Origin of the sequence: Phyllobacterium sp. SL163 (assembly GCF_049896885.1) — a bacterium.
Classification (GTDB): Bacteria; Pseudomonadota; Alphaproteobacteria; order Rhizobiales; family Rhizobiaceae; genus Phyllobacterium; species Phyllobacterium calauticae.
The window spans coordinates 113,516-304,135 of the sequence record NZ_JAFCVE010000009.1 but is presented as its reverse complement, the minus strand read 5'-3'; the positions used below and the strand labels follow the sequence as shown (position 1 = coordinate 304,135).

Here is a 190,620-nt window from a genome sequence, read left to right as displayed (position 1 = left end):
GACAGCTTCGACGTCAGCGGCCTGCCGGTTGCGCAGGACACCGCACTGGTGGAAGCCGGCCTCGCCTACGATATCGGCAGGGCCACCACGCTCGGCCTCACCTATACCGGCCAGTTCTCTGCCGGCGTCAACGACAATGCCGTCAAAGCCGATCTGACGGTGAGGTTTTGAGGCAGCACAGGAAATAAACCCGCCGGAGGAACCGGCGGGTTTGACCTGGGCCTTGAAGGCCAGTTCTCGCGCAGCCATTGCCGGATCGAAATACGATCTTACTCCTTCCATATCGCTGTCCTATGCCGATACGGTTGACAGGCAGGCTACGCTCAACCTCCAGTGCTCGTTTTTGTCAGCAACTGCGCACACCGCATCGATCGAAGGGCAGGTCGGCCAGTTCATCGAGGCCCATGGCTTGCAGTGCCGGGTGAGAGAGCGGATCACGGCGCCAGTGATCCAATGTATCGTGATCGACAGGGCTGCTCTCCTCGCTGGGCGGAACGAGAGTCTCTGCAAACCATTTTATTAGCCAGAAAATCTTCATCACACAGCTCCCATGAATCGAGGAATATGCTATTTTGATCCCGTTCTCTGCGGTCATCAATCAAGAATGGCGATATCTTGATGTAGAAAAACTGGATGAAGAATTTGCATGATGAAGAATTTGAATAGGGTTCACATCAACGGATTGCGCGCTGTCGAGGCAATCGGGCGGCTGGGATCATTGCCGAAAGCCGCCGCCGAGCTTGGTGTTTCGGTCAGTGCGGTCAGCCAGCAATTGATCCGCACGGAAGCACAGATCGGCCATGCGGTGTTCGACAGGACCCGGGCGGGACTGGTCCCGACCTTCTTCGGCAAGGCCTTCATCGCACGGCTCGAAGAGGGCTTTCAGCATCTGTCGCGCGCCGTGGCGCTGGCGGACGATGTCGAGCAGACCCTGCTTCTCTCCGTCGCTCCGACCTTCGCGTCAAAATGGCTGGTGCCGCGACTGGGACGGCTGCGGGCGGCGCATCCCGAGATGAAGATCCGCATCGATCCTTCGCCTGGGGTGCTCGACCTGAAGAGTTCCGACATCGATCTCGCGATCCGTCTTGGCAGCGGCGAGTGGCGGGATGGCACGCCGGAATGCCTGCTGCCGCAAAGGATGTTCCCGGTCTGCACGCGCGGCTTTGCCGAACGCCTGACCGGACCGGCGGATATTTTCCGCCAACCGATCATCTGTTACGAAAACCCCATGTTCAGCTGGGACGAATGGCAGGCCGCTGCCGGGCTCGATGGCCCGCTCGCCTTTGATGGTCCGACATTCTCCGATCCGTGGCTGGCGGTCGAGGCAACGATCAGCGGGCAAGGCATCATGCTGGCCTGGGAGCTCTTCGTCGAAGACGCGCTGGCAGACGGTCGGCTGGTCGCACCCTTTCCGCTGCGCGTGCCCTCCAATATCGCCTATTGGCTGGTTTCGCCGAAAAACCGCAAGCCGACCCAGCAAATGCAGCATTTCCAGGCGTGGATCCGTTCGGAAATCGCCGAAGACAACCGCGCGCCCACCGCATGATCTGTTGACAAGTTATACTGAAGTTTGAACAGTGCGGCTCACCACCATACGGGTTGCGTTGGGAGGACTTCATGTCTATGCGCGCGGTTATCGGCTTTTCAGTTTTTCTTCTCTCAGCCTTGGTTTCAGGGGCACCTGCCGGTGCCGCCGAAACGAATCGCGACATTGTCACGACCAAGGATGGCGACTATTTCGGTTTTGATCTGCGCACCGAACAGGACGTGACCCTCGACCAGTGCGAGGCGGTCTGTCTGGCCGAGACGAGCTGCAAGGCCTTCACCTACAACCCCAAGGTGAAATGGTGCTTCATGAAGTCCGACTTCAATGAACTGCACAGTTTTCCCGGCGCCATCGCCGGCAAGGTGGTTGAAACGACGAGCGAGCCGGATATCGGCGCCCCGCCAAGACTGGCATTCCTGTCCGACCAGCTTGTGCAGGATGCGCGCCAGGTCAAGGCACGTCTTGCCCTGACGGACGAGCAGAAGGGGCAGGGCGCCGCCAGCCTGAAGGAAACGGCCCGCGCACAGCTTGCCGCCGGCAACATCGAAAATGCGCTGAATGCCTTCAAGGGCGCGCTGGCGGTTTCGCCGGAGGATGCGGATCTGTGGGTGGAGACCGCCCGCGCTGCCAACCGCGCCGACAAGAACACCTATGTCGCCGGCCAGGCGGCGCTGGCCGCCTACAATGGCTATCTCCTGACGCGCACGACCCAGAGCCGGGCCGATGCCCTCGCGGTGCTGGCAACCGCGTTGCAGAATGCCCAGAACTATCGCGCCGCGCTCAACGCCTATAAGGCGAGCCTTGCGCTTGTCGATGCGAAGACCGTCAACGCCGCCTATCTCGATCTGAAGGCCCGCCAGGGATTCCGTATCGTCAATCATACCATCGATGCGGATAGCGCTGCGCCGCGCGCCTGCGTGCAGTTCTCCGAGCCCTTGGTCAAAATGGGTACGGACTATGCGCCGTTCGTGACGCTGGACGGCGTCGCCCCCAAGGCGGTCGAAGCCAAAGGTAGTGAGATTTGCGTGGAAGGCCTGACCCACGGCCAGCGCTACAAGCTGGCGCTACGTGCCGGCCTGCCGTCCTCGGTCGGCGAAGCGCTGGAAGGTCAGGTTGATCTTGATATCTACGTCAAGGACCGCTCGGCCGTCGTGCGCTTTACCGGCGACAGTTTCGTGCTGCCCAGCACCGCGCGCCGTGGCATCCCGATTGTCTCGGTCAATACCACCAGCGCCAACCTGAAGCTGTATCGCATTGGCGACCGCGGCATCGCCTCGCTGCTCACCAGCTCGCAGTTCCTCACCCAGATTGATAGCTACAACGCCCAGAAACTGCAGGATGAGTCCGGCGAACTGGTCTGGCAGGGGGCGATCGATATCCAGTCCGACCTCAACAAGGATGTGGTCACCAGTTTCCCGGTTGACGAGGCTTTGCCGAAACGCAAGCCGGGCGTCTATGTGCTGACCGCCGTTTCCACCGATGCCCACAGCAATGAATGGGATTCGCAGGCGACCCAGTGGTTCGTCGTTTCCGATATCGGGCTCTCCACCTATACCGGTACCGATGGGCTCAATGTCTTTGCCCGGTCGCTCGCAACCGCCCAGCCATTGATCGGCGTGGAACTGCAGCTCCTGGCCAAGAACAATGAAATTCTCGGCACCGCGATCACCGATACGGACGGGCGTGCGACATTTACCGCCGGATTGCTGCGCGGCACGGCCGCCATGACACCGGCTGTGATCACCGCCAAGAACGGCGACGCGGACTATGTCTTTCTTGATATGACGCGGGCCGGTTTTGACCTGTCCGACCGCGGTGTGACCGGCCGCACGGCTCCCGGCGCAATCGATGTGCTCGCCTGGACGGAGCGCGGCATCTACCGTGCCGGTGAAACCGTGCACGCGTCGGCCCTTGCCCGCGATATCGGTGCCAAGGCGATCGAGAATCTGCCGCTGACCTTTGTGTTCCGCCGCCCGGACGGGGTCGAAGACCGCCGCATGGTCAGTGATGGCGCAGCCCTTGGCGGCCACACGCTCGATCTGGCCTTGCAGGCGAATGCCATGCGCGGCACCTGGAACATGCAAATCTATACCGACCCGAAGGGTTCGCCCATCGCCGAAAAGTCCTTCATGGTCGAAGATTTTGTTCCCGACCGGGTCGAGTTCGACCTGACGAGCGAGGCAAAGGCCATCACCGTGGGCACGCCCACGCCGGTCAGTGTCGATGGCCGCTTCCTCTATGGTGCGCCGGCGGCAGGTCTCACGCTGGAGGGCGAGGTCAGCCTCAAACCGACGCACGAGGATGCCAATTTCAAAGGCTATCGCTTTGGTTTGGCCGACGAACAGGGCAACCAGGACACGCGCATTCCGCTCGAAGATTTGCAGGCGCTCGATGAGAACGGCAAGACAACCTTCGATGTGACGCTGAACGAAGTCCCGTCAACAACCCAATTGCTCAACGCCAATATTGTTGTGCGCATGCAGGAGGCGGGTGGCCGGGCCATTGAACGCAATCTGACATTGCCGGTGAAATCACAGGGCGCGAAGATTGGCATCAAGCCCGCGTTCGATGGGGATCTGGCCGAAAATGCCATCGGCAAATTCCATGTGATCGGCGTTGACAACAACGGCCAGAAACAGGCCATGAGCGGCCTGAGCTGGAAACTTGTTGCCGTCGAGCGCAATTACCAGTGGTACCGGGATGGCAGTTCGTGGAAATATGAGCCCATCATTTCAACCAAGCTGGTTGCCAATGGCACGGTCGATGCAACCGCCGATGGTGCGGAGATTTCCGTTCCCGTGACCTGGGGCCGCTTCCGCCTGGAGGTTGAAACGGCTGATGTGGAAGGCCCGACATCCAGTGTCGAATTCGACGCGGGATATTATGTTGCCGCCACCTCGACCGAAACCCCGGACGGGTTGGAGATTGCACTCGACAAGCAGAATTATGCGCCGGGCGATACGGCAAAGCTGAAAGTATCGCCGCGTTTTGCCGGCGAGCTTCTGGTGACGGTCGGTGCCGAGAGCCTCGTAGCGACGAAGCGCCAGAGCATTCCCGCTGAAGGCGGCGAGGTGGAAATTCCGGTCACCGCGGACTGGGGCGCCGGTGCCTATGTCACCGCAACGCTCTACCGTCCCGGCAATGACCGGGACAGTCACATGCCGATGCGCGCCATTGGCGTGAAGTGGTTGGGGGTCAATCCGGGGGACCGTAATCTCGCGGTGAAGCTGGATACGCCCGAGAAAACATTGCCGCGCCAGCCGCTGAGCATTCCGGTTCAGGTGACCGGCGCAGGCGTTGGCGATACAGCCTATGTCACGGTTGCCGCCGTCGATGTCGGTATCCTCAATCTCACCCGTTACGAGGCGCCCAATCCCGACGGCTGGTATTTTGGCCAGCGGCAGCTGGGTCTGGAAATCCGTGATCTCTATGGCCGCCTGATCGATGGCTCGCAGGGTGCTGCCGGCCGTCTGCGCACCGGCGGCGATGGCGCACAGATGCCATTGCAGGGCAGTCCGCCCACGGAAAAGCTCGTTGCCTTCTTCTCCGGTCCGGTCAAGCTTGACGCGGGGGGCAAGGCCAATGTGAGCTTCGACATCCCGCAGTTCAACGGGACGGCGCGGGTCATGGCGGTTGCCTGGTCCAAGGCCGGTGTCGGCCATGCCAGCAAGGATGTCATCATTCGCGATCCCGTCGTGGTAACGGCAAGCCTGCCGAAATTTCTGGCGCCCGGAGACGAGACGGCGCTGCGGCTTGATATCGCCAATACGGATGCCCCGGCAGGCGACTACCAGTTGCAGGTGACGAGCAATCAGGCCGTCGGCGTCGAGCAGCAGGCAGCCGCACAGACCGTCAAGCTGACGGCGGGCGGAAAGTTCAATCTGACACTGCCGCTCAAGGGCCAGCAGACGGGTGACGGCGTTGTCTCAGTCAAATTGTCAAACGCGGCGGGTATTTCGCTGGAGCAATCGCTGAACATTCCGGTCCGCCCGGCGTCGCTGCCGATCACAGTGCGCAATCCCATCAAGATCGCACCGAACAGCACGCTGAAGATCGATCGCGAATTGCTGGCGAGCAGCCTGCTGCAGGGCGCATCGGTCAGCCTCAACGTGTCGCGGTCATCGGCCTTCGATATACCGGCCTTGCTCATGACGCTCGACCGTTATCCCTATGGTTGTGCGGAGCAGACGACAAGCCGCGCCATGCCGCTGCTATATCTCAGCGAGTTGGCCAAGCAATCGGGCCTTGCCGACGATGGCGATGTGCAGAAGCGCGTGCAGGAGGCAATCTTCCGCGTCCTGTCCTATCAGTCCTCTTCCGGCAGTTTCGGCCTGTGGGGTCCGGGTTCGGGTGATCTCTGGCTTGATGCCTATGTCACGGACTTCCTGACCCGCGCACGCGAGCAGAAATATGACGTGCCGGAAAAGGCGCTCGTTCAGGCGTTGGAAAACCTGCAGAATTCGCTGAGCTATGACGTGAATGTCAAGGATCAGGGCAATCAGATCGCCTATGCGCTCTATGTTCTCGCCCGCAACCGCAAGGCTGCCGTCAGCGATCTGCGCTACTACGCCGATACGAAGCTGTCGGAATTCCCGACGCCATTGTCGCGCGCCCATCTGGCGGCGGCCCTGGCGCTTTACGGGGATGCGCAGCGGTCGCAGAGCATCTTTACCAATTCGCTGCAGATGTCGACCAAGGCCACCAATGTCAGCCTTGTGCGCTCGGATTATGGCTCGTCCCTGCGCGACGATGCGGCGGTTCTGGCGCTCGCAGCGGAAAGCCGCCCGGTCCCGGCCATCATTCCGCAGCTGTCGCAGATCGTTGCCAAGGAATGGGAGCGGAAGGTCTATACCAGCACGCAGGAACAGACATGGATGCTGCTGGCTGCCCGCGCCATTCAGGGCGGCGACAACGATCTGAAGCTTGCCATCAATGGCGTGGCGCACACGGGCGGCTATGCCGCGCGGATGACCGGCGACGAGCTGATCGCCCAGCCGGTCAGCATCACCAACGGATCGACCGAGGCCGTTTCGGCTGTCGTGACAACCGTTGCTGCACCGGCCCAGCCTTTGCCCGCTGGCGGCGATGGCTTCAACATCCAGCGGACCTACTACACGCTCGACGGATCGGAAGCCAATGTCAGCGAAGCCAAACAGAATGAGCGCTATGTCGTTGTCCTCAAGGTCACCGAGAACAACAATTGGCCGTCGCGGGTGCTGATCACCGATCTTCTGCCCGCCGGTTTCGAGATCGACAATCCCGGCCTCGTCAACAGTGCACAACTGTCGAATTTCGACTGGATCGGCGAAGTCGAAGCCGCCCATACGGAATTCCGCAGCGACCGTTTCGTTGCCGCCTTCGATCGCAACACCGGCGACAACAGGGAAATCACCCTGGCCTATGTGGTCCGGGCCGTGACGCCGGGTACCTACGATCATCCGGCAGCTAGCGTTGAGGACATGTATCGTCCGCAATTCTCCGCACGCACGGCCACGGGCCGGATGGAGGTCGTGGCGGCACAGTAAACAAACCTTGGTTCAAGACCGGTTGATCCGATGATCACGTGGCGCACATTCTGTATCGGCATCTCCGCCAATCTGGTGGTGGCGACGGCGCTGGCCTTCGGCCTTGATCTTGCCGACAAAAAGTTTCCGCCGCCGCTGGAAAAGGCGGTGGAAGTCTCGCCGGAAGTGGTCGATGCCAATGGCCAGTTGCTGCGTGCCTTCGCCACGTCGGAGGGGCGCTGGCGCCTGCGGACGACGGCCGCCGATGTCGATCCGCAGTTCATTCGCATGCTTGTCGCCTACGAGGATCAGCGCTTCTGGCAGCATCGCGGTGTCGACCCGCGGGCCGTGGCTCGCGCCGCACTGCAACTGGTCCGCAACGGCCGCATCGTTTCCGGCGGTTCGACCCTGTCCATGCAATTGGCGCGACTGATCGAACCGCGGGAAGGGCGCTCGCTCAGCGCGAAATTTGCCCAGCTGGTGCGGGCGCTGCAGATCGAACGGCGTCTGACCAAGGCGCAGATTCTCGATCTCTATCTCACGCACGCACCCTATGGCGGCAATCTCGAAGGTATCCGCGCGGCCAGCCTCGCCTATTTCGGCAAGGAGCCGCGCCGCCTGACCGTATCCGAATCCGCCTTGCTTGTGGCGTTGCCGCAATTGCCGGAAAAGCGCCGTCCCGACCGCAATCTCGCGGCTGCCGAGACAGCGCGCGAGCGGGTTCTGGAGCGCATGGCCGTTGCCAAAGTGGTGGGTGAGGGTGAGGCCGAACGTGCCGGGCTGGTACCCATTCCTGCCCGCCGCCTGCAGCTTCCAGCCTACGCCGCGCATTTGGCGGAAGCCGCCTTGCGCCGGGAGCCGCAGGTCAACCGGCACCAGACCACGCTGCGCCGCCCGATTCAGCAGGGCCTTGAAGCCGTTGCTAAGACTGCAGCGGCCAAGCTTGGCCCCAAAGTATCGATCGCCATGGTGATGGCCGATGCCCGCAGCGGTGAAATCGTCGGCGAAGTGGGCTCTGCCGATTATTTCGATGCCAGCCGCTCCGGCTGGATTGATATGACGCGGGTGATGCGTTCGCCCGGATCAACGCTGAAACCCTTTATCTACGGCCTGGCCTTCGAGGACGGGCTCGTTTCGCAGGAGACGATCATCGAGGACCGTCCAGCGGACTTCTTCGGTTACCGGCCGCGCAATTTCGACATGAGCTATCAGGGCGATGTCAGCATCAGGCAGGCGCTGCAATTGTCGCTGAATGTGCCTGCCGTCCGCCTGCTTGACGCGGTGGGCCCGACGCGGCTGCTGGTCCGCTTCCGCCGGGCGGAGGTGAGACCCGTGCTTCCCGCCAATGAAGCGCCGGGTCTGGCGATCGGTCTCGGCGGTGTCGGTATTACACTGAAAGATCTGGTGCAGCTCTACGCCGCGCTGGCCAATCGCGGCAGACCGGTGCTTCTGGGGGATGGTATCCAGGGCAAACCGCAGCCCATCGAAGCCGAACCGCTGCTGGAGCCGGTGGCCGCATGGCATGTCGCCGATATCCTGTCGGGTGTCATGCCGCCGCTGGGCGCAGCGCAGCGCGGCATCGCCTACAAGACGGGCACGAGCTACGGCTACCGCGATGCGTGGTCGGTCGGTTTCGATGGCAATTACGTGCTTGGCGTCTGGGTCGGCCGTCCGGATAATGGCGCTGTGCCGGGTATCACCGGTTTCGGCACGGCGGCGCCGATCCTGTTCGAGGGGTTTGTCAAATCCGGCGTGCCGGTCACGCCGCTGCCGCGCGCGCCAGGCGGTGCGGTGCGCATCGCGCAGGCGCAACTGCCGATCAGCCAGCGCCGCTTCACCCGGACATCGAACGGTCTGCTCGCTGCAACGACGCGCGAACCGGCGCCGCAGATCGTCTATCCGCCGGAAGGCGCGCGGATCGAGCTTGGAGCGAAGACCGGCGGGACCCTGTCACCCCTCGCGCTGAAACTGCAGGGGGGCCGGGCGCCGTTTCGTTGGCTGGCCAATGGCAAGCCTTTGCCCGATATGTCGCGCCGTCGTGACAATCAGTGGGTGCCCGATGGAGCGGGTTATTCGACCTTGACGGTCATCGATTCTGCCGGCCGTGCCGCCAGTGTCCGCATCTTTGTCGACTAGAAACAAAAAAGCGGCGCCGAAGCGCCGCTCTGGTTTGACCGGGATCGTTACCGGCCCTGGATCATCGATGCGATGATGCCGGATGCAATGCTGACCATGACGTAGTCATTGTTGACGCGCACCCAATGATAACCGCGCGGCGGTGTCTTCAGGTGATAGCGATGATAGTCGCGCACCACGTTGCGGCGGTAGTTGCTGGGCAGCTTGTGCCCGCGCACCCAGCGCGTCTTCTTCACGACGGTGCGTTCGTTGACGACCCGCTTCTTGACCATCCGGTCCTGCTGCTGATGGCCATAGCCTTGCTGCTGCTGCGCAAAGGCTGCAGGTGTTGCAATCAGGGAAATGGCAAGGGCTGCCAGGGCGATCTTTTTCATGTTGGTTCCTCGTTCATTGCAGGGTTTATGATCAAACACCATGCTGTTTTACGAGGGGCGAGATGAACCAAAACTGAACGTCAACCTAAACAATTTGTAATGTTTTAAATGGCTTAGCTGGCGCATGAATGGTGTCGTGGATTGGTTGCCCTCCGCCCGCGGGCAGCATGCGCGGGGCGGAAGGCACCTGCTTCACAAAGCTCAGGCGTAGCGGCCGATGCCGAGTTCCGATGCGTCGACATCCGGCGTTTTGCCGGAAACAATGTCAGCCAGTACCCGGCCGGAACCGCACGACATGGTCCAGCCAAGGGTGCCGTGGCCGGTGTTGAGGTAGAGGTTCTGGTATCTGGTACCGCCACCGATAATAGGCGGGCCGTCCGGAGTCATCGGGCGCAGGCCGGTCCAGAAGGTTGCCTTCGACAGATCGCCGCCGCCGGGGAAGAGATCGCCGACCGAATGCTGCAATGTGGCTTTGCGCGCATCGCGCAAGGTCAGGTCATAACCGGAGATTTCCGCGGTGCCGCCGACGCGGATGCGGTCGCCGAGCCGGGTGATTGCCACCTTGTAGGTCTCGTCCATGACAGTGGATTCCGGCGCGCAGCTGGCATCGGCGATAGGGACGGTGATGGAATAGCCCTTGATGGGGTAGACCGGCACCGGTACGCCGATGCGGCGCAGCAGAAATGGTGAGTAACTGCCGAACGCAACCACATAGGCATCCGCCGTCAGTTCTTCCGTCTCCGTCGACACGCTGGCAATGCGATTGCCGCTGGTGTTGATCGAGGTAACAGTGGTGTTGTAGCGGAAGGTCACACCCTTCTCGGCTGCAAGGGCCGCCAGCTTCTCCGTGAAGATCTTGCAATCGCCGGTTTCGTCGCCGGGAAGACGCAGACCGCCGACGAATTTCTCCCGCACATTGGTAAGGGCCGGCTCGGCGGCGATGCAGCCTGCGGGATCAAGGAGTTCATAGGGCACGCCGAACTGCTTGAGCACTTCGATATCGCCGCCCGTACCGTCATACTGGCTCTGCTTGCGGAAGAGCTGCAGGGTGCCCTGACTGCGCTCGTCATAGGCAATCCCGGTTTCCGCACGCAAATCACGCAGCGAGTCGCGGCTGTATTCGGCGATGGGGACCATGCGGATCTTGTTGCGGGCGTAGCGCGCCGACGTGCAGTTGCGCAGCATCCGCACCAGCCACAGCGCCATATAGGGGTCGAATTTCGGCCGCACGACGAGCGGACCGAAATGCATCAGCATCCATTTGATGGCTTTGAGGGGAACGCCGGGACCCGCCCATGGCGAGGAATAGCCGGGCGAGATTTCACCGGCATTGGCAAAACTCGTCTCCAGAGCCGGACCGGGCTGCCGGTCGACCACCACCACCTCGTGGCCCGCCTGGGCGAGATACCAGGCTGACGTGACGCCGACGACGCCACTTCCAAGGACGAGAACTTTCATAAGCGGAACGCTCCTTCAAACAACGCGAGATATGCCAGCCATTTCCGATGCCGGCGCAAGAGTGACTCGCACTCTGGGATGCCGCGGAAATTCTTTCCAGAGTTTTCTTGGGGAATGCGCTGAAATGTCTTGGTTTTTTGGAGTGCGCGCCTGAATTCTGGGCAAAATAAAAGGCCGGGTAAACCCGACCTTCTCAAATTCATCTCTGCTGTCAGTGCCAGTACATCCGTGGTCAAAGACGCGAAGAGGAATTATTTTTAGCCAGCCTGAAGCTGGTCAGCAGTCATCTTGCCGGACTTGTTGTCACGAACCAGCTCGAAGCTGATCTTCTGACCGTCATTGAGGCTGCGCATACCAGCGCGCTCAACTGCGGAGATGTGAACGAACACGTCTGCCGAACCATCGTCTGGCTGAATGAAGCCGAAGCCTTTTGTGGAATTAAACCACTTTACTGTTCCAGTGCTCATAATGAACCCTTTCAAGGAATATGTTTTGGTCACCTACCATGCGACTGCACGATAGTTTTAGCTCGATTTTTGAAGAAGGATCGTTGAGAGCGCTTTGGCGCAATAAAACTAATAACAAACTACCAAATACCGATGGGTCATACATAGTGACTGTGAGACATTCCGTCAATGCTGCGCCAGAAAAAATAATTTAATTATAAAAACTTAGCGGAATTCGACTAATGATTCTGATGTTTTTATTGAACAATATTTCGCCAATACCAGCGATCATTTAATAAAGCGCAAGCATTTCCCGATGCGGATAAACGGGTTCGCACGCGACCGCAAGGCCTCGTCAAAGTTGGGCATGATAAGTATGGGGCGCTATTTGCCCTTGGTGGCGAGCGTCACCTTCGCCTTGGCCCTTGCCGGCTTCTTGGCTGGCTTCAAGGCGTTCTCAGCTTCTTCTTCCGCTTCCTTGGCCAGTCGCAATGCCTTCAGGCGCGCGGTCTTGCTTTCCCACTTTGCGGTCTCGTCATTGATAATGGCGGATGCAGCTGCGGTTGTGGCCAGGCTTTTCTGTTCCGAAGGACTGAGAACCCGCTTCGGGCGGACACCAACTTCAGGCAATTGTTTTGGACTGTGTTTCATCGTGTCTCGCATTTTTGAGCCACAATCATCGCACGCGGCGGTTCACAAGTCTATCGTGCATTCCGATTCTGTCCCGGCGTCCAGCCCCGCGCAAAGCCATAGGACATGGCCAGGGAGGCATATTCAATCTCCCGCAACAGGAACTCACGCTCGGCCAGAAGCGCCGCTATTGTCGCCCGGACATCACCCTGATGATAAGCCAATGCCTCGTCAATTTCGTCGTCCGGCTGTTTCAATATCGCATTCATTGGATTCTCCTTCGCAATCCAGAATGGCACAATCCGGTCCACGTGAAAAGAAATTTGTTCCTGTTTTGTTCTAATTTTACTCTTGACGCGTGTTTCGGGTTGCATTGCTGGAAGAAGGGGGAGCGACCGTGGGACAGGGGTATCCATGTGTGGTGCGGCGCCATCATCGGGATGGCGCCGCACCTGAACAATCGGGTGTTGGCGTGCCGGGCGCGCCCTTAGCTCTTGGGTTTGCCCTTGCTGGCGACTTCCGTCTGTTTGCCGATCGAACTTGCAAACGGAACAGCGGTCTTTACCTCGACCTTGTCCTTCTTTGGTTTGCGTACTTCGCGGTTGCTGCGTTGTTGACCTTTAGCCATGGTGGTTCTCCTTCAGGTTTCGGGTAGGGATCGGGGCGGGAAGTGATTAGCCGGGCCGGGACTGATCCTCGAGAAGCGCAGCTTCCAGATCGAAATGGTCGATCGGGAAAACCTGCCGGGTGCCAAGCTTCGACGACCGGGCCGGAACATGGATGTAGGTGGCCACGCGGCGATGCGCGGGGCGGGACAACCCGTCAATGAGTTCTTCATCCTGATCCACGTCGTAATCACCGGCGGGCAATGGCTTGTCCACACCCTTCAACACGAATGGTGCGTCGAAGTGGACGATGGAATGTGTTGTGCGCGTGAACATGCCAATCCTCCTTTGGAAGTGGCAAGCAGCGGAAGCTGGCCTGCTGTGTTCTCATCCCGGCGGGTGCCGGAGATCAGTCGTCATGCAACGTTCAAAAAACCGTCGTCATTTTGGAACGAGATTGGCGGGTCGAGAACCTCTGACGCTGCGAAGAGCCAAATCTGAAACGAGGATATCCAAAAGGCGATAGCAAAACAATCGTCATGATTTGCGGTTTATTTGCGGCCCTGTATCTCTGGTGGCGGAACGGTGATAGGGTGCGTCCACTTGCCAAAATGCTGCACATCCAACCGCTGGATCATCGGTCCACAGCGGCCCTATGGCATTTCCGTTGGAGGAAAAATCATGATGTTATTACGAGTGTTGAGCTTTCTGAAAGGCATGAGGATGCCGGTTACCCAAGCACCGGTTGCCAGTGTCAAACCAGCCAAGCCGATCCCGTCGGTCAAGAGCAAGACGCGGCGCGACATCGCAGACAGCGACGGTAAAATACGGCGTCAAAAGCATATGGTTGAATGCAATCGGCTGATCTGAAGCAGGGCGCGGCGCCGCTCCCCGGTGGCGCCGTTCTCAAGAGAGTTCTTTCTATCCCAGAACGCCCGCAAAGCTTTTCGTCAGCTTTCCCTGCCGGAACGCCTCGGCGATAAAATCAACGAATACCCGCGTTTTTGCGGGCAGCAGCCTGCGGCTGGCATAATAGATCGATACGGCCCCGGCGTCGGAATACCAGTCCGGCAAGAGGCGCACGAGCTCGCCATTTTCCAGGTGCGGCAGGGCAACGGGGGCCGAGAGGATGGTCACGCCCAGGCCGAGCAGAGCCCCCTGACGCATGGCGGCGGGGTCGTTGACCACAATCCTGTCCCGGATATGCGCCGGCATTTCCATGCCAGCGCTGTTGCGCATCATGCGCACCGGAATGCGCCCGGTGCGCTGCTGGCGCAGCACAATCCCGTCCATCGTCGCCAGCCCGGCCGGATCCGCTGGAAATGCGCGGCCCCGCATGTAGGCCGGGGACGCCACAGCGATGAGATGAAGGGTTGCAAGCGATCGGGACACGACACCGGGCAGAAGTTCGAAGCCGCCGCCGATGGCCGCATCGAAACCTTCCGCGATCAGGTCGACCTGCCGGTTCTCGAAATGCCATTCCGGCCGGATCAACGGAAAGCGCTCGAGAAAGGCCGGAAGCAGCGGCATGACAAACCCGATGCCGAGCGTCGGGCTCATGCTGACCTTGAGCACACCGGCGGGTTCGTCGCGATGCGCCGCAACATTGGCGATTGCTGCCTGCAGATCCTCGAGATTTGTGCGGACCGCCTGCAGGAAGCGCTCGCCTTCCTCCGTCAGGGCCAGATTTCGCGTGCTGCGATGAAACAGCCGCACGCCAAGATTGCGTTCAAGCATGGCCACATTCCGGCTGACCGCCGCAGGCGTCAGTGACAGGCGCCGCGCCGCTGCCGAGAAACCTCCGGTTTCGGCGCTGCGCACGAACGATTCCAGATTGGCCAGGGTCTCCATATCCATACCTTCAACTGATGATTGAAAATATTTAAAGCCATTACCTGCTTTTCGTCAATGAATGGATGGCCCATTCTCAGGTCACGCAATTTCATGCATTCGCAAAAAAGGAACAAGATCATGAGCGTTGGTATTATCGGAGCCGGGCTGATCGGCACGGCTTTTGCGCGGGTATTGGCCCGGGCCGGTGTCGAAGCAACCATTTCCAACAGCCGCGGACCGGACTCGTTGAAGGAACTGGTTGGTGAACTCGGGCCGTCCATCAAGGCCGGCACCGTGGAGCAGGCGGCAAGCGCGGATATTGTCGTGATTGCCGTCAACTGGTCGAAACTGCCGCAGGCTTTGGCCGGTCTGCCCGCCTGGAACGGCCGCATCGTCATCAACGCCAACAATGCCATCGAAGCCCCGTCCTTCAAGCCCGTTGATCTCAAGGGGCGCCTGCCGAGTGAGGTCGTCGGCGATCTCGTGCCGGGCGCAAAACTGGTGAAGGCGCTCAACCATCTGCCCGCAGCCTTGCTTGCGGGCGACCCCAAGGCCGAAGGCGGCCAGCGCGTGCTGCTCTATTCCGGCGACGATGCGGAGGCCAAGGCGAAGGTCGGCGCTCTGTTTGAAAAGCTTGGCTTTTTCCCGCTCGATCTGGGCAGTCTGGCGACGGGTGAGAAGATGGCGGGGTTCCCCGGCGGCCCGCTTGCCGTCCTTAATCTGGTGAAGTTCGGCTGACGACAAGCGAAGGGCCTGCCCCCCGGGGCAGGCCCTTGCAGAATTATGCGGCCGCAAGGCGGCCTGCAGGCCCGCATCGGGCTGGGGCTCATTGCCGCCGATATCGGGTGCATGGAAATGCCCGGTTCCACCTCTCAACATGCTGTCCTGGCCGCCTAATTTGCCTCAGGCACTTTTATATTCGGCAAATGATGTTACATTGGCTTCAACGTTAATGAACAAGCGCCTTGCCTGCGTCCTCCAGAGGTTCGCGCGGCGCCCGAAGGATAAGATTTTGAAAGACCCCGAATCGGGCGCCCGCAAAGCGTCGAATGAAGGGGCGTCTGGCGGTCATACGGTGTCGAATGGCATCCCAGGTCCCGCCAAGAACGGACCCGGACCACAAGGGGATTCTGCGCGTCAACCGCAGGAGAGCCGGTCCGATTCCCAGGAAGGACGCTTCGAGAAAAACCCCAAGAAACGGGCACGCCGCCGTCGGCGCGGCAAGTCGAAACACGGTGCTGTTTCGGCGCAAAACCCTGTTGCCTCCGCCGCACCTGCGCATCCGGCGGGAGAAGCCGATGCCGCAGCGCCGGTCAAAACCGGCAAAAAGCGCCGCCCCAACCGCCACAGGCGCCGGGGGCGTTCCGGCGCAAAACAGCAGGAAGCCATTGTCGCGGCGACTGTGGAACAGAACAGTCCGGCCAAGCCATCCGAACCTGACAACCCGCGGCGCGAACCCAGATATGCCGGTGCTCCGCTCTATGCAGCGCTGGATCTGGGCACGAACAACTGCCGCCTGCTGGTGGCAACGCCGACGCGGCCGGGCCAGTTCCGTGTGATCGATGCGTTTTCGCGCATTGTCCGTCTGGGCGAGGGGCTCGGTGCAACCGGGCGCCTGAGCCCGAATGCCATGAGCCGAGCCATCGAGGCGCTGAAGATTTGCCGCGACAAGCTGGAAAACCACGATGTGCGGCGCGCCCGCCTCATCGCCACCGAGGCCTGCCGCCAGGCGGAAAACGGTGCGGAATTCCTGCATCAGGTCAAACACGAGACCGGCCTTGATCTGGAGATCATCAACCGCCAGACTGAGGCCCGCCTTGCTGTTTCCGGCTGCGGCACGCTGGTCGAGCGCGAAACGGATGCGGTTGTGCTGTTCGATATTGGCGGCGGCTCCTCCGAGATTGCCCTGATCGACCTGTCGGAGCGCCGTTCGCCGCGCCTGGCCGAACATATCATTGCCTGGACCTCGCTGCCCGTTGGCGTCGTCACGCTGGCGGAGCGTTTTGGCGGCCGCGATGTGACGACCGACAATTTCGCCGTCATGGTCAATCATGTGGCGGAACTCCTCAATGATTTCTCCGAACGGCACAAGCTCGGCGATCTCGTCAACAGCCAGAATTTTCACCTGCTCGGCACATCAGGCACGGTGACGACGCTTGCCGGCATTCATCTTGGTCTCGACCGCTATGACCGGCGCCGCATCGATGGTATCTGGATGCAGAATGATGACGTGACCGAGATGACGAGCAGGCTCCTGTCATGGAGCTTTGATGAACGGGTTGCCAATCCCTGCATCGGTGCCGACCGGGCGGATCTTGTTCTTGCCGGTTGCGCCATTCTGGATGCAATCCGCAATGTCTGGCCCAGCCAGAAGCTGCGCGTGGCTGATCGCGGCCTGCGCGAAGGTATTTTGACTGAACTCATGTCGCGCGATGGCGCGTGGCGCAATCGGTGGTTTCGCGCCAATGTCGCGTAAAAGAGGGGCGTGCATTCCCAATGGCTAAGACAACAACAGGCGGGCGCGGCGGTACGGGTACGCGCGGCCTGCATACCAAGATCAAGAAGAAGGCGGGCACGATCAAGGAATCGTCGCGCCGCTGGCTGGAACGTCATATCAACGATCCCTACGTGCAGCGGTCAAAGGCCGACGGCTATCGGTCGCGCGCCGCTTACAAGCTGATCGAGATCGACGACCGCTACAAGATCCTGAAAAAGGGTCAGCGCATCATCGATCTGGGCGCCGCCCCCGGTGGCTGGAGCCAGATTGCTGCGGGGATTGTCGGCTCTCCCGAGGATGCGCCGACGGTTGTCGGCATCGATTATCTGCACATCGATCCCTTGCCGGGCGTAACGCTGCTCGAGATGGATTTCCTCGACGATGCCGCGCCGGACAAACTGATCGAAGCGCTGGGCGGCCAGCCGGATATCGTGTTGTCGGATATGGCGGCTCCCACCACGGGGCACCGCCGCACCGACCATATCCGCACGACGCATCTGTGCGAAGTGGCGGCGGACTTTGCGGTTTCCGTGCTGCGGCCGGGTGGTCACTTCCTGACCAAGACCTTCCAGGGCGGCACGGAAAACGAAGTGCTGACCCTGCTCAAGCAGCACTTCAAATCCGTGCATCACGTCAAGCCGCCGGCCTCGCGCGCCGAGTCGGTGGAGCTTTACCTGCTCGCCCGTGATTTCAAGGGCCGGTCTTAAACGACGGTCTATTCGGCAGGCGCTGGCTTCGCATCCGGGTAATGCCCGGATACTTCGGCGCCCGCATCCGGCTTCATCGGCATGAACGAGAAGAATGCCAGCGAGGATATGGCGGCCACCAGGAAGAATGCCGTGTGGAAATCCGAGAGCTGCAGCGGTCCGCCATGCAGATTGGTGGACACTTCCAGAATGCCGCCGGCAACCGCAACGCCCAGGGCAATGGATATCTGCTGGGCGACCGATGCGATCGGTGTTGCAAGGCTGGTCTGTTCATTCGGCACTTCCGCATAGGCAAGTGCATTGGCCCCGGTAAAGAACAGTGAACGGAAGAAGCCGCTGACCAGAAGCAGGCCAAGAATGAGCGCAGTCGGTGTTGCCGGCGTGAAGAAACCATTCATGGCAATGAAGCTTGCGGCAATCAGCGATCCATACATCAGCGCATTGCGGAAGCCCGTCTTGCGGAAGAACCATTTGGTCACGAATTTCATGCCGATGGCACCGGCAGCCGATATGAAGGTCATGAGGCCGGACTGGAACGGTGTCATGCCGAAGCCGATCTGGAACATCAGCGGCAGCAGGAACGGTGTCGCACCGACGCCGATGCGGAACAGACTGCCGCCAAAAATCGAGGCACGGAACACCTGGTTCTTGAACAGGTCGAGTGCCAGCAGCGGTTCCGGCGTGCGCTTGGCATGGATGAGGTAGAGCACCGTCGAAACGATGCCGACGCCGAGCGTCGAGAACCCGACCCATGCGGGGAGCGCCGGCAGGCTGACCACGGAGAGCCCGAACACCACACCGGATGCGGCAATGCCGCTGAGGAAGAAACCGGGCACGTCAAGCTTGCGCTGGATCAGCGTTTCCACATCCGGCAGGTAACGTGTTGCGAACCAGATGCCAAGCAGGCCGATCGGCACGTTGATCAGGAAAATCCAGTGCCAGGTGAAATAGGTGGTGAGAAACCCGCCGATGGGCGGCCCGACCAGCGGCCCGACCAATGCGGGCACGGTCAACCAGGCCATGGCGCCGACAAGCTCGCTGCGCGGCGTCGAGCGCACCAGCACAAGGCGGCCGACCGGCGTCATCATGGCACCGCCGACACCCTGAACGAAGCGTGAGACGACGAAGGCCAGCAGCGAGTTGGAGGCTGCGCAGGCGATCGACCCAAGCACGAACACGACGATGGCCGCGCGGAACACATTTTTTGCGCCGAACCGGTCGGCCATCCAGCCGCTGACCGGGATGAACACGGCGAGCGAGACGAGATAGGCGGTCAGCGCGAGTTTCAGCGCGATGGGGCTCGTACCGATGTCGGCGGCAATGGCGGGCAGGGATGTGGATATGACGGTCGAGTCCATCTGTTCCATGAACAGGGCGACAGCGAGCACGAGTGGAACAATGCGATTCACAATGAATTCCAGTTCTCAATAAAGAGCTTCGTCAACAATCGGGGTCCGTCGCGGGACTCACAATGAAAAGCAACCCTTGCTGGCGCTGCGATAGCACCAGTGTGGCGGGTGCTCAAGCACCGATCAATCAGATGTGATCCAGCACAATACGATTTTCCGCTATGCAAAAGGGAACGGCCCGGCAGCCATGACGTTGCCTGTGCACGATCTCAACCGCAGACCCCCAAGACTGCCAGAAGGAAATGAACTCATGACGCCATACGAGATTTCCCGCCGCGACCTGTTTCTTGCGTCGAGCGCCATAGCCGGTGGGCTCGCCATGTCGCAGGTCATGCCGGATCCTGCCGCCGCAGCGGTTCCGCTTTCGCCGGTGAAGTCGCCGGGTTTCAAGCGCTTCAAGCTGGGTGAATTTGAGGTCACCACGCTGCTCGATGGCCTGCGCCTGTCCGATGGCCCGTTTCCCACCTTCGGTGCCGATCAGTCGCAGGAGAAGGTGGCAGAACTGATGCGCGCCAACTTTCTGCCCGAAACGAAGTTCGTCAATGGTTTTGCTCCGGTGCTGATCAATACCGGTGCTGAACTGATCCTGTTCGACACGGGTTTTGGCGCTGCAGGGCGCGACAACGGTTTCGGCCAGCTGGAAGCCAATATGAAAGCGGCGGGTTACACGCCCGATCAGGTGAGCGTTGTCGTCATCACCCATATGCATGGTGACCACATCGGCGGCCTGATGAATGGCGAGACGCCTGCCTTTGCCAATGCGCGCTATATCGCGGGGCAGATCGAATATGATTTCTGGACCGATCCGGCGCGGGCGGGCACGCCGGCGGAAGCGGGTGCCAAGGGTGTCGCGGCCAAGGTGAAACCGCTGGCGGAAAAGACCACCTTCATCAAGGCTGGTGATGCGATTGTGTCAGGGATTACCAGCGAAGCGGCATACGGTCATACGCCCGGCCACATGATTTTCCACGTGGAATCCGCGGGCAAGCGTCTGGTGCTGACCGCCGATACCGCCAATCACTATGTCGCAGCCCTGCAGCATCCGGAATGGGAGGTGGCTTTCGATACGGACCGGGCCAAGGGTATCGAGACGCGCAAGCGGGTGCTCGACATGATCGCCACCGACCGCGTGCCGTTCATCGGTTATCATATGCCGTTCCCGTCGGCTGGTTATCTCGACCGGCAGGGAAGCGGCTACCGTTTCGTGCCGGTGACCTATCAGTTCGACGTCTGATCCTGTGCGGGCGTTGCTGATGCGGCTTCGGCGCGCTTGCGCCGGATCGCATCCGCAATGAACACCCGTGACAAGGCATGGTAGAGCGGTTCGTGCGAGATGATGCGTGCCGTGCCGTAACCGAGCATGGACGTGCACATCAGGGCAATGACGCTGTCATGGCTGCCGGTCATTTCCAGAATGATGACAAAAGCCGTCATCGGTGCCTGCACCACTCCGGCGAAATAGCCGGCCATGCCGAGCACGGCGGCGAGGCCGATATTGCTGCCGGTGAGCAGACCGATTGTACTGCCGAAGCTCGCGCCGACGGACAGCGAGGGCGCAAAAATGCCGCCGGGAATGCCGGAAACCATGGAAAGGAAACTGGCGAGCAGTTTCTCCAGAAAGAAATACCACGGCAGGGCATGGCCTTCCACGGCACTGCGCGCCTGTTCGTAGCCCGTGCCGAAGGTTGTACCGCCTGAAGCAACCCCGATCAGCGCCACGGCGAAACCGCACACAGCGGCGAGCAGCAGGGTACGGCGAAACGGATCGGGTGTCGTCCAGCGCTTGATCCTGCGCAATGCCTTGACGGCACCGGCACTGAAAAAGGCACCGAACGCACCGCCGCCAACACCGCACAGGATCACCAGAAGCCAATCGGAAAAGCTGGTTGCGACGGCAACGGATGCACCGAAATAGGTGTAGTTGCCGACAAGCCCGATGGCCGCGAGGCCGGAGAGGATGACGGCGGTCAGAACAAGGCCGTTGGTGCGCGCCTCATAGGAGCGGCCCATTTCCTCGATGGCAAAGACGATGCCGGCGAGCGGCGTATTGAACGCCGCGGCAATACCGGCGGCGGAACCTGCTAGGATGAGCCCGCGCGCCTGCGCCATGCCGCCCCAGCGCGCCACCTGCAGCATCAGCGACGCGCCGACCTGGACCGTTGGGCCTTCGCGGCCGATGGAGGCACCGGAAAACAGGCCGACAACGGTCAAAAGGATTTTGCCGAAAACCATGCGCAGGGAAAGCAGCCTGACGCGATCCTCGTGATCGTTGAGATGGCGGGCCGCGATGGCCTGCGGAATGCCGCTGCCCTGGGCATTGGGGAAGAAACTGTAGGCCATATAGGCGCAGAAGATGAAGCCGAGCGGCGTGATGATCAAGGGCAGGAATGTCGTCCAGCCGCTGGTTCCGATCACGCCATGAGACGTTTCCTGGGCAAGATCCGCCAGCTTGGCGAAGAGGACACTGATCACACCAATAGCAACCGCCCCCGCCCAGAACACCAGGCGCGGTCGCCAGACCCGCGTGTTGCCCCACATGGCACGGGACCGGCGCAGGAAGGAAACTTTTCGGTAAATCGGGCGCACCACATCTCCTGCGTTCAACCGTCCAAGGGATCGTATGGTCCTAACATGGGGGAAAGCGATGGGCCAGTCTCAACAATTCACCCTTTTGCTGCCAAGATGCACAGGGCATTTTGCCACCAAGGAGGACATCATGAAACGATTCTTTGCCATGCTTTGTGTCTCGCTGTCGCTCGGGGCGGTGTCGTCGGCGGTCGCCGCTTCACCCGAGGAAAGGGTCGATCCGATCGACAAGGCGGCAACGGAATGTCTCAACAGCCCGGCAGGACAGACGACCGCTGGAATGGTCGACTGCTCGCACAAGGCGTTCCTTGCCTATGACAAGCAACTGAATGCTGTCTACAAGAAGGTGCTGGCATCGGTCGATCCGGAATCAGCCAAGCAGATCCGCGACGCGCAGCGCAAATGGGTGGCGTGGCGCGAGGCCCAGATCAAGGCCGATAACGGCCCATGGCGCGCCGACCGGGGTTCCATTGCCAGCATGGATATCGAGGCGCTGAATGTGGACGCCGTGCGGGCGCGCATCAAGGAACTTCAATATTATGCGCAGTAAGGCCGGTTTCCATCCACCCCTAGAGGGGGATCATGTATTGCTGATTGGGGAATAAATACGTTTCCACCTTTCCAAACCGACATATCCATGTTACCAGCCCGTGCCAATTCACCGGAACATTACTGACTCGGCGCACCGCCATCGTGGTGCGCTTGTCGCATTTTAAGGAATTGGTTATGGCAAAAATTGTTGAATCCGCGACGGGCGCGCTGGCACTGACATTTGACGATGTCCTGCTTCAGCCGGGTCATTCCGAAGTCATGCCCGGCCAGACTGACATTCGCACCCGCATTGCTCCCGATATCGAACTGAACCTGCCGCTGCTCTCCGCTGCCATGGACACCGTCACCGAGTCGCGCCTTGCCATTGCCATGGCTCAGGCTGGCGGCATGGGCGTCATCCATCGCAATCTCACACCGGAACTGCAGGCCGAAGAGGTCCGGCAGGTCAAGAAGTTCGAATCCGGCATGGTCGTCAACCCGGTCACCATCGGCCCGGACGCAACGCTTGCCGATGCGCAGGCATTGATGCGCGCCCATGGCATTTCCGGCATTCCGGTGGTCGAGAACGCCGGCGAGGGCAGCCGCAAGCCGGGCCGTCTCGTTGGCATTCTGACCAACCGCGACGTGCGCTTCGCGTCCGATCCCAATCAGAAGATTTACGAGCTGATGACGCGTGAAAACCTCATCACCGTGCGCGAAAACAATGTCCAGCACGAGGAAGCTAAGCGCCTTCTGCACCAGCACCGCATCGAGAAGCTGCTGGTGGTGGACAGCAAGGGACATTGCGTCGGTCTGATCACCGTCAAGGATATGGAAAAGTCGCAGCTGAACCCGAATGCCGCCAAGGACGCACAGGGACGCCTGCGGGTTGCCGCTGCATCCAGCGTCGGCGAAGACGGTTTCGAGCGTGCCGAACGGCTCATTGCCGCCGGTGTCGACGTGCTCGTCATCGATACCGCTCACGGCCATTCGCAGCGTGTCCTGGATGCGGTCACCCGCGCCAAGAAGATGTCGAACGCCGTGCGCATCATTGCCGGTAACGTTGCAACGGCTGCGGGCACGCAGGCGCTGATCGATGCGGGTGCCGATGCGGTCAAGGTCGGTATCGGACCGGGCTCCATCTGCACCACGCGTATCGTTGCCGGTGTCGGCGTGCCGCAGCTTTCCGCCATCATGTCGGCCGTGGAAGCCGCGCACAAGGCCGGTGTTCCGGTCATCGCCGATGGCGGCATCAAATATTCCGGCGATTTCGCCAAGGCGCTTGCGGCCGGTGCCGCTGCTGCCATGGCAGGTTCCGCCCTTGCCGGAACCGAGGAAAGCCCCGGCGAGGTCTATCTCTACCAGGGCCGTTCCTTCAAGGCCTATCGCGGCATGGGTTCGGTCGGCGCCATGGCCCGCGGTTCGGCGGATCGCTACTTCCAGGCGGAAGTCCGCGACGAGCTCAAGCTTGTGCCGGAAGGCATTGAAGGCCAGGTGGCCTACAAGGGGCCGGTGTCGGGCGTACTGCACCAGCTTGCCGGCGGTCTTCGTGCATCGATGGGCTATGTCGGTGCCAAGAACCTGGAAGAGTTCCGCGACAAGGCGACCTTTGTCCGCATCACCAATGCGGGCCTGCGGGAAAGCCACACCCATGACGTGACGATCACGCGCGAAAGCCCGAACTATCCCGGCGGCAACTGATCGGGGCGCGGAGGCCATGTCTGATAACGCCCTCCGCGACCACTTCTCGGCCATGGCGCGCAACAGCGCCTGGTCGAACCATCGGCTGCTCGGGGCCTGTGCCGGGTTGACGGATGCCGAATTTGCGCAGGAGCGGATCAGTTTCTTCCCGTCGCTGCAGATGACGTTGAATCACAATCTCATTGTCGATCACATCTATCTGGCTGACATGACCGGCGTCGGCCGCAAGAACATCAGCCTTGTCGGGGATATTCCCTTTCCCAAACTGGCGGATCTCAGAGCAGCGCAGGAGGCGTACGACGCCGATCTCATCGCCTTTTGCGACAGTCTGACTGCGCCGGATCTTGACCGGATCGTTATGATCGAATGGCATGACGGGCAGGTTTCACAGGAGCCGATCCGGCTTGTTCTGTCTCATCTGTTCGTGCACCAGATTCATCATCGCGGGCAGGCACATGCGATGCTGGCGGGAACAAAAGTGTCCCCGCCGCAACTCGATGAGTTTTTCCTGAACTACGATATTGCGCGCCGCAAGGGCGAACCTTTCGCGACTTGACCTCCCTCAAGGGGGGCAAGTTCACGGAATAATCTTCCGCGCCCGCAGATCCCGGAAGACGTTCAGGAACATTTCTTCCGTATCGATATGGTCGTGGAAGCCGGCGCGCCGCAATTTGCTGCCGTCGGCGAAGAAATCGTAATTCCAGCCGAACACCGCATCGCCAAATCCCCATGACGAGACATCCCTGTAGGGGACTGCCGCAAGACCGTGCTTCCCAACCATTCTATCCCAGAGCGGTTCCTTGTCGGCCATCACCACGTTCAGGGACATGGGCAGGGGCGGGGCAACCTCCAGATCGAAAAACCTGGCAATTTTCGGCCACATCTCGCTCCAGCGGAAGAGATCGCCATTGTTGATGTTGTAGGCCTGATTGCCGCTAGCCGGATTGGTGGCGATGAACACCGTTGCCCGCGCCAGCAGACCGGCATCGGTCATTTCAAGCAGGCTGTCATAGGCTCCGGGCTTTCCGGGAAAGCGCAGGGGAATGCCAAGTTCCTTGGACATCGAGGCATAGACGGCGATTACCGAGGCAAGGTTCATCGGGTTGCCCAGCGCGTATCCGATAACGACGGACGGGCGCAGCGCGGACCATGTCCAGCGTTTTCCCTTTTGTGCGGCTTCGAGAAAATCCTGCTGATCGATGTTGAATTCCGGCGGCATATGATTCGCATCGCTCTCGCGCGCCGGTGTCTTGAACGGGCCGAGATGCGCACCGTAGACCTTGTATCCCTGCATGAGGCTGATGTGCCGGAGGCCGGGTGCGATGGGTTCGATGGCATTGACCACGTTGATCAGCATGGCAAGGTTCGGCGGCACCAGCTCGGCCCAGGTCGGACGGTCCTGATAGGCCGCATAAAAGATATGGGTGACATCGGTGAGGCACGCGAGCTTTGCCTTGGCATCCGCCGCATCAAGCAGATCGACGGCGATGTGGCTGAGCCTGCCATCCGCAATCCCGCCGCGCCGGGACAGGCCGACGATCTCCCAGTCACCCAATTCCTTGAGATATGCAATGAGGTTGCCGCCGATGATGCCATTGGCACCCACAATCACGGCCTTTTTCATGTCCTGCGTCATTTCAACAGCTCCATATGTGTTGGTGCCGTCAGCATCATCCATTTGCATAGGTTTGCGTAGTCTATCAATGGTGATATTATTCATAAGAAAATATTTGAGGTGATGCGTGGATCGCTTTGCGGCAATGAAGACGTTCGTACGCGTGGCGGAGCTTGGCTCGCTGTCGGCGGCGGCGCGGGAACTGGGGCTCACGCAACCGGCCGTCAGCCAGCAGATGGCGGCGCTGGAGCGTCATCTGAACATGCGGCTTCTGCATCGCTCGACACGTCAGCTGGCCCTGACCGACAGCGGCGAGGCCTATTATCAGCGGGCGCGGCATATCCTGCAGAGCGTCGACGAGGCGGAAGAGGCGGTGGCTGGCCTTGCCGCTTCGGTTCAAGGCAATCTTCGCGTGCACGCGCCCGTCGGGTTCGGCCAGATGCACCTGACGCCGATGCTGATCGATTTTCAGCGCCAGCACCCGGATTTGACTGTCGAATTCATTCTCGATGACCGCTTTGCCGATCTGGTGGCCGAGGGTGTGGATGTTGCCATCCGGTTCGGCGCACTGGCCTCCTCGGGGCTGGTGGCACGGAAACTGGCGACGTTCGAGCGCATTCTCGTGGCTTCGCCGGATTATCTCGCGCGCCATGGCAGCCCCCTGCTGCCGGAGGAACTGTCAGAGCATCGGCATGTCAGGTTCATCTGGTCGCCGCAGGGCGAGGCGGTGCCGCTGATCGGGCCGGAGGGGCCGATTGTCGTGCCGGTCAAATCAGGCTTTCTCGCCAACAACGCCTTTGTGCTCAATCAGGCTTTGTGTGCGGGTGTGGGCATTGGCGGGGCGCAGGTGCCGCTGGTCCAGCCGTTTCTCGATGACGGCACGCTGGTTCGCGTGCTGCCCGCTTACCGCTACGCCCCTATGGATATGCACGTGGTCTATGCCTCGGCAAAGTTTCTGCCGCGCAAGGTAAAGGCGTTTGTCGATTATCTCGCGGCTGGCTTGTCCGGAATTCCCGGGTTGAATTAACAGCTTGCGGAAAAAATGAACGTAGACGTAAGATGCGCTAACATTGGAGGACCCCATGTCGCAGACCGCAATTTTCTGGCCGATGATCGCACTGACCGCGTTGATCTATATCGTCTACGGCCTGGTATTCCTTCGCCGGATGGAGGCGGTCAAGAGCGGCCAGGCGTCGACCCGCGATTTCAAGCTGCCGCTGAAGGAGCCGGAGGTCAGCGTCACGGCGATCCGCAACCTGATCAATCTTTACGAGCTGCCCGTCCTGTTCTACGCCGTCTGCATTTCGCTTTATGTGGTCAATGGCTCATCGTTTCTTGCCGTCATTGTCGCCTGGCTGTTTGTGGCAGCACGCGTCGCCCACACCGTCGTGCATGTGACGTCGAACCGTTTGAGGCTGCGCCAGCCGATCTTCACCATCGGCTATCTCTTGAACGGTATTCTCTGGGTCATTCTCGCGCTGCATCTGGCGATACCCGCAACGGCTTAGAAGCGGTGAAGGGATTGCGGGGAACGGTCAGGAACTAAGCCGCCAGATCGTCCAGCTCGTCGGCTGAGATCAGCAATCGCCTGCCGCACTCGACAATCGTAGCGGCAAGGGCCTCGAAATCGTCGCGCCTTTCGCTTTGCCGGCGCCAGATCAGGCCGATCTCCCGCGAGGGTTCGGGATCGGCAAAGGCAAGGATGCGCACATTGTTTCGGCTGGCTTCCGTGCGCACGGCAATTTCCGGGATCAGCGTCAGGCCCATGCCATGGCTGACCATCTGCAGCAGGGTAGTCATGCTGGTGGCGCCATAATTGACCAGCTGCCGCTGCTTGACGCTGGTGCACACCGCCAGGGCCTGATCGCGCAGGCAGTGGCCTTCCTCGAGCAACAGCAGCCGTTCCAGCGCCACGCTCTCCTGGGTCATCGGCGAGGTGAGGATGTCGGTATCATTGCTCGACGTGGCAATCAGAAACCGGTCGCGGAACAGCGGTTTGGCGACAATGCCATCGCTGTCAATCGGCAAGGCGGCGATCAGCGCGTCGAGATCGCCGAGCCGCAGATCCTCGACCAGCTTTGACGTCACCGCCTCGCGCAACTCGATGGTCAGCTCAGGATAGGCTTCGCGCAGTTCCGGAATGAGAATGGGCAGGAGATAGGGCGCTATAGTCGGGATGATCCCCAGCCGCAGGCGGCCCTGCAGAATGCCGCGCCGCTGCGATGCCAGTTCTTCCAGCGATCGGACGCCGTTCAGGATGCCGCGAACCCGCGGCAAAAGCCGCTTGCCCATATCGGTCAGAACCACGGTGCGGCGCGTCCGCTCGAACAGGGGTGTTCCCAGCCGCTGCTCCATCTCCGCGATCTGCGCCGAAAGCGCCGGCTGCGAAATGCGCGCGAGTTCTGCCGCCTTGCGGAAATGCAAAGTGGTGGCGAGGATATCGAAATAGCGCATCTGACGGACGGAAAACATGATAACCAAATCCTATCAATAATAATTCTAAATTCAATTGGAAACTATGATTGGAATAGTTCTATGGTCACCCCTGAGATCGCAGAGAGCCCGCGCGCCGTGCGATTCTGAAATTAGTGTCAAAAACGAAATTCAAGGAGAAGCCAATGGCTGACCGTCCGACGTTGACAACAACTGCCGGTGCACCGGTATCAGACAATCAGAATTCGAGGACTGCAGGCGAACGCGGTCCTGTTCTCCTGGACGACTATCAGCTGCTCGAAAAGCTTGCCCACCAGAACCGTGAACGTATCCCCGAACGTGTTGTTCATGCCAAGGGCTGGGGCGCATTCGGCACGCTGAAGATCACCGGCGATATCTCCCGCTACACCAAGGCCAAGGCCTTGCAGCCGGGCACCGAAACGCCGCTGCTGCTGCGTTTTTCCACGGTTGCCGGTGAACTTGGCGCCGCCGATGCCGAGCGCGACGTGCGCGGTTTCGCCCTCAAATTCTACACGAGCGAAGGCAACTGGGATCTGGTCGGCAACAATACGCCGGTGTTCTTCGTGCGCGATCCGCTGAAGTTCCCTGATTTCATTCACACGCAGAAGCGCCATCCGCGCACCAACATGCGTTCGGCCACAGCCATGTGGGATTTCTGGTCGCTGTCGCCGGAAAGCTTGCACCAGGTCACCATCCTGATGTCGGATCGCGGTCTGCCGGTCGCGCCGATGTATATGAACGGCTACGGCTCGCACACCTATTCCTTCTGGAATGACAATGGCGAGCGCTTCTGGGTAAAATTCCACTTCAAGACCCAGCAGGGCCACAAGCATTACACCAATGCGGAAGCTGAAGCCCTGATCGGCAAGTCACGCGAAACCTACCAGGAAGAGCTGTTTGGCGGTATTGAACGCGGTGAATTCCCGAAATGGACCGTCCAGGTTCAGATCATGAGCGAAAGCGATGCGGAAAAGACTTCCTACAATCCGTTCGATCTGACCAAGGTCTGGCCGCATGCTGAATTCCCGCCGATCGAAATCGGTGTCATGGAACTCAACCGCAATGCCGACAACTATTTCGCCGAGATCGAACAGGCTGCCTTCTCGCCGTCGAACGTCGTTCCCGGCATCGGTCATTCTCCGGACAAGATGCTGCAGGCCCGTGTGTTCTCCTATGCGGATGCGCATCGCTACCGCCTTGGCACGCACTATGAAACACTGCCCGTCAACCAGCCGAAGTGCCCGGTCCATCACTATCACAAGGATGGCCAGATGAACTTCTTTGGCCAGAAGACCGGCAATGTCGATGCCTATTACGAGCCCAACAGTTTCTCGGGCGCCGTCGAGCAGCCGTCGGCAAAAGAGCCGCCGCTGGCTCTTTCCGGCAACGCGGATCGCTACAACCACCGCATCGGCAACGATGACTACGGTCAGGTGACGGCACTGTTCAACCTGTTCGACGCCGGTCAGCGTGCGCGCCTGTTCTCCAACATTGCCGCGGCAATGGGCGGTGTTCCCGGTGCTATCATCGAGCGCCAGCTGGCGCACTTCAAGCGCGTTCATCCCGCGTATGAAGCCGGCGTGCGGGCTGCCCTCAAGGAAGCGCATGGCTATGAAGCCAATGCGATTTCCAACGAAGAAAAGCACGCCGCGGCCGAGTAATCGCTGCCTGCAACAACTTTGTTGTTCAATGTGAAAGCCGGAGCGTGATGCTCCGGCTTTCTTTTATTGGCTTTGCCATGTATGCGAAGCCGGTAGACAACAAGAAGGAATTCCCATGCGACTTGGTGGACGCCTGCAGGCGGCAATCGAAGTACTGGACGATATTGAGACCCGCAAACGCCCGGCTTCCGATGCGCTCAAGGATTGGGGACTGTCGCACCGCTTTGCCGGTGCGGGTGACCGCGCGGTCATCGGCAATATCGTCTATGACGCCTTGCGGCGGAAATTGTCGCTCGGCTGGCGCATGGACAGCAATGCCGCCCGTCATATTGCCTTTGGCGTGCTCTTGTCCGATGCCGAACTGGTTATCGATGAAATCAATGCCGCGCTGGATGGTGACAAGTTTGCGCCCGCACCGCTCGAAGCCGACCGCATGGCCATCTGGCTGGAGCGTGACCTCGCAGCGGCGCCCGATCATGTGCGCGCCGACACGCCAGAATGGTGTGTGCCGCATTTCCAGGCGATTTTCGGCGATGCCTGGGTGGGTGAAGCCGCTGCCCTCAGCGACCGCCCGCCGGTCGATCTGCGCGTCAACACGCTGAAGGCCGATCGCGAAAAGGTACTGAAGGAACTGGTTCGCGCCGGAGCCAGCGCCGCGCCGCTGCTGGAAACCGCCGTCCGGGTGCCGCCGCTGCGCGCCATGGGCCGTCATCCGAACGTGCAGGCGGAACCGGCCTTCCAGCGCGGCCTTTTCGAGGTGCAGGATCTCGGGTCGCAGATCGCTGCCAAACTCAGCGGTGCGAGGCCTGGCGAACAGGTGCTCGACTACTGCGCCGGAGCTGGTGGCAAGACGCTGGCGCTGGCGGCCCAGATGGGCAACAAGGGGCAGATTCACGCCTATGACGCGGAACGTGCCCGGCTTGCCCCCATTTTTGACCGACTCAAACGGGCAGGGGTGCGCAATGCCCAAGCCCACGCCAATTCCAGCGAACTCATCCCGCTTGAAGGCCAGATGGATCTCGTTCTGGTCGATGCGCCTTGCACCGGTTCCGGCACCTGGCGGCGCAGGCCGGACGCGAAGTGGCGCCTCAGCGAGCAGCAGCTGGAACGGCGCGAGGTGGAACAGCGCGAGGTGCTTGACGCGGCCAAGGCCTATGTGAAACCGGGCGGGCGGCTGGTCTACATCACCTGCTCGCTGTTTGCGCCGGAAAACGGCCAGCAGGTCGCTGCGTTCCTGGGGGCAAACCCTGATTATACCCCGGTCGATACCCGCGCGCTCTGGCAGGAGGCGGTGTCGGCGAGCGACGGTCTCGCGCCTTTGTTCAAGGATGGCAACACGATCTTGTCGCCATTGTCGACGTCGACGGACGGCTTCTTCATTTCTGTTCTCAGACGCGAGAAATAACGGTACAACCATCCGCGACATTGTCCGCAGGAAAGGTTCTACCATGTCCCGGTCCGTAGGGTTTCTCTTGTTTCTCGTGTTGACTGTCGGTGGCGGGCTTGCCATCGGCTATATCACGCTGCCGGGCGAATGGTATGCCGGGCTGGTCAAGCCTTCATTCAACCCGCCGAACTGGATTTTTGCGCCGGTGTGGACGATCCTGTATGTCCTGATCGCAGTTGCCGGGTGGCGGGTGTGGGATCTCGATATGACCTCCGCCCAGCAATTCTGGTGGGCGCAGCTCATCCTGAATTTTTTGTGGTCTCCGACCTTTTTCGGCTTCCAGCAGATGGGATTTGCCTTGCTGGTCATCGCGCTTTTGCTGGTCTCGATCATCGCCTTCATCCGGGTGACATGGGAGCCCGATAGACCGTCGGCTGTCATGTTCGTCCCCTATCTCGTCTGGGTGGCGTTTGCCACACTGCTCAACGCATCGCTGTATCTGCTCAATCCGGTGTCCTGACATGAGTTTGCCCTATCAACTGGCCGCTGTTGGCGGCAAACAGGTGTTGTTCGTCATGGCGGTGGATGCGGAGTATGGGGCGCATCTGCAGCGGCTGTTCCGGCCGCTGATGACCGGTGTGGGCCCGGTGGAGGCGGCGGTCAGCCTTGCGGCCAATCTGGCGGCGCTGGAACGGGATGGAATCGTACCGGACCTCGTTGTATCGCTGGGATCAGCCGGGTCGCGGACGCTGGAGCAGACCGAAGTCTATCAGGCGACAAGTGTCTCCTATCGCGACATGGACGCTTCGCCGCTTGGCTTCACCAAGGGGGCAACGCCGTTTCTCGATCTGCCGGTCACCGTGCCTTTGCCGCTGCGCATCCCGGGCGTGAAGGAAGCATCGCTTTCAACCGGCGCGAACATCGTCTCGGGCAGCGCCTATGACCGGATCGATGCGGATATGGTGGAGATGGAGACTTTTGCCATATTGCGCGCCTGCCAGCGTTTTGGCCTGCCGTTGATCGGGTTGCGCGGCATTTCCGATGGCGCTGCGGACCTGCGCCATGTCGGTGACTGGACCGAATATCTGCATGTAATCGACGAAAAACTGGCGCTGGCCGTGGAGGCCATGGGCCACGCGCTGGAGACCGGGGCGATCACGCTATAATTTTTTGACTTTCTTATCGACTATTTTATTGATACTGAAAAGTGATATCATTATATGGATTTCAACCGGAAGCATCGGGCGACGCTTGCCGCCATTTTTGCCGAACCCGTCCGTGCAGGTATTGCTTGGCGGGATATTGAGGCGCTCATCCTCGCTTGTGGAGGCGAGATTACGGAAGGGCAGGGCTCGCGGGTTCGTATCGCCTTGAATGGCATCCGTGCGGTGTTTCATCGACCGCATCCGCAAAAGGAAACGGATAAGGGCGCGGTGAAATCAGTGAGGCGCGTTCTGCTGGAAGCGGAGATAAGACCATGAGTACGATGCATTACAAGGGCTATGAAGCGGTTATCGAATACGATGAAGATGCTTCTCTTTTCCACGGTGAGGTTATCAACCTTCGCGACGTCATTACCTTTCAGGGAACATCTGCGGCAGAGCTGAAGCAAGCGCTTGCCGGCTCCATCGAGGATTATCTGGCCTTTTGCGCCGAGCGTGGCGAGGAGCCGGAGAAGCCATTTTCCGGTCAGTTTGTCGTGCGTGCGGAACCGGTCCTGCACAAGGCCATTTCCAGCGCCGCGCGCCGCGCCGGGGTGAGTCTCAACAAATGGGTTGTCATGACGTTGGAGCGATCGTTGCGCTAGAGGTTCGAATGCGAACAAACACCAAAACACAACGATGATTCCTCTCAAATTGTGAACAAATGCAATTGGCATCCGTGTGTGGTGGAGTGACCCATTGCATCGACTCGGCAATTGCTTTAAAGGCCCGCCATGAACACACCCACTCATCCCGATACAGTCCTCATCGTCGATTTCGGCAGCCAGGTAACGCAGCTGATTGCACGCCGTGTGCGCGAAGCTGGCGCCTATTCCGAGATCGTTCCTTTCCAATCCGCTGACGAAGCATTCCGCCGCATCAAGCCGAAGGCGGTCATTCTGTCCGGCAGTCCGCATTCCACCGTGGATATCGGCAGCCCGCGTGCGCCGCAGGCTGTGTTTGAATCGGGCATCCCGGTTCTCGGCATCTGCTATGGCGAGCAGACCATGTGCGCGCAGCTTGGCGGCAAGGTCGAAAGCGGCCATCACCGCGAATTCGGCCGCGCTTTCCTCGACATTCAGGAAGAATGCGCCCTGTTCGACGGCATCTGGGCCAAGGGGACACGCCATCAGGTCTGGATGAGCCATGGCGACCGCGTCGTTTCCATTCCCGATGGTTTCAAGGTTGTCGGCACATCGACGGGCGCGCCGTTCGCTGCCATCGCCAACGAAGCGAAGAAATTCTATGCCGTGCAGTTCCATCCGGAAGTGGTGCACACGCCCGACGGCGCCAAGCTCCTGCAGAATTTCGTGCATCGCATTGCCGGCATCAAGGGCGACTGGACCATGTCCGCCTATCGCGAACAGGCCGTCACTGCGATCCGCAAGCAGGTTGGCGACAGGAAGGTGATTTGCGCCCTCTCGGGCGGCGTTGATTCCTCCGTTGCCGCCTTGCTGATCCATGAAGCGGTTGGCGAGCAGCTCACCTGCATTCTTGTCGATCACGGTCTGATGCGCAAGAACGAGGCAGCCGATGTGGTTGCCATGTTCCGCGAACATTACAACCTGCCGCTCATTCTTGTGAACGCGCAGGATCGTTTCATCGACGCGCTGGAAGGCGAATCCGATCCGGAGAAGAAGCGCAAGACCATTGGCCGCCTGTTCATCGAAGTGTTCGAGGAAGAAGCCAAGAAACTTGGCGGCGCGGATTTCCTCGCACAGGGAACGCTCTATCCCGACGTGATCGAAAGCGTTTCCTTTACCGGCGGCCCTTCGGTGACGATCAAGTCGCACCACAATGTCGGCGGTCTGCCCGAGCGCATGAACATGCAACTGGTCGAACCGCTGCGTGAGCTGTTCAAGGATGAAGTACGCGTGCTGGGCAAGGAACTCGGACTGCCCGATTCCTTCATCGGCCGCCATCCGTTCCCCGGCCCCGGCCTTGCCATCCGCTGCCCCGGTGGCATCACCCGCGAGAAGCTGGAGATTTTGCGTGAGGCCGATGCGGTCTATCTCGACGAAATCCGCAAGGCGGGCCTTTACGATGTGATCTGGCAGGCATTCGCCGTGCTTCTGCCGGTGCAGACAGTCGGTGTCATGGGCGATGGCCGGACCTACGAATTCGTCTGCGCCCTGCGTGCCGTCACTTCCGTCGACGGCATGACAGCCGACTTCTACCACTACGACATGAGCTTCCTTGGCCAGGCGGCCACGCGGATCATCAACGAAGTCAAGGGCATCAACCGCGTCGTCTATGACGTCACGTCGAAGCCGCCAGGCACGATCGAGTGGGAGTGAGAAAAATTGACGGCCATCGTGTCCCTTTGGCGGGAGCGCGACGAAGCCGTGATTTAATCGTTCGGCGCCACACGAAAGGGCAATCATGAACGACTCCGAGCAGGACAGTGCAAACATAGCCAGGAATTTTGAGGCTATGGGCAATTTCATCGAGCATTTTGGTATCAACCGGGATCGGGGTGAGCGGTGCCGTTTCGACGCCGACGTTATCTTTCAAAGTGCCCGGCTGGCACATGAACACACGCGGGTATATCTCAGCTTTCGCGACGACGATGTTTCGTCCGTGCGGTTTGCCGAGAAGGGCGAGCTCAATCCCGTCTTTGTCCATACGGAGTTCCGGGTCACGTCCTCGCATTTCCAGTTTGAAAACAATGAGCTGCAGATTACCGGTTCCTCGCCCAAAGTAGGCACGTACAAGGTCCGCATCATACCATCATAACTGCTCAGGAAAGGCTCTGCGGCATGTTCCGGTGCACGGCTTTGTCGATAGCGGCCTGAAGAGCGTCGCCATCGACGGGTTTGTTGAGCATTTGCAGGCCGCTTTCGGCTATCTGTTTCAAGACGGACGGGGATGTATCGCCTGTCAGCAGGAACGCCGGAACCGTATAGCTCAGATGGTTGAACAGGTCTGCAATTGCCTCCAATCCGGTTGTTCCGGCCGCCAGTCTGTAATCGGCGATGATCAAATCCACCGGCGTCCGTTCCGGTGCCGAAGCGTGGAGCCGTATCACAGCCGCCGCGGACTTGTCCGCGTAAACCCTATGCCCCAGGACCGTCAGCAGTTGAGTGATGGCGTCGAGAACATCCGGTTCATCGTCGACCACCATGATGCAGAGAGAGCCGGAAAGTGCAGCCTGCCGCGCGGGGAGAGACGCCGGTGGGCGCAACGTCAGCGGAACAAGGATCGAGAACATCGAACCGCGGCCCTCCCGCGACACGAGCCTCAAGGGATGACCGAGCAATTGCGCCGTGCGGCGGACGATTGCCAGACCAAGGCCCAGCCCCTTGTCGCGATCCCGCGCCGGATTGTTCAACTGGTGGAATTCGTCGAACACCGTTTCCTGCTGGTCGGGAGGAATGCCGATACCGGTATCGAGCACCTGTATCTCGACATTTGAACCGCGCTTGCGGCAACCCAGGAGAATTTTCCCGTGGTCGGTGTAGTTGAATGCGTTGGTGAGAAGGTTTGCCAGGATACGCCGCAGCATCATCGGGTCGGTGTAGACCCAGAGATCGCGATCAACCAGACGCCATTCGAGGTTGCGCTCCCGGGCGGTTCCGCTGAATTCGTCATGCAGATCATCGAACAAGCGCGACAGTGAAACGGATTCTTTTGCGCTTGTGACGATGCCGGCGTCCAGGCGCGACATGTCGAGCAATGCATTCAGCAAGCCGCTGAGGTTTCCCGTGATCGATTTTACCCGCTTCGCCAGCGTGCGTGCGTCTGCACCGCGGACGTCGCCCCGTTCGCCCAGCGTGGCCAGCGTCGAATTGAAAAGGCTGAGCGCGTGCAGGGGCTGGCGCAGGTCATGGCTTGCCGCCGCCAGAAAACGCGACTTGGCGCGATCGGCTGCCCGGGCCTTGTCCCGCTCTTCCTTCAATTGGGTAATGAGTGTCACGTTCTCGAAACGCAGCAGAACGGTCTCGACCATCGATTTGTACGACACGCGGCTGTAGTAAAGATTGACACCGGCAAGGCAAACAACAAACACCAGATAAACGTCATTGATTGCTGCTTCCGCCGTCAGCGCGCGGATTGCCATAGGCAACAGCATGGCAACCAGCGAACCCGCATAGGCCGGTGGAAATGCGGACAGTGATGGAATGGCGCCGCATACAAGGCCGGTGAGTACGATGGTGGTGAAAGCCTGCATTTGCGGCTCCGCCGATAAAAAACCGAACCAGCCAAGCAAACCCCACAATGCGCTCGATGCCCACGACAGGATCGTGAAACGCCAGGCCCAGGACGATAAAACCGTGCCGGATTGTTCCGCCTCGGATTTGGGGCGCCCGAAATAGCGTCTTGATGTCAGGACACGGGCGATTGTCAGGCAGTAGATCGCCCCCACCCACGACAAAAGAAGCTCGCTTTGTACAAAATTCCAGAGAACATACAAAACCGGAAGAGGAATAATGAAGTTGGCAAATAATACTGCGTAAGATTGTCGGTATAAAAGATCGATAAGATGAGGCTGTAAATGTTGATCAATTCTCATTGCTGTTTTAACTCTGGCTCGGGAATGCGAGCATGATGCACGCCGTTGGTTTTTTAACAAGAAGGTACGCCTTATGCTCGAGTTTTCGCGTGTCATCCTTGCTGACGATCATGCTCTTGTGCGTGAAGGGCTCAAGCTCCTGCTTTCGACCATCGACGGCGTGACGGTTGCCGGCGAAGCGGCGGATGGCGACACGGTCGACCGCCTGCTCCGGGAAACGGCCGCCGATCTTCTCATTCTTGACCTTGGCATGCCGGGCGTGAACGGATTCCAGTTCATCAGGAACGTGCGTGCGGCCTGGCCCGAGCTGAAGATTCTGATTGTGACGGCAAATCTGGAACCGCGTTCTGTTCGCGCCGCCTTTGATGCCGGCGCGAACGGCTATTTGACGAAAAGCGGCGACGCGACAGAATTTCTGGCCGCCATCGAGGCCATGCGGTGCGGCGAACCCTATGTTGCCGAAGAAGTGCGCTTTGCCGTCGACCAGCACGGCAAGCAAGATGGCTTCCATGAGCCCAAACCTGCTATTGCGTCTCCCGTCGAACTGACGCGGCGCGAGCAGCAAATCCTGACCCTTATTCCTCACGGCATCTCCACACGTGATATTGCCGAGCGTCTGGGGATCAGTCCGCTCACGGCACGCAAACATCGCGAAAACCTCATGCGTAAACTCAATCTGCACAGTGGAGCCGAACTGACGGCCTATGCCATCCGTCTTGGACTGTCCGCCGGCTGAACGCCGGCAAGATCGTGTCCCGTCAGATATTCTTGGTTGCCAATGTGACGCCCAGACCAATCAGAATGGATCCGCAGACCTTTGGAACAATCCATCCTGATCCGGCCTTCGTCATACGGCCAAGCGTGACCGAGGCAATGCCGACAGCCGCAACGTCCGCCGCTGAAAAGGCGAGATTGACGATCATGCCAAGCAGCAGAAACTGCAGCCAGACCGGAGCACTCAGATTGGTGTCGATAAACTGCGGCAGAAATGTCAGGAAGAATAATGCCGTCTTCGGGTTGAGGACCTCAACGACGACACTGTCGCGAAAAACACCGGGACCCGCGGAAACGGTGTCTTTGTGCCCGCCTTTTCCGCCCATGAACATGGTGATGCCCAGCCAGACGAGATAGGCGGCGCCAGCAAACTTGATCACCGTGTAAAGCAGTGGTGCGCTGTGAAGGAGTGCTGCCAAGCCCAGCGCCGTCGCGGCAATGTGCACGTAACAGCCGAGGTGAATACCGCAGGCAGCCTTCAGCCCGGCACTGGTTCCATGGGTCAGCGTCTGGGCGGTCATGTAGAGAATCGCTGGCCCCGGCATGCAGGCAAAGAGCAATGTTGCCAGGACAAACGGCATCAGTTGTTCGAGCGGCAACATCATTATTCCTCCAGCAGATGGGACCGCTCTCATTATCTGGAGCGACTTTGGGCGATTGCGACATGGATCGAACCAAGCAACGACATCATGCGGAGGGACAATTACGCCCGGAAATGCACAGGGAACATACGGCACTCGTCGTACTTCGACAGCACGGGCGCCGGAACAGAACGACAGGGTTAACAGTCTGCAGCAGAAGGCGCGGGAAGCTTCGTCGTCCTCCGTATGGCACGAAATACGGCAAATGCCGTATGGCTGATCGAATCGTTGGACTATATCCCTCCAACAATTAGAAGTTGTGCTGTCGTTCCCAGGGGGGGCACGGTGGGGTTGGGGGAAACGACCATGAAACTTGCCAACAAGTGCCGGCAGCACGTCGCCGTGTTGCTTTTAAGCGTATGCTTTTGCGGGACAGCGTTCGCGCAAACGGCAGGCGACCCCACCGATCCAGAGACGTGGCGGACACCTGAATATAAGACTCAGTTTTGGCTCGATTATATCTACGCGAATTATGCTTATGCCATGGGCGTGGACGGCAGCGGCGTCAAGGTTGGCGTTATCGATTCAGGCTTGGCCAGGGATCACCCCGAATTTGCCGGACGCTATGATGAGGGTATCACCGTCCAGCCCGACAAGCCCTGGTATATCGACTCTAACGCGGTCACGCACGGTTCTGCTGTCGCAGGTGTGATTGCCGCAAACAGGGATGGCAAGGGAATGCATGGTGTTGCCCCGGGGGCCACCATTGTTGCCGTCAATGTCGATGCCGGTGACGATATGGTCAAGGCAGATGCCGCCGTTGCTGGAATTTATGCTTTGGTTTCCCGTAACGTCCATATCATCAACAACAGCTACGGCTCAGAAGTGGCGATCACTGATTATCCGCCGGATGTCATCTCGTCGGCGTACAAAGCCGAAATCGCCGCGTACAGGCACGCCGTAGCCAACGACACCTTGCTTATCTGGGGAACCGGCAACGACAGTCGCAGCCAGCCCTCCATTAACGCTGGGTTGCCCTATCTCATTCCGGAGCTGGAACGTGGTTGGCTGGCGGTGACCGGTTATGATTATGAATATGGCAATCAGTGCGGCGTTGCCAAAAACTGGTGTCTGACAGCGCCCGCTTATTCCGTCATTACCGTGGACGGACGAGGCGGGTATCAGGAGATCAACGGAACCTCCTTTGCGGCGCCGCACGTTGCCGGTGCCGCAGCCCTGGTCAAACAGATGTTCCCCTACATGACGATGGATCAGGTCAGGCAGGTCCTGCTTGGAACCGCCTTCGACATTGGTGCTCCCGGCGTCGATGATGTCTACGGATACGGACTTCTCGATGCCGGTCGTGCCGTGCTCGGGCCGGGGAAATTTGATTGGGGCGATTTCAACGTCAAATTTGACGGTGGTCAGAGCCGATGGTTCAACGACATTACCGGCGCAGGAGGCTTGGTCAAATCAGGCGATGGAACGCTGTTGATGTTTGGCGACAGCACCTATGCCGGAAAAACCCGGATTGATGGCGGTACTCTGGCGCTGGCAGGCAGTATCGCATCCGATACGCTGGTAGGCCGTGGCGGAGCCCTTTCCGGAGACGGCATCATTTACGGGAATGTCGACAATCAGGGCATCGTCTATGGCGGCTGGGGCGGCGCCGGCGGAACGCTGACAATTGATGGCAACTATCACCAATCCGCCGATGCCAGCATGCGGGTCAAGATCGGCGCAGCCGAGGGTACCAGCCGTGTCGACGTGACGGGCACGGCGCAGCTTGACGGTGGCACAGTTGATGCTTTCCTCAATCCGGGCACGTTTCGCGGTGATGCCCGATACACGATCCTTGCTTCGGGCGGGCTCACCGGAACGTTTAGCCGTGTGCAGGCTGACTACGCCTTCCTCGACCTGACACTCGGCTACGATGCCACCAATGTCTACCTGAACGTTTTGCGGAACAAGACGGCTTTTGCCGATATTGGCACGACAAAGAACCAGAGATCGGTGGGTGCCGGTGTGGAAAGTCTCGGCGGGCTGGTGCTGTCCGGCACTGCCGGGACAGGCAATCCCGCCGCATCCATCTACGACCTGATTATCGGGTCGAATGCCCACGATGCGCGGACAATATTCGACTCGCTCTCCGGTGAAATCCATTCGAGCGTCAAATCGGCACTGCTCGACGAAAGCCGGTTTGCCCGGGATGTCATCTCCGCGCGTCTGCGCGCGGCATCGGGGGCTGCTCCGTTTTCGTCGATGCCTCTTCTGGCCTACGGTCCGGGTGGTCAAATTCCCGCCGCACCCGATGCCTCCTCGGCGGTCTGGGGACAGGCCTACGGTTCATGGGGACACCTGTCGGGCAATGCGAATGCTGCGAAGCTCGAGCGCTCCTCGGGTGGATTCTATATGGGGGCTGACGGCGAATTCGGGCAGTCATGGCGTGCAGGCTTTGCCGGAGGATATGGCAGCAGTTCGCTTGACGCTCCGGCACGCGCGTCCTCGGCGTCCGTCGACAGCTATACGATCGCTGCCTATGCCAGTACGCAGATGGATGCGTTGGCCTTGCGTTTTGGCGCTGCCCACACGTGGCACACGGTGGAAACAAGCCGTTCCACGGCATTTGGTGCATCCGCTGCCGATTACGCCGCGAGAACGGTGCAGGTTTTCGGCGAGGCAGGCTATGCCTTCGATTACAATCGTGTGGCATTGGAGCCATTCGCAGGTCTCGCCTATGCAAACCTTCATACCGATGGCATCGGGGAAAGCGGGACTGCAGGGCTCAAATCCCACGGCGACGTTGATGACAACGTCTATGCAACGCTGGGCCTACGCGCCCGGACGGATATTCCCGTCGGTGACACGGCCAAGCTGGCGGCAAGGGGAATGCTCGGGTGGCAGCATGCCTTTGGCGACGTTGCTCCGGATACAACATTCGCCTTGGCCGGAGGGTCGCCGTTCCCAGTCGAAGGTTCGCCGATTGCGCGGGATGCTCTCATTGCTGAAGCCGGATTGGATTACGCGGTGACGAAGACTGTCACGCTGGGTGTTTCCTATACCGGCCAGATGTCGTCGGCGGTGCAGGCGCATGGGGTGCGCGGTGATCTAAGCTGGAGATTCTGAAAGGGCACGCCGCACGAGGGGCGATGCGAGGGGGCTCTCCGATGACAAGGCGGTCCTCCCGCTATGGCCGTATTGGCGCGGCGAACAGCCCATGACCCGCTTGAAGGCCGTGCTGAAGGCGCTTTCCGAGTCGTAACCGAGCGACAGGGCAATGGCGGACACGGGATCGCTTGAATTCTCCAGCCTGTCTCCCGCCACCAGCATCCGCCAGCGCGTCAGATATTCCATGGGGGACTTTCCGACGGTCTGCTTGAATTTGAGTGCAAAGGTTGAGCGCGACATGCCGGCCCGTTCCGCCAGTGTCTGCAACGTCCAGTGGCGCGCCGGATTCTCATGCATGGCGTTGATTGCAGCGCCCATCTGCCTGTCCGCCAGAGCAAACAGCCAGCCGACGCCGCCTTGCAATCCTCCGGCCAGATGCAATCGCAGCGCCTCGATCAGCATCATATGGGCGAGGTGCTGCACCAGGAGAAAGCCGCCGGGCTGCCGCTCGCGCAACTCCCGCATCATCAGTTCCACGGGCCAGCGCAGCACGGACTGATCCGCGTCTTTGCGGATGTGCACGATCGGCGGCAGCATTCCCAACAGCACGTTGGCATGGTTGCCGGTCAGGGCAAAACGGCTGCTGACAACAAAGCAATCGCCGCCGCCTTTATGCACGGCGATGCCGCCATTGCGCGCAGCGGAAAAAACCGTGACAGCCTCGACTGACGACAACGTCAGATCGCTGGCCAAGCGAAACGGCCGGCCGTACGGCAACAGGAAGCAGTCGCCCGTGCCGAGGTGCACGGCATCGGCAACGCCCTCCACGGACAGCCAGCATTGACCGGAAACCACGGCGCCGCATTTGATGCTGTCCCGGCTTTCCGGAAACTGGATCGACCATTCGCCCCCGGCATCGAAGCCGGCGGACATATAATTATGCGGTTTAAGCAGGGACAGGACGTCTGAGAGCGGGTCCATGGTCATTCCGGACGATTGCGAAGATAATGCAGACTTTACAGCATAGATCGTATTTCTCCAACCGCCTATCTTCTCCACAACGGCCGTGATTGCGGTCAATTCATTTTAAAATGGAGAAGTGGAATGCGTGTCTTCGTTACCGGTGCCACAGGCTTTGTCGGCTCTGCCGTCGTGGAGGAACTCGTCAAGGCGGGCCATCAGGTGCTTGGCCTTGTCCGCACGGACGCGGCGGCCAAATCGCTTGCCGCCCTCGGCGCGCAGGCGCATCGCGGCGATCTCGACGATCTGCCAAGCCTGCGCGATGGCGCCGCCGCCGCAGATGGAGTGATCCATACGGCGTTCAATCATGATTTCTCGAAATTCGCGCAGAACTGCGAGATGGACCGCCGCGCCATCGAGACGCTTGGCGCTGTCCTCAAAGGCTCGGATCGCCCCTTGCTTGTCACCACGGGAATGGCGCATTTGGGACGGGATCGCCCGGCGACGGAAGAAGACCTGCCCGACCCGGCTTCCGCGGCTGTGCCCCGCGTTTCGGAAGCAACCGCTGCGGCGCTGGCAGACGATGGCGTGCGCGCGTCAGTGGTCCGTCTTCCTGCGTCCGTTCATGGTGACGGCGACCATGGCTTCGTACCGCACCTCATCAACCTCGCGCGCGAAAAGGGCGTGTCAGCCTATGTCGGCGAAGGACTCAACCGCTGGCCCGCGGTGCACCGGCTGGATGCGGCTTCCGTCTACAGGCTTGCCCTTGAACGGGGGACCGGCGGCGACCGTTATCACGCGGTTGCCGAGGAAGGCGTGCTGTTCAAGGACATCGCCACGCTGATCGGCCGCCGGCTGAACGTGCCTGTGGTGGCCAAGCCCCCCGAGGCGGCGGCCGAACATTTCGGCTGGTTCGCCACCTTTGCCGGTATGAATGCGCATGCCGTGAGCACGCGCACCCGCGAACTGTTGAACTGGCAGCCGAACCAGCCTGGGCTGATGTCCGATCTCGACCGGCTGCGCTATTTCGAAACATGAGGGAGCAGCCCTGTTCGCTCAAACCGTCACGACGATCTTGCCGAACTGCTCGTTCGATTCCAGAAAGCGATGCGCATCGACGATCTGGTCGAACGGGAAGGTTCTGGCGATGACCGGCTGCAGGGCACCGGATGCCAGCCCATCCAGGATGAAAGCCTTGGCCGCTTCCAGCCGTGCTGGGTCACCGATGATCTCGTGCACGAGATAGCCGCGCAGTGTCAGGGACTTGCTCAGGACGGTAAACAGCGGAAAGGGTGTCGGTTCCGGGCTCAAGCCGCCATATTCCACGAGGATGCCGCCCGGTGCCATGGCGGCGGTCAGCGGGCCGAATATCGGACCGCCGATGGGGTCGAGCACCACGCGCACATCGTCGGGCCCGGTGATGTCCTTTAGCCGCGTCTCCAGGTCTTCCTCGGCGGCGGCAATGACATGGGCGGCGCCGAAAGCCAGCAGCTCCTGTTTCTTGCCGGAGGTGCGCGTCACGGCAATGGCCGTCGCGCCAACCCTGTTGGCAATCTGGATCCCCGCAAGTCCCACGCTGCTTGAGGCCGCGGTGATGACGACGAAATCTCCCCGGTGCAGCTTGGCGATGTCGATCAGCGCGCCGTAAGCGGTCAGGTAAGGCATCCACAGCGCCGCCGCCTTTTCCCAGCTGAGCCATTGCGGGTGTTTGACAACCGATCCGGCGGGGAAGGTCACCAGCTCGCCATAGGCGGGCCAGCGCACCATCGATTTGGGCGGTATGACGCTGACCCTATCACCCGGCGCAAAGTTCTCGACGCCTTCGCCAACCGATTCGACGATGCCCGCTGCTTCAAGGCCAAGGCCGGACGGCAAAACCGGTGTCTCGATGTAGGTGCCGGTACGCAGAAGCGCTTCGGCGCGGTTCAGCCCCAGGGCCTTGACGCGGATTTGAACCTCGCCCGGGCCGGGCTGGGGAATCTCGACGTTCTCGATGCGCAATACCTCGGGACCGCCGAATTCATGGAAACGAACAACACGTGCCATAGTCATAACTCCAAACCATTTGAACTGAATAGGCTATGCCAGCAGGAGAAATGCGGATAAATGGCGCATAATGAAGTTCTGTAGAAACCAGGAGTTTCGAATATGGATCGCCTCGCCAGCATGGCCGTGTTTGTCAGGGCCGTTGATCTCGGCTCCTTTGCCGCGGCTGCGGACGCGCTTGGCCTGTCCGGCCCGATGGTCGGCAAACATGTCCGGTTTCTGGAAGAGCGGCTGGGCGTACGCCTGATCAACCGCACGACACGCCGCCAGAACCTGACCGATTTCGGGCGTGCCTATTATGAACGGTGCCGGGTGATACTGGCCGAAGCGGAGGCCGCGGATGCGCTCGCGGATGATCAGCTGTCCGAACCGCGCGGCCGCCTGCGCGTGACGATGCCCGCGCATTTCGGCCGGCACTGCGTCACCCCGGTATTGCTCGGGCTCGCCCGGCAATATCCCATGCTGGAACTTGACCTGTCGCTGAGCGACCGCTTCGTCGATCTCGCCGAGGACGAATATGACCTTGCCATCCGGACCGGCACTCCCGACGACAGGGGCGGCGTGATTGCGCGGCGGATCGCCCGCCAGCATATGGTTATCTGCGCCGCGCCCGCCTATATCGCGAAGCATGGCGAACCACGGGTGGTTGACGACCTTGCCGGGCACCAGGCCATCATGTATCGCCGGTCGGGCCGCATCCGCCCATGGCTGTTCCCGCGCGGCGACCAGCCGCCGGCAGAGGCGATGCCGGTCAATCGCGTGCGGCTGGATGACCTCGACGCCATAGCCGACGCTGCCATGGCTGGCATGGGGCTGGCCTGGCTGCCGTCCTGGCTCATCCGCGACCGGATTGCCGCGGGAACACTTGTGCAATTGCTGCTGGATCAGCCGGATTATCTCTACGACGCCTATGCGTTGTGGCTGCCGGTGCCGCATTTGCCGCTGCGGGTCCGCCTGGCCGTGGACGCACTCGCCGCCGCTTTGCCCCGGCTGATGGGGTGAACGGCGCCCTCAGGCTGCCTGCATCCCGCATTGCAGCGATGCTTCAAACAGCCTGCTGCCGATGGTTCGCGCCCTGTCGAGGTGTATTGCCGGATCCTGCGTTTCCGAATCGAGCAGCAGCTCCGACGTGACGACACAGGCACCGCAATAATCGAAGATGCCGTGATCGATCTGCGTCTTCATGGCATCGAAGTAACCACGCCGGGTATAGGTTCGCGCATCGGCGCCTCCGACGCCGATGAGATGCACTTTGAGGTGGCGGAGCTTCTTTTCCAGGCCGCCGTCCAGGTTGAAGTCGAAAGCCCAGCCATTGGAAAAGACGCGGTCGATCCATCCCTTGAGCAGTCCCGGCATCGACCACCAGTAGACGGGAAAGACCAGCACCACAGCATCGGCACGGTCGATCCGCGCCTGTTCGGCGGCGACATCGGCGGGCGGTGCCGCCCGGGTGCGGTGAACGGCAAGATCGGCGGCGGAGAAGCGCGGATCGAACCCTTCGGCCGCGATGTCGGCGATTTCGTGGGAATTGCCGGAAGCCGACAGGGACAACCCCTCCGCGATCTGTGCGGCAATGCCGTGGGTGAGGGATGCGGGTTCGGGATGTGCGACAACGATGAGGGCGTGCATGACAAAACTCCTGTCAACGGATTGCAGATGGCGGGCTGATGTTATATACTTTTGGTAAGTTATAATCTGCAAGTTACTTTTGGTATATAGCGATGTCAAGCATGCGAACGAAGGATGAAACGGCGGCTGTCCGTCCGCGCCGGCGGCTGACGCGGGAGGACCGCTTCCGCCAGCTCCTGGATGTCGCCTGGCGGATTGTCCGTGAGGAGGGGACAGAAGCCTTGACGCTCGGCTGGCTTGCCGAAAAGGCTGAGGTGACGAAGCCGGTGGTCTATGATCATTTCGGCACGCGCGCCGGTTTGCTGGCAGCGCTTTACCGGGACTTCGATGCCCGCCAGACAATGCTGATGGACGCGGCGCTCGCCGCGAGCAAACCGGCGCTGGCAGAGAGGGCTGCGGTCATCGCCTCGTCCTATGTGGACTGCGTGCTTGTGCAGGGGCGCGAAATTCCCGGTGTGATCGCAGCGCTTGCCGGATCTCCCGAACTGGAGAAGATCAAGCGCGAATATAACGGCGTCTTCATTGAGAAGTGCCGGGTGATGCTCGCACCGTTTGCCGGTGCGGGGACCATTGCTTCGGCGGGCTTGTGGGCGATGCTCGGTGCCGCCGAAGCGTTGTCCTATGCCGCCGCAACGGGCGACATCACCGCTGCGCAGGCGGAGCGCGAACTGTTCGAAACCATCATTGCCATGGTTGCCAGGAACGGGTGACCAGACGAGCATTCGCAAAAATACTTGCGGATTGTTCTCTTTTTGTTCTAGTGTGTCCGATCGGAAATGCGGTTGCATTTCGGGAGGCCGGCCATGCAGGGCGAACTGAATCTGGGCGATAACTGGCAAAACCGGCCGAAACGGCCTGCTTTGCAGGAGCGGCTTTTCTTCGGTATCATGCTCAATGCCGATGTGCAGGAGATTGTCGATGCCTGCAGGACCGGCTTGATCAAAGATCATCGTTTGACGCGAAAGAGCCTGATCGGACTTTGCCGTTTTCATATTTCGCTGTACCATCTGGGGGATTACCCGCGTCTGCCCAGCCCTATCCTTTTCGCGGTCGAGCGGGCTGGAGCTGCCGTATCGATGCCGCCATTTGAAGTAACGCTTCATTCGGCGCGGAGTTTTGAAGGCGGAAAACCGGATCGCAAGCCGCTGGTGCTGATCGGCGAGGGCGAGGGGTTGACCCGGCTGCACACCATTCTCGGCGCCTGCCTCATGCGCAATGGCCTGCCCGGACAACGCGGCGCATTCACCCCGCATTTGACGCTTCTCTACAATTCCAGAACGATCAGCGAACAGCCGATCGAGCCGATCCGCTTTGTCGTCAGGGATTTTGTCTTGATCCACAGCAAGCGGGGGCTCTCCGAATACGAGATACTGCAGCGCTGGACGCTGCATTGACGCGCTCCGTTGCGCTCCGCATTCCTATTTCCTGCTCAGATATTTCATGCCGGTGTCGCACATGACGGTGACGACGGTTGCACCTGGGGCAAGCGTATCGGCCAGCCGCAGCGCCGCAACCACATTGGCTCCGGTGGAGGTTCCGGCAAACAGTCCTTCTTCGCGGGCCAGCCGCTTAGCCATGGCAATGGCTTCCTCCGTCGACACCTGTTCGATCCCGTCGGCTATGTCGTCCTGCCAGAGCGGTACGACATAGCCCGCGCCAATCCCGTCAATTCTGTGCGCGCCGGTCTTGCCGCCGGACAGGACGGGCGATTCCGCCGGCTCCACCGCAACAATGCGGATCTGGTCATTGTACCGGCGCAAGGCCTCGCCGGTCCCTCTGAGGGACGCTGCGGTGCCGACACTTTGCACAAAGCCGTCGATGCGTCGGTTTGTCTGGTCCCAGAGTTCGGCAGCCATGGCGTGATAGGCCGCCAGCTGATCCCGGTTGTTCATCTGGTCGGTCCAGAAACTGCCGGGGGTTTGCTGCGCGATGATACGCGCCGCTTCGATCATGTCGCGTGTCAGCCTTTCCGTCATACGCCCACTGTCGCTTGGCACGATGTGCAGCGTGGCGCCAAGAATTGCCATGTGGTCAAGTTTTTCCCGGGCAAAGGCGTCCGAGGTGACGATTTGCAGGGGATAGCCTTTGACAGCGCAGACGAGCGACAGGGAAACGCCGGTGCTGCCGCCGGTATATTCCACCACGGATCCGCTGGCGGCTAGCCGCCCATCCGCCTCCGCCGCCTCGATCATGGCAAGCGCCATACGGTCCTTCATGCTGCCGGTGGGGTTTTCGCTTTCAAGCTTCACGAGGATGCAGGCGCCGTTGGCGGGACGGATGGTCCGCAGGGCCAGTAGCGATGTGTTGCCGATGGTGTCAAGGATCGTTCGTTGCAAGGCGCGCATGGTCTCGATACTCCGCGTCAAACTGCATTAACCGGTTCGGGGGCGGGGTGGGTACGCAAAAACCGGTTTCCATGTAGATACATATTATGTATATGCATATATCCATGACCTTGGCAAAACAACCGAAAAAAACCTTGCGGACCGACGCCGGCGCGCTGGTTGAGAATTGCGCGGGCTGGAACAGCCGGCTGGCGGCGCGCCGCATCACGGCTTTTCTGGATCGCGAATTGGCGGATCTTGGCCTTAGCGCGGCGCAGCTTGGCCTGATGGCGCAGATTGCTGCCCTGACCGATGATACGCTGGGTGCGCTGGCCCAGCGCAGCGGGCTGGAGCAATCCACCCTGTCGCGCAACTTGCGCACGCTTGAGCGCGAACAGCTGATCGAAATCACCCTGGTGGAAACCGACCTGCGTCGCCGTGCGGTGTGGCTGACGGAAACAGGCGCGCGCCGTCTCGAAGCAGCAATACCCGTGTGGCGGGAAGCGCAGGCCAGGCTCGCGCAAGTCGTGCCGACGGATATGGTTCGCCAGCTGGCGGATCAAAGCGAGGCGCTCTGAGGCGGGAAAAGCCTGCCCGGCGCGCAGTTGCCCGGATGTTGCAGGGCGCAACCTTGGTGCAATGTGAGTGGCCTAATTGTGTTGCGGCGAATGAAGAGTGCGGGCAGGGCACAGCGATTGCGGCGTATGAAATGGGAACGGGCCCCGCCATGGTGGCCCGAACGGTACTATTTTGCCAAAGCAACGGCCGATGTCCAAATTCCTTGTGTCGCCATGTTTTAACCCTGTGCATGACTGGTCCTGAATGGTGCGTATTTTGCTGGTGGAAGACGAGCCTGAAATGGCCGCTGCCCTTGGGGAGGCGCTCAAGAATTACGACATGGTCGTTGATCACGTGGGCTCGCTCGCCCACGCCGAGGAGGCCGTGTCGCTTAACGCCTATGCTGCCATTCTGCTGGACCGGCAGTTGCCGGACGGCGATGGTCTGACCATCGTGCCGCGTCTGCGGGCAAAAGGTGAGGGCGTTCCGGTCATCGTGCTGACGGCGCGCGGTGAATTGGCGGACCGTGTCACCGGTCTCGACAAGGGGGCGGACGATTATCTTGCCAAGCCCTTTGCCGTGGAAGAACTGCTGGCGCGGCTGCGCGCAGTGCTGCGCAGGCCCCTCAACATGCCCTCGGAACCGCTGAATGTCGGCAACCTGTCCTTTGACCTGATCAACCGCGAAGCCAGCATCGGCGCCAACCGGTTCGACCTGCCGCGCCGCGAACTTCTGGTGTTGGAAACGCTGTTGCGGCGCATGGGGCGCACGGTGTTGCGTTCTTCGCTGGAAGAAGCAGTCTACGGCATTGACGATGAAATCCAGTCGAACGCCCTCGACACCCATGTTTCCCGGCTGCGCCGCAAGCTGACGGAATCCGGCGCCGGCGTTGAAATTCACGCCATTCGCGGCGTCGGCTACCTGTTGAAGCGCCTCTCCTGATGGCGCAGGCAAGGCCGCATTCATTGAAATGGCGGCTCGTCAGCCGCCTTGTCGTTCTGCAGGCGGTCATGCTGACGCTGTTTGTGGTGCTGGTGCTCTGTGCGCTCTGGTACACCGGATTTCTCGGGTCGATCGATCCTGAAGATACGACGATCAACGCCGTGCGCGATTCCATCGGGCGCAGTGCCAATGGCGCTCTCGTCCTGCGCGAAACACCCGCACTGGCGCGCGAGCGGGCGACAAGCCCGAGTTTTTGGTTTGTGGCGCGCGATGTGCAGGGACAGACCTTGTCGGAGGGCGAGGTCCCGCCGGAATATGCGCGCATCGGCGATGCCTTGAGCGCCGTGGGACAGGCGCGATTTGGCTGGAATCTCGGTGATCCGCCCCGTTCCAACGCCCGGTTCAAACGCGTGACGACCACCGCCGGCGTGGTCCAGATCCTTGCCGGACCCGGAAGTGCAGTCCCCTTCGGCTTCTATCTCTCGGCGCTCGGTACGGTTCTCGCAACCATCATCGTCCCGCTCATCCTTGTGATGGCGCTGGCGACGCTCGTGGTAACGCCATTTGTCGTGCGCAGGGCCCATAGGGGCCTGGGGCATGTGGCGAACCAGGCTGAAAAGATCAATATTGACGAGCGGGGAACGCGCTTACCGCTGGATGATGTGCCGCAGGAGGTCACGCCGCTGGTGACGGCTGTCAACAGCGCGCTCGGCCGTCTCGACGACGGTTATGAACGGCACAAACGGTTTCTGCTGGATGCAGCCCATGAATTGCGCACACCGATCGCCATTCTGCAGACCCGCCTGGAATCGCTCCCGGCCAGCCCGACCAACGGGCGTCTGCTGGAGGATGTCGCCCGTCTTGGCATTCTCGCCGAACAATTGCTGGATCTGCAACGCCTGAGCCAGAACGGAATGCAATTTGCCGCCGTTGATCTTGTCGCCGTCGGACGGCGGGTGGCAGCCGATCTCGCGCCGCTTGCCATCGCGGCGGGTTATGCCATGTCGTTCGAACCCGAAATCGCGCGTGTTGCCGTGCGGGGCGATCAGGCGGCGCTGGAACGGGCCATGATCAACCTTGTGCAAAATGCCATCCAGCACGGCGGACGCAAGGGCACCATCACCATCCGGGTGAAGCCGGATGCGGCCGTCGTGGTGGAAGACGAGGGGGCGGGCGTGCCGCCCGATCAGCGCAGTGCCATCTTCGAGCCTTTCCGGCGTCTGCACGCGCGGGATCGCGGCGTCGGTCTGGGCCTCAACCTCGTCCAGGAAATCGTGCAATTGCATCGGGGGCAGGTTGTGGTAACAGAGGCATCTGGCGGCGGCGCCTGTTTCACCATGAAGTTTGCTGCCGCATCTATAATATCGTAACATTCAGTCAATAATTCAGTCCTGTTTAAGCCATTTTGCTGTGGGTATCGTTGCCGCAGAAGGTGCACGCAATCTTCCCTCAATATTGGCGCGCCATACAGGTGCTGCCTTAAGAACGTTGGAGCTTGATTTTTATGACGACGGGAAGTGTTTGGACTTTCGTGCGGGCACTGCTGACCGATCCGTTTCGCGTCAGTGCGATTGCCCCTTCGGGAGCGGCCCTTGCAAGATTGATCACCAGCGAAATCACCCCGGCCTCGGGTCCCGTGCTTGAATTGGGACCGGGTACCGGCGTGTTCACCGATGCGCTGCTTGCCCGCGGTGTTCGCCCCAAGGACCTCACCCTGATTGAATACGGTGCCGAATTTGCGCGGCTTTTGCAGGCGCGCTTTCCCGGCATGCGCATCCTGCAGATGGACGCGGCCCAGCTCGACCTGCACGAGTTCTTCGACATTCAGCCTGCCGGTGCCGTTGTCAGCGGCCTGCCGCTTCTCAGCATGACGCAGGAAAAGGTGGCGGCAATTCTCGGCGGCGCATTCAGCAATCTGCGGCCGGAAGGCGCCTATTACCAGTTCACCTACGGCTTCCGCTGCCCGGTGCCAAAACCGGTGCTGGATCAATTGCAGCTGGAGGCCGTCTGCATTGGCCGGGCATTCCGCAATCTGCCGCCTGCGGCGGTCTACAGGATCACCCGCAGGGGCGTCACCACACCTGTCGCCATCTGATCCCCGTCCGGCGCACAGGTGGTGGGTGACCCGAACGATCACCAATCGTCATCGGTCGATCAATTTTATTGTCTTGTCATGCTGCATCGCAGCGATAATGTCCGCGGCATGACCCCACCAGCCTCTTCTCCCGTTCGTTACGCCCTTGGCGGATTTGTCACGATGGCAGTCGCAATGGGTATCGGCCGTTTCATTTTCACGCCGATCCTGCCGGCCATGATGACCGACCTCGGCCTGTCGCCGGGTGATGCCGGAATCATCGCTTCGGCCAATTATGTCGGCTATCTCCTCGGTGCGATCATTGCGGGTTACAGCTGGGCGTCAGGCATAGAGCGCGCCGTGGTTCTGGCCTCCCTTGCCGCCAGTGCGGCACTGTGTCTCGCCATGAGCCTCAGCGACGGCATCATCGTCTTCTCGATCCTGCGGTTCCTGGCCGGCATGGCCAGCGCGTTCATGCTGGTGCTTGCTGCAACCATCGTCTTCAGTCATCTCGCTGCGGCCAACCGGCCGGGTTTGCAGGCACTGCATTTCGGCGGCGTCGGTGCCGGCATTGCACTCTCCTCCGTGCTGGTGGCGGCAAGCGCCGCAAGCGGCTACGGCTGGCGTCAGGATTGGGTCGGTGCGGCTATCCTCTCCATCCTCGGGCTGTTTGCCGTGCTATGGCTGCTGCGCGAAGGGCCGGTTCGTGGCGGAACCCACATCAAGGAACCGCCGGTGCGCTGGACGCCCGCCTTCCTCAAGATCAACATTGCCTATGGCATTTTCGGCTTCGGCTACATCATCACCGCCACATTCATCATTGCCATCGTGCGCACCAGCCATGGCGGCGCGTCCATGGAAGCGCTGGTCTGGTTCGTCACCGGTGTGAGCGCTGCCCTGTCCGTCTGGTTGTGGGGGCCGCTGCTGCGCCAGGTCGGCCCGTTTGCCGTCGTGGCGCTCGGCATGCTGGTGCAGGCCGTGGGTGTGGCCGCCAGTGTGGTCCTGCCGCCTCCCGTGGGGCCACTTCTCGGAGGCGTGCTCTTGGGGCTGACCTTCATCGTGATCACCGCAGCCGGCTTTCAGGCGGGGCGGGCCATTCTGCCGCAGTCGCCGCGCCGGGTCATGGCCGTCATGACGGCGGCCTTCGGCATCGGCCAGATCATCGGGCCGCTCGTCGGCGGCTATCTCGCCAATATCACCGGCAATTTCACCATCGCGACCCTTGCCGCCGCCGCCAGCCTGTTCGTCGGGGCGGCCTTTGCGTTTCTTTCCAGACGGTGAATATTACAGCAATTTAATTGCTGCTGTACGACCTTTGCCCTATTCGTGGTGGTAGGCTCACTTCAAATCAACCCTGATTTGTGTGTTTATGCGAGGGTCCATCTGCCGTGTTTGTCTCATTTTTTCCCAAGCCGAAGTTGTTTTTCATCTCGGCGCTTCTGTGGGCCTTGGCCGCAGTTCTGCTCTGGTATGCCGGAGGTCAACAATTTGGTTCCTACGTGGGATTGGCTCCCGCTGACCCGGCGGTACCTCCCATCGTTGGCATCACGGTCTTTTTCACAAAGCCCTATCTTTGGGTCTATGTTTATTTTGCTGTATTCATTGGTATTTTTTATGCGTTCTGGGCGTGGTATTCGCCTCACCCGTGGCAGAATTGGTCAATTCTGGGGTCTGCTCTTATCCTGTTTTCGTCCTATTTTTCCGTTCAGGTCGATGTTGTCTTGAACAACTGGCGCGGCTCGTTCTTTGACATGGTTCAAAAGGCAATGGGCGGTAAAAATGTTGTTGCTGCCCCGGATCTTTATGCCGGCGTTATCACATTCGCGGTGATCGCCTGCGTGGCAATTGCGGTAGCGGTCGCAACGCTTTTCTTTACAAGCCACTACGTCTTCAGATGGCGAACGGCCATGAACAGCTACTATATGGAACATTGGGAAAGGCTTCGGCATATTGAGGGTGCCGCACAGCGCGTTCAGGAAGACACGATGCGTTTTGCATCGATTGTTGAAGGTCTGGGTATCACCTTCATACAGTCGGCCATGACACTGATAGCGTTCCTGCCCTTGCTCGCACAGCTCTCCAGCCATATCGTCGCCTTGCCAGTTGTCGGTGTCATACCGCATCCGCTGGTTTTCGCGGCCATTGCTTGGGCAATCTTCGGAACCGGCTTGCTCGCAATGGTCGGTGTAAAGCTTCCGGGTTTGCAGTTTCGCAATCAGAGAGTTGAAGCGGCCTACCGAAAGGAACTTGTTTATGGTGAAGATCATGGAGATCGTGCCCAGCCGCTTGCCGTAAAGGAGCTCTTTGCAAACGTCCGGAAGAATTACTTCCGCTTGTATTTCCACTACGTCTACTTCAACGTCTTCCGCTACGTCTATCTGCAGGCCGACAATGTCTTTGGCCTTTTCCTGCTTGTTCCGACATTGGCAGCCGGCACGATTACCCTGGGTATCTTCCAGCAGATCTTGTCAGCCTTCTCGAATGTGACGAACTCTTTCCAATTTCTGGTCAATTCGTGGACGACAGTCATCGAACTGCTTTCGATCCAGAAGCGCTTGAAAGCCTTCGAGGCTACATTGGAGGGCGAGCCTCTGCCATCCATCGATCAGCTTTATCTGGAAACAGGGACTGAACGCTAAGAATGCAGTGACGGGCGGCGGTCAGATGCCGCTGTCCGTTACCTTCCTCCGGTTGATCGCCGGCGCGACGGCGGACGGCGCTTCGGCGCCGGTCTGTTTGAGATAATCGCTATAGGTCGTGCAACGCACGTCAGGCTGCGTGCAGACGTCGGATGTGAAGCGTTCCAGCGCCCGCCAATAGGCGTCGCCGTTCATCAGCGTAAAATGGATGCCGATCTGGAAGGGAATGCGCTCACCCCTATACTGGCGGTCAAAGGCACCCTTGAACGCGTCATAGGCGCGGTTTTCAAATTCGTTGAGGTGATCCGCCCGCTCGAAGCCGCCGGAGTGGCGCACGAACATGTTGTAGTCCATCGCCACCACCGGGCGGTGTTCCGGGCCTTCGCTGATGGTGGGCAGCGCAAACTGATATAGCCCGCCCGCATGGATCGGCAGAGCCGGACCCTTGGAAACGCTGCTGGCGTCAAAGGCGTACCCCATGTCTTTCAATGCCGACAGCAGGGCAGGGCTGGCGGAGAGATATGGAGCCCGGAAGCCGCGCACTTCCGTGTCGACAAAGGTTTTCCAACCCTCCGGCTCGGGATCGCTGCCATATTTTGCCCAGGCCGTGCGCAGCACCTGCTTGTAGGCGGTGAATTCCCTGATCCAGTCCGCCTTCGACCAGGTGCGTCCATCAAAGTGGCCGCAGGCGTGGCTGGCAATCTCATTGCCCTCATTGCGCGCCCGCCAGATATTGTCCAGCCGTTTGGCAATGTCATCCTTCGATGCGGCATAACCGATATTGGAGCGGCCATTGGATTCGCCAGGGGCCTGATAGGATTTGCGGTCAGCGCGGTCGATCAGAAAGACACAGGAGAGAAAGTAGGTGAATTTAGCATTGGAGCGCTCGGCAAGCGCCCGGCTGCGCTCCCACAGGGCATTGCTGCCGGAATTGTCGAAGGAGATCAGCACATATTGCGGCTTGCTGCCAAGGGAACCGCGCAGTTGCGTGCCTTCGCTGGCAAAAGCGGGCATGCATGCCGTGAGGGCAAGGGACGCGGCAAGGGCACAAGAAATCAAACGCATAATGCTGATACGACGCTATCAATGGGAGGAGCGATTCTCGCTACAGGGGAATTGTGGCGATGATCGGACGCGTCGATCCACCGCAAGCACCTGTCTTGGAACTGTTCTGAAGCCGCTGTACTCTCCCCGCAAACGGGGGAACAGGTCATGCTGGTGCTGATTCTGGGTATTGTTGTCTTTTTGGGAATTCACTCGGTCCGCATCGTTGCGCCGCAATGGCGTCTCGACAAGATCGCCGCATGGGGCGAGAACAAGTGGAAGGGTTTCTACTCCGTCATTTCCTTCCTGGGTTTAATACTTATCATCTGGGGATATGTGCTGGCGCGGCCTTATTCGCTGTTCATTTATGAGCCGCCGGTCTGGCTGAAGCACATCACTCTGCTTCTGATGCTGTTTTCGTTCATCTCGCTGATGATTTCGAATTTCAAGCCGGGAAAGCTGAAGCCCATTCTCAAGCATCCCACGCTGATTGCCGTCAAAATCTGGGCGCTGGCGCATCTCATGGCCAATGGCGATCTGGCCTCGCTCGTCCTGTTTCTGTCATTTCTGGCCTGGGCCGTGGTCGACCGCATTTCCATCAAGCGGCAGGAGCGGGCGGGCCTGATGCGCACGGTGATTGTGCCCGGACCGGTTTCCAACGATATCATGGCCATTGTTGCTGGTGTGGTGCTCTATGCCCTGTTTGTCTGGAAACTGCATGCCTGGCTGATTGGGGTATCACCAGTTTAAACCGTCGGCTCAGGGCTATTTTTCACTTGGCCCTTACATCCCGAGGATTTTCCGACTAAAAGCGCTCTAACTGTGTGCGCGGAGTGGCGAGGGCTGCTTCGCGCATCTGCAATTCATTTCATCGCAGGCCCCAAGGGCATCAATGAGGCACTATGACTGACGACGGCTTTTTCCGTGAGGTAAATGAGGAACTCCGCTCCGACAAGATGCGGGCGTTTTGGAAGCGCTTTGGCGGCCTGCTGATTGGCGCTGCCGTGGCCCTTGTCGTCGGCACGGGTGTTTTCGCCTTCTATGAATACTGGACCGAAAAGCAGGCGTCGAAGTCCGGCGACCAGTTTCTGGCTGCGCTCAATCTTGTCCGGGACGGCAAGAATGATGAAGCGTTGAAGACGCTGGGTGAACTGGAAAAGACCGGTTACGGCGCTTATCCCGTGCTGGCACGCATGCGCGCTGCCGGCGTGCAAGCGCAAAAGGGTGACCCGGCGGCCGCAGTGGCTGCGTTTGACGAAGTTGCGGCGGATGCCTCTGTTCCCCAATCCCTCCGGGATCTGGCAAAACTGCGCGCTGCCCTGCTGCTTCTCGACACGGGCTCCTACGACGATGTTGCCAAACGCGTCGAATCTCTTTCGTCCGACGGCAATCCGATGCGCCATTCCGCGCGTGAGGCCCTTGGCCTTGCCGCATGGAAAGCTGGTCGCGGCGGTGATGCGGAAAAGCTGTTCAAGCAGATTTCCGATGATCAGGCCGCTCCCGCCAATATCCGCCAGTTTGCCGACACGATGCTCGACATGCTTCGCAGCACTGGCGCAGCACCCGCTGCTGCTGCCGGTTAACACAGGAATTTGAGTCTTTGAGTTTCACCCTCGCCATTATCGGCCGTCCGAATGTCGGTAAGTCCACCCTCTTCAACCGGCTTGTCGGCCGCAAGATCGCTTTGGTGGATGATCTGCCGGGCGTTACGCGCGACCGCCGTGTCCATGCCGCCAAACTCTACGATCTGAAGTTCGATGTCATCGATACCGCAGGTCTCGAGGAGGTCCCCAGCGATTCGCTGGAAGGCCGCATGCGTGCCCAGACGGAACTGGCCATCGGGGAGGCTGATCTCATCCTGTTCCTTGTCGATGCCAAGGCCGGTATCACGCCCACCGACGTAACCTTCGCCGACCTCGTCCGCCGTTCCGGCAAGCCGGTTATTCTGGTTGCCAACAAGGCCGAGGCGCGCGGTGCCGAATCCGGCATGTACGATTCCTATCAGCTGGGGCTGGGCGAACCTTGCCCTATTTCGGCCGAGCACGGGCAGGGCTTTCCTGATCTGCGCGACGCGATCGTCGAAATACTGGGAGAAGAGCGCGTTTTCCCGGATGAGTATGAGACGAAAGATCCCGAGAGCGACGCGGTTGCCGTCACCATTCCCGCCGTTGCCGGGCCGAAGGACGATCTGATCGGCGACGACATCGACGATCCGGATGCCGAAGACATCCCGGCCTATGATTCCAGCAAGCCGCTCCGCATCGCCATCGTCGGGCGCCCGAATGCCGGTAAATCGACGCTGGTCAACACGATGCTCGGTGAGGATCGGCTGCTGACCGGACCGGAAGCGGGGATCACGCGCGATTCCATTTCCGTCGACTGGGAGTGGAACGGCCGCAAGATCAAGCTGTTCGACACCGCAGGGCTGCGCCGCAAATCCCGTGTTCAGGGTAAGCTCGAAAAATTGTCCGTGGGCGATGCGCTGCGGGCCATTCGGTTTGCCGAGGTCGTCATTATCGTGCTTGATGCGACGATCCCCTTCGAAAAGCAGGATTTGCAGATCGCCGATCTGATCATCCGCGAGGGCCGCGCGCCGATCATCGCCTTCAACAAATGGGATCTGGTCGAAAACCGCCAGATGGTGCTGGCGGACCTGCGTGAGAAAACTGAACGGCTGCTGCCGCAGATTCGCGGTATCCGCGCCGTCCCGATCTCGGGTGAGCGCAACCAGGGCATCGACAAGCTGATGGCCGCCGTTGCCTCGACGGACGAGGTATGGAACCGCCGTATTTCCACCGGTCGCCTGAACCGCTGGATGGAAGGTGTGACGACGCATCACCCGCCGCCCGCCGTCGCCGGCCGCCGCCTCAAAATCAAATACATCACGCAGGTCAAAACCCGCCCGCCGGGCTTTGTCATCTCCTGCTCGCGGCCGGAAGCGTTCCCGACCTCCTATGTGCGCTATCTGACAAACGGACTGCGCGAGACGTTCGATATGCCGGGTGTTCCGCTGCGGCTGGTCCTGCGCACGTCGGACAATCCGTTTGCCGGACGGGCAAAAAAGAAGCGCTAAGACATCGCTCTACTACAAATCCTGCCGCCCTCGTGTTTTTGCACGGGGGCGGTTTGCATTTGCATGGGCCGTGAAACCAACCGGCTACGCTCTTTTGCGAGGGCTGTTAACTCTCCATCAAGGTTAATGCTTCATTTTTGCAACCAGTATTGTTCGGTTGTGAGTGGGGTATCGGCGTGCGTTTCTCTGAGTTTTCTAGGGCATTGAAGCCCCTGCGAAAGAATCGGACAAACAGGAATTTTATCGGTCCGGTGATTATCGGCACGGCCATCTATCTGTTCTCGCCCACGATCGTCGCCTATCAGGATATGGCCAGCATGCTGTCGGGTGCCGAATCCGGCAAGGGCCGCTGGACAGCCTATCTGGAAAAATCACCCGCCGGCTCCATCCAGAAAGCCAACATGTCCCTTGTCGATGACAAGGCCATCACATCGAGTGTTCCCGCCAGCGGCATCGACGTGCCGGGCATCGGTCCGATCGTTGTCAACGGCACCGGGAAATCACCCGGCGCGACACCCGATGAAGATCGCATCAACCGGGCCGAGAAGCAGGGCCGCATCGTTACCATCAGCAAGAAGGCGCCGCCCAAGGCGTTCAGTGCAGGTTCCATCCTCCAGCGATCGAGCATGCTGATCCGCCCGACCCATGGCGTCGAAGTCGAAATGGCTTTTGCCAAGCCGAAGATCGCCGGCAAGGAAATCCAGATCGCCCTGGCATTTCATAATCGCGCACCGGCCAAGGCCGATCCGCAGGTCTCGCCCATGCTGGCCAGCCTGATCACCAACAACACGCCGGATGTCCTGGCATTGGGTTATGCGCCGGCTGAGCCTGATTACGCGAAAACCTCGCCTTTCGACAACATTCTCAATGAGCCGAAACAGCCCGGGCGATTTGTCCCGCAGCTGGGAGCCGGCGATCATGCGTGGCTGGCATCGCCGCTGCCGCCGGTCGTTTTCACCAAGGAAGAACAGAAATGCCTGGCGACGGGCATTTACTTTGAGGCGAGAAGCGAAAGCCTGAAGGGACAGGCCGCCGTTGCGCAGGTCATTCTCAACCGCGTCCGCAACCCTGCCTATCCGAAGACCATTTGCGGGGTCGTCTACCAGAACGACGACTGGATCAACCGCTGTCAGTTCTCGTTCGCCTGTGAAGGACGCAAGCTGGTCGTGACGGAGCCGAAATACTGGAAAATGGCGCAGGAGATCGCGATGGCTGTTACGTCAGGGCGCATCTTCCTGCCGGAGGTCGGCTCGGCCACCCACTATCACGCCGTCTATGTCCGGCCCAACTGGGCGCACACCATGAAACGCGTCGACAAGATCGGCCAGCACGTTTTCTACCGCACCTATGGCGGTGGTTGGATTTGATGGCTCTTGGAAGCTGAGCGAAAACTGCTATATTGTTCTTGGAGTGAGGGACAGGCTTTCGCCCGCCCCTCCTTCCTGATTATGTGAATTGAACCCGGATTGTCAGCGACCAACTGGTCCGGGTTCTTTTCAATATCAGGGTGATGCTAAGTGGCAGTTTCCACACAGATCACCTCCAAGTTTGAGAGCAAGGCCATTGCTGTGGTCGGGAGGCCCATCGTCCCGATACACCGGTTGGCTCGGTGCTTTCTGCTTCACTCTCAAAACGTCACGAGCGTTATTTATTGTTTGGTTCGCTTTGTGCCGCAAGAAACGCTGGGTTGCGCCGGGGGCGGAATCGGCGATTGAAAAGTTGCATTGCCCCAGCCCTCAAGCGCCCTCGAATGGGGGTGTCGTCCACAGGATTCGCGCGCGATTTTTGCCCTCAGAGGTGAGACATAAAGTCATATTTACCTAAGGTATTGAAATTTCCCGCGAAAATTACCCTTGAGACTCCTGCTTCTGCGCCTTGACTAGCGCGGATCGTAACAATATGTTGCGCGCGACTTCGAAGCGGGGGTGAAGCCTCGCATTCAGCGTGTAAAGGACATGCCATTGGCCACGGGAAACAAGCCCGATCAGTCAGGTTCTGTCGGTAATACGCCGGATGCCGGAAAGCCGCTGACTTCGGATGAACTGGAAAGTCGCCGCCGCGATCTGGAAGCAAAACTGGCTTCAAAGGGCGTAGGCGGGAAGACCGGTTCGAAAGACGAGGGGACGGGGACCGCCTCCGGTGTCGCGCAGGCCATGAAACTGTCGAGCGAATTTATCGCTGGCGTTCTGGTTGGTGCGGGGTTGGGCTGGTTAGCTGACCGATTTTTGGGCACTTCACCCTGGGGGCTGATCATTCTGCTCCTTCTGGGTTTTTGTGCCGGAACGCTGAACATCCTGCGCTCCGCGGGACGTGTGGCGGAGAACCGCGGATTTGAGCTCGACAAGAGCGATGACCGTGAGAAACCGGAATAAGCCTGCGGGCATGGAACGATATAGACGAGGTTAGCGTGGCCAACGATCCGATCCATCAATTCCAGATTGCACGATGGATTCCCATTGATGTCGGTGGAATTGACCTGTCCTTCACCAATTCGTCCGCCTTCATGGTGGCGACGGTTGCGGTTGCTTCGGCGTTTCTCTACCTGACTTCTTCCAATCGTGGCCTTATCCCGACCCGTTTGCAGTCGGTTTCCGAGATGGCCTATGAGTTCGTGGCTTCAACGCTGCGTGATTCGGCCGGAACCTCGGGAATGAAATTCTTCCCGTTTGTCTTCTCGCTCTTCATGTTCGTGCTTGTCGCGAATATGCTCGGTATGTTCCCGTATTTCTATACGATTACCAGCCAGATCATCGTGACATTCGCGCTTGCGATCCTCGTGATCGGTACGGTTCTCGTTTATGGTTTCGCCAAGCACGGCTTCAAATTCCTTGGTGTTTTTGTGCCGTCCGGTGTTCCGGCGCCGCTGCTGCTTCTCGTGGTGCCAATTGAAATCATTTCTTTCCTTTCCCGCCCGATCAGCCTTTCAGTTCGTCTTTTCGCCAACATGCTTGCTGGCCACATCACGCTGAAAGTGTTTGCTGGTTTCGTGGTGTCGCTGAGTGCGCTCGGAGCTGCCGGTATTGGCGGCGCGATTCTGCCGCTCGCCATGACGGTCGCTTTGACCGGTCTCGAATTCCTGGTGGCTTTCCTGCAGGCCTACGTCTTCACCGTGCTGACATGCATGTACCTGAATGACGCAGTGCATCCTGGCGGTCACTGAGAACGAACTTCGCCGGCGGGGCTCCGCCAAACGCAATCGATCAATAACTATTCTATCCAAAGGAGTTTAACATGGATCCCGTAGCAGCAAAGTACATCGGTGCAGGTCTCGCCTGCTTTGGTATGGCCGGAACGGCCCTCGGCCTTGGCAACATTTTCGGCAGCTACCTCTCCGGTGCATTGCGCAACCCATCCGCAGCTGATGGCCAGTTCGGCCGTCTGGTATTCGGCTTCGCCGTTACTGAAGCTCTGGGCATCTTCTCGCTGCTCATCGCTCTTCTGCTTCTGTTCGCTGTTTAATCAGCAAGCAATTCATACTGGCTGCGCTCTGCGCGGCCAGTATAATATTTAAAGTCAGCAGATCGGGAAATGCCCGAACCAAGGGGACAACATATGTTTGTGTCTTCGGCTCATGCCGCATCCACAACCGCTCAGACCGAGACACCTGCGCATGCCGACACGGCTGCAACGGGTGGCGCGTCTGATGCCCATGCCACTGCGACCCACTCCGAAACGGGTGTGGCGCATAAAGGTGTTTTCCCGCCTTTCGACTCCAGCCATTTTGCTTCGCAGCTGCTCTGGCTGGCACTGACATTTGCATTTTTCTACCTGTTCCTGTCGCGTGTGGTTCTGCCACGTATCGGCGGCATCATCGAGACCCGCCGCGATCGCATCGCAACCGATCTCGATCAGGCTGCCCGCATGAAGCAGGAATCGGATGAGGCGCTCGCCGCCTATGAGCAGGAACTTGCCGAAGCCAAGAAAAAGGCCGGCAGCATTGCTCAGACCGCCCGTGATGAATCCAAGGCCAAGGCAGACGCTGAAACAGCGGAAATCTCTGCTGCCCTGGAAAAGAAGCTGGCTGAAGCCGAGGCAAGCATTGCGTCTATCAAAGACAAGGCAATGGCTGGCGTCGGTGCCATCGCCGAGGAAACGGCGGCGGAAATCGTCAAGAAGATCATCGGTGGAACTGTCGATACGGCAAGTGTTTCCGCTGCGGTCAAAGCCGTGCGCGGTTAAGGAGAAGCATGATGGACGCAACATTTTGGGCCCTGATTGCGCTGGTTATCTTCCTGGCGCTGATGGTTTACCTCAAGGTTCCGGGCGTTGTCGGCAAGTCGCTTGACGGCCGTGCCGAGCGTATCCGCGACGAGCTGGAAGAAGCCCGCCGCCTGCGTGAGGAAGCGCAGTCGCTGCTGGCCGAGTATCAGCGCAAGCGCAAGGAAGCCGAAAAGGAAGCTGGCGAGATCGTTGCCGCAGCTCAGCGCGAAGCCCATGCGATCATTGAGGAAACCAAGCAGAAGACGGAAGAGTACGTTGCGCGCCGCAACAAGCTTGCCGAGCAGAAGATCGCCCAGGCCGAGACCGAGGCCGTCAACGACGTTCGCGCTTCCGCAGTCGATATCGCTGTTGCCGCTGCTGGCCGTATCCTCAAGGACAAGGTTGACGCCAAGACATCGGCCGACCTGTTCAAATCTTCCTTGAGCGAAGTGAAGACCCGCCTGAACTGATTGAGGGCAAATGGAATTTGAGAAAGCCGCCGCAAGGCGGCTTTTTCTTTTGGGCGCGTGGCCCCGCCCTAAACGTCCCGGTTCTTCAGCGGTGCGAAACTGAAGCGGTGCAGGCCAACCACTGGTCCGTGGGTTAGCATCGCGCTGCGATGAAACGCTGTTCCGTAGCCCGCATGGGTCTCAAGTCCATAGGCCGGGTAGTGGCGGCCGGCCTGCGCCATCATCCGGTCGCGGCTGACCTTGGCGAGAATGGAGGCCGCGGCAATGGAGACCGAACGCTGGTCGCCCTTGATCATCGCCGTACCGGGGCAGGGAAGGCCGCGCGGCACATCCCGCCCGTCGATGAGCGCGTGGCCCGGCAGGATGGAAAGGCCGCAGGTGGCGCGGCGCATGGCCTCCAGCGCGGCTTTCAGAATATCTGTCGCATCGATTGCCGGCGCGGCGACACTGGCAATACCCGACGCCAGCGCTGTCTGCAAAATGATATCGAACAATTCCGCGCGCTTCCTGGCGGTCAGGCGTTTTGAATCGTCAAGACCATCGGGAATCCGCTCGGGATCAAGGATGACCGCCGCAGCGACAACAGGGCCTGCTAGTGGCCCGCGACCGGCTTCGTCGATCCCCACGACAAAAGGCACGCCATCGCGCATGAGCCGGCGCTCCGTCGCAAAATCGGGTTTGCCGGTATCGAGAGGAAGAAGCAGAGAATCAGAACGCAATCGGGCCATGTTGCGGCGAGACTCGCATTCGTTCTGATTCTCTGCAAGGCCCCGATGCGGATGGGGTAGGCATCGGGACTTCCGTCAGCGGGATGGGGGGCGCTCGACGGATTTTCAGAAACAGGTCGGAGACCCGTTTGATTGGTTAAAACAGCGACAACTGTTCGCTGCCTGCGGTTGGCACAAACAGGTCGGTGCGCAGACGGCGCTTGGCGAGATTGATGCCGAGGCGCTTGGCGGCGATTTCGAACCGGCGTCCGATCTGCCAGGCATAGGGACCGTCGCCGCGCATGCGCTTGCCCCATTCCGCATCGTAATCCTTGCCGCCGCGCATGGAGCGCACGAGGGAAAGAACATGGCGATACCGGTCCGGGTAGTTGCGCAGCAGCCATTCCTTGAAGATGGGACTGACCTCGAGCGGCAGGCGCAGGAGCACATAGCCGGCTTCGCGCGCACCCATGGCATACACGCTGTCAAGCACGCGCTCGATCTCGTGATCATTGAGACCCGGAATGATCGGGGCCACCAGGGTTCCCGTCGGAATGCCCGCGTCGGAGAGTGCACGCAGCGCTTGCAGCCGCCGCGTCGGGGTTGAGGCCCTCGGTTCCATCGTCCGGGCGAGCTTGCCGTCCAGCGTCGTGACAGAAAGGCAGACCTTGACAAGACCTTTCTCGGCCATGCGGGCGAGAATATCGATATCACGCATGATCAGCGCCGATTTGGTGACGATGCCGACTGGGTGCTGATGCTCTTCGAGCACCTGCAGAATCTCGCGCATGATGCGCCACTTCTTCTCGATCGGCTGATAGGGATCCGTATTGGTGCCGATAGCGATGGTCTTGGCGGTATAACCCGGTTTGGACAGTTCGCGGTCGAGCATCCTGGCGGCATCGGGCTTGGCAAACAGTTTCGATTCAAAATCGAGACCGGCTGACAGGCCCATATAGCTGTGGGTGGGCCGGGCGAAGCAATAGATGCAGCCATGCTCGCAACCGCGATAGGGATTGATCGAGCGATCGAATCCGACATCCGGCGAGTCATTGCGTGTGATGATGGTGCGCGGCTTCTCGATCTGCACTTCGGTCTTGAAGGCGGGCAAGTCCTCGATTGTCTCCCAGCCATCGTCAAAGACATGGCGCGTTTCCGGCTCGAAACGCCCGGATGGGTTCATGCCTGCGCCGCGTCCACGCCGGCGTCCATGGTCGATCCGCAACCCGGCTTCGTCGACCAGCACATTGGCATGTTCGGCCCGGCCTTGCCCGAAAGCGGCCTTGTCCGCCTGTACCATGATGTTCATTGACATTCTCCTTGAGACCGGAGCGAGACTGAGTCGCTCATACCGTCGCAACATGAATGTATTCCTAGCAAATTATGAGAACAAAGCAAGAACAATCTGCTGAAAAAGGATGATGGAAATTTCAATAATAATACTATAACTGAAATGAATGATTTCCGTCCTGATCGAAACCCGCAATGCCGATGAACCCTTGGCCAGAACGCTCGGCGGACTGGTGGGCGGAGCTGTCGAAGGTGTGTTGAGCGATGTCATCGTCATCGATCACGGCTCGACCGACCAGACCCACCGCGTGGCCGATGCGGCCGGGTGTATTTTCCTGCAGGACCAGACATTGATCGACGGTCTGCGCCGCGCGCGCAGCGACTGGATTTTGTTCATCGAACCCGGTGCGCGATTGATCGACGGCTGGATCGAGGCTGTCTCCCTTCATGTGGAACGCATGCAGGGCCCAGCCTGTTTCACCCGTTCCCACGCGCATCGGAAGCCGTTCTTCGCGCGGGTTTTCGCGCCCGGAAATCCTCTGGCCAATGGGCTGCTGATTTCAAAGCGTCAGGCGATGGCTTTGTCGGCTCCGGGCAAGAGTGCGGCGGACCTGGCGCGTGGTCTCGCCATGAAGCGTCTGCGGGCGGAGATTATTCCCGGCGCGGCGAAGTAACTGTCAGCCCCGTTTGAGATGTTCGTCCAGCCGGGGCATGATCTCGACGAAATTGCAGGGCATGTGGCGGTAGTCGAGCTGGAACTGGAGAATATTATCCCAGGCATCCTTGCAGGCGCCGGGTGAGCCCGGCAGCACGAAAACGAATGTTGCATTGACCACGCCGCCGGTTGCCCTGGACTGGATGGTCGACGTGCCGATCTTGTCGTACGAAATGCGGTGGAACACCTCGGAAAAGCCGTCCATGCGCTTTTCGAAGATCGGCTCCAGCGCTTCAGGCGTCACATCCCGGCCGGTAAAGCCCGTACCGCCTGTGGTGATGACCACGTCCACATCGGGGCTGTTCGACCAGGCAAGCACCTTGTCGCGTATCGCTTCGCGGTCATCGGTCACGATGGCGCGGTCCACCAGGCGGTGTCCTGCTGCCGTGATGCGGTCGGCCAGCGTCGTGCCGGATTTGTCGTCATCGAGCGTGCGCGTATCGGAAACAGTCAGCACGGCAATCCCGACGGGTACAAAGGGGCGTGTCTCGTCAATGCGGGCCAAGATCAGCTCCCTTCCATTGTGCTGCTGGTGGCGACGACAAACCACGCGGGCTGGCTTTGGCGCAACCGCATTGCGGCTGCATCAGCCGCCGCGTCATCGCTGTAGAGTGCAAAGCAGGTGCCGCCCGAGCCGGACATGCGCGCGAGCAACGGGTTGGTGTCCAGCAATGCCTGCATGCTGCCATTGATCGAGGGCGCAAGCTTTTGCGTGGCTGCGAAAAGATGGTTGTCCGTCTGCCGAAGATAGGTGCAAACTTCCGCAAGGCATGTCAGGGGAGGCAGCGCGGGCAAGGGAGGATTGTCGCGGCGGGTCAGCGCGGAAAAGACCTGCGGTGTCGACACCGTCACCCCATTGTTGACGAGGACCATGGGCAGGCGCGGAAAGGTTGCGATGCGCTCGATCTCTTCGCCGATGCCGCGTGCGATCAGCGCCTCGCCGTGCAGGCACATCGGCACGTCGGCACCCAGCGGCAGGCCGAGTGCGGCCAGGTCCGTCAGGCTGGCATCGATAGCCCAGAGGGCTGCCAGAGCGCGCAGGGCAGCAGCAGCATCGCTGGAGCCGCCGCCGATGCCGGAGGCGACAGGGAGATGTTTTTCCAGATGGATGGCGACGGGCGTTGCCTGCCTGCCATACCGCCGGCGCAGGGCGTCCCGCGCCCGCAGCACCAGGTTCGTATCGTCGGCGGGAAGCCCCATGCCGTAGGGACCGGACAGGGTGAAGGAATCCGCCGCCGCTTTCGTCACGCTCAACCGGTCGCCGAAACGGGCAAACACGACGAGACTGTCGAGCAGATGGTAGCCGTCGTCACGTCTGCCGGTTACATGCAACGCGAGATTGATCTTGGCCGGGGCGGTCAGGCTGATTGTATGGTCAGGACTGGCAAGCATGGACGCTCAGTCTTTGCGCAGGCGGTATTCACCGGTTTCGGGATCCTGGACCAGTGTTCCCTGTGCACGATTTTGTGCCTCTTTTTCGGCCTCGCGCACGCGCTGCGAGACGCGCTGTGCTTCCTTCTTGAACGAACGATAGCCGTAATAGGCGGCGGCGCCGACAAGAGCAAAAAAGATCAATTGTGGCATCGTCTGTAACCCTCAACTACCGATATCATTCCTGTCCGCATTCATAGCACGGAGTTCCGGCCTTGCCAAAAAATCCTGCGCCGGTTTACAGGCCGAAACGCGACCAGAGCGCCCGTTCCTCGGCTGCGTCCATCAGCCCATTGGCCAAACCGCTGCCAAGCCCTTCGATCTGCACGCTGGCGGATGGAATTCTGCGCCCGAACAGGCCGCGCGGCTGCGAGATCAGTTTTAGCTTGGTTTTGGGGCCATATTGCGACTGGAGATAGGAGCGCATGTCGCCAAGACCGTCGACCAGACCGAGTTCAACGCCGCGTGTTCCCGTCCAGAACTGGCCGGTGAAGAGATCGGCGCTGTCGCTCAGCTTGTCGCCGCGCCGTTCCTTGACCAGAGCGATGAAGGTGTCATGGATTTCCAGCTGCAACGCCTTCAGATGTTCGATATCAGCCTTGTTTTCCGGCTTGAAGGGGTCGAGCGTCGCCTTGTTCTTTCCTGCCGTATAGACGCGCCGTTCCACGCCGATCTTCTTGATCAGTTCCGTAAAGCCGAAACTTGCCGAGACAACGCCGATCGAGCCGACGATCGATGACGGATCGGCAATGATCTCGTCACCGGCAACGGCGATCATATAGCCGCCGGAGGCCGCGACGTCCTCGACGAAGACATAGACCTTCTTGTTCTTTTCGGCTGCCAGGTCACGGATGCGCCGGTAAATCAGCCGCGACTGTACCGGAGAACCGCCCGGCGAATTGACCGAAATCGCCACCGCTGGCGAATCCTTGTCGTCAAAGGCTTTTTCCAGAACCGATGCGACGGATGCAAGGGAAAGATTTTGCCGGAATTGACCACCGCCAGACATGATGGCGCCGTGCAGGCGAACCACCGGTATCTCCACGAAATCGGGGCGCCAGCGGCGCGGCAGCAATTTTCGGATCAATCGGGCCAATGCTTTCTCCTTTGATGCTTTCAGGTCATGCGCATGTAAGCGGTGCACATCAAATCACAATGGCACCGTGCGGAAAATGCTACAAAAGTGACGTCAGGCCATTGTTTATCGCCGTTGCACGCTCGGTAAAGCCGTTGCCGGTCTCATGATGCATGATCAGGGCAGGAGCAAGCGTAAGGCCGGCACGGCTGCCGCGAATTCCCCGGATGATGATACGGATGGCCGCGTCCTGTGGTCTTGGCTGCACCGGCACGATAATCAACCCGCCGAAGCGGCGCTGCAAGGCGTCGAGCAGTTCGGCTATCGAAGCCGGGCGGGCGATGATGGCCAGCGCGCCGCCGGGTTTGACGATGGCAGCGGCCGTGCGGATCCATTGCTCCATCATGCCGTCGGTCATGACATGGGCTTCCGCCTTCACCGGATCGGGCGTTGCGCGGTCGGTGGGCCGGTTGAAGGGCGGGTTCATGATCACGAAGTCAAAGCTATTGTCGGCAAGCCCTGCCGCAACCCGTGCCTTGCCGGTCAGGGTGACATCCGCCTGCACAAGTTCGGTACGGGCAGCGATGGCGGCATTTTCTGGCAGAGCGAGCGATCTGCGGGCAAAGTCGGCCATGAAATCGGAACGCTCGATCAAGACCGCCTTGGCCTTGCTGCAGCGCGCGAGCACGGCAAGGCCTGCCGCCCCGGCACCGGCGCCAAGGTCGGCGACACGACCGGAAAAATCATCGGGTACGGCGCTGGCAAGCACCATGGCGTCGACCCCCGACCGGTGCCCCTTCAGCGCGGGCTGGAGCAGGTGGAACCGGCCGCGATGGAATGCATCCAGCGTATGGGGCGTATCGGTCGATGGCATGGATCAGCCGCGCAGCTCGCGTTCGAGGCAGGCGTCTTTGAGCAACCGCCGGACTTCGTCCTCCCGGTTGGCATCGACCAGCACCCGGCGTGCGAGAATGCCGACGGAACCTTCAAGGACGCTCATGTTGGAATCGGCGATAAAGTGCCGGATGCCGGCATCCTTGAGCAGTGATTCGACAAAGGAGATGAGAACAGGATCGTTCGTACGCATGATTTCGATCATTGCCATTACCCATATGACTGGCCCGGAAGTGCCGTAAGTCCTGTAGCATATGTGTGGGCTTTATCACGAATTTGTAACCCCTGCCATTTTTGCGCGCCAATTCGCCGCTTGCGGGATATAGCCTGTCAAAATAAGGTGTCGCCGCATTATGCGAGAAGTTTAGGAGTTTCGTTTTGGGCGTTGTTGTCAGTCTGGACGATAAGAAGAGCAGCACGGGATCGGTGCAGCCGCTGATTGATCTTACCAAGGCCGACATGGCCCGTGTCAACGAACTGATCCTGTCGAAAGCAGGTTCGGACGTCGAGATGATTCCCGAAGTGGCGAACCATTTGATCTCGTCCGGCGGCAAACGCCTGCGCCCGATGATCACGCTCGCGGCTGCCCGCATGTTCGGTTACCAGGGTGATGGCCACGTCAAGCTCGCCACCAGCGTCGAGTTCATGCACACGGCAACCCTGCTGCACGACGACGTGGTTGACGAGAGCGACCTGCGCCGGGGCAAGAGCACGGCGCGCATGATCTGGGGCAATCAGGCCAGCGTTCTCGTCGGTGATTTCCTGCTCGGCCAGGCGTTCAAGATGATGGTGGATGTCGGCTCGCTCGAAGCGCTCGATGTGCTGGCAACCTCGGCTTCGGTCATTGCTGAAGGCGAAGTCATGCAGCTTGCGGCGGCAAAAAATCTTGAGACAACCGAAGATGAGTATCTGGCGGTGATCAAGGCCAAGACAGCCGCGCTGTTTTCCGCCGCGGCCGAAGTGGGGCCGATCATTGCATCCTCCTCGCGCACGGATCGCCAGGCACTGCGCTCCTATGGCCTCAATCTCGGTCTCGCATTCCAGCTGGTGGATGATGCGCTGGATTACGGCGGCAATGCCAAGGATCTCGGCAAGAACACCGGCGATGATTTCCGCGAAGGCAAGATTACCCTTCCGGTGGTTCTGATCTATCGTCGCGGCACGGCGGAAGAACGCATGTTCTGGAAGGAAGCGCTGGAGAACGGTGTCAACGATGACAAGGCGCTGGAAAAGGCCAAGGGCTTGATGACACGCTACGGCGCCCTCAGCGATACGATCCAGCGCGCCCGGCATTTTGGCGGCATTGCCCGCGATGCATTGGCCCCGCTCGATCAGTCGCCGCAGAAGGATGCCCTTCTGGAAGTCATCGACTTTTGCATCAGCCGGGTGAACTGATCCGTTGTGGATCGAACGCCTGCCAAGGCCTCTGGCAGGCAATTGCCTTTATACTTTCGATGAAACTTGAGAGTGGACCGTAAAAAGGCCATGCTTTTCCTGAGGATTCGGGCGATCATTTCATGATGACGACAATGAAGAGGGATTTTGTATATGCAGCGCAGTAAATTGCTTGGCTCCGTGATGGGCGCAACACTCGCTGCCTTGACCATCAGTGTCATTTCCGCACCGGCCGCGACCGGCAAAGATCTGGTAACTGCTGCGGGATCATTGTCCGGCGCCTTCCTCTCTGCCCGCACCGCTGAACGCAGCAATGATTTCGACAGCGCCATTTCCTTCTACCGGCAGGCTCTTGCCTATGATCCGAAGAACAAGGAACTGCGCCAGAGCCTCCTGCTGGTTCTCCTGACCGACGGTCAGTTCAAGGAAGCATTGCCGATTGCGCAGGAACTGAAATCGGTTCCGGAGATCGAACGCTTCTCGCGCCTGGCGCTTGGCATCGATGCCCTGAACAAGAAGCAGTACCAGAAGGTCGATACCCTGATGATGCTGTCGCTCCAGTCGGATCTCGACAGAATGATCACCGGTCTGATTTCGGCCTGGGCCAAGGCCGGGGCAGGCAAGCCCAATGAAGCGCTGGCCATGATCAGCAAGCTGAAGGGTCCGGATGGCTTTGCCCTGTTCAAGATCTACAATTCGGCGCTCATCGCCGACATGGCCGGACAGAAAGACAAGGCGGCAGCGTTCTATCAGAGCGCTCTCGAGGACCGCCCGAGCCTGGCTGCGGCGCCCGATACCTATGAGCGGCTGATCGAGGCCTATGCCTCGTTCAAAATGCGCAACGGTGACAAAGCCGGCGCGGAAACGCTGATCAAGGACGCATCGGAAGTGCTGTCCGGCCGCATGGTTCTGGTCGAATTCGGCAAGCAGCTTGCGTCCGGCAAAGCCGTCAAGCCACTCGTGGAGACCCCGCAGCAGGGCGCGGCGGAAGTGCTCTATACCTTGGCAACCGCGATCAATCGCAGTGGAGCGGAAGCTTTTTCCAAACTCTATCTGCAGATGTCGCTGCCGCTGCGCCCCGATCACGATGCAACCCTTTTCCAGATCGGTGACATCAGTGCCAAGCTGGAGCAGCCGGAAAAGGCCGTCGAATACTTCACGCGCATTCCTGCCGATTCCGCCTACAACCGCGATGCGGAAATGCAGATTGCCATCAATCTTGCCATCTTGAAGCGCCACGACGAGGCGATCACGCATTTGAACGGACTTCTGGCGGCCGATCCGAAGGATATCCGCACCTACCTTGCCATCGGCAGCATCTATGCGCAGGACAAGAACTACGCCAAAGCCGCCGAAACCTACGACAAGGCTGTTGCCGCGATCGAAAAGCCAGAACGCAACGACTGGATGATTTTCTACCAGCGCGGCATTGCCTATGAGCGGCTGAAGCAGTGGGACAAGGCAGAGCCGAATTTCACCAAGGCGCTTGAACTCTATCCGGATCAGCCGCAGGTGCAGAATTACCTCGGCTATTCCTGGATCGACATGAATATCAAGCTGGAGCAGGGGCTGGACCTGATCAAGAAGGCTGTCGCCTCCCGTCCGCAGGATGGTTATATCGTCGACTCGCTCGGCTGGGCCTATTACCGGATGGGCAATTATGCCGATGCTGTCATCCAGCTGGAGCAGGCGGTCAAGCTGCGTCCCGAAGACGCAACCATCAACGATCATCTGGGCGATGCCTATTGGCGTGCAGGGCGCAAGCTGGAAGCGACTTTCCAATGGGCCCACGCCCGCGATTCCAAGCCTGAGCCGGAAGATCTGGTCAAGATCGAGGAAAAGCTGAAGAACGGCCTTCCCGATGCAAAGGAACCGGGCGTTGCCAAGAATGGCGGCGATGCCCCGAAAGCACCGGAACCTCCAGCGCCGCAACCGGCTCCTGTCCCGGCTCCGGACAACAAGGGCTGATCATCATAAGAAACAAGGGTGCTGTTCGCGGCACCCTTGCCATGATTTCCGCTGCGGGTGCCTGCGAAAGCCATTGTCATGGCTTCCTTTCTCTTGACCGGCCAGACGGCACGCCTTAGGACGGGCACTCCATTTCCCGTCAAAAAGGCCTGACCGGTGACCGTCCCATTGCCCGATCATATGCATCCGACCCGTTCGTTCCAGGGTCTCATCCTGACGCTTCATAATTACTGGGCCCAGCATGGATGTGTCATCCTGCAGCCCTATGACATGGAAGTCGGCGCGGGTACGTTTCACCCGGCGACAACATTGCGTTCGCTCGGTCCCAAGCCGTGGAAGGCAGCCTATGTCCAGCCATCGCGCCGCCCCAAGGATGGCCGTTACGGCGAGAACCCCAACCGCTTGCAGCATTATTACCAGTATCAGGTGATCATGAAGCCATCGCCTGCCAACCTGCAGGAGCTTTACCTCGGCTCGCTGGCGGCCATCGGCCTTGATCCGCTGCTGCATGATGTGCGTTTCGTCGAGGATGACTGGGAAAGCCCGACGCTCGGCGCTTGGGGTCTGGGCTGGGAATGCTGGTGCGATGGCATGGAAGTGTCGCAGTTCACCTATTTCCAGCAGGTCTGCGGCATTGAATGCGCGCCCGTTTCCGGTGAGCTGACCTATGGTCTGGAGCGGCTTGCCATGTATATCCAGGGCGTCGACAGCATCTACGACCTGAATTTCAATGGCCTCGAGGGCGATGAAAAGGTCACCTATGGTGATGTGTTCCTGCAGGCGGAGCAGGAATATTCGCGTCACAATTTCGAACATGCCAACACATCGGTCCTGCTGCGGCATTTCGAGGATGCGGAAGCCGAATGCGCGGCGCTTCTGCGCGCGGGCGCACCCAAGGACGGCGACAACAGCCCGATGCACCGGATGGTCCTTCCGGCCTACGACCAGTGCATCAAGGCTTCCCATGCGTTCAACCTGCTCGACGCGCGCGGTGTGATCTCGGTGACGGAACGGCAGAGCTATATCCTGCGGGTCCGCAATCTCGCCCGGCAGTGTGGCGAGGCGTTCCTTTTGACCGAAGCCGGCGGCGTCAATTTCAAGAGTGAGTCCGTATAATGCCCGATCTTTTGCTCGAACTTCGCTCGGAAGAAATTCCCGCCCGCATGCAGCGCAAGGCGGCCGGCGATCTGAAAAAGCTCGTCACCGATGGCCTGGTCGAGGCTGGCCTCACCTATGAAGCGGCTGGTGACTACTGGACGCCGCGCCGTCTCACGCTCGATATTCGCGGCCTGACCGCACGGTCGAAAGACGTGCATGAGGATCGCAAGGGACCGAGCGTCAGCGCGCCGGAGGCAGCCATTGCAGGCTTTCTGCGTTCCGCCGGCCTGACGGATATTGCGCAGGCCCACGTGCACACCGATCCAAAAAAGGGTGATTTCTACGTTGCCCATCTGACCAAGCCGGGCCGGGGGGCAGAAGAAATCATCGCGGAACTCCTGCCAAAGATCATTCGCGAATTTCCATGGCCGAAATCCATGCGCTGGGGGGCAGCCTCGGCAAAGGCCGGCAGCCTGCGCTGGGTGCGTCCGCTTCAGTCGATCGTCTGCATGTTCGGCGGTGAGACCGAAGAACCGGTTGTCGTCGATTTCGAGGTGAGCGGCCTGCGTTCCGGCAATATCACCTATGGGCACCGGTTCCTGAGCGATGGCCAGCCGATCACCGTTCGCCGCTTTGACGATTATGTCGCCAAGCTGGAAAAGGCCAAGGTCGTGCTCGACGCCGATCGCCGCAAGGAGATCATTCTGGCGGATGCGCAGAATATCGCCTTTGCGTCGGGCCTTGAACTGGTCGAGGATGAGGGCCTGCTGGAAGAGGTGTCGGGTCTCGTCGAATGGCCCGTCGTGCTGATGGGCGAATTCGAGGGCAATTTCCTCGCCATCCCGCCGGAGGTCATACGTCTCACCATCAAGACGAACCAGAAGTGCTTTGTCACGCGCAAAGCCGGCGAGACGGACAAGCTCTCCAACAAGTTCATCCTGGTTTCCAACATCGTTGCCAGCGATGGCGGCAAGGAGATCGCCTACGGCAATGGCAAGGTCGTCCGCGCCCGTCTTTCCGACGCGCTCTACTTCTGGACGACCGATCAGCACGATCTGCCTGATATGGAAAAGCTCGCGGCTGCCGCCATCCGCTTCGATCTCGATCTGAAGAAGCCGCTCGATCAGCGCATGGCGCGGCTCGATGCCCTGAATGTAACCTTCCACGCCAAGCTCGGCACCCAGGGCGAACGCGTCACGCGGATCAAGGCGCTGGCACGCGATATCGCGCCGCTGGTCGGTGCCGACCCGGTACTGGCCGCCCGTGCGGCCGCACTGGCCAAGGCCGACCTTACGACGGAAATCGTCGGCGAGTTCCCGGAACTGCAGGGTGGCATGGGCCGCAAATATGCGCTGCTGCAGAACGAACATCCATCGGTCGCAGCCGCGATTGAAGAACATTACAAGCCGCAAGGGCCATCCGACTTTGTGCCGAGCGATGCGGTTTCCGTGGCTGTCGCGCTTGCCGACAAGCTCGATACGCTGGTCGGTTTCTGGGCCATCGACGAAAAGCCGACAGGCTCGAAAGACCCCTATGCCCTGCGCCGTGCGGCGCTTGGCGTCATCCGCCTGTTGCTGTCAAGCGACTGGCAGATCGCGCTTCTGCCGCTCTTCCAGGCCGCCTTTGCGCAGTTGCGCGAAGACGCCGTCGAAAAGCATGTCGAGCGCTACGAGGCGCAGCAGGCCGCTCAGAATTCCGGCGATGTCGATGGTGAGGAAGATGTCACCAATGCCATTTCCGGTTTTGAAAAGCGTTTGCGCGGCGAGGTGGCCGAGCATGCGCAGCCGGTTCTGCTGGACCTTCTGGCGTTCTTCCATGATCGCCTGAAAGTGCATCTGCGCGAACTCGGCGCACGGCATGACCTGATCGATGCGGTGCTGACGGACGGCGCCGATAATCTTCTGCTGATCGCTCGCCGCGTTGAAGCGCTGGTGGTCTATCTCAACTCGGAAGAGGGCAAGAACCTTCTGGCCGGTACCAAGCGTGCGGCCAATATTCTGAGCGCTGAGGAGAAGAAGGGTACGCTTGTCGCCGATACGGTTGACCCGGCGCTGCTTGCACTCGATGCGGAAAAGACGCTCTTTGCCGCGGTGAATCAGGCTGAGAAGGACGCGGCGCAAGCCATTCAAAAACAGGATTTTTCCGGCGCCATGATTGCACTGAGTGCTTTGCGTGAACCGGTTGATTCATTTTTTGAAGATGTGCTGGTTAATGACGAGAATCCGGCCGTTCGAGCCAATCGCCTGGCGCTGCTTGCCCGTATCCGCACAGCCACGAACACGGTCGCTGATTTCTCGAAAATTGCTGGATAATCAACGGGCAGGCGCGAAAACCTCGCGCTTGTCCGCTGGCGTTGCGCTGGCTTATTGCATGCTGGCGCGCAGCGGCGTCGCTTCGACTGCAAGCAATCCGCTGGCGGCGGCGGGTGCCGCTGGTGCCGGCGTTGCCGTGGTTTGCGCCGCCGGTGCTGCGTGTGCTGCCGGCAGTGTCGCTGCATTGGCGGTGGCGATAAAGGAGTCCGGTTTGGGGCCGTTGCCCTGAAGGCGGGCCATGTACTGGCGCGAGCGTTCGCGGCGTTCCAGATAGGCCTGAAGCTTGGCGGCTTCCGCCGCGCGCTGCTCGATGCAGGGCGTGCAGACAGGATTGCCATTGGCATCGAAACTGTCATAGCCGACAAAGGTGACCGAGTTTGGCCGTGCCGACGGGCCCTTGAGCTTGATGGATTCTCCGGCATGCGCAATGGCCGGTGCAATCAGGGCAGCAGCTATGATGGCAAGCAGATGGCGGAACATGTGGCTCTATCCTTGTTGACCGCCCATCTCTATCAGCCAAACCTTGCTAATTTTTACCACGGGTGGATTCAATTTTACGCATCACCTCATACGGTGAGTTCATCAGCGCAGGCTTGCGGCGAGCCCTGCCCATCGTGTAGGCAATGCGCACGATCGGAGAAGCGCCCTTGGCCGAGACAATAGCACCAGATGAACAGGCAATTCTGAAGGCGGCCCAGACGCTGGCTGCAGGCCAGCTTGTCGCCATTCCGACCGAGACAGTCTATGGCCTGGCGGCTGACGCCACCAATGGCGATGCCGTTGCCGGTATCTTCGAAGCGAAGGGCAGGCCGCATTTCAATCCGCTGATCTGCCATGTCTCGGATATCGCCATGGCGGAACGCTATGCGGTGATCGATCCATTGTCTCGCAAACTGATGGATGCGTTCTGGCCCGGTCCCCTGACACTGGTCCTGCCGTTGCGGCCCGACACCCATATTCATCCCCTGGTGGCCGCCGGTCTCGATACGGTGGCATTGCGCATGCCGCGCGGTATCGCCGGAAAGATCATCGCAGCGCTCGGTCATCCCCTGGCTGCACCCAGTGCCAACACGTCGGGCAGGATCAGCGGCACCAGTGCCCAGGCAGTCGCCGATGATCTCGGCAGCAAGATTGCCCTGATCCTCGATGCCGGACCGTCAGAGGTCGGATTGGAATCGACCATCGTCAAGGTGGACGGCGATGCGGTACTGCTGCTGCGGCCCGGCGGGCTTGCCGCCGAGGAGATCGAAGCTCTCATTGGTCAATCGCTGCGGCGCATGGACCAGCGTGCCGCGATCGAGGCGCCCGGCATGATGGCCTCGCACTACGCTCCTGCCGCCGGTGTCCGCCTCAATGTGCACGAGGTGCGGGATGGCGAGGCATTGCTGGCCTTCGGTCCGGACCGCGCTGCGGATGCCGATAGGGCGAGCGCGTGTCTCAACCTCAGCGAGACGGGCAATCTGCGTGAGGCCGCCACCAATCTTTTCGATTACATGAAGCGTCTCGACCGTCTCGGCGGTGCCGTCATTGCTGTCGAGCCGATCCCCTTCACCGGACTGGGCGAAGCCATCAATGACCGCCTTGTCCGCGCCGCCGCGCCGCGCGTGCCTCCCATAGAAGAGTTGGAACAGATCAAATGACCCTGACGCCAGACCTCGTTGCCCGTTTTACTGCCATCGTGGGTGAGAAAAACGCCTTGCATGACGCGCAGGACATTGAACCCTACCTGATCGAGCCGCGGGAAAAATTCGGCGGCAAGGCAGGGCTGGTTTTGCGGCCGTCCACCGTCGACGAGGTTTCGGCAATCCTCAAACTGGCGACTGAAACCGGTACGGCGATCGTGCCGCAGGGTGGCAATACCGGCCTTGTCGGCGGCCAGATGCCCGATGGGACAGGCCAGCAGGTCATCCTGTCACTGTCACGCCTGAACAAGATCCGCTCGGTCGAGCCCGCCGGCAATCTCATTATCGTCGAGGCCGGTGTCGTCCTGCAGAAATTGCAGGAAGCGGCAGAACAGGCCGGGCGCCTGTTTCCGCTTTCGCTGGGCTCGGAAGGCTCCTGCCAGATCGGCGGCAATCTCTCCTCCAATGCGGGTGGCACGGCGGTGCTGGCCTACGGCAACACGCGCGAACTCTGCCTTGGCGTCGAGGTGGTGCTGCCGACCGGCGAGATTCTCAACGATCTGCGCTACGTCAAGAAGGACAATACCGGCTACGACCTGAAGGATCTGTTTGTCGGCGCGGAAGGCACGCTTGGCGTCATTACTGCGGCCGTCATGAAGCTCTTCCCGCTGCCCAAGGGCAAGGGTGTTGCCTATGCCGGGCTGAACAGCCCCGAGGACGCCTTGAAACTTCTGGGGCTGGCGCAGAGCCATGCCGGTGCAGCGTTGACCGGCTTCGAATTGATGCCGCGTATCGGCGTCGAGTTTTCGGTGGCGCATACGGAAGGTGTGCGCGATCCGCTGCAGGGCGTGCACAACTGGTATGTGCTGATCGACATTTCCTCGTCGCGCTCCGCTGAAGATGCGCGCGAGACCATTGAGGCCATTCTGACGGAGGCTTTTGAGGCGGGACTGGTGGAAGACGCCACGATTGCCGACAGCACAGCGCAGGAAAAATCCTTCTGGCATATGCGCGAAGCCATGTCGATGGCGCAGAAGCCCGAGGGCGGCTCGATCAAACACGACATTTCCGTGCCCGTGGCCCGCATCCCGGAATTCATTGCCGAAGCCGATGCCGCCGTGCTCGCGATGATACCCGGTGCGCGCATCGTTTCCTTCGGTCATATGGGCGACGGCAATCTGCACTACAACATCACCCAGCCCATCGGTGCCGACAAGGAAGCGTTCCTTGCGCGCTGGGGCGAGGTGAATGCCCGCGTGCACGGGATCGTCCGCGCCTACAAGGGATCGATCTCCGCCGAGCACGGCATCGGCCAATTGAAGCGCAAGGAATTGTCGGAAACCAAGTCGCCGGTGGCACTCGATCTGATGCGCCGGATCAAGGCATCCTTCGATCCGGCCGGCATCATGAATCCCGGCAAGGTGATCTGAGCGCGCTGATTCATGGTTTTATTGATGGCGGGGAAGCGTTTCGATGCAAGTCGAGCTTCCCCGTCAGTCTTTTGTTTATCTCTCTTTTTGAAACCTTACCGATGGTCGAATTTCGATAACCATTCCCCGCGATGAGAAACGGTTAACCGCGTTCGTTAAGCGGAAGCGGGGGGATTGGCGCCTATTGTTTCCCCATACGAGACCAGAAAAAATTGGTCCGCTTCTACAGGGAAATACAAAAGAGAAGACCGGAAAACCGGCTCTCAGGATCGACAGAAGGCGTCACATGAAAAAAGCCGGAGCAAAGCCGGTTTGGGCAGGCCAGGAATTCCGGCTCGACCCATTCCACCTGCCACAGACCGTCACCTACGCCACGCGCGATGACCGGGGCGACATTACCTTCTCGCTGCATGAGCGCGGCGCGGTGGTCAAGCGCGTACTGCCGAACAGCAACCTGCCGGTCTCGCTGGCCCTGCCCGTCTGCGCCTTTCAGGGCGTGACGGCCCGTGCCGCCGAGGACGAGCTTGGCGACATCACCGTGACGCTCGAACTGATGCACAGCGATCCGCATCTTTCGGTGCCGCTGCTGGTCGCCCATGATCTCAATGATATCGCGGCGGACTGGCGGGCCTGGTCCAATCTGTTCAAGCTGCCGATGATGCTGGTCGAGGAAGACGGCGAAGCCCGCCATCTCGAGCAGAGCATCGGACCGGTTGCCGTGGGCGAACCCGTGGAACGCCGCCAGGGCCGCGAACCGCGCCGCCGCCGTCCGCGTTTTCTGGCTCGCCGCAAGATGGGCGATCTCGGACTGCGTCTCGTCGTCGGCGGTGAGGAAATCATCGCCTCCGGCAACCGCTGAACAATCGGCTTCACCGTCCATTCCTTCATGCAGCTGTGACATTGGAGTCCTAATCAGGAACCAGATGGAACACAGCGCGTGAAGGATCGGTCCGATGCCAGGTATAGAACGTCGTCATTTTCTGATGGGCAGCGCGGCAACCGCGCTCGCCGCAACAATCGTCAAGGCATCAGCCATGGAAACAGCGGTGCTTCCTGCCGCCAATGACACGGCTATTGCCACGGACCGTGCCTATTGGGCCGCCGTGAGCGATCTCTACGATGTGGAGCGCTCGATCGCCAATCTTGAGAATGGCTATTGGGGTATCATGGCCCGCCCTGTGCTGCAGGCCTATCTGGAAAACACCCAGCGCGTAAACCGGCAGAATACGGTCTATGCCCGCAATGCCTTTGGCAAGGATGCCGAGGATGTGCGCAACCGGGTTGCCGGGGCGGTTGGTGCAGCGCCGGAGGAGGTCGCCCTGACGCGTGGCGCCACCGAAGCCCTGCAAAAGCTGATCACCGGTTACAACAAGCTGCAGCCGGGCGATGCGGTGATCTATTCCGATCTCGATTATGATTCCATGCAGTATGCCATGAATGCGCTGGCGGGCCGCAGGGGCGTCGAGGTCAAGACCTTCGCCATTCCGGAGCCGGCGACGCGGGAAGCCGTGCTGGATGCCTATCGCACGGTGCTGGAGGCGACCCCCAAGGCAAAGCTGCTGCTTTTGACCCATCTGTCCCATCGCACCGGGCTTGTCATGCCCATTCGCGAGATTGCCGACATGGCCCGTGCCCGCGGCGTGGATGTGGTGGTTGATGCAGCCCACTCCTGGGGGCAGATGGATTTCAAGGTAACTGATCTCGGCGCGGATTTCGTCGGCTTCAACCTGCATAAATGGATCGGCGCACCGGTTGGCATGGGCTTCCTGTACATTCGCAAGGAAAGGCTGGCCGATATCGACCGCGATCTGGCCGATGAAGACTGGCCGAAGGACGATATCCGCTCGCGTGTTCATACCGGTACGACCAACTTCGCCGCGACCTTGAGCGTGCCTGCCGCGCTCGATGTGCACGAGATGATCAGCTCGAAGCGCAAACAGGCACGCCTGACCTATCTTCGCAACTATTGGGTGAAACAGGCGCGGGCGATCGAAACTGTTGAAATCCTCACGCCCGACGATGATACCATGCATGCCGGCATCACGTCGTTCCGCATCAAGGGCAAGATCAGCAAGGACGATAACAACGCCTTGATGACGGCACTGCGCGACAAGCATCGTGTCCTGACCGTCCGGCGCACCGGGGTGGCCAAAGGCCAATGCCTGCGGGTTTCGCCCGCGCTCTACACGAGCGAGGCTGAGCTTGACCGTTTGGTTGAAGGCTTGAGTGCGATCAGTTCAAGCTAAAAGAACGGTTTGACCACCGTCCACAGCGCGCCGAGCACCAGTCCGGCAAAAATCAGCCAGCCGACAACCTTGTTGGAGTGGAAGAGGCGCAGGCATTGTGCGGGATCGTCGATGTCGAGCACCATGATCTGGCGGTACATATGTGCTCCTGCCGCCAGAAGACCGGCAACGGCGGGCATGGGCACTTCCGCCATGGCAAAGGCTCCGAGGAACAGCGCCAACGCGCCGCCATAGAGCACCATCAGCGCTTCGCGGGTGCGGCTGCCGAACAGCCGCGCGGTCGAACCCACGCCGACGAGGGCATCGTCTTCCTTGTCCTGATGGGCGTAGATCGTGTCATAGCCGATCACCCAGAGGATCGAGCCGGCATAAAGTAGCAGCGGCGGGAGAAAGTCTTTCAGCGTCGCTGGTGCCCCGAAATGCGCGGACCAGCCGACAAGGGCACCCCAGGAGAAGGCAAGCCCGAGCACAAGCTGCGGCCAGTTGGTGATGCGCTTCATGAACGGATAGATCGCAACGATCACCAGCGAGGCGATGGAGAGAAGAATGGTGAAGAGGTTGAACTGGATGACGACCAGCAGTCCCACAAGCGCCTGCAGCACTATAAAAATTTTGGCCTGTTTGCGCGTCACCTGGCCCGAAGGCAGCGGACGCGAACGGGTGCGCGCCACCTGGTTGTCGATGTCCTCGTCGGCCAGATCATTATAGGTGCAGCCCGCGCCGCGCATGGCGACCGCACCGATCAGGAACAGGGCGAGGTGCCACGGGGAAGGAATGATCGACCAGACGGAATCGCCGACCTTGGCGCCGGCACTTGCCGCCAGGGCGACGGACCACCAGCAGGGCCAAAGCAGGAGCCACCAGCCGATGGGGCGGTCCCAGCGCGCCAGCTGCGCGTAGGGCCAGAGCCAGGCTGGCAGTGCACGATAAACCCAATGTCCCGACGGCGCGTCGAAAACGCGGCCCCGGCCTTGGCTTGACTGTATGATGTCTTTTTCCGGTGTCATGGCGTGACCTTGCAGCGGGCGCTGCGCCAGTCAAGTAAATTACGCCTGAATTCGGGGCAAATCTGTGATTGCGCGCTTGACCCTTCGCGCCCGACGCCATACCGACACAGCAACCCCTTCATGCACGGAGCAGAAAACGATGAACGTCTTGCTTATTGGTTCCGGTGGCCGCGAACACGCTCTGGCCTGGAAGATCGCGGCGTCTCCTGTGCTGACAAAGCTCTACTGCGCTCCCGGCAATCCCGGCATTGCGCATGAGGCCGAATGCGTGGCGCTCGATCCGGCCGATCACGCCGCCATCGTTGCATTCTGCAAGGAAAAAGCGGTTGATTTCGTGGTTGTCGGCCCGGAAGCACCATTGGTTGCCGGTATCGCCGACGATCTGCGCGCCGCAGGCATTTCCGTATTCGGCCCGTCCAAGGCGGCTGCGCAGCTTGAAGGCTCAAAGGGCTTCACCAAGGATCTCTGCGCCCGCTTCAACATCCCGACCGGTGCCTATGGCCGCTTCAGCGATGCTGCAGCCGCCCGGGCCTATGTGGAAAAGCAGGGTGCGCCCATCGTGGTCAAGGCGGATGGTCTGGCGGCAGGCAAGGGCGTCGTGGTGGCCATGACCGTGCAGGAAGCCCTCGACGCGGTGGATGCCTGCTTTGACGGTGCCTTCGGTGGCGCCGGCGCCGAAGTGGTGGTGGAAGAATATCTCGATGGCGAGGAAGCCAGCTTCTTCTGCCTCTGCGATGGCAAGACAGCCCTTCCTTTCGGCACGGCACAGGATCACAAGCGTGTCGGCGACGGCGATACCGGTGCCAATACCGGCGGCATGGGCGCCTATTCGCCCGCACCTGTGATGACGCAGGCGATCATCGACCGCACCATGCGCGAGCTGATCGAGCCGACTATGCGCGGCATGGCGGAAATTGGTGCGCCGTTCAGCGGCGTGCTGTTTGCCGGCCTGATGATCACCGGGGACGGCCCGAAGCTGATCGAATACAACACCCGCTTCGGTGACCCGGAAACACAGGTGCTGATGCTGCGGCTGAAGGACGATGTGCTTCTCCTGTTGAAGGCAGCCGCCGATGGCGCGCTGGACCAGATGTCGGTGCGCTGGAACGACGATCCGGCGCTGACCGTCGTCATGGCCGCAAAGGGCTATCCAGCATCTCCGCAGAAGGGCAGCGTGATCCGGGGTGCCGATGCGGCGCAATCGGATACGGTAAGAATATTCCATGCGGGCACCGCCGAGAAAGACGGCGCGCTTGTCGCCAATGGCGGGCGTGTGCTTAATGTCACAGCGAGCGGCAAAACGGTGCAGCAGGCGCAGGACGCCGCCTATGCTGCGATTGCCCGGATCGACTGGCCGGAAGGCTTTTACCGGCGTGATATCGGCTGGCGCGCTATCGCCCGCGAGAAGGGTGAGGTATAGTAAAAACGCCGTTCATCCGGTTTTCAACATTGACATCGGCGGTTCGTAGCGCAATGTCTCATGCAAATCGGAACGAACGGTTCGCTGAGCCGAGTCCTCTGTTCAAACTGTCGGAGAAATTCACCGTGTCCATAACAGCCAAGCGAAGCCTCACTGCGATCCTGCTGATGACTTCGGTTCTGACAGCAACGCCTTCCATGGCCGAAACGATTTTCGGCGCGATGTCGAAGGCCTATCAGAACAATTCGACGCTGAATGCGAACCGCGCGGGCGTCCGGGTAACGGACGAGAACGTGGCGATTGCCAAATCCGGTTACCGCCCGAGGGTGACCGGCCAGGTCTCGGTCAATACAGAGCGCAGCAAAATTGATGGCCAAAGGGCAGTAACGAAAAGCTCCTCCACCGAAGGTGTCGAGGTTGACCAGATGCTGTTCGATGGTTTCCAGACCAGGAACAACGTTGCGGCGGCAGAGACCGGTGTGCTTGCGGCCCGCGAAAACTTGCGCGGCAGTGAGCAGAATATTCTGGCGACGACCGTGCAGGCCTATATGGATGTCTACCTCAACCGCCAGATTGTTGCTCTGCGCGAAAAGAACCTGGCATTCCTCAACGAGCAGGTGCGCTCCAACCGTGCACGGTTCGATGTGGGCGAGGGCACCCGCACCGACGTCGCCCAGGCAGAAGCATCGCAGGCGACAGCCGTCAACGACCGCAATACCGCCCGTGCCAATGTGAAGATTGCCGAAGCCACCTACATCCAGACCGTCGGGGCTACTCCAGGGTCTCTGACTGCGGCGGCAACCGCCAAATCCTTGCCGAAATCGCTCAATCAGGCCTATTCCATCGCCGATGCCAATCATCCGCTGATCGGGGCTGCGAAACTCAACACCGATGTTGCCGGGTATCAGGTCAAGGTGAACGAGGGTGTGCTGCTGCCGCAGGCCGGCGCCACGGGAACGCTCAGCCGGACGGATTTTTTCCAGGGCGGATCGGCGACCTCACCCAACAATTCCGCAGCATCGGCCAAACTGAACGTGACGATTCCGATCTATGGGGCCGGTCGAACAGCGGCAACAGTGCGCCAGTCGAAGGAAAATCTCGGCCAGCGGCGCATCGAGGTGGATGTGTCGAAAGACAGCGTCCGTCAGGCCGTTGCGGCCGCCTGGTCAAAACTGGATGCCGCGAGAGCCTCGATTGTGGCGCAGAGGAGCGTTGTGGCCGCAGCCCAGCTTGCGCTCAATGGCGTGATCGAAGAGCGCAAGGTCGGGCAGCGCACCACCCTCGACGTCTTGAATGCTCAGGCCGATGTCATCACAGGCCAGCTCGCGCTGGTGCAGGCGGAGCATGACAGCGTCGTCAGCAGCTATCAGGTTCTTTCCGCCATGGGCCGCCTGACGGCAAAGCAGGTTGGCCTGCAGGTTGCCGAATACAAGCCGGAAGAGCATTTTGACGCCGTGAAGGACAAATGGGGCGGTACAAAAACCCCCGACGGCCGCTGAACAGGCCCTTTGAGTATCCCAGATCCGGAGCGCCTTGGCAGGGGCGTTCCGGATTTTGCTTTACGGGATACGGTTCACACCCAGGATATCAGAACCCGAGGAGACATCCATGCAGGCAACGAGTGTTCCGTTTTCTCTGGTGGGCATCGATCATGTGGTCTTTCTCGTCGATGACATGCCGTCCGCGCTGAAATTCTATTACGAGGTTCTCGGCTGCCGGCCTGGCTATATCTATCCGGCGCTCGGGATGGAGCAGGTCTGGTGCGGGTCGGCGCTGATCGTCCTGTGGGACATGACCCACCCCGGCGCCGCCAGTGCTGTTCCGCCGGTGACGGGCGGGCGCAACGTCGATCATGTCTGCATCGCAACCGGGCCGTTCGATCATGAAGCGCTGCGCGCCCATCTCGATGCCCATGGGGTCGAGATCGAGCGGGAGGCGATGCATGGCGGCGCCCGCGGTATGGGACACTCGTTTTACATCCGCGATCCCTTCGGCAACAAGATCGAGATCAAGGGACCGGCGGTCTATCCGGACGGACGAGGCTAGATCAGCTCTTCTGCAGGGCGAGATGAACGCCGAGCCCCACCAGGATTGTTCCGCCGGCACGCTGCATCAGCCGCTGGGCATGGCTTGAGCGCTTCAGGCGCGTGACCACGGCTCCCGCCAGGATCACGCAGACCAGATCGGCGGAAGAGAACATCAGATTGACCATGGTTCCGAGCAGCACGAACTGCAGCCAGACCGGAAACGCCGCCGAGGTGTCGATGAACTGCGGCAGGAACGCCATGAAGAAAATCGCCGTCTTCGGGTTAAGAACCTCGACGCTGATGCTTTCAAGAAAGGCGCGGCGGGCGGATTTCTGCTCCACGCCCGGCATGGTGACATCGCCATTGACCTTGGCGCGAAACAGCGAAATGCCAAGCCAGACCAGATAGGCCGCGCCGCAGAATTTGACCGCGAGATAAAGCACCGGCACGGCATGGAACAGCACCGACAATCCGGCCGCCGCAGCAAACACATGCACATAGCCGCCGAGATGAATGCCGAATGCCGCCATCAGCCCGGACCAGCGGCCGCGCGCAATGGTTTGTGCCGCCGCGTACAGCATGGCGGGGCCGGGAATATAGGCAAAGATCGCCGTGGTGATGAAAAAAGCGATCAAAAGTTCGGTGGATGGCATGTGCTGCTCCGGACGTGGGTCCCAGGGGAATGGAACTGGAACTATAGACAAAAAGTGTCCGGGCGGAAGCGGCATTCGGTTTTGGCCGGGGTGTCATGTCGCCCATCCGTCTCTCCGATCATTCCGGTTGATTGAAAACGGCCTCGATGCGGTGTCCGTCGGGATCGATGACAAAGGCTGCGTAATAATGCGCGCCGTAATGAGGCCGCAAGCCGGGTTTGCCGTTGTCGCTGCCGCCATGGCTGAGAGCCGCCGCATGAAACCGGTCGACAGCTCGCCGATCCGGTGCGGCAAAGGCAAGGTGAAAGCCGGGCCCGGGCGCGTGTTGGCCCTCCGGGCGATGCTTGATCGCCAGCTTGTCGCCGCCACCCGGCGCGCCATAGCCGACCGCCTGATCCGCTTCACCCGGCCGCAAATCCTCCCAGACCCTGACATATCCAAGCGGAGCAAGCGCCGCGTCGTAAAAAGATGCCGCGCGCTCGATATCGGCAACGCCGAGCGAAATGTGATGAAGCATGTGCATGGCGGGGAACTCCGGCGCAGTTTGATAGGATGTGATGAGATGCTAAGCGCCCATCGATTGGGACACAAGCGGCGCCAACATCCGGAATACCTCCATGAGACGCGGTTGACATATTTCCTATATAGAGATAATTTCTCATATATGGAAAATGTCTCGATTGATACCGCTGCTATGGATCAACGCATCGCCAAGCGCCTCAAAGCATTGCGGGCGGAGCGCGAGTGGTCGCTGGATGAGCTTGCCCGCCGCAGCATGGTGAGCCGTGCGACGCTGTCCCGGCTCGAAAATGCCGAGGTCAGCCCCACCGCCCAGGTGCTCGGCAAGCTGTGCTCCACCTATGGCCTCACGATGTCGCGGTTGATGCATATGGTCGAGGATGAGTTCGCACCGCTGATCCGCCGCGATGCGCAAGCCGTGTGGATTGATCCGAGTGTCGGCTTCAAGCGCCGTTCCGTATCGCCGCCGGCGCAGACCCTGGCGGGAGAGATGCTGGAATGCGAACTCGATCCGGGCGCCAGCATTTCCTATGACAACCCGCCACGGCCGGGTCTCGAACACCATTTGCTGCTGATCGAAGGCCAGCTTGAGGTGACCGTCGATGGCCAGACCCATGCTCTCAATCCCGGCGACTGCCTGCGCTATCAGCTGTTCGGGCCCAGCGCCTTCGCCACATCCGAACATTCCGGTGCACGCTATGTGCTTTTCATGCTGTGAGGCCCCATTGACCAACGATAGTGCTGTTTTTCATGCCGATGACATCGAGGCCCATGCGCAGGCGCTCGGCGCGCTCCTGCATGTCTGTGTGCATGGCGGTGCCAGCATCGGCTTTGTCTTGCCGTTCTCGCAAGCGGACGCGGAGGCGTTCTGGATGATGAGCGTGCTTCCTGCGGTCCGGCAGGGCAAACGATTGTTGCTCGTGGTCCGTAAAGACGGAAGGATCGCGGGAACCGGCCAGCTTGATTACGATACGCCGCCCAATCAGCCGCACCGGGCCGAAATCCGCAAGGTGATGGTGCATCCGGATTTCCGCCGCCAGGGAATCGCCAAGGCGTTGATGGTCGAGCTGGAAAGTGCGGCGCACCGGTTGGGACGGGGGTTGATCACCTTGGACACGCGGACCGGCGACAAGGCGGAACCGCTTTACCTGGGTCTGGGTTATCAGATTGCCGGGATTATTCCGGACTACTGCCGTGATCCGTTCAAGGATCATCTCGACGCCACCACGATCATGTTCAAGGCCATCCCGGCCTAATCCTCTGCCGTCTCGAACACCGGAAGCACGCCGAGAATATTGGCCGAGCGCCGGATGATTTCCGCGGCCATCGGTGCCGCGTTGAGGCCGGCGCCGGCGGCGACCTGCCCGTCGACGGGCTTGGGTTCATCGATGATTGTCAGCACGACATAGCGCGGGTTCTCGATGGGGTAGGCGGCGATGAAGGTGTTGAAGCGCACGTCCTTCGAATAGCGTCCGTTGACGACTTTTTCGGCGGTTCCGGTTTTGCCGCCCACGCGATATCCGGGAACCTGCGTCCGGCTGGCGGAGCCGCCCGTGCCCTTCTGGGCATTCAGCCGGTAGAGATAGCGCAGATCATCGCTGGTCTTCTTGCTGACCACCCGCTTGGCCATGGTCCGCGCTTCTTCAATGCCGCGCGGCAGGAATGTCGGCGCGATCAACATGCCGCCGTTGAGCAGGGCTGCGGCACCGACTGCGGTCTGCAGCGGCGTGGTGGCCATGCCATGGCCGAAGGAAATCGTGATCGAGTGGACCTTCTTCCATACTTTCGGCTCTGTCGGCCGCGCCACCTCGGGCAATTCCGTCTGCATCCGGTCGAGCAGGCCGAGCCGGACCAGGAATTCACGATGCCCTTCGATACCGACCACATCCGCTTCCTTGGCTGAACCGATATTGGAGGAAAACAGGAATACTTCCGGCAAAGTCAGCACGCGGCGTTTGCCGTGGAAATCGTGGATGGTCTGGCGGCCGATGGTGATTGGGCGGGTGGCGTCGAAGGTGCTGTTGAGATCCACCTTGCCGGAATCGAGCGCCATGGCCGTGGTGAAGGTCTTGATGGTCGAGCCCATCTCGTAGACACCGGCCGACATGCGGTTGAGCCGGTCCTTCTCCAGCGCGTTGAACGGATTGTTCGGATCAAAATCCGGCACCGAACCCATCGCCAGGACTTCGCCGGTATCGGCGTCGAGCACCACGGCGCCCGCTGCAATGGCGCGGTAGCGTTCGACCGCATTGACCAGCACGTCGCGCACCACGTGCTGGACTCTGAGGTCAATGGAAAGCTTGACCGGTGCGAGCTTGCGCGCATGGGCAAGGCCGACATCGCGCAGGTCCGACAGACCCTGCGAGTCGATATACTTCTCCATGCCGGCAATGCCCTGATTGTCGACATTGACCAGGCCGAGAATATGCGCCGCCGTCGGGCCGCCGGGATAGAAGCGGGATTTCTCCGTGCGAAAGCCGATCCCGGGTATGCCCAGCGCCATGATCTGGCTCTTGTGCTTCGGTGTCAGGCCGCGCTTCAGCCAGGCAAAGCCGGCCTTGCCCTTCAGGCGGGCGTAGGTCTGCTCGAAATTGAGATCGGGCAGGACAGTGGCAAGCAGCTCGAACGCCTCATCCGGGTCGATGATCTTGCGCGGTTCGGCATAGAGCGAGACGGTGTTGATATCGGTTGCCAGCACCGCACCATTGCGGTCGAGAATGTCCGGACGGGAGGCCAGAATGGAGCCCGTCGGTCCATTGAAATCCACCGGATCGTCCTTCATGCCGTAAAAGACCAGCCGCCCGCTGATAATGCAGAAAATCCCGATGAAACAGGCCATGATGATCAGGATACGGTTTTGGGCGCGGGCGCTGCGTGGGGTCATTATCTCATTGTGAAACTGTGGATTGGGGCTGATCGCGCAAAGGTAGCATCCTTTGATCAGCTGCAATTCTCACGATTTCCGGAATGTCTTGTTAACCTGAACAAATGCTTAATATCGGTTTTTAGCGTGGATAACTCCGGGAAAATGCCGGTCACCTCTGGTCAAAATTCGGATGTGGCCGTTGCGCAAAACGGACCTTGCACACATCTTCCGCGAAGGCGGCAGGAGGTCCGGATGAGAAAAATTCATGCGTGCGTGTCGACCTGAAGGCACTGTAAATTTTACTTATAAATTTGAAATATTTTACAAGTAAAAATAGTATACATATTGTTTTTTGTTTTCATAAAACGACACTTGCTTGTCACATGTCCTTACATATACTCCGCCATCACAGGCTTTTTGGGAGATCATTTCGATGGCGAAAATAGTGGGTGGTGGCACAAGCGATGTTCTGCACGGGACGGACGAGAACGACAATCTCTGGGGTCTTGGCGGCAATGATATTCTCGACGGCGGCGCGGGCAATGACTTTCTCTATGGCGGGGCCGGGAATGACATTCTGACCAGTTCGAGCGGTTTTGACCAGCTTGAAGGCGGTGATGGAGACGACCGGCTGGTGTTCAACGGCGTTGGCGGCGCAGCGCGCGGCGGCGCGGGTATCGACACCCTTGCGGTCGATCTTTCCCACTCTGCCGAACCGGTCACGTTCAACGGTTCCAGCGGCCACCTCTTTTTCGGGGATGCGACGGTTCCGGCCAATCATCTCTATTTCATCGACCTGGAGCGGCTTGAGCTGACGACAGGAGCTGGCAACGACAAGATCATTGCGACGAATTTTTCCCATATCGATGTCAACGCCGGCGCAGGTGACGACCGCGTCGAAGGCGGCGACGGCAATGACCGCATATTTGGCGGCGATGGCAACGACACGCTGTTCGGCGGCGGCGGCAATGATGAGATCCATGGCGATGCCGGCAACGATTACATCGACGGCGGCAATGGCGATGACCGCATCTGGGGCGGTGACGGCAAGGATGTTCTCTTCGGCGGCCGTGGCAATGATTACCTCGATGGCGGTGCTGGCAACGATACGCTCAATGGCGGCGACGGCAATGACACGCTGCTGGGCGGTGCGGGTGACGACATACTCAAGGGCGGCTCGGGCAACGATTTCCTGGATGGCGGTACCGGCACGGACCATCTCTTCGGTGGCGCGGGCGCGGATACATTCATATTCGATGCCAAAACCCTTGGCGGTGTTGACCACATCGCGGATTTCAATGTGGCGGAGGGTGACGTTATCAATCTTCGCGATTTCACCGCGGGCAGCACCGGCATTCACGATTTCGACAGTTTTCTCGCCGCGTCGCACGACACGGCTGACGGCGTCTATGTCAGCTTTGACGGCGATTCCAGCGGCATTCTGATCGAGCATGTGTCTCTTGCCGATCTCTCGCCGGATGACGTTGTTTTTTCTTGAGATTGCGCAAACACGCGGATGAGCTTTGAAGCAGGCGCATGCGCTCACGTGCCTGCTTTTCTCTGAAGGTCAGCGCTGCATGGCATAGGCCGGCAGATGGCTCATGTCCGTGCTGGTTTCATCAAAGCAGAAACCAACCAAGCCGGCGATCAGATGGCTGTCCGGGTGGTCATCGGGTGTTGTCATCGGTGCTCGCAGGCTGTTCCCGATCGTTTCCAGTGTCAGTTTTTCGCTTGGATGTGATTTGGCAATACGCATGACGGACGCCGTCACCATGGTATCGACCGCCTGCGGTGTGTCGCCGAGGCCATCGATAGAGGCTTGCACGGTAGCAGCCAGTCCTTTCGCAGCGGCGATGAGCAGGTCCGGTATCTGCCGCAACCCGCTATAATCGACAAGCGGCGGCTCCATCGACGCCATCAGAATATCGCTGGGCAAAGCAGGCCGCTCGCCGGGTTTCGGCATGTCGTCGGGCAGCACCGCCGGTACGAGCGTGTCGAACGGCCATGCGCGTTTCAGTTCCGCAACGGTCATATCGGCGATGTTCACGTCGATGTCGCGGTTCGTGCCATTGGGCCGGTAGGGGCAGCGCGTTTTGCTGCAATTGTTCTGCGAGGCAAATTGCCAGAGCGCATAGTCCTGCCAGTTGCCTTTCGGAAAATGCGGGGCGATGTCGGTCTCGTACCGCGCATACCAGAGCGGCAGGCGCGACAGGATCGGCAGTGCCAGCCGGTGATCGGCAATATATTTGGCCGTGGTGCCATTGGTGTAAAGCACGGGATAGCGGCCGGTGCGCAGCTTGATCTGGGCGACGAAGATCTCGCCGTCCGCCAGCGACATGAACCGGGCGGGGTCGTTGTCCTCGATATCGATGGCCATCAACTCGTCGCTGGTCGGCTCGGCATAATCGATGAAATGGTTCGCCTGTTCTATCGGGTTGCCGGGACGGGCCAGGTGGTAGGAGCCCCATTTCAGGCCGAGCGCTTTGGCCAGAACGCGCCGTGTCTGGTAGAGCTCGCGCGACACCGCGTAGTTGCGCCAGATGCGGCGGCATATTTCCTGATCCTTCACATCGGCAATGCGTCCGCAATGATAGGCGGCAGGCATGCCATCGGATGCCTTGTGAATGAAGGCGGCAATGCGCGGATCCTTGACGATTTCCGGGAGATTGAATGAATTGTGCTCATAGCCGTCGAGAACGATGGCGCGCTGCTGGTTGGACCAGGGGATCTGGAACTGGGAGTCCGCACGGGAAGGGGCGCTGGACATCAACGCGGTGACAAGGGCAGCAAGGGCGAAAACCTGCGCTCGGATTGTCAAATGCCTGTCCCTTCACACCTCGTGGTCTGCGGCTTCGGATACAAGCGCCCATGATCGCTGGTTCATGGTTAAAATGCCGTAAAGCACAAGGGCTGATCGGCGAGAACGCCTGTCGGAGTCGCGGGATCATGTATCTGCGGTGCCGAACAGACCGCGCCGCTGAAGGGTCAAAGGGCAGATTTTCTTACGTTTACGTAAAAATCCACTTGCCTTGCCAGGCTGAGGGCGGCAATGTCTATCCGCAACGACGCAGCATCACTGGATGAGGAGACTTGTGATCAATGTACCGGGCGCCCGTCGAGGAAATCGCACACACGTTGAAGAAAATTGCAGGTCTGGACGAGGCCATCGCCGCCGGGCGTTTTGCCGACCTTTCCGACGATCTGGTCGATGCCATCCTGGAAGAGGCCGGTAAATTCGCGTCCACGCGCGTTGCGCCGCTCCTGGAGGTTGGTGACAAGCACGGAACACCGCTGAAAGATGCCGAAGTCACCATGCCGCCCGGCTGGAAAGATGTTTACAGCGACTGGATCGGTGCCGGCTGGAACGCCCTGACCGGCAAGGAAGAGTTCGGCGGACAGGGTCTGCCGATGATGCTCGCGGTGGCGGCACTGGAAATGTGGAATTCCGGCTCCATGGCTTTTGGCATCGGGCCGACATTGACGCTTGGCGCCATCGAGGCGCTTGAAGCCCACGCGACGGATGATCTGAAACACACCTATCTGCCAAAGCTCGTCTCCGGCGCGTGGATGGGAACCATGAATCTCACCGAACCGCAGGCCGGTTCCGATGTGGGAGCATTGCGCTCGCGGGCCGAGCGGGCCGATGACGGCACGTACCGCATTTTCGGTCAGAAGATTTTCATCACCTATGGCGAGCATGACCTTACGGACAATATCATCCATCTGGTTCTTGCGCGCCTGCCCGATGCGCCTGCCGGAACCAAGGGGATATCGCTGTTTCTGGTGCCGAAATTCCTGGTGAATGCCGATGGTTCGCTCGGCGCCCGCAATGATGTGTTCTGCAGCGGCGTCGAGCACAAGATGGGCATTCACGGCTCGCCCACCTGCACGATGATCTATGGCGATGGTTTTACCAAGGACGCGAAGCCGGGGGCCATCGGCTGGCTTATCGGCGAAGAAAACCGCGGTCTGGCCTGCATGTTCACCATGATGAACAATGCAAGGCTGGCCGTGGGCATCCAGGGTGTCGCGGTGGCGGAGGCCGCCTATCAGAAATCCCTGTCTTATGCGCAGGAGCGCCGCCAGATGCGCGCGCCAGGCTGGACCGGCGAAGGCATGAGCCCGATCATCGAACACCCCGACGTGCAGCGCAATCTCCTGACCATGAAGGGCCTGACCGGCGCGGCCCGCTCCATCGCCTATGCCTGCGCCCACGCGTTGGATATGGCGCGGACCGGCGCAGATGACGACAAAAGGCACTGGGCGGATCGCGCCAACCTGCTGACGCCGGTCGCCAAGGCGTTTTCCACCGATGTGGGTGTGGACGTTGCCTCGATCGGCATCCAGATTCACGGCGGCATGGGCTTCATCGAAGAAACTGGTGCGGCGCAATTTTTGCGCGATGCCCGCATTGCCCCGATCTATGAGGGAACCAACGGCATTCAGGCCATCGATCTCGTCCAGCGCAAGCTGCCGCTCGATGGCGGCAACCACGTCAAGGCCTATATCGCCGAGCTGCGCACGGTGGCCGAAGCCGTTTCGCTGAGCAACAGCACCGATTTCGGCAACACGGCGGAGCGCCTGCAGGCCGGTCTTGACGATCTGGAGGCAACCACGCTCTGGCTGCAGCAGACCCTTGCCGGTGGTGACATCAGCAATGCGCTTGCCGGAGCGACGCCCTATCTGCGCCTCTTCGGCCTGGCTGCCGGTGCAACCTATCTCGCCAAGGGTGCTCTGGGTGGCGACAATACCGGCTGGACGACTCTTGCGCGATTCTTTGCCGAAAATCTTCTCAACGAAACGTCGGCGCTGAGAGATCGCGTCATCAACGGTGCGCCGAGCCTGCTCGGTGCCCGCGCCGCATTGCAATAGGGAAACGTCATGTCAGATCACATCGTCATCGAGCGCCATGGCGCCGTCCAGACCATTCGGATGAACCGCCCGGACAAGAAGAATGCCCTGACACGGGCCATGTATACGGCCATGACCGAAGCGCTGGTGGAAGGCGATGCGAATCCGGATATCCGCGCCCATGTTTTTCTGGGGGTGCCGGGCGCCTTCTCCTCCGGCAATGATCTGCAGGATTTCATGGCCTTTGCTACGTCGGGTACGATGGGCACCGAGGTCGTTGACTTCCTCATCACATTGACCAACTGCAGCAAGCCGGTTGTGGCGGGTGTGGATGGGCTTGCCATCGGCATCGGCTCGACGCTCAATTTCCATTGCGATCTGACCTTCGCCACGCCGCAATCCCTGTTCAAGACGCCCTTCGTCGATCTGGGTCTTGTACCCGAAGCGGGTTCGAGCCTGCTCGGACCTGCCCTGATGGGCCGTCAGCAGGCCTTCGCCTTCCTGGCGATGGGCGCCGGGCTGAACGCGGCCGAAGCGAAGGACGCCGGTCTTGTCTACCGGATCGTCGAGGCGGACCAGCTGGAAAGCACTGTTCTAGCCGTGGCGACGGAAATTGCCGCCAAGCCGCCGGAAGCCATGCGGATCTCGCGCGATCTCCTGCGCATGCCGCGCGCCGAAACGGTCGAGCGCATCAAACTGGAAGCCGGGCATTTTGCTGAACGGCTCCAGTCGGAAGAAGCACGGGGCGCCCTGATGGCCTTCCTGACGCGCAAGAAGGGCTGAAGAGCCCTATGGGTACAAGCGGGTTTTACCCCAGTCGCCATCCGGCGTCGCGCGGCTGAAAATCACGCGGTCGTGCAGGCGGAAAGGCCGGTCATGCCAGAATTCAATGGATGTCGGGCGAATGCGGAAGCCCGACCAGTGGGCGGGGCGGGGTATCTCGCCGATGGCATAGCGGGCAGTGTATTCCGCAACGGCTTTTTCCAGGGCAAAACGGCTTTCCAACGGCCGCGATTGCTTGGAAGCCCAGGCGCCGATACGGCTGCCGCGCGGGCGGGTGGCGTAGTAGGCATCGGCTTCCGCATCGCTGACAATTTCCACCGGACCGCGCACACGCACTTGACGGCGCAGCGTTTTCCAATGAAAACACATGGCGGCCTTCATTGAGCCCAGTATTTCCTGACCTTTCTGACTTTCAAAATTTGTATAAAAAACAAAGCCTTGCTCGTCAAAACCTTTAAGAAGAACCATGCGGACATCCGGCAGGCCATCACTATCCACCGTTGCCAGAGCAACAGCATTCGGGTCATTCGGCTCGGATTTGGTTGCATCTTTGAGCCATTCGTCGAAGAGCGCGAAGGGTTCGGTTTTTTCTGTGAAGTCACCGGTTGTTAACTTCATTTCACCCATAGTCATAGCTGGTTGACCTTGTTAAAGAGAGATATGCGTTTGGCATTGGCAATACCAGATATCAAGAACCTTGGGGCGAAAATTCCGGTGCGGACTGCGCCGTTTGCCGCTGTTTTTGTGCTCTGTCTTCTCTCCGGCTGTGCCATGAAAAGCTTCAGCGTCGAGAACGCGGTCCCGGACAAGGCGACGGTGACGGGTTCGGTTGCTCCGGCGCCGCAGGTGGATGCCAAGGGTGCCGCCGACCAGTCGACGGTCCGCAATATCGTGTCTGCCCTGAACTTCACCCAATGGGGCAACAAGCCGCTGCCATGGTCCAATCCGGAGACCGGCAGTCAGGGCACGATCACGGCAATCGCCGAGAAGAAGACCGAGACAGGGCTCTGCCGTGAATTCCAGACATCGCGCGAATCTTTTGACGGCGTCATGCTCTACAAGGGTGAGACCTGCATGCAGGACGGCGGACAATGGACGCTGAAATCCTTCGCGCCGATTTGATTCTCTGCAACTGAATGATATTTTCGATGGAACCGGGCAGCGATTGCAGATTTCTTGACAGAAAGTCTGGAATTTCTTCCTATCGATGCGCATATAACGGGCAAATCCCCAACGCACCCCGTTTATGCCAGTGGAACGAATGTGACATTCGCATCCCATTGTACATGACGAGGAATATGCGAATGTCACATTCGTTCCACTAGGAAGGGCACACACATGCGCGATCCTTATACCGTGCTGGGCGTCGCCAAGACGGCGAAGCCTGAAGAAATCAAGTCGGCGTTTCGCAAGCTCGCCAAGAAATATCATCCTGACCAGAACCAGGATGACCCGAAGGCGCAGGCAAATTTCTCCGAGATCAACCAGGCCTATGAGATCATCGGCGACAAGGACCGTCGCGGGCAGTTTGACCGGGGCGAGATCGACGCCGAGGGCAAGCAGCGGGCGCCGCAGGGTTTCGAAGGGTTTTCCGGCGGCGGCGATCCCTTCGCCGGTTTTGGCGGTGCACGGGGTGCGCGGTCCGGCGGATTCGACTACCGCAGCACCGCCGGTTTTGGTGCTGAAGATATTCTGAGCAGCCTCTTCGGCGAGGGCGCCGGCGCTTTCGGCGGCGGACAGCGCCGTGCAGGCCCGCGCAAAGGCACGGACCTCCAGGCCACCATCGACGTGACGCTTGAGCAGGCTGTCGGTGCCGAGAAGGTTGAAGCGGTTTTTCCAAACGGTAAAAGGCTGGCGATCAAGCTGCCCGCGCAGGTTGAAAATGGTCAAACGATTCGCCTGAAGGGGCAGGGCGAGGCCATTCCCGGTGGAACACCCGGCGATGCGCTGGTCACGATACGTTTCAAGCCGCATCCGAAATTCAAGGTGGAAGACCACGACCTGCATCTCGACTTGCCGGTGTCATTGCGCGATGCGGCACTCGGTTCCCGGCAGGAAGTCGAGACCCTGAATGGCCGTGTGGCGGTGAAAATAGCGCCATGGACCAGTTCTGACCGGGTTTTGCGCCTGAAAGGCAAGGGTTTGCCGAAAAAGCCGGATGGTCACGGCGATCTCTTTGTTCATGTTCGCGTCATGTTGCCCGAGCATGGTGATGCGGCATTGGAAGCATTTCTGCGCGATTCGAGTCTCTGAAAATCAACGGTTCCCGAAAATCCTTGACGAAACTGACACGATGCTTGAAGCCCGGCGCGGGCTGTGCGATACCGCAAATCAATCATATGTCTTTCGTGAAGGGTTGGTAAATGACCGCCAAAACTGGTTTGATGCAAGGTAAACGCGGACTTATTATGGGCGTTGCCAATAATCGGTCGATCGCCTGGGGCATTGCCAAGGCGGCCCATGATGCCGGTGCCGAGCTTGCTTTCACCTATCAGGGTGATGCGCTGAAGAAGCGCGTCGAGCCTCTGGCGCAGGAACTCGGGGCTTTTCTCTGCGGCCATTGCGATGTTTCGGATGCCTCGACCATCGATGCGTGCTTTGCCGCTCTGGAAGAGAAGTGGGGCAAGATCGACTTTCTGGTGCATGCCATCGGTTTCTCCGACAAGGACGAACTGACCGGCCGCTATGTCGATACATCAGAAGCGAATTTCACCAAGACCATGCTGATTTCGGTGTTCTCGCTGACGGCCGTTGCCAAGCGCGCGGAAAAGCTGATGACCGATGGCGGCTCGATCCTGACGCTGACCTATTACGGCGCGGAAAAGGTCATGCCGAATTACAACGTCATGGGCGTTGCCAAGGCGGCGCTGGAAGCCAGCGTGAAATATCTGGCAGTGGATCTCGGCCCGGACAATATCCGCGTCAATGCGATCTCCGCTGGTCCGATCAAGACGCTGGCCGCGTCGGGCATCGGTGATTTCCGCTACATCCTCAAATGGAACGAATACAACGCCCCGTTGCGCCGTACCGTTACCATCGAGGAAGTCGGCGATGCCGGCCTGTATTTCCTCTCCGACCTGTCTCGTTCGGTCACGGGCGAAATTCACCATGCCGACAGCGGCTATCATGTCGTTGGCATGAAGGCTGTGGACGCGCCGGATATCTCTGTCGTCAAGGACTAGCTCCAAAGTGCATCTGCCGGACTCGATTGTTTATTTCTCGCGTCACGGCGAGACGGACTGGAACGTGTCCGAGCGAATCCAGGGGCAGGAAGACGTCGATATCAATGCGCGCGGCCAGCAGCAGGCCGCACGCAACGGCGATATGCTCAAATCCCTGATCGGGGAGGGCGCGGGTTTCGACTTTGTCGCCAGCCCTTTGCGCCGCACGCGCGATACGATGGAGCGCATCAGAACCCGCATGGGGATCGATCCCTGGGCCTACCGCACCGATGCCCGCCTCATGGAGGTGAATTTCGGTGCTTGGCAAGGTTACATGCTGGAAGACATCGAAGCCCGTTCTCCCGACCTTGTGGCCGCACGGGCCCGCGACAAATGGAACTTTGTGCCGCCGGGACCTACCGCCGAAAGCTACGCCATTCTGGCAATACGGATAGGGAACTGGCTGTCAGAGGTGCGGGAGCCGACCGTATGCGTCACGCATGGCGGCTGCATGCGCACGATTTTCCAGATGGTGGAGGGCCTTGATGGCCATGATGCGGCGAACCTTGCCATCACTCAGGATAAAATTCTGCGCCTTGAGAAGGGTAGTCTGACCTGGATGTAACCATCCAGGCCTCGGCTTGTGACGAACAGGTGCTTATTGCACCGATTCTTCGATATCGGTGATGAAGCGCTCTTTGTTGACCAGATCGAACATGATCGTGACCTTCATGCCCTTGTCGATGGCGCTGAAGTCGAATTCGCCCGGCAGCTTGTAGACCTTGCCATCGTCGAGCGTAATCGTCGAATTGTCTTCGTCGATTTTGGTGATGGTGCCCTGCGCATCGTCAGCGAGCGCGCCGACCGGAAGCAGGGAAGCGACGAACATGAAGGTCGCGACGATGAAACGCATTTTGATATCCTCTTTAATCAAAATCTGGTGGCCGATTTGTACGTCACCTTAAAGCGCGCATTTGTGGCAAAACAATTGCTTTTTTCGTGGTGGACGAAGGAATTTCAGCGGCGGGTTTGACCACAGGCGTAAACGCTCATAAAACCCCCTGACATAACGCCGGGTAATCTCATGTCGCATAATACTTTCGGTCATCTTTTTCGTGTCACCACCTGGGGTGAAAGCCATGGAATCGCGCTTGGTTGCGTGGTCGATGGCTGTCCGCCCGGTATCAGCTTTACCGAAGCCGAGATTCAGGCCTATCTGGACAAACGCAAGCCCGGCCAATCGAAATACACCACCCAGCGGCGCGAGCCGGATCAGGTGAAAGTCCTGTCCGGCTTCATGCTGCAGGATGACGGCGTCACCATGATCTCCACGGGCACGCCGATTTCGATGATGATCGAGAACACGGACCAGCGCTCCAAGGATTATGGCGATATCGCCCGCCAGTACCGTCCCGGCCACGCCGATTACACCTATGACGTCAAATACGGCATCCGCGACTATCGCGGCGGCGGCCGCTCGTCGGCGCGGGAAACCGCGGCGCGCGTTGCCGCCGGGGCCATTGCCCGCAAGGTCGTCCCCGGCCTGATCGTGCGCGGTGCGCTGGTGGGCATGGGCATTCACACGATCGACCGTGACCGCTGGGACTGGGACGAGGTGGACAACAACCCGTTCTTCACGCCGGACCCCGGCTCCGTCGACCTCTTCGCCGGATATCTCGACGGTATCCGCAAGGCGGGTTCCTCCATCGGCGCCGTCGTTGAAATCGTCGCTGACAATGTACCGGCGGGGCTTGGTGCGCCCGTCTATGGCAAGCTCGATCAGGATATTGCCAGCTATCTCATGTCCATCAATGCGGTGAAGGGCGTGGAAATCGGTGATGGTTTCGCAGCGGCCACACTCAGCGGCGAGGAAAACGCCGACCAGATGCGCATGGACAATCACGGCAAGCCGATTTTCCTGTCCAATCATGCGGGCGGCATTCTCGGCGGCATTTCCAGCGGCGCACCCATCGTCGCGCGCTTTGCCGTCAAGCCCACCTCATCCATCCTCACCCCGCGCCAGAGCATCGATGCCGATGGCAAACAGGTGGATGTGATGACCAAGGGCCGGCACGATCCCTGCGTCGGCATCCGCGCTGTTCCCATCGGCGAAGCGATGGTTGCCTGCGCGATTGCCGATCATTATCTCAGACATCGCGGCCAGACCGGCCGCATCTAAGGCATCTAATCAAGAGGCGCATACATGGCTTACAATCAGAAACGGGTCGTCGATGCGCTGCGCGCGTTCGAACGCGGTGAAATCGTCGTTGTCATGGATGATGACGGGCGCGAGAACGAGGGTGACCTGATCGTCGCGGCGGTGCATTGCACCCCGGAAAAGATGGCGTTCATCGTGCGCCACACCTCCGGCATCGTCTGCACGCCCATGCCGCGCGACCACGCCAAGCGTCTCAATCTGGCGCCGATGGTGGCCGAGAACGACGCGCCGCATTCCACCGCCTTCACGGTGACCGTCGACTACAAGCACGGCACCACCACGGGCATTTCCGCCGATGACCGCACCCTGACCGTGCGCAACCTCGCCAATCCCAATGCCGGCGCTGCCGATTTCGTGCGTCCGGGACATATTTTCCCGCTGATCGCGCGCGAGGGCGGCGTGCTCATGCGCTCCGGCCACACGGAAGCCGCCGTTGACCTGTGCAAGCTCGCCGGCCTGCCGCCGGTCGGCGTCATCTGCGAACTCGTCAACGACGACGGTTCTGTGATGCGCGGCCCGCAGGTGGCAAGCTTTGCCGAGACGCACAAGCTGCACCAGGTGACGGTGGCCGATCTCATCGCCTACCGCCAGCGCAAGGAAACCCTGATCGAGCGCATCGGCGAATATGAGATCGATACCTGCGCCGGACAGGCAAAGGCGATTACCTATGCGCTGCCATGGGAGCCCATGCACCATGCCGCCATCGTTTTCGGCGATATCCGCGACGGCGAGGATGTGCCTGTGCGCCTGCAGCGCGAGGACATTCTCAGCGACGTCTTTGGCGCGCGCAACACGCTCGACAGCATCATGAAGCGCATTGCCGAGGAAAAGCGCGGCGTCATCGTCTACCTGCGCGAGGGCTCCGTCGGCGTTGGCCGCGATGACGACCGCAACCGCGCCACGCTGCAGGACCGCGAGGCGCATGCGGAAGCCAAGGTGCGCGAGGAAGAATGGCGCCAGATCGGCCTTGGCGCGCAGATCCTGAAAGATCTCGGCATCACCTCGATCCGCTTGCTGTCATCCCGTGAGCGGCACTATGTCGGTCTCGAAGGCTTTGGCATCCAGATCACGCGGACGGATATTATCTGACGCGTGGCTTCCTGCCTCTTATGGATATCAAGAAGCGATTTGGTCTGGCTGTGAAGGAAAGACGGGGATCCCTCGGCATCTCGCAGGAAGAATTGGCGATGCGTATTGGCGCAGATCAGGCTTATGTCAGCCGCATGGAAGCGGGCCGGATGAATGTTACGCTGGAAACCGCCGAGCAGGTTGCAACGGCAATACATTGCGACGTTGCAGAGCTGCTTGGCGAAGCCGGATAATGTGTTGATGAGGTTTCCGGGGAAAGACTGATCGGAGCGGTCAGGCTCTTCTTTGAACCTTCTTCTCATCATGCACGAGATGATAGGGCTGTACGAGAAGTTCGGCAGGAATATGCCATTCGCGATTAAGCTTGAACACCATATCCATCGTTAGCGCGCGCTTTCTGGCCATGACTTCAGAGGCTCTTGGCGCAGAGCCAAGAACCTCTGCCAGGGCCCGGCGATTCAGCCCGGCCATTTCCATGTGCGCGGCGATGGTGGAAATTGGGTCCAATGCCGGAATGGGATAATGCTCGTCTTCATAGGCTTCGATCAAAATTGCAAGAACGTCGAACCGGTCACCCTCAGGTGTTCCCGGCTCGGGTTGATTGTCGAAATAGTGCGTGATTTCACCAATCGCCCAGTCATAGTCTTCTTCAGTTTTGATCGGCCGAATGTTTTTCATCACACAGTCTCCGGGTCGATAGCATCGTACTCTTTATGCGTGCCGACAAATTTGATGAGCAACCGTTTGAACGGGTAGGCGACATGCACGATAAGGCGGTACTTGTTGCCGGCAATGTCAAAGATCACCCTGTTGTCGCGGACAAAGTCGACAGAGTTGCCGAATTGCATTTTTACGTCCGCCTGTGTTTTCCATTCAGCCCTGCTCACAGCCACATACCAAGCCGTTAAGGGTACTTCAGCCTGATTGTGCACCAGCCAAAATGCCCGCAGTGCTTTCTTGGCTATGATCTGCATCAGGCATGTATAGCAGCTTCCCATATTGGGAACAAGTAAAAATTCCCATTTTGGGATTGAATGACCTAGACCCGCCGCTCCTTGATCGTGTTCATGACAAAGCTGGTCTCGATGGAAGCGACGCATTTCAGCCGGGCGATCTTCTCCTTGATGAAGCGCTCATATTGTTCCAGCCCGGCGCTCATGACTTTCAGCACATAATCGCGTGAACCGGTGACAAGGTGGCATTCCAGCACCTCATCCCAGCCGCGGATCGCCTCCTCGAACATGACGATCTCATCCTCATGCTGGCGGCTGAGCCGGATCGTGGCGATGGCGGCCATGGTCCACCCCTCGATGACAGGGTCGACGAGGGCGGTGTACCCCCGGATGATGCCAGCTTCCTCCATCCGCCGCAGGCGGCGCAGGCAGGGGGAAGGGGACAGTCCGACCCGCTCGGCCAGATCGTTGTTGGTGATCCGCGCATCCGCCTGCAATTCCCTGAGAATGCGCCGGTCGGTCTCGTCAGCAATTTTCTGCGTCATAATCTCTCATTCATGGCAATTGTTAGCGTCAATCAATGCAATTTGATCGTAAAAAGCAAGGATTGATCCCTGCATTTGATATAATTTGCTTGATAGCACCCCACCCCTCACGCGAGGAGATTCGCATGGCCGCGCCCCATCCGTCCAAAACCCATATCGGCAACCACAAATTGCATCCTGAAACATTGATGCTGAACTATGGCTACGATCCGGAACTGTCGGAAGGCGCGGTCAAGCCGCCGGTGTTCCTGACCTCGACCTTCGTGTTCAAATCCGCCGAGGAAGGCCGCGATTTCTTTGATTTCGTCTCCGGCCGCAAGGAGCCGCCGGCCGGCGTCGGTGCCGGCCTCGTCTATTCGCGTTTCAACCACCCCAACAGCGAAATCGTCGAGGACCGCTTGGCTGTCTATGAGCGCACGGAAAGCTGCGCGCTGTTCTCCTCCGGCATGTCGGCCATTGCGACGACCCTGCTGGCCTTCGTGCGCCCGGGTGATGCGGTGCTGCATTCGCAGCCGCTCTATGGCGGCACGGAAACCCTGCTGGCGAGGACATTCCTCACTATGGGCGTGGCTGCCGTCGGCTTTGCCGATGGCGTCAACGAATCCTCGGTGCAGGCGGCCGCCGATGAGGCGATGAGCAGGGGCCGCGTCTCCATCATCCTCATCGAAACGCCCGCCAACCCGACCAACAGCCTGGTCGATGTGGCGATGATCCGCCGCATTGCCGACGCCATCGGCAAAAAGCAGGGGCACACGCCGGTGATCGCCTGCGACAACACCCTGCTCGGACCGGTTTTCCAGCGCCCGATCGAGCATGGCGCCGATATCTCCCTGTACTCGCTGACAAAATATGTCGGCGGCCATTCCGATCTGATCGCCGGTGCGGCACTCGGCTCGAAGGCCGTGATGAAACAGGTCAAGGCGCTGCGCGGTGCCATCGGCACGCAGCTCGACCCGCATTCCTGCTGGATGCTTGGCCGCTCGCTGGAGACCCTGAGCATCCGCATGGAAAAGGCCGATAACAATGCGCTCGCCGTCGCGGATTTTCTGCGCGATCATCCGAAAGTGGAAAAAATCCACTACCTGCCCTATCACGATGCGAACTCACCGCTCGGCCGCACCTTTGCCGCGCAGTGCACCGGTGCCGGTTCCACCTTCTCGTTCGATATTCGTGGCGGCCAGCCCGCAGCCTTCAAGTTCCTGAATGCGCTGCAAATCCTCAAGCTGGCGGTCAGCCTCGGTGGCACCGAATCCCTTGCCAGTCACCCCGCCACCATGACCCATTCCGGCGTGCCCGTGGATGTGCGCCAGCGGATCGGCGTGCTCGATTCGACCATCCGGCTGTCGATCGGCATCGAACACCCCGACGATCTGATCGCCGACCTTACCCAGGCCCTGGCGGCGGCCTGACCGGCGGAGCCTCGATCAATTCCAGCGGGAAGGGCGTGGGCTCCCAGAATTTCTCCAGTTTGCATTTCTGGACAGCCAGCGCCTCCCACTCGTGCAGAATCCTGGCGATTTCGACACAGTCTCGCGCCAGTAGGGCCGGGCAGAAAGACGGCGCCAATCGCGCGAGATAGTGTTGCATGCCCGGCAATGGTTCGACGATGGATTGAGCAAGGTCCAGATTGCCTGTCGCCGTGGCAATCAGCATCTCAAGGAAGCGATCCCAGTCATAATAGTCACCGGAGGCCTCGTACTGCGCGGCTAATTCTCGATAATGATCAAATGTCGTTGTGGAACGAAGCTGTGGCAGAATCTTTTCTTCGAGCAGATCGAAAAGCCGCTGAACGGAGTCCGGATTCGTAGCGTCCCAATATCCTGTTTTGGGATCAGAAAGGAAATCACCGAACCCCAGCGTGATGACGTCACTTGGCGGAATTAGGAGATCCACTACGGTTATCGGATCAAACATCCAAGGTGTTCGGCAATAATCCAGATAAATTCCACGTCGAAGGTGGTGAATGGGTTTGACGACCATGAAACGCCCGACCATTGCGAGATCATCGTGGCGTTCGAGCAGCGGTTTTTCCATCTTGCGAATTTCAGCGCCTGTTGTCATCAGCCTCCATCCATTTCCAGCGGGAAGGGCGTTGGCTCCCAGAATTTTGTGAACTTGAGATTCTTGATTGTCTTTGCTTCCAGATCATGCAGACATTTGGCCAGTGCCGCCCGGTCTTCGGAAAGCAGGGCCGGACAGAATGCTGGATAATGGACCTCAAAGCTTTGCCTTAGTCCCTCCCTTTTGCCGACGATGTATCTTGCCGTCTCGAAATCGCCGGTGGCTGCGGCCATTAGCAGCCGTGGATAATACATGAATTCAAACGGCGTCAGATTGTTCTCGTAGCGGCGGGCAAACTCCATCATTTGCTCGAACGTGACCATCGCGCGTAACGATTGCAACGCCGCCTCGGTGAACCGCAGCATCAGTTCAATATTCTCGGGATAGCGTATGTCCCAGACGCCGAAGCGCGGGTCGTTTTTCCGTTTATCGACGAGGTCAGGATCGGCGTCCTCAAAGGAACGGTAGGTGAACCGGTCACCCCAGCCGATGCCCTGTTCGGTGTCGCCATCAAATGTAAGACAGACACTCAGCGTCGGCACAAATGCGTGTTGATTGATGCTGCGATCGATGAAGACGCCGCGAACAAAATGCCGCACAGGCGTCAGGATGAGGTATCGCCCCACCAGCGCCAGATCAGAATGGCGAGCGAGCAGAGGCTGGACGGCTTGTTTGGTTTGCGTGATCGTGGTCATTCGAACGGTTTCATCCCCATGACAAAGAATTGTGTGCCTTCGCCAAAATACCTGGCGACTGTTCTGCCGATTTCACCCAACCGCGGAACCGTGATATCTCTTTTCCCGGTTTTTGCGTCATAGACACAGACAAGTTTTTCCGAGGCCCTGTCATAGACATCGACGCGAATTGTCCCCTTGCCCGCATATTTTGCCCACCTGGATGGGTCGTTGTGCGATGGATAAATGCGATCTGCCAGTGATCCGCTGAGCGATTTAAGAGCGGATATTTCAGCGCGCAGGTCGGGACTTCCGATGTTCTCGACTTTCTGCTTGAGCAGGGAATGAATCGCTGTACCCCGAAGCGTCGTCGAGCCAAAATTGGAAACCGGTCCGGCTTCTCTCGCCGCCTCATTCAGCATGGTCTGAACTCTCAGGAAGTTAGGGCAATATTTTGCCGCCTCGTCCCGTGAGAGGGCCGCGACGGCGGCCCAGACTTTCGCGTCGTCTTTGCCCTTGGTATAGGCTTGCGCACGGGACGCGATAATAGGAACGAGACGAGCATCGTCCCCAACTTCTGCGGTCAGTTCGTTATATTCTTCGACTTGACTGCCAATGTCGTCGTTCCACCGTATGCGTGGCACGATTGCTGACAGAGTGGCAATGCCACGAACATTTCCGGATGACAGCTTTGGCGTATTGGCGGGATTACGAAGCGCTGGTATAGCGGGTTGAGAGCCCTGCGCATGGGTACCTGCCGCGGCTGCTCCCAGTACGGCACTTGCGCCCGCCGCATCGGTCCACTGTCCACCCTCCGGTACTCCGGCTGGCTCGCGCGGCTGGTCGGGATCGTATTTCCGCAGAAGATCGATTTCCTCCTGCAGCCTGAGTTCGGCCTCCAGCAAGGCGCGCTGATAGTCGAGCTGGCGGTACTGATCGCTGCGCAGGCTGTTGGGCGGTGCGAGTTTCAGCGCCTTGAGCTGGAGCGCGTTGGCGGAAAGATGCCAGCGGAGCCGGAGGTGTCTGGAAGAATGTTCATTCTGTAAATTCATGAATACTATCCTTTAAAGGGATAATATTCCTACATCGAGCGGGAGGCCGTCAATTAGACATTGGTCGAGGTTTTCGCTGAAATATGCGAAATTTCAGTCTCGATGGCCCTGTTGATCCCGCCCGAAGTTCGGGAAAACCATGCAAGGTCCGCTGCTTTGGCTCTTGTGCGAAGCGCGGTGTCTGTGCACATTCTCCCGGCGCAACCCAAGCCTTGTGCCGATGTCCATTCACAGTTGCAGAAAGCCGATATGGTCACCCGTCTTTATACGCACCCGATCTATCTCGAGCATTTGACGCCCGTCGGCCATCCCGAGCGGCCGGACCGGCTGCGGGCGCTGAACAAGGTGCTGGAGGACAGTGCGTTCGATGCCCTGGACCGGGTGCTGGCGCCGCCGGGTGACGCGGCAACGATCCTCTATGCCCATCCGGATCATTATCTCGAGCGGGTCCGTGCGGCCATTCCGGACGCGGGAATCACCCGGGTCGATGCCGATACCTCCGTCAGCCCGAAGAGCTGGGAGGCGGCGCTTGCTGCCATCGGCGCGGCCAATGCGGCGGTCGATGATGTCTTTAACGGCCAGGCGGACAATGTCTTTGTCGCATCGCGCCCGCCGGGGCACCATGCGGAGCGCAACCGGGCCATGGGCTTTTGCCTGTTCAACAATGCCGCCATTGCCGCCCGCCACGCCCAGAAGGTGCATGGGGCGGAGCGGATCGCCATCGTTGACTGGGATGTGCACCACGGCAATGGCACGCAGGACATTTTCTGGGACGATCCGTCCGTGCTTTACTGCTCGACCCACCAGATGCCGCTCTATCCCGGCACCGGCGCCAGGGATGAAACGGGCGCGGGCAATATCGTCAATGCACCGCTCGCCCCCCAGACCGGGAGTGAGGATTTCCGCGAGGCATTCAAGACGCGTATCCTGCCGTCGCTCGACAGCTTCCAGCCGGATCTGATCATCATTTCGGCCGGTTTCGATGCGCATCATCGCGATCCCCTGGCCGAGATCAATCTGGACGAGGATGATTTCGACTGGGCCACCGGCGTTTTGCTGGAAAGAGCTGGGAAGTATGCGTCGAACCGGCTTGTCAGCCTGCTGGAAGGCGGCTACGACCTCAAGGGCATGTCGCTGTCTGCCGGCGCACATATCAAACGTTTGATGAAAGGTTGAAACCATGGCCGATGTACAACCCAATGCCGATATCGCCGCCATGAGCTTCGAGCAGGCGCTCGATCAACTGGAAAAGATTGTCGATGATCTCGAGCGCGGCGATGTGCCGCTTGAGCAGTCGATCCGCATCTATGAACGCGGCGAAGCCCTGAAAAAACATTGCGATACGCTGTTGCGCGCCGCGGAGGACAAGGTCGAAAAAATCCGGCTAGGCCGCGACGGCCAGCCCGCCGGCACCGAGCCGCTCGACCCGGAATAGACCGCGGCTGTTCAGCCGGGCTGCGAGACGCTATGATGCGGCTCCGATGAGTTGGAGCAGCGTTGATGAGCTTTTTTCCCGGCAATGATCCGCAACCCGGCGACACCACGGCCGTTGATTCGATTGAAACGCTGATCATCCCGCGCACGAGCGATGTCGGCGGCCTGCAGGTTCGCCGCGCACTGCCCACCGCCAAGCGGCGGCTTGTCGGCCCGTTCATTTTCTTTGACCGCATGGGACCGGCCATTTTGCGTCCCACCGATGCGCTTGACGTGCGTCCGCACCCGCATATCGGCCTGTCCACGGTCACCTATCTCTTTGACGGTAATATCCGTCATCGCGACAGTCTCGGCACCGAAATGGTCATCCGGCCGGGTGACGTCAATCTGATGACCGCCGGCCGCGGTATTGTCCATTCCGAACGCTCGCCGGAAGAGCTGCGCACCCAGCCGCTGCCCATATCGGGCCTGCAGACATGGCTGGCGCTGCCCGATCATCTCGAGGAAATCGACCCCACCTTTGCCAATACGGCGGCGGGCGAACTGCCGGTGCTGCGCGAGGCCGGCATGGAAGCACGTGTGGTCATGGGAACATTCCATGGTGCGGGATCGCGGGTAAAGCAGCATGCCGAGACACTCTACATCGATATCCGCCTGCAACCGGGCGGGCATATCCAGATACCGGCGGACGCCGCTGAAGAGCGGGCAATCTATACGTTGGATGGGTCCGTGGAGATTTCCGGGGAGAGTTTTCCTGCCGATCGCCTGCTGGCCTTCCGCGCCGGAGACGAAATTGTCGTATCGGCACCGCAAGGCGCGCATTTCATGCTGTTCGGCGGCGCGATCATGCCATCCAAGCGCTATGTCTGGTGGAATTTCGTCTCTTCATCGAAAGAGCGGATCGAACAGGCGAAAGAGGAATGGCGCTCGGGCCGTTTCGATATTGTGCCGGGCGACGAGGAAGAATTCATCCCTCTGCCTGAAAATTGACATGCGCAGCGGGAAGGCTGGACTGCTTGCTGCTTCGGCGGAATTCATCTAGGAAGCGCCAGCCTTCTGGCAAGAATTGACCTTGGAACTGGAACCTGTGCTTTGGCGAAAAAACTGGAAACACCGCTGCTCGACCGCGTCATAATCCCCGCGGATTTGCGCGCCTTGCCGGAGACCGACCTGCCGCAACTGGCACAGGAGCTGCGGGCGGAGCTGGTGGATGCCGTTTCGACCACCGGCGGTCATCTGGGAGCCGGTCTTGGCGTTGTCGAGCTGACGGTTGCGCTGCATCACGTTTTCGATACGCCGCATGACCGGATCATCTGGGATGTCGGCCATCAGGCCTATCCGCACAAGATACTGACAGGCCGCCGTGACCGTATCCGCACGCTGCGGCAGGAGGGCGGGCTTTCCGGCTTCACCAAGCGCAGCGAAAGCCAATACGACCCTTTTGGCGCCGCTCATTCTTCGACCTCCATTTCCGCCGGTCTCGGCATGGCGGTTGCCAGCGATCTTTCCGGCATCAAGCGCAATGTGATCTCGGTCATCGGCGACGGTGCCATGTCGGCGGGCATGGCCTATGAGGCGATGAACAATGCCGGCGCGCTCGATGCGCGGCTGATCGTGATCCTCAATGACAATGACATGTCGATTGCGCCGCCCACGGGAGCCATGAGCGCCTATCTGGCGCGGCTGGTGTCCGGCCGGACCTACCGCTCCATTCGCGAGACCGCCAAGCAACTGGCGAAGAAACTGCCGAAATTCCTGCAGGAAAAGGCCCGGCTCTCGGAAGAATATGTGCGCGGTTTCTGGACTGGCGGCACGATGTTCGAGGAACTCGGCTTCTACTATGTCGGCCCGATTGACGGGCACAATCTCGATCACCTCCTGCCGGTTCTGAAAAATGTCCGCGATACGATGGATGGCCCCGTGCTGGTTCACGTGGTCACCCAGAAGGGCAAGGGCTATGCCCCCGCGGAAGCCGCCGCCGACAAGTATCATGGCGTCAACAAATTCGACGTCATCACCGGCGCACAGGCCAAACCGCCAGCGAACGCGCCGAGCTATACCAAGATTTTTGCCACGAGCTTGATCGAAGAAGCCCGCCACGACGACAAGATCGTCGCCGTCACCGCCGCCATGCCGGGTGGCACCGGGCTCGATCTCTTCGGCGAAGTCTTTCCGGACCGGGTGTTCGACGTCGGCATTGCCGAGCAGCACGCCGTCACCTTTGCCGCGGGCCTCGCGACGGAAGGTTTCAAGCCGTTCGCCGCGATCTATTCCACCTTCCTGCAGCGCGGCTACGACCAGGTCGTGCATGACGTTTCCCTGCAGAATCTCCCGGTGCGTTTCCCGATTGATCGCGCGGGGCTGGTCGGCGCCGACGGCGCGACCCATGCAGGCTCGTTCGATACGGGCTTTCTCGCCGCATTGCCGGGCTTTGTCGTAATGGCAGCCTCCGATGAGGCCGAACTGCGCCACATGGTGCGTACCGCCGCAGAATATGACGAGGGTCCGATTTCGTTCCGCTATCCGCGCGGCGATGGCATTGGCATCGATCTGCCCGAACGCGGACAGATCCTGCAGATCGGCAGGGGCCGCATCATCCGCGAAGGCAGCAAGGTTGCATTGCTCTCCTTCGGCACGCGCCTGCAGGAATGCCTGGCGGCTGCCGATGAGCTGGATGCCGCAGGGCTTTCCACCACCGTTGCCGATGCCCGCTTCGCCAAGCCGCTGGATGAAGATATGATCCGCCGTCTGGCGCGCGAACATCAGGTGCTTGTAACGGTGGAAGAGGGCGCAATCGGCGGCTTTGCTTCACACGTCTTGCACTTCCTCAGCCGCGATGGCCTGCTCGACCATGGCTTGCGCGTCCGCACTCTGACCTTGCCTGACCTCTATCTCGATCACGCCAAGCCGGAAGCCATGTATGCGCGTTCGGGGCTCGACCGGGCTGGCATCGTCCAGACTGTCTTCGGGGCGTTCGGTCGCGATTATCTGGCAGCGCCAGCCAGGGCATAGGCAGCAATGCGGCTGGATCAACTGCTTGTCGAAAAGGGCCTGTTTGCCAGCCGTTCGCGGGCAAGAGACGCGATTGTGCGCGGCACGGTCACCGTCGACAATTCGGTGGTCACCAAGCCCGGAGCAACGTTTTCCGGCACGGCCGTCATCGGTGTCGACGACCCGGCAAGCGGTTACGTTTCGCGCGCCGCATTGAAACTGATTGCCGGTCTTGACCGGTTTTCCATCGATGCGCATGCCCTCAGTGCGCTGGATATCGGCGCATCCACCGGCGGTTTCACCCAGGTCCTGCTGGAACGCGGCGCAACGCACGTCATTGCCGTCGATGTCGGCCACGACCAGCTGCATGACAGCCTGCGCACCGATCCGCGCGTCACCAATCTCGAAGGCCTGAATGCACGGGTGCTGTCCCGCGATCATCTGGGCGGGCAAAGCATCGGGCTGGTGGTGTCGGATGTCAGCTTCATCTCGCTGAAACTCGCTTTGCCGCCCGCGTTGGAATTGGCCGAACCCGGCAGTCACTGCGTCCTCCTGGTCAAGCCGCAGTTCGAGGCCGGCCGCGAGGCGATCGGCAAGGGTGGCATTTTGCGCGATCCAATGGATGGCGAACGCGTTGCAAATGCTCTAAGGAACTGGCTGGATGGATTGCCGGGCTGGAAAGCCCTGGGGCTGTGCCCTTCGCCCATAGAAGGCGGCGATGGCAATCGCGAATATCTTCTGGCCGGTTTGAAGAGAAAAGATTGAAGAGCTGATGAGCACGCGCGTAACAATTGAGCGGATGGGCGCCGGTGGCGACGGCATTGCCGCAACGACGGCAGGCAGTGTCTATGTGCCGTTCTCGCTGCCCGGCGAGGTCGCCAATGTCGCGCTGGAAAACGGCCGTGCAACGATGATGGCCCTGCTTGAGGCATCGGCAGAGCGGATCGATCCCGCCTGCCGCCATTTTGAGGAGTGCGGCGGTTGCGCGCTCCAGCATTGGCAGGACAGCGCCTATCAGGACTGGAAGCGTTCGCTGGTGCAGGACGCGCTCGGCGGGCGCGGATTGCAGTTCAAGCTTGATCCGCTCGTGCCCTGCGCGCCGCAGACCCGCCGCAGGGCAGTCTTTGCCGTCCGCACCAGCGACCATGGCGCCGTGCTCGGGTTCAACAGACACCAGAGCCACGAACTCATCGACATCACGGAATGTGCTGTCACGGTTCCGGAAATCGTTTCACGGCTGGATGACCTGCGCGAAGTGGTTGCGGTGCTGGGTGGCGGCATGAAGCCTTTCAAGCTGACTGTCACGGCCACTGCCTCCGGGCTCGACATCACCGCATCGGGATGCGGCGCGCCTGATGCTGCCAAGCGGCATGCCCTGACGAACCTTGTTCTGAAAAAGGGTTTTGCCCGGTTGAGCTTCGAGGGTGAAATCATCGTCGAACCGAAAAAGCCGCTGGTGCATTTCGGCAAGGTTCCGGTCTATCTTCCAGCCGGCGGATTCCTGCAGGCAACCATCGAGGCGGAGGAGGTCATGGCTGCGCTGGTGACAGGGCATCTCGCCAAGGCCAAGAAAACCCTCGATCTGTTCTGCGGCTCCGGCACGTTCGCGTTGCGGATGGCGGAAAAGTCTGCCGTTCATGCCGTGGAAAGCGAACAGGTCGCGATTGATGCGCTGGATCGTGGTGCGCGTCATGTTCAGGGCTTGAAGCCGGTCAGCGTCGAGCGCCGTGATCTGTTCCGCCGGCCGTTTCTGGCGCGTGAGCTTGCTCCCTATACCGGGCTGGTCTTCGATCCGCCGCGCGCCGGTGCGGAAGCCCAGGCCATCGAGATTGCAAAATCGAATGTGCCGAAAGTGGCTGCGGTCTCCTGCAATCCGGTGACGCTCGGGCGCGATCTGAGCATCCTCGTCAAGGGTGGCTACAAGATCGACCGCGTTGTGCCGATCGACCAGTTTCTCTGGTCGTCGCATGTGGAAGCGGTGGCGTTGCTCTCGAAGAAATAGGGTTGGGAAGGGCGGTTCAGACCGCCGTTCCACCCACGGTCATCTGGTCCATTCGCAGGTGCGGTTGGCCGACGCCGACCGGCACCCATTGGCCGCCCTTGCCGCAATTGCCCATGCCCGTGTCGAGCTGCAGATCGTTGCCGATCATGGAAATGCGCTGCATGGCATCGGGGCCATTGCCAATCAGCATCGCACCTTTGACCGGCGCGGCAATCCTGCCGTTCTCGATCATGTAGGCCTCGGTGCAGCCGAACACGAACTTGCCTGACGTGATATCCACCTGGCCGCCGCCGAACGAAACCGCATAGATGCCGTTCTTGACCGAGGCGATGATTTCTTCCGGCGTCTTGTCGCCGTCGAGCATATAGGTGTTGGTCATGCGGGGCATCGGCGCGTGCGCATAGGATTCGCGCCGTCCGTTCCCGGTGGGCTGCATGCCCATCAGGCGTGCGTTCTGCCGGTCCTGCATATAGCCGACGAGAATGCCGTCATCGATGAGAACGGTCTTGTTGGTTGGCATGCCTTCGTCGTCGACGGTCAGCGAGCCGCGACGCTCGGAAATCGTCCCGTCATCGACGACGGTAACGCCCTTCGACGCCACTTTCTGACCGAGCAGACCGGCAAAGGCCGATGTCTTCTTGCGGTTGAAATCGCCCTCGAGCCCATGGCCGACCGCTTCGTGCAGCATCACGCCGGGCCAGCCGTTGGACAGGACAATATCGAATGTTCCCGCCGGGGCAGGAATGGCCTCGAGATTGACCAGAGCCTGGCGCAGCGCTTCATCCGCCGCATGCTGCCATTTTTCGGCAGTGATGAACTCGCCAAAACCCTTGCGCCCGCCCGCTCCATAGGAACCGCTTTCCTGGCGGTCGCCATCGCCGACGACAACGGACACGTTGAGCCGGACCATGGGGCGGATGTCGCGGACGAAATGCCCGTCGGCACGCAGGATTTCCACCTGCTGCCACGATCCTGCCAACGATACGCTGACCTGCCGGACCTTCGGGTCCTTGGCGCGCAGATAGGCGTCGATTTCCTGCAGCAGTTTGACTTTCGCTTCGAAACTGGGCGAGCCAATCGGGTTCTCGTCGCCGTAAAGACTGCGGTTGGTTCCAGGAGGGGCAGCGGTGTAGGCGCCGGTGTAGCCGGTGCGCACGGCCGAGGCCGCATCGGCGGCACGCTTGAGCGCGCCCAGCGAAAGCTCGCCCGCATGCGCATAGCCGACGGCCTCACCGGCAACAGCGCGCAGACCAAATCCCTGATCCTGATTGAAGGTACCGTTCTTCAGACGGCCATTGTCGAAGGCAAGACCTTCCGATTCCCGGTATTCGATGAAAAGCTCGCCGTCATCGGCGCCCTCAAGGCTTTGCTTGACGGTTTCGAGGATTTTTTCGCGCGGTGCGTCAAAACTGTCGATGAGGCTTTTCATGATCATTCATCCGTTCAGGTTATTATGAAGCGGATGTAGGGCCTCGCCCGGCCCCGCTACAACAGAAAACTTATGGAGCGATCAGGGGAGGGCGTCGAAGCCTTCGCCAAATCCATTGAGCTCGACGGGAATACCGATGCCTTCTTCCGGCGTCTGGAAGACGATGAAGGTTGCCGCCTTACCGGTCTTGAAAGTCTGGACCAGCTGATCTTCCAGGATGACTTCCGCATAGCAGCCGTCTTCGAAGCAGCGGACGAAATAGGCGCGGCCGATATCCTTGCCATCCACGTTCAGGCCAAGCCCGTTGGGCAGGAGCACGCCGAGCGGTGCAAGCACGCGCAGGATCTTGGCCTTGTTGTCGGCGGTTTTGAGAACCACGACCGAAAGACCCATTTCCGGGCGATCCGCCGCGACGACATTCTGAATCAGGGCGCATTGCTCTGATTTCGCGCCTGCCGGCGTGTCGCACAGGATCGACCATGCGCCGTGAGTGGATTTGACCGTGCCGCTCTGCTGCGCTGCCATGGCACCGCCGGAAAAACCGGCAATGGACAGGGAAAGCAGACCGAGGGCGATGCTACGTAGCGCGAAAGAGGACATGTAGGCTCCAAAACGAATCATCCAGACGTTAAACCGCCACGGCCCGGATGAAAAGAATACCGCTCAAACACTCCCCAGCATACAGCGGCTCTGTCATCTCTGGTGTAATGCAAAAATGGCCGGATTGTGAGCCCTACACGTGTCGCTGGTCAAAATCGTCCGGAAAGTGAAAAAAGATACGTCTTTACAAGATGCTGTCATCCACAGGCGGCGCGCTGCGCGCAAAAATGCCGCACGGCATCACGTTCGCCTTCCTTGCGATGTAGGCTAATGTGTGATTTGAACGCGGCATATCGCCGGGCCACTTTTGAAGCCCGGTCTTAACGTATGGAATTGAAGCTTCATTCGGGAGATTTCTAGGTGAAGAAGAACATTGTCACGCTGATGGGTGTCCTGGGGGGCCTGTTAAGTGCCGGTACTGCATATGCTGCACAGCCTGAGCCTTGGCAGATGACGTTCCAGCCGGCAGGGTCTGCCATTATGGAGCAGATCATCTGGTTCGAGCACTATACATTGTGGTTCATCGTCCCGATTACACTGTTCGTGATGGTCCTTCTGGGCTGGGTCATGATTCGCTACCGCGCCAGTGCCAATCCGGTTCCGTCCAAGACGAGCCACAACACGGCGGTGGAAGTGGTCTGGACCGTTGGTCCGGTTGTTATTCTTCTGTTCCTGGCAATTCCTTCCTTCCAGCTTCTGACCGCGCAGTATTCGCCCGAAGAAGCCAAGATGACGATCAAGGCGACGGGTTACCAGTGGTATTGGGGTTATGAATACCAGGTGGGTGATGCACCGGTCTCCTTCGACTCCGTCATGCTCAAAGATGCCGATCGCGCCGCCGCAGGCAAGGAAGACCGCAAGGCCTATCCCCGTCTGCTTGCCGTGGACAATGAAATGGTTGTTCCCGTGAACACAACCGTTCGTCTTCTGGTGACGGGTGCCGACGTGATCCACTCCTTCTCGATGCCGGCCTTCGGCGTCAAGATGGATGCTGTCACCGGCCGCAGCAATGAAACATGGTTCAAGGCAGACAAGGAAGGCATGTATTATGGTCAGTGCTCGCAGATTTGCGGCAAGGATCATGCGTTCATGCCGATTGCGATCCATGTGGTTTCGCAAAGCCAGTATGATGCGTGGTTTGCTGCTGCCGGGAAGGATCTTCCAGGCGCATACAAGACACTCACCGCTAAAATCGACGCAGACAAGAACATAAACGTAGCCGGCAACTGAGCTGGTTGACGCGAATTATTGAGGAACGGGAGCACTTTGATGGCAGGTTCTGCAGCTCACGAGGACCATGGCGCCCATAAGCCGACAGGCTGGACGCGCTGGGTTTATTCGACCAACCACAAGGATATCGGCACGCTCTATCTGATCTTCGCGATCGTTGCCGGCATCATTGGCGGTTGTCTTTCGATCGCCATGCGTGCCGAGCTTCAGCAGCCCGGCATCCAGATTTTCAGCGGTCTTGCATCGATGGTCTACGGCTTCCAGGGTGACGCCGCCATCGATGGTGGCAAGCAGATGTACAATGTGTTCTCGACGGCACATGGTCTGGTCATGATCTTCTTCATGGTCATGCCTGCGCTGATCGGCGGTTTCGCCAACTGGATGGTTCCGATCATGATCGGTGCGCCTGACATGGCCTTCCCGCGCATGAACAACATCTCGTTCTGGCTGCTTCCGCCCGCACTGCTTCTGCTCCTCCTGTCCATGTTCGTTCCGGGTCCTGCCGGCGGCTACGGCACGGGTGGCGGCTGGACAATCTATCCGCCGTATTCGACAACCGGCCAGCCCGGCCCGGCGATGGATTTTGCCATCCTGTCGCTGCATATTGCCGGTGCATCGTCGATCCTGGGTGCGATCAACTTCATCACCACGATCTTCAACATGCGTGCCCCCGGCATGACGCTGCACAAGATGCCGCTGTTTGCCTGGTCCGTGCTGATCACCGCATTCCTGCTGCTGCTGGCTCTGCCGGTTCTGGCAGGCGGCATCACCATGCTTTTGACCGACCGCAACTTCGGCACGACGTTCTTCTCACCGGAAGGTGGCGGTGATCCGCTGCTGTTCCAGCATCTCTTCTGGTTCTTCGGTCATCCCGAAGTGTACATCATGATCCTGCCGGCCTTCGGCATCATCAGCCACATCGTCTCGACATTCTCGCGCAAGCCGATCTTCGGTTATCTCGGCATGGCCTATGCCATGGTTGCCATCGGCGTGGTCGGCTTCATCGTCTGGGCGCACCATATGTATACGGTTGGCCTTTCGCTCGACACACAGCGTTACTTCGTCTTCGCGACGATGGTCATCGCCGTGCCGACGGGCGTGAAGATCTTCTCGTGGATCGCGACCATGTGGGGCGGTTCCATCGAGTTCAAGCCGCCGATGGTCTGGGCAATCGGCTTCATCTTCCTGTTCACCGTTGGTGGTGTAACGGGCGTGCAGCTGGCCAATGCCGGTCTCGACCGTGCGATGCATGACACCTACTACGTGATCGCGCATTTCCATTACGTGCTGTCGCTGGGTGCTGTATTCGGAATTTTCGCGGGCTGGTACTACTGGTTCCCGAAGATGACCGGCTACATGTACAACCACACCATTGCGCACACGCACTTCTGGGTGATGTTCGTCGGTGTTAACCTGGTGTTCTTCCCGCAGCATTTCCTCGGACTTGCCGGCATGCCGCGCCGCTACATCGACTATCCCGATGCATTCGCCGGCTGGAATGAAGTATCGTCCATCGGTTCCTACATCTCCGGTGTTGCCGTGCTGATCTTCCTCTTCGGTGTCTTCGAGGCTTTTGCCAAGAAGCGTGAAGCCGGCGCCAACCCTTGGGGTCCAGGTGCGACCACACTGGAATGGCAGCTGTCTTCTCCACCCCCGTTCCATCAGTGGGAACAGCTTCCACGCATCAAGTAACAATACAACCGGGCCGCTGAACCCCAGCGGCCCGGGCATCTTCAAGTTGAAACGACTGAAACAACAAGACTGATCGAATGGCCCTGATTGAGAAAAACGCAACCGTAGATACCGCGATTGGCCTGTCTGAAGCCAATGCGTCGGACTATATTGCCTTGCTCAAGCCGCGCGTGATGTCGCTGGTTGTCTTCACCGCCATTGTCGGCATGATGGCCGCGCCCGGTCATATCAATCCCATTCTCGGTGTTATCGCCATTCTCTGCATCGCCGTTGGTGCCGGAGCTTCGGGCGCGCTGAACATGTGGTACGATTCCGATATCGATGCCGTGATGAAGCGCACCGCCAACCGTCCCATTCCGGCCGGCCGGATCACGCGCGAAGAGGTGCTGACCTTCGGTCTGCTGCTGTCCGCGTTCTCGGTGGTCACGCTCGGCCTTTTCGTCAATCTTCTCTCGGCGTTCCTGCTGGCCTTCACCATCTTCTTCTATGCGGTGGTCTATACGATGTGGCTGAAGCGCTCGACGCCGCAGAACATCGTCATCGGCGGAGCTGCGGGTGCATTTCCGCCCATGATCGGCTGGGCTGCCGTGACCAATTCGGTCGGCATCGAAAGCATCGTGCTTTTCCTGATCATCTTCCTGTGGACGCCACCGCATTTCTGGGCGCTGTCGCTGTTCATGTCGGATGATTACGAGAAAGCCAAAATCCCGATGATGCCCAATGTCATGGGCGAAGCGTCGACGAAGTTTCAGATTTTCCTCTATACGCTGCTGGTGGCGCCGGTTGCCGTGCTGCCCTGGGTCATGGGCTTTGCCGGCATTGTCTATGGCGTGTTTTCCATCGGCGCCGGAGCAATGTTCCTTTTCTACGCCTGGACCGTCTGGCGTGCGCCGGTTGGCGCGCCGATGATCAAGCCGGCGAAGAAGATGTTCGCTTTCTCGATCTTCTATCTTTTCAGTCTCTATGCCGTACTTCTCGGCGAAATCCTTGTGCGCAAAGCACTTTTCCTGGCAGGTGCATGACATGAGTGATGATCGCGTTACACTGACACCCAAACAGAAAAGGGCGCAGCGCAGCCGCTCCATCGCGCTTGCCCTGGCCTTGGCCGCGTTTGTGATCCTCGTTTATGTCGGCACATGGGCCAAGCTCGGTGCCAGGATTCTCGAACGGCAGATGTGATGAGCGCTCCTGTGGAAGATAACCAGATACCAGCTGCGGATAGCACGCCTGCGCCAAAGCGCCGGGTCTCCGACCGGACAATCGCGATTTCCTGCCTTGCCTTCTTCTTCGGCATGGTGGGCATGGCTTTTGCGGCCGTGCCGCTCTACGCCATGTTCTGTCAGGTGACCGGTTATGGCGGCACGACCCAGCGGGTCGAGCAGATGTCCGACACGATCCTCGACAAGAAGATCACGGTTCGCTTCGACGCCAATACCTCTGATGGGTTGGCGTGGCAGTTCAAGCCGGTGCAGCGCGAAGTGACGATGAACATTGGCGAGACCAAGCTCATTCACTATGAAGCGATCAACAAGCTGGACAAGCCGTCTGCCGGCCGCGCAGCCTTCAATGTCACGCCGCAGGCCGCCGGTGCCTACTTCAACAAGGTCGAGTGCTTCTGCTTCACCGACACCGTCCTGAAGCCGGGCGAAGACATGCAGATGCCCGTCGTTTTCTTCGTCGATCCGGATATCGTCAATTCGGAAGAACTGAAGGGCGTCAACACGATTACCCTGTCCTACACATTCTTTCCGATCGCGATGCCGGCACCGGTTGCCGCCAGTGCGGACGTGAAGAAAGACAAGCCATCGGGACAGCTTTGAACTTGCGCTGACATTTTGTCAGTGGCTAAACAGATGAATAGAACTTGCGGGGGTTAAAATGGCCGAAGCGCACACAAAGAACCACGACTACCACATTATCGACCCAAGCCCATGGCCGTTCCTAGGCTCTGTCGGTGCTTTTGTCATGGCTATCGGCGGCATCGCTTACATGCGCTACCACAGCGGCGGGGAATTGCCGCTCTTTGGGCATAACCTGGCACAGCCATGGTTGTTCTTCATCGGCCTGGCCATCGTTCTCTACACCATGTTCGGCTGGTGGTCGGATACCATCCGGGAGAGCAAGGAAGGGCACCACACCCGCGTCGTTTCCCTGCACCTGCGCTATGGCATGATCATGTTCATCGCGTCGGAAGTGATGTTCTTCGTTGCCTGGTTCTGGGCCTTCTTCGATGCCAGCCTGTTCCCGGGCGAGGCAGAGCAGGTTGCCCGCGCGGCATTCACCGGCGGTCACTGGCCTCCCAAGGGCATCGAAGTTCTCGATCCGCTGCATCTGCCGCTGTACAACACCATCATTCTGCTGCTGTCCGGTACGACGGTCACCTGGGCGCACCATGCGCTGATCCACAAGGACCGCAAGGGCCTGATCACCGGCCTGACGCTGACTGTCCTGCTCGGCATGCTCTTCTCGTTCGTGCAGGGCTACGAGTACATGCACGCACCGTTCGCGTTCAAGGATTCGATCTACGGCGCGACGTTCTTCATGGCCACTGGTTTCCATGGCTTCCACGTGATCATCGGAACGATCTTCCTGCTGGTCTGCCTGCTGCGCGCCATGCGCGGCGATTTCACCCCGCAGAAGCATTTCGGCTTCGAGGCTGCCGCCTGGTACTGGCACTTCGTTGACGTGGTCTGGCTGTTCCTGTTCTTCTCGATCTACGTCTGGGCCTCATGGGGCGCGACGCTGGCCGTCGAATAAGCAAGCCGCTGCTAACAGAAATAAAGAGGGCGGTCATGGAAACATGGCCGCCCTTGTTGTTTGGGCACAATCTCCATGAGGGGCGGGTGCTTCAACTTATCGACTGGACACAGGGGTGCAATGGCGTCACTAATCGCGCAATGGATGAAATCTGGGCGCTGGTCCAGGATGGAACACCGATCGAGACCAACCCATGAGTGAAGACAGAGCCCTTTATCCGCCAGTTGACCCGTTCACTGCGGGCGTCAAGGCGCGTTGCCCCCGCTGCGGGCAGGGCAAGCTGTTCGATGGTTTTCTGACACCGGCCCGGCAATGCTCCAGCTGCGGGCTCGATTATTCCTTTATCGATTCGGGCGATGGTCCGGCCGTGCTGGTGATGCTGCTGATCGGGTTCATCGTCGTCGGTCTGGCGCTGTGGATGGAAGTCACGCTCGATCCGCCGCTTTGGGTGCATTTCATCCTGTGGATTCCGCTGGCGCTTGTGCTTTGCCTGACCGCTCTGCGCTGGATGAAGGGTGTCCTGATTGCCCTTCAATACAAACACAAGGCTGCGGAAGGGCGTCTTGATATTCCCACGGCCCATGAGTGATATTGCAATGCCAGTAAGGCCCACCCGGTTTCCATGGATCACGCTGAGCCTCAGCGCTATCCTCTTTGTCATTCTGATCGGGCTCGGTACCTGGCAGGTGGAACGCCTGCAATGGAAGGAAGCGCTGCTCGCAACCATCGCCGCACGCACCCATTCCGCACCGCAGCCGCTGGCGGAGATCGAAAAGATCTGGGCGCAGGACCATGATGTCGAATACCGTCCCGTGACAGTCACCGGGCGTCTGCTCAATGACCGCGAGCGGCATTTCTTCGCCACCTATGAGGGCTATTCCGGTTACTTCATCTATACCCCGCTGCAACTCGACGATGGCCGGGCGGTTTTTGTCAACCGCGGCTTCGTGCCCTACGACCAGAAGAACGCGTCGACACGCCAACAGGGCGAAGTGGCGGGACCGGTGACCGTCACCGGGCTTGCGCGCAATCCGTTGGCTGGAAAACCGTCCTCCATTCTTCCCGATAATGATCTCGTCAAGAACATCTATTTCTGGAAAGACCTGCCTGTTATGGCCGCGCAATCCAGCATCAATCCCGAACAGCTGGTACCGTTCTTCATCGATGCCGACAAAACGCCCAATCCCGGCGGCTTTCCCATCGGCGGTGTCACCATCATCGATCTTCCCAACAGCCATCTGCAATATGCGGTCACGTGGTATGGTCTGGCGGCGACGCTGCTCACCATCGTGATCATCTCCATGGTGCGGCGCAGGCAGGGCGACAAAGCAGAAACTCAACCTTCGGACTTGACTTCCCGTTGATTGCCGCCCAATTCCATGGGCACATCCAACGCTTCGACTTCCGCGAGACCTATGACCATGGCTGACAAGAAACCACTGACAATCCGCCTGTGCGGACCGCGCGGATTTTGCGCCGGGGTGGATCGCGCCATCCAGATCGTCGTCCTGGCGCTGAAGAAATACGGTGCGCCGGTTTATGTCCGGCATGAAATCGTGCACAATCGCTATGTGGTGCAGGGTCTGCAGGCGCGCGGTGCCGTTTTCGTCGAAGAACTCGACGAAATCCCGGCAGAACATCGCAGCCAGCCCGTGGTTTTCTCTGCGCACGGCGTGCCGAAGTCGGTGCCGGAAGACGCGGAACACAAGAACCTCTTCTATCTCGATGCCACCTGTCCGCTGGTCTCCAAGGTGCACAAGCAGGCCATGCGCCATCAGCGGCTTGGGCGGCACGTCATTCTGGTCGGCCATTCCGGTCATCCTGAAGTCATCGGAACGATGGGGCAATTGCCGGAGGGTGCGGTAACCTTGATCGAAACCATCGAAGACGCTGAGAACTATCAGCCGGCGGACCCGAAGAACCTCGGTTTCGTCACGCAGACGACGCTGTCGGTCGATGACACCGCCGGGATCATCGCAGCCTTGCAGAGCCGTTTCCCGGATTTGACTGCGCCGGCGGCCGAATCCATCTGCTATGCCACGACAAACCGTCAGGACGCTGTGAAAGCAGCGGCGCCTGGTTGCGATCTGTTCCTCGTCGTCGGTGCGCCGAATTCGTCCAATTCGAAGCGGCTGGTCGAGGTTGCAGAGCGCTCCGGTGCTTCGCAATCGCTGCTGGTGCAGCGGGCCGCGGATATCGACTGGGACCTGATCGGCGATATTGCCACCGTCGGCCTCTCCGCCGGTGCGTCCGCACCTGAAATCATTGTCGATGAAATCATCCAGTCCTTTTCGGAGCGCTATTCCGTGTCGATTGAACTTGCCGAGACGACCATCGAAACCGAGAATTTCCATGTCATGCGCGATCTGCGCGATGTGGAACTGACCAGCGGCGACATGGCATTCGTCAACGGAAGTCACTGATTATGGCTGTCTATACCGATATCAACGAAATCGATCTCGCGCACTTCCTTCGGGATTATGACATCGGCAACCTGCTCTCCTACAAGGGCATCGCCGAAGGCGTCGAGAATTCCAACTATCTGCTGCATACAAGCAAGGGCTCCTACATCCTGACGCTCTATGAAAAGCGGGTAAACAGCAATGATCTGCCGTTCTTTCTGGGGCTGATGCAGCACCTTGCGGGGAAGGGGATCAGCTGTCCCTTGCCCGTCGGGCAGAAGAACGGTTCCAGCATCGGTGAACTTGCGGGCCGCCCGGCCGCCATCGTGACCTTCCTGGAAGGCATGTGGATGCGCAGGCCCACGGTGCAGCACTGCCACGCGCTGGGAGAGGCGCTGGCGCGCATGCACGTGGCGGGAGCAGATTTCCCCATGCGCCGCAAGAACGCGCTCTCCGTCGCCGGCTGGCGGCCATTGTGGAACAATTCAAAGGCCAATGCCGATCGGGTCGAGCCGGGCCTCGCCAGCGAGACCGAAGCCGATCTGGCTTTCTTCGAAGCCCATTGGCCGCAACACCTGCCGGCCGGTGTCATCCATGCCGATCTATTTCCGGACAATGTGTTCTTTCTTGGCGACAAGCTTTCCGGCCTGATCGATTTCTATTTCGCCTGCACGGATCTGCTCGCCTATGATGTTGCGGTCTGCCTGAATGCCTGGTGCTTTGAAAAGGACCATTCCTTCAATCTGACCAAGGGCACGGCACTGCTGCGCGGTTATAATTCCGTTCGCCCCCTGTCGGCGGAGGAGGCGGAGAGCCTGCCCATCCTCGCGCGCGGCTCGGCGCTGCGTTTCATGCTCACCCGGCTCTACGACTGGCTGACCGTTCCCGAGGGCAGTTTCGTCGTCAAGAAGGACCCGATGGAATATGTCCGCCGCATGCGCTTCCATCGCCAGATCAAATCCGCTGAGGAATATGGCCTGTTGCCAGCGGGTGCCGCCTCGTGAAGTCGATACAGGTTTTTACCGATGGCGCCTGCTCGGGCAATCCCGGACCCGGCGGCTGGGGTGCGGTCCTGCGCTGGAACGGCAATGAGAAAGAGCTTTCCGGCGGTGAAGCGGATACCACGAACAACCGTATGGAGCTGATGGCGGCCATTGCCGCGCTCAACGCGCTGAAGGAGCCTTGTTCGGTCGATCTCTATACGGATTCGGTCTATGTCCGTGATGGCATTTCCGGCTGGATCGAGGGCTGGAAGCGCAACGGCTGGAAAACCGCCGCCAAGAAGCCTGTGAAGAATGCCGAGCTTTGGCAGGCGCTGGATGAGGCACGCAAACGCCACAAGGTTGTCTGGCACTGGGTCAAGGGCCATGCGGGACATCCGGAGAATGAGCGTGCCGATGAGCTCGCCCGAACCGGCATGGCGCCGTTCAAAAACAAATCCTGAGCAAACAAAAGGGCCGGTCTGACCGGCCCCTTGCATGAGTTCGCTCTGTCGCTGTTTACAGCTGGCCGAGCAGGGTCGCTGCGCTTGAGGTCACAGCCTGACCGGGCGAGTCCTCGATGTTGAGTTCCTTGACCACGCCATCCTCAACCAGCATGGAATAGCGCTTGGAGCGCACGCCCATCGTGCCGGCAGCAAGGTCGATATCCAGGCCGACAGCCTTGGTGAAGGTCGCATTGCCATCGGACAGGTACTGGATCTTGCCTTCGCCATTGGTGGCCTTGGCCCACGCGCCCATCACATGCGGATCGTTGACGGCGACAACGGCGATGGTGTCGACACCCTTGGCCAGAATGGCATCGCGGTTTTCAAGATAGCCCGGCAGATGGTTCATGCTGCAGGTCGGGGTGAAGGCACCCGGTACAGCGAAAAGCACCACCTTCTTGCCCTTGAACAGGCTGTCTGAGCTGACTTCGCTGACACCGTCATCGGATTTTGTCTTGAACGTGGCGTCCGGCAAACGCTCGCCTACCTTGATTGTCATGAATTGGCTCCATATGAACAAAATTAGCCCTATGCAGATAGGGCGTGCATGATCAAAAGTCGAGGGTAGACTGGTGCTATTCCTGTGCCTCAAGCTTGCCTGAAACCGCCTTCTCGCCCTGGACCAGGGTGTAGTTCAGTGTCACGGCCTTCTTGTCCTTGCCGGTGAGAACCGGCACCGAGAACACGGCGGTTGTCGTCTCGCGGCTTTTCAGTTTCGCCATGCCAAACGTCACGCCGCCTTCGCCGGCAACGAAGAGGTCGGTCTGCGGCTGATCCGTCGGCAGCTGAACGGTAACCTTGACATGATCACCGCGGCGCACCGCACTTTTCACGCCGAACGAAGCCGATGCCTTGTCGGGCAGGGCGGCAAATGCATCGCTGACAAGCGTTTTCGTCAGCGCGTCCGACGGGCTGTTGTCGATGGAAATATCGAATTCGGCGGTGACGGGAATGCAGATCGCCTCGCAGATGCCGAGAAACGCATGGCCCTTGAACTGGGCTGGCTTGGAGGGGTCGGCGAGTGTCAGGATAACCGGCAGTGCCACGGATTTCTTGTATCCCGACCACTTCGAAGTGCCGTCCTCAAACCGGTGTGGCGCAGGGAACCCGAGCGAATAGCTTTTGATGTTGCCCTCCTGGGAGAGCGCGAGTTCCGGCGGCACACCGGCATCGCCGGGTTCACGCCAATAGGTTTTCCAGCCCGGATCGAGATTGATCTGTACCGCGCCGTGTACTTCGCTTACGCCCTTCTGGGGATTGTCGACAATCAGCCGGACGCTGCCGCCGGGTGTCTTTGTCCACTCGGAGGTTCCAGCCTGTGACGGCGAGGCAAAAGCCGCAACAGTCAACGCTGCAGCGAGAAAAATGGGCGTGTTCGTGTTCATGCGCGGACCATTGCAGGCCTTTTCGGCCTTATCAAGGATGTCACGGAATTTGCTCATCATTTCTATGTGAGGCGCGCGTTATATCCTGCGCGAACGCGCCCGGATTGCGGCTCTTTTTACAATTCCTCGTTCAAAACCGTTGTCATTTGCGCAATCCTTGATACCTTTGTTCGATGGATATTTTCAGAACGGCGAACAAAGAGACCGGATTTCTGAATGGTCAATTCCTTCTGGCGATGCCGGGAATGGACGACAGCCGCTTCGCGCGTTCGGTTATCTACGTCTGTGCGCACTCGGAAAAGGGTGCCATGGGGCTGATCATCAATCGCCCCCAGGAGATGGAATTCTCCGACATTCTCGTGCAGCTCGGCGTTCTCGACGAACATCAGGCCATCATGCTGCCTGACTGCACCCGCGATTTCATCGTGCGCAATGGCGGACCGGTGGAGATGCGCCGCGGCTTTGTCCTGCATTCCGACGATTATCTGACGGATTCCACCATGCCGGTTTCGGAAGAGATTTGCCTGACAGGCACGGTGGATATTCTGCGCGCCATATCCGGCGGCCGCGGCCCGCGCTGTGCCCTGATGACCCTGGGTTATTCCGGCTGGGCGGCGGGGCAGCTTGAAAACGAGATCGCCAACAATGGCTGGCTTACCTGCCGCGCGCCGCAGGAACTGCTCTTCGACACCGACCTGGAGAGCAAGTATGACCGTTTGCTGGCGCATATGGGCGTTGACCCGTCACGCCTCGCCACCGTCGCCGGCCACGCCTGATCCTACGATGCCTTTGACTGCTGGAACTGCTCGCGCAGCAGCTTTGTCGCGACATCGAGCGTCAGCGGCGGGCTGAACATGAAGCTCTGGGCATATTCGCAGCCCATCTGGCGCAACTGCAGCGCGTCGCTCTCATTCTCGATGCCTTCCGTCACAACCGACAGTCCGAGGTCATGCGCCATGCTGATCATCGAGCGCAGCAGCGTGACTTTCTGCGGCTGCTCGGCCTTGAGGAATGACCGGTCGATCTTGATCATGTCGAAGGGGAACGAGGTGAGGTAGGAGAGGGACGAATAGCCCGTTCCGAAATCATCCAGCGATACACCGACGCCCATGGCCTTGATGCTGGAGAGAACGTGCGCGGACCGCTCGGGATTCTCCATCATCAGGGATTCCGTCAGTTCCAGTTTCAGGCTGGCCGGATCGATCTGTGTCTGGGTCAGCACCGAGCGCACATCGTCGATGAGATCCTGACGGATCAGCTGGCTGCTCGATATGTTCACCGAGACAAACAGCGGCGTGGCGCCGATGGTGCGCTGCCAATTGACGAGGTCTTCCGCCGCATGCTGCATGACGAACAGGCCAAGCTGCACGATCAGCCCCGAGCTTTCGGCAATCGGGATGAATTCGGATGGCGGTATCGAGCCGCGGCGCGGGTGATCCCAGCGCATCAGGGCTTCAAAACCGGCAATGGTGTTGTCCTCCAACCGCACGATCGGCTGATAGGCAATGTGGATTTCGTGGCGTTCGAGCGCGCGGCGCAGGTCGGATTCGAGCTGCAGCTTGTCGCTGCCCACCGCACGGAACGCCGGACGGAAGGGTTCGATCCGGTCGCCGCCAAAGCGTTTCGCCTGGAACATGGCAAGCTCGGCGTCCTTCACGAGGTCTTCCGGAGAGGCCGTGCTGCCGCTGGTCCAGGTGATCAGGCCAAGTGATGCGGTCAGGACGATTTCGCGCTTGGCGAAGGCAATGGGCGCGCGGATGGCCTGTTTGACGGCTTCGGCAAAGGCGGCGATGCGCGCCGGCTCGACTTCCGATACCAGGATAAGGCCGAACTGATCGGCGGAAAGACGGCTCAATGTGTCCTGCGGCCGCAAAAGGCGGTGCAGGCGCCGCGAGACGGTCAGAAGGAACGTATCGCCTGCCGACATGCCGAGCCCGTCATTGACCTGCTTGAAGCGGTCGATGTCGATGATGAACACGGTCGGGCGGATCTTGCTTTCGGTCTGCGCCATGGTGATGACGGAGCCGAGGCGGTCGAGGAACAGTTCGCGGTTGGGCAGGCCGGTCAGATTATCATGGACCGCGTCGTGCAGCAGGCGCTCTTCGGCCTTTTTCTGCTCTGTGACATCGATGAGGGTGCCGACGCAGCGGACAATCTCACCGTCGGAACCGATCACCGGGCGGGCTTTCAGCGTGTACCAGTAGTAGTGGCCGTCATTGGCGCGCAGGCGGAAGGTCTGTGAGATGCGGCCGCGGCGGTTTTCCAGAATGACGTCGAGCGTGGTGCGGAAACGGTCGCGGTCATCGGCATGCAGCGTTGGCAGCCAGTTGCGCACGGCGCCGTGCAGCGAACTCGCCGAAGCACCGAGGAAATTGGTAAGGTCCGGCGTCGTGACGACGCGGTCGCGCGGCACGTCCCAGTCCCAGACGATGTCGCCGGAACCGATGATGGCCAGCGCCTGCCGTTCCACGTCGGAAAACAGCCCCTGCTGCAGGGCGCCGCCGGAAAAGGCGTGCTGCATCACCGTGAATCCGATGAGGAGGACGATCAGCACCAGCCCGCCGCCGAGCGCCGGCTGGACGATGTCATTGGCAAGAATGCCGGAGACGGTCAGCCAGCTTCCCAGCAGCCAGACAAGCAGGAGCAGCCAGGTCGGTATGAGCATGATTGCCCGGTCGTAACTTCGGAATGAAAAGAAGCCGATGAGGACGATGCCGGCGATCACCGTCAGGGCAAAGGAAAAGCGCGCAATGCCGGACGCGATGGGCGGATCGAAAATGGCCACGCCAGAGAGAATGCCGAGACCCAGAATCCAGGTCAGCGCACCGTAGCTGAAATTGTCATGCCATCGGTTAAGATTGAGGTAGGTGAAGAGAAAGATCACCAGTGTCGCTGCAAGCGCCACTTCGGTGCCCGCCCGCCAGACCTGTTCATTGCCGGGCGTAATCTCGATCAGCTTGTTCCAGAAGCCGAAATCCACGCAGATATAGGCAAGAACCGCCCAGGCCATGGCTGCGGTCGCCGGAAAGAGCGATGTTCCCTTGACGACAAAAAGAATGGTCAGGAACAGCGCGAGAAGACCGGCAATACCGAGCAGGATGCCTCGGTAAAGCGTGTAGGAATTGACCGTGTCCTTGTAGGCATTCGGCTCCCACACATAGACCTGCGGCAGGTTGGGCGAGGCGAGTTCCGCGACGAAGGTGATGACCGAACCCGGATTGAGAGTGACCAGGAAAATGTCGGCGTCTTCGCTGGCCTGCCTGTCGAGGGCAAAGCCCTCACTGGGGGTGATGGAGGTGATGCGCGTCGAGCCGAGATCCGGCCAGATGAAACCCGATCCGACCAGGCGGAAATGCGGCGCGACGATCAGGCGGTCGATCTGTTCATCGGTGGGATTGGCCAGCGAGAAGGCCGCCCAGTCGCCGGTGGAACGGCTGTCATTGGCCTGCACCTCGATGCGGCGGACAATGCCGTCGGTGCCAGGCGCCGTGGAAATTTGGAAGGTCTCGCCCTGGTTCCGGTAAATCTCCACGGCCTTGGACAGATCGAGTGCGGTGCTTTCCTTGGTGATCTTGATGGTTTCAAAGGCGCTGGCAGCCGACAGCATGGACATCATCAAAAAGAGGAGGACAAAAATCCTCGATAGGCCTTTCAGCATGTGTCCGGTCAATGATGCCACGAATTCAACCTTTGTTATTTGGCGCGCACATCGTCTTCTATGAGCGAGAAGAGCAGATGGTCTTGCCACGTACCATTTATTTTCAGGTAGGAGCGTAGCAGTCCTTCCCTCTGAAATCCGGCTTTTTCGAGAAGGCGGATCGATCTTTCATTGCTTGGAATACAGGCGGCTTCCAGCCGGTGCAACCGGACTTTGGTAAAAGCATGGGATATCAGCAGGCGCAGCGCTTCGCTCATATAGCCCTGTCCGGCATAGGGCGCGCCCATCCAGTAACCAATCATGCCGTTTTGGCCGACACCCCGCCGGATATTGCCAAGCGTGATGCCGCCGAGAAGGCGGGAATCTGAATTGTGGAAAAGAAAGAAGGGATGCGCCGTTCCCGCCGCAGCCTCGTCGTCATAGTGCCGAATCCGGTGGCGGAATGCGCTGCGTTCCAGATCGTCATCCGCCCACAGCGGTTCCCACGGCGCAAGGAAATCCCGGCTCGTTGCACGCAAATTTGCCCAGGCCCGATAATCGGAAACCTGTGGAGGGCGCAGATAAAGCCGTTCGCCCTGCAGCAAGGGCGAAGCGCTTTTCAGGAAGGGCAGGGCGATCATGGCGGTGTGCCGTTGACGCTCTAGACCGCTATTTTTCGTGGGCTCGGCGTTGCCGTTGCCAGCCCATGTCGAATATCAGGGAACTTCATCAAGGGGGCGATCGGACCAACGGCAGCCAAAGTCGGCGATGCGTCGATGAACAGCCGCCCGGCAAGATCGGTCAGGCGTTCCGTGGTGATCTTGGACAGACGCTCCACCAGTTCCTCGGTTGAAACCGCATGGCCGTAGAGCAGCATCTGCCGGGCAATCTGTCCGGCCCGGCTTGCCGCGCTCTCATGCGACATCAGCAGGCTGGCGCGGTACTGCGCCCGTGCGCGGTTCAATTCGTCCTGCCCGATATTGCGGGCCGCTTCGTGCAGTTCGTTGATGATGACGGGGACGAGCTTTTTTAGGTGACTGCGTCCGGTCGCGGCATGGATGCCGAAAACGCCGGTGTCGGAGAAACCCCAATGGAAGGCATAGACCGAATAGCACAGGCCGCGCTTTTCCCGCACTTCCTGAAACAGCCGCGAGGACATGCCGCCGCCAAGAATCATGGCAAGGAGCTGCGAGGCATAGAAATCGCGCACGTGATAGGCGCGGCCCTCGAAGCCGAGAACGACCTGCGCATCCATCAGGTCGCGCTGCTCGCGGAAGTCTCCGCCGACATAATGGGCGACATCGGGTTCCGGCGCCGTCGTCTTTGCCCGGAAAGAGCCAAGGCGGCTTTCCACTTCCCGGACGAAGTCGTCGTGCTTGACGCCGCCGGCAGCGACAACAACCATGCGCTCCGCGCTGTACTGGTCATCCATATAGCGGCGCAGATCGGCTGACGAAAAGGACTGGACGGTTTCCGGCGTGCCGAGAATGGTGCGTCCGATCGTCTGATTGCTGAAGGCGGTTTCGGTGAAGCGGTCGAAGACCACATCGTCAGGCGTGTCATGCGCCGCGCCGATCTCCTGCATGATCACGTTTTTCTCGCGTTCCAGCTCTTCCGCGTCAAATTTGGAGCTGTTGAGAATATCGGCGAGAATATCGATGGCCAGCGGCATGTCATCGCGCAGGACGCGGGCATAGAAGGATGTTGTTTCAACACTGGTGGCGGCGTTGATCTCGCCGCCCACATCCTCGATATCGGCTGCTATTTTCCAGGCGGAGCGATTTTCCGTTCCCTTGAAGGCCATATGTTCCAGAAGATGGGCAATACCGTGCTGATTGCTCGCCTCGTTACGTGATCCTGCCTTGACCCAGATGCCAAGGGCTACACTCTCCACATGCGGCATTGTCTCTGTCGCAATCGTCAGACCGTTGGAGAGGCGACTGATTTCAACGCCCATTCAGTGCTCCTTACTTTGCCGCTCTTGAACGTCGGCTGACATACTCTTCCACATTTCTAAGGTCATTGGGAAGTACCGTATACTGTTCTTTTCGCTGCATGAGGTCGCCGAGCCAGAGCGGAAGCGCCGGATGAACGCCACTTGCGGCTTCCACCGCATCGGGAAATTTGGCCGGATGCGCCGTCGCGAGAACAATGCTGGGCACGCCGGCGCCGACTTTTTCGCGTGCGACCTTCAGGCCGATGGCCGAATGCGGATCGAGCAGGTAGCCCGATTGTGCCAGAACATCCTTGATCACTAGGGCGGTATCCGCCGTGGTTGAGCGTCCCGCATCGAATTCGCTGCGGATTTTCGCAAGCGGCGCGTCGGCGATGGTAAAGCTGCCGGACTGCTTCAGGCCGTCCATCAGGCGACGAACAGCTGCGGCATCGCGGCCATGCGCCTCGAACAGCAGGCGTTCGAAATTCGACGAGACCTGAATGTCCATGGACGGCGAGGTGGTGTGGAAGACGCCGCGTGTTTCATATTTTCCCGTCTCGATTGTCCGGGTCAAAATATCGTTATCGTTGGTTGCGATCACCAGCCGGTCGATGGGAAGACCCATGCGCTTGGCGACGTAGCCGGCAAAAATATCGCCGAAATTGCCGGTCGGGACCGTGAAGGAAACCGGCCGGTCCGGACTGCCGAGGGCAACCGCCGCCGTGAAGTAATAAACGATCTGCGGCATGATGCGCGCCCAGTTGATCGAGTTGACACCCGACAACGACAGGGAGTCGCGGAAGTTCAGGTCGTTGAACATGCCTTTGACCAGCGACTGGCAGTCGTCGAAATTGCCTTCGATGGCCAGGGCATGCACGTTGGACGCCGCCGATGTCGTCATCTGCCGTTGCTGCACCGGCGAGACGCGGTTGTGCGGGAACAGGATGAAGATGTCCGTGCGGTCACGATTGGCGAAGGCTTCGATGGCCGCGCCGCCCGTATCGCCTGATGTGGCGCCGACAATGGTCGCGCGCTGGTCGCGTTTGGCAAGGATGTAGTCCATCAGCCGGGCGAGCAGCTGCATGGCGACATCCTTGAATGCAAGGGTGGGGCCATGGAAAAGTTCAAGGACGAATTCATTGTGGCCGGTCTGGATCAGTGGGCAGACCGCCCTGTGGCGGAAGGTTGCATAGGCTTCATGCACCATGCGCTCGAAATCCGCCTGATCGATATCGCCGGCGATGAACGGGGTGAGGACGCGGATTGCCACCTCTTCGTAGCTCTTGCCGCGCAAGGCGCGAATCTCTTCAGGGGAAAACTGTGGAAACTCCTGAGGCAGATAAAGGCCGCCATCGCGCGCCAGACCAGCCAGAAGGGCATCGGAAAAGCCCAAAACCGGCGCTTCTCCGCGAGTGCTTGCATATTTCATATCATTCGCCTTTTGTACCGCGCTTGCGAGCCAGCCAACTCCTGTGGCAGAAAGCTGGAAAGCACCGTCGCATTCTTACCTCACCGTTGGTATAGAACAGGTCCGTTCGTCAAGGAAAGTTCAGTTCATGAAGTCAGAAACACATAAATCTCTGCCCTTCTATCAACTTTGCGGCATGATTTTCGCTGTGGGTCTTGCGGGATGCTCCACCAGCGGTGCCAAGGATGCATCGAAGGATCCGGCCGTACAGGAAGCACAGGCGCGTATCACCGCAACGGAACTGACCGCCTATTGCCCGCCGGTGACGATCCGCGAGGGAACAGCCATCTTCAACAATTACGGCAAGGCGCCAAAGGCACCGGAAAACCTGATCTATCAGGCATCGATCGCCGACGAGACGCGCTCCTGCCAGCGCAACGGCGGTACGCTCGGGATGAATGTCGCCATTTCCGGCAAGGTCGTTCCCGGCCCGAAATTCAGCCCCGGCACGCTGACCATGCCGATCCGCGTTGCTGTGATGCAGGGATCGAATGTGCTGTATTCCAAGCTCTACCGGCAGCCGATTTCGGCGACCGATACCTCGGCCGCATCGCAGTTCATTTTCAACGACCCCAATGTCAGCTTCCCGACGCCGACAGCGAAGGACATTCAGGTCTTCATCGGATTCGACGAAGGCCCGGATGATTCCCAGGCAAAGACCAAGACGAAAAAGAAGAAGTAAGATAAGGCTGGCGCCGCCGGCTTTATGAAAAAGGCACCGCTTTGGCGGTGCCTTTTGTTTTGTTTGAATGGCAGAAATCGTGGTGCGTGGTTCGACAAGCTCACCATGAGGGAGAGTGAAGATTGCAGGGAGTTATATTCTGCAACCTTTGCGATTAGCATTGCAGCCAAACCACTTCCCTCATGGTGAGCTTGTCGAACCACGCACCAAAGTTTTTGCCGGATCAGCTGATCCTAGACGGCCTCTGACCAGACCGCCATTGCCTCGATAACGGCGGGGAGGTCGCGGTGGCGGCTGATGACGGTTTCAGCGCCGGCATCGGTCAGCTTGTCCGCATGGCCCGGATAGGTGTGGGCGCCGCCGGTAAAACCGATAACCCGCATACCTGCGGTCACCGCCGCATGCACGCCATGCGCGGAGTCTTCGATCACGATGCAGCGGGCAGGATCGACGTTGAAATGCTTGGCGGCGTAGATATAGACATCCGGCGCCGGCTTTGATTTCCGGGTTCCCACTTCGCGCGCCGAGAAAATATTGGGAGCGAAGAGCTCGTAGAGCGAGCTTTGCTCCAGCATCATCTTCAGCGACGCACTGGTCGAGTTCGAGGCAATGCATTTGGGGTATTTGAGCGCGGCGACGACCGGTTCGATACCCTCGATGACGTTCAGTTCATGGCGCAGCTTGTGGTCCATCTGACGGGCGGATTCCTCGATCAGCGACGCGGAAATCGGGACACCCGATTCTTTCTCCACCTGAATGAGGATGTCGGTCCAGGTCAGTCCGGCAAAGCGCTCGGCGATGGCCTCGGCTTCAATCGGATAGCCCGACTCCGTCAACAGTTTCGATTCGACTTCGGCGGCCAATATCTCTGAATCGACGAGCACGCCATCGCAGTCGAAAATAATCAGCTGGGGTTCCATTACGTCATACCTGTTCGTGAAAAATAGCTGCATCGCGCAGCTTTGGGTCAAGTCTGGGGGATTACCGGCATCGACTACACTCTTATTGGCGATGCGTCAAAGAAAAGCGCATTGTTTTCATTCACGGATATCCGTCGGCTTTAACGCGATGTTTACCCTGCTCGGTAACCATAAGGTCAGTTCAGTAACGCGTCTCCAGTAATCGAGTATCCCATGTCCGTTGTTCGTCTCGTCAATGACCTGCCCCAGGCTGCGCCGCAATCCGCCTGGCTCGACACGATCCTGAAAGGCGACTGTGTTGCCGCCCTCAATCGTCTGCCCGACCATTCGATCGACGTCATCTTTGCCGATCCTCCCTACAATCTGCAGCTTGATGGCGATCTGCATCGCCCGGACCAGTCAAAGGTCGATGCCGTGGACGATCATTGGGACCAGTTCGACAGTTTCCAGGCCTATGATGCCTTCACCCGCGCCTGGCTGCTTGCCTGCCGCCGCGTTCTGAAGCCGAACGGCACCATCTGGGTCATCGGCTCCTATCACAATATCTTCCGCGTTGGCGCCACCATGCAGGATCTCGGATTCTGGATGCTCAACGACATCATCTGGCGCAAGAACAACCCCATGCCGAACTTCCGTGGCCGCCGCTTCCAGAACGCGCATGAAACCATGATCTGGGCGTCGCGCGACCAGAAGGGTAAGGGCTACACCTTCAACTATGAAGCGATGAAGGCTGCCAATGACGATCTGCAGATGCGGTCCGACTGGCTGTTTCCCATCTGCACCGGTGCGGAGCGTCTGAAAGATGAGAATGGCGACAAGATCCACCCGACCCAGAAGCCGGAAGCCCTCCTGGCCCGTATTCTCATGGCTTCGTCCAAACCCGGCGACGTCATTCTCGATCCATTCTTCGGGTCAGGAACAACAGGCGCGGTCGCCAAACGTCTGGGCCGCCATTTTGTCGGCGTTGAACGGGAACAGAAATACATCGACGCGGCGATGAGCCGGATTGCCTCGGTCGAGGAACTGGGCGGTGCCGAACTCAAGGTGATGACCGGCAAGCGGGCCGAGCCGCGTGTTGCCTTCGGCAGCATTGTCGAAGCAGGGCTCTTGAAGCCAGGCGTCGTCTTGAGTGATGTTCGCCAGCGTCATGCGGCCATCGTGCGCGCTGACGGAACCGTTGCCAGCAATGGCGATGCGGGTTCGATCCACCGCATGGGCGCCAAGGTGCAGGGTTTTGATGCCTGCAACGGCTGGACGTTCTGGCACTATGAGGAAGACGGCAAGCTCAAGCCGATCGACGAGCTGCGCAAGCAGGTCCGCGACGGAATGGCTTCCGCCGGCGTATAAATCCCAATCTGATCGGACGAGACCTCCAGTACCGCTCTGATCCCGGAACGCCCAAGGTAGACCTTGGGCGTTTCGTTGTGTGCAGCGGATCAGACGCGGATGCCGAGGCGGTTGAGGTCAGCGCGCAGCGTTTGCGGATCGATGAATTGCACCGACTGCCATCCGGCGGCCTGCGCCCCGGCGACATTCTTGGCGCTGTCATCGATGAAAAGCGTGGCGGCGGGATCCACGCCGAATGTTGCGACGTGGTGGTCATAGATCGCCTTGTCAGGCTTGATCAGGCCGATATCGCCGGAGATGGTCACGCCGCGGCTTTCCGTCAGGAACGGGAAACGCTGCCAAGCTTCGCGCAGCGTATCGGAGGCGAAATTCGTCAGCATCGTCACATCGTGCCCGTCGGCGATCAGCTGGCGCATGATGACGACGCTGTCATCGATACTATGGGTGATCATCTGGTGCCAGTTCTGCCGGAAGGCGCGGATCTGGTGCTCGCGGTCGGGAAAATCGGCGATCAGCAGGGCTTCGGCATCGGCCCATTTGCGGCCGCGGTCCTGTTCGATGTTCCAGGCGTGTGTGCAGACATTGTCGAAGAACCATTTGCGTTCGGCCGCATCCGGAATGACACTGCGGAAAGCAACATCGGGATCATAGTGAATAAGAACCTGGCCGATGTCGAAAACGATGTGTTTGACGGGTGTCATGCCTCTTTCCTTCTTTTCTCGAAAGCATCCGGTATTGCGGCAGCAATGGCTTTTTTCATCACCGTCGGCAATGCCTCATTGTCCAGATTCTCCACGCTGATCCACCAGCCATCCCTGCCGGCCGGCTTTTGCACATTACGGGCCGCGTAGATCGTCAGGCGCAGCTCAAAATGCGTGAAAATATGGGTTATTGTGCCGCTGGGTACCCATTGCGCACCGAAGGGAGCCGCATCGATACCCGTTTCGCCGTCGATTCGGGAGGTCCATTCCGTCGTCGGCACCTCGGTCATACCGCCGAGCAATCCCGTTTGAGCCCGCCCGCGCAGATAGACTTCGCCATCGGCGGAAACGGCGATGAACGCCGCACCAAGGCGAACAGGTTTGTCCTTTTTGGGCGCCTTCACCGGGAAAAACTCCGGGTCCGTGGTTTTCAGTGCCTCGCAATTGTCGTTGAGGGGGCAGATCACGCAGGCCGGCCGCTTGGGCGTGCAGATGGTTGCGCCGAGGTCCATCATCGCCTGCGCAAAATCACCCGGTCTTTTGCCGGGGGTCAGCAACTGCATCAGCCGCCGGATTTCGGGCTTCGCCGCGGGCAGGGGCGTCGACAGGGCATAGAGGCGCGTGATGACACGCTCGACATTGCCGTCGACAACGGCAATCGGCATGCCGAAGGCAATGGATGCGATGGCCGCTGCCGTATAATCGCCGATTCCCGGCAATGATTTGAGCCCGGCAAGATCGGCGGGAAAATGCCCGCCGAAGTCCGCTGCCACGATATCGGCGCACTTTTTCAGGTTGCGCGCGCGGGAATAATAGCCGAGCCCGGCCCAGGCGCGCATCACGTCATCCTGGCTGGCGGCGGCCAGGTCCATCACCGTCGGCCACTTGCGTATGAAGGTCAGGAAATAGGGTTTTACCGCCTCGACCGTCGTCTGCTGAAGCATGATTTCCGACAGCCAGATGCGGTAGGGATTAGCTACAATTCCGGACTTGTGATCCCCCGGCGTTATGCGCCAGGGTAAAATGCGATGATGGCTATCATACCAGGCGAGCAGTTCATTCGTTATTGGTTGCATCAATTCAAAACTGCTTTACAGGGAAGTGAAGTGACATTTCTCATGAAACGGTTGCGAAAGTAAATTCAAGAACATTCGGATTCATAAATGTTCCCAGCTCAGTTGACCAACGCCCTGCTGCTACCCACAAAAGGGCGTCTCGTCGGTATTGATCGCAACAATCGCATCTTCACTTTCCTGTTTGCACTTTTTCCCGGCTTGCTGGTCAGCGGAACCTCGGTAACGCTGGTCTGCGCCTTCCTCTGGGCGATAATTTCTCTGGTCCTGCGGCGCTTTCCCTGGCAGATGACGCGCCAGGACCGCATTATCGGCTGGATTTTTACCGCCTATGTCCTGGTGACGGTTTTCGTCGTGCTTCTCAGCCCGAATCTGGCGAAGGGTGCTGAATATCTCTTGAAGATGATCCCGTTCCTGGCGGTCTGGGCCATTATCCCCAGACTGAGGGTGAGTCTCGACGGGCGTATCGGTCCATTCTTCGTGACCGGCGCGGGCATCGGAATGATCGGCGCCCTGATTTACAGCGTGGTCCAGATGCTCCTGCATGAGAGCCGTGCCACCGGCGGTGCGGGCAATGCTGCGGTTTTCGGGCTTTTTGCCGTGCTGTTCGGCAGCATCGCCCTGCTCAATGTCCACTCGCAAAGCAAAACCGAACGGCTGATTGCGGTTGCGGGCTTCACCTGCGGGCTGGTCTGCGTGTTCCTTTCCGGCACCCGGTCGGCCTGGCTGGTCATCCCGTTTCACTGTGCCATCCTGTTCTGGTACCTGCGCGGCCAGACGCTGCCGTCGATCAATCGAACCGTTAAATTATTGATGGCGCTTTTGCTCGTGGTCGTGGCTCTCGCGGCAGTCCCGAAGATCATGGACCGCTACAGCGCGCTGCAGACCGACATCGTACAGCTGGACGAAGATCCCAACAACATCAGCTCGCTGAGTGCCCGGCTCCTGTTGTGGAGCGGCGCTGAAAAGGCATTTCTCGCGTCACCGCTTGTCGGACAGGGCCCGCAAAACCGCATGCAGTCGGTCAACAGGGCTTTGGATCTGCCTCCCGAGAAATACATGCTGTTCACGCATGTCCATAATGGCTTTTTGAATGCGGCAGTCGATGGTGGGGTGCTGGGGGTCCTGGCGCTGCTTCTGCTGTTGTCGGCACCCATTGTCGCCGCGCGCCTGAAGGAACCCGGACCCGGGCGGGATTTGACGACGGCGCTTTCCTTGCTGCTCGTGACGGCTTATGTGATCACGGGAATGTTTGGCATCATGTTCGGGCACGACGCGACCGATGCGGTCTTCATCTACGTGACGCTGCTCATTTGCACGATTTCCGGTCCGACACCCTATCTGTCGGTGCGGGAAATCGCGGACCGCGCCGAACAGGACAAGGCTGCACTAGTGGCATGATAAAAGGGTTGAGGATAAAGTTCTGACATGAAAGCGATTGTTACCGGAGCGGCAGGCTTTATCGGCTTTCACGTGGCAAGGCGGCTCGCCAGGGAAGGCTTTGAGGTCATCGCCATCGACAACCTCAATGATTATTATCAGGTCGCCCTCAAGGAGACCCGCCTGTTGGCGCTAGGAAGCCTCGCCAATATCCGCTTTGCCCGTGCCAATATTGCCAGACCGGAAGAATTGCGCGCCGCGATTGCCGGTGACATGGATGCCGATGTGATCGTGCATCTGGCGGCTCAGGCGGGTGTGCGCTACTCCGTGGAAAATCCCGCCGCCTATGTCGATGCCAATGTTCAGGGACAGGTGACTGTGTTTGAACAGGCCCGCGTGATGCCGAAGCAGCCGCCGGTTGTCTATGCAAGTTCGTCGTCGGTTTATGGCGCCAATACCAAGGTGCCGTTTTCCGAGAGCGATCCGGTCAATAATCCGGTTTCCGTCTATGCGGCGACAAAGCGCTCGGCGGAGCTGCTGGCCTACTCCTATGCGCACGTCCACAAGATCGCTTCGACCGGCCTGCGCTTCTTCACGGTTTATGGCCCCTATGGCCGTCCTGACATGGCGCCATGGCTGTTCACGGACGCCATTTCAAAGGGCGAGCCGATCAAAGTATACAATCACGGCAAGATGGCGCGCGATTTCACCTTCATCGATGATATTGTCAGCGGCGTGCTTGGTGCGGTGAACCGCATCCTGTCCAATCCGGCGCAAACCGCACCGGTCTACAATCTCGGTAACAACAATCCGGTGGCCCTGCTGCGCTTTATCGAAATCATCGAGCAGGCTGTGGGCCGCGAAGCCGTCAAAAAGTTCGAGCCAATGCCCCCGGCGGATGTCGAGCGCACCTATGCGGATATCGACCTTGCCACGCGCGATCTGGGCTTTTGCCCGAAGACGACGCTGGAGGAGGGTATTCCCCTGTTTGTTGAGTGGTTTCGCGGCTATAATGGCCGCTGACGCTTCCATTCCACACGCGGGGCAACCGATATAATGAGCGATGACCGCAAGCAAAGGGGATTCCGGCCATTGGCCGATCCCGCATCGGGCGTGCTCGATCCAGTCCTGCGCAAGCGCGCCGGGATCACGATAGAGCTTGTTCAGGCTTGGGAAGAAGTGGTTGGCCCCGCTCTTGGTGACCAGTCCCGCCCGTTGAAGCTCCTGTGGCCGCGCCGTGCGCATGAGGACGACCCGTTCCAGCCGGCGACGCTGGTGATTGCCTGCCAGGGGTTCACCGCCATGCGCATCCAGCACGAGACCGGTGAAATCATCAGCCGGGTCAATGCCTTTCTCGGCTTTGCCGCAGTCGGCCGCATCAAGATCGAGCAGAAGGCCATCACGCTGCCCGCGCCGAAGCGGCGTGCATTGCCGCCGGTCGATGCGGCAACCAGGGGGAAGATCAGTCGCGTCGTCGAAGCCATCGAGGACGATAGCCTGCGCGAGGCGCTGGAACGGCTCGGGCAAAGCATCCACGCGGAAAAGATCAAGCGCTGAAACACGTTCTGCCTGATTTTATCCCGTTCAGATCACGAAAAATTCAAAGACAGATGGCAAGCTCTGCCTTAAAGAGACTGCCATAGGGCTCTACGGAGTCAAACAACGCATAATCAACACCGGAGACAGGTGATCCTTATGACTGACATGCTGACACGCCGAAACATTCTGACCCTCGCGGCCGTATCGACGGCGGCGCTCGCTGTGACAGCGGGCAACCCGGCATGGTCAGAAGATGCGGCCAAGCCTGCCGCGACGCCGGTGCCCGGCGCCGTCAAGATCCCGGAATCCGCCGGGAAGGTCGATCAGGCCAAGCTGATGGAGCAGGGTCCGCTCAAGGATATCGTGATGGGCAAGGCCGACGCTCCGGTCACCATCATCGAATACGCTTCCATGACCTGCCCGCATTGTGCGCACTTCACCGTTGCCACGCTGCCGACGATCAAGGAAAAATACATCGATACGGGCAAGGCCAAGCTCATCCTGCGCGAATTCCCGTTCGATCCGCGCGCTGCCGCTGCCTTCATGCTGGCCCGCTGCGCCCCGGAAGACCGCTACTATCCGCTTGTTGATGTGCTGTTCAAACAGCAGGAACAGTGGGCCGCATCGGCAAATGCAGTAGAACCTTTGATGCAAATCTCCAAATTGGCCGGTTTTACACAGGAGTCGTTCAACGCTTGCTTGACGAACCAAAAACTTCTGGATGATGTGAATGCATCGCGTGACCGCGGAGCCAAGGATTTCGGCGTCAATGCTACGCCGACCTTCTTCATCAACGGCACGAAATATGCAGGAGCCCTATCGGTTGACGAAATGTCAGCGATTATCGACGGTCTACTCTGATAGCTGCCTGCTGAATTCAGGCGGACGCCTTGCCGCGTCCGCCCTTGCGGTTTTGTGCGGGAAGGGCCTCTGATGCGCTTCACGAAACTCCGCCTCCTCGGTTTCAAATCCTTCGTCGAACCCGCCGAATTCGTCATTGAAAGCGGATTGACCGGCGTTGTCGGCCCCAATGGCTGCGGCAAATCCAATCTCGTGGAAGCCTTGCGCTGGGTCATGGGCGAAAGTTCCTACAAGAACATGCGCGCATCCGGCATGGATGACGTCATTTTCTCCGGCTCCGGCACGCGCCCGTCGCGCAATACGGCCGAAGTCACGCTCTTTCTCGACAATCACGACCGCAGCGCCCCGGCAACCTTCAACGATGCCGATGAATTGCAGGTGTCGCGCCGTATCGAACGTGAGGCGGGATCGGTTTACCGCATCAACGGCAAGGATGCCCGCGCCAAGGACGTGCAGCTGCTGTTCGCCGACCAGTCGACCGGCGCCCGGTCGCCATCCATGGTCGGTCAGGGCCGCATTGGCGAACTTATCCAGGCCAAGCCGCAGGCCCGCCGGGCACTTCTCGAAGAAGCTGCCGGCATATCCGGCCTGCACACCCGCCGCCACGAGGCGGAACTGCGCCTGCGGGCAGCGGAACAAAATCTGGAGCGGCTGGAAGACGTCGTCGGCGAGCTGGAAACCCAGATTGAGAGCCTGAAACGGCAATCGCGTCAGGCCAATCGCTTCAAGAGCCTGTCAGCGGATATCCGCCGTTCGGAAGCGATCCTCCTGCATCTGAAGTGGGCCGTCGCCAAAAATCAGGAGGCCGAGGCGCAATCCGCTCTGTCCGCCGCGACGTCAGGTGTTGGCGATTTTGCCCAGGTCCAGATGAACGCAGCGAAGGAACAGGCAATCGGCGCACACAAGCTGCCGGATCTGCGTGAGGCGGAAGCCAAGGCTGCCGCAGCCCTGCAGCGCCTGACCATCGCCCGTTCGCAGATCGAGGAAGAGGCCCAGCGTATCCGTGCCCGCCAGTCGGAGCTGGAAAAGCGGCTGGCGCAGCTTACCGCCGATATTGCCCGCGAAGAGCAGATGGTGCGCGACAATGCCGATATTCTGGCGCGTCTCGATGCGGAAGAGCGTTCGCTCAACCAGGACAACGCCAATGCGGGTGAACACGAACTGGCAACCCGCGCCGATTTTGAACGGGCCGATGCCAAGCTCCGGGAGAGCGAAGCAGCCCTTGCCAAGGTAACGGCTGAACGCGCCGAAGCCACCGCCGAACGGGCGCAGATCGAGCGCAATTTGCGCGAAAGCACCGAACGCCGTGACCGCCTTGCCCGCCAGATGGGCGATGTGGAACGCGATCTCTCCGCCATAACAGCGCAGATTGCGGCGCTTGCCGATCCCATCGAGAAGCAGGCGCTGGTTGAAGCAGCCGAAGCCACACTCGAACAGGCCGAGGAAGGCGCTTTGGCGGCGGAAGCGGCCGTCGAGACGGCGCGCCGCACGGAAGCGCAGTTGCGCCAGCCGGTGCAGGACGCCCGCAGCAATCTCAACCGCATCGAGACTGAAGCCCGCACCTTGGCAAAGATGATCAATGTCGGCGGGTCGGACCTGTTTCCCGCCGTTGTCGAAGCGGTAAAGGTCGAAAAGGGGTTTGAAATTGCGCTCGGTGCGGCCCTTGGTGAAGATCTCGATGCGCCGCTGGATCGCAGCGCTCCGGTTTTCTGGGGCGATATTGATGGTGCCGGTGATGATCCCGCACTGCCAGCCGGGCTGAAAACCCTTGCCAGTGTCGTCAACGCGCCGCGCCAACTGGCCCGCCGTCTTGCCCAGATCGGCATTGTCGACGAGGCGGATGGCGCGCGCATTCAGGCATCGCTGAAGCCGGGTCAACGGCTGGTCAGCCGTTCCGGTGCGCTGTGGCGCTGGGATGGCTATACGGCAAGCGCTGATGCACCGACACCGGCGGCACAGCGTCTGGCCCAGAAAAACCGCCTCGCCGAGCTGGATATCGAAGTTGTCGAAGCGACGAGGCGCCTGCGTGAGTCGGAAGCAGCGATCGCTGCGGCCGAAGCTGCTGTGCGGCAATCGGTCGAGAACGAGCGAATGGCTCGCGATCACTGGCGGGCCATGCAGCGGGCTGTCAGCGATGCGCGCGAGGCGCTTGCATCAGCCGAACGGGCTGCAGGCCAGCTTTCCAGCCGCCGCGCCGCTTTGGACGAGGGCAAGGCCCGCCTCGCCGAAACGCTTGAAGAAACACAGGAACAGTTCCTTGAGGCAGAAGACCGGCTCGCCCGCGCGCCGGATCTGGAAGAAGTCAATATCCGCCTCAGCCAGCTGACCACCGAGGTCATGACCGACCGGGCGGCGCTCGCCGAGACACGTGCCGTGCATGAAGGCTTGCGCCGCGAGGCCGAGAACCGCATGCGGCGCCTGGAGTCCATCGGTTTTGAACGCAGGAGCTGGAAAGACCGCGCGCTGAATGCCGACCGCCAGATCGAATCTTTGACCGAACGGCGACAGGAAGCGGAAGAAGAATTTGCCGATCTGGTCGATGCGCCGGATGAAATTGCCGAGCGCAATCGGGCGCTGCTGTCGCAGCTCTCGCAAGCGGAAGCGTTGCGCAAGGAAGCCGGTGACCGCTTGGCTGTCGCCGAAGCACGCCAGCAGGAACTCGACCGTGCCGCCACCGATGCCATTCAGGCGCTGGCCACGGCGCGCGAAGGTCGGGCACGCTCTGAAGAGCGCCTTGCGGCTGCGCAGGAACGCCGCCAGGATGCCGAAACCCGCATTGCCGAAGCCCTCAATTGCGCGCCGCATGAAGCGATGAAGCTGACCGGCCTTGGCCCCAACGATCCCTTGCCGGATGTCGATGCGACGGACCGCAATCTGGAACGGCTGAAGATCGAGCGCGAGCGCCTCGGTGCCGTCAACCTGCGGGCCGAGGAGGAGCAGGAAGAGTTGTCGGCGCGGCTCGAGGCGATTGTCAGCGAACGCGAAGACATCATCGAGGCGGTCAAGAAACTGCGCCAGGCGATCCAGAGCCTCAATCGCGAGGGCCGCGAGCGGCTGCTTGCCGCGTTCGAAGTGGTGAATGCGCAGTTCCAGCGCCTGTTCACGCATCTGTTCGGGGGTGGCACGGCTGAGTTGCAATTGATTGAATCGGAAGATCCGCTGGAAGCCGGTCTTGAAATCCTTGCCCGCCCGCCCGGCAAGAAGCCGCAGACTATGACGCTCTTGTCCGGCGGCGAGCAGGCCCTGACCGCAATGGCGCTGATCTTTGCGGTGTTCCTGACCAACCCGGCGCCGATCTGCGTGCTGGACGAGGTGGACGCGCCGCTCGACGATCACAATGTCGAACGTTTCTGCAATCTGATGGACGAAATGGCGGCATCAACGGAAACGCGTTTTGTCGTCATCACCCACAACCCGATCACCATGGCGCGCATGAACCGTCTCTTCGGTGTCACCATGGCCGAGCAGGGCGTCAGCCAGCTGGTGTCGGTCGATCTCCAGACCGCCGAGCAACTGCGCGAGGCGAGCTGATACCAGACTGCTTCAAGCTTGAAATGACGAAGGATTTCAAAGATTAACGCGGATTTACTCTGCTAATCGATTTGAATGGTGCAATGCAGCATTTTTTGGTGGTGCTTCACGAACCTATCGAATAGACCTTCTTCAGCGCTTTGCGGCGCGTGGACGGCGGCATGGGAGGCTGCAATGGTGAAGTGGGTTTACACATTCGGTGACGGCAAGGCGGAAGGCTCTGCCGGCGATCGCAACCTTCTGGGCGGCAAGGGGGCCAATCTGGCCGAGATGTGCGCACTCGGGCTGCCGGTCCCGCCCGGATTTACCATCACGTCCGAGGTCTGCAGCTGGTTCTATGACAATGGCCATCGTTATCCTGATGCGCTCGAAGCCGACGTCAAGAAGGCGCTTGGCCATATCGCTGCGGTGACGGGCCGCGATTTCGGCGACCCGTCCAAGCCGCTGCTGGTGTCCGTGCGTTCCGGCTCCCGCGCTTCCATGCCGGGCATGATGGACACCGTGCTCAATCTCGGCCTCAATGATCAGACCGTCGAAGCCATCGCCCGCGAATCCGGCGATCCGCGCTTTGCCTATGACAGCTACCGCCGTTTCATCCAGATGTATTCCGACGTGGTCATGGGGCTCGACCATTCGGTCTTCGAGGAAATCCTCGAGGATACCAAGGCCAATCTCGGCGTCGAGATCGATACGGCGCTCTCGGCCGACGACTGGAAGGGCATCATCGACCTTTACAAGGCGAAGATCGAGGAAGAGCTGGAAGAGCCATTCCCGCAGGACCCGGAAAAGCAGCTTTGGGGCGCGATCGGCGCTGTTTTCTCCAGCTGGATGAACACGCGCGCCATTACCTATCGCCGCCTGCACAACATCCCGGAAAGCTGGGGCACGGCCGTCAATATCCAGGCCATGGTGTTCGGCAATATGGGCGAGCGTTCGGCAACGGGCGTTGCCTTCACACGCAATCCGTCGACCGGCGAAAAGAAGCTCTATGGCGAGTTTCTCGTCAATGCGCAGGGCGAAGACGTGGTTGCGGGCATCAGGACGCCGCAGAACATCACGGAAGACGCGCGCATTGCCGCCGGTTCCGACAAGCCGTCGCTGGAAAAGCTGATGCCGGCCGCCTTTGCCGAATTCTGCGCCGTGTCGGACCGGCTGGAAAAGCATTACACCGACATGCAGGATCTCGAATTCACCATCGAGAACGGCAAGCTGTGGATGCTGCAGACGCGATCCGGCAAGCGGACCGCCAAGGCCGCCTTGAAAATCGCCGTTGAAATGGCAAATGAAGGCCTGATCACGCGGGAAGAAGCGGTTCTGCGTATTGATCCGGCTTCGCTCGATCAGCTGCTGCATCCCACAATCGATCCTTCGGCCAAGCGCAATGTCATCGGCAGCGGGCTTCCGGCATCGCCGGGCGCGGCGACGGGTGAGATCGTGTTCTCGTCGGAAGATGCCGAACAGCTGAAGTCGGAAGGCCGCAAGGCCATCCTCGTGCGCATCGAAACCAGCCCGGAAGACATTCACGGCATGCACGCCGCCGAAGCCATCCTGACCACCCGCGGCGGCATGACCAGCCACGCGGCCGTGGTGGCGCGCGGCATGGGCAAGCCCTGCGTCTCCGGTGCGGGTTCCCTGCGTGTCGATTACCGCAATGAAACCCTGCTGGCCGCCGGCGTGCTTTTGAAGAAGGGCGACATCATCACCATCGATGGCGGTATCGGCCAGGTGCTCAAGGGCGCCGTTCCCATGCTGCAGCCGGAATTCTCCGGCGATTTCGCCAAGATCATGGAATGGGCCGACACGACGCGCCGCATGAAGGTGCGTGCCAATGCCGAAACGCCGAATGATGCGCGCATGGCGCGCTCGTTCGGGGCCGAGGGCATCGGTCTTTGCCGCACCGAGCATATGTTCTTTGACGGCGAGCGCATCATTGCCATGCGCGAAATGATCCTGGCCGACAGCGAGAAGGGCCGCCGCGCCGCGCTCGACAAGCTGTTGCCGATGCAGCGCGCCGATTTCAAGGAGCTGTTCGAAATCATGAACGGCCTTCCCGTGACGATCCGGTTGCTTGACCCGCCGCTGCACGAATTCCTGCCGAAGACGGAAGAGGAAATCGCGGAAGTTGCGGCCGTCATGAATGTCAGCCCGGAGAAGCTGCGCGAGCGCACCGACAGCCTGCATGAATTCAACCCGATGCTCGGCCATCGCGGCTGCCGCCTCGCCATTTCCTATCCGGAAATTGCCGAAATGCAAGTGCGGGCGATTTTCGAAGCCGCCGTGCAGGCGGCGGAAGTCACCGGCGCTCCGGTCGAACCGGAAATCATGGTGCCGCTGGTTGGCCTGCGTGCCGAACTTGATTTCGTCAAGGCCCGCATCGATGCGGTCGCCGCCGACGTGATGAAGGAAGCGGATATCAGGATCAATTACCTCGTCGGCACGATGATCGAACTGCCGCGCGCTGCGGTGCGTGCGCATTCGATTGCCGAGGTGGCGGAATTCTTCTCCTTCGGCACCAACGATCTGACGCAGACAACCTTCGGTATTTCCCGCGACGATGCATCCGCCTTCCTGATGACCTATCAGATGAAGGGTATCATCCAACAGGACCCGTTCGTCTCCATCGATGTGGACGGCGTCGGCGAACTGGTGCGCATTGCCGTGGAAAAGGGCAAGGCTACCCGCCCGGACATCAAGCTTGGCATCTGCGGCGAACATGGTGGCGATCCGGCTTCCATTCACTTCTGCGAAGAGACCGGCCTTGACTATGTCTCCTGCTCGCCGTTCCGCGTGCCGATCGCGCGCCTGGCGGCGGCACAGGCCTCGGCCAAGCAAAAATAGCGCCTTGGCCCTGTTGGCAGGGCCGGTGCCGCATTTTGGACGTGATCTGCGCGTGTATCTGCGGGCAATTCTCAAGATTGGTAAACACCGTGCGCTCAGCCTCTGCCATCATCGCTGCTCTTCTCCTCGTCACGCAGGCGGGGATCGCAACCGCCGGGGATCATCCGGCGCCATTCGTCGAGCCGAAGCTTTATATTGCCAAGGGCGGCGCCGCGGCGCCGCAGGTGGCGCTGACGCTGGATGCCTGTTCGGGGCAGACGGACCTGCGCATTCTCAATACGCTGGTGGAAAACCGCATCCCGGCAACGATCTTCGTCACCGCCCGCTGGATGCGGCACAATGCCGAGGCGCTTGCGGTCATGAAGGCGCATCCCGATTTGTTCGAACTGGAAAACCACGGCTTCAACCACATCCCCGCCATCGACAACCAGCCCACCATGTTTGGGTTGAAGACCGCAGGTTCGGAAGCTGCGATCCGCAGTGAAATCCAGGGCGGTGTCGACGCCATGCTGAAAGCCTCCGTCGCCAAGCCGGTCTGGTATCGCGATGCGACCGCCCGCTACAGCGAAAACGGTATCCGCATCATCCATGAGATGGGCTACCGGGTGGCCGGTTATTCGCTCAATGCCGATATGGGTGCCTCGCTGATGGCCGGACTGGTGGAAAAGCGCATTGCCGCTGCCAAGGATGGCGATGTCATCATTGCCCATATCAACCAGCCGGGCCGGGTGGCCGGTGCCGGTGTTGCCAAAGGTGTTTTGGCCCTGCAGCAAAAGGGTTTTCGCTTCGTGCGCCTGCAGGATGTGACCGTTTCCGCCCAGCCGGTGCGCTCCGGGGTCTGATCAAACCGGCAGCGAAAGACCGCCGCCGGTTTTGCTTTCTCACAATCGCATTTATGCTGCTGTTGCGGCAGCCGGAAAGCCGTGGCTTCGTGCCCGGACGGCGGCGATGAAGGCGAGGGCAAGCAGTACCAGCAGCACCCATGAGAACGAGGTGACGCCGGTTGTTTCCAGGAGGAAGCCGCCGATGATGCCGCCGCCGGCAATGCCGATGTTCCAGACAGTGACGATCATCGATTGCGCGACATCCGCCGCATCGCCCGCGGTTTTGGCCGATGCGGTCTGGAACAGGGTCGGCACGCCGCCATAGGTCACACCCCAGATGGCGAAGCTGAGATAGACCATCGTGCTGTTGGCGGACCAGATGGCAAGGAGTACGGCCGCCACGGCAAAGGCCGCGATGCAGATCAGCGTGAGTTCGCGCAGCCAGCGGTCGATCATCAGGCCGATCATCCAGGTGCCGAGAATGGCGGACAGGCCAAAGACGAACAGCACCTTGTCGATGCTTCCGGCGAGCCCAGCGGGAACCAGAAACGGCGCGATGTAGGTATAGAGCACGTTATGGGCCACCACATAGGTCAGCGCGACAAACAGCACCGCCTTGACGCCGGGAATGGCGAAGACGCCGGAGATCGGCAATTGCCTGCCCGCTTCCTGGCCGGGAAAATCCGGCAATTTCCAGATGGTCCAGCCGACCAGTAGCACCGTCAGCCCGCTCATGATGCCGAACGTGTACTGCCAGCCGACAAACGCGCCCAGAAAAGTCCCGGCGGGCACGCCGAGGGACAGCGCGACGGGCGCGCCAAGCATGGCGACGGCCATGGCCTTGCCTTTCATGTGGTCGGGCACCATGCGCCCGGCATAACCGGCAACCAGCGCCCAGAGCAATCCAGCGAAAACACCGGCAAAAAATCGGGCGCCGAGCGTGAGCGTGTAGCTGGTGGAAACCGCCGTGATCGTGTTGACGATGGCAAATCCGCCGATGGCGCTGAGCAGCAGTGGCTTGCGCCGCCATCCGCGTGTGGCCGCGGTCAGCGGGATGGCGGCGATGAGGGAGCCGAGCGCGTAGATGGTGACAAGCTGGCCCACCAGCGATTCGGGCACTGCCAGACTGGCGCCCATCTGGGGCAGCAGGCCCGCCGGCAGCGCTTCGGTGAGGACGGTGATGAAACCGGCTGCTGCAAGGGCAAGCAGGCCGCTGAGCGGCAGCCGGAAGGAGGAGGCGGGAGGAGCCTCGTCCAGCGATGTTGTGATCGATGTCATGTCTTTGCCTGGTCAATAAGTAAGGGGTTGGGCAGGCGGAGAGGCGATGCCTTTACGGTGCAAAGCTTCACACCTGCGATGGGAAACCGAACCTAGTCATCTTCGCAAAACGGAAAAACAGGCTATAGTTCCTTTCACAAGCGACATTTTTGTCGGCAATGAAGAGGTGATGTCGATGGACAATCTGGGCTCATGGAATGCTTTCGTGCAGGCCGCCGAATACCGCAGTTTCGTGGCCGCCGGCCGCCACCTCGGCGTTTCCCCCTCTGCCATCGGCAAATCGATTGCGCGGCTGGAGGAACGGCTTGGTGCCCGGCTTTTTCACCGCAGCACGCGCAGCATCACGCTGACGCCCGAAGGCTCGCTGTTCCTGGAGCGGTGCCGTCGCATTTTCTGCGAGATCGAGGCGGCCGAACTGGAATTGTCGCAGGCCAATGAGGCGCCGCGCGGCAGGTTGCGTGTCAGCATGCCGATTGCGGACCGGTTGATGATGCCGGTGCTTTCCGCCTTCATGCGCGCCTATCCCGATATCGAGCTGGACATTGACTGCTCCGACCGGCTGGTCGATGTGATCGAGGACGGCTTCGACGCGGTCCTGCGCACCGGCGAGCCGAATGATTCGCGGCTGATGACCCGGGTGCTCGGCTCGTTCCGCAAGCGCCTGGTCGGATCACCGGACTATTTCGCGCGCATGGGAACACCGGAAGTGCCGGAGGACCTGACGCGGCATCATTGCCTGTTTTACCGCTATCCGACCACCGGGAAATTGCAACTCTGGCCGCTGTCCCGCGATGGCAGGGATGTGGAACTCGACCTGCCTGCGACCCTCGTCTGCAACACGTCGGCACCGCAGATCCACATGGCGCAGGAGGGGCTTGGCATCGCCTGCCTGCCGGATTTCACCATCATGGACGAGCTGCGGTCTGGAACGCTGGTCAGCGTTCTCGATGACTTCATCCCGTTTTCCGGCACGTTCCGCGTGCTCTGGCCGTCGAGCCGCTATCTGTCGCCCAAGCTGCGGGTGTTCGTCGATTTCGTCGCCGAACACCTCGATCTTGCGCCGGTCAGGGGCTGAAGATCAACACGAGATAGACGAAGAAGATCATCAGATGCACCGCACCTTCGAGCACCGTCGTGCGCAGGCCGGAAAAGGTCAGGGTGCTGAGGATCAGTGTCACCGCCAGCAGGGTCATTTCGGTGGATGACAGGCCGAGAATGGCGGTCTGGCCGGTGAACAGGCTGATGGCAAGCACGGCCGGCACGGTCAGGCCGACGGTCGAGGTTGCCGCACCCAGGCACAGGTTGACCGCGCGCTGCAGCTCATTGCCGGAAACGGCGCGAAGCGCGGTGATGGCTTCCGGCGTGAAGACGATGGCGGCGATGAGCAGGCCACCAAGTGCGGTGGGCGCGCCGAAGCTGGCAATGCCATGGTCGAGCAGCGAGGCCAGGCTCTTCGACAGCAGCACGATCGGCAGGATGTTCAGGATCAGCAGCAGCGTGTGGCCGCCAATCGACCCGGCAGGTTTCGCATGCGGCGCTTCGGCCTCGGGCGATGCCTGCAGAACGTCTTCATCTCCTTTGGGGTAGACGAAGAAGTCGCGGTGTCGTCCCGTCTGCAGCACAATGAAAATCACATAGAGGGCAATGGTGAAAATCGAGAAGAACACCGATTGAACCACGGTGAGGGAGCCATTGCTGGTGGAAACCGTGAAGTTCGGCAGGATCAACGGGATGACCGTCAGCGGAATGATGACGATGAGATAGGATGCCGCGCCCTGCAGGTTGTAACCCTGCTGGCCGTAACGCAGCCCGCCGATGAGCAGGCCAAGGCCGACCACGCCGTTCAAAACGATCATCAGCACCGCGAACATCGTGTCGCGGCCGAGCGTCGGTGCATCCGAACTCAGCATCACGGCGCTGATCAGCACCACTTCGATGATGACGATGGAGAGGGTGAGAATGAGCGTTCCGAGCGGTTCGCCCAGCAGTTCCGCCAGTTCCTCCGCCTCATGCACGACGCCGAAGGCCGACCAGATGATGACGCCGAACAGCCAGACAAACAGAAACGAAGCTTTCATCACCGAACTCAGATCGGCCATCCAGCCATATCCGAAAACAAGAAAGGCACCCACAGTTGCCCAAGCTACAATCAGTCTGATCCATCCGGATATCATTGGCCCTCCTTCATCGGGTTGAGGTATCGTTTCGTCTTGCAGAACCTATACAGGAAATTATCGGCGATTTTACCGTTTTCTGACGCTTTATCAAAGATTTCGCTCTGCCAACCGATACTCGCCCATGCCTTGGCCGCTGCTATCACGCGCTTATGACGCAACGCTTGCTTGTGTCCGTGGTCCTGTCTGCCTAACTTGCTCCCGATGAGGAGCCTGCGGGCTCCCCCGACGGATTGCAAACACTCCAAGGAGAATGAAATGCAGCTTGGCATGATTGGGTTAGGGCGCATGGGCGCCAACATGGCGCAGCGCCTCATGAAGCGTGGTCACGCCCTCGTGGTTCATGACACCCGTGCCGAAAGCATGGCGGACCTGCAAAAACAGGGCGCGACCGGAACGGTCGTGCTGGAGGAGTTCGTCTCGCTTCTGGCCAAGCCGCGCGCCATCTGGCTGATGTTGCCCGCCGCCGTTGTCGACAGCGTTCTCGCCAAGCTCGTGCCGCTGCTCGAGGCGGGCGATATCCTCATCGATGGCGGCAATTCCTATTATCACGACGATATCCGCCGCGGCGGCGAGCTGAAGACAAAAGGCCTGCACTATGTCGATGTCGGCACCAGTGGCGGCGTCTTCGGACTGGAGCGCGGCTATTGCCTGATGATCGGTGGCGAAAAGGATGTGGTAGAGCATCTCTCGCCCGTATTCGCCTCGCTGGCGCCGGGCGGCAATGACCCGGCCGCGCCAGCCGTCGCTGCGCCGGGCAAGAGCACGGCGCCGCTCGGTTATCTGCATTGCGGCGCCAATGGTGCCGGCCACTTCGTCAAGATGGTCCATAACGGCATCGAATACGGTTTGATGGCGGCCTATGCGGAAGGCCTGAACATCCTGCGCAATGCGGATATCGGCCTGCGCTCGCATGAGGTGGACGCGGAAACCACGCCACTCCTGCATCCCGAGCATTATCAATACAGTTTCGACCTGCCGCAGATCGCCGAGGTCTGGCGTCGCGGCAGCGTGATCAGCTCCTGGCTGCTGGATTTGACCGCCGACGCCCTGAACGACGATCCGACCCTGTCGAATTTCCAGGGGCGTGTTTCGGATTCGGGCGAGGGGCGTTGGACGGCCATCGCCGCTATTGACGAGGCCGTACCCACGCCGGTTCTCAGCGCGGCGCTGCAGGAGCGCTTCAGCTCGCGCGGCAATGCCGACTTCGCCAACAAGGTGCTGTCGGCCATGCGCAGCGAGTTTGGCGGCCATGTGGAGAAACCCGCTTCCAAAACCTGAGACCCCGTGCGCAGCTCCGCTCCGGTCCCGATACGGGGCCGGAGCGGAGTTGTCCGTACATCGCGCTAGAATTTCGAACTATTGTTTTTGTATTTTGCTATTTGTTTAGACATTCTTCCTGGCGGAAGACGGGCATCCCGCATGTATTAAAGCTGTGACAAAACGTCTGTAGAATCGCCAAATCTGGTTTGGCGATTGATCATTCAATGGTGAAAACGGGATATGTTTTGTGTATTGCGAAATGATTTTTGTATTATTATAAAGCAATCACGTAGTGCGGTTGGTCCAAGGTTTCAGGCCAGCAGTGCAACAGCGTCACATCATTTTGGAGATACTCATGACATCGAAACTCTGCAGTGGAGTCTTCGCGGCACTTATGTTCATGGCCGTTTTCATCGCATCGTCGGCCCATGCGGCAGACAAGCCGGGCTGCAAGGATTTCCCCGGTATCAAGCGCTTTGAAGGGTCATCGATCATGTTGTGCGATGCGCGCAACTTCGCGGAATATACCCTGCCGACCGGAAAGTGGGTCAAGAACGAGGATGACTCCGCCAAGTCGGATTTTGCCAGCAAGGAAGCACTGGAAGGCCGCCTGACGCAGAACGTCTATTCCGTTCCTGCCGGACCTTCCTCGGCCGAAGTGTTCCGCAACTACCTGAACGATCTGCAATCGGCGGGCTACAAGGTCCTGTTCCAGGCCAAGCAGGCCGACACCTATCAACTGGAGAACGTCTTTGGCGAAAAGGGCCCCGGCGGTCAGCTTTTCGGCTACAGCCCGGACGAGGCGCGTTATGTGGCGGCCGTCAAGGAAGAGGGCGGCGTCAAAACCTACATCGCGCTCTACGTCATCGAATTCGAGGATGGCTATGTGCCGGAATTCGATGCGGTCAAGGGCCAGGTCTATGTCCGCCTCGACTCCCTGCAGGTCGGCAACCTGACCGACCAGATGGTCGTGGTGTCCGCCTCGCAGATCAGCAAGAGCCTCGATACGGCCGGCAAGGTTCTGCTCTACGGTATTCATTTCGACTTCAACAAGGCGTCAATCAAACCGGAGTCGCGCCCGAGCCTTGATGAAATCGCCAAGTTCCTGAAGGATCAGCCGAACGAGAAACTCGATGTGGTTGGCCATACCGACAATATTGGCGGTGCTGACTTCAACATGCAGTTGTCGAAGGCGCGGGCCGATGCGGTTGTCGCCGATCTGGTCAGTACCTACAGTGTTTCGGCGAGCCGTCTCAAGGCGAAGGGAGAGGGCTTGCAGTCGCCTGTCGCATCGAATGACGACGAAGCCGGACGGGCCAAGAACCGCCGGGTGGAACTTCATCGCCAATAGCACTGGCGCGCTCTTTGCCAGAACAGGAAAGGCGGCTCACGGAGCCGCCTTTTTGCTGTGCATGGCCGCCGGTCAGTTTGGCCGCACGCTGGCTTCCCGGTTGCAATCACCGTCGCAGGCGTCAGGCGAAACAAACTGCATGGTGAAGACCTGGCCGCCAATGCCCTGGGCAAGTTCCGGTGACAATGTCAGCGGCGTGCAATCTTTGACGGCGGAAATGGCCGCATCGATGAATGATTTGCGCGCCGCCGCATCATTGCCCGGAAAATCGATGGCAGCCGTTCGCGGCGGGCCGATCAGCGAGCCGTCGCGCTTGAAGCTGAAACGGAGTGTCACGGTGGATTTTTGTGACCCCTCCGGCGCAGTCCAGCAGGCATGAAGCGCTTTGCCGACATCATCCATGGTGGTCAGCGGGCCGGCCATCACGGAGGGAGTGGTGGAGAGCGTCATGGCGAGTGCCAGAGACAGGCGATTGAGAAGCTGTGTCATGATCCCAGTTGCTCCTTTTGAATGTCCAAAGACGGTGCACTTGAGTCCATTGATAGAATACCACCAAAAGCCCATTTTAGTGAGTAAAAATACTATCTAAGGTTGAACATTACTGGGGTAATTGCAGTATTGTCTGGGATATCCGGGTTTAAACACGCACATGTGATGGTGGATGGCCCTTTCGGGCTGCTTCCACCATCCCATTACTTTGAAAAACCTATGCGGCCTTGATCGGGCGCGGTCCGATATACCGCGATTGCGGGCGAATCAGCCGGCCATGTTGGGTCTGCTCTCTTGCATGGGCGATCCAGCCGCCGACCCGTCCCATGGCGAAGACGCTGGTAAAGCTGTCCCTTGGAAAACCAAGCGTTTCCAGCAGTAGTGCCGTATAGAATTCCACATTGGTCTTGAGCGGGCGGTCGGGTTTGCGGCGGGCGAGGATGCGCAGGGCCGCCGCTTCGACGCTCTCCGCCAGCTTGAAGCGGCCCGCACCGTGATTGCCCGTTCCAGCCAGCCGCCGCAGCGCCTGCATCAATGCATCCGCGCGCGGGTCGCGCACCCGGTAGATGCGATGGCCGAAACCCATCAGCCGCTCGCCGTCGTCCAGTGCTCTTTCCAGCCATGCTTCGGCATTGTCCGGTGTGCCGATGGCGTCGAGCATGTCGAGAACCGGCCCCGGTGCACCGCCATGCAGCGGGCCCTTGAGCGCGCCGAATGCGGCCAGCACGGAGGACACTAGTCCCGCATGGGTGGATGCCACCACCCGAGCCGCGAATGTCGAGGCGTTCATGCCGTGATCGCTGACCGTAACGAGATAGGTATCGAGTGCGGCGGCTTCCTGCGGTGTGACAGTTCGGCCGTGCAGCATGTGCAATATATCCGCGGCGTGGCTGAGCGCGATGTCCGGCGCGACAGGTGCCTGGCCGTTCTTCAGCCGGATGACCGCCGGGGTGAACACGGCGGGAGCCGCGATCAGGCGCAGGGCGGTGGCAAGGTCATCGCCATCAGCAAATTGGGCGGTCAGCGCGCGCACCGCATCGGTGACCGGCAGTGCGAGCAAGGGCGCGGCAGCATCGGGTATCATGCGGAAAACCTCCTGACGGGCCAGGCCGATGCGCGTGCGCAGTCCGTCCGCGTCGAGCTTTTCGTCAAAGGCATCCGACAGCAGCAGCGCCAGCAATTCCTCATAGGGGACAACGCCGGCCAATTCATCCAGCGACCGGCCGCGAATGATCAATATGCCCCCCAGCCCGTCAACATCCGACAGCGTGGTTTCCGTGGCGACAACATCATCAAGACCGTTTTTCATGGCAAACTCCAGTTTTTGTTTCCGCCACAGGATGAGGTGCGCTATGATTGACGTCAATCTTGACATAAATGATCAATGTGAGGTTCCATGGCGTGGTTGACGGCATCGCAGGCTCTGGCGGCTCTTGGCGTCCAGCCGCAGACCCTTTACGCCAATGTCAGCCGGGGGCGCATTCAGGCCAAGCCCGATCCGCAGGACCCGCGCCGCAGCCTTTACAAGAGCGAGGATGTGAAACGCCTCGCCGGTCGCAAGGCCGGGCGGCGCACGGTGGCCAATGTCGCCGCCGAGGCGATCGGCTGGGGCGATCCGGTCCTGCCGTCGAGCATCTCGACCATTGCCGACGGGCGCCTGTGGTATCGCGGCAGGGATGCGTCCGTATTGGCCGCCACCTCGACACTTGAAGAGGTTGCAGCGCTGTTGTGGGAAGCGGGGGAAATCACCGCATCGCCTTCCGCCCACGATATGCCCAGGCCCGATCGCCCGCTGGAAGCAGCCATGATTGTCCTTGCCCGGCGTGCCGCAACGGACCTGCCGGCCCATGGCCGTTCGCGTGCCGTGCTGGTTGCCGAGGCATCCGGTGTCTTTGCGGACGTCGTTGCCGCCATGCTTGGCACCGGCAGCGCCGCCAATCACGCCGTTCACATCCGACTGGCCCATGCCTGGAATGCGCCGGAAGCGGAAGACTGCATCCGCCGGGCGCTGGTTCTGCTGGCCGATCATGAGCTCAATGCCTCGACCTTTGCGGCCCGCGTCGCCGCCTCGACCGGAGCGCCGCTGTCGGCCGGCATGCTCGCCGGCCTTGCCGCGTTGACCGGGCCGCTGCATGGCGAGGCCTATCTCAGCGTGCAGGCGCTGGTCCGGACCGCACAGGCCACCGGCGCAGGTTTTGCGATACGCGAACTGCTGGCCCAGGGCAGGGCCATTCCTGCCTTCGGCCACCCGCTCTATCCCCATGGCGACCGGCGCGCCGCGGCGCTGCTGGCACAGTTCGAACCGGGCGCCATCTATCGGCAGATTCGCGAAACGGCAGAGATGCTGACCGGCGAGCAGCCCAATATTGATTTTGCCCTTGCCGCCATGACGGATGGCTTTGGTCTGCCTCCGTCGGCACCCGTCATTCTCTTCGCCATTGCCCGCTCCGTCGGCTGGATTGCGCATATTCTGGAACAACAGTCGATGAACCAGCTGATCCGCCCGCGTGCCCGTTACACCGGCCCGCCCCTGTCCCTGTCCTGAACCCGGCAATCGCCCATGAAAAAATTCAGGCGATATGTCGATACCGGTAAATCCCGCGCGTCGTGTCATCGGAGCGCGGGTTTACCAACGACCGGACCATCCGGCCGCCCGGCATCCGAACCGAAGGAGAAACGACAATGCGATTCATGATTCTGGTGAAGGCAACCAAAGATTCGGAAGCCGGTGTTATGCCGCCGGAGGAACTCTTCAGCGCCATGGCCGATTATCACGAACAGCTGGCGAAAGCCGGGGCGCTGCTGGACGCCAATGGCCTTCAACCCACCGCAAAGGGCTGGAAAATCCGGTATTCCGGCGGCAAGCGGACCGTGATCGACGGGCCGTTCGCCGAGGCCAAGGAACTGGTGGCAGGTTATACCATCATTCAGGTGAAGACACGTGAGGAGGCGATTGAATGGGCCAACCGGTTTCCCAACCCGCATCCGGACGGCGGCGAGATCGAAATCCGGCAGATGTTCGAACTCGAAGATTTCGGCGAATTCGAAGCCATCGACCGCTTTCGCGACATGGGCGCCGGCCAGAACAAGTAAGCCGCACGTCGCGATCTTGCGCGACGGCCTCGAAGGTGATGTGATCGGCCCTTATGACGACCGCCGCCGAAACCCATCGTGCCATCGAAACCGTGTGGAAAATCGAGCAGGCCCGGATCATTGCCGGGCTTGCGCGCATTGTCAGAGACGTCGGGCTTGCCGAAGAACTGGCGCAGGAGGCACTGATCGCCGCACTGCGCCACTGGCCATCGGAGGGTATCCCGCGCAATCCCGCCGCATGGCTGATGGTCACCGGCAAACGCCGGGCCATCGATCATTTCCGCCGCACCAAGATGCTGAAGCGCAAGCACGGGCAGTTAGGCTATGACGCGGAAATCGAACAGGCCGCCATGCCGGATTTCGATACGGCACTGGACGACGACATCGGCGACGACATGCTCAGCCTCATCTTCACCGCCTGCCACCCCGTGCTATCGGCCGAGGCGCGCACGGCGCTGACGCTGCGCATGATTGGCGGGTTGACGACGGAGGAGATCGCCCGCGCCTTCCTGACACCTGAAGCCACCGTTGCCCAGCGCATCGTCCGGGCCAAACGCACGCTGTCGGAGGCGAATATTCCCTTCGAGGTGCCGCGCGGCAAGGACCGCACGGAGCGTCTCGCCTCGGTGCTTGCCGTGCTCTACCTGATTTTCAACGAGGGCTATTCGGCCACCGCGGGAGATGATTGGATCAGGCCGCAACTGGCACAGGAAGCCATGCGGCTCGGGCGTATCCTTGCTGATCTGATGCCGGATGAACCGGAGGTGCACGGGTTGATCGCGCTCATGGAAATTCAGGCCTCGCGCTTTGCCGCGCGGGTCGGGCCGTCGGGCGAACCGGTCCTGCTGTTCGACCAGAACCGCGCGCACTGGGACCATCTGCTGATCAGGCGCGGGTTGGCGGCACTGGAGCGGGCCGAAAGGCTGGGCACCGTCTACGGCCCCTATGGCCTGCAGGCGGCCATCGCCGCCTGCCATGCACGGGCGCGAACCGCCGAGGAAACCGACTGGGTCCGGATCGCCGCGCTCTACGAGCAGCTGGCAAAGCTCATGCCATCGCCTGTCGTCGAGCTCAATCGGGCGGTAGCGCTTTCCATGGCTTTCGGTCCGCAAGCCGGGCTCGACCTTATTGACCAACTGACGGGCGAGCCGTCCCTGCAGGCCTATCATCTCCTGCCAAGCATTCGCGGCGACCTCCTGCTGAAACTCAATCGGCCGGATGAAGCGCGGGCTGAGTTCGAGCGGGCCGCAAGTCTCACGCGCAATGCCCGCGAGCGCACAATCCTCCTGGAGCGCGCGGCTTCCTGTGCCTAGCGCTGCAATGAGAGCTTCATGCCCTCATGGCTGGCGACAAATCCCAGCGCTTCGTAGAAACGCGCCGCGTCGGGCCGCGTCTTGTCGGTGGTAAGCTGCACCAGCCCGCACTGGCGTTGCCGGCAGGCGTCGATGGCCCATTCAAACATGCGGCGGCCAAGCCCGCCGCGCCGGTGCGTTTCGGCAATCCGCACGCTTTCGATCTGCCCGCGCCACATGCCGGTGCGCGATAATCCGGGGATGAAGGTGATCTGGGCGCAGCCGACAACCTGTCCTCCGTCTGCCGCCACGACCAGAAGCTGGTTCGGGTCGCTGTCGATGGCGGCAAAGGCCGAGCGGTAACGCGCATCGACCGGATCGGAGATCACCTCGCGCTGGCTGCCGAGCGGATCATCGGCCAGAAGCGCGACAATGGTGGGGAGATCGGCGCTGGTGGCCTTGCGGATGAGGGGTTCGGTCAACACTGGTCTCCTAGCTGAAAACGATTGCACGAACCACGCACCACGTGTTGGCAATCCGCTTTAATACATCTCATTCCACAGTATCAAATCCAACCCCTGTCAGATGCTCCGACATATCCCACAGCTTCCCCGCCACGGTGGTATCTTTGGCCTGGGGCATGACCTTGGCCGGTTCTGGTGGTCCCTTCAGTTCATAGAACCAGTTCGGGCCGTAGTAGCCGCTGCCGGTTGCGGCAGGAGAGGTGGCGGCGAACAGCGTCGGCAGCGAACCGTCGGCAGCGGAATGACTGGCAAAGGGTTGCATCAGCATGCTGACCCTGGGTAGGAGCCCGCTTGTGCCGGGGCCATTGGAGATAAGTTCGGTACGGGCATAGCCGGGGTGCGCCGCATTGCTCATCAGGCCCCACCCGGCGGTATCGCTGCGGCGTTGCAACTCGAAAGCGAACATCAGCATTGCCAGTTTCGACTGGCAATAGGCCGGCCACGGCTTGTAGGTCCTTTGCCATTGCAGATCGTCGAAATGAATTTTGCCGCTGCGATGGGCAAGGCTGCTCAGATTGACCACGCGCGGCCGGTCCCCTCTGATCAGCAGGGACAGCAAATGTGCCGTGAGAGCGAAATGACCGAGATAATTCGTACCGAACTGCAACTCAAAGCCGTCGCCGGTCGCCTGCCGGGTGGGCGGTGTCATCACGCCAGCATTGTTGATCAGCAGGTCCAGGCTTTGACGCTGCTCCCGCATACGGTCGCCGAAGGAGCGCACCGATGCGAGGCTGGCAAGGTCGAGTTCCTCGAAACGGATGTCCGCGCCAGAAACAGCGGCCTTGATCTGCGCCACCGCTGCAGCGCCCTTCTTGCCGTTGCGGCCGGCAAGAATGATCTCCCCGCCTGCGCGGGCGAGGGCCAGTGCCGTTTCGTAGCCAAGGCCACCGGTACCGGTGACAATGGCGGAGCGGCCACGCTGTGAGGGAATATCCGAAAAAGTCCAGTCTGCCATGATGCGCACTCGCGTTGATGATCGTAGGCATTAAATATGCACTCAGTGCAAATTTGCAAGTAGGGCAATTATTTGGCATAAGATGCGCCGGAGACAGACATGACGGACACCCTATCAACCCAAGAAGGATTGCGGGCACGCAAGCGGCGTGAGACTCGCCAGCGCATCGCCGAAGCGGGACTGCGCCTGTTCCTGAAAGACGGTTTCGAGGCCACGACGCTGGATGCCATCGCGGCGGCCGCTGATATTTCACGCCGGACGTTTTTCCATTATTTCAGCTCCAAGGAAGAGGTCGTCAACGCGTTCGAAAGCAGCACCGATGAGGCATTCCGGGCGGCCATTGCAGACGAGCCTCTTAATGAAGCGCCGCTCGATGTCGTCCGCAACGCCTTTCTCAAGGTCATAGCGAGCTACGAAACCAAACAGGCGATCGCCATCGACGGCCTGTTGCGCTCGACTGAGGCTTTGTGTGCCCGCAAGCAAGCCAATTATCAGCGCAAGGAGCAGATGCTGTTCGACGCGTTGAGCGAGCGCTGGCCGGAACCGGAGAGGCGGGCGGGCCTGCGGCTGGTGGCCATGGTCAGCGTCGGCGCGCTGCGGCTGGCGGCGGAAACGTGGAGCGCCGAGCAGGGGCGACGTCCTCTGGCGGACTATCTGCAAGAGGCATTTCACGGTTTGCGAACCGAAATCGCCACCTGACCAATCCGGCAGCGTCACCAAAACTTCACGCAACAGTCAAACGGCAGAGATGCGCGGCACCTATTCCTGCGGGCTCGATCCACGCACTCGAACCTCAGGTGAACCCCATGCGACCCCTCTTTGCCGCTCTGCTCTGCGCTTCCATTCTGGTTCCTGCCTCGGCACTCGCCGCGGATCAGGAATTCAAGGCGAAACTCGTCTCCCATGCCATCCTGCCGGCCAACACGATCATCAAGGCACCGGATGATGCGCCGGAACACCTGAAGACCTCGGGCAAGTTCACCACCGCCGACCGCAAGCGGGCGGAAGGTCTGGCGACCGTTCCCGGCAAGGACGGCGTGCGGCTGACCGGCCTTAGCCTGCCGTTTGACGGCCAGCCGGTACAGGGCTTTTCCGGTATCAAGGCGGTCGGTGACGGCACCTACTGGTCGCTCTCCGACAACGGCTTCGGCACCAAGCTGAATTCGCCCGATGCCATGCTCATGCTGCATCACCTCGCTTTCGATTGGGACAAAGGCACGGTCGAGCGCAAGGAAACCGTGTTTCTGCGCGACCCGGACAAGAAAATCCCGTTCCCGATCGTCATGGAAGGCAGCGATACCCGCTATCTCACTGGCAGTGATCTTGATGTCGAATCGATCCAGCCTGTCGCCGACGGCTTCTGGATCGGCGAAGAGTTCGGCCCTTATCTCGTCAAGGTGACCCGCGACGGCAAGGTCACCGACGTCGTCGCCACCAAGGTCGGTGATCGCGCCGTCCGTTCGCCCGACAATCCGGCCATCACCCTGCCGGCCAATCCGACGCTGAAGAACCCGGCATTCAACCTCAAGCGTTCCGGCGGCTTTGAAGGGCTGGCGCAGTCAAAGGACGGCAAGAAACTCTACGGCCTGCTCGAAGGCCCGCTGTTCGGCGATGACGGCGTGGTGGAAAAGGTTGACGGCCAGCCGGCGCTGCGCGTCATCGAATTCGATGTCGCATCGAAGAACTGGACAGGCCGCAGCTGGCTCTATCCGCTGGCACCGGGCGGCGAGGCGATCGGCGATTTCAACATGATCGACGACACGACGGCGCTGGTGATCGAGCGCGACAATGGTGCGGGCACCGCGGCCAAGGCCTGTGCCGACCCGAAGACGCCCAAGCCCGATTGTTTCGATGTACCGTCCAAGGTCAAGCGCATCTACAAGATCGAAATGACCGACCAGAATGTGGGCGCTGCCGTGCGCAAGATCGGCTACATCGATCTTCTGAACATTGCTGATCCTGACAACAGGAAGCGCCAGGGCGGCGGCGAGGGCTTTTACGACATGCCGTTCGTCACCATCGAGAATGTTGACGTCGTCGATGCCAGCCACATCATCGTCGGCAACGACAACAACCTGCCGTTCTCGGCCGGACGTGCCGTCGACAAAGCCGATGACAATGAATTCGTCCTGCTGGAAGTCGGCGATTTCCTCAAGGCACGCTGAACCGTATAGGGGCGGCGCAAGCCGCCCCGTCTCTTTTTGAGAAATTAGCTTATCGCGCGCAGATTGTTCTTCGCGACGTGCTCTTCCGTATCGGCCAATGCCAGCTCAAAGCGGTTGAAGAGCTCGTTCAGCTCCGCTTCCGTGATGATCATCGGCGGGCAGAAGGCGATGGAATCGCCGATGGCGCGCAGCACCGCGCCGTGACCTTCGAGGAAACGGGCGAGCTGTGCGCCGACGCCGTGTTTCGGATCGAAGGAACGTTTGGTTGCCTTGTCGGCCACCAGTTCCACCGCACCCATCAGGCCGGAATTGCGCACTTCGCCGACGAGCGGATGATCGACGACCTTTTTCAGGCGTGCTTCGAAGGTCGGCGTCAGGCTGCGCACATAGTCGACGATGTTGCGGCGCTGGTAGATCTCGATGGCCTTGACCCCGAGCGCGCAGCCCAAGGGATGGCCGCCATAGGTGAAACCGTGGCCGAACGTGCCGATCTGGGCGCTGTGATCCACATACGCCTGGTAGACGTCTTCGGGAACCAGCACGGCGCCGAGCGGTGCATAGGCCGACGTCAGCTGCTTGGCCGCCGAGATGGTGGTCGGCGTCATGCCGACGGCCTGGCTGCCCCACCAGTGGCCGGTGCGGCCAAAACCGTTGATGACCTCATCGGCAATGATCAGAATATCGTGCTCGCGCAGGATCGGCTCGATGGCGGCAAAATAGCCCGATGGCGGCACCAGCACGCCGCCTGCACCCATCACCGGCTCGGCGATGAAGGCAGCGATGGTGTCGGGGCCTTCGCGTTCAATCATGTCGCGCAGCGAATCGGCAAGACGCGCCACGAATTCCGCCTCGCTCTCGCCCGCCTGGCCGAAACGGTAGTAATGCGGGCAGTCGGTGTGCAAGATGCCTTCCACCGGCAGATCCCAGCCCTTGTGGTTATAGGGCAGGCCGGTCAGCGACGCGGCCATGATGGTTACGCCGTGATAGGCCTTGACGCGTGAGATGATCTTTTTCTTCTTCGGGCGGCCCAGCGCGTTGTTGTAGTACCAGGCGAGCTTGACCTGCGTGTCATTGGCTTCGGAACCCGACGAGGTATAGAAAACCTTGGAGATCGGAACGGGCGCGATTTCCTTGAGCTTTTCGGCAAGCTCGATCGCCGGTTCCATGCCCTTGCCACCGAAGAGGTGGTAGTAGGGCAGGGTGCGCAGCTGCTCGGTCGCAGCGTCGATCATTTCCTCGTCGCCGAAGCCGAGACCGGCGCACCACAGGCCCGCCATGCCCTCGATATATTCCTTGCCCTGCGTGTCATAGATATAGACCCCCTTGGCATGGCCCATCACCAGCGGTCCTTGATCCTGCAATTTATGGAGGGGGGTATAGGGATGCAGGATCGAATCGATATCGCGCTGCTGGACATTTGTAAGGGGGCGGCTGCTCGCCATTTCATGACTCCATTTTGATGGGATGGCGCGAGCTTAGCCAGACTTGCCGGAAAGAGCAAAGCGGCTTCCAAAAGAAAACGTCGCCTGCGTCATTATTCCGGGCGAAGGCCCTTCATCACGGCCGCATAATCCTTGCCGAGCCGGGTGAGCAGCGTGGTTTCATCATCTTCGGCCGAAACGGTGAGGCTGGTGCCGTCATTGCCGAGCATGACGAAAACGAGCTGGTCGACGGCACCGTCCGACAAGGAAATGGCGGCAATGCGCTGCTGGTCGCCGTCTTCCGGCGCGCGAATGTTGAAAACAACCTCCCCGCCGACCAGGGCCGCGGCCTTCTGCAAAACGCCTTCGAAACCGTCGGCAACAATATCCTGTGCGCCAAGCGCCAGTTCGATCTCGACAACTTCAAGCGAAACCGCTTTGCCAGTCTCAGGCATTCTATCCGGCCTCGTCATTTTGCGTTGTAAAAGCGGCTTGCTTGCCCGCCTTCTATCCTGCCCTGAATCACCGGGGCGATGATGTCAGCTATGTGACAGCCGATCTACTCATAAAGTGTAAACGGTTGAGATGGTTCGGTGGCGGGCAGATGCCGCCCTGCGCCGGGTTGCAGGTGATTGCGTCATCAGAGCTTCATACATCGCGGGCATTCATGTGCCGTTGCCATATTCAAACTCAAAAACCGATTTCATTTTTTAGACACTGCATTTTCAGTCACGCATTCATTAACCGGAGGGGATTTTGAAACCTCGACTTTTTCTATTGCTCCCATTGCTTTTTCTCGCCGCGTGTTCCGATACGGGACAACCCGAACCAAGTATCGTCTCAGCATCGACATTTGACGCGGCACAGTTCGACGAACTGAAGGGCCAGATTGCTGCGCTTGCCAACCAGAACGCCGGTTTTGCCGCGGATGCAGCCGAAATGAGGCGGCTTCAGGATGAGATCAACCATCTGAAAGCTGCCGAATCTGCTCGCTTGCAGCCTGCTGCCGAGGTTTGTCAGTAAGGCGTTCGATCCAAAAAAAGATAGTTATTTCAATATTTTATTATTTCAGGAAGCTACTATGGACAGACGCGATTTTATCAAGATGCTCGGTATCGCCGGCGTCAACACCGCCGCCTATGCCGCATGTTCGGCCTATATGCAGGAGGCTTTAGCCAGTTCGACTGTTGTGGAAGACATGCTGAGCGCTTCGGCGCAGTGCCGGAAAGGCTCTCTGGCGGATATCGAGCATGTGGTCATTCTGATGCAGGAGAACAGGTCCTTCGACCATTACTTCGGCACATTGCGCGGTGTGAGGGGTTTCGGCGATCCGCGGCCGCTGAAATTGAAGAATGGGGAACCGGTCTGGCACCAGGCGCAGTCGGATAGTTCGGCGCAAATGGTAAAGCCGTATCAGCTGCCGCAAGGTGATACGCCGGACGAGGAGGGTGGCGCGGGCGGTGTCTTCCTGCAAGACCCTGCCCATGACTACAAGTCGGGCATAGCCGCGTGGAACAGCGGCCTCATGGACCAATGGATACCGCAAAAGGGTATTGTATCGATGGCCCACTACAGCGAAAAGGATATTCCGCTGTATTTCAAGCTGGCCAAAGCGTTCACGATCTGTGACGCCTATTTCTGTTCGCACAATGGCGCGACGGATACCAATCGCGTCTTCTTCTGGACCGGAACCAGCAAAGGCCGCTACGATAACAGCCATTTTCCCTTCGGTACGCCGCACAAGGTGCTGGGACGACCTGATTGGAAGGCCTATCCGGAAGTATTGGAAGACACGCTCAAAAACCTTGAATCGCGCGCACCGAAGGTGAGGCAGGAACTGGAAAAATGCCTGAGCTGGAAGTTTTATCAGGATGGTTTGGGGAGCGATGTATTTACGGGAAACTACGACAATAATACCCTGGAAGCCTTTGCAAATTTTCGCATTAAAAACACATCGCTCCATGAGAAAAGTCAGAGAGTAAACTCTGTCTTGCGGACAGATGCCAACAAACCGTCGCAGTTCGAGCAGGACGTTGCTTCGGGTAGTTTACCCGCTGTTTCATGGATCATCGCGCCGGAAGCGTTTTCCGAGCACCCCAAATACCCCCCGCATTTCGGCGAGTATTATGTGAATGAGATACTGCGCGTGTTCGCTGCCAACAAGGACATCTGGAAAAAGACAGCGTTCTTCATAACCTATGACGAGAATGGCGGTTTTTTCGATCATGTCCCGCCACCCGTGCCGCCTTTAAGTCATTTCGAAGCCATGGCGATGCAGGGCACGCCCGTAAATGTTTTGTCGGAGGGCATAATGGTCACCTCGACAAGATTGAACAACGAAACAGGAAAAGAAGAAGGGCGTGATTTCAATTCGGAAAATGCATTCAAGGAAAAGCTGGTCGATAAAGAAACAAGCGATGAAAAGCAGGAACGTGAAGCTGCACGGCCTCTGGGGATGGGTATGCGTGTCCCGATGCTGGTCATTTCTCCATGGAGCGCCGGCGGGCGTGTTTGTTCCGAGGTATTCGATCACACCTCGTTCATTTCATTCCTCGACACGTGGATAGAAAAACGATTTGCGGCAAAGGGAGAATATTTCAAACGGCCCAGCCTTCCGAACGTCTCTTCCTGGAGAAGGGCAATCGCCGGTGATCTGACAAGCGCATTCGACTTTAACCGCGAGGCCGCCGCAGCAATCGACACACTGATCGATAAAGCGTTGCCGGTGAAAATTTTTACCAGCAGTGAAAAAACCAACGCCAAGAAAAATGCCGATAATCCACTCAAACCCAAGATCGAGCATGTCAATGCCGATCCCAATGCAAAAAATCCGGTTACAGTGAAGCAAGATCGGACACAGTGCGATCTGTTGCCGCTTGGTTACGATTTTCAGGTCAATTTTAAGTTTCCCCTTATGCCTCCCTACGCAGAGTGTGTTTTTACAAACTCGGGCAAGCTGGGTGCGTCGTTTATGCTTTACGGCTATGAGGCGCAAACATTGCCGCAACCCCAATCCATAAGTGTGGAAGGAATACCGCCCGGCGATCCGGAGTTCACCCTTTCTTACCCGCTGCTTTCTCTCTCTACTAACCCGAACTATCACTTTGCCGTACACGGGCCCAACGGCTATCTGGTTGAAGCCCGCGGAATGGCGATTGATCCCACGGAGGCGGCCCTCTCTTTCAACTGCCATGTCGTTCCCGATAAAGAGGGCAAAATACTCAGTTTTCACTTCCGAAATTGGCCCACTGCCAACGGAGAACTGAAACTTATCAACGCCTACGATTCCAAAGAAGCACCCAAGCGTATTTTCAGTGGCACCAAGCGCGTTGACGTCGCCACCAAAGACGGCTGGTACGATGTTTCCTTCGTCGATGCGGTGAACACGGACAGCAAATATCTGCGGCGCTATGCCGGCCACATTGAAACCGGCAAAATGAGCCGGACCGATCCGGCCATCGGGATGATCTACGACGAGGCAGCGCGGGTCTATATCCCGGCTGTGGTCTAGCGGGCAGGGGCCTTGGCAACGGCAGGCGCCACGAGGCCTGCCGTTCCAATGCTTGTCTCACCGGGGAAATACGGTTAGCTGTTCATGTCCGTCACAGACCAGCCATATCGGGATTCCATGCGACACCACATCCGACGCCGCCAATCGATTTCCGCCAAATGGTCGGTGCGGATCGCGTTCCTGTCGGCCATCCTGTTTGTCCTGTCCGGCCTCGGGCACCGCTTCGAGCGGATCGAAACCCCCGAGTTTCTCTGGCTGCTCGCCATCGTGGCGGGCCTCGCGGTGCTGGCGCTGCTGCTCGGCATCAAGGGATTCACCAGCCTGTGGCGCCGCGGCGACCGCGGCGGCCCGTCCGCCTTCTGGGGCGCGGTAATCGCGCTGGTGGTCCTCGGGCCCTTTGTCGTGACGGTCTATCAGGCGATGACCCTGCCGGCGATCTATGACGTGTCGACCGACGTCACCGAGCCTCCGGCGCTGTTTGCCCTGGCCGGTCAACGGACGGACCGCATGAACCCGCTGGTCAACGATCCGCACAGCCGTGCCCTGCAGGCCAAGGCCTATCCCGAAGTGACGGGCCGGCGCTACGAAGGCTCGCCGGACCGCATTCTCGATGCCGCCGTGACGGTGATCACCAACAATGGCTGGACCATCATCGATCAGAAGGGCGTGCCCGGCGACGACGAGGAAATACTGATGGAAGTCGTGGCGCGGACCTGGCTGCTGGGCTTCACCAGCGACGTCGTCATCCGCCTGAGCGACGAGGGCGAGACCACCTATGTCGATATGCGATCGGTCTCGCGCTACGGCATTCACGATCTCGGCGAAAATGCCGGCCGCATCGCCCAGTTCATGGCTGACCTCGATGCGCAGGTGCAGAATGCGCAGCCGGAGGAAGACACCACTCAGCCGGCCCAGTAGACGCCGTCGATGGAGGGGTTGCCTTCCGTATGCACCTTGCCGCGGGCAACGAGATCTTCCAGATGGGCAAGCACCGACAGCCCCGCCGCGCCGTGCAGGCGCGGGTCGGTTTCCCGGTAGATGACCTTGACCATGGCGGCGATCGTGCGGTCGCCCAGCTTGACCCGTTCGAGCACGGCGCGCTCGCGCATCTTGCGGTGGGCTTTCAGGCCGCGCACAAAAGTTTTCGGCTTGGTCACCGCACCGCCATGGCCGGGAAGATAGACCCGGTCATGCCGCTCGAGGAGCCGGTCGAGCGAAGCCATGTAGTCCGACATCGAGCCATCGGGCGGCGCCACGATGGATGTGGCCCAGGCCATCACATGGTCGGCGGAAAACAGGATGTCCGTTCCCTCAAGCCCGAACACCACGTGGTTGGCCGTATGGCCGGGCGTATGAATGGTGCGCAGGGCCCAGCCATCGCCTGCAATGACGGAATTGTCGGCGGCGGCGATATCCGGCATGAAATCATAATCGCCGCTGGCATCGAGCAGGTTGACCTCGCCGATATGCAGCGGCCGGGCCGGGCGGTGCGGGCCTTCCGCCACTAGCGTCGCGCCAAGCTCGGCTTTCAGCACCGTTGCGAGCGGCGAATGGTCCCGGTGCGTGTGGCTGACAAAGATATGGCTGACCGGCCGCCCGGCGATGGCGCGCCGCAATGCCGCGTGGTGTGCATCGTCAACCGGGCCCGGATCGATCAGCGCCAGCGTATCGCGGCCGATCAGATAACTGTTGGTGCCGAAAAAGGTGAAGGGGCTGGGATTGTTGACCGTGATGCGCTTGATATCAGGCGCAATCTCGACGGCTTCGCCATAATGCGGCGCAAAAGAACTGTCGAAAACGAGGGACATGGGGGTGTGCGGACCTTGTGTATGGCCTTGCGCATATTGCGCTGCGGCGTCATCCCCAATATACCCTTTTCAACGCATGGCGAAAGCCGATCCGGAGGATAGAACATGATTGCTGCCCAGACCCGTTCCCTTGCTGAAACCTTCCAGCCGGAAGGCCAGCTTGCCAAAGCCGTATGGTTTGTCTCGCTTGCCCTTGTCGGCACGGCGCTGATGACCCTTGCGGCGAAGACCAAGATCGACATGGTTTTCGTCAATGTCACCATGCAGACCTTCGCCGTTTTCGCCATTGCCGCCGCCTATGGCTCGCGTCTGGCCGTGGCCACCATGGCGCTTTACCTGCTCGAAGGTGCGCTCGGCATGCCGGTTTTCACCGGAACGCCGGAAAAGGGCATCGGCCTTGCCTATATGGTCGGCACCACGGGCGGCTACCTCGTCGCCTATCTCGCCGCCGCCTGGGTTGTCGGTCTTGCCGCTGACAAGGGCTTTGCCCGCAACCCCGTTGCCATGGGCGTTGCCATGCTCGCCGGTGAGGCGATCATCCTCAGCCTCGGCTTCCTCTGGATGGCTTACCTGCTCGGCTTCGAGAAGGCGTTTGCCTTCGGCGTCGGCCCGTTCATCGTTGCCGATATCCTGAAGCTGGCGCTGGCCGCCGCCATTGTCCCGGCCGTCGGCTCGCTGCTCAAGCGCCGCTGATTCCTGCTCTTTGCACCCCCTCTGTCCTGCCGGATGGAGGGGGGCCGCATTGTCTGTTGGAGAGGCACTCCGTGTCCGATTACCCCCGCGATCTCATCGGCTTCGGCCGCAATACCCCAGACCCGAAATGGCCGGGCCATGCCCGCATCGCCGTGCAGTTCGTGATCAATTACGAGGAGGGTGGCGAAAGCTGCATCCTCGACAATGATCCGGCGTCGGAAAACCTGCTCTCGGAAATCGTCGGTGCGGCGGCGTGGCCGGGACAGCGCAATCTCAACATGGAATCCATCTATGAATACGGCTCCCGTGCCGGCTTCTGGCGGCTGTGGCGCATCTTTACCCGCCGCAACCTGCCGGTCACGGTCTACGGCGTGACGCTGGCCATGGCGCGCAACCCGGAAGCAGTGGCCGCCATGCAGGAAGCCGATTGGGAAATCGCCAGCCACGGCCTGCGCTGGCTGGAGTACAAGGATTTTCCGGAAGACATCGAGCGCCAGCACATTCTTGAAGCCGTGCGGCTGCACACCGAAATCACCGGCACGCGCCCGCTTGGCATCTATCAGGGCAAGCCCTCGGACAACACGCTGAAGATCGTCATGGAGGAGGGCGGTTTCGTCTATTCCGCTGACAGCTATGCCGATGAACTGCCCTATTGGGTGAAAGGGCCGAAGGGTCCGCATCTGATTGTTCCCTATACGCTCGATGCCAACGACATGCGGTTTGCCACGCCGCAGGGTTTCAACACCGGCGACCAGTTTTTCACCTATCTCAAGGACACGTTCGACGTGCTCTACCGGGAAGGGCAGGAAGGCGCAGCCAAGATGATGTCCGTCGGCCTGCATTGCCGTCTTGTCGGACGCCCCGGACGGGCGGCGGCGCTGGAGCGGTTCCTGGATTATGTGCAGGGGCACGAGGCAGCCTGGGTGACGCGCCGCATCGATATCGCGCGCCACTGGCATGAGCATCATCGCCCGGACAGTGCCGTATGACCATCCTTCTGCTTGCTGTCCAGCCGCTGACCCGCGCGGCGTTCGAACCCTTTGGCGATGTGATCGAAACCGAGGGTGCCGACGTACGCCTGATCAACAATGGCACCACGCAGCGTTTTCACGATCTGGCCCATGTCGATGTGACTGGGGCGGAGGCCCGGGTTCTGATCAATATTTTTCGTGGACAGGCTTTCGCACCGCCCATCGACATCGCGATGCTCGAGCGCCATCCGCTGGGCAGCCAGGCTTTCTATCCGCTGCAGGACCGGCCGTTTCTCATCGTCGTGGCGGAAGACGATGCGGGCCGTCCGGGCCAGCCGAGAGCGTTCCTGGCACAGGGCAATCAGGGCGTCAATTACGGCCGCAATGTCTGGCATCACCCGTTGATTTCGCTGGAAGCGGCGTCGGATTTCCTCGTGGTCGATCGCGGCGGTACAGGGGACAATCTGGAAGAGTTTTTCTTCGGGGATGTGGTTTATCGGATCGAAACGGTCTGAATCGCAGATAGGCGGTGCGTGGTTCGACAAGCTCACCATGAGGGAGAGTGAGGATTGCAGGGAGCTATATTCTGCAACCTTTGCGATTGGCATTGCAGCCAAACCACGTCCCTCATGGTGAGCTTGTCGAACCACGCACCAAGACACCACGAACTTCCCTCTGCCCCTTGACGCTTCATCGCTGCCGGATGAAGCTGTGCACCATGTCACAAACGATCAAATTTTTTCTCAATGGTCAAAAACAGCTGGCGTCGGTCCGGCCGGATATGACGGTGCTCGACTGGCTGCGCAGCGCGCCGCGGCTGACGGGAACCAAGGAAGGCTGTGCCGAGGGCGACTGCGGCGCCTGCTCGGTGCTGATCGGCGATCCCTCCGGTGATTCGGTGCGCTATCACGCCGCCAACAGCTGCATTCTCGCCATGGGTCAGATCGATGGGCGGGCGCTGGTCACCGTCGAAGGCCTGAAAACCGAAGTCCTGCATCCCGTACAGGCGGCAATGGCGGAAAACGGCTCGTCGCAGTGCGGCTTCTGCACGCCGGGCATCGTCATTTCGCTGGCCGGCCTTGCCGCCAGCACGGCACATCCCGATGACCACGAAATCCACGATGCGCTGGCGGGCAATCTCTGCCGTTGCACCGGCTACCGCCCCATCGTTGAAGCCGCCCGCAAGGTGGCGGGCGCTGGCGGCGCCCCGATACCGGGCCTTGAGGTGAGGGCATTCGCCGAGATGGAGCCGCAAAAGGCGGTATCGACCGATGGCTCCACCTTCCACCAGCCGCAAACGCTGGCAGACCTTTTGCAACTGCGCAAGGACAGACCGGATGCGTTGCTGCTCGGCGGCGGCACCGATCTCGGCGTGGCGCTGGCCGATTATCATACGGATTGGGACGAGGTCATTTCGCTGGCGCATGTGCGGGAAATGCGGGCCATCGGCGAGACGGACAACCACCTGAGTTTCGGCGCTGCCGTGACCTGGGAGGAGGTGCTGGCGCGCGTTGCCGGTTCCTATCCGTCCTTTGCCACGCTTATCCGCCGTTTCGGCTCGACCCAGATCCGCTCCATGGGAACCATTGGCGGCAATATCGGCACCGCAAGCCCGATCGGCGACGGCCCGCCTGCCTTGATCGCGCTGGGTGCCGATGTGGAACTGGCCTCGCTCAACGGCCGCCGGTTCATGGCGCTGGAGGATTTCTTCCTCGACTATCGCAAGACGGAGTTGCGGGCCGACGAAGTGATCGCATCGGTCTCCATCCCCAAGCCGAAGCCAGGGCAGGATTTTCGCGTCTACAAGATTTCCAAACGCTACGATCAGGATATCTCGACGGTCTGCGCCGCCTTTTCCGTCACCCGCGAGGATGGGCAGGTGCGCAGCGCGCGCATCGCCTTCGGCGGCATGGCGGCAACACCGCGCCGGGCGGTGGCAGCCGAGCAGGCGCTGGTCGGCACGCAGTTCGATGCGAAAGCGGTCGAAGCCTGCGCGGCGGCGATCACCGCGACGTTCAAGCCGCTCAGCGACTGGCGCGGCAGTGCGGATTACCGCCTGCAGGTGGCAGCCAATCTGGTTGAACGGTTCTGGCGGGATGTCTCCGGCGAGACCGTGGAAGTGATGGCGCTATGACCGACAATGCTCCCCACACCGTCCAGCGTAGCATCGTCGGCAAGGGCATTGCCCATGATTCCGCCGCACGCCACGTGGCGGGCGAGGCGAACTACATCGACGACATGCCCGAACTGCCGGGCACGCTGCACGCGGCATTCGTGCTCTCGCCGGTCGCCCACGGGCGGCTGAAATCCATCGACCCGGCGCCGGCGCTGGCCATGGACGGCGTGGCAGGTGTCTGGTGGGCGAGGGATGTGCCCGGCCACAACGAGGTCGGCCCGATCCTCAATGGCGAAACGCTGTTCGCCGAGGATATCGTCGATCATGAAGGGCGGGTCATCGCTGTCGTTGCCGCCCGCGATTTCGAAACGGCCTACCGCGCCGCGAAGAAGGTAAAAGTCGACATCGAACCGCTGGAGCCGGTGCTGGATATCGAGGACGCCCACCGACGCAGGAGCTATGTCCTGCCGCCGCAGGAAGTCATCGACGGCGATGCCGCGACGGCGATTGCCGGTGCACCGCATATTCTGTCCGGCACGCTGCACATGGGCGGACAGGATCATTTTTATCTGGAAACCCAGATTGCCTATGCCATTCCCGGTGAAAATGGCGAGATGCTGGTGCACTCCTCGACGCAGCATCCAACGGAGGTGCAGCACCATGTGGCGCTGATCCTCGGCCTGCATGCCAATGCCGTGGAATGCCAGGTGCGGCGCATGGGCGGCGGCTTCGGCGGCAAGGAAAGCCAGGCGACGATCATCGCCGGGGCGGCGGCGCTGGTGGCTGCCAAGACGGGAAAGCCGTGCAAGCTGCGGCTGAAACGCCGCGACGACATGGCGGGAACCGGCAAGCGGCACGATTATGTGGCCAACTGGAAAGTCGGTGTCGATTCACGCGGCCGCATTCGCGGGCTGGATGTGGAATATCTCGCCCGCGCCGGAAACCTGCCTGACCTCACCGGCCCTGTCATTACCCGCACACTGACGCATACGGACAATGCCTACCATATTCCCCACGCCCGCTTTATCGGCCATGCCTGCAAGACCAATACGGTTTCCAACACCGCCTTCCGGGGATTCGGCGGGCCGCAGGGCATCCTGACCATCGAGAACATCATCGATACCATCGCGCGGGAACTGCAGCTCGATCCCAACAACGTCCGCGCCATCAACTATTACGGCGACGAAACCGGCGCGGTGACACCCTATGGCCAGCCGGTCGAAGACAACCGGCTGATCGAGGTGACCGAAGCCGTGCTGGCCTCGGCCGACTGGCGCCAGCGGCGCGCCGAGATCGATGCGCATAACGCTGCCAATCCGGTCATCCGCCGGGGGCTGGCGATGATGCCGGTCAAGTTCGGTATTTCCTTCAACCTGACCTCGCTCAATCAGGCCGGTGCGCTGGTGCACGTCTATCTCGACGGTTCGATTTTCCTCAACCACGGCGGCACGGAAATGGGGCAGGGCTTGTTCGTCAAGGTGGCGCAGGTCGTGGCGGAAGTCTTCCAGGTCGAGCTCGACATGGTGCGCATCTCCTCCACCGCGACGGGCAAGGTGCCGAACACCAGCGCCACGGCGGCGTCCACCGGCTCCGATCTCAACGGCATGGCGGCCTTCAAGGCAGCCACGGCGATCAAGGCGCGCATGACCGCCGTTGCCGCCGAACATTTCGGCGTGCAGGAGGCGGCCATCGTCTACCGCGAAGGCCGCGTCCACGCCGACAACGAATCCATATCCTTCGGCGAACTGGCCAAGATGGCCTGGCTCAAGCGGGTGCAGTTGTCGGAAGCCGGGCATTACGCCACGCCGAAAATCCATTGGGACGGCAAGACGATGAAGGGCAGGCCCTTCTTCTATTTCACCTATGGCGCGGCGGTGACGGAAGTGGCCGTGGATACGCTGACCGGCGAGACGCGCTGCCTGCGCGCCGATATCCTGCAGGATGTCGGCTCGCCGCTGAACCCGGCGATTGATCTCGGCCAGATCGAGGGCGCCTTTGTCCAGGGCATGGGATGGCTGACCTGCGAGGAACTCTGGTGGGACAAGACGGGCAGGCTGCGCACCGTCGGACCGTCCACCTACAAGATACCGGGATCGCGCGATGTCCCGCCGGAATTCAATGTGCGTATTCTCGACAACGCGCCCAACCGCGAGGAAACGGTGTTCCGTTCCAAGGCCATCGGCGAGCCGCCGCTGATGCTCGGCGTCTCCGTCTGGCTCGCCATCCGTGATGCCATTGCCTCGCTGGCGCAGGGTGCCATCGCTCCCCGGCTCGATGCGCCCGCGACGCCGGAAAACGTGCTGCGTGCGGTGAACGCACTGAAACAATGCATGAAGAAAGGTCTCGATGACTCTCGATGAACTGAACGATGCCACGCCTGAAACCTTCGTCAAGGCGCTGGGCGGTATTTTCGAGCATTCGCCCTGGGTTGCGGAAGCCGTGGTGCCGCTGCGGCCCTTCGCCAGTGTGGAACTCCTGCACGCGGCCATGGCCGGTGCCGTCGACAAGGCCGGGCAGGTGGCGCAGCTTGGCCTCATCCGAGCGCATCCTGACCTTGCAGGCAAGGCCGCCCGCCAGGGCAGCCTGACGGTGCACTCGACCAGCGAACAGAAGGGCGCCGGGCTCGACCGGCTGACGGACGGCGAATTCGACGAATTTCACCGGTTGAATGACGGCTATCAGCGGCGGTTCGGCTTTCCGTTCATTCTCGCCGTGCGCGGTCATGACAAGCATTCCATCCTGGCGGCATTCAGGACGCGGCTGCAGAACAACGCCGGCGAAGAGGTGGCTGAAGCCCTGCGCCAGATTGCCCTGATCGCCCGGTTCCGCCTCGACGATCTGCTAGCCTGAGAGGTCATCCATGGGAAAACTGTCCACACATGTGCTGGATACGGCGGCCGGGTGCCCTGCCGCAGGCATGACGCTGAAACTGCATCGGATCGATGCGGATGAGATCAGGCATCTGCTCAAAACAACGGTCACCAATGCCGATGGCCGTACCGACGCGCTGCTGTTGCCGCCCGGCGAAATGGCGGTCGGGCGCTACGAGCTCAGTTTCTTTGTCGAGGCATATTTTCGGGCAAAGGGCGCTGTTTTGGCGCAACCCGCCTTTCTCGATGTGGTGCCCATCCGCTTTGCCATCGCGGATGTGGAGGCGAACTACCACGTGCCGCTCTTGGTGACGCCATGGTCCTACTCAACCTATCGCGGCAGCTGAGGAACGTTTTGCAGTACAGTGGTGCGCTTGTTGAACCACGCACGATAAAAACCAGTGCCGCTCACCCGTAAATCCCGATCACATTGAATCGCCTGCGCTCGTCGGCTTTGAAGATGAGCAGATTGCAGGATGATGCCGGTGAAGCGATGGGGCATGGGATTGTCACATCCCCGCCCGCACCGTTACCCAGCAATACCCCATCCTGCGGGAAGGCCCCGCCGAGCTGCTTTTGCATGAGCGGCGAGATATCGAGAGCGATGGTCTGATTGGCCGGATCGGCGGTCTGGATCGCGTCGCCCGCGGCCCATGGCCGGATATGGGCGGGATCGCTGACCTGCAGCTGATCGGCAGCGGTATCCCATTTCGCCCAGGCCGACTGAGCCGGCGATTTGCTGGTGTTCCAGATGCGGACCATCGCGATGCCGCGCATACCTGTGGGAAAGATGCCCGCCGCCGCCTTGCCTTTGAGGGACAGCAGGTCGGCAGAGACGGATGCACAGACAACGCTGCCGGCGGCGGGTTCAAGAACGGCGGTGCCGCCGCCATCGGGCAGAAAAATCAGCCCGGACAGTTTCTTGCCCGTCCTCGGCTGGACGATGCCACCGGGAAACTGCACGGCCCCGGTTCTGCTGTCGGCAAGCAGGATATCCCGCCAGTCCTTGCCGTCGATGCTGGTCTTGATGGAAAAATCCCGGTTCCAGATCGTGCCGATCTCGACGCGGCCCTGATAGGCCGACTGAAAAAGAATGGATGCGAGCTGCTGGTCGCCTGCCTTGTTGATTTTCAGCTGATGCCCGCTGCCCGCATGGTCGAACAGTGAGGCGGGGCTCTTCACGCTCAGGCGGTTCGTGTCATCCGCCTGCGCTTGGATGCCGAGGCGGTCGACGGGATTTGGTGCCGGACGGAAATCGATCCACTGTCCCTGATTGAAAATTGTAAGGCAATTCTCGGCAACGATCCATGCGCGCCATCCGTCCCGCGGCTGGAGGAATGCCCACGCGCCATCCTGCCATGCCGCGATGTGCCCGTCCTTGCCGCCCCACGCACCGGACGCGCCGGGTGCGATGCAATACCGGTTGCCTTCCCGCGGCTCGGCCGGCGGCTCTTTGAGTGTTCTGCTGGCCACGCAAAGCTGCACCAGGGCATCCAGCGCCCGGATGGCCTCATTATGGGTGACATGCTTCTGGGCTTGCGACGGTGCGATGTAGGGGAGCTGAAGGTTCGGTGTCTGGTCCATGGGTCATTGTTCCATCGTTGGAAAAAAGCCAAGGATAAACGCTGCCAGTCTGTGTTGGATAAAGTGGCTGAAAGGACAACCGCCAATTGACCGCCAGACGATGATTGCATTTATGTAACCCTATGTTACTGGTCTTGAAACTATTGGGGAATCTAAGGATGAGCATCTCAATCTCACAAATGCCTCAAATTGGACTTTAAGGAAAATTGCAGTTTCTCATGTCACCCAGGCATTCCGTAAGCACCGAGGATCAATGAAATTGGAAAATTTTCGGCAACGCATCGCCATGATGCCGCGTCGTTACAAGCAGGTGCTCCTTGTCAGCTTTGACATGGTGGTGCTGACATTTGCGGCCTGGTTCAGCTACGTGCTGCGGTTCAACACCCTGTTTATGCCCAATACCGAGCAGGCGATGCTGATGATCGCTGCTCCCCTGATCGCATCGCCGGTGTTTATCCGGTTTGGCCTTTACCGGGCGGTTATTCGCTATCTGCCGGATAAAGCCATCTGGACGATGATGCAGGCGGTGACCTTTTCGGTGATCATCTGGGTGGTTGTCGCGTTTCTGACCCAGATGACCGGTGCCGAAGGCGTGCCGCGCGCCGTCCCCTTTTTGTATTGGGTCCTCGCCGTTGTCCTGATCTGCGGCAGCCGCTTTGCGGCCAAATGGCTGCTGTGGAGCCCGATTCGTGAAAAACTCCTGGCCCGGCAGTGCCTGATATTCGGCGCCGGCGATGCGGGGCGGCAGCTGGCCAATGCGCTGCGCAGCCAGAACGAGGTTTTCGTCGCCGGTTTCATCGATGACGATGCCACGCTGCATGGCATGGACATCCTCGGCATCCGCGTCTACCCGACGGCGCAGATCGAAGATCTCATCGACAGTTTCGGCATCAACGAAATGATCGTGACCACCTCGTCGCTGAGCGGCAATCAGCGCCGTTTGCTGATGGGCAAGCTCAAGTCGCTCAATGTCAAGGTGCGCATCCTGCCGGCGATTTCCGACCTGACGGCCGGGAAATACATTGTCAGCCATCTGCGCGATATCGATATCGACGATCTCCTGGGGCGCTCGCCGGTGCCGGCCCACCCCGACCTTCTCGACAAGACGGTGGAAAACCGTGTCATCCTGGTGACCGGTGCCGGCGGATCCATCGGTTCGGAACTCTGCCGGACGATCGTCAAGCTGGCGCCGGCCAAGCTCGTGCTGTTCGATGTGAACGAGCACAGCATCTATCAGCTTCACCGCGAACTTGCCGGTATCAGCGATTGCGTTCTGGTGCCTGTCCTTGGCTCGATCAGTGATGGCCCGCTGCTCAAGGTGGTGCTCGATCAGCACAAGGTGGAGAACGTCTACCATTGCGCCGCTTACAAGCATGTGCCGCTGGTCGAGGAAAACGTCGTCGAAGGCGCCCGCAACAATGTCATCGGCACCGATGTTCTGGCGGCCGTGGCCCGCGAGGCGGGTGTCCGCAATTTCGTCCTCATCTCGTCCGACAAAGCAGTGCGTCCATCCAATGTCATGGGTGCAACCAAGCGTTGGGCCGAGCTGATCGTGCGCTACCATGGCGACGTGGCGAAGACGCGCGGCACCGGCCAGATATTCACCTGCGTCCGCTTCGGCAATGTCATCGGTTCCAGCGGTTCTGTCGTTCCGCTGTTCCGCGAGCAGATCGCCCATGGCGGTCCGCTGACGGTGACCCATGACGAAATGACCCGCTATTTCATGTCGGTCCGCGAGGCGGCGGAACTGATCATCCAGGCCGGCGCTTTGTCGGAGGGCGGTGACATCCTGCTTCTGGAAATGGGCGACGCCGTGCGTATTCGTGATCTCGCCGAAAATATGATCCTCCTGGCGGGGCTGTCGGTGAAGGACGGCAAAAACCCCCATGGCGACATCGAGGTCGTCACGATCGGTATCCGCGACGGCGAAAAGCTGCATGAGGAACTCTTCTACGATCCGACAGGTGTTTCGGCGACGAGCCATTCCAAGATTCTGCGCGCCAGACGGCGGGTGGCGCCGGTCGACCATCTGCCTGCAGCGGTCGAAGAACTGCGCGAACTGATCGCACAACAAAACCCGGATGCCGTGCGGGCCCTGCTTTTCGAGAAGGCTCTCAGTTAACACGGGACCTCAATCTTGGCGAGATTCCCGTGCAGAAACAGCTGCACTGGTTTCACCGAAACAGACACAGAGCGGGATAGCGGTTGTTGAAAAGGGCTCCATCATCAGGAACGGTTGCCGTCCTCCTGGAAACCTTCAATGGTGCCGCATGTCTCGACGCGCAATTGGCCTCCATCGCCGCGCAAACCTATCCCGATATCGATCTGTGGGTCTCGGACGATGGATCGACGGATGGCAGCCGGGCGATCCTGCAGCAATGGGCACGGCGCTGGACCAAGGGCCGGGTGACCCTGCTGCACGGCGCCGGTGAAGGGCGAAGCGAAAACTTCCGGTCGCTGATCACCAATCCGGCCATCGAGGCGGAATATTATGCCTTTGCCGATCAGGACGATATCTGGGAGCCGGAAAAGCTTGCCGCCTCCATCCGCTGGATCGAGCACAATGCTTTTGCCGTGCCATCCCTCTTCTGTTCGCGGACGCTTACCATTGCCGAAAACGGCGCCATCGTCGGTTCGTCGCCGCTTTATGTGCGCCCGGCGGAATTCCGCAATGCACTGGTCCAGAACATCGCCGCGGGCAGCACGATGCTTTTCAACCGCAAGGCGCATGATCTTCTCGCGGCGTCGTGCCGGACGACGCAATTTTCAAGCCATGACTGGTGGTTGTATCTGATTGTCTCCGGCGCCGGTGGCGTGGTGCATTTTGACCCGCAGCCGCTGGTGCGGCACCGCCAGCCGAGCCGTGGCGAGGGCTGGCAGGGGCAACTGGCTGCCTTGCGCGCCCGCTTCGCCGTCCGGTTTGCCGATCGGGCCGATCTCAACATTCAGGGGCTGGTGCGCAACCGCGATCTGCTGACCGCCGAAGCACAGGCGACCTGCGATCTCTACTGGAAGGTGCGATCCGACAATGTCATCCGGCGCATTCTCGCCCTGCATCAGTCGGGCGTTTACCGGCAGACCCTCCCGGGCCAGATCGGGCTTTATCTCGCCGCCATCTTCCGCAGGCTCTGATCAGGCCGCTGTCCGTCTGCGAAAGCGCAGCAGCACGGCACAGACGCAAACAACCGCCACCACAATACCGGTCAGGCGGACCGGAATGCTGGTGGAACTCGCGGCCAATGCGCAGATGCCCAGAATGACATTCAGCGCAGCCACGGTCAGCACAACCTGCCACACGCTCCATCCCGCGCGTTTGGCAACCTGATAGGCATGTTTGGAATGAGCGGCGAAAATATTGTCGCCCTCGAGCAGGCGCTTGATCAGCGTCGTCGTGGCATCGGCAATGAAAAACAGCGGCAGGATCAGTCCTGTGGCAATGCGCATGTCGCGGGCGACCATGAAAAAGGCGAGGCCGCACAGCAGGCCAAGCGGCAGGCTGCCGGAATCGCCAAGAAAAACCGTGGCCTTGGGGCGATTGAACAGGGCAAAGCCGCAGAGCCCCCCGGCTATGGCCGCTGCGATGCTGCCGCTGGCCATGCCCGCCAGGCCGAAGGCCGCGAACCCCGCGAGAAAGGCAAGCGGAATGCCCAGGCCGGACACGACCATCAGGTCGAGGCCATCCATGAAATTGGTCAGGTTGATGAAATAGACCAGCGCCAGAACAAGCAGGCCCCGCTCAAGCAGGACCGGGAAAAAATCCGGCAGCAGGCGGAAATCTGGCCCGAGGCCGTAAACGCAAAGGCAGGCGGCGGTCAGCTGCGCGATGATCCGGATGCTTTCCGGCAGGTGATACCGGTCGTCGAGCATCCCCGTGATCCAGAGGATCAGCGCGCCGATGGACGCGGTGACGAGAAAGCGCTGGTCGAGACCCATCCGCGCGCCGAACAGCCAGAGGAGCGCCAGGACCACCGGCACGATGGCAAGGCCGCCAAGCTGGCGTGCAGGCTGGGTGTGGTTGGAGCGTTCATTGATTCCCGCGGCCAGGAAATGGCTGGGCAGCAACCGGATGAGAACGGCAAGAAGCACGGCGCTGGCAATAGCGGCAATGACAAAGACGGTGAGGATCGGCGACAAGGCAGCGGCACCCTTAATCTAGGGTCAGGACCCATTAATCTGGTCGAAATGGTATAAGGCCATTTGTTTGGTTACAAGGAGCAAAGGCGATGGCAATGTGGTTCATTGTCGAGTCTTTGCGACGATGGAGCCGGGCAAATGGACCATATCCTGCGGACGCCGAAACGGCTGCAAGCTGCCGTGTCGAGCCGCTCGGCCGGGGGAAAGACCCCGCCCTTCGCATCTCTCCTCGCATCTTCTTGCCGTTTCAGGCGCCATTTCGATCATATTAATGAGTCCTGACCCTAGAGCTTGGCGGATTGTTCACACCCTTGTCATGAAAATAATGCCGAAACAATTGTGAAAGAGCGACAAACTGGGCAATCATTCACGTTGCGCAAGCTGGAACCAGAGGTTATAAGGCCGCGCTGTCCTGCGGTGCAATGCACCCGCATCGGCATTTTGGGGCGTAGCCAAGTGGTAAGGCAGCGGTTTTTGGTACCGCCATTCCCTGGTTCGAATCCAGGCGCCCCAGCCATGTCAAAGCAATATCCAAGTCATTGAATATATTCATATAATCGGGATCAATCGCGTGCGGACGCACGGCTCGCAGGCAAAACCGACTGCGCGATCCGCAAGCCGGAATCAACAGTCGGTTCCCAGCCGGTTGATTCCAGCAGGGCGGCGCTTGCCACGAGATTGCCGTTGAGTGTTTGCCAGCGCTGCTGCTGGCCGGTCATGGCAGCGGCGAGATGCAGGAGCCCGGCGGGAATACTGACCAGTCCGGCATCCCGGCCTAGGCCATGCCGGATCGCCGTGACGATTGCCGCCGCTGTCATGGGACTCTTGTCCGCGACGATATAGATACCCCCGTCCGTGTTCGTGCTGCACAGGCTGTGCAGGATGGCGCGGCACAGCGCCGAGCGGTCAAGCACCGAGCGTTGTCCCGTCAGTGACTGCAGCGGCAGGGGTATCTTGCGGGCCGCGAGCCGGATCAGGGCCGCCATGTTGCCTTTCACGCCGGGCCCGTAGACAAGGACGGGACGCAGGATGGTAAAGTTGCGCCTTGGCATGGCCGCGGCGATTTCCGCCTCGGCGGCGAGTTTTGCCCGGCCGTAATCATCGCTTGGCCGGGGCGGCGACAGCTCGGTGACCAGACCCTCCTGCGTGGCCCCCGATTGCGCCCGGATTGACGAAAGGAACACCAGCTTGCCGCTGATCGCCTGATCCGCAGCCTTGGCGAGTTTAGCGGCGAGGACACAGTTCACGTCGTGGTAGAGTTGTGCCGCCTCCGGCAGCCGCGTGTGGGCGATGGCGGCCAGATGCACCACATGATCGAACCCTGCGAGCAGCCGCGCGAAATCGTCGTCCGGGGCAGCGGGTGAGGGCAGAGGAATCGTTTCAATCGGGAGGGTCGCCGGGCTCGCCGATGAGCGCGAAGCGCCGGTAACCTGATAACCGGCGGCCATGAGGTGCGGCACAAGCTCCTGTCCGATGAAGCCGGAAGCGCCCGTGACGAGGACCTTGCCCTTGACCATTGTGTGAAACCCCATTCCTGAACCTCACTCATATCAAGAGGTGTCGCTGCCAATCAATGCGCCAATCCATATTCATGGCGCAGAGAGCGGATTTCCTGCTGCGGCAGTACAAAAATTCGTGACAATTCAATATCCCGATAAACATTTGTTCAATCTCGGCCGAGTCGTATTGACAAGTCCCGCATGATCCGAAATGTTAAATGAAACGTTTCATGAAGGCATGAATCGCAGGGAGAGGCACATTTGCGCCGGTTTGGGAGAATCTCGGGCGCAAATTGATCGGACAGTTTTTGGCATCTTACCGCGGCACCCATCGAGGGCGAGCCGGTTTTGATGTGCATCGTCAGGCCAAGGCATTTTCCGCGACATGAGAAGGATTTCAGGGTGGGCGCTTCGCGCACAGCCGGGAAAATACAAGGCAAAACCAAGGGAGGATAAACCTGTGAAGAAACTGCTCGCATCACTCGCCATCGTTGCGGCACTGGCCGCACCGGCCATGGCCGACAGCGCCGTCGATACATCCAAGGTGAAGAAGGAATACGTCACCTCCGCCAGCGGCAAGACCTATTCGATTGCCACGGTCGTCAAGGTCGACGGCATCGCCTGGTTCGACCGCATGCGCACCGGCGTTGCACAGTTCAAGGCGGAAACCGGCGCAGACGCGTGGATGGTCGGCCCGAGCCAGGCCGATGCCGCGGCGCAGGTGCAGATCGTTGAAAATCTGATCGCGCAGGGCGTCGATGCCATCTGCATCGTGCCGTTCTCGGTGGAAGCGGTCGAACCGGTTCTGAAGAAGGCGCGCGATCGCGGTATCGTCGTCATCGCGCACGAAGCCTCCAACATCGTCAATGTCGATTATGAGCTCGAAGCCTTCGACAACAAGGCCTACGGCGCGAAGCTGATGGAAGTTCTGGCCAAGGATATGGGCGGCAAGGGCAAGTATCTCGCCACCGTCGGCAGCCTGACCTCGAAGTCGCAGATGGACTGGATTGATGGTGCCATCGAATACCAGAAGAAGAATTTCCCGGACATGTCCCTGGCAACAGAGCGTCTGGAAACCTATGACGATGCCAACCAGGATTACACCAAGCTGAAGGAAGCCATGACCACCTATCCGGATGTCAAGGGCATCCTGGGTGCGCCCATGCCGACCTCCGCCGGCGCTGGCCGTCTGATCGCCGAAGGCGGTCTGAAGGGCAAGGTCTTCTTTGCCGGTACCGGTCTGGTTTCCGTTGCGGGCCAATACCTCAAGAATGGCGACATCCAGTACATCCAGTTCTGGGATCCGGCCGTTGCCGGTTACGCCATGAACGAACTGGCCGTCATGGCGCTGGAAAAGAAGAACGGCGAGATCAAGGCCGGTCTTGATCTGGGCCTGCCCGGCTACAACAGCCTGCTCGTTCCCGATGCATCCAAGCCAAACCTGCTCTATGGTGCAGGCTGGGTTGGCGTAACCTCCGCCAATATGGGCGATTACAACTTCTAAGGGAACACTCACCCCCCTCTGTCCTGCCGGACATCTCCCCCACGAGGGGGGAGATCACATTGCCATCAACTCTCTCACTTACTTTGCAACATTTCAGAAATGATCGATACAGTAGTGAAGGCTGATCTCCCCCCTTGTGGGGGAGATGGGCGGCAGCCCAGAGGGGGGTAAAAGGAAACACATGAGCGAACACCTTCTGGAACTGAAAAATATCGGCAAGCGCTTTGGCGGCCTTGTGGCGCTGGATGCTGTCTCGCTCTCGATCAAGCCTGGTGAAATCCACTGTCTCGCCGGAGAGAACGGTTCCGGCAAATCGACGATCATCAAGATCATGGCCGGTGTTTACCAGCCGACCGATGGTGAAATCCTGATCGATGGCAAGCCGGTCTCCGGCATGACGCCTGCCCAGTCGGTGCAGCATGGCATTCAGGTCATCTATCAGGATTTTTCCCTGTTCGGAAATCTGACCGTCGCTGAAAATCTGGCGTTGAACACGCTGCTTCTCGAAGGCAAACGCACCGTCAACTGGCGCCGTGTGCGTGAGCTCGCCGAAAGGGCGCTTGCCCGGCTCGGCGTGACGATGGACCTCGATGCCGATGTCGAGACACTGCCGACATCCGGCAAGCAGATCGTGGCGATCGCCCGTGCGGTCATGGCCGATGCGCGCCTGATCATCATGGATGAGCCGACGACGGCGCTGACCCGGCATGAGGTCGATGCGCTGTTCCGCATCGTGCGCGATATTCAGGCGCAGGGCATCGCCGTGCTGTTCGTCAGTCACAAGATGCGCGAAATGCTGGAGATCAGCGAACGGCTGACGGTCCTGCGCAACGGCAAGAAGGCCGCCGAAGGCCCGATCAGCGATTTCGATGAGCCTGCGATCACCCGCGCCATGACCGGTCATGACCTGACCGATCAGGTCTATCGCTGGCAGCCGACAAAGGGCGATACGCTGCCGCGTCTCGACGTGCGCAATCTCAGCATTGCCGGCAGCCTCGATGACATCAACCTGACATTGCATGCGGGCGAGATTGTCGGCCTGTCCGGCCTCATCGGCTCCGGCCGCACGGAACTGGCCCTGGCGCTGTTCGGCATGCATCCCAAGTTCACCGGAACCGTCAAGATCGACGGCACCAGCGTGCATCCGAAGACCGTGCAGGAGGCCATTGCCAGCGGCCTGGCCTATGTGCCGGAAGACCGGCTGACGGAAGGCCTGTTCCTGACCCAGTCGATCGAGCGCAACATGCTGGCGACATCGCTCGACAATTTTGTCCGGGGCCTGTTCATCGACCGCAAGAAGACGGCAAAGGCCACCACCGCCATGTTCGGTGCCATGCAGATTGCCGCGCCCGGACCCTATACGCCCGTCAACCATCTCTCCGGCGGCAATCAGCAGCGCGTGGTTCTGGCGCGCTGGCTGTTGACCGGGGCGCGGGTACTCATCCTCAACGGCCCGACGGTTGGTGTCGATGTCGGTTCCAAGGCGCAGATTCATCGCAAGATCCGCGATCTCGCCACCCAGGATGGCCTTGCCGTTTTGATGATATCCGACGATGTGCCCGAGCTTGTGCAGAACTGCAACCGCGTCATCATCATGCATCGCGGCCGTTTCGTCGATGAAGTCGGACCTGATGCTTTGGATGAAGACACTCTAAACGACCGCCTGAAGGCCTTGAAATGACTCTGTTTCGCCGATCGGAATTCATCATCGCGTGCATCCTTTTTGCCGCCATGATCATCATTGGACTGATCAACCCGGCCTTCTGGTCGCTGGACAACCTGTTCGGGCTCCTGCGCAGCAATGTCATCATCGGCATCATGGCGCTCGGTGTTCTCGTGGTGATGATCTCGGGCGGCATCGACGTGTCGTTCACCGCCTTTGCCGCCGCGGCCATGTACCTGACCATCAAGCTGATGATCTATATGGGCTATGAGGGCGTGTTTCTGCCCTTCGTCGCGGCGACGCTGATCGGCCTGTTTCTCGGCGCGTTCAATGCGTTTTTCATCCACACGTTCCGGATGATCCCGCTGATCGTCACGCTGGGCACCGGCAGTGTGGTGCGCGGCTTGCTGCTTGGCCTTGTCGGCACCAGCGTCATCAACATCGACAAGATGCCCCAGCAGCTGATCGCGTTCGCCAAGACCGATCTGGTCAGTCTGACCTCGGCCACCGGCACCAATTTCGGCCTGACGGCGATGATCCTGATCTATCTCGGCCTTGCCCTCGTCACCCACCTTTTCCTGCGCTACACCATGGCGGGGCGCAGCATCTTTGCGTTGGGCGGCGCGCCGGAAGCGGCGAGCCGTGTCGGCTTCAACACCCGCCGCACGCTGTTCTTCGTTTATTGCTTTGCCGGGGCGCTGGCTGGTTTTGCCGGTCTCCTGCACGGCTCGATGATCTGGCTCGCCAATCCGCGTGATTTCGCCGGACTCGAACTCGATGTCATCGCCGCCGTCGTGCTTGGCGGCGCGTCGATCTTCGGCGGACGCGGCAGCGTCATGGGCACGCTGCTCGGGGTGTTCATGCTTGTCATGGTCAAGAACAGCCTGATCATCATGAAGGTCGACACCACGTGGCAGCGCGTCGTCGTCGGCCTGATCATTATCGTTGCGACAGCGCTGACCGCCTGGCGTGACCGCAAGAAACTGGTGTGAGAGCAGGGAACGTCATCATGCAAAACAGCTCATTCGCCAAGCGCATTTTCGGACAGGATCGCAACATCCTGCAACTGCTCGTCATCACCGTGCTCGTCTTCGCGCTGATGTCCTATCTCAACCCGGACAAGTTCCTGCGCTACTACAACTTTGAATCCATCACCTACATCATGCCGGAACTGGGCATCCTCGCCATTGCCATGATGATCGCCATGCTGACCGGCGGCATCGACCTTTCGGTGGTGGGCATTGCCAATCTCGCCGGCATCCTCGCCGGTGTGTTCTTCCATTCGGTGATTGTCGGAACCAGCCAGTCCACCGGCATGGTGCTGCTTTATACCGGCATCGGCGTCCTGATGGCGCTCGCCATCGGCCTTCTCGCCGGGGTGCTCAACGGTTTCCTCATCTCGAAACTGCGCATCACGCCGATCCTGGCGACGCTGGGCACCGGGCAGATCTTTACCGGCCTTGCCGTGGTCCTCACTGGCGGCCCGGCGATTGTCGGCTTCCCGGATGCGTGGAATTTCATCGGCAACGGCAAGATTCTGGGCATTGCCACCCCGTTCATTCTGTTTGTCATCGTTGCGGGTGCCGTCGCTGTCCTGCTGACGCGCACCACGCTCGGCGTCAACCTGATGCTGATCGGTACCAATCCGCGCGCCGCGATCTTTGCCGGTCTGCGCAAGGACCGGATGATTTTCTACTCCTACATGATGACGGGGCTGCTCGCGGCCATTGCCGGGATCATCCTGTCGGGCCGGACCAACGCAGCCAAGTCCGATTACGGCGCATCCTATCTCCTGCAGGCCATCCTGATTGCCGTGCTGGGCGGTACCAATCCGGCTGGCGGTAAGGGCAGGGTGCTCGGAGTTTCGATTGCCCTGATCGCGCTGATGCTGCTGTCTTCCGGCTTCCAGATCCTGCGTTTTTCCAACCACCTGATCGACTTCATCTGGGGTGGTTTCCTGCTGCTGGTCATCGCGCTCAACGCTTTCAGGAACAGCGACAGGTAGGGGCATGTTTCTTTCGTGAAGTCATTGATATAGAGCAATTTCAAACACTACGGATAAGGCAAGGAACATAATATGGCTCGTCGCATTGCAGTCGTTGGCAGCAACATGACCGATCTCGTCACGTCGATCATCCGCATGCCGGCGCCCGGCGAAACTCTGGAAGCACCGGCATTCGCCATGGGGTTCGGCGGCAAGGGTGCCAATCAGGCCGTGGCCGCCGCCCGGCTTGATGCCGACGTGATGATGGTCACCAAGGTGGGCGATGACGTGTTCGGCCAGAGCACCATCGACAATCTGCGCAACAACGGCATCGATATCAGCCATGTCGGCATGGTGGCCGGGCAGTCGAGCGGCGTTGCACCGATTTTTGTCGACGAGTCGGGCGAGAATTCGATCCTGATCATCAAGGGCGCGAACAATGATCTCAAGCCCGCCGATATCGATGCGGCCGCCGAAGACCTGAAGCAATGCGACCTGATCCTGATGCAGCTGGAAGTGCCGCTGGAGACGGTCTACTACACCGCCGCCTTCGCCGAGAAACACGGTATCGAGACCATCCTCAATCCTGCCCCTGCCGCGCCCGATCTGGATGCCGCGAAGGTTGCCAAAGTCACCTTCGTGGTGCCGAACGAGAGCGAGTTGGCCTTACTGACCGGCATGCCGACCGATACCGACGAACAGATCGAACAGGCGGCCCATGCGCTGATCACCCAGGGTATCCGCACCGTGATCGTCACGCTCGGCTCGCGCGGTGCGCGGCTGATCACCGCCGACAAGTCGACCATGATCGAACCGGTCAAGGTCAAGCCGAAGGACACGACCGGTGCCGGCGA

Annotated in this window: 183 protein-coding genes, 1 tRNA gene and 1 pseudogene (1 of these 185 running past the window's edge); 119 read left to right on the top strand and 66 right to left on the bottom strand. The window is 60.1% G+C overall.

The features are described 5' to 3' along the window. Positions 1–346: 346 nt before the first annotated feature. Entirely contained in the window at positions 347–538 is a 192-nt protein-coding gene (locus ACP7B1_RS21000; RefSeq protein ID WP_346307331.1) for a hypothetical protein, read from the bottom strand. A 108-nt stretch (positions 539–646) separates the two neighbouring features. Here ACP7B1_RS21000 and ACP7B1_RS20995 point away from each other — a divergent pair, with 108 nt between their 5' ends. The 3 genes from ACP7B1_RS20995 (at position 647) to pbpC (ending at position 9,186) form a co-directional block, all read left to right on the top strand. Next, positions 647–1,546, top strand: coding sequence for a LysR substrate-binding domain-containing protein (locus ACP7B1_RS20995; RefSeq protein ID WP_346307330.1), 900 nt, complete (start codon positions 647–649; stop codon positions 1,544–1,546). A 77-nt stretch (positions 1,547–1,623) separates the two neighbouring features. Continuing rightward, a complete protein-coding gene (locus ACP7B1_RS20990; protein ID WP_346307338.1) occupies positions 1,624–7,071 on the top strand; it encodes an alpha-2-macroglobulin family protein in 5,448 nt (1,815 codons plus the stop codon). A 30-nt stretch (positions 7,072–7,101) separates the two neighbouring features. Then, on the top strand, positions 7,102–9,186 hold the full coding sequence (gene pbpC / locus ACP7B1_RS20985; protein ID WP_346307329.1) for a penicillin-binding protein 1C: 2,085 nt from the start codon (positions 7,102–7,104) through the stop codon (positions 9,184–9,186). A gap of 47 nt (positions 9,187–9,233) precedes the next feature. On the opposite strand, the gene ACP7B1_RS20980 is transcribed toward pbpC, so the two are convergent. From ACP7B1_RS20980 to ACP7B1_RS20950, 7 genes are all read right to left on the bottom strand, one after another. After that, positions 9,234–9,560 carry an RcnB family protein gene (locus ACP7B1_RS20980; protein WP_288194877.1) on the bottom strand — a complete coding sequence of 109 codons (327 nt, stop codon included), beginning with the start codon at positions 9,558–9,560 and terminating at the stop codon, positions 9,234–9,236. Positions 9,561–9,761: 201 nt separating this feature from the next. Beyond that, positions 9,762–11,018 (bottom strand): D-amino acid dehydrogenase, encoded by a 1,257-nt coding sequence (locus ACP7B1_RS20975; RefSeq protein ID WP_346307328.1) that lies wholly within the window; start codon positions 11,016–11,018, stop codon positions 9,762–9,764. A 257-nt stretch (positions 11,019–11,275) separates the two neighbouring features. Then, positions 11,276–11,485 carry a cold-shock protein gene (locus tag ACP7B1_RS20970; RefSeq protein ID WP_091881096.1) on the bottom strand — a complete coding sequence of 70 codons (210 nt, stop codon included), beginning with the start codon at positions 11,483–11,485 and terminating at the stop codon, positions 11,276–11,278. 363 nt (positions 11,486–11,848) lie between these two features. Further along, positions 11,849–12,115 (bottom strand): hypothetical protein, encoded by a 267-nt coding sequence (locus ACP7B1_RS20965; protein ID WP_223611629.1) that lies wholly within the window; start codon positions 12,113–12,115, stop codon positions 11,849–11,851. Between the two features lie 50 nt (positions 12,116–12,165). After that, positions 12,166–12,363, bottom strand: coding sequence for a hypothetical protein (locus ACP7B1_RS20960; protein ID WP_346307327.1), 198 nt, complete (start codon positions 12,361–12,363; stop codon positions 12,166–12,168). Positions 12,364–12,581: 218 nt separating this feature from the next. Next, positions 12,582–12,722 (bottom strand): hypothetical protein, encoded by a 141-nt coding sequence (locus tag ACP7B1_RS20955; RefSeq protein ID WP_171974043.1) that lies wholly within the window; start codon positions 12,720–12,722, stop codon positions 12,582–12,584. A 46-nt stretch (positions 12,723–12,768) separates the two neighbouring features. After that, the gene (locus ACP7B1_RS20950; protein ID WP_271082529.1) at positions 12,769–13,035 is read right to left on the bottom strand and encodes a hypothetical protein; all 267 of its coding nucleotides are present in this window, start codon (positions 13,033–13,035) and stop codon (positions 12,769–12,771) included. 345 nt (positions 13,036–13,380) lie between these two features. On the opposite strand from ACP7B1_RS20950, the gene ACP7B1_RS20945 reads away from it, so the two are divergent. Beyond that, positions 13,381–13,569: a hypothetical protein gene (locus ACP7B1_RS20945; RefSeq protein ID WP_346307326.1), complete on the top strand. Its 189-nt coding sequence runs from the start codon at positions 13,381–13,383 to the stop codon at positions 13,567–13,569. Positions 13,570–13,620: 51 nt separating this feature from the next. Here ACP7B1_RS20945 and ACP7B1_RS20940 read toward each other — a convergent pair whose 3' ends face one another. After that, the gene (locus tag ACP7B1_RS20940; protein ID WP_346307337.1) at positions 13,621–14,550 is read right to left on the bottom strand and encodes a LysR family transcriptional regulator; all 930 of its coding nucleotides are present in this window, start codon (positions 14,548–14,550) and stop codon (positions 13,621–13,623) included. A gap of 93 nt (positions 14,551–14,643) precedes the next feature. Between ACP7B1_RS20940 and ACP7B1_RS20935 the strand changes: the two genes are divergently transcribed. The 3 genes from ACP7B1_RS20935 (at position 14,644) to ACP7B1_RS20925 (ending at position 17,736) form a co-directional block, all read left to right on the top strand. After that, complete coding sequence (locus ACP7B1_RS20935) at positions 14,644–15,270, top strand: NADPH-dependent F420 reductase (protein ID WP_346307325.1); 627 nt, start codon at positions 14,644–14,646, stop codon at positions 15,268–15,270. Positions 15,271–15,544: 274 nt separating this feature from the next. After that, on the top strand, positions 15,545–17,008 hold the full coding sequence (locus ACP7B1_RS20930) for a Ppx/GppA phosphatase family protein (RefSeq protein ID WP_346307324.1): 1,464 nt from the start codon (positions 15,545–15,547) through the stop codon (positions 17,006–17,008). Between the two features lie 20 nt (positions 17,009–17,028). Beyond that, a complete protein-coding gene (locus ACP7B1_RS20925; protein ID WP_346307323.1) occupies positions 17,029–17,736 on the top strand; it encodes an RlmE family RNA methyltransferase in 708 nt (235 codons plus the stop codon). 8 nt (positions 17,737–17,744) lie between these two features. On the opposite strand, the gene ACP7B1_RS20920 is transcribed toward ACP7B1_RS20925, so the two are convergent. Continuing rightward, positions 17,745–19,145, bottom strand: coding sequence for an MFS transporter (locus tag ACP7B1_RS20920; protein WP_346307322.1), 1,401 nt, complete (start codon positions 19,143–19,145; stop codon positions 17,745–17,747). A 250-nt stretch (positions 19,146–19,395) separates the two neighbouring features. On the opposite strand from ACP7B1_RS20920, the gene ACP7B1_RS20915 reads away from it, so the two are divergent. After that, positions 19,396–20,379 (top strand): MBL fold metallo-hydrolase, encoded by a 984-nt coding sequence (locus ACP7B1_RS20915; protein WP_426137233.1) that lies wholly within the window; start codon positions 19,396–19,398, stop codon positions 20,377–20,379. Here ACP7B1_RS20915 and ACP7B1_RS20910 read toward each other — a convergent pair. After that, positions 20,364–21,683: a chloride channel protein gene (locus tag ACP7B1_RS20910; protein ID WP_426137235.1), complete on the bottom strand. Its 1,320-nt coding sequence runs from the start codon at positions 21,681–21,683 to the stop codon at positions 20,364–20,366. The genes ACP7B1_RS20915 and ACP7B1_RS20910 overlap by 16 nt on opposite strands. Before the next feature lie 178 nt (positions 21,684–21,861). On the opposite strand from ACP7B1_RS20910, the gene ACP7B1_RS20905 reads away from it, so the two are divergent. The 3 genes from ACP7B1_RS20905 to ACP7B1_RS20895 all read left to right on the top strand — a co-directional run bounded on the left by ACP7B1_RS20905 (position 21,862) and on the right by ACP7B1_RS20895 (position 24,519). Further along, positions 21,862–22,281: a lysozyme inhibitor LprI family protein gene (locus ACP7B1_RS20905; RefSeq protein WP_346307320.1), complete on the top strand. Its 420-nt coding sequence runs from the start codon at positions 21,862–21,864 to the stop codon at positions 22,279–22,281. A 176-nt stretch (positions 22,282–22,457) separates the two neighbouring features. After that, positions 22,458–23,963, top strand: a complete 1,506-nt coding sequence (gene guaB, locus ACP7B1_RS20900) for an IMP dehydrogenase (RefSeq protein ID WP_223611621.1) — start codon at positions 22,458–22,460, stop codon at positions 23,961–23,963. Between the two features lie 16 nt (positions 23,964–23,979). After that, positions 23,980–24,519 (top strand): DinB family protein, encoded by a 540-nt coding sequence (locus ACP7B1_RS20895; protein WP_346307319.1) that lies wholly within the window; start codon positions 23,980–23,982, stop codon positions 24,517–24,519. Between the two features lie 21 nt (positions 24,520–24,540). On the opposite strand, the gene ACP7B1_RS20890 is transcribed toward ACP7B1_RS20895, so the two are convergent. Beyond that, positions 24,541–25,599, bottom strand: coding sequence for an SDR family oxidoreductase (locus tag ACP7B1_RS20890; RefSeq protein ID WP_346307318.1), 1,059 nt, complete (start codon positions 25,597–25,599; stop codon positions 24,541–24,543). Positions 25,600–25,723: 124 nt separating this feature from the next. Here ACP7B1_RS20890 and ACP7B1_RS20885 point away from each other — a divergent pair, with 124 nt between their 5' ends. Next, entirely contained in the window at positions 25,724–26,605 is an 882-nt protein-coding gene (locus tag ACP7B1_RS20885) for a LysR family transcriptional regulator (protein WP_346307317.1), read from the top strand. A 55-nt stretch (positions 26,606–26,660) separates the two neighbouring features. Continuing rightward, positions 26,661–27,086: an MAPEG family protein gene (locus ACP7B1_RS20880; protein WP_346307316.1), complete on the top strand. Its 426-nt coding sequence runs from the start codon at positions 26,661–26,663 to the stop codon at positions 27,084–27,086. A 34-nt stretch (positions 27,087–27,120) separates the two neighbouring features. On the opposite strand, the gene ACP7B1_RS20875 is transcribed toward ACP7B1_RS20880, so the two are convergent. Then, complete coding sequence (locus ACP7B1_RS20875; RefSeq protein WP_346307315.1) at positions 27,121–28,050, bottom strand: hydrogen peroxide-inducible genes activator; 930 nt, start codon at positions 28,048–28,050, stop codon at positions 27,121–27,123. A gap of 146 nt (positions 28,051–28,196) precedes the next feature. Between ACP7B1_RS20875 and katA the strand changes: the two genes are divergently transcribed. From katA to ACP7B1_RS20835, 8 genes are all read left to right on the top strand, one after another. Further along, positions 28,197–29,693, top strand: a complete 1,497-nt coding sequence (katA, locus tag ACP7B1_RS20870; protein WP_426137232.1) for a catalase KatA — start codon at positions 28,197–28,199, stop codon at positions 29,691–29,693. A gap of 115 nt (positions 29,694–29,808) precedes the next feature. Continuing rightward, positions 29,809–31,098, top strand: a complete 1,290-nt coding sequence (locus ACP7B1_RS20865; RefSeq protein ID WP_346307313.1) for an RsmB/NOP family class I SAM-dependent RNA methyltransferase — start codon at positions 29,809–29,811, stop codon at positions 31,096–31,098. Positions 31,099–31,141: 43 nt separating this feature from the next. Beyond that, the gene (locus ACP7B1_RS20860) at positions 31,142–31,600 is read left to right on the top strand and encodes a TspO/MBR family protein (protein WP_346307312.1); all 459 of its coding nucleotides are present in this window, start codon (positions 31,142–31,144) and stop codon (positions 31,598–31,600) included. Between the two features lies 1 nt (position 31,601). Further along, a complete protein-coding gene (locus ACP7B1_RS20855; RefSeq protein WP_426137231.1) occupies positions 31,602–32,246 on the top strand; it encodes a 5'-methylthioadenosine/S-adenosylhomocysteine nucleosidase in 645 nt (214 codons plus the stop codon). A 54-nt stretch (positions 32,247–32,300) separates the two neighbouring features. Next, entirely contained in the window at positions 32,301–32,561 is a 261-nt protein-coding gene (locus tag ACP7B1_RS20850; RefSeq protein ID WP_346307311.1) for a type II toxin-antitoxin system HicA family toxin, read from the top strand. Continuing rightward, positions 32,558–32,887 (top strand): type II toxin-antitoxin system HicB family antitoxin, encoded by a 330-nt coding sequence (locus tag ACP7B1_RS20845; RefSeq protein ID WP_223611611.1) that lies wholly within the window; start codon positions 32,558–32,560, stop codon positions 32,885–32,887. Before ACP7B1_RS20850 ends, ACP7B1_RS20845 begins: the two co-directional genes overlap by 4 nt. A 129-nt stretch (positions 32,888–33,016) precedes the next feature. Beyond that, positions 33,017–34,579: a glutamine-hydrolyzing GMP synthase gene (gene guaA / locus ACP7B1_RS20840; RefSeq protein ID WP_346307310.1), complete on the top strand. Its 1,563-nt coding sequence runs from the start codon at positions 33,017–33,019 to the stop codon at positions 34,577–34,579. Positions 34,580–34,664: 85 nt separating this feature from the next. Next, positions 34,665–35,018: a hypothetical protein gene (locus ACP7B1_RS20835; RefSeq protein WP_223611609.1), complete on the top strand. Its 354-nt coding sequence runs from the start codon at positions 34,665–34,667 to the stop codon at positions 35,016–35,018. 4 nt (positions 35,019–35,022) lie between these two features. Here ACP7B1_RS20835 and ACP7B1_RS20830 read toward each other — a convergent pair whose 3' ends face one another. Beyond that, entirely contained in the window at positions 35,023–36,648 is a 1,626-nt protein-coding gene (locus tag ACP7B1_RS20830) for a hybrid sensor histidine kinase/response regulator (protein WP_346307334.1), read from the bottom strand. A gap of 220 nt (positions 36,649–36,868) precedes the next feature. On the opposite strand from ACP7B1_RS20830, the gene ACP7B1_RS20825 reads away from it, so the two are divergent. Further along, a complete protein-coding gene (locus ACP7B1_RS20825; protein ID WP_346307309.1) occupies positions 36,869–37,531 on the top strand; it encodes a response regulator transcription factor in 663 nt (220 codons plus the stop codon). Between the two features lie 22 nt (positions 37,532–37,553). On the opposite strand, the gene ACP7B1_RS20820 is transcribed toward ACP7B1_RS20825, so the two are convergent. After that, positions 37,554–38,171: a LysE family translocator gene (locus tag ACP7B1_RS20820; protein WP_346307333.1), complete on the bottom strand. Its 618-nt coding sequence runs from the start codon at positions 38,169–38,171 to the stop codon at positions 37,554–37,556. A 522-nt stretch (positions 38,172–38,693) separates the two neighbouring features. Here ACP7B1_RS20820 and ACP7B1_RS20815 point away from each other — a divergent pair. Beyond that, positions 38,694–41,276: an autotransporter domain-containing protein gene (locus ACP7B1_RS20815; RefSeq protein ID WP_346307308.1), complete on the top strand. Its 2,583-nt coding sequence runs from the start codon at positions 38,694–38,696 to the stop codon at positions 41,274–41,276. On the opposite strand, the gene ACP7B1_RS20810 is transcribed toward ACP7B1_RS20815, so the two are convergent. Then, the gene (locus ACP7B1_RS20810) at positions 41,259–42,239 is read right to left on the bottom strand and encodes an AraC family transcriptional regulator (RefSeq protein WP_346307307.1); all 981 of its coding nucleotides are present in this window, start codon (positions 42,237–42,239) and stop codon (positions 41,259–41,261) included. The genes ACP7B1_RS20815 and ACP7B1_RS20810 overlap by 18 nt on opposite strands. A gap of 123 nt (positions 42,240–42,362) precedes the next feature. On the opposite strand from ACP7B1_RS20810, the gene ACP7B1_RS20805 reads away from it, so the two are divergent. Then, positions 42,363–43,256 (top strand): SDR family oxidoreductase, encoded by an 894-nt coding sequence (locus tag ACP7B1_RS20805; RefSeq protein WP_346307306.1) that lies wholly within the window; start codon positions 42,363–42,365, stop codon positions 43,254–43,256. An 18-nt stretch (positions 43,257–43,274) separates the two neighbouring features. Here ACP7B1_RS20805 and ACP7B1_RS20800 read toward each other — a convergent pair whose 3' ends face one another. Continuing rightward, positions 43,275–44,264, bottom strand: a complete 990-nt coding sequence (locus tag ACP7B1_RS20800; protein ID WP_346307305.1) for a zinc-dependent alcohol dehydrogenase family protein — start codon at positions 44,262–44,264, stop codon at positions 43,275–43,277. Positions 44,265–44,366: 102 nt separating this feature from the next. Here ACP7B1_RS20800 and ACP7B1_RS20795 point away from each other — a divergent pair, with 102 nt between their 5' ends. Beyond that, the gene (locus ACP7B1_RS20795) at positions 44,367–45,266 is read left to right on the top strand and encodes a LysR family transcriptional regulator (RefSeq protein WP_346307304.1); all 900 of its coding nucleotides are present in this window, start codon (positions 44,367–44,369) and stop codon (positions 45,264–45,266) included. A gap of 9 nt (positions 45,267–45,275) precedes the next feature. Here the strand turns inward: ACP7B1_RS20795 and ACP7B1_RS20790 are convergent, their stop codons facing one another. Beyond that, positions 45,276–45,893: an NAD(P)H-dependent oxidoreductase gene (locus ACP7B1_RS20790; protein ID WP_426137230.1), complete on the bottom strand. Its 618-nt coding sequence runs from the start codon at positions 45,891–45,893 to the stop codon at positions 45,276–45,278. A 92-nt stretch (positions 45,894–45,985) separates the two neighbouring features. Here ACP7B1_RS20790 and ACP7B1_RS20785 point away from each other — a divergent pair, with 92 nt between their 5' ends. Further along, positions 45,986–46,603, top strand: coding sequence for a TetR/AcrR family transcriptional regulator (locus tag ACP7B1_RS20785; protein WP_426137229.1), 618 nt, complete (start codon positions 45,986–45,988; stop codon positions 46,601–46,603). Between the two features lie 93 nt (positions 46,604–46,696). Continuing rightward, positions 46,697–47,287, top strand: a complete 591-nt coding sequence (locus ACP7B1_RS20780) for a 2'-5' RNA ligase family protein (protein ID WP_426137228.1) — start codon at positions 46,697–46,699, stop codon at positions 47,285–47,287. 24 nt (positions 47,288–47,311) lie between these two features. Here ACP7B1_RS20780 and ACP7B1_RS20775 read toward each other — a convergent pair whose 3' ends face one another. After that, positions 47,312–48,238 carry a cysteine synthase family protein gene (locus ACP7B1_RS20775; protein WP_346308347.1) on the bottom strand — a complete coding sequence of 309 codons (927 nt, stop codon included), beginning with the start codon at positions 48,236–48,238 and terminating at the stop codon, positions 47,312–47,314. Between the two features lie 104 nt (positions 48,239–48,342). On the opposite strand from ACP7B1_RS20775, the gene ACP7B1_RS20770 reads away from it, so the two are divergent. The 6 genes from ACP7B1_RS20770 (at position 48,343) to sbmA (ending at position 54,430) form a co-directional block, all read left to right on the top strand. Beyond that, entirely contained in the window at positions 48,343–48,795 is a 453-nt protein-coding gene (locus ACP7B1_RS20770; RefSeq protein WP_426137227.1) for a MarR family winged helix-turn-helix transcriptional regulator, read from the top strand. Between the two features lie 247 nt (positions 48,796–49,042). Beyond that, on the top strand, positions 49,043–49,717 hold the full coding sequence (locus ACP7B1_RS20765) for a response regulator transcription factor (protein WP_346308348.1): 675 nt from the start codon (positions 49,043–49,045) through the stop codon (positions 49,715–49,717). Further along, entirely contained in the window at positions 49,717–51,087 is a 1,371-nt protein-coding gene (locus ACP7B1_RS20760) for a HAMP domain-containing sensor histidine kinase (protein ID WP_346308345.1), read from the top strand. The genes ACP7B1_RS20765 and ACP7B1_RS20760 overlap by 1 nt, the downstream gene beginning before the upstream one ends. Before the next feature lie 134 nt (positions 51,088–51,221). Then, the gene (locus tag ACP7B1_RS20755; protein ID WP_223611593.1) at positions 51,222–51,812 is read left to right on the top strand and encodes a class I SAM-dependent methyltransferase; all 591 of its coding nucleotides are present in this window, start codon (positions 51,222–51,224) and stop codon (positions 51,810–51,812) included. 108 nt (positions 51,813–51,920) lie between these two features. Then, positions 51,921–53,072, top strand: coding sequence for a YbfB/YjiJ family MFS transporter (locus ACP7B1_RS20750; protein ID WP_346308344.1), 1,152 nt, complete (start codon positions 51,921–51,923; stop codon positions 53,070–53,072). Positions 53,073–53,179: 107 nt separating this feature from the next. Further along, positions 53,180–54,430, top strand: a complete 1,251-nt coding sequence (gene sbmA / locus ACP7B1_RS20745; RefSeq protein WP_346308343.1) for a peptide antibiotic transporter SbmA — start codon at positions 53,180–53,182, stop codon at positions 54,428–54,430. 21 nt (positions 54,431–54,451) lie between these two features. Here sbmA and ACP7B1_RS20740 read toward each other — a convergent pair whose 3' ends face one another. After that, entirely contained in the window at positions 54,452–55,444 is a 993-nt protein-coding gene (locus ACP7B1_RS20740) for a polysaccharide deacetylase family protein (RefSeq protein WP_346308342.1), read from the bottom strand. A 198-nt stretch (positions 55,445–55,642) separates the two neighbouring features. Here ACP7B1_RS20740 and ACP7B1_RS20735 point away from each other — a divergent pair, with 198 nt between their 5' ends. The 9 genes from ACP7B1_RS20735 to ACP7B1_RS20695 all read left to right on the top strand — a co-directional run bounded on the left by ACP7B1_RS20735 (position 55,643) and on the right by ACP7B1_RS20695 (position 63,217). Next, positions 55,643–56,224, top strand: a complete 582-nt coding sequence (locus tag ACP7B1_RS20735; protein ID WP_346308341.1) for an NnrU family protein — start codon at positions 55,643–55,645, stop codon at positions 56,222–56,224. Between the two features lie 152 nt (positions 56,225–56,376). Next, positions 56,377–57,057 (top strand): tetratricopeptide repeat protein, encoded by a 681-nt coding sequence (locus ACP7B1_RS20730; RefSeq protein WP_223611588.1) that lies wholly within the window; start codon positions 56,377–56,379, stop codon positions 57,055–57,057. Between the two features lie 17 nt (positions 57,058–57,074). After that, the gene (der, locus tag ACP7B1_RS20725; protein WP_223611587.1) at positions 57,075–58,547 is read left to right on the top strand and encodes a ribosome biogenesis GTPase Der; all 1,473 of its coding nucleotides are present in this window, start codon (positions 57,075–57,077) and stop codon (positions 58,545–58,547) included. 251 nt (positions 58,548–58,798) lie between these two features. Continuing rightward, complete coding sequence (locus tag ACP7B1_RS20720) at positions 58,799–59,914, top strand: cell wall hydrolase (protein WP_223611586.1); 1,116 nt, start codon at positions 58,799–58,801, stop codon at positions 59,912–59,914. A 594-nt stretch (positions 59,915–60,508) separates the two neighbouring features. Continuing rightward, a complete protein-coding gene (locus ACP7B1_RS20715; protein WP_223611585.1) occupies positions 60,509–60,919 on the top strand; it encodes an AtpZ/AtpI family protein in 411 nt (136 codons plus the stop codon). Positions 60,920–60,954: 35 nt separating this feature from the next. After that, positions 60,955–61,707 (top strand): F0F1 ATP synthase subunit A, encoded by a 753-nt coding sequence (locus tag ACP7B1_RS20710; RefSeq protein ID WP_223611584.1) that lies wholly within the window; start codon positions 60,955–60,957, stop codon positions 61,705–61,707. Between the two features lie 71 nt (positions 61,708–61,778). Beyond that, complete coding sequence (locus ACP7B1_RS20705; protein ID WP_008125314.1) at positions 61,779–62,006, top strand: F0F1 ATP synthase subunit C; 228 nt, start codon at positions 61,779–61,781, stop codon at positions 62,004–62,006. Positions 62,007–62,099: 93 nt separating this feature from the next. Beyond that, on the top strand, positions 62,100–62,726 hold the full coding sequence (locus ACP7B1_RS20700; protein ID WP_223611583.1) for a F0F1 ATP synthase subunit B: 627 nt from the start codon (positions 62,100–62,102) through the stop codon (positions 62,724–62,726). Positions 62,727–62,737: 11 nt separating this feature from the next. Then, positions 62,738–63,217: a F0F1 ATP synthase subunit B gene (locus ACP7B1_RS20695; protein WP_223611582.1), complete on the top strand. Its 480-nt coding sequence runs from the start codon at positions 62,738–62,740 to the stop codon at positions 63,215–63,217. A 68-nt stretch (positions 63,218–63,285) separates the two neighbouring features. On the opposite strand, the gene ACP7B1_RS20690 is transcribed toward ACP7B1_RS20695, so the two are convergent. Both ACP7B1_RS20690 and ACP7B1_RS20685 read right to left on the bottom strand, forming a co-directional pair. Next, positions 63,286–63,945, bottom strand: coding sequence for a ribonuclease HII (locus ACP7B1_RS20690; RefSeq protein ID WP_346308340.1), 660 nt, complete (start codon positions 63,943–63,945; stop codon positions 63,286–63,288). Positions 63,946–64,081: 136 nt separating this feature from the next. Then, positions 64,082–65,233 (bottom strand): PA0069 family radical SAM protein, encoded by a 1,152-nt coding sequence (locus ACP7B1_RS20685; RefSeq protein ID WP_346308339.1) that lies wholly within the window; start codon positions 65,231–65,233, stop codon positions 64,082–64,084. A gap of 148 nt (positions 65,234–65,381) precedes the next feature. Here ACP7B1_RS20685 and ACP7B1_RS20680 point away from each other — a divergent pair, with 148 nt between their 5' ends. After that, on the top strand, positions 65,382–65,888 hold the full coding sequence (locus ACP7B1_RS20680) for a glycosyl transferase family 2 (RefSeq protein ID WP_346308338.1): 507 nt from the start codon (positions 65,382–65,384) through the stop codon (positions 65,886–65,888). A gap of 3 nt (positions 65,889–65,891) precedes the next feature. On the opposite strand, the gene moaB is transcribed toward ACP7B1_RS20680, so the two are convergent. From moaB to ACP7B1_RS20650, 6 genes are all read right to left on the bottom strand, one after another. Next, positions 65,892–66,434 (bottom strand): molybdenum cofactor biosynthesis protein B, encoded by a 543-nt coding sequence (moaB, locus tag ACP7B1_RS20675; RefSeq protein WP_346308337.1) that lies wholly within the window; start codon positions 66,432–66,434, stop codon positions 65,892–65,894. 2 nt (positions 66,435–66,436) lie between these two features. Next, positions 66,437–67,321, bottom strand: a complete 885-nt coding sequence (locus ACP7B1_RS20670) for a 4-(cytidine 5'-diphospho)-2-C-methyl-D-erythritol kinase (RefSeq protein WP_426137226.1) — start codon at positions 67,319–67,321, stop codon at positions 66,437–66,439. Between the two features lie 6 nt (positions 67,322–67,327). Continuing rightward, positions 67,328–67,513, bottom strand: coding sequence for a hypothetical protein (locus tag ACP7B1_RS20665; RefSeq protein ID WP_091880998.1), 186 nt, complete (start codon positions 67,511–67,513; stop codon positions 67,328–67,330). 85 nt (positions 67,514–67,598) lie between these two features. Further along, entirely contained in the window at positions 67,599–68,456 is an 858-nt protein-coding gene (locus ACP7B1_RS20660) for a S49 family peptidase (RefSeq protein ID WP_346305769.1), read from the bottom strand. A gap of 79 nt (positions 68,457–68,535) precedes the next feature. Beyond that, on the bottom strand, positions 68,536–69,309 hold the full coding sequence (locus tag ACP7B1_RS20655; protein WP_346305768.1) for a methyltransferase: 774 nt from the start codon (positions 69,307–69,309) through the stop codon (positions 68,536–68,538). Between the two features lie 3 nt (positions 69,310–69,312). Then, positions 69,313–69,534: a DUF2007 domain-containing protein gene (locus ACP7B1_RS20650; RefSeq protein WP_117282345.1), complete on the bottom strand. Its 222-nt coding sequence runs from the start codon at positions 69,532–69,534 to the stop codon at positions 69,313–69,315. 173 nt (positions 69,535–69,707) lie between these two features. Here ACP7B1_RS20650 and ACP7B1_RS20645 point away from each other — a divergent pair, with 173 nt between their 5' ends. The 4 genes from ACP7B1_RS20645 (at position 69,708) to glyS (ending at position 76,102) form a co-directional block, all read left to right on the top strand. Continuing rightward, entirely contained in the window at positions 69,708–70,724 is a 1,017-nt protein-coding gene (locus ACP7B1_RS20645; protein ID WP_346305767.1) for a polyprenyl synthetase family protein, read from the top strand. Between the two features lie 153 nt (positions 70,725–70,877). Further along, positions 70,878–72,692 carry a tetratricopeptide repeat protein gene (locus ACP7B1_RS20640; RefSeq protein WP_346305766.1) on the top strand — a complete coding sequence of 605 codons (1,815 nt, stop codon included), beginning with the start codon at positions 70,878–70,880 and terminating at the stop codon, positions 72,690–72,692. Between the two features lie 180 nt (positions 72,693–72,872). Continuing rightward, complete coding sequence (locus ACP7B1_RS20635; RefSeq protein WP_223612383.1) at positions 72,873–73,808, top strand: glycine--tRNA ligase subunit alpha; 936 nt, start codon at positions 72,873–72,875, stop codon at positions 73,806–73,808. Further along, positions 73,808–76,102, top strand: coding sequence for a glycine--tRNA ligase subunit beta (gene glyS, locus ACP7B1_RS20630; RefSeq protein ID WP_346305765.1), 2,295 nt, complete (start codon positions 73,808–73,810; stop codon positions 76,100–76,102). Before ACP7B1_RS20635 ends, glyS begins: the two co-directional genes overlap by 1 nt. Before the next feature lie 51 nt (positions 76,103–76,153). Here the strand turns inward: glyS and ACP7B1_RS20625 are convergent, their stop codons facing one another. Continuing rightward, a complete protein-coding gene (locus tag ACP7B1_RS20625) occupies positions 76,154–76,582 on the bottom strand; it encodes a hypothetical protein (RefSeq protein ID WP_346305764.1) in 429 nt (142 codons plus the stop codon). A gap of 167 nt (positions 76,583–76,749) precedes the next feature. Between ACP7B1_RS20625 and ACP7B1_RS20620 the strand changes: the two genes are divergently transcribed. The 4 genes from ACP7B1_RS20620 to ACP7B1_RS20605 all read left to right on the top strand — a co-directional run bounded on the left by ACP7B1_RS20620 (position 76,750) and on the right by ACP7B1_RS20605 (position 81,400). Further along, positions 76,750–77,742, top strand: a complete 993-nt coding sequence (locus tag ACP7B1_RS20620) for an L-threonylcarbamoyladenylate synthase (protein ID WP_346305763.1) — start codon at positions 76,750–76,752, stop codon at positions 77,740–77,742. Next, positions 77,739–79,154 carry an FAD-binding oxidoreductase gene (locus ACP7B1_RS20615; RefSeq protein ID WP_426137225.1) on the top strand — a complete coding sequence of 472 codons (1,416 nt, stop codon included), beginning with the start codon at positions 77,739–77,741 and terminating at the stop codon, positions 79,152–79,154. Before ACP7B1_RS20620 ends, ACP7B1_RS20615 begins: the two co-directional genes overlap by 4 nt. A 286-nt stretch (positions 79,155–79,440) precedes the next feature. Beyond that, complete coding sequence (locus tag ACP7B1_RS20610; RefSeq protein WP_346305761.1) at positions 79,441–80,013, top strand: DUF6101 family protein; 573 nt, start codon at positions 79,441–79,443, stop codon at positions 80,011–80,013. A 94-nt stretch (positions 80,014–80,107) separates the two neighbouring features. Beyond that, positions 80,108–81,400, top strand: coding sequence for an aminotransferase class V-fold PLP-dependent enzyme (locus tag ACP7B1_RS20605; protein WP_346305760.1), 1,293 nt, complete (start codon positions 80,108–80,110; stop codon positions 81,398–81,400). On the opposite strand, the gene ubiA is transcribed toward ACP7B1_RS20605, so the two are convergent. Further along, positions 81,397–82,407 (bottom strand): 4-hydroxybenzoate octaprenyltransferase, encoded by a 1,011-nt coding sequence (gene ubiA / locus ACP7B1_RS20600; protein ID WP_346305759.1) that lies wholly within the window; start codon positions 82,405–82,407, stop codon positions 81,397–81,399. The genes ACP7B1_RS20605 and ubiA overlap by 4 nt on opposite strands. Before the next feature lie 139 nt (positions 82,408–82,546). On the opposite strand from ubiA, the gene purD reads away from it, so the two are divergent. The 3 genes from purD (at position 82,547) to ACP7B1_RS20585 (ending at position 85,873) form a co-directional block, all read left to right on the top strand. Continuing rightward, positions 82,547–83,827, top strand: coding sequence for a phosphoribosylamine--glycine ligase (gene purD / locus ACP7B1_RS20595; RefSeq protein ID WP_346305758.1), 1,281 nt, complete (start codon positions 82,547–82,549; stop codon positions 83,825–83,827). A 167-nt stretch (positions 83,828–83,994) separates the two neighbouring features. Continuing rightward, positions 83,995–85,326 (top strand): TolC family outer membrane protein, encoded by a 1,332-nt coding sequence (locus ACP7B1_RS20590; RefSeq protein WP_346305771.1) that lies wholly within the window; start codon positions 83,995–83,997, stop codon positions 85,324–85,326. 109 nt (positions 85,327–85,435) lie between these two features. Then, positions 85,436–85,873: a VOC family protein gene (locus tag ACP7B1_RS20585; protein ID WP_346305757.1), complete on the top strand. Its 438-nt coding sequence runs from the start codon at positions 85,436–85,438 to the stop codon at positions 85,871–85,873. Between the two features lies 1 nt (position 85,874). On the opposite strand, the gene ACP7B1_RS20580 is transcribed toward ACP7B1_RS20585, so the two are convergent. Continuing rightward, entirely contained in the window at positions 85,875–86,507 is a 633-nt protein-coding gene (locus tag ACP7B1_RS20580; RefSeq protein ID WP_346305756.1) for a LysE family translocator, read from the bottom strand. A gap of 118 nt (positions 86,508–86,625) precedes the next feature. Beyond that, positions 86,626–87,024 carry a VOC family protein gene (locus ACP7B1_RS20575; protein WP_346305770.1) on the bottom strand — a complete coding sequence of 133 codons (399 nt, stop codon included), beginning with the start codon at positions 87,022–87,024 and terminating at the stop codon, positions 86,626–86,628. A gap of 177 nt (positions 87,025–87,201) precedes the next feature. Between ACP7B1_RS20575 and ACP7B1_RS20570 the strand changes: the two genes are divergently transcribed. Together ACP7B1_RS20570 and ACP7B1_RS20565 are read left to right on the top strand one after the other, a co-directional pair. After that, complete coding sequence (locus ACP7B1_RS20570; protein WP_426137224.1) at positions 87,202–87,744, top strand: helix-turn-helix domain-containing protein; 543 nt, start codon at positions 87,202–87,204, stop codon at positions 87,742–87,744. A 7-nt stretch (positions 87,745–87,751) separates the two neighbouring features. Next, positions 87,752–88,282: a GNAT family N-acetyltransferase gene (locus ACP7B1_RS20565; RefSeq protein WP_346307639.1), complete on the top strand. Its 531-nt coding sequence runs from the start codon at positions 87,752–87,754 to the stop codon at positions 88,280–88,282. On the opposite strand, the pseudogene ACP7B1_RS20560 reads toward ACP7B1_RS20565, so the two are convergent. After that, positions 88,279–89,892 (bottom strand): annotated as a pseudogene (locus ACP7B1_RS20560) (peptidoglycan D,D-transpeptidase FtsI family protein); the annotation flags it as partial. The gene ACP7B1_RS20565 and the pseudogene ACP7B1_RS20560 overlap by 4 nt on opposite strands. A 433-nt stretch (positions 89,893–90,325) precedes the next feature. On the opposite strand from ACP7B1_RS20560, the gene ACP7B1_RS20555 reads away from it, so the two are divergent. Further along, complete coding sequence (locus ACP7B1_RS20555) at positions 90,326–91,390, top strand: calcium-binding protein (protein WP_346307638.1); 1,065 nt, start codon at positions 90,326–90,328, stop codon at positions 91,388–91,390. Positions 91,391–91,459: 69 nt separating this feature from the next. On the opposite strand, the gene ACP7B1_RS20550 is transcribed toward ACP7B1_RS20555, so the two are convergent. Next, positions 91,460–92,710, bottom strand: a complete 1,251-nt coding sequence (locus tag ACP7B1_RS20550; protein ID WP_346307637.1) for a glycoside hydrolase family 25 protein — start codon at positions 92,708–92,710, stop codon at positions 91,460–91,462. 281 nt (positions 92,711–92,991) lie between these two features. On the opposite strand from ACP7B1_RS20550, the gene ACP7B1_RS20545 reads away from it, so the two are divergent. Together ACP7B1_RS20545 and ACP7B1_RS20540 are read left to right on the top strand one after the other, a co-directional pair. After that, positions 92,992–94,764, top strand: a complete 1,773-nt coding sequence (locus ACP7B1_RS20545; RefSeq protein WP_346307636.1) for an acyl-CoA dehydrogenase — start codon at positions 92,992–92,994, stop codon at positions 94,762–94,764. A gap of 9 nt (positions 94,765–94,773) precedes the next feature. Then, positions 94,774–95,526, top strand: coding sequence for a crotonase/enoyl-CoA hydratase family protein (locus tag ACP7B1_RS20540; protein ID WP_346307635.1), 753 nt, complete (start codon positions 94,774–94,776; stop codon positions 95,524–95,526). Positions 95,527–95,532: 6 nt separating this feature from the next. Here the strand turns inward: ACP7B1_RS20540 and pdxH are convergent, their stop codons facing one another. Further along, positions 95,533–96,153: a pyridoxamine 5'-phosphate oxidase gene (gene pdxH / locus ACP7B1_RS20535; protein WP_346307642.1), complete on the bottom strand. Its 621-nt coding sequence runs from the start codon at positions 96,151–96,153 to the stop codon at positions 95,533–95,535. A 144-nt stretch (positions 96,154–96,297) separates the two neighbouring features. On the opposite strand from pdxH, the gene ACP7B1_RS20530 reads away from it, so the two are divergent. The 4 genes from ACP7B1_RS20530 (at position 96,298) to ACP7B1_RS20515 (ending at position 99,312) form a co-directional block, all read left to right on the top strand. Continuing rightward, positions 96,298–96,648 (top strand): RT0821/Lpp0805 family surface protein, encoded by a 351-nt coding sequence (locus ACP7B1_RS20530; protein WP_223611556.1) that lies wholly within the window; start codon positions 96,298–96,300, stop codon positions 96,646–96,648. 216 nt (positions 96,649–96,864) lie between these two features. Next, positions 96,865–97,779 (top strand): J domain-containing protein, encoded by a 915-nt coding sequence (locus ACP7B1_RS20525; RefSeq protein WP_346307634.1) that lies wholly within the window; start codon positions 96,865–96,867, stop codon positions 97,777–97,779. A 110-nt stretch (positions 97,780–97,889) separates the two neighbouring features. After that, positions 97,890–98,708 (top strand): enoyl-ACP reductase FabI, encoded by an 819-nt coding sequence (fabI, locus tag ACP7B1_RS20520; protein WP_091880942.1) that lies wholly within the window; start codon positions 97,890–97,892, stop codon positions 98,706–98,708. A 13-nt stretch (positions 98,709–98,721) separates the two neighbouring features. Next, positions 98,722–99,312, top strand: coding sequence for a histidine phosphatase family protein (locus ACP7B1_RS20515; RefSeq protein WP_346307641.1), 591 nt, complete (start codon positions 98,722–98,724; stop codon positions 99,310–99,312). A gap of 33 nt (positions 99,313–99,345) precedes the next feature. Here the strand turns inward: ACP7B1_RS20515 and ACP7B1_RS20510 are convergent, their stop codons facing one another. Continuing rightward, complete coding sequence (locus ACP7B1_RS20510; RefSeq protein WP_182547647.1) at positions 99,346–99,600, bottom strand: DUF1344 domain-containing protein; 255 nt, start codon at positions 99,598–99,600, stop codon at positions 99,346–99,348. 171 nt (positions 99,601–99,771) lie between these two features. Between ACP7B1_RS20510 and aroC the strand changes: the two genes are divergently transcribed. From aroC to ACP7B1_RS20495, 3 genes are read left to right on the top strand one after another with little or no spacing between them, the layout of a single operon-like run. Then, positions 99,772–100,866, top strand: coding sequence for a chorismate synthase (gene aroC / locus ACP7B1_RS20505; RefSeq protein WP_229490891.1), 1,095 nt, complete (start codon positions 99,772–99,774; stop codon positions 100,864–100,866). A gap of 24 nt (positions 100,867–100,890) precedes the next feature. Next, positions 100,891–101,994, top strand: coding sequence for a 3,4-dihydroxy-2-butanone-4-phosphate synthase (gene ribB / locus ACP7B1_RS20500; protein WP_229490889.1), 1,104 nt, complete (start codon positions 100,891–100,893; stop codon positions 101,992–101,994). Positions 101,995–102,014: 20 nt separating this feature from the next. Continuing rightward, positions 102,015–102,227 (top strand): helix-turn-helix domain-containing protein, encoded by a 213-nt coding sequence (locus tag ACP7B1_RS20495; RefSeq protein ID WP_229490887.1) that lies wholly within the window; start codon positions 102,015–102,017, stop codon positions 102,225–102,227. A 40-nt stretch (positions 102,228–102,267) separates the two neighbouring features. Here ACP7B1_RS20495 and ACP7B1_RS20490 read toward each other — a convergent pair whose 3' ends face one another. From ACP7B1_RS20490 to ACP7B1_RS20480, 3 genes are all read right to left on the bottom strand, one after another. Further along, positions 102,268–102,672 carry a helix-turn-helix domain-containing protein gene (locus tag ACP7B1_RS20490; protein ID WP_105736979.1) on the bottom strand — a complete coding sequence of 135 codons (405 nt, stop codon included), beginning with the start codon at positions 102,670–102,672 and terminating at the stop codon, positions 102,268–102,270. Further along, entirely contained in the window at positions 102,672–102,968 is a 297-nt protein-coding gene (locus tag ACP7B1_RS20485; protein WP_229490885.1) for a type II toxin-antitoxin system HigB family toxin, read from the bottom strand. The genes ACP7B1_RS20490 and ACP7B1_RS20485 overlap by 1 nt, the downstream gene beginning before the upstream one ends. A gap of 65 nt (positions 102,969–103,033) precedes the next feature. Then, positions 103,034–103,492, bottom strand: a complete 459-nt coding sequence (locus ACP7B1_RS20480; protein WP_229490883.1) for an Lrp/AsnC family transcriptional regulator — start codon at positions 103,490–103,492, stop codon at positions 103,034–103,036. Positions 103,493–103,617: 125 nt separating this feature from the next. On the opposite strand from ACP7B1_RS20480, the gene ACP7B1_RS20475 reads away from it, so the two are divergent. Continuing rightward, positions 103,618–104,901: a cystathionine gamma-synthase family protein gene (locus ACP7B1_RS20475; RefSeq protein ID WP_229490882.1), complete on the top strand. Its 1,284-nt coding sequence runs from the start codon at positions 103,618–103,620 to the stop codon at positions 104,899–104,901. Here the strand turns inward: ACP7B1_RS20475 and ACP7B1_RS20470 are convergent. From ACP7B1_RS20470 to ACP7B1_RS20460, 3 genes are read right to left on the bottom strand one after another with little or no spacing between them, the layout of a single operon-like run. Beyond that, positions 104,876–105,553: a hypothetical protein gene (locus tag ACP7B1_RS20470; RefSeq protein ID WP_229490880.1), complete on the bottom strand. Its 678-nt coding sequence runs from the start codon at positions 105,551–105,553 to the stop codon at positions 104,876–104,878. The two genes, ACP7B1_RS20475 and ACP7B1_RS20470, sit on opposite strands and share 26 nt — an antisense overlap. Beyond that, complete coding sequence (locus ACP7B1_RS20465; RefSeq protein ID WP_229490878.1) at positions 105,553–106,248, bottom strand: hypothetical protein; 696 nt, start codon at positions 106,246–106,248, stop codon at positions 105,553–105,555. Before ACP7B1_RS20465 ends, ACP7B1_RS20470 begins: the two co-directional genes overlap by 1 nt. Continuing rightward, positions 106,245–107,279, bottom strand: a complete 1,035-nt coding sequence (locus tag ACP7B1_RS20460; RefSeq protein ID WP_229490876.1) for a hypothetical protein — start codon at positions 107,277–107,279, stop codon at positions 106,245–106,247. The genes ACP7B1_RS20465 and ACP7B1_RS20460 overlap by 4 nt, the downstream gene beginning before the upstream one ends. Before the next feature lie 249 nt (positions 107,280–107,528). Here ACP7B1_RS20460 and ACP7B1_RS20455 point away from each other — a divergent pair, with 249 nt between their 5' ends. From ACP7B1_RS20455 to ACP7B1_RS20430, 6 genes are all read left to right on the top strand, one after another. Next, positions 107,529–108,455 carry a histone deacetylase family protein gene (locus ACP7B1_RS20455; RefSeq protein WP_346306389.1) on the top strand — a complete coding sequence of 309 codons (927 nt, stop codon included), beginning with the start codon at positions 107,529–107,531 and terminating at the stop codon, positions 108,453–108,455. 4 nt (positions 108,456–108,459) lie between these two features. Next, complete coding sequence (locus tag ACP7B1_RS20450) at positions 108,460–108,714, top strand: exodeoxyribonuclease VII small subunit (protein WP_105736989.1); 255 nt, start codon at positions 108,460–108,462, stop codon at positions 108,712–108,714. Between the two features lie 65 nt (positions 108,715–108,779). Next, complete coding sequence (locus ACP7B1_RS20445; protein WP_229490873.1) at positions 108,780–109,703, top strand: pirin family protein; 924 nt, start codon at positions 108,780–108,782, stop codon at positions 109,701–109,703. A 102-nt stretch (positions 109,704–109,805) separates the two neighbouring features. Further along, positions 109,806–111,725, top strand: coding sequence for a 1-deoxy-D-xylulose-5-phosphate synthase (gene dxs / locus ACP7B1_RS20440; protein WP_346306388.1), 1,920 nt, complete (start codon positions 109,806–109,808; stop codon positions 111,723–111,725). A gap of 6 nt (positions 111,726–111,731) precedes the next feature. Further along, positions 111,732–112,469, top strand: coding sequence for a TlyA family RNA methyltransferase (locus tag ACP7B1_RS20435; RefSeq protein ID WP_346306387.1), 738 nt, complete (start codon positions 111,732–111,734; stop codon positions 112,467–112,469). 7 nt (positions 112,470–112,476) lie between these two features. Then, a complete protein-coding gene (locus ACP7B1_RS20430) occupies positions 112,477–113,706 on the top strand; it encodes a class I SAM-dependent RNA methyltransferase (RefSeq protein ID WP_346306386.1) in 1,230 nt (409 codons plus the stop codon). 16 nt (positions 113,707–113,722) lie between these two features. On the opposite strand, the gene tldD is transcribed toward ACP7B1_RS20430, so the two are convergent. Both tldD and ACP7B1_RS20420 read right to left on the bottom strand, forming a co-directional pair. Then, entirely contained in the window at positions 113,723–115,135 is a 1,413-nt protein-coding gene (gene tldD, locus ACP7B1_RS20425) for a metalloprotease TldD (protein ID WP_346306385.1), read from the bottom strand. Between the two features lie 81 nt (positions 115,136–115,216). Next, positions 115,217–115,735, bottom strand: a complete 519-nt coding sequence (locus ACP7B1_RS20420; RefSeq protein ID WP_223611539.1) for an invasion associated locus B family protein — start codon at positions 115,733–115,735, stop codon at positions 115,217–115,219. Positions 115,736–116,119: 384 nt separating this feature from the next. Here ACP7B1_RS20420 and coxB point away from each other — a divergent pair, with 384 nt between their 5' ends. From coxB to rnhA, 11 genes are all read left to right on the top strand, one after another. Continuing rightward, positions 116,120–116,965 carry a cytochrome c oxidase subunit II gene (coxB, locus tag ACP7B1_RS20415; RefSeq protein ID WP_105737343.1) on the top strand — a complete coding sequence of 282 codons (846 nt, stop codon included), beginning with the start codon at positions 116,120–116,122 and terminating at the stop codon, positions 116,963–116,965. A gap of 39 nt (positions 116,966–117,004) precedes the next feature. Next, positions 117,005–118,657 (top strand): cytochrome c oxidase subunit I, encoded by a 1,653-nt coding sequence (gene ctaD / locus ACP7B1_RS20410; RefSeq protein ID WP_346306384.1) that lies wholly within the window; start codon positions 117,005–117,007, stop codon positions 118,655–118,657. Positions 118,658–118,734: 77 nt separating this feature from the next. Beyond that, complete coding sequence (gene cyoE, locus ACP7B1_RS20405; protein WP_223611537.1) at positions 118,735–119,679, top strand: heme o synthase; 945 nt, start codon at positions 118,735–118,737, stop codon at positions 119,677–119,679. 1 nt (position 119,680) lies between these two features. Beyond that, positions 119,681–119,836: a hypothetical protein gene (locus ACP7B1_RS20400; protein ID WP_165401776.1), complete on the top strand. Its 156-nt coding sequence runs from the start codon at positions 119,681–119,683 to the stop codon at positions 119,834–119,836. Continuing rightward, positions 119,836–120,477 (top strand): cytochrome c oxidase assembly protein, encoded by a 642-nt coding sequence (locus tag ACP7B1_RS20395; RefSeq protein WP_223611536.1) that lies wholly within the window; start codon positions 119,836–119,838, stop codon positions 120,475–120,477. Before ACP7B1_RS20400 ends, ACP7B1_RS20395 begins: the two co-directional genes overlap by 1 nt. Before the next feature lie 58 nt (positions 120,478–120,535). Then, positions 120,536–121,414: a cytochrome c oxidase subunit 3 gene (locus ACP7B1_RS20390; RefSeq protein ID WP_223611535.1), complete on the top strand. Its 879-nt coding sequence runs from the start codon at positions 120,536–120,538 to the stop codon at positions 121,412–121,414. 193 nt (positions 121,415–121,607) lie between these two features. Continuing rightward, a complete protein-coding gene (locus ACP7B1_RS20385) occupies positions 121,608–122,003 on the top strand; it encodes a DUF983 domain-containing protein (protein ID WP_346306383.1) in 396 nt (131 codons plus the stop codon). Positions 122,004–122,010: 7 nt separating this feature from the next. Further along, positions 122,011–122,778, top strand: coding sequence for an SURF1 family protein (locus ACP7B1_RS20380; RefSeq protein ID WP_346306382.1), 768 nt, complete (start codon positions 122,011–122,013; stop codon positions 122,776–122,778). Between the two features lie 51 nt (positions 122,779–122,829). Continuing rightward, positions 122,830–123,837, top strand: coding sequence for a 4-hydroxy-3-methylbut-2-enyl diphosphate reductase (gene ispH, locus ACP7B1_RS20375; RefSeq protein WP_346306381.1), 1,008 nt, complete (start codon positions 122,830–122,832; stop codon positions 123,835–123,837). A 2-nt stretch (positions 123,838–123,839) separates the two neighbouring features. Further along, entirely contained in the window at positions 123,840–124,820 is a 981-nt protein-coding gene (locus tag ACP7B1_RS20370; RefSeq protein ID WP_403170403.1) for a homoserine kinase, read from the top strand. After that, positions 124,817–125,260: a ribonuclease HI gene (gene rnhA, locus ACP7B1_RS20365; RefSeq protein WP_105737018.1), complete on the top strand. Its 444-nt coding sequence runs from the start codon at positions 124,817–124,819 to the stop codon at positions 125,258–125,260. The genes ACP7B1_RS20370 and rnhA overlap by 4 nt, the downstream gene beginning before the upstream one ends. A 55-nt stretch (positions 125,261–125,315) precedes the next feature. On the opposite strand, the gene ACP7B1_RS20360 is transcribed toward rnhA, so the two are convergent. After that, positions 125,316–125,801 (bottom strand): peroxiredoxin, encoded by a 486-nt coding sequence (locus ACP7B1_RS20360; RefSeq protein WP_346306379.1) that lies wholly within the window; start codon positions 125,799–125,801, stop codon positions 125,316–125,318. Positions 125,802–125,877: 76 nt separating this feature from the next. Then, entirely contained in the window at positions 125,878–126,744 is an 867-nt protein-coding gene (locus ACP7B1_RS20355; RefSeq protein ID WP_346306378.1) for a protein-disulfide reductase DsbD domain-containing protein, read from the bottom strand. A gap of 116 nt (positions 126,745–126,860) precedes the next feature. Between ACP7B1_RS20355 and ACP7B1_RS20350 the strand changes: the two genes are divergently transcribed. Beyond that, positions 126,861–127,463 carry a YqgE/AlgH family protein gene (locus tag ACP7B1_RS20350; protein ID WP_223611527.1) on the top strand — a complete coding sequence of 201 codons (603 nt, stop codon included), beginning with the start codon at positions 126,861–126,863 and terminating at the stop codon, positions 127,461–127,463. Between the two features lie 2 nt (positions 127,464–127,465). Here the strand turns inward: ACP7B1_RS20350 and ACP7B1_RS20345 are convergent, their stop codons facing one another. The 4 genes from ACP7B1_RS20345 to thrC are packed head-to-tail and all read right to left on the bottom strand — an operon-like array spanning position 127,466 to position 133,689. After that, entirely contained in the window at positions 127,466–130,345 is a 2,880-nt protein-coding gene (locus ACP7B1_RS20345) for an EAL domain-containing protein (protein ID WP_223612378.1), read from the bottom strand. 35 nt (positions 130,346–130,380) lie between these two features. Beyond that, complete coding sequence (locus tag ACP7B1_RS20340) at positions 130,381–130,965, bottom strand: GNAT family N-acetyltransferase (protein WP_426137223.1); 585 nt, start codon at positions 130,963–130,965, stop codon at positions 130,381–130,383. A gap of 20 nt (positions 130,966–130,985) precedes the next feature. Further along, complete coding sequence (locus tag ACP7B1_RS20335; RefSeq protein WP_403170416.1) at positions 130,986–132,281, bottom strand: M16 family metallopeptidase; 1,296 nt, start codon at positions 132,279–132,281, stop codon at positions 130,986–130,988. 10 nt (positions 132,282–132,291) lie between these two features. Further along, positions 132,292–133,689 carry a threonine synthase gene (gene thrC / locus ACP7B1_RS20330; RefSeq protein WP_346306719.1) on the bottom strand — a complete coding sequence of 466 codons (1,398 nt, stop codon included), beginning with the start codon at positions 133,687–133,689 and terminating at the stop codon, positions 132,292–132,294. A gap of 127 nt (positions 133,690–133,816) precedes the next feature. Here thrC and ACP7B1_RS20325 point away from each other — a divergent pair, with 127 nt between their 5' ends. Beyond that, positions 133,817–134,410, top strand: a complete 594-nt coding sequence (locus tag ACP7B1_RS20325; RefSeq protein WP_288193813.1) for a hypothetical protein — start codon at positions 133,817–133,819, stop codon at positions 134,408–134,410. A 233-nt stretch (positions 134,411–134,643) separates the two neighbouring features. Here the strand turns inward: ACP7B1_RS20325 and ACP7B1_RS20320 are convergent, their stop codons facing one another. Beyond that, positions 134,644–135,330, bottom strand: a complete 687-nt coding sequence (locus ACP7B1_RS20320; protein WP_223611522.1) for an HAD family hydrolase — start codon at positions 135,328–135,330, stop codon at positions 134,644–134,646. A 213-nt stretch (positions 135,331–135,543) separates the two neighbouring features. Here ACP7B1_RS20320 and ACP7B1_RS20315 point away from each other — a divergent pair, with 213 nt between their 5' ends. After that, on the top strand, positions 135,544–136,677 hold the full coding sequence (locus ACP7B1_RS20315) for a site-specific DNA-methyltransferase (protein WP_346307058.1): 1,134 nt from the start codon (positions 135,544–135,546) through the stop codon (positions 136,675–136,677). A gap of 89 nt (positions 136,678–136,766) precedes the next feature. Here the strand turns inward: ACP7B1_RS20315 and ACP7B1_RS20310 are convergent, their stop codons facing one another. Next, entirely contained in the window at positions 136,767–137,378 is a 612-nt protein-coding gene (locus tag ACP7B1_RS20310; protein WP_346307057.1) for an HAD family hydrolase, read from the bottom strand. Continuing rightward, positions 137,375–138,454 carry an A/G-specific adenine glycosylase gene (gene mutY / locus ACP7B1_RS20305; RefSeq protein ID WP_346307056.1) on the bottom strand — a complete coding sequence of 360 codons (1,080 nt, stop codon included), beginning with the start codon at positions 138,452–138,454 and terminating at the stop codon, positions 137,375–137,377. The genes ACP7B1_RS20310 and mutY overlap by 4 nt, the downstream gene beginning before the upstream one ends. A gap of 87 nt (positions 138,455–138,541) precedes the next feature. Here mutY and ACP7B1_RS20300 point away from each other — a divergent pair, with 87 nt between their 5' ends. From ACP7B1_RS20300 to ACP7B1_RS20270, 7 genes are all read left to right on the top strand, one after another. Further along, entirely contained in the window at positions 138,542–139,852 is a 1,311-nt protein-coding gene (locus ACP7B1_RS20300; protein ID WP_403170432.1) for an O-antigen ligase family protein, read from the top strand. A 27-nt stretch (positions 139,853–139,879) separates the two neighbouring features. Then, complete coding sequence (locus ACP7B1_RS20295; RefSeq protein WP_346307054.1) at positions 139,880–140,854, top strand: SDR family NAD(P)-dependent oxidoreductase; 975 nt, start codon at positions 139,880–139,882, stop codon at positions 140,852–140,854. 33 nt (positions 140,855–140,887) lie between these two features. After that, complete coding sequence (locus ACP7B1_RS20290) at positions 140,888–141,388, top strand: DUF721 domain-containing protein (RefSeq protein WP_223611516.1); 501 nt, start codon at positions 140,888–140,890, stop codon at positions 141,386–141,388. A 138-nt stretch (positions 141,389–141,526) separates the two neighbouring features. Beyond that, entirely contained in the window at positions 141,527–142,231 is a 705-nt protein-coding gene (locus tag ACP7B1_RS20285) for a DsbA family protein (protein WP_346307053.1), read from the top strand. 72 nt (positions 142,232–142,303) lie between these two features. After that, positions 142,304–145,762, top strand: coding sequence for a chromosome segregation protein SMC (smc, locus tag ACP7B1_RS20280; protein ID WP_426137222.1), 3,459 nt, complete (start codon positions 142,304–142,306; stop codon positions 145,760–145,762). 174 nt (positions 145,763–145,936) lie between these two features. Next, positions 145,937–148,600, top strand: a complete 2,664-nt coding sequence (gene ppdK, locus ACP7B1_RS20275) for a pyruvate, phosphate dikinase (RefSeq protein WP_426137221.1) — start codon at positions 145,937–145,939, stop codon at positions 148,598–148,600. 89 nt (positions 148,601–148,689) lie between these two features. Beyond that, positions 148,690–149,442, top strand: a complete 753-nt coding sequence (locus ACP7B1_RS20270) for a polysaccharide deacetylase family protein (protein ID WP_426137220.1) — start codon at positions 148,690–148,692, stop codon at positions 149,440–149,442. Positions 149,443–149,493: 51 nt separating this feature from the next. On the opposite strand, the gene ACP7B1_RS20265 is transcribed toward ACP7B1_RS20270, so the two are convergent. Then, positions 149,494–150,702, bottom strand: a complete 1,209-nt coding sequence (locus ACP7B1_RS20265) for an MFS transporter (RefSeq protein WP_346306518.1) — start codon at positions 150,700–150,702, stop codon at positions 149,494–149,496. 175 nt (positions 150,703–150,877) lie between these two features. Here ACP7B1_RS20265 and ACP7B1_RS20260 point away from each other — a divergent pair, with 175 nt between their 5' ends. Beyond that, entirely contained in the window at positions 150,878–151,777 is a 900-nt protein-coding gene (locus tag ACP7B1_RS20260; protein WP_346306521.1) for a LysR family transcriptional regulator, read from the top strand. Here ACP7B1_RS20260 and ACP7B1_RS20255 read toward each other — a convergent pair. Continuing rightward, the gene (locus ACP7B1_RS20255) at positions 151,767–152,801 is read right to left on the bottom strand and encodes a calcium:proton antiporter (protein ID WP_346306517.1); all 1,035 of its coding nucleotides are present in this window, start codon (positions 152,799–152,801) and stop codon (positions 151,767–151,769) included. The two genes, ACP7B1_RS20260 and ACP7B1_RS20255, sit on opposite strands and share 11 nt — an antisense overlap. Positions 152,802–153,134: 333 nt before the next feature. Here ACP7B1_RS20255 and gnd point away from each other — a divergent pair, with 333 nt between their 5' ends. Together gnd and ACP7B1_RS20245 are read left to right on the top strand one after the other, a co-directional pair. Continuing rightward, positions 153,135–154,157 carry a phosphogluconate dehydrogenase (NAD(+)-dependent, decarboxylating) gene (gnd, locus tag ACP7B1_RS20250; protein WP_346306516.1) on the top strand — a complete coding sequence of 341 codons (1,023 nt, stop codon included), beginning with the start codon at positions 153,135–153,137 and terminating at the stop codon, positions 154,155–154,157. Between the two features lie 337 nt (positions 154,158–154,494). Beyond that, a complete protein-coding gene (locus ACP7B1_RS20245; protein WP_346306515.1) occupies positions 154,495–155,490 on the top strand; it encodes an OmpA family protein in 996 nt (331 codons plus the stop codon). 72 nt (positions 155,491–155,562) lie between these two features. Here the strand turns inward: ACP7B1_RS20245 and ACP7B1_RS20240 are convergent, their stop codons facing one another. Together ACP7B1_RS20240 and ACP7B1_RS20235 are read right to left on the bottom strand one after the other, a co-directional pair. Beyond that, positions 155,563–155,979 carry a hypothetical protein gene (locus ACP7B1_RS20240; RefSeq protein WP_346306514.1) on the bottom strand — a complete coding sequence of 139 codons (417 nt, stop codon included), beginning with the start codon at positions 155,977–155,979 and terminating at the stop codon, positions 155,563–155,565. Between the two features lie 217 nt (positions 155,980–156,196). After that, positions 156,197–157,288, bottom strand: coding sequence for a citrate synthase/methylcitrate synthase (locus tag ACP7B1_RS20235; protein WP_346306513.1), 1,092 nt, complete (start codon positions 157,286–157,288; stop codon positions 156,197–156,199). Positions 157,289–157,375: 87 nt separating this feature from the next. Here ACP7B1_RS20235 and ACP7B1_RS20230 point away from each other — a divergent pair, with 87 nt between their 5' ends. The 3 genes from ACP7B1_RS20230 (at position 157,376) to ACP7B1_RS20220 (ending at position 160,385) form a co-directional block, all read left to right on the top strand. Next, positions 157,376–158,524: a citrate synthase gene (locus tag ACP7B1_RS20230; protein ID WP_346306512.1), complete on the top strand. Its 1,149-nt coding sequence runs from the start codon at positions 157,376–157,378 to the stop codon at positions 158,522–158,524. A gap of 137 nt (positions 158,525–158,661) precedes the next feature. After that, complete coding sequence (locus tag ACP7B1_RS20225; protein ID WP_223611504.1) at positions 158,662–159,072, top strand: YciI family protein; 411 nt, start codon at positions 158,662–158,664, stop codon at positions 159,070–159,072. Positions 159,073–159,125: 53 nt separating this feature from the next. Continuing rightward, positions 159,126–160,385: an RNA polymerase sigma factor gene (locus ACP7B1_RS20220; protein ID WP_346306511.1), complete on the top strand. Its 1,260-nt coding sequence runs from the start codon at positions 159,126–159,128 to the stop codon at positions 160,383–160,385. Here the strand turns inward: ACP7B1_RS20220 and ACP7B1_RS20215 are convergent. After that, positions 160,382–160,846, bottom strand: coding sequence for a GNAT family N-acetyltransferase (locus tag ACP7B1_RS20215; RefSeq protein ID WP_346306510.1), 465 nt, complete (start codon positions 160,844–160,846; stop codon positions 160,382–160,384). The two genes, ACP7B1_RS20220 and ACP7B1_RS20215, sit on opposite strands and share 4 nt — an antisense overlap. 70 nt (positions 160,847–160,916) lie before the next feature. Next, a complete protein-coding gene (locus ACP7B1_RS20210; protein WP_346306509.1) occupies positions 160,917–161,843 on the bottom strand; it encodes an SDR family oxidoreductase in 927 nt (308 codons plus the stop codon). A gap of 99 nt (positions 161,844–161,942) precedes the next feature. Here ACP7B1_RS20210 and ACP7B1_RS20205 point away from each other — a divergent pair, with 99 nt between their 5' ends. Together ACP7B1_RS20205 and ACP7B1_RS20200 are read left to right on the top strand one after the other, a co-directional pair. Next, the gene (locus tag ACP7B1_RS20205; protein WP_346306508.1) at positions 161,943–162,542 is read left to right on the top strand and encodes a TetR/AcrR family transcriptional regulator; all 600 of its coding nucleotides are present in this window, start codon (positions 161,943–161,945) and stop codon (positions 162,540–162,542) included. A gap of 107 nt (positions 162,543–162,649) precedes the next feature. Then, positions 162,650–164,008 carry an esterase-like activity of phytase family protein gene (locus ACP7B1_RS20200; protein WP_346306507.1) on the top strand — a complete coding sequence of 453 codons (1,359 nt, stop codon included), beginning with the start codon at positions 162,650–162,652 and terminating at the stop codon, positions 164,006–164,008. Positions 164,009–164,052: 44 nt separating this feature from the next. Here the strand turns inward: ACP7B1_RS20200 and ACP7B1_RS20195 are convergent, their stop codons facing one another. From ACP7B1_RS20195 to ACP7B1_RS20185, 3 genes are all read right to left on the bottom strand, one after another. After that, a complete protein-coding gene (locus tag ACP7B1_RS20195) occupies positions 164,053–165,450 on the bottom strand; it encodes an aminotransferase (RefSeq protein WP_346306506.1) in 1,398 nt (465 codons plus the stop codon). Between the two features lie 92 nt (positions 165,451–165,542). Continuing rightward, the gene (locus tag ACP7B1_RS20190) at positions 165,543–165,884 is read right to left on the bottom strand and encodes a hypothetical protein (protein ID WP_346306505.1); all 342 of its coding nucleotides are present in this window, start codon (positions 165,882–165,884) and stop codon (positions 165,543–165,545) included. A gap of 385 nt (positions 165,885–166,269) precedes the next feature. Further along, positions 166,270–166,398 (bottom strand): hypothetical protein, encoded by a 129-nt coding sequence (locus ACP7B1_RS20185; RefSeq protein ID WP_346306504.1) that lies wholly within the window; start codon positions 166,396–166,398, stop codon positions 166,270–166,272. 112 nt (positions 166,399–166,510) lie between these two features. On the opposite strand from ACP7B1_RS20185, the gene ACP7B1_RS20180 reads away from it, so the two are divergent. Further along, positions 166,511–168,940 (top strand): alkaline phosphatase family protein, encoded by a 2,430-nt coding sequence (locus ACP7B1_RS20180; protein ID WP_346306503.1) that lies wholly within the window; start codon positions 166,511–166,513, stop codon positions 168,938–168,940. A gap of 117 nt (positions 168,941–169,057) precedes the next feature. Further along, a complete protein-coding gene (locus ACP7B1_RS20175) occupies positions 169,058–169,858 on the top strand; it encodes a DUF1499 domain-containing protein (protein ID WP_346306502.1) in 801 nt (266 codons plus the stop codon). Here ACP7B1_RS20175 and ACP7B1_RS20170 read toward each other — a convergent pair. Continuing rightward, positions 169,843–170,748 (bottom strand): MBL fold metallo-hydrolase, encoded by a 906-nt coding sequence (locus ACP7B1_RS20170; RefSeq protein WP_346306501.1) that lies wholly within the window; start codon positions 170,746–170,748, stop codon positions 169,843–169,845. The genes ACP7B1_RS20175 and ACP7B1_RS20170 overlap by 16 nt on opposite strands. A 105-nt stretch (positions 170,749–170,853) precedes the next feature. On the opposite strand from ACP7B1_RS20170, the gene ACP7B1_RS20165 reads away from it, so the two are divergent. The 7 genes from ACP7B1_RS20165 (at position 170,854) to uraH (ending at position 177,745) form a co-directional block, all read left to right on the top strand. After that, positions 170,854–171,441, top strand: coding sequence for a biotin transporter BioY (locus ACP7B1_RS20165; protein WP_346306500.1), 588 nt, complete (start codon positions 170,854–170,856; stop codon positions 171,439–171,441). Positions 171,442–171,512: 71 nt separating this feature from the next. Further along, on the top strand, positions 171,513–172,430 hold the full coding sequence (puuE, locus tag ACP7B1_RS20160; protein WP_426137219.1) for an allantoinase PuuE: 918 nt from the start codon (positions 171,513–171,515) through the stop codon (positions 172,428–172,430). Beyond that, positions 172,427–172,927 carry an ureidoglycolate lyase gene (locus ACP7B1_RS20155; protein WP_346306499.1) on the top strand — a complete coding sequence of 167 codons (501 nt, stop codon included), beginning with the start codon at positions 172,427–172,429 and terminating at the stop codon, positions 172,925–172,927. The genes puuE and ACP7B1_RS20155 overlap by 4 nt, the downstream gene beginning before the upstream one ends. A gap of 203 nt (positions 172,928–173,130) precedes the next feature. After that, complete coding sequence (gene xdhA / locus ACP7B1_RS20150) at positions 173,131–174,546, top strand: xanthine dehydrogenase small subunit (protein ID WP_346307351.1); 1,416 nt, start codon at positions 173,131–173,133, stop codon at positions 174,544–174,546. Continuing rightward, positions 174,543–176,888, top strand: coding sequence for a xanthine dehydrogenase molybdopterin binding subunit (gene xdhB, locus ACP7B1_RS20145; RefSeq protein ID WP_346307350.1), 2,346 nt, complete (start codon positions 174,543–174,545; stop codon positions 176,886–176,888). Before xdhA ends, xdhB begins: the two co-directional genes overlap by 4 nt. Continuing rightward, positions 176,875–177,378 (top strand): 2-oxo-4-hydroxy-4-carboxy-5-ureidoimidazoline decarboxylase, encoded by a 504-nt coding sequence (gene uraD / locus ACP7B1_RS20140; protein ID WP_346307349.1) that lies wholly within the window; start codon positions 176,875–176,877, stop codon positions 177,376–177,378. Before xdhB ends, uraD begins: the two co-directional genes overlap by 14 nt. A gap of 10 nt (positions 177,379–177,388) precedes the next feature. Beyond that, on the top strand, positions 177,389–177,745 hold the full coding sequence (gene uraH / locus ACP7B1_RS20135; RefSeq protein WP_426137218.1) for a hydroxyisourate hydrolase: 357 nt from the start codon (positions 177,389–177,391) through the stop codon (positions 177,743–177,745). 61 nt (positions 177,746–177,806) lie between these two features. On the opposite strand, the gene ACP7B1_RS20130 is transcribed toward uraH, so the two are convergent. Continuing rightward, positions 177,807–178,982, bottom strand: coding sequence for a DUF2793 domain-containing protein (locus ACP7B1_RS20130; RefSeq protein ID WP_346307347.1), 1,176 nt, complete (start codon positions 178,980–178,982; stop codon positions 177,807–177,809). Positions 178,983–179,235: 253 nt separating this feature from the next. Here ACP7B1_RS20130 and ACP7B1_RS20125 point away from each other — a divergent pair, with 253 nt between their 5' ends. Both ACP7B1_RS20125 and ACP7B1_RS20120 read left to right on the top strand, forming a co-directional pair. Continuing rightward, positions 179,236–181,104 carry a nucleoside-diphosphate sugar epimerase/dehydratase gene (locus tag ACP7B1_RS20125; protein WP_346307865.1) on the top strand — a complete coding sequence of 623 codons (1,869 nt, stop codon included), beginning with the start codon at positions 179,236–179,238 and terminating at the stop codon, positions 181,102–181,104. A gap of 86 nt (positions 181,105–181,190) precedes the next feature. Beyond that, on the top strand, positions 181,191–182,114 hold the full coding sequence (locus ACP7B1_RS20120) for a glycosyltransferase (protein WP_346307864.1): 924 nt from the start codon (positions 181,191–181,193) through the stop codon (positions 182,112–182,114). Here ACP7B1_RS20120 and ACP7B1_RS20115 read toward each other — a convergent pair whose 3' ends face one another. Continuing rightward, positions 182,115–183,116, bottom strand: a complete 1,002-nt coding sequence (locus ACP7B1_RS20115; protein ID WP_346307863.1) for a glycoside hydrolase — start codon at positions 183,114–183,116, stop codon at positions 182,115–182,117. A gap of 442 nt (positions 183,117–183,558) precedes the next feature. Between ACP7B1_RS20115 and ACP7B1_RS20110 the strand changes: the two genes are divergently transcribed. Then, positions 183,559–183,633, top strand: a tRNA-Gln gene (locus tag ACP7B1_RS20110). A 46-nt stretch (positions 183,634–183,679) separates the two neighbouring features. Here ACP7B1_RS20110 and ACP7B1_RS20105 read toward each other — a convergent pair. After that, the gene (locus ACP7B1_RS20105) at positions 183,680–184,648 is read right to left on the bottom strand and encodes an NAD-dependent epimerase/dehydratase family protein (RefSeq protein WP_346305214.1); all 969 of its coding nucleotides are present in this window, start codon (positions 184,646–184,648) and stop codon (positions 183,680–183,682) included. Between the two features lie 427 nt (positions 184,649–185,075). On the opposite strand from ACP7B1_RS20105, the gene ACP7B1_RS20100 reads away from it, so the two are divergent. The 5 genes from ACP7B1_RS20100 to rbsK form a co-directional block, all read left to right on the top strand. Continuing rightward, on the top strand, positions 185,076–186,119 hold the full coding sequence (locus ACP7B1_RS20100; RefSeq protein ID WP_223611483.1) for an autoinducer 2 ABC transporter substrate-binding protein: 1,044 nt from the start codon (positions 185,076–185,078) through the stop codon (positions 186,117–186,119). A 181-nt stretch (positions 186,120–186,300) separates the two neighbouring features. Continuing rightward, the gene (locus ACP7B1_RS20095) at positions 186,301–187,800 is read left to right on the top strand and encodes a sugar ABC transporter ATP-binding protein (protein WP_346305213.1); all 1,500 of its coding nucleotides are present in this window, start codon (positions 186,301–186,303) and stop codon (positions 187,798–187,800) included. Further along, positions 187,797–188,774 (top strand): ABC transporter permease, encoded by a 978-nt coding sequence (locus tag ACP7B1_RS20090; RefSeq protein ID WP_288192851.1) that lies wholly within the window; start codon positions 187,797–187,799, stop codon positions 188,772–188,774. Before ACP7B1_RS20095 ends, ACP7B1_RS20090 begins: the two co-directional genes overlap by 4 nt. A 17-nt stretch (positions 188,775–188,791) precedes the next feature. Next, positions 188,792–189,787, top strand: coding sequence for an ABC transporter permease (locus tag ACP7B1_RS20085; RefSeq protein WP_130268883.1), 996 nt, complete (start codon positions 188,792–188,794; stop codon positions 189,785–189,787). Positions 189,788–189,859: 72 nt separating this feature from the next. Continuing rightward, positions 189,860–190,620, top strand: the 5' portion of a protein-coding gene (gene rbsK, locus ACP7B1_RS20080; protein ID WP_346305211.1) for a ribokinase. It continues 169 nt past the right edge of the window; 761 of the gene's 930 nt are visible here — the first part of the coding sequence; the start codon lies at positions 189,860–189,862; the stop codon falls past the right edge of the window.

What these genes read in the sequence shown, in the direction of transcription:
- ACP7B1_RS20095 (WP_346305213.1), top strand. Translation starts at nt 186,301, where the DNA reads ATGAGCGAACACCTTCTGGAACTGAAAAATATCGGCAAGCGCTTTGGC.
- ACP7B1_RS20530 (WP_223611556.1), top strand. Translation starts at nt 96,298, where the DNA reads ATGAAAAGCTTCAGCGTCGAGAACGCGGTCCCGGACAAGGCGACGGTG.
- ACP7B1_RS20200 (WP_346306507.1), top strand. Translation starts at nt 162,650, where the DNA reads ATGCGACCCCTCTTTGCCGCTCTGCTCTGCGCTTCCATTCTGGTTCCT.
- ACP7B1_RS20580 (WP_346305756.1), bottom strand. Translation starts at nt 86,507, where the DNA reads ATGCCATCCACCGAACTTTTGATCGCTTTTTTCATCACCACGGCGATC.
- ACP7B1_RS20665 (WP_091880998.1), bottom strand. Translation starts at nt 67,513, where the DNA reads ATGCCACAATTGATCTTTTTTGCTCTTGTCGGCGCCGCCGCCTATTAC.
- ACP7B1_RS20470 (WP_229490880.1), bottom strand. Translation starts at nt 105,553, where the DNA reads ATGACAACAGGCGCTGAAATTCGCAAGATGGAAAAACCGCTGCTCGAA.
- ACP7B1_RS20350 (WP_223611527.1), top strand. Translation starts at nt 126,861, where the DNA reads ATGGATATTTTCAGAACGGCGAACAAAGAGACCGGATTTCTGAATGGT.
- ACP7B1_RS20155 (WP_346306499.1), top strand. Translation starts at nt 172,427, where the DNA reads ATGACCATCCTTCTGCTTGCTGTCCAGCCGCTGACCCGCGCGGCGTTC.
- ACP7B1_RS20265 (WP_346306518.1), bottom strand. Translation starts at nt 150,702, where the DNA reads ATGACATCGATCACAACATCGCTGGACGAGGCTCCTCCCGCCTCCTCC.
- gnd (WP_346306516.1), top strand. Translation starts at nt 153,135, where the DNA reads ATGCAGCTTGGCATGATTGGGTTAGGGCGCATGGGCGCCAACATGGCG.
- ACP7B1_RS20795 (WP_346307304.1), top strand. Translation starts at nt 44,367, where the DNA reads ATGGATCGCCTCGCCAGCATGGCCGTGTTTGTCAGGGCCGTTGATCTC.
- ACP7B1_RS20295 (WP_346307054.1), top strand. Translation starts at nt 139,880, where the DNA reads ATGAAAGCGATTGTTACCGGAGCGGCAGGCTTTATCGGCTTTCACGTG.
- ACP7B1_RS20485 (WP_229490885.1), bottom strand. Translation starts at nt 102,968, where the DNA reads ATGCAGATCATAGCCAAGAAAGCACTGCGGGCATTTTGGCTGGTGCAC.
- cyoE (WP_223611537.1), top strand. Translation starts at nt 118,735, where the DNA reads ATGGCCCTGATTGAGAAAAACGCAACCGTAGATACCGCGATTGGCCTG.
- ACP7B1_RS20435 (WP_346306387.1), top strand. Translation starts at nt 111,732, where the DNA reads ATGCGGCTGGATCAACTGCTTGTCGAAAAGGGCCTGTTTGCCAGCCGT.
- ACP7B1_RS20770 (WP_426137227.1), top strand. Translation starts at nt 48,343, where the DNA reads ATGACCTTGGCAAAACAACCGAAAAAAACCTTGCGGACCGACGCCGGC.
- ACP7B1_RS20740 (WP_346308342.1), bottom strand. Translation starts at nt 55,444, where the DNA reads ATGCCCGCTTTTGCCAGCGAAGGCACGCAACTGCGCGGTTCCCTTGGC.
- aroC (WP_229490891.1), top strand. Translation starts at nt 99,772, where the DNA reads ATGTCGCATAATACTTTCGGTCATCTTTTTCGTGTCACCACCTGGGGT.
- ACP7B1_RS20790 (WP_426137230.1), bottom strand. Translation starts at nt 45,893, where the DNA reads ATGCACGCCCTCATCGTTGTCGCACATCCCGAACCCGCATCCCTCACC.
- ACP7B1_RS20180 (WP_346306503.1), top strand. Translation starts at nt 166,511, where the DNA reads ATGGACAGACGCGATTTTATCAAGATGCTCGGTATCGCCGGCGTCAAC.
- ACP7B1_RS20635 (WP_223612383.1), top strand. Translation starts at nt 72,873, where the DNA reads ATGCATCCGACCCGTTCGTTCCAGGGTCTCATCCTGACGCTTCATAAT.
- ACP7B1_RS20525 (WP_346307634.1), top strand. Translation starts at nt 96,865, where the DNA reads ATGCGCGATCCTTATACCGTGCTGGGCGTCGCCAAGACGGCGAAGCCT.
- ACP7B1_RS20695 (WP_223611582.1), top strand. Translation starts at nt 62,738, where the DNA reads ATGGACGCAACATTTTGGGCCCTGATTGCGCTGGTTATCTTCCTGGCG.
- ACP7B1_RS20785 (WP_426137229.1), top strand. Translation starts at nt 45,986, where the DNA reads ATGTCAAGCATGCGAACGAAGGATGAAACGGCGGCTGTCCGTCCGCGC.
- ACP7B1_RS20735 (WP_346308341.1), top strand. Translation starts at nt 55,643, where the DNA reads ATGCTGGTGCTGATTCTGGGTATTGTTGTCTTTTTGGGAATTCACTCG.
- ACP7B1_RS20705 (WP_008125314.1), top strand. Translation starts at nt 61,779, where the DNA reads ATGGATCCCGTAGCAGCAAAGTACATCGGTGCAGGTCTCGCCTGCTTT.
- ACP7B1_RS20390 (WP_223611535.1), top strand. Translation starts at nt 120,536, where the DNA reads ATGGCCGAAGCGCACACAAAGAACCACGACTACCACATTATCGACCCA.
- ACP7B1_RS20980 (WP_288194877.1), bottom strand. Translation starts at nt 9,560, where the DNA reads ATGAAAAAGATCGCCCTGGCAGCCCTTGCCATTTCCCTGATTGCAACA.
- ACP7B1_RS20815 (WP_346307308.1), top strand. Translation starts at nt 38,694, where the DNA reads ATGGGCGTGGACGGCAGCGGCGTCAAGGTTGGCGTTATCGATTCAGGC.
- ACP7B1_RS20220 (WP_346306511.1), top strand. Translation starts at nt 159,126, where the DNA reads ATGACGACCGCCGCCGAAACCCATCGTGCCATCGAAACCGTGTGGAAA.
- ACP7B1_RS20775 (WP_346308347.1), bottom strand. Translation starts at nt 48,238, where the DNA reads ATGCGCGCCTTGCAACGAACGATCCTTGACACCATCGGCAACACATCG.
- xdhA (WP_346307351.1), top strand. Translation starts at nt 173,131, where the DNA reads ATGTCACAAACGATCAAATTTTTTCTCAATGGTCAAAAACAGCTGGCG.
- ACP7B1_RS20210 (WP_346306509.1), bottom strand. Translation starts at nt 161,843, where the DNA reads ATGGCAGACTGGACTTTTTCGGATATTCCCTCACAGCGTGGCCGCTCC.
- ACP7B1_RS20890 (WP_346307318.1), bottom strand. Translation starts at nt 25,599, where the DNA reads ATGACGCAGGACATGAAAAAGGCCGTGATTGTGGGTGCCAATGGCATC.
- ACP7B1_RS20825 (WP_346307309.1), top strand. Translation starts at nt 36,869, where the DNA reads ATGCTCGAGTTTTCGCGTGTCATCCTTGCTGACGATCATGCTCTTGTG.
- ACP7B1_RS20585 (WP_346305757.1), top strand. Translation starts at nt 85,436, where the DNA reads ATGCAGGCAACGAGTGTTCCGTTTTCTCTGGTGGGCATCGATCATGTG.
- uraD (WP_346307349.1), top strand. Translation starts at nt 176,875, where the DNA reads ATGACTCTCGATGAACTGAACGATGCCACGCCTGAAACCTTCGTCAAG.
- ACP7B1_RS20445 (WP_229490873.1), top strand. Translation starts at nt 108,780, where the DNA reads ATGAGCTTTTTTCCCGGCAATGATCCGCAACCCGGCGACACCACGGCC.
- ACP7B1_RS20285 (WP_346307053.1), top strand. Translation starts at nt 141,527, where the DNA reads ATGACTGACATGCTGACACGCCGAAACATTCTGACCCTCGCGGCCGTA.
- ACP7B1_RS20490 (WP_105736979.1), bottom strand. Translation starts at nt 102,672, where the DNA reads ATGAAAAACATTCGGCCGATCAAAACTGAAGAAGACTATGACTGGGCG.
- ACP7B1_RS20205 (WP_346306508.1), top strand. Translation starts at nt 161,943, where the DNA reads ATGACGGACACCCTATCAACCCAAGAAGGATTGCGGGCACGCAAGCGG.
- ACP7B1_RS20755 (WP_223611593.1), top strand. Translation starts at nt 51,222, where the DNA reads ATGACGACGGGAAGTGTTTGGACTTTCGTGCGGGCACTGCTGACCGAT.
- ACP7B1_RS20625 (WP_346305764.1), bottom strand. Translation starts at nt 76,582, where the DNA reads ATGTTCCGCCATCTGCTTGCCATCATAGCTGCTGCCCTGATTGCACCG.
- ACP7B1_RS20225 (WP_223611504.1), top strand. Translation starts at nt 158,662, where the DNA reads ATGCGATTCATGATTCTGGTGAAGGCAACCAAAGATTCGGAAGCCGGT.
- ACP7B1_RS20850 (WP_346307311.1), top strand. Translation starts at nt 32,301, where the DNA reads ATGGATTTCAACCGGAAGCATCGGGCGACGCTTGCCGCCATTTTTGCC.
- ACP7B1_RS20855 (WP_426137231.1), top strand. Translation starts at nt 31,602, where the DNA reads ATGAGTTTGCCCTATCAACTGGCCGCTGTTGGCGGCAAACAGGTGTTG.
- ACP7B1_RS20555 (WP_346307638.1), top strand. Translation starts at nt 90,326, where the DNA reads ATGGCGAAAATAGTGGGTGGTGGCACAAGCGATGTTCTGCACGGGACG.
- ACP7B1_RS20380 (WP_346306382.1), top strand. Translation starts at nt 122,011, where the DNA reads ATGCCAGTAAGGCCCACCCGGTTTCCATGGATCACGCTGAGCCTCAGC.
- ACP7B1_RS20230 (WP_346306512.1), top strand. Translation starts at nt 157,376, where the DNA reads ATGGCGTGGTTGACGGCATCGCAGGCTCTGGCGGCTCTTGGCGTCCAG.
- ACP7B1_RS20420 (WP_223611539.1), bottom strand. Translation starts at nt 115,735, where the DNA reads ATGTCCTCTTTCGCGCTACGTAGCATCGCCCTCGGTCTGCTTTCCCTG.
- ACP7B1_RS20090 (WP_288192851.1), top strand. Translation starts at nt 187,797, where the DNA reads ATGACTCTGTTTCGCCGATCGGAATTCATCATCGCGTGCATCCTTTTT.
- ACP7B1_RS20690 (WP_346308340.1), bottom strand. Translation starts at nt 63,945, where the DNA reads ATGGCCCGATTGCGTTCTGATTCTCTGCTTCTTCCTCTCGATACCGGC.
- guaB (WP_223611621.1), top strand. Translation starts at nt 22,458, where the DNA reads ATGGCAAAAATTGTTGAATCCGCGACGGGCGCGCTGGCACTGACATTT.
- ACP7B1_RS20575 (WP_346305770.1), bottom strand. Translation starts at nt 87,024, where the DNA reads ATGCTTCATCACATTTCGCTCGGCGTTGCCGATATCGAGCGCGCGGCA.
- ACP7B1_RS20345 (WP_223612378.1), bottom strand. Translation starts at nt 130,345, where the DNA reads ATGCTGAAAGGCCTATCGAGGATTTTTGTCCTCCTCTTTTTGATGATG.
- ACP7B1_RS20320 (WP_223611522.1), bottom strand. Translation starts at nt 135,330, where the DNA reads ATGGAACCCCAGCTGATTATTTTCGACTGCGATGGCGTGCTCGTCGAT.
- ACP7B1_RS20475 (WP_229490882.1), top strand. Translation starts at nt 103,618, where the DNA reads ATGGCCGCGCCCCATCCGTCCAAAACCCATATCGGCAACCACAAATTG.
- ACP7B1_RS20310 (WP_346307057.1), bottom strand. Translation starts at nt 137,378, where the DNA reads ATGACACCCGTCAAACACATCGTTTTCGACATCGGCCAGGTTCTTATT.
- ACP7B1_RS20995 (WP_346307330.1), top strand. Translation starts at nt 647, where the DNA reads ATGATGAAGAATTTGAATAGGGTTCACATCAACGGATTGCGCGCTGTC.
- uraH (WP_426137218.1), top strand. Translation starts at nt 177,389, where the DNA reads ATGGGAAAACTGTCCACACATGTGCTGGATACGGCGGCCGGGTGCCCT.
- ACP7B1_RS20235 (WP_346306513.1), bottom strand. Translation starts at nt 157,288, where the DNA reads ATGAAAAACGGTCTTGATGATGTTGTCGCCACGGAAACCACGCTGTCG.
- ubiA (WP_346305759.1), bottom strand. Translation starts at nt 82,407, where the DNA reads ATGACACCGGAAAAAGACATCATACAGTCAAGCCAAGGCCGGGGCCGC.
- ACP7B1_RS20810 (WP_346307307.1), bottom strand. Translation starts at nt 42,239, where the DNA reads ATGGACCCGCTCTCAGACGTCCTGTCCCTGCTTAAACCGCATAATTAT.
- ACP7B1_RS20845 (WP_223611611.1), top strand. Translation starts at nt 32,558, where the DNA reads ATGAGTACGATGCATTACAAGGGCTATGAAGCGGTTATCGAATACGAT.
- ACP7B1_RS20670 (WP_426137226.1), bottom strand. Translation starts at nt 67,321, where the DNA reads ATGCTTGCCAGTCCTGACCATACAATCAGCCTGACCGCCCCGGCCAAG.
- ACP7B1_RS20990 (WP_346307338.1), top strand. Translation starts at nt 1,624, where the DNA reads ATGCGCGCGGTTATCGGCTTTTCAGTTTTTCTTCTCTCAGCCTTGGTT.
- ACP7B1_RS20480 (WP_229490883.1), bottom strand. Translation starts at nt 103,492, where the DNA reads ATGACGCAGAAAATTGCTGACGAGACCGACCGGCGCATTCTCAGGGAA.
- smc (WP_426137222.1), top strand. Translation starts at nt 142,304, where the DNA reads ATGCGCTTCACGAAACTCCGCCTCCTCGGTTTCAAATCCTTCGTCGAA.
- ACP7B1_RS20640 (WP_346305766.1), top strand. Translation starts at nt 70,878, where the DNA reads ATGCAGCGCAGTAAATTGCTTGGCTCCGTGATGGGCGCAACACTCGCT.
- ACP7B1_RS20820 (WP_346307333.1), bottom strand. Translation starts at nt 38,171, where the DNA reads ATGTTGCCGCTCGAACAACTGATGCCGTTTGTCCTGGCAACATTGCTC.
- ACP7B1_RS20940 (WP_346307337.1), bottom strand. Translation starts at nt 14,550, where the DNA reads ATGGAGACCCTGGCCAATCTGGAATCGTTCGTGCGCAGCGCCGAAACC.
- ACP7B1_RS20955 (WP_171974043.1), bottom strand. Translation starts at nt 12,722, where the DNA reads ATGGCTAAAGGTCAACAACGCAGCAACCGCGAAGTACGCAAACCAAAG.
- ACP7B1_RS20260 (WP_346306521.1), top strand. Translation starts at nt 150,878, where the DNA reads ATGGACAATCTGGGCTCATGGAATGCTTTCGTGCAGGCCGCCGAATAC.
- ACP7B1_RS20935 (WP_346307325.1), top strand. Translation starts at nt 14,644, where the DNA reads ATGCATTCGCAAAAAAGGAACAAGATCATGAGCGTTGGTATTATCGGA.
- ACP7B1_RS20085 (WP_130268883.1), top strand. Translation starts at nt 188,792, where the DNA reads ATGCAAAACAGCTCATTCGCCAAGCGCATTTTCGGACAGGATCGCAAC.
- ACP7B1_RS20960 (WP_346307327.1), bottom strand. Translation starts at nt 12,363, where the DNA reads ATGAATGCGATATTGAAACAGCCGGACGACGAAATTGACGAGGCATTG.
- ACP7B1_RS20680 (WP_346308338.1), top strand. Translation starts at nt 65,382, where the DNA reads ATGATTTCCGTCCTGATCGAAACCCGCAATGCCGATGAACCCTTGGCC.
- ACP7B1_RS20880 (WP_346307316.1), top strand. Translation starts at nt 26,661, where the DNA reads ATGTCGCAGACCGCAATTTTCTGGCCGATGATCGCACTGACCGCGTTG.
- purD (WP_346305758.1), top strand. Translation starts at nt 82,547, where the DNA reads ATGAACGTCTTGCTTATTGGTTCCGGTGGCCGCGAACACGCTCTGGCC.
- ACP7B1_RS20300 (WP_403170432.1), top strand. Translation starts at nt 138,542, where the DNA reads ATGTTCCCAGCTCAGTTGACCAACGCCCTGCTGCTACCCACAAAAGGG.
- ACP7B1_RS20975 (WP_346307328.1), bottom strand. Translation starts at nt 11,018, where the DNA reads ATGAAAGTTCTCGTCCTTGGAAGTGGCGTCGTCGGCGTCACGTCAGCC.
- ACP7B1_RS20910 (WP_426137235.1), bottom strand. Translation starts at nt 21,683, where the DNA reads ATGTGGGGCAACACGCGGGTCTGGCGACCGCGCCTGGTGTTCTGGGCG.
- ACP7B1_RS20360 (WP_346306379.1), bottom strand. Translation starts at nt 125,801, where the DNA reads ATGACAATCAAGGTAGGCGAGCGTTTGCCGGACGCCACGTTCAAGACA.
- ACP7B1_RS20130 (WP_346307347.1), bottom strand. Translation starts at nt 178,982, where the DNA reads ATGGACCAGACACCGAACCTTCAGCTCCCCTACATCGCACCGTCGCAA.
- ACP7B1_RS20255 (WP_346306517.1), bottom strand. Translation starts at nt 152,801, where the DNA reads ATGGCCGATCTGAGTTCGGTGATGAAAGCTTCGTTTCTGTTTGTCTGG.
- ACP7B1_RS20340 (WP_426137223.1), bottom strand. Translation starts at nt 130,965, where the DNA reads ATGATCGCCCTGCCCTTCCTGAAAAGCGCTTCGCCCTTGCTGCAGGGC.
- ACP7B1_RS20760 (WP_346308345.1), top strand. Translation starts at nt 49,717, where the DNA reads ATGGCGCAGGCAAGGCCGCATTCATTGAAATGGCGGCTCGTCAGCCGC.
- ACP7B1_RS20905 (WP_346307320.1), top strand. Translation starts at nt 21,862, where the DNA reads ATGAAACGATTCTTTGCCATGCTTTGTGTCTCGCTGTCGCTCGGGGCG.
- ACP7B1_RS20395 (WP_223611536.1), top strand. Translation starts at nt 119,836, where the DNA reads ATGAGCGCTCCTGTGGAAGATAACCAGATACCAGCTGCGGATAGCACG.
- ACP7B1_RS21000 (WP_346307331.1), bottom strand. Translation starts at nt 538, where the DNA reads ATGAAGATTTTCTGGCTAATAAAATGGTTTGCAGAGACTCTCGTTCCG.
- ACP7B1_RS20190 (WP_346306505.1), bottom strand. Translation starts at nt 165,884, where the DNA reads ATGCCTGAGACTGGCAAAGCGGTTTCGCTTGAAGTTGTCGAGATCGAA.
- ACP7B1_RS20945 (WP_346307326.1), top strand. Translation starts at nt 13,381, where the DNA reads ATGATGTTATTACGAGTGTTGAGCTTTCTGAAAGGCATGAGGATGCCG.
- ACP7B1_RS20805 (WP_346307306.1), top strand. Translation starts at nt 42,363, where the DNA reads ATGCGTGTCTTCGTTACCGGTGCCACAGGCTTTGTCGGCTCTGCCGTC.
- ACP7B1_RS20545 (WP_346307636.1), top strand. Translation starts at nt 92,992, where the DNA reads ATGTACCGGGCGCCCGTCGAGGAAATCGCACACACGTTGAAGAAAATT.
- ribB (WP_229490889.1), top strand. Translation starts at nt 100,891, where the DNA reads ATGGCTTACAATCAGAAACGGGTCGTCGATGCGCTGCGCGCGTTCGAA.
- ACP7B1_RS20605 (WP_346305760.1), top strand. Translation starts at nt 80,108, where the DNA reads ATGCCAGGTATAGAACGTCGTCATTTTCTGATGGGCAGCGCGGCAACC.
- ACP7B1_RS20915 (WP_426137233.1), top strand. Translation starts at nt 19,396, where the DNA reads ATGACGCCATACGAGATTTCCCGCCGCGACCTGTTTCTTGCGTCGAGC.
- ACP7B1_RS20510 (WP_182547647.1), bottom strand. Translation starts at nt 99,600, where the DNA reads ATGCGTTTCATCGTCGCGACCTTCATGTTCGTCGCTTCCCTGCTTCCG.
- ACP7B1_RS20450 (WP_105736989.1), top strand. Translation starts at nt 108,460, where the DNA reads ATGGCCGATGTACAACCCAATGCCGATATCGCCGCCATGAGCTTCGAG.
- ACP7B1_RS20700 (WP_223611583.1), top strand. Translation starts at nt 62,100, where the DNA reads ATGTTTGTGTCTTCGGCTCATGCCGCATCCACAACCGCTCAGACCGAG.
- ACP7B1_RS20780 (WP_426137228.1), top strand. Translation starts at nt 46,697, where the DNA reads ATGCAGGGCGAACTGAATCTGGGCGATAACTGGCAAAACCGGCCGAAA.
- ACP7B1_RS20650 (WP_117282345.1), bottom strand. Translation starts at nt 69,534, where the DNA reads ATGATCGAAATCATGCGTACGAACGATCCTGTTCTCATCTCCTTTGTC.
- ACP7B1_RS20430 (WP_346306386.1), top strand. Translation starts at nt 112,477, where the DNA reads ATGAGCACGCGCGTAACAATTGAGCGGATGGGCGCCGGTGGCGACGGC.
- ACP7B1_RS20105 (WP_346305214.1), bottom strand. Translation starts at nt 184,648, where the DNA reads ATGGGGTTTCACACAATGGTCAAGGGCAAGGTCCTCGTCACGGGCGCT.
- ACP7B1_RS20125 (WP_346307865.1), top strand. Translation starts at nt 179,236, where the DNA reads ATGAAATTGGAAAATTTTCGGCAACGCATCGCCATGATGCCGCGTCGT.
- ACP7B1_RS20685 (WP_346308339.1), bottom strand. Translation starts at nt 65,233, where the DNA reads ATGAACATCATGGTACAGGCGGACAAGGCCGCTTTCGGGCAAGGCCGG.
- ACP7B1_RS20335 (WP_403170416.1), bottom strand. Translation starts at nt 132,281, where the DNA reads ATGGGCGTTGAAATCAGTCGCCTCTCCAACGGTCTGACGATTGCGACA.
- ACP7B1_RS20750 (WP_346308344.1), top strand. Translation starts at nt 51,921, where the DNA reads ATGACCCCACCAGCCTCTTCTCCCGTTCGTTACGCCCTTGGCGGATTT.
- ACP7B1_RS20885 (WP_346307317.1), top strand. Translation starts at nt 25,724, where the DNA reads ATGAAGACGTTCGTACGCGTGGCGGAGCTTGGCTCGCTGTCGGCGGCG.
- ispH (WP_346306381.1), top strand. Translation starts at nt 122,830, where the DNA reads ATGACCATGGCTGACAAGAAACCACTGACAATCCGCCTGTGCGGACCG.
- ACP7B1_RS20875 (WP_346307315.1), bottom strand. Translation starts at nt 28,050, where the DNA reads ATGTTTTCCGTCCGTCAGATGCGCTATTTCGATATCCTCGCCACCACT.
- ACP7B1_RS20865 (WP_346307313.1), top strand. Translation starts at nt 29,809, where the DNA reads ATGCGACTTGGTGGACGCCTGCAGGCGGCAATCGAAGTACTGGACGAT.
- ACP7B1_RS20655 (WP_346305768.1), bottom strand. Translation starts at nt 69,309, where the DNA reads ATGCCATCGACCGATACGCCCCATACGCTGGATGCATTCCATCGCGGC.
- tldD (WP_346306385.1), bottom strand. Translation starts at nt 115,135, where the DNA reads ATGAAAAGCCTCATCGACAGTTTTGACGCACCGCGCGAAAAAATCCTC.
- ACP7B1_RS20465 (WP_229490878.1), bottom strand. Translation starts at nt 106,248, where the DNA reads ATGACCACGATCACGCAAACCAAACAAGCCGTCCAGCCTCTGCTCGCT.
- ACP7B1_RS20195 (WP_346306506.1), bottom strand. Translation starts at nt 165,450, where the DNA reads ATGGCGAGCAGCCGCCCCCTTACAAATGTCCAGCAGCGCGATATCGAT.
- xdhB (WP_346307350.1), top strand. Translation starts at nt 174,543, where the DNA reads ATGACCGACAATGCTCCCCACACCGTCCAGCGTAGCATCGTCGGCAAG.
- ACP7B1_RS20175 (WP_346306502.1), top strand. Translation starts at nt 169,058, where the DNA reads ATGCGACACCACATCCGACGCCGCCAATCGATTTCCGCCAAATGGTCG.
- ACP7B1_RS20460 (WP_229490876.1), bottom strand. Translation starts at nt 107,279, where the DNA reads ATGAATTTACAGAATGAACATTCTTCCAGACACCTCCGGCTCCGCTGG.
- ACP7B1_RS20800 (WP_346307305.1), bottom strand. Translation starts at nt 44,264, where the DNA reads ATGGCACGTGTTGTTCGTTTCCATGAATTCGGCGGTCCCGAGGTATTG.
- fabI (WP_091880942.1), top strand. Translation starts at nt 97,890, where the DNA reads ATGACCGCCAAAACTGGTTTGATGCAAGGTAAACGCGGACTTATTATG.
- ACP7B1_RS20730 (WP_223611588.1), top strand. Translation starts at nt 56,377, where the DNA reads ATGACTGACGACGGCTTTTTCCGTGAGGTAAATGAGGAACTCCGCTCC.
- ACP7B1_RS20895 (WP_346307319.1), top strand. Translation starts at nt 23,980, where the DNA reads ATGTCTGATAACGCCCTCCGCGACCACTTCTCGGCCATGGCGCGCAAC.
- ACP7B1_RS20590 (WP_346305771.1), top strand. Translation starts at nt 83,995, where the DNA reads ATGACTTCGGTTCTGACAGCAACGCCTTCCATGGCCGAAACGATTTTC.
- ACP7B1_RS20385 (WP_346306383.1), top strand. Translation starts at nt 121,608, where the DNA reads ATGAGTGAAGACAGAGCCCTTTATCCGCCAGTTGACCCGTTCACTGCG.
- ctaD (WP_346306384.1), top strand. Translation starts at nt 117,005, where the DNA reads ATGGCAGGTTCTGCAGCTCACGAGGACCATGGCGCCCATAAGCCGACA.
- ACP7B1_RS20860 (WP_346307312.1), top strand. Translation starts at nt 31,142, where the DNA reads ATGTCCCGGTCCGTAGGGTTTCTCTTGTTTCTCGTGTTGACTGTCGGT.
- ACP7B1_RS20950 (WP_271082529.1), bottom strand. Translation starts at nt 13,035, where the DNA reads ATGTTCACGCGCACAACACATTCCATCGTCCACTTCGACGCACCATTC.
- guaA (WP_346307310.1), top strand. Translation starts at nt 33,017, where the DNA reads ATGAACACACCCACTCATCCCGATACAGTCCTCATCGTCGATTTCGGC.
- katA (WP_426137232.1), top strand. Translation starts at nt 28,197, where the DNA reads ATGGCTGACCGTCCGACGTTGACAACAACTGCCGGTGCACCGGTATCA.
- ACP7B1_RS20355 (WP_346306378.1), bottom strand. Translation starts at nt 126,744, where the DNA reads ATGAGCAAATTCCGTGACATCCTTGATAAGGCCGAAAAGGCCTGCAAT.
- ACP7B1_RS20540 (WP_346307635.1), top strand. Translation starts at nt 94,774, where the DNA reads ATGTCAGATCACATCGTCATCGAGCGCCATGGCGCCGTCCAGACCATT.
- ACP7B1_RS20965 (WP_223611629.1), bottom strand. Translation starts at nt 12,115, where the DNA reads ATGAAACACAGTCCAAAACAATTGCCTGAAGTTGGTGTCCGCCCGAAG.
- ACP7B1_RS20370 (WP_403170403.1), top strand. Translation starts at nt 123,840, where the DNA reads ATGGCTGTCTATACCGATATCAACGAAATCGATCTCGCGCACTTCCTT.
- pbpC (WP_346307329.1), top strand. Translation starts at nt 7,102, where the DNA reads ATGATCACGTGGCGCACATTCTGTATCGGCATCTCCGCCAATCTGGTG.
- ACP7B1_RS20835 (WP_223611609.1), top strand. Translation starts at nt 34,665, where the DNA reads ATGAACGACTCCGAGCAGGACAGTGCAAACATAGCCAGGAATTTTGAG.
- pdxH (WP_346307642.1), bottom strand. Translation starts at nt 96,153, where the DNA reads ATGGGTGAAATGAAGTTAACAACCGGTGACTTCACAGAAAAAACCGAA.
- ACP7B1_RS20615 (WP_426137225.1), top strand. Translation starts at nt 77,739, where the DNA reads ATGACCCTGACGCCAGACCTCGTTGCCCGTTTTACTGCCATCGTGGGT.
- ACP7B1_RS20925 (WP_346307323.1), top strand. Translation starts at nt 17,029, where the DNA reads ATGGCTAAGACAACAACAGGCGGGCGCGGCGGTACGGGTACGCGCGGC.
- ppdK (WP_426137221.1), top strand. Translation starts at nt 145,937, where the DNA reads ATGGTGAAGTGGGTTTACACATTCGGTGACGGCAAGGCGGAAGGCTCT.
- ACP7B1_RS20970 (WP_091881096.1), bottom strand. Translation starts at nt 11,485, where the DNA reads ATGAGCACTGGAACAGTAAAGTGGTTTAATTCCACAAAAGGCTTCGGC.
- ACP7B1_RS20455 (WP_346306389.1), top strand. Translation starts at nt 107,529, where the DNA reads ATGGTCACCCGTCTTTATACGCACCCGATCTATCTCGAGCATTTGACG.
- ACP7B1_RS20495 (WP_229490887.1), top strand. Translation starts at nt 102,015, where the DNA reads ATGGATATCAAGAAGCGATTTGGTCTGGCTGTGAAGGAAAGACGGGGA.
- ACP7B1_RS20165 (WP_346306500.1), top strand. Translation starts at nt 170,854, where the DNA reads ATGATTGCTGCCCAGACCCGTTCCCTTGCTGAAACCTTCCAGCCGGAA.
- coxB (WP_105737343.1), top strand. Translation starts at nt 116,120, where the DNA reads ATGGGTGTCCTGGGGGGCCTGTTAAGTGCCGGTACTGCATATGCTGCA.
- mutY (WP_346307056.1), bottom strand. Translation starts at nt 138,454, where the DNA reads ATGCAACCAATAACGAATGAACTGCTCGCCTGGTATGATAGCCATCAT.
- thrC (WP_346306719.1), bottom strand. Translation starts at nt 133,689, where the DNA reads ATGAAATATGCAAGCACTCGCGGAGAAGCGCCGGTTTTGGGCTTTTCC.
- ACP7B1_RS20185 (WP_346306504.1), bottom strand. Translation starts at nt 166,398, where the DNA reads ATGGTTGATCTCATCCTGAAGCCGCCTCATTTCGGCTGCATCCGCGGC.
- ACP7B1_RS20315 (WP_346307058.1), top strand. Translation starts at nt 135,544, where the DNA reads ATGTCCGTTGTTCGTCTCGTCAATGACCTGCCCCAGGCTGCGCCGCAA.
- glyS (WP_346305765.1), top strand. Translation starts at nt 73,808, where the DNA reads ATGCCCGATCTTTTGCTCGAACTTCGCTCGGAAGAAATTCCCGCCCGC.
- ACP7B1_RS20240 (WP_346306514.1), bottom strand. Translation starts at nt 155,979, where the DNA reads ATGACACAGCTTCTCAATCGCCTGTCTCTGGCACTCGCCATGACGCTC.
- ACP7B1_RS20290 (WP_223611516.1), top strand. Translation starts at nt 140,888, where the DNA reads ATGAGCGATGACCGCAAGCAAAGGGGATTCCGGCCATTGGCCGATCCC.
- ACP7B1_RS20400 (WP_165401776.1), top strand. Translation starts at nt 119,681, where the DNA reads ATGAGTGATGATCGCGTTACACTGACACCCAAACAGAAAAGGGCGCAG.
- ACP7B1_RS20570 (WP_426137224.1), top strand. Translation starts at nt 87,202, where the DNA reads ATGGATCAACGCATCGCCAAGCGCCTCAAAGCATTGCGGGCGGAGCGC.
- ACP7B1_RS20610 (WP_346305761.1), top strand. Translation starts at nt 79,441, where the DNA reads ATGAAAAAAGCCGGAGCAAAGCCGGTTTGGGCAGGCCAGGAATTCCGG.
- ACP7B1_RS20170 (WP_346306501.1), bottom strand. Translation starts at nt 170,748, where the DNA reads ATGTCCCTCGTTTTCGACAGTTCTTTTGCGCCGCATTATGGCGAAGCC.
- ACP7B1_RS20245 (WP_346306515.1), top strand. Translation starts at nt 154,495, where the DNA reads ATGACATCGAAACTCTGCAGTGGAGTCTTCGCGGCACTTATGTTCATG.
- ACP7B1_RS20325 (WP_288193813.1), top strand. Translation starts at nt 133,817, where the DNA reads ATGAAGTCAGAAACACATAAATCTCTGCCCTTCTATCAACTTTGCGGC.